Source organism: Caballeronia sp. SL1002, assembly GCF_057814995.1.
In genome coordinates this window covers 2,642,398-2,873,083 of sequence record NZ_JBYMUW010000002.1, presented here as the reverse complement: position 1 = coordinate 2,873,083, position 230,686 = coordinate 2,642,398, and the positions used below count along the sequence as shown (strand labels likewise).

The window sequence follows — 230,686 nt, the reverse complement described above, 5'->3', positions numbered from 1 at the left end:
GGGAAAAACGCGGCGATCGCCACGCCGATCTGCTCGTTCGCCGCCGCGGCCTTGCGCTCGGCCGACGCGACGTCGGGCCGTCGCTCCAGAATTGCCGATGGCAACTCGGGCGGCACGGCGGGCGGCACGGCATCGAGCGGCGCGGCGGCGAGCGCGAACGTCGAAGCCGGTTCACCGACCAGCACGGCAATCGCGTGCTCATACTGCGCGCGCGCGACGCCGTTATCGATGGCCGCTGCCTGCGCCGACTGCAACTGCGTCTGCGCCTGAATCACGTCCGACCGGGCGACCGTGCCTTGCCCGTACTGGTTCTGCGTCAGTTGCAGCGAGCGCTGATACGCGGCGACGGTGTCGTCGAGGAGCTTTTGCTGCGCGTCGAGCGAGCGCAACTGGAAGTAGGTTTGCGCGAGCGTCGCTTGCGCCGAGAGCCGCGCATTCGCGAGATCGGCGGCGGCGCTCTGCTCGCCCGCCTTCTGCGCATTCACACTTCGGCTCACGCTGCCCCACAGGTCCGGTTCCCAGGTCGCGTCGAGCGCGAGGCTATAACTATTGCCGATCGCCGTGTTCGACGTGGTCGTGCCCGATCGGCTGCTCGCGCCGGAACGCGCGCCCGACGCGCTCAGTCCGACGGTCGGGAAATACGCCGCGCGCGCTTCGCCCACGAGCGCTCGCGCCTGCCGATACGCCCCTGCGTATTGCGCGATGGTCTGGTTCGACGTGTTCAGCCGGGTTTCGAGGTCGTTCAGTTGCGCGTCGTTATAGATGTTCCACCAGTCGCCCCGGTCGATCCGGTCAGCCGGCTGCGCGACTTTCCAGCCGTCGGGCGCTTCCTTGAACGACGCGGGAACCGCGGTGGCGGGTCGCTGATAATCCGGGCCGACGGCGCAGCCCGCGAGCATGGCGACGGCCGCGGCAAACGAAGTGGCGAGTGCGAGCGTGCTGAGGCGGCGCGGGAACGGTGTGTGAATGGACTGCATCTGCGTTGAATTCCTGTCGGCGATAACCGCTTTCTTCCGATGAAGCGATCTTGGCCGAGATGGTAACGGAACGCCCGCCAGAATTGGCGGGCGTCAGGCAGACGTTAGGGTAACGGCACGAGCCGGCGCGTGGTGTTACGCGCGCGGCCGAATCGGTTACGAGGCGTTACGTGGAGGCGCTCAGAGCTTGCCGTGCGGCATGCAAGGTGTGACGCACGGCGGCAACGCGAGCTTGCGCGCGGCGGCGCGCGGTTTAGCGGCGCGCGGCGTCTCGCCGCGCTTTTGCCGGTTCTGCCGGTTTTCGAACCACGCCATCCCGAGAATCGCGAACGAACCGCCAGGCAGCAGAAAGACGACCACGTACAGCGCGAGCTTCCACGAACTGAGGTTCGGCGGAATGACGTGTCGCGATGCTTGAGCAATCGTGCTGCTGACATGGCCGAAGTGTCGGCCGGCGGTGCGGGCAAAACGGTTCATCGGAAACTATCCTTGGGAGGTCGAACCTCGAGCGGTGATTTTGAGGGGATCAAACTAAGCACGGACGATGCCGAACTCACTGCTTAGAATAATATTGACTATGCAATCAATTTTCAAGATACTCCCCGGAACATTTTTGAGATGCGTTGTTTTGAAGCACTTATGGGCAACAGATGGCACCGACGATGACCGACGAACCGCTCTACGATCCCGCCACGATTGAACTCGACACCAGTCTTGGCTACTACTTGTCGAAGGCACGCAACACGCTTGTCGCGCGCACGGACGTCGCGCTGAAGCCGCTCGATCTGACCGCGCCGCAGCTTGGCGTGATCCTGACGCTGGCGAAAGGCCGTGCGAACACGCCGCAGCATCTGGCGCGGGAAATGTCTTACGACAGCGGATCGATGACGCGGATGCTGGACCGCCTTGAGCGCAAGGGTTTCGTCGCGCGTGGACGCAGCGAAGCGGACCGGCGGATGGTGGAATTGACGCTGACGCCGCAGGGGATCGAGGCGGCGCGTCAATTGCCGGCTATCGGTGCTGCTGTGCTGAACGCGCAACTCGAAGGCTTCACGCGCGCCGAACTCGACACGCTGACCGGATTGCTCGCGCGGGTCATCGCTAATGCGCCTGAAAACACGTCATACAATTGCCATTCCGGCGACGAATCCGACTGATAAATGCTTGTCTCGACAGGCTTTTTGTACGTGATTAGCTGTCTGGGCAGAAAATGCTGCAGCATCGAAAAACAGGCGTTTTTCAAACGCCGCAGGAGAATTGAATGACCGCAAACGCCGCCAGCGCTGAAGCTAATCCGCAAGCCGCACCGCCCGCGCGCCCCGCGCCGATCACCGGCGCCCTGCTCGCGCTGCTCACGATGGGGCTCGCGCTCGGCACGTTCATGGAAGTGCTCGACACGTCGATCGCCAACGTCGCCGTGCCGACCATTTCGGGCAGTCTCGGCGTCGCGACCAGCGAAGGCACGTGGGTGATTTCGTCATATTCGGTCGCATCCGCGATTGCCGTGCCGCTGACCGGCTGGCTCGCGCGGCGCGTCGGCGAGGTGAAGCTGTTCACCATTTCCGTCGTGCTGTTCTCGATTGCGTCGGCGCTGTGCGGGCTCGCGCATAACTTCGAGTCGCTGATCGCGTTCCGGCTGTTGCAGGGTCTCGTCTCCGGGCCGATGGTGCCGCTGTCGCAAACCATCCTGATGCGCAGTTATCCACCTGAAAAGCGCGGACTCGCGCTCGGACTGTGGGCGATGACCGTGATCGTCGCCCCGATTTTCGGCCCTGTGATGGGCGGCTATATCACCGACAACTTTTCCTGGCCGTGGATTTTCTACATTAACGTGCCGATCGGGCTATTTTCGGCGCTGATCGCGTATTTTCTGCTGCGCGGACACGAAACGAAGGTGACGAAGCAACGCATCGATGCGATCGGTCTGGCGCTGCTTGTAATCGGCGTGTCGAGCCTGCAGATGATGCTCGACCTCGGCAAGGATCACGACTGGTTCAATTCGAGCTTTATCGTCACGCTCGCGCTGGTCGCCGCCGTCGCGCTTGCGTTCATGTTCGCGTGGGAATTGACGGAAAAGGAGCCGGTGATCGATTTGTCGCTGTTCCGCGACCGCAATTTCGCGATGGGCGTGCTGATCACGTCGCTCGGCTTTCTCGCGTTTTTCGGCTCGGTTGTGATCCTCCCGCTCTGGCTGCAAACCGTGATGGGCTACACGCCGGGATTGGCCGGCCTCGCCACCGCGCCGGTCGGCATTCTCGCGCTCGTGATTTCGCCAGTGCTCGGGAAGAATCTGCATCGGCTGGATTTGCGGGTGGTCGCGAGTTTCGCGTTCCTCGTGTTCGCGTTCGTGTCGCGCTGGAACTCGACGTTCACGCTCGATACCCCGTTTAGCCAGATCGTCGTGCCGCGCTTGATTCAGGGGATCGGCGTCGCGTGCTTCTTCGTCCCGATGACCACGATCACGCTTTCGAGCGTCTCCGACGAACGGCTGGCAGGCGCGGCGGGTCTGTCGAATTTTCTGCGCACGCTTTCGGGCGCGATCGGGACGGCGGTCAGCACGACGTTCTGGGAAAACACGACGATCCGCCATCACGCCGTCTTGACGGAGTCCGTGACGGCATATTCGGCGAATACGACAGCTTATTCGAGCATCCTCGGCGATATCGGGCTGAACGGCCAGGCGCTTAGTGCGCAACTGGACCGTGTGGTAACGGCGCAGGCGTACATGATGTCGACCAACGATTTCTTCCGGATTTCCGCGTATGGCTTCGTGCTGCTGGCGCTGCTCGTCTGGCTGACCAAGCCGCGCAAGGGCGCGGGCGCGTCGATGGGCCACTGATCGTGCCCGCCGCGATCATTCCGGCGTCTGCGATTGTCCGGACTGGCCGGGTTGGCTTTCGAGCGTCGCGGGCATCGGCTGGACCGGTGGATTATTTTGCGTGCGCGGCGGATTGGCCGGCGCGACCGGCGGAATGGCGTTGCCACCGCTTGTCGTGGCGGCCGCGCCGGCTTGCGGCGACGCACCGTTGCGCACGAATTCCTTGAAATCCGCGCCCGCTTTCCACGGATTCGGCTCGCAGCCGAGCATGTTGTCGCAATGCGCGGCGAAGCCGATGGTCGCGGTGCCTTCGTTGCTCGGCGTGCGCGTGATCTGATAAGCCAGCGCGCGCTTTCCGCCTGACGGACCGCCGGTTTGGATGATCGAATCGGTGACGGTCTGCAGCTTGTATTCCGAGTGATTGCTTACCCAGACCTGCGCGCGGCTCCACCACACATCGCATTCCGCCTTGTTCGCGCAGGTGAGCGGCGCGGTCGCCTGTTCCATGGTCTCAGCGCCGACCTGGCCTTGCGTGGAACATCCGGCGAGCAGCGCGAAGGCCGCGCCCGCCGCGAGCGTCAATACCGGCGTCAGCTGTTTCTTCATTTTTATATCCCCTTTTGCAGAACGGTCTGAACGGCGCGCCGTCATGCCACGCCGCGTCTTCGATAAGTCGCTATTTTTTGACTCGATTCGAAGGGCGGCGTTTCGGCGCGTTGCGCTCTGTTGCAAAAGGGGTAAGCCTTGCCGGGCGTGAAGCGGTGCGGGCGAGGAAAAGTTTGCCCGGCCGGTTTAAACGCTTATCCGATTGAGCGTATAGGCGCGGTAAGCGGCGACGAAAGCGTCGAATGAACCGATCTCATTGCGCTCGATATTCGCCTGATCCGTCAGCGATTTTTCAGCAAGTTCGCTCATCTCGCGCTCTTCCTCCGCCGATAAAGGCCGGCTGCGAAAGTTTTCGGCGTGCTGCCGGCTCAAATCCAGCGCGAACGCATGGAAACTTTGCTGATTGTCGCGCATGGTTTTTAGCACACGCGCGGAGGGCGTTAGCGAGACATCCGCGAGACGCGCGCGCTGGGTTTCAAGCGCGCTTAAGTAGTCGCTTGTGCCATGCAGCGAGTCGAGCACGCGCGCAACAGGTTCGATACGCGCAAGTAGCGCGTCGCCCCAGTCGCGCATCGGGACTTCGCGACCATCTTGCAGCAACGTGAGGCCCGGCTTGCGTCCTTCTTTCGCGATCCGGCTGAAGTTTTCGTTGGCTTCCGTGCTGGCTTCGCGGGGCAGCAACGGACTGTCGTCGAGTGTGCAGTAGAGCAAATATGCGTCCATGAAGCGCGACGTTTCCAGCGAGATGCCGGAAGCTTCGAATGGATCGATATCCAGACAGCGCACTTCGATGTACTGCACGCCACGCGCGGACAACGCATGCAACGGCCTTTCGCCCGGATGCGTTACGCGCTTAGGCCGAATGGTCGAATAGAACTCGTTTTCGATCTGCAGTACGTTAGTGTTGATCTGTACCCACTCGCCATCACGCTGCGTGCCGATCGCCTCGTAGGGCGGATACGGCTCGCTCACGGCTTTGCCGAGCACGTCCAGATACTCGCCGAGCGTGTCGTAACTCGGCAGCAGCGCCGATTGTGCCGGGTTATTCGTATAGCCGAGATCGCTCATGCGCAGGCTGGTCGCGTGCGGCAGGTAGAGCGTGCGGTCGTCGAAGGTTTCGAGCGCGTGCGCGCGGCCGCACAGGAAACGCTTGTCGAGCGCGGGCGATGCGCCGAACAGGTACATCAAAAGCCAGCTCGTGCGGCGGAAATTGCGGATCAGCGCGAAATAGCGCTCCGACTGGAAGTCCACCGGCGATTGCGTGTCGCGCTGGTCGAGCGCAGCCCAGGCACGCCACAGGTTTTCGTCGAGCGAGTAGTTGTAGTGAATTCCGGCGATGCATTGCATCGTGCGGCCATAGCGCAGCGACAAACCGCGCCGGTAGACGTGCTTGAGCATCCCGATATTCGAGGTGCCGTACCAGCCGATCGGGATCTGGTCGTCGGCGGGAAGCTCGCTCGGCATGGATTCGTTCCACAGCAGTTCGTCGCCGAGATGCGCGTAGGCGAAGCGATGCAGGCGGTCGAGATGATCGAGCGTGGCGGCGGCGTCCGTTTGCGCGGGCGTGATGAGTTCGACAAGCGCTTCCGAGTAGTCGGTCGTGATGAACGGATGCGTGAGCGCCGAGCCGAACGCGCGCGGGTGCGGCGTCGCGGCGAGCTGGCCGGTGGGCGTAACGCGCAAGCTTTCCTTTTCGATGCCGCGCAGGCCTCGGCGCAGCGCGTCGGCGTGCGTCCCGGTGCTCAGGGCGGACAGACGGTGCAGAAGGGCGTCGGCGATGGGGGAAGCGGTATTCTGGTTTGCCATTGATGCACAGGTTCGACTAGCGCGACGAGCGTCCACGCTGCCTTAATTTTTGGGTAGCGGGCACTTTAACACCTCGGTGGCGCATGTGCTTGAACCTATGCTGGATAAGGCTCTCCGCCGTTTTCACCGGTTTCGCGCGGCGGGTTCTGTAAGCTATTCCGGGCGCTTTTCCCGACGTTTTTCGCTGGATTCACGTTTCGGCTGTTAAAGCATGGCGCGCCTACCCGCCCTTCGCGCCGCCCGCGCGGTCCGCGATTTCGTTCCACAGATGCAGCGCCGCGTAAGCGCGATACGGCCGCCACGCTTCGGCGCGGGCGCGCAACGCGGCGGCTTTTGCCATCGACGGATCGCGGGCGGCGAGCGACTGCATGAGGATGAGGTCGGTGCCGGGCCACGCGTCCGCGTCACGCATCGCGCGCATCGCCACGTATTCGACCGTCCACGGTCCGATGCCCGGCAACGCCAGTAACGCGGCCCGGAGCGCGGCGCGGTCGGCGTGGGGATCGTCGAGCGGTAACGCGCCCGAGGCCACTTCGCGCGCGAAGCCTTGCAGCGCGGCCACGCGTTTGCCCGGCATGCCGATCTTCTCCAGATCGACCTCGGCGAGCGCGGCGGGCGTCGGGAAGCGCCATGCGGTATCGGCGTGCGGGTGATCGGTGAGTTGCGTGCCGGCGCGCTCGACCAGCCGCCCGATAATCGTCGATGCTGCTTTCACGCTCACCTGCTGCCCGACGATCGCGCGCACGACGAGTTCGAAGCCGGACCACGCGCCCGGCACGCGCAAGCCCGGCGCGGCGGCGACGAGCGGCGCGAACCACGGGTCGCGGCCGAGATGCGCGCGGATTGTGGGGGCATCGGCGTCGAGATCGAACATGCGCGTCAAGTGTTCGCCGATTGCATCCTTGTAGCGTCCGACGCCGCCTTCGAGTGTCGCGATAAGGCGGGATTTGGCGGGATCGGGGTCGCGTGTGACGCTGAGCGTTCCGGCCGCGCCGCGCCATTCGATCGCCCGGCGGTACGCGCCCGCCTCGACCGTTTCGACGCCACGCGTCGCGCGGCCCGCGAAAAAGCGCAGCACGCGTGGCCAGTCGTAGGGCTCGACGAACGGCAGCGACAACGTGGCGACCTTCGGCGGACTCACGCGAACGAATCCATGCCAGCGTTGGCGATCGCGGATTCATCGAGCGTGGCCTCGCGATGTTCACGCTCCGCCCTCAGCAACGCGGCTTTACGCGGCGCGCCCCATCGATACCCCGACAGCGCGCCGCCTTTCTGCACGACGCGATGACACGGAATCGCGAGCGCCACGCGATTCGACGCGCACGCGTTCGCCACGGCGCGGACCGCGCGCGGCGCGCCGAGCGAATCGGCGATCTCGCTGTAGCTGCGCGTTTCGCCGTAGGGAATGCGCCGCAGCGCGTCCCACACGCGTTGCTGAAACGCCGTCGCGCCGATATCGAGCGGCAACTCGAAGCGCGTCAGCGTGCCGTCGAGATACGCGCGGATCTGCGCGAGAAACGGCTCCAAGGTCGCGCTGTCCTCGACACGCGCCGCCTCCGGCAATTCCGCCGCGAGTTCGTCGGCGAGCGTTTCGGCGCTCTCACCGAACGCGATCCGGCAGATGCCCTTGCCGGTCGCCGCGACCAGCACGCGGCCGAGCGGCGTCGCGGCAGTGGCGTAGCGCACGGTCAGGCCCGCGCCCTTTTTCCGATACGTCGACGGCGTCATGCCGAGTTCGGCGGGCGCGGCGTCGTACATCCGCGAGACGGAGCTGAAGCCCGCCGCGTGCATCGCCTGCGTGACGTTTTCGCCGCGCCGGAGGCCGTCGCGCAAGGTTTCGGCACGCCGAGCCGCCTGATACTGACGCGGCGACACGCCGACCACCCGCGTGAAAAGCCGCTGCAGATGGAACGGGCTGACGTGGACCGCGCCGCTCAACTGGGCGAGCGTGACGCGTTGCTGCGGATCGGCGTCGAGCACCCGGCACGCGCGTTCGACGATCGCCAGTTCGCGCGGCAGGCTGGTCGGCTGGCAGCGCTTGCAGGCGCGAAATCCGGCGGATTCGGCTTCGGCGGTGGTCCCGAAGAACGCAACGTTTTCGCGGCGCGGCGCGCGCGACGCGCACGACGGGCGGCAGAACACACCGGTTGTCCGGACGGCATAGAAGAATTCGCCGTCGGCGCTGGCGTCGCGGTCGGTCAGCGCTTGCCAGCGGCTTTCATCGGAAGAAAAAGGAAGGGATTTCATCGCAGTCTCGTTTGGCTCGGTATGCAACGACTGTAGGCCCATAGCTACCAAGGTACGCGCCGAAACTTGCGCTGTCATTTTCACGTCGGCGGTACAAACTGACGCGCAGACGCGACAGTTTGCCGCCATAGGGGTTTTTACTACGATTTGTATTGCGTCGCACCAACCCCCTGTGTATTATTGGAACTGTCTCCTCCATGTCTCCTCCTGATATGGATTCAGCCCGCTCCGCAACGAGCGGGCTTTTTTTCGCCTATACGTTTTGAAGCGGCGTAATGAGCGCGTTCATCGGGGCGCGTTCATCGCGCGCGGCAGTACACTCGTTTCGGGTTCGCGACTACCAAGGAGCCGAGAATGACGTTCACTATCCGCGAAATCGATCATGTCGTGATCCGCTGTGCCGATCTCGACAACATGGTGCGTTTCTATGGCGAGGCGCTGGGTTGTCCGGTCGAAAAGGCGCAGCCGGAAATCGGGTTGATGCAATTGCGCGCCGGGCGATCGCTGATCGATCTTCTGGCCGTGGGCGCGTCGATCGACCGGCCGGACAGCGGTGAACCGGGCGCGGGGCGCAATATGGATCACCTCTGTCTGCGCGTCGAGCCTTTCGAGCCTGCAGCACTGCGCGCGCATTTGAGCGCACATGGCGCGACAATCGGCGACGAAGCGCGTCGTTACGGCGCGGAAGGCTACGGCCCGTCGCTATATTTCTTCGATCCGGAAGGCAATCTGGTCGAACTCAAAGGTCCGCCGGACGCCTAGTTATTTCCCCGGCGCCTTGAGCACATTCCATTCGATCGTCACCGGATCGACGGTTGCGCTGCCCAGCGACACCTCGCCGTCCTGAATCGTGCATTGCAGGCGCATCGTGCGCTCGGCCAATTTGCCGAGCGCCTCGGCGACGCCCTCTTTCAGCGACCACACGGTCACGTTCTGCATCCGCTCGACCTTGCCCTTCACGCCTTGCCACCAGATTTCGGCAGTTCGGCCCGCGTAGGCAATCACGATCACCCGATCCGCCCGGCCGCTCGCCTTCGCGATGCGCCGTTCCTCCGGCTGCCCCGCGTCGATCCACGTCTCGATCTGGCCGGTCAGGTCTTTCTCCCACAAGTCAGGCTCGTCGGTATCCGATAAGCCTTTGCAGAATTCGAGCCGTTCGGCCGCGAACATCGCGAACGCGGCGACCCGCACCATCATGCGTTCGTCGGTTTCCGACGGATGCCGCGCGATGGTGAGCGAATGGTCGCCGTAGTAATGCCGATCCATGTCGGCTATTTGAAGCTCTGCTTTGTAAATCGTCGATTTGAGGGCCATGCAACACCAATACCAAAAGGCAGAAGGCCGGAGGCCGGCCAGAAAAATGAGGGGATCAGCGATTCGCGGTGTCGAAGGACGCGCCGTACACCTCGACCGCCGCATCGCGCAGCGCGGCGAGCACGACGTTAGCCGCGGGCGAGAGCACTTGCGTTTGACGCGTGATGATACCGAATGCGTCCATCCGGCACGGTAATTCGATCGACAGACGCTTCAGCACGCCGAATTCCTCGTACTGCCGCGCGACTTCGGCGGGCATCACCGCGAGCATGTCGCTCTGAAGCAGTAAGCTCGAAATTGCCAGAAAATTGCCCGTATTGACGACGTTTTGCGGCGGATTAAGCCCAATTTGCGTAAACGTCATGTCGAAGCGATGCCGAAGCACGCTACCGGGCGGATGCAGCACCCAGCCCGCGTTCACAATAGCCCGCAAGGTCAGCCCGCTCGAATTTTCCAGCGGATGGCCGGTCCGCGCGACCACGCAAAGTGGTTCGTCGGCGAGCGGCTCGTAGCGCACCGCGTCCTTGAATTGCCCCTGCCGCTCCAGCACGCGCCCGACCATGATGTCGAGTTCGCCCTGAGCGACGCGTGGCAGCATCACGTCGGACGTCTCCACTTGCAACCAGATCTGAAGCTGCGGCGAGCGCGCCTTCACCTGCGCGATGGCGCGCGGCACCATCGTCGCGGCCGCCGCGGCAATCGCGCCGATGTGAACCTGACCGACCAGTCCCGAGCGCAACGCGGAAATCTCGTCCTGCGCCTGACTGAGATTCGACAGCACCATCCGCGCGTGGCGGATCATCACCTCGCCGTAGAGCGTCGCGCGCATGCCGTGCGGCGTGCGGTCGAAAAGCCGCACTTCGAGCACGTCCTCGAGCTCTTTCAGAAGCCGCGACGCGGCAGGCTGCGTCATGCCGAGCACGTCGGCGGCGCGCCGCACGTTGCCTTCTTCTTCCATCGCCGCCAGCAGCAGAAGCTGGCGCGTCTTGAGCCGCGCCCGCACGAACCAGTTCGAATAATTCTGTGCCATCGACGCCGCCGTTCACTGGAAAAACCCGATCATGCCATACCCGAATTGATATCGGCACAGCCGAAAATCTGATTGGAAAGTCATGGCAAGCCTCAATAAGATTCGAGCACTCGTCACCCGCAATTCGACCGGACGCTCGATGAAACGCGAATCCCACGTTCCCGCGTTGTTCAAGCACTACCTGAACGGTGGCTGGGAGACGGGCGCGACCGTCGGATTGTCGGAGAACCCGTCCGACCTCGACGAACCCATCGGCGAATACGTGCGCGCCGACGCGAGCCAGACCGACGCCGCGATCGAAGCCGCGAGCGCGGCGCATCGCGAATGGTCGATGGCGACGATCGTGCGGCGCGCGGAAGCACTCGATGCCATCGGCCTCGAACTCATCGCGCGCAAGGGCGAACTTGGGCGGCTGGTGGCGCGCGAGCAAGGCAAGACCTTGCCCGACGCGGTCGCGGAAGCCGCGCGGGCCGGACAGATTTTCAGGTTTTTCGCGGGCGAGGCGCTGCGCATTCCAGGCGAACACCGCAGTTCGGTGCGCGCCAATATCGATATCGATATCACGCGCGAGCCGGTCGGCGTGGTCGGGATCATCACGCCGTGGAATTACCCGCTGGCGATTCCGGCGTGGAAGATCGCGCCCGCGCTCGCCTACGGCAACTGCGTGGTGTTCAAGCCGGCCGAACTGGTGCCGGGCTGCGCGTGGGCGCTCGCCGACATCATCAGCCGCTCTGGCCTGCCGGCCGGCGTGTTCAATCTGGTGCTCGGCAGCGGGCGACAGGCGGGCGCGCGGATCGTCGCGAATCCGCTGGTCAAGGCCGTGAGTTTTACCGGGTCGGCGGCGACCGGGCACGCCGTGCTGCAAGCCGCGGCGGCGCGCGAGGCGCGCGTGCAACTGGAGATGGGCGGCAAGAATCCGCTGGTCGTGCTGAACGACGCGGATCTCGCGGTGGCGGTAGAGGCGGCGATCGACGGGTCGTATTTTTCGGCGGGACAGCGCTGCACGGCGTCGTCGCGATTGATCGTGGAGAAGGGGATTTACGAGCGTTTCGTGGACGCCATGACTGCGCGGCTCGCCTCGCTCACCGTCGATCACGCGCTGAAAAAGGGCGTCGATATCGGCCCCGTCGTCGACGCGAAGCAGTTGCGGCGGAATCTGGACTACGTCGCGTCGGGCGAACAGGAAGGCGCGCAGTTGCTGGCGGGCGGACGCGTGCTGGAGCGCGCGACGCGCGGCCATTTCATGGAACCGGCGTTGTTCGCGGGCACGCCCGACATGCGGATCGCGCGCGAGGAGATTTTCGGCCCGGTCGCGGTGGTCATGCCCGTCGACGACTACGCGCACGCGCTGCATCTCGCGAACGACACGCCGTTCGGCTTGTGCGCGGGCATCTGCACGCAGTCGCTGAAATACGCGCGCGATTTCCAGCGCCACAGCAAGACCGGCATGGTGATGGTGAATCTGCCGACGGCGGGCGTCGATTTTCACGTTCCGTTTGGCGGCACGAAAGCGTCGAGTTACGGCGCGCGCGAGCAGGGCGCCTACGCGGCGGATTTCTACACAACGATAAAAACCGCCTACGTGGCGAGCTAGAACTCGAGAGCGCTTAACCAGAAAACAAAGGGCGAACGGGCCGACAAGCCTGCGTCCTGCTGCCAGACGAACCACTGCAGCATTCATTCAACTCAGGAGACAACCATGAAATGCAACCTTCGCCGCTTGACCCTTTCGACGCTCGCCGCCGCCACGCTCGCCGTGTCGTTCGGCGGCCATATGACCGCGCATGCCGACGAGCCGCTCAAGGTCGGCTTTCTCGTGAAGATGCCGGAGCAGGCGTGGTTCATCAACGAGCAGAAGGCCGCGTCCGCGCTCGGGCAAAAGGAAAATTTCTCGGTGGTGAACATCGGCACGCCGGACGGCGAAAAAGTGCTCGCCGCCATCGATAATCTCGGCGCGCAAGGCGCGAAGGGTTTCGTGATCTGCGCGCCGGACGTCCGGCTCGGACCGGCCATCCAGGCGCGCGCGAAGCGTTACAACATGAAGTTCGTGACGGTCGACGACCAGCTGGTCGATTCGACCGGCAAGCCGCTCGGAAACGTGCCGCACCTCGGCATGTCGGCGTTCAAGATCGGCAATCAGGTCGGCACGGCCATCTCCGATGAAATGAAGAAGCGCGGGTGGAAGCCGGAAGAAGTCGGCGCGCTGCGCATCACGAACTACGAACTGCCGACCGCCAAGCTGCGCACCGACGGCGCGACGGAGTCGCTGCTGAAGGGCGGCTTCAAGAAGGAAAACATCTTCGACGCGCCGCAAAAGACCACCGACGACGAAGGCGGTTTCAACGCGGCATCGCCCGTGTTGTCGCAGCATCCGAACATCAAGAAGTGGGTGATCTACGCGATCAACGAGGAAACCGTCCTCGGCGCGGTGCGCGCGACCGAACAGCTTCACATTCCGGGCACGGACGTGATCGGCGTGGGCATCAACGGCGCGGGCGAAGCGTTCGCCGAGTTCCAGAAGAAGGAACAGACGGGCTTCTACGGCACGATCGCCGTGAGTTCGACGATGCACGGCAAGGACAGCACGCAAAACCTGGTCGACTGGATCAAGAACGGCAAGCAGCCGGCCGCCGATACGCAAACCACCGGCAAGCTGATGGTGCGCGGCAACTGGCAGGACGTGCGGAAAGAACTGGGGATCTAAGGTTCCATCCGCGGGCGTCGCGAGATTAGTTTCCGCGCGACGCCCGGCTCACGTCATTTGCATCCGAGGCTGTCCCATGATGGAAACCGCAGTGGCTACGGCCACGCCTTATCTCTCGCTCGACAACATCACCGTGCGCTTTCCGGGCGTGCTCGCGCTCGACGGCGTGTCGCTCGGCGTGCGCACGGGCGAAGTGCACGGCTTGATGGGCGAGAACGGCGCGGGCAAATCGACTTTGCTCAAAGTGCTGTCGGGCGTCAATTCGACGAGCGGCGGCAGCTTGTCGCTCGACGGCGTCGAACAGCAATTCACGACGACCAAGGCCGCGATCGCGGCGGGCATCGCGATCATCTATCAGGAACTGCATCTGGTGCCGGAACTGACGGTGGCCGAGAATCTGATGCTGGGCGCGATGCCGAACCGTTTCGGCATCCTCGACGAAAAAGGGCTGGTCAAACGCGCGATCAGCGAACTCGACCGGCTCGGCGAGAAGATCGACCCGAACATGCAGGTGAAGCATTTGTCGATCGGCCAGCGGCAGATGATCGAAATCGGCAAGGCGCTGATGCGTAACGCGCGCGTGATCGCCTTCGATGAACCGACGTCGTCGCTGTCGTCGCGTGAAACCGAGCAGTTGTTCAAGATCATCCGCACGTTGCGCGCGGAAGGCCGCGCGATCATCTACGTCACGCACCGGATGGACGAGGTTTATGCGCTCTGTGACCGCGTGACCGTGTTCCGCGACGGCCGGCGCATCGAGACTTTCGACGACGTCGACGGGCTCGAACGCGACCGGCTCATCAGTTGCATGGTCGGCCGCTCGATCCGCGACGTGTACGGCTACCGGACGCGCGATATCGGCGGCGTGCAACTCGACGTGCGCGCGATCATGGGACCGGGCTTGTCGGAACCGGCGTCGTTCAGCGCGAAGAAAGGCGAGATCGTCGGCTTCTTCGGGCTGGTCGGCGCGGGGCGCTCCGAACTGATGAAACTCGTCTATGGCGCGGTAAAGCCGGTCGCGGGCGATATCGTGCTCAAAGGCACGCCGCGCACGTTCCGGTCGCCGCGCGACGCGGTGCGCGCGGGCGTGGCGCTTTGTCCCGAGGACCGCAAGCAGGAAGGCATCGTGGCGATCGCGTCGGTGTCGGACAACCTGAACATGAGTTGCCGCCGCCATCACAGCGCGCTGCACATTCTGGACGGCCGCAAGGAAGCGGCGACCACGAGCGAATTCATCGGCAAGCTCGCCATCAAGACGCGCAACGGCGAAACGCCGATCGGCACGCTTTCCGGCGGCAATCAGCAAAAGGTGATTCTGTCGCGCTGGCTCGCGGAAGAAATCGACGTGTTCCTGATGGACGAGCCGACGCGCGGGATCGACGTCGGCGCGCGCAGTGAAATTTACGGGCTGCTTTACGGGCTGGCCGAAGCCGGGCGCACGGTGATCGTCGTGTCGAGCGATCTGGCCGAAGTGATCGGCGTGGCGGACCGCGTGATCGTGATGCGCGAGGGCAGGATCGTCGGCAATTTGCCGAAGGCCGAGGCGACGCCCGATCAACTCATCAAACTCGCCTTGCCGGGCTGAACGCGCTGAACGGGCTGAACAATCACGGCGCGTGAACGCCACGAACTACAGAGACATCATGCAGACAACCAACACGCCAGTCACCAATCGGCCGAATCAGCCAAACCCGAAACAAAGCGTCGGCGCGCGAGCGCGCGCGGCGCGAACGTGGGATCTCATCAACAAGTCGGGCATCGTGATGGTGTTCGTCATTTTGTTCGTCGCGCTGTCGCTCTCGGTGCCGGGTTTCTTAAGCTCGCGCAACATGCAGGGCTTGCTGCTGTCCGTCACGCTGATCGGCTCGATCTCCGTCACGATGATGTTCGTGCTCGCGCTCGGCGAGGTGGATTTATCGGTGGCGTCGATCGTCGCGTTCGCGGGCGTCACGGCGTCCACGCTGATCACGGCGACGCACAGCGTGACGCTCGGCATCGCGGGCGGCGTGCTGGCGGGCGGCGCGGTCGGACTGGTCAACGGCGTGCTGATCGCGCGCTACAAGATCAACTCGCTGATCGTCACGCTCGCGATGATGGAAGTGGTGCGCGGCCTCGCCTACATCACGTCGCACGGCGACGCGGTGATGATTTCCGAGGAATCGTTCTTCGAACTCGGCGGCGGATCGTTCCTCGGCATCTCGTATCCGATCTGGAGCAACATCGTCGGCTTCGTGCTGTTCGGCTTTCTGCTGAAAAAGACCGTGTTCGGCAAGAACGTGCTCGCGGTCGGCGGCAACAGCGAAGCCGCGCTGCTCGCCGGGCTGCCCGTTACGCGCATCAAGATCACCGTGTTCGTGCTGCAAGGGCTCGTGACCGGTTTCGCGGGCGTGATGCTCGCCTCGCGGATGAGCCTCGGCGACCCGAAAACATCGGTCGGACTCGAACTCGGCGTGATCTCGGCGTGCGTGCTCGGCGGCGTATCGCTGACGGGCGGCGTCGCGACGATTTCCGGCGTGCTGGTGGGCGTGCTGATCATGGGTTCGGTTCAGGACGCGATGAGCCTGATGAACGTGCCGACGTTTTACCAATATCTGATTCGCGGCGGCATTTTGCTGCTGGCGGTGTTATTCGACCAGTTCCGGCGGAGTAAGCGGGTGGTGTAAAGCGATTTAAGCGTTGACGACGGTGTTCAGCCGATGCGGTAAAACGCATCGGCTGTTTTTTCGTCTTTTGAAAATACCGAAAGTGCTATTGGCGGTATTTGCGTTATTGGCGAATGAAACGGTCTGCCGTCCACATGCCTTGCGTATCGCTATTCGACGCGTTCACGAATTCCACGTCGTGGCCGACCACGCGGACCACGCGAAAATGCGAATCTTCAGGAGTGGAAACGCACTGAAAACCCTCGAAGTATTCCTGCATTTTGGCGTGCTCGCCGGCTTGCGCGTGCTGGTCGGCGGAATCGAAATTATCTTTCGACATGCAGCCGTACGAATTGGGGCGGAACTTGAAGGTTTGCTGGGGCTGGATCACCGTGTCCTGGGCTTGAGCCGCCGTGACCGTGGCGAGAAAGCCGAGTGTCGAAATTAAAGCGGCGATAAAAGCGCTGGCGCGTTTCGTCATTTATTTGCCTCCGTTCGGATTTTGTCGCGCGAATTAGCTATGTATTTAATATTCTCAATTCGCAGCATTTATCTTAGACGAGAAAATCGCAATAACAAGCACATCTTATGTGCGCTTGCAACAGGACGGAATGTCGCAGGTGGAGCGTTTTGGCAGGTTATTTTGCGGTGAAAACCGGTGCGCCTTAATAGGCTTTAACGCAGCGCCGATATTCAACGCGTGAAAACCCTTTGACGCGCCGCAGTAAAAAAATTGCCCGGTCGATTAGACCGGGCATCAACCTCACGGCAATGAGGGAGGAGACACATCCAAACTGCTGGGCCAGATCGCTGGTCAAGCCCAATTAATCAAGAGCAGAAAGCGTGCCATTAGACAAAATCCGCGTCGTTTGCGATTCAAACAACAGACAAAAACAAATGCGTTCAAGGACTTGGGGTTTTCCAATGGTTTGATTGCGCATGATTCGCCCTGCGCTCGGCCGCCCCGAAGCGCGACGCCCGTGAAAGTTTTTCGCATCGATTAGAAGTTTGGGCGTGGGGCTTGTCAGCGCTGCGCGTTCGTGGATAAATCGAACAAACCTCTGGAGTTTCCAAGCATGACACTTGCCCAATGGCTGCCCTTCGCCATCGCCTCGGCCATCCTTGTCGCCATTCCCGGCCCGACCGTCCTGCTTGTCGTTTCCTATGCGCTCGGCCACGGCCGCAAGTTCGCGCTCGCGACCACGGCAGGCGTGGCGCTCGGCGATCTCACCGCGATGACCGCCTCGATGCTCGGCCTGGGCGTGCTGCTCGCGGCATCGGCGGAAATGTTCATGGTGCTGAAATGGGCGGGCGCGGCGTATCTCGTGTATCTCGGCGTGAAGCTGTGGCGCGCGCCGGTGATGGACGCCGATGCCGTCGCCGGGGCCGCGCCGGCTGAAGTGCGCACGAGCCGCATTTTCGCGCACGCGTATGCGGTCACGACGCTGAACCCGAAGAGCATCATTTTCTTCGTCGCGTTCGTGCCGCAATTCATCGATCCGCACGTCGCGAGCGTCTCGCAGATTGCCGCTTTCGAAGCGACGTTCGTCGGCCTCGCGACGGCCAATGCGTTCGCTTATGCGCTGCTGGCTTCGGCTGCGCGACGGGCGATCCGCAAACCTTCGGTGCAGCGCGCCGTGAACCGGACGGGCGGCGCGCTGTTGATGAGTGCAGGCGTATTCGCAGCAGCGTGGAAGAAGGCAACATGAGCGAAATAGACGATTGGACAGCGAGCGCGCGGCACGTGCATGCCGCGCTGATCGACGACTGGAACCGCAAGGACGCGGCGGCGCTGGCCTCGCGCTTTGCCGAGCGCGGCAATCTGGTGGGTTTCGACGGCAGCGTCGTAGATGGACGTTTGGCGATCGAAGCGCATCTCGCGCCGATCTTCGAGAAACACGCCACGCCGCTTTTTGTCGCGAAGGTTCGCGAGGTGCGACGACTGCCGGGCAACGCGCTGCTGCTGCGCGCGGCAGCGGGCATGTGGCCGCGCGACGGCGGCGATCTCAATCCCGACCTCAACGCAATCCAGACGATGGTGCTCGCGCTGTCGGACGGCGCGTACAAGATCGAGTTGTTTCAGAACACGCCGGCGATGTGCGAGGGAAAGGAAGCGTTGACGGCGGAGTTGAGGGCGCTGGAGCGGCCGGGCGTGGTGTAGCGGGCGCGTGATGCACCAGCCCTCACTTCCCAATACAAAACCGGCTGAAAATCACCCCCAGCAAGTCGTCCGATGTGAACTCGCCCGTGATCGCATTCAGCGATTCCTGCGCGAGCCGCAGTTCTTCCGCGAACAGATCTAGCGCCTGCGAGTTCTGATCCGCGTGCGCGGCGGCAACCGCGAGATGCTCGCGCGCCGCCCGCAGCGCGATCAAATGCCGCTCGCGCGCCAGATAGATGCTCTCCGCGCCCGCCTGCCATCCCGCGATCCGCAGCAATTCCGCGCGCAGCAATGCAATGCCGTCGCCGGTTTTCGCCGATAACCGCGCCTCCCGCAAATCGTCCGCGCCCGTCACCGACGCCGCCACGCCCGCCAGATCCGCCTTGTTGAGCACGCGCACGACCGGCACGCCCGCCGGAAAGCGCGCCGCGATCGCAACGTCCTCCGGCGTCACGCCGACGCGCGAATCGAGCAGATGCAGCACGACATCCGCGCGCTCGATCTCGCCCCACGTGCGCTCGATGCCGATCCGCTCCACCTCGTCCTCGGTATCGCGCAGACCGGCGGTGTCGATGACATGCAGCGGAATCCCCTCGATCTGAATAGTCTGCGTGACCTTGTCGCGCGTCGTGCCGGCAATCGGCGTGACGATCGCCAGTTCCGCGCCCGCGAGCGCGTTCAGGAGCGACGACTTCCCGACGTTCGGCTGCCCCGCGAGCACCACCGACAGCCCCTCGCGCAGCAACGCGCCCTGGCGTGCATCGGCGAGCACGGTCGCGAGACGCTCGCGGATCCGGCCGAGCTTGCCGCGCGCGTCGGCCGCTTCGAGAAAATCGATCTCTTCCTCGGGAAAATCAAGCGTCGCCTCGACGAGCATCCGCAACGTGATCACCTCGTCCACCAGCACGTGGATTTCGCGCGAGAACACGCCGTCGAGCGAGCGGCCCGCCGAGCGCGCGGCCGCTTCCGTGCTCGCCTCGATCAGGTCGGCCACCGCTTCGGCCTGCGCGAGATCGAGTTTGTCGTTGAGGAACGCGCGCCGCGTGAATTCGCCCGGCTCGGCGAGCCGCAGGCCGAAATCGCGGCCCACTTCGATCGCGCGCTGCAGCACAAGTTGCAACACGATCGGCCCGCCGTGACCCTGAAGTTCCAGCACGTGCTCGCCGGTGTAGGAGTGCGGCGCGGGAAAATACAGCGCGATACCGCGGTCGAGCGCAACGCCCGCGGCATCCGCGAACGGCACGTAGCTCGCGTGGCGCGGCGCGAGCGGCTGGCCGCACAGCGCTTGCATCGCGTGCAACGCCGCCGCCTCGCCGCCGCGACCAAACGAAAGCCGCACTACGCCGATCCCGCCGCGACCGGGCGCGGTGGCAATGGCGACGATCGGATCGGAGTCGGACTGGAACATGGCGGCGCGCCTTCGGTGTGGGCTGAAAGGGAAGACGGCATTGTATCGCGGTGCTTTTTGCACTCTGGAGCGACCGCGTTTAAACGCCAGTCATAAGACAATTCTTGGTTTATCCTATCCGGGATAGCGGGGAAAACCGGTAAGTATCCCGAGCGAAAAGCCGATGCAGCGCTTTGCGCTGTCGCGTCTGGCTCCGCGTCACAAGAAAGAATTTTTCAAATCCGGCCCGATTTTCGTGGGTGCGATAAAAGCGCGCCCGGCCGTGAGTGAAATCTAGTCGGGCTGGTTGACTGGCGTCCGACGCTTGCCTTGCACAATCGGGACCATGCCAACACCAAAAGAAAAGGCCGATTTCTCCGAGCGGCTCAAATTTTCCATGACGCGTGCGCCCGAAAAAATGCGCGGCGCCACCGATCTCGCTCTGCGTTTTAATTTGCGCTATCTCGGCGAACCGGTTTCGCCGCAGACCGCGCACAAGTGGCTGACCGCGCGTTCAATTCCAACCGTCGATAAATTGAAGACGCTGGCCGAATGGCTCAAGGTCGATCAACACTGGCTTCATTACGGCCCGCCGCCGTCCGGCAATGCGCAAGCCGCGCCAAAGCCGCTCGCGCATGACGCGAAGTATCCGGCGTCGGAGGAAACGCTCGAACTGGCATCGAAAATCGAAGCGCTGAGTCCGCATCACCGGTACTTGCTCGAAGAATTAATCGAGCAGTTTTATGGCGCGCCGCGTGGCTAACTCAATTCGTGAATCGAGTGATCGCCTGAAATACGAAATGTGACATCGAGCGAGCAATTCGACCGCTGAAATGCAAAACGCCCCGCATCGAGCCGGGCGTTTTTTTGCATCGAGCGGAACGTGAAGCGCGTTAAGCCGCTTTCTTCTTCGACGAACCCATCATGCGCGTGATGTAGTACTGCTGCGCGATCGACAGCACGTTGTTCACCACGTAATACAGCACGAGGCCGGACGGGAAGAAGAAGAACATGACCGAGAACGCGAGCGGCATGAACATCATCATCTTTGCCTGAACGGGGTCCGGCGGCGTCGGGTTCAGCTTCGTCTGCAGGAACATCGAGACGGCCATCAGCACCGGCAGGATGAAGTACGGGTCTTGCTGCGACAAATCGTGAATCCAGCCGATCCACGGCGCGCCGCGCATTTCCACCGACGACAGCAGCACCCAGTACAGCGAAATGAACACCGGAATCTGCACGACGACCGGCAGACAGCCGCCGAACGGATTGACCTTCTCGGTCTTGTACAGCTCCATCAGCGCCGCGTTCATCTTTTGCGGATCGCTCTTCAGGCGTTCGCGAATCTGCTGCATGCGCGGCGTGATGGTCTTCATGCGCGCCATCGACTTGTAGCTCGCCGCCGACAGCGGGAAGAACACGGCCTTGATGAGCAGCGTGAGCAGGATGATCGACCAGCCCCAGTTGCCGACATAGCTGTGGATCTTTTCGAGCAGCCAGAACAGCGGCTTGGCGATGATCGTCACCATGCCGTAGTCCTTCACCAGTTCCAGACCCGGCGCGATGCCTTCGAGCATGCGCTCTTCTTCGGGACCAGCGAACAGGCGCGCGGACACGTCGGCGCTCTGACCCGGCGCGATGGTCGGCACGGCTTGCTGCACGCCCACGCGATAAAGCTGCGGGTCGATCTTCTGCACGTAGATATCGCGCTTCACGCCTTGCTGCGGAATCCACGCCGACGCGAAGTAATGCTGCACCATCCCGATCCAGCCGTTATCCGCGGACGGCGCGAACGTCGCCTTGTCCTTGTCGATATCGCTGAAATCGATCTTCTGGAAGTGATGCTGGTCCGTGTAGACAGCCGGGCCGATGAACGTGTGCGAGAAACGCGGCGTTTCCACCGGCGTGTTGTCGCGCACGAGTTCCATGTAAAGCTTCGGCGTGACCGGCACGGTGCCGACGTTCTCGATTTTCGTATCGACGTTGATGACGTAGCTGCCGCGCGTGAACGTGTAGGTCTTGACGACCTTCACGCCACCCTTGACCGGCGATTCGAACGCGAGCGAAAGCGTTTTGGCGTCACCGGAAAGCGAGGTCTGTCCCGGAACCGGCGTGTACACGTCGTTGTGGTTCGGGAAATCGCCGCCGAGCAAACCGGTGCGCGCGAGATACGTGTGGCTCGGCGTGTGGTCGAACAGCGTGATGTACAGATCCGGCTGCTTGCCGTCGCCTTCCTTCACGAGCGACAGCTTGGAGAGCGTGCCGCCGCGCGTGTCGATTTCGCCCGAATACACGTCGGTCGTGAACTTGACGAGCTGCGCTGCGGTGGTGGCCGGCGGGGTGGCCGCGCCCGGAGCGACGGCGGCGCCGGTCGAAGGCAGGTCGGCGGGTTGCGTGCCCGGCGTCGTGGTTCCCGGTGCGGCGGAGCCGGCCGTCTTGGTCGGGACGGCGTTCGGGAAGAACATCGACGGGCGCCCGTGGTCACGTTGCCAGTTGTCGAACAGCATGACAGCCGACATGAAAAAGATGACCCATAGGACGGTACGTTTGATATCCATGCGTTGTCTCAGTGTCGATCGAAAAGCGCCTTAGCGGCGCCGTTGGGTAGTGAACTCGGGAGCGGATTCGGCCGCCGGCGTGTCGGCTGACGGCGAATCTGGGCTTGGAGCGGGTCCGGAGGCGGGCGGCGGCGGGACGAGGTCAATGCCGCCAGCCGAAAACGGATGGCATCGGCACAGGCGTTTTGCTGCGAGATATGTGCCGTGCGCGGCGCCATGATACTGGATTGCTTCGCGCGCGTAGTCGGAACAAGAGGGGTAAAAGCGGCACCGGTTGCCGAGCAGAGGGCTCACGGCAACCTTATAAAAGCGCAACAAAGCGATCAATGCCGTTTGCATAAGCTTCGCGTCTGGTGATCCGGCCGCGCCCGGTGGGCGCTGGCCGGACACCGTGTCCGCATCATGGGCCAGGTGACTTCGGTGGATCGGCGGCGGCGGGCGGCGCTGTGTCCGCCATGCGGCGCGCCGCTTCGCGCACCGCCCGGTCGAGCAGCATCACGATTTCTTCGCGGCAGAGCGTGCGCAGCGGCGGCGATTTCGCGCTCGGCATCGCCTTGCGGTCGATCTTGGCATGCAGGCGCAGCAGAATGTCCCAGCCGCTTAAGTCTTCGCGACGCAGCCGGAACGCATCGCGCGCCAGCCGTTTGATCAGATTGCGAGTGACGGCCCGCGGCGCCTGCTTCTTGCCGATCACCAGCCCGAGACGCGCCTCGTTGCCGGTGGGCTTGCCGTACATGACGAAGTGCGGCGAGCGTCGCCAGGGGCGCAAACGAAAAACGGATGAGAATTCATCCGTTTTCAGTAGCCTTGCGGCTTTGGGGAACGTGGCCTGCGTTCGCACTTGAATAGTGTCCTGTTCGGAGCCTTCGGTGCGATGCATACCCGCGTTCTCCCGGGCGTTCGCGCACATGCGGGCGTCAGCCTGCGCGTGCCGACCCGGCAACCTTAAACTGCCAGGCGCTTGCGGCCCTTCGCGCGGCGTGCGTTGATCACTTTACGACCGCCGGCCGTCTTCATACGGACACGGAAGCCATGAGTGCGCTTGCGGCGGGTCACGGAAGGTTGGTAAGTACGTTTCATGGTGCTCTCACTTGAGTGTTAATGACCGCGCGAGCATCGCAGAAAGTGCAATGGCCGGTGGTTCAACGGAATTCGGTTCGCGGAACCCGCTATTTAAACCGGTTTTCTATTGACCGTCAATAGCTTAGCGTCAATGTCAATCACTTTCGACGCCGCTCGCAGCCCTCGAAAGCGTTGATCGGACCCTGTGGATAACTCGCGTGCCGACAGGGTTTGGCGTTAGAATCTCGTCTTATTTCCAAGAATCCGACCGCTGCTTCGGCCCGCTGTTCGACCGCAAACCCTTGCGGCGTAAGCCTCCGAAGCGCGCTTGCTCGATCGGATCCAATTCTTGCCGCTTTGACGCGGCTGGCGCTGCTGCTTGCGGCGGCGCAACCAAAACGACTGCACCCGATGAACGAATTCTGGCAACACTGTTCCGCATTGCTGGAGCGCGAACTTACGCCGCAGCAGTACGTAACGTGGATCAAACCGCTGGCCCTGGTCGATTTCGACGCCGACGCGAGCACGCTTCGCATTGCCGCGCCCAATCGCTTCAAGCTCGACTGGGTGAAAAGCCAGTTTTCGGGCCGGATCGCCGATATGGCGCGCGAATTCTGGCAAATGCCGGTCGACGTCCAGTTCGTCCTCGATCCGAAAGCCACCGCGCGCAACGCCATGGGTGCGGGCGCGTCCAATGGTTCGTCCGTCGCCGCGCCGCGTCCGCCCGCGCCGGGATCGCGCGCGGCTGAGTCCGCGAACGGCGGCGGTAACGGCCACGGCAATGGCCACGCGAACGCCGCCGCGCACGTGAACGCGCTCGCCGCCGAGGCCGCTCAAAAAGCGCAATCGGCACAAGCGGCACACGACGACCGCGCCGATCTCGACCTCCCGAGCCTCGATGCCAACGAGGCCGCCGTCGCGCGGCGCACGTGGCGGCCGGGCGGCAACGCTTCGTCTAGTGGCGAAAACGACTCTGCCTACGAACGCTCGAAGCTGAATCCCGTGCTGACGTTCGACAACTTCGTGACCGGCAAGGCGAACCAGCTCGCGCGCGCGGCCGCGATTCAAGTCGCGGACAATCCGGGCATTTCGTACAACCCGCTCTTTCTGTACGGCGGCGTGGGGCTCGGCAAGACGCACTTGATCCACGCAATCGGCAATCAGTTGCTGATGGACAAGGCGGGCGCGCGCATCCGCTACATCCACGCAGAACAGTACGTGTCGGATGTGGTGAAAGCCTATCAGCGCAAGGCTTTCGACGAGTTCAAGCGGTATTACCACTCGCTCGACCTGCTGCTGATCGACGATATTCAGTTCTTTTCGGGCAAATCGCGCACGCAGGAAGAGTTTTTCTACGCGTTCGAGGCGCTGGTCGCGAACAAGGCGCAGGTCATCATCACGAGCGATACGTATCCGAAGGAGATTTCGGGTATCGACGACCGTCTGATTTCGCGCTTCGACTCCGGCCTGACGGTCGCGATCGAGCCGCCGGAACTCGAAATGCGTGTGGCCATTTTGATGCGCAAAGCGCAGTCGGAAGGCGTAAGCCTCTCGGAAGACGTGGCGTTTTTCGTCGCGAAGCATTTGCGGTCGAATGTCCGCGAGCTGGAAGGCGCGCTGCGCAAGATCCTCGCGTATTCGAAGTTCCACGGCAGGGAGATTTCGATCGAACTGACAAAGGAAGCGCTGAAGGATTTGCTGACGGTGCAAAACCGCCAGATTTCGGTGGAAAACATCCAGAAAACAGTCGCCGATTTTTACAACATCAAAGTCGCGGACATGTATTCGAAAAAGCGTCCGGCGAACATCGCGCGGCCGCGCCAGATCGCGATGTATCTGGCTAAGGAACTGACGCAGAAAAGCCTGCCGGAAATCGGCGAACTGTTCGGCGGACGCGACCACACGACCGTGCTCCACGCCGTGCGCAAGATCTCGGCCGAGCGCGGCACGGACGCGCAGCTGAACCACGAACTGCACGTGCTGGAACAGACGCTGAAAGGCTGATGCGGCACACCTGAAAACGGGTCGAAAAGCGCCTCTGTTTATTGACGAAAATGCCCCCATTTTTAGGGAGCGGTTCCGTTTTCAGGCACAATACGGGTTTGACCGCCTGGCGGCCTTGGGCGGGGTTTAGCGCAGTGCTTTGGCGCGTGACTGGCGGGGGGCCGGGAGCGCGTGTCACGAGGCTGTCCCGCCGCGGCAAAAAGCCGTGGCAAAAAGCGGCGGACAGGCCGTCACATCAACGAAGGAAATCTATGCAACTGGTCAAGACCGAACGAGATAATCTCCTAAGGCCGCTGCAAACCGTGAGCGGTATCGTAGAACGCCGCCATACGTTGCCGATTCTCGCCAATTTGCTGATCACCAAGAATGGCGCCGACGTGTCGTTCCTCTCGACCGACCTCGAACTCCAGATCACCACGCGCGCCGATTTCGGCGTGGGCAGCGATCAGGTCGCGACCACCGTCGCCGCGCGCAAGTTGCTCGATATTCTGCGCGCCATGCCGCCGGGCGAAGTCGCGCTCGATCTCTCGGACAAGCGTCTGACCGTGCGTTCTGGCAAGAGCCGCTTTGCGTTGCAAACGCTCGCCGCCGACGAATTTCCCACCGTCAATCAGGCTACAGACTTCGGCGCGAGCCTGTCGGTTCCGCAAAAGACCTTCCGCCAGCTGCTCGGCATGGTCCACTTCGCAATGGCGCAGCAGGACATCCGCTATTACCTGAACGGCATGCTGCTCGTGGTGGACGGCGACCAGTTGATGGCGGTCGCGACCGACGGTCACCGTCTCGCGTTCTCGTCGATGAAAATTGAAGGCGCTTTCCCGCGCCAGGAAGTCATCATTCCCCGCAAGACCATCCTGGAATTGCAGCGCCTGCTGGAAGATATCGACGACACGCTGAAAATCGATATCGCGGCGACGCAGGTCAAGTTCACGTTCGGCCAGGTCGAACTGGTGTCGAAGCTCGTGGAAGGCAAGTTCCCGGACTTCCAGCGCGTGATTCCGAAGTCGCACAAGAACACGTTCCTGATCGGCCGTGAAGAACTGCAGCGCTCGCTGCAACGCGCCGCCATCCTGACGTCCGACAAGTTCAAGGGTGTGCGTTGCCTGGTCGAACCGGGTCAGTTGAAGATCATGTCGACCAACGCCGACCAGGAAGAAGCGCAGGAAGAACTCGAAATCGCCTACCAGGGCGACAGCGTCGATATCGGCTTCAACGTCACGTATCTGCTCGACGTGCTCGCGAACCTGAAGATCGACAACCTGCAAGTGAGCCTCGGCGACGCGAATTCCAGCGCCCTGATCACGATTCCCGAGAACGAGGAATTCAAATACGTGGTGATGCCGATGCGCATCTGACGCGTCCAATACCGAAAACATTCCAAGGGGCGCTCCGCCCCTTTGGCGTTTTTAAGGTGTTTCGAAAAGTCTCGAAGCAGTATCCGAGTGGTAACCGAGCAGTAACGCAGAACCGGAAAATTCCATGACTGAAAATACAAATTCGCAACCCGACAACAGCTACGGCGCATCGTCCATTCAGATCCTCGAAGGTCTGGAGGCAGTCCGCAAGCGGCCGGGCATGTATATCGGCGATACGTCGGATGGCACGGGTCTGCATCACCTCGTATTCGAAGTGCTGGATAACTCCATCGACGAAGCGCTGGCCGGTTATTGCGACGACATTCACGTCACCATTCACGCCGACAACTCCATTTCCGTCACCGATAACGGCCGCGGCGTGCCGACCGGCCTCAAGCGCGACGACAAGCACGACCCGAAGCGCAGCGCCGCCGAAATCGTGATGACGGAACTGCACGCGGGCGGCAAGTTCGACCAGAACAGCTACAAGGTGTCCGGCGGCCTGCACGGCGTGGGCGTGTCGTGCGTGAACGGCCTGTCCGAGTGGCTGCGCCTCACCGTGCGCCGCGACGGCAAGAAGCACTTCATGGAGTTTCATCGCGGCGTCGTGCAGAACCGCGAGATCATCGAGGAAGACGGCGTGCAGTATTCGCCGATGCCGGTCGTCGGCGATACGGAAAATCGCGGCACGGAAGTGCATTTCATGGCCGACGTGACGATTTTCGGCAATGTCGAATTTCACTACGACATTCTCGCGAAGCGCATGCGCGAACTGTCGTTCCTGAATAACGGCGTGCGGATCCGCCTGACCGACTTGCGCAGCGGCAAGGAAGACGACTTCGCATTCGTCGGCGGCGTGAAGGGTTTTGTCGATTACATCAACAAGACCAAGCAAGTGCTTCACCCGACCGTGTTTCACGCGACCGGCGAGAAGGACAACGTCACGGTCGAAGTGGCGATGCAGTGGAACGACAGCTACAACGAGAACGTGCTGTGCTTCACGAACAACATTCCGCAGCGCGATGGCGGCACGCACCTGACCGGCCTGCGCGCGGCCATGACGCGCGTGATGAACAAGTACATCACCGATCACGATATCGCGAAGAAGGCGAAGGTCGAAACCACCGGCGACGACATGCGCGAAGGTTTGTCGTGCGTGCTTTCCGTGAAGGTGCCGGAGCCGAAATTCAGCTCGCAGACGAAGGACAAGCTCGTTTCGTCGGAGGTGCGCGCGCCGGTTGAGGACGTGGTCGCGAAGGCACTCGAAGATTACCTGCAGGAAACGCCGAACGACGCGAAAATCATTACCGGCAAGATCATCGACGCCGCGCGCGCGCGGGACGCTGCACGCAAGGCGCGTGAAATGACGCGGCGCAAGGGCGTGCTCGACGGCGTCGGCTTGCCGGGCAAGCTCGCGGATTGCCAGGAAAAGGATCCGGCGAAGTCGGAAATTTATATCGTCGAGGGTGACTCGGCGGGCGGTTCGGCCAAGCAGGGACGCGACCGGAAGTTCCAGGCCATTCTGCCGCTGCGCGGCAAGGTGCTGAACGTGGAGCGCGCGCGCTTCGACAAGCTGATTTCGTCGGAGCAGATCGTCACGCTGATCACCGCGCTCGGCACAGGTTTCGGCAAGGACGACTACAACCTGGACAAGCTGCGCTATCACCGCATTATCATCATGACCGACGCGGACGTGGACGGCGCGCACATCCGCACGCTGCTGCTGACGTTCTTCTACCGGCAGATGCCGGAGATCGTCGAGCGCGGGTATATCTATATCGCGCAGCCGCCGCTGTACAAGATCAAGGCGGGCAAGGACGAACGGTATTTGAAGGACACGCACGAGCTTAACCAGCACATGCTGAAGCTCGCGCTGCAGGGTTCCGAACTCGTGCCGAGCGAAGGTGCGGACGCGATTTCGGGCGATGCGCTCGGCGAACTCGCGCGCGCGTATCTGCTGGCGCAGGCGGTGGTGGATCGCGTGAGCCGTTTCTACGACGTGAACGCGCTCGGCGCCGTGATGGACGGCATCGTGCTCGACCTGAGCTCGACGGAAGCGACGGCGGCATCGGCGAAGGTGCTCGAAGCCGCGTTGCGCGCCGACCCGCTGAAGCCCGAAGTGACGGTCGAGCCGTACTACGACACGGTGCGCGAAGTGCGATCGCTGCATATCAAGCGGCGTCATCATGGCAACGTGAAGGTGTCGGTGATCGACGAGGAGTTCCAGTTGACCTCCGACTACAAGCAACTCGTGACGACCGCCGATACCTTCAAGGGCTTGATCGGCGCGGGCGCGCTCATCAAGCGCGGCGAGCGTTCGATGGCCGTGACGGACTTCAAGAGTGCGATGAAATGGCTGATCGCCGATGCGGAACGTAACGTGTCGAAGCAACGTTACAAGGGTCTCGGCGAGATGAATCCGTCGCAGTTGTGGGAGACGACGATGGATCCGGCCGTGCGGCGTTTGCTGCGCGTGCAGATCGAAGACGCGATCGCAGCGGACGGGATTTTCACGACGCTGATGGGCGACGATGTGGAGCCGCGTCGTGCGTTTATCGAGAGTAATGCGTTGCGGGCGGGGAATATTGATGTTTGAGTCGTGGTGGATTGTGCAGGGAAACGGAATTCGTGAGACTGGAGCCGAGTTCGTGAGACTGAAAAGACGGAATTGATTAGACTGCCGGGATTTACGTTCCGGCAGCGTCCGCGACAGTCCGCAAGTTTGGCTTCGAGGCATCAGGAAAATACGGGTCTACGACTATCAGTGTGGTGGGGTGTTGGCCCAGGGCGCGTCACGCCTGAGGGGCCGTTTCCGGACCCGTAGTTGTCAGTCGCGGCTGCGGCGCGGCAATGCCGCTGTCCAACTGTCAGCGGACGTTCGTTTAGTTGCCTCGTCGGGTGACTAACGGTACTACTGTCCCCTCTGCCCCCGCCCACGAATCAACGACGCCACCTGTTCGCGCGGTTTATTTTGGCCGACTGCATCATCGGCGCACCGGCTCAACATAGCTGTTGATCAACGGTCCGTGGCGACCACTAGATGAAGTGGAGCAGCAAGCGGCCGATCGAATTGATCATGTCTCTGGCGAAAGTTGCCAGCCATTTCTGTGCGTCGCCAGCGAAGTGAGATTCGCTGAAGCCGTTGCGGGAATTGGCAACGGCGTTCGTCAAGGTCGGAATCGCGTTCACGATTTGCTCAGGAAATGGCCCGTTCGCCCGTAACTTCGCGACGAGGTCGTCTTTCACGATCCGGCAAAGCGCTATCAAGTCTGTGACATCAGACCTCACTGGAACGTGCTTGTGTACGTATGCCTTATAGAGACCCTCTAGGCACGTGTAGGCCAGCGTGGTCGCCCGATTGTACTGCTGTGCATCAATCGCGTGGTCGACATCACGAAGACTATTGTTCAACTTCTCCGAGTTCCACAGGTCGGGTGGAACCACGCTCATGGGCACTGCATAGCCGCCACCAAAGACGGTCGCTCGTATCGCGTCGACTTCGTCTTTCGCGTAGGGTTCGGCCGCCTCAATGAACAAACGGAACAGCTGAAAGCGTTGCGGTTCTGGCAAAGCCATAACCGCGTCCCAATAGAACGATCTTCGCGAAGTGCTTTTGCCCTGACTGTTTCGGATGGAGATCAACTGTTCGTAATTTGGCGCCCCCGGATCGATCTGCTGGACGAATCTTAGGAAGCTCGGACCGCTTAGATACGTTGGCGAGTCCTTTCGGTCCCACAGAATGAAAAACCGGTTGTACGCGGCGATCCAGTTGACCGATGATTGGTTCATTCTCGGTTTTCCTCCGATGCGCGGCCACGGCGGTCGCGTATGGCGAGAGTCTACCTAATCCCGGATGTACAATCTTTTGGATATGCGACTCGCCTCGATACCTGCGATCACGCGCGCGTACTGCGTGCGATGTCGATGCCATGGGTGCGGACCCGACCATACCGCCGATCACACCTGTGAGGATGTAGTCGACTGCTCGAGGACCCTTGTCTGTTGATGGCCATGCAAAACTGACCCACTTGGGTTAAAAGTTTTCATCGAAAATTGACCCACATGTTCGAATGTCCGCTCGGTAGCCCGAGCGGAGAACCGGAGTGATTACGGTGAGCATGTTGGCCAAGATTCGGCGGATGCACTTCCGCGACGGCGTCTCTATCCGAGACATATCCCGGCGCACGGGCTTATCCAGAAATACTGTTCGGCAGTGGTTGAGAGAGCCGAAAGAGGATGTGCCGCGCTACCCCAAACGCGTGAACCGCAGTGTGGTAGACCCATGGTCCGAGCAATTGCGAATGTGGCTCGTCGCGGACACTCGGCGGCCTAAGCGCGACCGCCGCACCGGACGGCAGATGTATGAAGACCTCCGCGCTGCTGGTTACGACGGAAGCTATGGGCGTATCTGCGCTTTCATTCGGGCCTGGAGCGAGGCAAAGGAACAATCTCCGCGCGGTGCGTTTGTCCCGATGGCGTTTGAATATGGCGAAGCATTCCAGTTTGACTGGAGCTGCGAATACGTCTTCGTTGGGGGCTTGCGCAAGCGGCTTGAGGTCGCGCACTTAAAGTTGGCCGCCAGCCGCGCCTTCTGGCTTGTTGCCTATTACACGCAGAGTCATGAGATGTTGTTCGACGCGCACGCACGTTCGTTTCAGGCGTTGGGTGGCGTTCCGCGTCGAGGCATATACGACAACATGAAGACCGCCGTCGACAAGGTCGGCCCGGGCAAGGAGCGGGCAATCAATGCGCGTTTCCACACGATGTGCGGCCACTACCTGTTCGAGCCGGAGTTCTGTAATCGAGCAGCCGGTTGGGAGAAAGGCATCGTCGAAAAGAACGTCCAAGACCGACGACGGCAAATTTGGCATGAAGCAATTCGCCAGCGCTGGGAGTCACTCGACGTTCTGAACATCTGGCTTGGCGAACGCTGCAAAGCGGCTTGGCAGGAGCTGCGTCACCCCCAATGGCCGGAGCTGACTGTCGCCGACGTACTGCAAGAGGAACGGCCGCAACTCATGGCCAATCCGAAACCGTTCGATGGCTACATCGAGCAGCCCGTTCGTGTTTCCTCTACGAGCCTGATTCACTTCCAGCGCAACCGCTACAGCGTGCCCACGAAGCACGCTAATCAGGTTGCGAGTCTGCGCATCTATCCAACCTACCTGAGCGTCGTCGCAGACGGCGAGGAGGTCGCACGCCACCCGCGCAGTTTCGACCGTTACCAGACCTTCTACGACTGGCAGCACTACGTCGCGTTGGTCGCGATGAAACCGGGTGCACTGCGTAACGGCGCACCGTTCCTGACGATGCCGGAGCCTATGCAGAGACTACAGCGTCACCTGCTTCGGCAGGAAGGTGGGGACCGCGTGATGGTGCAGGTGTTGTCGGCGACGCCGGTTCATGGCCTCGAAGCAGTCCTGGTTGCTGTGGAATTAGCGTTGGAATCAGGTCGCCCAAGCGGCGACCATGTGCTCAACATTCTTGCGCGTCTAAAAAGCACCACTCGGTCGTCTGGCGGAGAAGTCGTTCAGACCGCATTGCGACTGAAGGTCGAGCCGCTCGCAGACGTTCACCGCTATGAGCAACTTCGTTACTTGCCGCCAGAGGAGAAAGGCCATGTCGATTGAAACCGCCACACAATTGAAAGCGCTGAAGCTGCACGGCATGGCACAAACCTGGCCTGAATTGTTGGCTCAGGCGCGTCACAACGAGTTTGACCCAGAGGACTTCATGCGCCAGCTTCTGAAGGCTGAGACGGCGGAGCGGGCAGTCCGGTCCATTGCGTATCAAATGACTGCGGCACGCTTCCCAGCGCATCGGGACTTGGCTGGCTTTGAGTTTGCGGAAGCCAGCGTCGATGAGAACCTTGTTCGGGAGCTTCACACACTAAAGTTCAGCGAGTCCGCTCAAAACATCGTCTTTATCGGCGGCCCGGGAACTGGCAAAACGCATCTCGCAACTGCTATTGGTATCGAGGCAGTCCAGCAGTACGGCAAGCGGGTCCGGTTCTACTCCACTGTCGAACTGGTGAACTTGTTAGAAGCGGAGAAGGTAGCGGGCAAACCGGGGCAACTCGCCAATCGGCTGATGTATGTGGATGCTGTAATTCTTGATGAGTTGGGCTACTTGCCCTTTACTCAGACAGGAGGCGCATTGCTGTTCCATCTGTTCAACAAGCTTTACGAGCGCACCAGCATCGTTCTGACGACCAACCTGAGCTTCACGGAGTGGTCGAACGTATTCGGTGATGCGAAGATGACAACAGCCCTGCTAGACCGCTTAACGCATCATTGCCATATTGTAGAAACAGGAAACAACTCGTGGCGCTTCCGGAACAGCAGCGCAGGGCAACCGGCGAAACGAGCCATCGCCCGTAAAGCCTCACCTAAACCCGCAGAAAAGACAGAAATCGACGCACCAGAGTAGCGCTTTGGCGCTTCAGGGGTGGGTCAATTTTAGATGAAAACAGTGGGTCAGTTTCCAGTGGAAATCAACACCTTGTCAGGCCGTCGGTCAACTCGACGACACGAGCGCACGGGATCAGGCGATCGCGCAAGCGCTGCCGCCAAAAGAGATCCACAGCAACACTGCCGGCAGCGGGTGCCCTGACCGGTCGACGACGCATCCGATGATAAATAGCTGTATCGACAGAACAACAGGAAAACTGCATGTTCCATTTCATTGTCAAGGGCGCTGGCTGGACCCCGAACCGTGACACGATCGACCAAACCCGTGTGCTGGAGTATACGGACCAGCACGTTCTGGAGATGTTCCAGCCCGATGGCGATCTTGATGTCGAGAAGGCCATCGATATCCCTGCGTTGTTCGTCAGTGAGACCGGTGGCCTCGGTGATGAAGTTGGCCGCGTCGGGACGATCAATCGCGTGCGGTCAGTCGGCCGGAATTTCCAGATCGACTACACGTTAGACCCCGACATACCAGGCATTCCAAACGCGAAGCTCGAAGCGATGGCTGCGGACCTCGACGTCACAACTTTCGAGTTCCAGCGGACGCACTGGGCAATCAAGGACATAGACCTATTCAAGGTCTTGCTCAAGCGCGGCGCTGGAGAGCGGCCACGGCCAAAGGTTTTTCAACTTGCCGATCAGACCGATGACGAATTAGTCTCGGTGATGATGCCGTTCGACGCTGCATATAATGGCGTTTATGAGGCGTTGCAGACGGTTGCGCATGAAGTGGGAATGCGGTGCCAGCGCGCGGACGATATCTGGGAAGCTGACGCGGTCATTCAAGACGTCGCGAGCTTGATCAGCCGCGCGCGGGTAGTGATCTGTGATTTGACTAGCCGGAATGCAAATGTGTTCTATGAGACGGGTATTGCCCACACGCTGGGCCGTGACGTGATTCTCATTGCGCAGAATGGCGGTGACGTACCGTTCGACGTAGGACACATTAGGCACCTCAGATACCTGAACAACGGCGAAGGACGCATCCGCCTACAACAAGAGGTCGCGCGCCGATTGCGGACGCTTACCGGTCGCGATTGAAGCCACCGGTGCCACACGGCTCCTGCGCTCGCCAATGATATCCAACATAGCGGGCCGCCATGTCCACATCAATTCAAGACGTTGGGCAGCGTCGACCAGCAGGTCGCCTGGAAGAACGCTGAAGAAGCCTTGGAAAAGTGGCGCGAAGTCTTTGCGACGAAGGTCGGCATCTACGCCTTCAAGGACGCCTTCCGGGCACCCAACTACTTCGGGTTCTGTCTCTACGACGATGAATTCCCTGTCATCTACATCAACAACAGCTCAGCGAAGTCGCGCCAGATTTTTACGCTCTTCCACGAGTTGGGGCACCTGCTCTTTCACACGAGCGGAGTCGACCTGCTCGATGACCCTTTCATTAAACACCTGGGCGACGCCGAGCAAAAGATCGAGATCATCTGCAACGGCTTGGCCGCACGCGTCCTCGTGCCCGATGACCTGCTCGACCAGATGCTCAAGGGTATGAAGATAGGCCGGCTTGCCGCAAGTCAACTCGGCGACCACTTCAACGTCAGCCGGGAAGTTATCTACCGCAAGTTCCTCGACCGCGGCCTGATCGCTGCGGACGAGTACGTGGCAGCCGCGAAGGAATGGACAGCACAGATGAAGAAGCCCGAGGGCGCAGAACCGTCCGGCAACTACTACAACAGCCAGCACGCCTATCTTGGGCAGCGTTACATAGACTTGGCTTTCACGCGGTATCACCAGCAGCGCTTTGACCAGCGGCAACTGGCGGAGTACCTGAACATGAAGCCGAAGAGTCTTCCTACCTTCGCAGAGAAATTTGCGGGGGGAGGACTCTGATGTACATCTTGGACACAGGCGTCATTTCGAACCTGCATAAGAACTACTACCGTAAGCGCTTTGTGTCGCTGTGGAAAGAGTTCGACCAGCTTGTGGCCGACGGAAAGATCACGTCGACCCGCGAGGTCTTTCACGAACTTGGCGAGGGTTCACCCGGCGCTGATCTTGAATGGGCCAAGGCCAACGCCAAGCTCTTCGGCACGCCTGACGCGAAGGAAGGTGCATTCGTGGCCAAAATCTATGCCGTCGCACACTTCCAGGCAAACATTGAGAAGCAAAAACTCTATAAGGGAGGCCGCAACGCTGACGCCTTCGTCGTGGCGCGGGCGCATGCGATCGGCGGAACCGTTGTGACAGCCGAACGACTGAAGCCCCATGCCGTGAAGGTTCCAAACATATGCGCTCATTTCAAGATCCCTTGCTTGGACCTTGAGGGATTCATGGAGAGCGAAGACTGGGAGTTTTGAGAGAGCTTGCGCTTCCCCGTATGCCGCACGGACGGCGGAAGCGCCGCCCGCCCGTGCCCGCCCCTCCCGCCGGACCGGCGTCCGACCGGCGACCTTACCCTTCAAGCGGCCGCTGCCAGGTCGTCCGTCTGTGCCACCAATGGTGCGGTGGACGCCGCCTGCTCGACCAGGGCCTCGGCGAAACGCGCCTGACATTTCTGGCGTGCGATCAGGCGTGCGCGCAGGGCGCCACACAGATTACGCAGCTCTTCCACTCGCGCGACGATTCGAAGCATCTCATTGCGCGGAGGTACCGGAATCAGAACGTTGTTCAGGATCTCGAGGTTTATATTCTTTTGCGCTGTTGACGGAGCAAAAGCGGTTAGATCGTCTTTCGCCGTTTCGATGAACGTCAACACATATCGGGCGTCCACCAACTCTCCTACTGGGACGAAGCCGACTACGCTATCGGGAAAGCACGCGTCAAACCCGAGAATGGCTGAGTCAGCAATATTCGCTGCGATTGTGATGCATAGCGTTCCGGCTGGCCAGAGCCTGCTCTGCGCTAAGCCAGACTCACTGTATTGAGCGTTAAATCTCTCGATCACGCGATCCGCGCGTGCGACGTCACCGGTTTGGATCAACGGATAAACGCCGGGGCTAAATAGCATGGGATCATTCCTCGGTCGATGTTTGGATTTTCCCCGCCCAAATTCGCCAAGTTCCGGAAAGCGCGCCCAAGCCCATCCGTCGGGCAATGCAAAAGGCGCCTCTTCGTCTCGTATTATCGGCAGATCCTTTTCCCGCTTAACTTTGCCCTCTGCAATCAGCTGAGCTTTCTTTGCTTGAATCTCGGCGAGAAGCGCTTTTGCCGGGACATCAGTAGGATCCTGAGCCACGAGCGATCCACGCACAGCCATGTGTCCAATGGCACGCTCAAGTGCATCAACCGCCTCCGGCCGGTCGAGCAGCAGGTCGAAGTGCGCGGCGACGCGGGACCAGTTTTCCGCGAGCGCGTGCGACGACTCGCTGGCGGCCAGCGCATCGAACAGTGTCGCGGTCAGCCGCGCATGCTGCTCCGCCTCGAGCCGGCCACGGACCTCAAGCTCGTCGCACAGGTGCATCAGTTCGTTGACTTTGGCGACGATGCGTTTTTGTTCGGCGAGGGGCGGGATCGCTACAGGCAGAACGTATGCTTCGGCGCGGCTCAGGCCAGGCTTGATTCCCTTACCAAGCGCATCCAAGCCCAACGTATGAAAAAGCTTGAAGCAAAAATTTAAGTCAAGCTCTTCTGGAGGAATGTAGTAATAGGCAACATCCGTAACCCAGCAACCAGAATTAGTGCATAAGTTCAGGGCGCCAGCGGACCCCTTACGGCCTACGACGATGCAAGGAGCGCTTACCGAACATTCCGAGTGACTTCCCACAACGCCATTGGATCCATAAACAGGAAACTCGCCGGAATTGCTTCTTTTTGGAGCAGGCAGGTTGGCCCCGTATTCGAGAGAAAAAACTGAGCCAAAGCGAGTCCAATACCAGCTTTCCGGAACATTGAAAGGACTTTCGCCGTCCTCAAGCGTGCGAGGCGGTTCGGAACTCGTCCCAGCTTTGCTCAAGGCAATCCGCTTCAGCAACTCACACGCTGGCTCGTCGTTTGGATCCTGCGGCACCAGCTTACCCTGCATAGCCAGCCGCAGAATCAGTCCGCGCAAGCGTGCGACGCTATCCGATGCCGTGGCCAGCACCTGAAATCCTTGACTGAGCTTCATGCCCGACCCTCCAGCGCGTCGGCAAGAATGCCCTTGAGCTGGTCGCGCAGCGCCTGAGCCTCGCGTGTCAGCTTTTGGTACTGGGCGAGCAGTTCGTCCGGATCATGGCTGATCTCGTCGCCCCGATGCGGATTTTTCTGGTCGAGGTTGTAGCCACTGACCTTCAGGCGGTCGATGCCGACCTTCCAGGCGAACTCGTTCTCGACGCGACTCGCGAAGCCATCGGCCTCGCTGCCCCACCACGCCTTTACGGCCGCGAACTCCTCGATGCGGATCGGCTTGGTTTTCGAGTAGCTCTTGTAACCCGCCGGGTACGGGTGCTCGTAGTACCAGACGTGCTGCGTCGGCGCGCCCTTGGTGAAGAACAGCAGGTTGGTCTTGATGCCCGTGTAGGGCGCAAAGACGCCGTTCGGCAGCCTCACGATCGTGTGCAGGTCGCACTCGGTCAGCAGCTTTTCCTTGATGCGGGTCTTCACGCCTTCGCCAAACAGCGTTCCATCCGGCAGTACCACTGCGGCGCGACCGTTGTGCTTCAGCAACTCGATGATCAGCACTAGGAACAGGTCGGCCGTTTCACGCGTGCGCACGTCCGCCGGAAAATTTCCTTCAATCCCCGGTTCTTCGGTGCCCCCGAACGGCGGATTGGTCAGGATCACGTCGACCATGTCGCGCGCGCCATAATCAGCGAGCGGTCGCGCCAGGGTGTTGTCATGGCGGATCAGCGATGGGACCTCAATGCCGTGCAGCATCATGTTCGTGACGCACAGCAGATGCGGCAACTGCTTCTTTTCGACACCGTTGATCGCGTTCTGCACCACGATGTCATCCTCGACGCTCCGACGCTGCGCTTTCAGGTGCTCGAGCGCGCAGGCCAGAAAACCGCCGGTGCCGCACGCCGGATCCAGGATGCGTTCGCCAAGCTGCGGGTTGACCTGGTCGACCATGAACTGCGTGACCGCGCGCGGCGTGTAGAACTCGCCGGCGTTACCGGCGCTCTGCAGGTCCTTGAGGATCCGCTCATACAGGTCGTTGAACAGGTGACGGTCGGCGCGGTTGTTGAAGTCGATCTCGTTGATTCGGTTGATCACCTGGCGCAGCAGCTGACCGGACTTCATGTAGTTGTACGCGTCGCTGAACACCTCGCGGGCCACGAAGCCGCGCGCATTGCGCTGCGGGTCCGCATTGAGCGTCTTGATCGACGGAAACAGGTCGGTGTTCACGAACGTCAGCAGTTCATCGCCGGTGATGCCCTCCGGATCAGCCGCCCAATTGCGCCAGCGCAGCCGCTCGGACAGCGGCGACCAGTAGGCATCGCGCATCAGTTCGAGCTCGGTTTCCTGGTCGTCGAAAATCTTGAGGAACAGCAGCCAGGTTAGCTGCGAGATCCGTTGCGCGTCGCCGTCGACACCGGCGTCCTGGCGCATGATGTCCTGGACCGACTTGATGAAGGTGGAGCTGATTGTCATGAATGAACCGGTGAAACCTTATTGATAGAGCGAGCGTTCGAGCTCGCGGATCGCCGCCTGATACTGGACCCGGCCGCCGAACGCCTGAACCAGTTCGACGGGCGAGCCGAGCTGGTCAAGCGGCGCGAGTCGCAGCACTTCGGGGCGCTCAATGTTCTCGACGCCGTCGTCAGCGTATTTCTCGAGCAGCGCCTGCAGCACCTGCCGCGCGGTGTCGCCGTACTTGCCGAAATAGTCGCGCTTCCTGACGTTCTCGGCACGTTCCCGCCGGGTCAGCGGCTTCTGGCCAAACGCGATATGGCAAACCAGGTCGAACGGATCGAGGTCCTTGCCTGCCTCTTTCGCGAGTTCGTCGAACAGGATGCCTTGGTCCTCGAGCTCGGTGACGATGGCCTGCTTCCTGTCGGCATCGTTCCAGGCCTGCAGGAACGCGTCGAGCGACACGAAGCGCTTGCCGATCTGGATCCGTGTGAAGTCGCGCAGCGACTCCGTGATCAGCTTGCCGTCGGGGCCCAGATACTGGACCCGCTCATTGACGACATACACGGGCACTTCGTCAATCACGTACCGGGTCCGGCCCGTACCGGGCACGTCAGGCCCACCGATAATATCTGGTATGCCGCCGGCCTCTCCGTCCAGACCGCCAGCGGGGTCGCCCGGCGCATCACCCTCCTCTTCCGGCGGAACGACAGGTCCGTCTGGCTCGGGCGCGAACACCACGACCGGATCGCCGTCAAAGGCGGGGTCGGCAAACAGTTCGGTCGCCTTCTTGAAGTCCAGAATGGTAAACCACAGCTTGCCGTACTCCTCGTCGATCCGCGTGCCGCGGCCGATGATCTGCTTGAACTCGGTCATCGACCTGATCGTGCGATCGAGCACGACAAGCCTGCAGGTCTTCGCATCGACGCCGGTCGTCATCAAGCGTGACGTGGTGGCAATCACCGGATAGTCCTTGCGCGGATTGATGAAGTTGTCGAGCTCGAGCTTGCCTTCCAGGTTGTCGCCGGTGATCTGCATCACGTACTTCGGATTGGCGCCCGCCAGGTCGGGGTTCGCGTTGATCAGCGCCTCGCGCATCCGGGCCGCGTGGTCGATGTCCTCGCAGAATACAATGGTCTTGGCCATCCGGTCAGTCGCATGCAGGAATTCGGTGATGCGCTTCGCGACCGCTTCGTCGCGGCGCGTCAGTACCAGCGACCGGTTCATGTCCGACTGGTTGTAGATCCGGTCTTCGACAACCTGCCCCAGCCTGTCGACCATGCCCGCGGTCGGTCGCCAGCCCAGGTCCTTGTCGAGATCGACCCGGATCACCTTGTACGGCGCCAGAAAGCCGTCCTCGATGCCTTGCCGCAACGAATACGAATAGACCGGCTCGCCGAAGTAGGTAATGTTCGACACCTCGGCGGTTTCCTTCGGGGTCGCGGTCAGTCCGAGATGGGTAGCCGAGCTGAAATAGTCGAGGATCTCGCGCCAGGCTGAATCCTCGGATGCACTGCCGCGATGGCATTCGTCGATCACCACGAGGTCGAAGAAGTCGCGGCTGAACTCACGGTAGATGTTCTGCGCCTCTTCCGTCCCAGTCACCGCCTGGTACAGCGACAGGTAGATTTCATAGGACTTGTCGACTGCACGACTCTCGATCTTGGTCATCGCGCCGGCGAACGGCTTGAAGTCGTTGGTTTTGGTCTGGTCCACCAGGATGTTGCGATCGGCGAGGAACAGGATGCGCTTCGCCGCCCGCGCCTTCCACAGCCGCCAGATAATCTGGAACGCCGTGTAGGTCTTGCCGGTACCCGTTGCCATCACCAGCAGGATCCGTGACTGTCCCTTCGTAACCGCTTCGATCGCGCGGTTCACCGCGTTCAGCTGGTAATAGCGGGCCGGCTTGCCGGGGTAGTAGTCCTGCGCATAGACCGGCTCCGCCTCCGGCCCGATCCCCTTCCACGCGAGGTAGCGTTGCCACAGCTCATTGGGCGACGGGAACTGGTCCATCGCGATCTCACGCTCGAGCACGCCGTCATGCAGGGTCCTGTCATGCCAGATGAAGCCATCCCCGTTGCTCGAAAAGGCGAACGGGACGTCGAGCATGTCGGCATACGCAAGCGCCTGCTGGATGCCGTCGCGCACCGTGTGGTTGTTGTCCTTCGCTTCCACGATCGCGAGCGGGATACCGGGCTTGAAGTACAGCACATAGTCCGCGCGCCGGATGGTCTTCGCGTCGCGCTTCGCCCGGTTGCCCCGCACGACCACGCGACCGCTGGTCAGCGCGACTTCTTCCAGCAACTGGGTATGCATGTCCCAGCCGGCTGTCGTTAGTGCCGGGGTGATGAACTTGCTGCAGACGTCGCGCTCAGATAGCGATTTTTTTTCCATTATCGATCATCCCCGATTCACTGGGCTGCCGCCCCAATGAAGGTTTCCGTTCCCGGCGCGCATGGGTTCCTCGCCTTGGGCAAAACCTTCGATTTGACTTCGCTTGGAAGAGGACACGTGCGGTCATGCCAATATCAGTATGGAATTATAAATGGCCGCAGCAAATAGCCGAGAAATGGCCGGAATCCACACACGGCACGATAAGTGCCCATCGTCGGGCCGTAGCATCTGTATTCCTCGATCACAAGATCCCGCACATTGCTCTCGACTTCCAACGTCAGAAAATCGAGCGTGGCATCATTGTGAGATAAAGAAATTAACCTTTAAAATCAAATACTTGTGTATTGACGGGATTTCGACTTTAGCCTATGGTTGGTACATCGTGTGACCATCTATCGCCATTCCTCTATGTCAACGCCCCTAGGAATTTTCCTCCGAGCCCTTCGATTGAGAGCTGGACTGAGGCAGCAGGAGCTTGCTGACAAGGTTGGATACGATGCTTCGCATGTGTCCGGCGTGGAACTAGGGCGCAAGAATCCGTCTCCGGAGTTCCTGGAGCGTTTTGCGGAATCGTTGCAGCTTGCGGCTGACGAAACAGCAGGCCTGAAGAGGGAGCTCGCGGACTCGCCGACGAGCATTCAGCTGATTCCGGATTTGCCTACCGATGAGTACCGGATGTATGCGGAGCTTGGCCGAAAGCTCGGAAGGCTGTCGCCCGGGCAAATTGCGACCATCCGCGCGATTGTCCGGCTCGACGAGGAGATACGTTCGCAACCGGCGTATCAGCCAAGTCGCATAAAACGACGATCGAAAGAGGAGGCGCCAATGTAAAAACGGGACAAGACCTTGCGGCTTGCCCCGTTGCGAGCTAGCGAACGACACTAACCCGGTTGACGCCTTTAGTATCGTCCGCCCCTCCGCGACAGTCAAGCCGCTTTTCCTCGATTCATGGGAAAACGCACGGGACAGATTTGCCCGTGTGGGGACACTTTTTCGTCCGGATTCGGGCAATTTCGTTAGCCGGGCAACGACCCACGCTGCTTGGTGGCTCGGCTCGTCCCCGACCGTGGATCGCTCAAGAAACCTGCTCGTAATACGCAACGAGCAGCAGTTCAGTCGTAGGAGCATCATGGACGTCCCATATGATAGCGCCGGCGCCAGCCGGGCAAACACTTCTCCGCCGCAAACTTCTAGGCATCCGGCGCGCAATCCTGTTACGCCGTCAGGCAGAGGGTTTCGCGCTAAGTTTTTTTCGCCAAAGAACAATCGGCTTGTCCGCTGCGAGAGTCTTCTTGAATTTGACTGCCTCCACTTGTTCGAATTTGCGCGGGGTGTCGTTCGATTTGTCGAGCAGCCGAAGACTATCAGGTACCGCCTCGGAGCAGGTTCGCGGACCTACACGCCGGACTTCGCCGTCGATTGGAGCGACGGTCGCCGTTGGCTCATAGAAGTGAAGCCGGCAGACGTACTTGCCGAGCAGCGAAACCGGGAAAAGTTCGACCGACTTTCGGAGGTGTTTAAAAGTCAAGGGGAGCAGTTCCTCATCCTGACCGATCAGGAGATTCGGAAGTCAATGAGATTGGCTCAGGTCAAAACGCTGCTTCAGGTGCGTTACGGAAAATGGTTGGACGGAGCAACGCAACCTGCCGTCCCTTCCAGTCTTTCAAATCGGACGATCGCCGAAGCACTTCGAATCGGGGCGTCGGGCAGCTCGATTGTTCATCGACTGGCCGTGCGCGAGTTGACCTGCTGTCTGGACACGGAGATCACTGGATCAACCCTTTTGTTGCCGTTTGAGGAGAGCCACGATGACGCGCTATTCGTTTAGGGCTGGGGAGTTCTTCTCACTGCACAGGGTTAACTATCTGATACACGACGTTATCAATCGATCCGTGCATGTGACGTCTCTCAGCGACGCAAGCAAATCAACACATAAAGTCGCGGAGCTTCTCTCGCGATATGAAAGCGGAGAATTGAAATTTCTTTCACGCGAAGAAGCTCGGATCGCGGCGGTCGATGTTCCTCCGGAACGGTGTATCGAGCGCGGCCTCTCGGATTTTTCGCATCGCATTCAGACGAACACCATAACAAAGTGGAAGTATCTGGATGCGATTTGCCCGGACGGACGGATAGGATACCCGCGCAACGTTGTGGCGAATCTTCTTCGCAAGGTGTGGGGCGAGCTTGACCCGAAATATCGCAGTGAACGCCCGCCGTCACTACCAAGCTTTTATCGTTGGAGAGCACGGTGGGTATGGGCGAACTTTGACATTCGCGCACTCATAGACAAATGGGAGCTTCGAGGACGCAGGCCGGCTGAACTTCCCGACAAGCTATCAGAACTAGTAAACGAGGGAATCGAAAAGGTCTATCTGACTCCGCAGCGCGAGTCTCTTCGAGAGGTGCTCGACTGGGTCCAGCACGAAGTCGAAATGGAGAACCGTCGCCGAGCGCCCGAAGATGCGTTGCCTCGCGTTACCCGCCGCATGCTTAATCGTGTGATTGCGCGGATCGACCGTTATGCAATTTTAAAGAGGCGGTATGGTGAAAAATATGCCCGGGAAGCAACACGGATATACGGGAAGGGACCTGTTTGCACACGGCCGCTCGAACGCGTAGAAGTTGATCACACACCACTCGATATTCTGGTGGTTGATTCTAGTACTGGACTTCAACTTGGCAGACCATGGATAACGGTCATGATTGATGCATATTCACGGATGATTGTCGGGGTCCACATCTCTTTCCGTAAGCCAAGCGTACGTTCTGTCTTGCGATGTCTGAAACATGCGATCTTGCCGAAGTCGTATGTCAAGGATCGATTCCCGAGGGTAACTGGCGACTGGCCCGTCTATGGACTCATTGACCAACTCGTATGTGACAACGGTCTCGAGTTTCATGCGCAGGATTTGGAGGCGGCGTGCGCGGAACTCGGAATCCACGTGATCTACTGCCCAACCCGGACACCGCAGATGAAGGGACGCATTGAACGCTCACTCAAGACGCTTAACTACGGGCTGGTTCATATCCAGCCGGGAACAACATTCGCCACCTATGGTGAGCGGCATGCATACGATTCTGAACGGACAGCGTTGCTAACTTTTGAGGCGCTACAGGAACTCGTTCATCGATGGATTGTGGACGTCTATTCCGTGAGCTTTCATCGAGGAATCCAGACCACGCCAAGGCAGAAATGGGACGAAGGCATTGCTAAATTCGCCCCCCGGTTGCCCCCGTCAACCGACGTTGTGAATGTCTATCTCGGTAACACTGCGATTCGCACTCTCAGCAAAAATGGTATCGAAGTGCACTCGCTGCAGTATGCGTCGCCCGCTCTTCAGGATCTCCGACGGCGAAGCGGCGATATTGAAGTCACGGTACGGACGGATCCCGATGACCTCGGAACCATTTTCGTATTTGATGAAGAGACCGCCCAGTACATAGAAGCCAAATGCACGATAGCAGGATACGCCGAAGGCATTACTGCCGAGCAGCACAAGTGGATGCTTTCGAAGGCAAAGAAAGACTACGAGACGTCGCCGCTCCGCCTTGCGCTACTCGCCGCCAAGTCTGCGTTACGTGACGACACCGACAGGCTTATCCAAGAGTGCTCGCCAACTAATTCGAAGTCGAAACGTGCGAAACCTACCAACTCGGACCGCGAGGCTCTTGTGCAACGGGAAGAAACGCGTCAGATCCCGTTGCCGCTTGAAACGATCGAAGAAGCGGATGAGCCAGATGGCATCGAGAATGATGAGGTCGAGACGCCCTTGTTCCCTGTCCGGCGCGGAACGTCTTCGCCTGGTCAAGTAAATCCAAAGCTTCGCGGCGCCTAGAGCATAACCTTGTGCGGCCGCGTTTTCGCGGCCGCGTGGAGAACATATCATGAACGACAACATGACGAATGATTCGGATTACAAAGGTATGTATAGTAATGAGGAACATCGAAACCAAGAGCATCTTGTCGACAAGAAGTATGAGTCGGTGGCCACGGTACGTGAGACGCTTATTGAACATCCAGCGTTTGCTTACGGTATCGGTGCTATCCGACGGTGCCATCGAATGGGGCAATTCGAACTTGAGGAGCCAGGCTGCCTACTCGTCACGGGAGTATCTGGAAGCGGCAAGTCTACCCTTCGCAAGGAATACGCCAAGCATCATCCACGTCGTGAAACTCAGGATGGGACAATTATTCCCGTTCTTCATCTTGAACTACCAGCGAAGCCGACGATAAAAAACGTCGCAGAACGCATCCTTTTAGCTTTGGGAGATCCACTGTTCGCCCACGGGACGGCCGTCGCGATGACAGAACGCATCATCGTGCTGTTCAGAAACTGCAGATTAGAGTTGGTTATTCTTGATGAGTTTCAACACTTCATCGATCACTCGAGTGAAAAGATCGAGGCGACAGTCGCTGATTGGTTGAAGAGCCTCGTCAACGCGACGAAGGTTCCGTTCGTTCTAATGGGCTTGCGCCGCTGTCGTCGAATTCTTCAAGGCAACGAACAGTTACGCCGGCGCTTTTCAAGGCAAATATCACTTGAGCCGTTTAGCATCGCTGACAAACGGTCGAGGCGCATTTTCGATGGTCTCTTGCGTACGATATACGGCAGCTTGCCGGTTCCGTGTGTTTCTGAACTGACCGGCGGCGGAGTCACGGTCGAGCAGATGCACTACGCGACCTTTGGCCTGATTGGCTACGTAATGACGCTCATTATCGCTGCCGTCGAGATCGTCATTGAGGAAGGACGCGCGGCGATCGATCGAGATGTCCTTGGCAAGGCGTTTTCCGACGCCATCTGGCCAGAAGGCCTGGACCGTCTAAATCCGTTTCACCCAAGGTTCATCAATAGACCGCTGACTAACGCCAGCGAACCATTCTTTGGCTACAAGGTCGATCTCGGCCACGTCGCTTGAGGCCGTTTCGGGCGACAACGGTAGCTTTATCCACTTAGGGATACGCGCCCATATCGTTGCGAGTCTCTGGCAGGATACGCTCGTATATATCGGTCCGAGTCAAAGTCGCTTCATCTAGGGGAGTACTGCGCAATGCCGGGACGCCGTTCTTTCGCTACGCACGCAGCCTCCAGGGGGCGGCGTTTTATCTGCCGTCCTCGACCAGCTGACGACGAACACGTACTGAGCTATTTGCTGCGCCTTGGGTTGATGAACGGGTACACCGGCCAACCAGCGATTGGACAGTTTGTACGGTCTATCAAGGGCAGCCTTTGCAAGGCAGACGAGGTGGCCGCGGTCGCTCGACTCGTGGATCTCGACATATGCGCGTTACACGAGCTGCTAGACCGGCACCGGCATATACCGGGCGTGCGTGCGAGGTCCCTGTACTGGGCAACGCACTACTTTTTTCGCGAGCCGTATACCGCATATTGTCCCACCTGCATTGGTGAGCGTGGACTTTTCAGGGCTATCTGGAATTTTCGCGCCATAGCCACATGCGAGCTGCATTGTTTATGGCTTGTCGAGCGCTGCCCGCAATGCACTGAGCTCGTAGGGTGGGACCGCCCCGGCCCCACATTGTGCAAATGCGGATTCGATCTGGGCCAAACGGAGACGACACCGGCTCCCATCGAGGCTGGTCTTATCAGTAAGCAGATCCTTGCAGCACTCCGCGAGGTGGCGGAACGTGATCTGATCGAGTACCCGGTTTTTTGTGCCGAGATACGCCGAATGAGCGCGCTGGAGTGGCTAGCAGTAGCGAACTTCCTGTCGACGATGGTTGCACAATCGCGTCACTTCCATCCAACCAGCAAGTGCGCCCTCGAGACAGAGAAACGCGCCACGGATCTTGCGGCCAGACTGTTCACGTCTTCGGCGTCAAGCGCTTTGCAGGAACTGAACAGGCTCTCGCAAGACGACGTGGCCGGATGGAAGCCGCTACTCATTTCGTTCGAAGAGCTTTTAGAGAGGGCGCCGACTCGTTACCTGGATTGCCGTCGCGGCGCTATGTCACTCCCGGCCTTCCTGACCGAGTTGCTGCATCGCTATGTCGACGGCATCACTATGTATCGGGAAGGACGGAGGCTTGCAGTCAACCCAGACAGGCTAGGAGCAGGCGCCGATGGATCCCTAGGCATATTAATACGGAGGGCGACGAGCACCGGTAGCTCCGATGCATCCAGCGAACTTGAATTTGTCCCCGTTCGAGATCTTATGGAGGCGATTCGGCAAACGGACATCGTCCTTCACAGCACGCGCGACGGCGAAGAGCTCATCGGTGCGACAAACCGGAGCCTTCATATTGCCGTCTGAAATTGATCGCTTTCTGCGTTGGCGGCGAGACAATAGTCCGTTGACTATGGAACTGAGCAGTCTGTTGCGACTCAGCGAACTTACGTCAGTGAGCTGTCTGGCATTTCAACGAGTGATCAGGGCCGTCAGGGCAAGGCATATAGTGCTTTTCCCACGGGGGAAGATAGCGTGACATTCGGCACGTGCTTTGTCGCAAAGGGTTTCCTTCCGACATTCGTGAGGTAGCAACATGACCAAGCTTCTGGTTCGCTTCGCGCCAATGCCTGGTGAGAGCACCACAGGCTACCTGCTCCGTTTATCAGAACGTAACGGCTTCTCATCGCTTCTTGATCTGGATCTTCTGGCCTCCGGCGAGCATGGTGTCGATGGTCTCGCGAGGGTGGGCTCGATGCTTCCTGGGCTATCACTGCAGCCGCTCCGTGGTCAGGTAAGTCACTTTCGTCATCTAAGAACCGCTGATCCGGGTGCCCTCGGCGCGAAGTACTGGAACGGACACAGACCCCGCTACTGCCCCGAATGTCTCGCGGAAAGGCCTGGATGGCGGGCAGCCTGGGATCTAACGCTGATGACGGCGTGCCCGGTCCATCGCACGCGACTGCGCGACTGCTGTCCAGCATGCAAGCAACCGCTGTCGTGGAAACGGCGCTCCATTTGTCTCTGCAGCTGCGGGCGGCGGTTGACACAAGCCGCGTCAGAAACGGCTACGATCGCAGAGATTGCTGTAGGCGCGTATCTGTCTTCAGCTTTGACCGGAGAAGCAATCCTAGATCCAGCCCTGCATCGAACAAATGTTGGGCTCCTCGCGCTTCCGGACTTGTTGGCAGCCTGCATCTTTCTCGGTGGGTATGCGTCCAACAAGGGAACGAAACCTACCAAGATCGCCAATCTGGATGAAGTATCGGTGGCAACCGTAATAGCAAACGCAGCGGGGCGGGCATTTCTCGATTGGCCGCTCGGGTATCAAGACCTACTGCGCATGGTTTGTCGTAACAGAGGAGCCGGCGATTCATGCGCCCGCCTGACCGCCCGCTTCGGTTACTTTTATACCGCCTTGTACAAGCGCTTCGCGGCTGATCAGTTTGATTTTCTGCGTCGAGAGTTCGACTCATATGTCAGCCGCGAATGGGTCGGCCAGTTGGCCCAGAGGAATCGGCGGCTGTCGCAGGCGACCCGCCGCCAGCATGCATGGATTCCGCTGACGTTGGCGGCCAAGCTACTGGGGACCAGGCGCGACACGATCTTGGTATTGATCGCGGACGGCACTCTGAAGGGGCAAACGCACAAGACGGCTGCCGGCCGAACGTCGGGTACCGTAAGCAGGTGCAGTGTCGAGGCCTTCCGCGACGAGAAATCGCAGTGGATGACACTTGCGGATGCGCGAGCAACCTTGCAGATTTCGCGCAAGCGTGCGTACGCTTTGCTTCGCTCACATGTGCTGAGGCCGGTCGGAGGGCCATCGGTGGATGGTTCACCGGTATGGAGATTTTCTACGCGGGACGTGATGGCAGTTGCGTCAACACTATCGGACGCGGAGGCGGCCGGCGGATAATTAGCGATTAACCTGAACGCATGTGGACAATGGAAGACAAGGCCCTCGAAAATCTGGACCCCTGCGATTTGCTAAGGACAATCGACTCACTCCATGAAGCCGATATCCGAAACAGCTTTTTTTCCAGGTGGGACGGTGCCGCTGGTGCGTTCGGACCGGTTGCTGTCTCCGAACATCTGGCGGACGTAGCATCATTTTCCCTCAACACAACAGTACCCCAGTCGATTCAAATCCACTTCGAGACGGCGAAGAATCTCGACGCCTACGCATGGTTCGTTTATCGCTTTTATCCTGTAGCAGAGCAGCAGGCGCTCACGTCGCTCGAGTTTGCGCTTCGTGAGCGGCTAGCTCAGGAAGTGGCGCGATCGACTCGAGTTGGAGCCAGGCTGCCGCGTGGTCTAAAAAATTTGCTGGAGGAAGCGCGGGACCGAGGACTAGTATCGAATGACGGGTTTCCGTGGATTCAGGAACGAGCGCTGCAACGCGCCAGACAACGTGCCGAGTTCCAACAGATCGAGGAGATGCAGCGCCTTGGACTGACGACGGTGGAAGTCGACTACTCGAATGTAGAGCCATTACCCGAGGATTTCGACCAGGACTGGATCGGCACATTCATTCACACTTTGCCTAGAATTCGAAACACGTACGCTCATGGCTCGGACGTCCTTCACAACTCGGTCTTGCGCACATTTGAAATCGTTGGTGAGCTGGTTGATCAGCTATTCGATCCGGCGAGGTAGCGCCTGTCCATTCCTAGCGATGCAACTTCAACCGTGCGCTTCGACAGAGTTGCCGAAGGCCGCCACACGACGACGTTCTGATGTTTTCGCCGGGAGGCCTTGATATGCTTGTCTTTCTAGACACCGAGTACACCGGACTCGGCCAACCGTCACCCAAGCTAATTAGCCTAGGGATCGTGACGGAGGACGGGCACAGGGAGTTCTACGTTGAGCTCGAAGACACATGGAAGCTTGAAGACTGCACCGATTTCGTTCGACAGGAGGTCCTGCCGTTGCTTAGCGGAGCGGCTATGTCTCTGCTGCAGGCGCGCGAAAGACTGCTTGAATGGTTCGCCGCATCTTCGCGTGAGGTGCGGGTCGCTTGCGATTCGATGACCGACTTCCGATTTCTGTTGGAGTTGTTTGGTGAATCGAAGCCATGTAATCTCGCGGCGACACCGTTAGACCTCCGACCATTGATCGACACGTCCGTATATCACAAGGCCGTATTGAAGCACTACCGGAACGATGACCGCGAGCATCACGCGTTGGTAGATGCGCGCGCGTATCGGAGAGGCTGGCTGGCATGGATGGATGAGCACAAGGCGAGGCAGCATCACGCGGGCCGTCGCTGAACTTACGAGTGCCGGTTACGTTTACCGCCGTGATTGTCTATTGTTGGTCGTCTATGGCATCCGGTCGACAGCCGTTCACCGCGTCGAAGCCGAGAATACGGCGTAAGCTCACGCTTCAGAAAACTTTAATAAGAATTGCGATTTGATTGCTTGGCTACGGTGGCACGTTTATGCATAACGAATTAGAAAGGCTCTTACGTGAAGAGCCGGGGATTAAAGCTCGCGTGATCGCAGGCAGGATCGGGCAGGAAAGGAGTGTGGTTAATGCATATCTGCACGGCAATCCAGAGTGCTTTGTCAAAGACGAAGCCCATTGCTGGTTCCTGGTAAAACCAGCGGAGCTTCGCATTGCGCTTCCCTCGGCAAAATGGGTCACAGCGGAACTCTTCGAAAATGCGCTCGAGTCGGTCGAGTCGCCACTCGCCTCTGCTTGCAGCGGCGTGGTGTTTGTCCTGGCAAAAAACAGCAAACTCCTGCTGGAAGCTACCGCTCGTCTGCTCGCAATTTGCAATCAGCTTGTGTTCGATCGAAAGGCTGTTCAGATCGATTTCAGTGATTGCTACCCCACGTTGGATTACTTCAACCGGATTGGCTTCTTTGACTTCCTCGACCCGACGGTTGCGGTGATCCCCTCTCGCCCAAAAGTATCGAAAGCTGGCCAGTACAAGGGGGCGAACGAAGGGGTAGTAGAAGTTGCAGCGATTGACCCGGTGGCGCCGGACGAAGAAATCCCTGGGCGGTTGCAAAAGAGCTTCATCATCTGCGCGGGGGCCCAATATACCGTGGGCGCCTTTACGGTATTGTCCGAGCTGTTCGGCAATGTACGGGATCACTCGAAATCACCTATTCCAGGCTTTGCCGCGCTGCAGTTCTATCCCAAAAGCCGCAGGCCGCACATTCAGGCGGTCATCTCGGACAGTGGACGGGGCATCCTGGGCACACTCGCGCCGGTGCTGGAATCAGAATACCCCGAACTCGCAAAGAGAATTAGTGCCTCGAGCGTCCATCCCGGTGTAGCGCTGGTTGAGGAAATTTTCCGGAATGGCGAAATCAGTAGCAATCGGGACGAGGCGCGCGGTCTGGGGCTCAAACGTTCAGGCGAAGTGGCTAATAAATTCAATGCCAACATTTCGGTGCGGCAGGAAACGTTCGAAGTGAAGGTGTTTTACGAAAACGGCGAGATCCGGTTCTCACATCGCCTGAACATGTCTTTGCTTAGAGGCACCCACATCTGTTTCGACTTCCTGCTTGACGCCAAGGCCTGATTCTCATTAAATTACCGACATGAACCAGACCTCCATGCGCATCAAGTTGCGCGATTTCACCGAGACGTCCCAGCCCTTCGGGAACGTTCAGGGAAAACAATCTTACGGAAAGCTTTCTGACTTTGTCGGCCGTCACGCCGATGTTTCTGTATTCGGCATATCACTGAAAGGCATCGAGGCTACGGACGCGTCTTTTCCGCGGGAAAGCGTGATCTCTGTCGCGAAACAATACAGAGGGGAAAGGGGTTTTTTCCTCGAGGATCTCGAGGATCGCGATCTGATCGACAATTGGAAGTACGCGGCCCAGGCAAAAGAGCAACCGCTGGTCATCTGGCGCAAGGAAGCGTTTGAAGTGATCGGACCGGAAATCAGTTCTTCCGGCAAAGACCTTCTGAACTACGTTTTGGCCAACCGCTCTGTTCTCGCCTCTCAGGTCGCCGCTGATCTCGGCCTGTCTGTGCAGAATGCCAGCACCCGCCTCAAACGACTGGTGGCTGACGGCTATATCCTGCGTGCCGAAGATATCGCCAGCAGCGGCGGCATCGAATACAAGTACGTGGCAATTCGGTAATTCTGATTAAACAGCTTGCATGAAGCAGAATTGTGGTGATATGCTTTGTCCATGTCCTCCCGGGCACTTTTACCTTCGATGTTAAACAGAATCATTTAACCAGATTGAGGGCGCCAAACGGGAGGGTTCCGAAACGTACTGCGGTCGGGCACTGAGTCTGACCAACCCGACAGGACATTGGACACATTTATGGAAAGCACGGAAAACATCGAAGACGTTGGGGGCGACAATCGTGGAGGCCAAGGCCTGCACGCAGCTCACGCATATCGCATCCTCTTCGCGCACGAGAGCCTCGACTTCCGTCCGATCGAGATCGACGATCCCGTACCGCTTGGCCGGCAGCTGTTGATTGCGGCGGGTCTGAGCGCCTCCGAAGACTACAGCCTCTTTGCCATTCTTGAGACCGGCGATTTCGAGGATGTCCGCCTGGATGAAACCTTTGATTTGCGAGGTCGCGGCGTCGAGCGGTTCGTCGCGTTTTTAACTGACCGCGATTTCAAGCTAACGGTCAATGACGCACAGATCACCTGGGGCAAATCGACGATCACAGGCGTCGTTTTGTATGAGCTCGCCAAACCCCGCGAAAACGAAGCGGTTTTTCTGAGCGTTCGCGGTGGCGCAGACCGCCAGATCCACCCTGATGAAACAGTGGACCTTTCGCAGCCCGGAGTCGAACACTTCATCACAGCGCTCAAGCAAAAACCGAAGATCGAGATTGTGGTCAACGGCCGCGAAGTCGAAGTCGCAGAGTCCCACGTGACATTCGAACAACTAGTTTCGATTGCGTATCCTGGTGAGCCGCCAACGCCGGACATCAAGTATTCGATCACTTATCGAGGAGCGGCATCCAAACCGCACAGCGGCGAGTTGGCCACCGGTGGTTCTGTCGAGGTTAAAAACGGGAGCATTTTCAATGTCGGCCGCACTATTCAATCTTAATCAGGACCTCAAGCGGCTTCGCGAAGAGGGTTACTTCGTGCGGATCACGGGAGGTTGTCTCGTGATGCACGAAGTGCCGTATGTCAATCTTCGGCGTGAAGTGAAGACGGGTACGATCGCCTCCACCCTCTGCTTGTCTGGCGACACGACGCAGAAACCCGAGCCGCATACGGTCCATTTCAAAGGTGAATATCCGTGTAATGCCGACGGAACGCCGATCCGTGGAATTACGCCGGGCGGCGCACTCCCTGCAGATCTAGGCGTGATTGGCGATCACATGCTCTCCAGCAAGCCGGGGCCGCAGGGCTACCAGGACTACTATCAGAAGATGTCCACCTACGCGACTATCATCGCGGGCGCGGCGGCCACAATAAGCCCGGGTGTCACTCCGCGCCTGTTCCGGCAACCGGATGTGGAGGATGAAAGCGTATTCAACTATCTCGAAACGGCGTCGGACCGCGCGGGAGTTGGAGCGCTGACAGCACGGCTGGAAAGCGAACGAATCGCGATAGTTGGCGTCGGCGGAACTGGCTCATACGTGCTCGACCAGGTGGCAAAGACGCCAGTCCGCGAAATCCGCCTGATTGATAGCGACGAATTCCTGCAGCACAACGCGTTTCGAGCACCTGGCGCGCCGTCGATAGATAACCTTCGCGACGTGCCGAAGAAGGTGGATTACTTCGCCAATATTTACTCACGGATGCATCGCGGCGTCGTGGCGCACGCGGTTCAACTGGACGCGAGCACCATCCACCTTCTGGACGGCGTCACCTTCGCTTTCCTTTGTATGGACGCGGGCGATTCCAAGCGAATTGCGGTACAGAAACTCGAAGCGCTTGGCTTGCCTTTCGTGGATGTTGGCATGGGCCTTGAGCTCGTCAATGGTTCGCTGGGGGGCATTTTGCGCGTCACCGCTAGCACGCCGCATAAACGTGATCACGTCAGGGCGCGCGTCGGGTTCGAGGGAGGAGGTGCCGAAGATGTCTACGCCTCGAACATTCAGGTTGCTGACCTCAACATGCTGAACGCAGCGCTCGCCGTGATCAAGTGGAAAAAGATCAGTGGCTTTTACCGCGACCTGGAAAATGAGCACCACTGCTCATACACAACCGACGGCAACATGCTGTTGAATGGAGACCAGGCATGATTCAGCATTTGCGGCTCGAACCTCGCTTCGTGAAGGGTGTACCACGGGAACTCGAATCAGGAGTGCTCTATGTATCAATGGAGTACGGCACCGCAGTTCACAGTTGCTGCTGCGGCTGTGGACAAGAGGTAGTTACGCCGCTGACGCCGACCGACTGGAAGCTCACCTTTGATGGTGAGTCCATTTCGCTTCACCCCTCCGTCGGAAGCTGGAATCTGCCATGCCGCTCACATTACGTGATTAGAAACAATAGCGTCATTGAGGCGGGGTCGTGGGATCAAGCGAAAATCAAGGCGGAGCAGAGGCGGGACAAATCAGCCAAGGCGGCGTTCTATGGACGACCTCCTGAGCTCCTCCCGCCGGCGCTGGCAAAAGCTGACGACGCGGCCCCGGCCCCGGCCGAAACACGCCATGTCGACAAGAGTCTTTGGGCAACATTGCGTCGATGGTTTTGGTAACAGGCCGGCCGCTGCGGTCGATTGTCCATCGGGTACGGCGTTGTGGCCGTCGCAGCGTTATCAACATTCGTAATCGGCAGCGGTGAGAGTCTGTTCTTGCAGATTCTGACCGCTCGATACGCTGATCATCAATGCTTGTGCTCCACGCCGAAACTTGGAGTGAAAATATCGGGGAATTAAATGCCATTTGGTTTTGTAAGTTTTTTGCCTCCCGTCGTAACCTTTGCGTTGGGTACCGGATACGCCCGCTGGAACGAGCGTCGTCGCATCAAATACTGCGCCGATGGTGAGACAGTAATTCACAAGCGCGACGCTTTGGAGGGGGTGGTGGTGTCCCACCACGGTGAACCGGTTGATCGGATCACTAGGTCCCTCGTGTCGATCTGGAACGCAGGAAAAGGGCCGGTCAAACCCGACGACATGGTTGCTGACAATCCTTTGCGACTGACGTTGGAGGACAACTCAAAAATCCTCTCCGTCAGAACAGTTCACTGTGATGATGACATGGTGAAAGTAGCGGCCGTTCCGTCGGATGATGGAAGCTGGCGGATCGAATTTACCCATTGGGAGCGTGATGCAAGCGTCATCTTTGAGGTGATTCATACTTCGCCGAAGCTGGTTCCGAAGCTAAGGGGAACGGTTAGCGGATTCCAGCCAGTCAAATCTCTTGGTCGGGTTACAACTGGCGCGTTCCTGCCCGTTCGACGACGGCGCATGTATCGACTGGCACCTGCGCTCGCCATTCCGTTGTTTGCTGCCGGAGTATGGGCCGTCACGAGATTGCAGCTTATGCCCGATCCGAAAACCATACTCGGACTGCTCTTGATTGCCCCAGGAGAATTTTTACTGATCGCTTATGGCATTGAATTCATCGTGAACCTTCGCGTACCACGCAGCGTTCGGCGATTTTCCATCGATAGCATTCGCAAACAATGACGAATCAGATGCGTCGTGGGCTGCACAGCAGGCCAATGAGCTAATGCCGAGAGAGACAGTCGTGCCAGCAATTTTCCGCCGGCGTCCCGACTACCGTGATCCCGCTGCGTTCGATGGAGATCAACAGAATTGGATTCGGGATTGTTGGGACCGCTTTGCTGTTCGCGCATGCCAGACTCCCTGTGCTTTGACCTGAAATACCAAGTCTAGGAGTGCACCACGCCAAACGCACGTCGCATGAATCAGATGGCAGAGGTGCGCTGTCCCGTGAGGGAACAAGTGAGGAGCTTGAGGGTCAGTCGCATGTGACGACTCACGCTTCTGGAATCGGCCCGGCGGATTTACTTGCTGTAGGCCCAGTTGTTCTCGGCACCAGACAGGCTTTGCGCCGTTAGCATGGGGGATATCGAACCAAGACGATGGCGGAAACCGCCATCCAAATGAAAAACCGGCCTAGGATGACCGGTTTTAGGAAAAGACTTTGGTGGAGCGGAGGAGGATCGAACTCCCGACCTTCGCATTGCGAACGTGACGCTCTCCCAGCTGAGCCCACGAGTTCCGACGCTATCCACTATATTCTTAAATCCGTCGTGCAGACGCCATCCTGCTGCCAGCAGCGACCAATCGATCGACGATTGCCAAATGCTAGCGTGAAGGTGTAGCTTTCACAAGCGAGGTAGCGATGACAGATGATATTGCGACTCTCGAAGGTAGAGGTTAGAGACATCGGACATTCTCCAATGCGTAATGCAAAGGATCGAGGCCGTCGAAGCGACTTGATGAACCGTTATGGGCGGATCATGAACTGGCACGCGGGTCTTTGGGTGCGTGCAGACCGGCCCCGTGGGCGCCCCCCGTGCCGGGAAAGCAGCACGTCGATCCACCTTACCGGCGAGCTCACGGAGCCGGTAAGGGGAGTCACAAAGTTCATGATCCAAATTGGGATCGTGAAAAACCCGAGCTTTGGAAATTCTGAAGTCCCAAGCGTTGGCTCATTTATTTCAATTAAGCCGGAGTTGCAAGGTGTAGTGGGTGTAAGCGAGGCGGAGTTTCAAAACCTGTTGATACTGACTACGTCAGGACGATTGGAATGGTGTTTCGTCTCGTTCACTTCGCCGTTTCGCCGTTCAGCTTTGATCTTGAGTATCGATTTCAGCACACGGCCACCAAGTGAGTAGCGTGTCATCAGATTGCAAACGAGTGCTGTCGGCCGTTGCCCAAGTGCCGACGAGTGGGAAATAGTCAGGGCACGTCGCCGTTGTCACTCGCGCTGGATAACCCAAGTGTCCAGCCATACGTCGTCGGCCAGCAGTAACTCAAGAAGAATCGATATTGTAGGATTGGCAAACGAAGACATGCGTTAAGCATTCTCTACCCTAACCGAATGAGATCGGAGGTCGTCGCCTATCGGTCCACTCGTGATCCGCTCCTGAAGCTCTTCAACGAATTCATCAACAAATGTCTTCACCATCGCCGAATATGGATGACCCGCGCCGTGAAGGCGTCTCATCGCTATAACGCGTTTGAGCGCGCGCTCAACATGCTTCGGGGAACCTGCTTCGGCCATGTCACGCTCAAGCTCTTCGACAATCTCTGCCGCTTGGAAGCGCAACTCCGTCAGGACTCGGGTCCGGCTTTCCACTAGGCGAGCACGGTTCAGCGCGAACACGTTTATCGTGCTCAGCGCGCGAATGATAGCTTGCGGATCACTTGGTTGAGGAACTACGACGCTATAGGCTCCGGACTTGGACCATTTCAAATACTGCGCGGGATCTTCCGCAGTAGGGTCGATTAAATGTGGAAGTTCGTCAGTCAGCAGCCCAAACCCATATCGAGCTCGAACGCCAGCGATGGGGAATTGATTTGCCTTCCCGTATGCAACCTTAGCTTTCGTTGCCAACAGCGCAGTAAGTTGCTCTACCGTCATCGCCTCAGTGACAAGGTGCTGGCGGCGCTTCTGATTGCAAGCAATGCACGATGGCAAGAGGTTTGCCCAGGTGTGTGCAAGCCACCAATAGCCGCTATGTGCTCGATCTTCAGTTACTCCTCCTTTCGGACGGAAGTGTTCGACTTCAAGATTGTCGCCTAAATCGGATTCGCAATAAGCGCATTTATTGTGAAACAGAGTTCGAAGCTGATGCTGAACGTCGTGGCCTTTGTACTCCTTAAAATTGAACGCCTTAGCTCCACTCGCTAGCGGGTCATATGTCTGATAATAAAGTTGCGCCGTGTTTTCTTCGGCCGTCACCGCCGCGCTCGGACCTGCAAGTGACCTCGGCTCATCTACGCCAGTGCGGTCGACAAATCGCATATTTATTCCTCGCTTGACCGGAGAGCCTTGATAACGGCCTCGACCGCCTCTGTGCGCAATGTTGGTCGAAGGTCTCCGTCTCGAGCTTCGCGCTCTTTGAGGTATCGAAGGAGCGCACTTTGAATAATCTGCTCAGTCGGACTGTCACCGATCGTCAGGCGAGTGATCAGTTCTGTCGTTGCCAACGCAGGCGCTAATTCGAAAGTCCCGTCACGTCCGCGGCGCGCAACATCTCCAGCAAGTCGTGCGAGTTCGATCTCCGTAGACGGGTCAGCAGTGCTCGCCAAGCCAAAATAGTCGGAGGTCAGGAGCTGCTCTGCGGACATGCCACTGACGCCGGGAAGATCGTGTAGCTGTCGAATATTGCTTTCGTTGTCGCGTTGAAGGACCACCACTTCGCCATCGTCCATTCCTCGAAGACAAAGTGGGTCATGGGTTGTCGCGATGAATTGAACCCGAGGCAAAACGCGTCTAAGTGACGTCATGACTTGCATCTTCCAGCGAGGGTGAAGATGGGTCTCCAGCTCATCAATCAACACAACGGCCTGAGCTTGTTCGAGGTTTTTCCAATGTTCAAGGAGCTCGCGAATGATGTCCACAGTCATCACGAACATCGATCGGTAGCCTTCGCTAAGCGAATCAATTGGCGTCGTCCGACCGTTCGCACGTACGGCCAGATGATCAGGTTCGACGACAAGCTCATCGTTATCGTCAAGAGCAAGAACGACACGAAGTGCACGTGCTACCGTGTCAAAACGTTCCCCGGTCTGCGCGCGAAGCCAATCGGCTGGGTACGGAATTGTGGCGAGCGGATCGAACAACGTACGTATCCGAGCCGCAGCGCCTTTAGCGTGCTGACGCTTTTTCTGCGTAAAAAACCGCCGGGGGCCATATCCAAGCACCACAGAGGACTGCTCTTCTGGCCCATCAAGAATACGATGAACCGGATCGTATATGAATGACGCAGTGTGCCCCGAGTAATGAAAGCCGACATCGACAGCAATGCGCTGCTCGTCGAGCTGATCTAAACGATCAATTGCTTTGCTTCGAACTAAACTAGGAAAATATTTTTTCAATTTCGATGCTTGCCGGCGACCAATCAAGGCAAGCCCAATCGCCGCTAGCACGCTCGACTTACCAGTAGAGTTTTCACCGAGAATCATTAATGCAGGGGCTCCTGCATTGCTCGATCGACTCGATTGAAGCTCAAATTTCATTTTCTCTATTGCCTTGAAATTTGATATCTCAATCCTTGATATTTCGCGATCACCAGCGACTAACTCAGCTTTCTCCCGGATGGACACATAGGCCAAGGGAATTTGAGCCAAGGACTCTCTTTCCTCATGCTGAATGCGTCGGTCGACTTCCTCCAGCTGCTGTAAAACGTCGGCAAACTTCGAGCGCTGCTTCTGGTCAGTTTGGCGCCAAACATCCAGGAAACGTCGGGCGAGGATATCCCCGCCGCCCTTTAAGGGAATTTCGCCCGCGCGCCAAACCGAGTCGATGCGCTTGAGCATTCCCTGAATAGCACCTGCATGTGGTGCTCGACTTTCTAAGATACCTGCAAGAGATTCTTCGGTATGACTGTCGGCATCGGACTGAAGGTTCGAAAAAAGACTTTCGATGATGTATCGTCGCCCGTCATTTAACTCGATTCGATTCAGGTCGAAGGCCTCAATTGTCTCTCGCCCTCGATTCGTATTAGGCATCAAACTACCATCACAGCGAAGACGAAAGTGCCGAGCCGGGTCTTCGGCTGTCGGATCTACAAGCAATGCGTCTTCGTGCTGAACCACGTCATCGAATGCGGCAAGGTACATGGCCCTATCGCCGATAACCGGAAACTTGTTACCTTTTGCCTTCAGGCAATAGGAGCACGCATAGAAAATGTTGCGCCACTCGAAGGCAAGCCAGAGATAGTAATCTCGGTCCGAGTTCGTATCACTCTCTGCGAAACGTAAAGGGCGCAGATGGAGAACTTGCCCATCGGCACCGATTTTCGACTCACAGAAGGCGCATTTTTCTTCAAAAACGTGCGAAAGGTCGCGCCGTAGCTCGGCATCAAAGAATATGTCGTCGTTTAGTCCATCTCGCCGGTGACGGCGCTCGTTCTTGTCACGCCGCAGATAGTCGAGCAATTTCCGCTTTTCATCCAACGCTCTTTGTGAGGTTAGCAGACGGGGCGGTTCAGTCGGACGCGAAATTCGACGCATTGTTTTCCTTTCATGCGACTTCGATACATCGGTCATCGTTACGGCAATATTTTAATACGAGACGCACTCAGCCCCCAATATACGACCGACGAGACAATAGACACGACCTTGAAAGACAGACTAGAAGCGCACACGCTAACGCCGAAGTCGAGCTGCTGGCGAGCATGCAGTGGCCACGGATGGCCGACACGTCTGCTGCGCCCTTGCCTGGTTGTCGCGGTAGTCGGAATCGCTGCGAAGTCGCTCGGGCTGCGGGCGTCGCCGGCGCTCGCGGTGACAGGCGGAGGCGGAGCAGTAGCGCTGATTGGAGATTTGAGAACGAGGGCTGAAGAGGACGCTGCAGGCGATGCAGTGGCCGGCGACATGCATCGCGAGCTCTACTCGCTGGGCAACTATCCGGATCGCCGCCGCAGAAGGTATATGGAGTTTTGGTAGCCGGGCCCGAACCGCCCATTAATGTCCGGAGATCGAGGCCAGCAATCTGGGAAGTGGCTGCTGAGCCCCTGTCTGCAAGGGCTTGAATCCCAGTCTAACGATTTCGCGTCACATATCTGGCCAGTCCAACTATTTCGGTTCAGGTCGTGCGCGCTGCGTGACCGAAATAGTCAGCAAGTCATTGATTAATAAGGATCTCCAGTCTAACTAACTCAGTCTCCCCACAATTGAGTGGGCGGCGTAGCGACACTTCGTCCCAATCAAAAACATAAAGGGTTACAAGCGATTCGCTTGTAACCCTTTATGCCTTGTGGACGTGCAGAGCGGGTTAGCAAAGGCCTTCACATAGGCCGAAATAGCCACCCGCGCGCTCGTCCCAGAACGTAACCCGCAGATCATCATGTTCAGGACAGCGTCGCGAGCAGCTTGATGAAACTACGTTTGGCGCGATGTGTCATGCGAATCTCTCCAAGTTCGACCGTGAACTCCGCTCGCTCGCCGAGCTTTGCCCGCAGCGCGCCAATAGCACGCACGATTTCAACTGCCTCGTCATAGCGCGCGCTATTGTTCGCACCGTTTGCAACGGCGATTGTCAGCAAGCGGTGATAGAGGGCGATGGCATCGTGTGGATGGGTTTCTCCGCGAATGGCCGCCATTTCCGGCCACAGTCTCGTCCCGACCAGACCGCCGACAAACACTTCCCACGCGGCGTCGTTCTCTTTGCCGTCGAGAAAAATCCTGACCAGTTCCGTCCGCGTCGACCGCTGCCAGACGCCGAGTTTCGGCTTTGCGACTCCCTCCTCCTTACAGACCATTGCCCAAAGGTACGCGAGCGCACGCTCTCGCGTTCCATCATGCCGCCCGGTAGCCGCTGCGACCTTCAGCAACACACAAAACGCCTCGGCCGACGGAGCCATCTCGAAACGGCGCCACGCCAAAGCGTCCGCCTTGTCTAATTCGCTGCGACGGAGAGCGCCCCACGCCCGTTCGACCAGTTCGCGATAGCGCTGCACTCCGGCTTCACCCAGTGGTTCGGTGTATGCCGGCAGGACACGGTAGAAGGTATCCCAAACACCGTCTTTCTGAAGGTTGAAGAGCCGCTCGGCTAGCGCCACCGGATCGGGGGCGGTCAGGTTGCAGGCTTCGAGATGGATGGACGCCAGTTCAAGGATGGCCGGCATCACGCCGCCGCCGGAATCGTCGATCTGGTCGAGACTCTTCTCCGCGCCCGCAATCGCCAGTTCGGATAGTTCGACCACCTGTGCCGCGTCCGGTCCCTCAAGCCTCTGGCGCAGCATCTCGGCCAGCGACATCAGGCCTTCGCTATAGGCGGCTGCGTCCCGCCAGTTCAGCATCCGGGTAATGCGTGTTGCCTGCCGCACGGCGGTTTTCATGCTGGGCAGATCGGGGGCGGTGGCCGCACGCGCGGCAAGCAAGAGTCTGTCGCGCAACGCCCGGTCGCGATCGACGGCGTCAAGCAACAACGCACGAAGCGTGTCTGGGTCAAGCGTAGCCACGTATTCGCGAACGACTTCTGCGTAGGTCTTGCGCTTCTTGCGAGGCTTTTCCGGGACCGTTTCCTCGCGATGGAACACCTCTTCACCCGTATTTTCGAGCCAGGAGAGTGCAACTGCGACTCCGTGCTTGCAGAAGACGCCGCCGTCGCCTACCGGACAACTGCACTCGTGCGAAAGTTTGCCGTTTTCCCGGACGGCAAGATTGACTCGGTAACGGTCCGTGCCACGCACGCTCGCGCGCACGCCGCCTTCATATTCCTCAAGCCGGGACACGGTGCCGTCATGGAAATAGGCCTTGCCGCGCGCGAATGTTTTTGCGTCGGCCATCGACTGGATTTTGGCAAGAGTAAGAACTTCGGCGAGCTTTGAGGGTTTTGACATGGGCGGAAAGGGCCGGCGAAGCAACGCGGCAGCGTAAGGCGGTCGGCCCCGATATTACCTGTTTGAAGGGGCTGACACTTGCTGGTCTGTCTTTAAACCCGTGCCACGCTAACCCCCCACCACCTCCACCTCCGAAAACCCCACTCCCACACCCTTACTCACCCGTATCTGCAGCGGAATCCGCTCCTTCAGCGCCTCGACGTGACTAATAACCCCAATCATCTTCCCGCTCGCATTCAGCGCGTCGAGTGCATTGAGCGCGATCTCCAGCGTTTCGCCGTCGAGCGTGCCGAACCCTTCGTCGAGAAACAGTGAATCGATGGACGTTTTATGGCTCACGAGATCGGACAGCGCCAGCGCGAGCGCTAAGCTCACGAGAAAGCTTTCGCCGCCCGAGAGCGTGCGTGTGTCGCGCGCGACGTCGCCTTGCCATGTATCGACCACTTCCATTTCCAGATCGCCACCCGCTTTCCGGTTCAGTTGATACCGGCCATGCAACTGCACCAGTTGCCGGTTCGCGAGATAAATCAGGTGGTCGAGCGTGAGACCCTGCGCGAACTTCCGGTATTTCGCGCCGTCGGCCGAACCGATCAGGCTGCTCAGCCGTTGCCACAAGTCATAGCGCTTCTGCTGCGCGTCGATGTCGGCGATCAACGCCTGACGATTCGCACGTTGCTGCGCGTCGTTGCGCAGTGTCTCGCGGATAGCGCCCTGCCGTTCGTTCGCGGCGCGCAACGCGGCGGCGAGTTCGTCGACTTGGGCTTGCAACACCTCGGCGGGTTGATCGGTTTGCGGCTCGGCCGACAACTCCGCGCGACGCTTTTCCGCCGCTTCGCGCAGCGCCCGCGCTTCCGTCGATAAACGATCGAGCGCGGCTTTGAGCGCCTGCAACCGGTCGCGTTCTTCATGAGCGAGCAGCGCGTCGATGAACGCCCGCTCGCTTTCGAAGCGGCTAAGCGCGAGCGCGTCGTCCCATTTTTTCGCGGTCTCATCGCGTCTCGACGCTTCTTCGCTCAATCGCACCGCGAGCGTTTTCTCTTTGCCTTCCAGCGCGTTGGCGCGGTCGCGCGCGGTGTCGTGGCGCGTGACCTCGTGTTCGAAATCGTCGTCGGGATTCTTGCAAAGATCGCGCGATTCCAGTTCGAGCGACGAATACGACGGCTCGCATGCGCGCCAGCGGGCGGTCCACTTTTCTTCCTCCGATGCCGCCGTATCGAGCGCCTGCCGCGCGGTATCGGCCTGACGCGCGAGCAGCGCGGCGCGTTGCGATGCCGCCTGCCACGTGCGCCACTCGTCGTCGCGTTGCGTGAGCCAATCGCGCCACGGCGTCCAGTCGTCGAGCGGCGTGTAGCCTGCTTCGATCACCGTCACGTTCATTGCCTGATCGCGTTGCACAAGCGATTCTCGACGCGCGATGGCAGCATCCGTCGTTTCCGCGAGCGCCTTTTCGCCAGCGGAATGCTTTTCCTCGACCAGCCGCAAATCGTGTTCGCGTTGCGCCGAGGTTTTCTCGGCCACATGCCGCGCCTGCACGCGCTGCTCGATCACCCGATTCCACGCGTCGATCGAATCAAGCGTGTCCTGCGCCTGTTTGAGCCCTGCGCCGTGCGATTCGATATGCGCATCGAGCGCCGCGCGATCCTGCAATTGCACGTCGATTTGCGCGCACAGCGAGCGCCAGTTTTCCGCGTGCGCCGCGTCGCTTTGCGTCCAGTCGCGGATCTGCTTTTGCAGTCGCACGATCTCCGCGCTCAACACATCCATCGCGGATTTCGCCGCGCCGCTTTTTTCGCGCACGGCATCCCGAGCGGCTTCTTTTGCTTTGAGCTCGCGCTCGGTGACGGACACGTCGAGCGCGTCATACGCCGCGATTGCCGGATGTTCGGTCGATCCACACAACGGACACGCCTCGCCCTCGCGCAACGCCGCGCGATGGTCGCTCAGTTGACGAATGCGTTGCTCCTGCTGAAGCAGTTTCGTCTTGTCGTCGATCTGATCGCCGAGGGTTTTGTAATCGGCGGCAAGCTGGCCGCGTTCGTCCGTTCGCGTCTTGAGCAGGACTTCCTTCGCGGACAATTCGTCGCGGTCGGTGCGTTGCTGCTTGGTGCCTTGAGCACGCAGTTCGGCGGTCTGCACGAGGCGGCTCAATACGATCTGCTGTTGTTGAAGTTGCTGACAGCGCGCCTTGAGTGCCGCTTCCTGTTCGCCGTCTAACGCAGCGGCCAGTTTCGCGCGCGATTCGGCTTCATCGATACGCGCTTGCTCGACGGCGCGCGCGGCGTTACTTTGCGCGACGCGCTGGGCTTCGATCGTCTTCGCTTGTTCGATGCTCGCAGCGGCGAGATCGTGGCGCTTTTTTTCCAGCGTGCGAATCTCGCTGTGCAACGCATCGCGCGAGTCGAACTGCGAGCGCCAGCCCGCGATCTGTTCGCCGAGACGGCTGCGTCCCGGATGCTGGTCGAGCGTATTCTGAACGACCTTCGATTCCGCGAGCAGCGCGTTCAACGCAGCTTGCCGGCGGCCGGTTATCAGCGTTCGCAGATGAAACGCGCGTCGCAAACTGCGCGCGGCATCGAGCGATGCAGCTTGCCGCTCGGCCTTTGCAGCTTCCAGCGAAAGCGTGGTTTTGAGCAGCGCATCGCGCGCATCGGTCATCGCGCTGTGAACGGCGCGCAGCTTTTCGGCGGGTTCGCTCGCCGCGAGCCGATCGAGTTCGGGCTTCGCGTCCGCGAACTTTTGCTGCGCGTCGCGTTCGCTAGCGAGCGCTTGCTGAACCTGTGTCTCGGCGGCGGTCAGCGCGCGTCGCCATTGCAGCTTGGCATCGGTTGCGCGCTGCTGCGTACTCACGCTGCGCTCATGTTCGACAAGTGTCGCCTGTTCCTCGGTCAGCACGCGCAGTTGTTCGTCGGTGAGTAGCTGGACGCCTTCCGCTTTGAGTTGAAGCTTGTCGAGCGCATCTTTTTCGGCGCGCATCCGTTCGAACACATCGCGCGAAATATGGCCGTAGATATCGGTGCCGGTCAGTTCTTCGAGCAGTTCGGCGCGCTCGTTCGCCTTCGCTTCGAGGAACGCCGCGAAGCCGCCTTGCGCGAGCATCATGGACTTCGTGAAGCGGCCGAAATCGAGACCCGTGATGGTTTCGATTAGACGCAGCTTGTCGTTGATCCGCTCCGTGACGATCGTGCCGTCGAGGCGCGCGAGTTCAACTTTCGGCGCTTGTAAATTGCCGCTCGCCTTGTCGCGTGCGCGCCGCTGGCTCCAGAACGCGCGATAGCCTTCGCCCTTTACTTCGAATTCCACTTCGGCCAGACATTCGAACGTGTGGCGCGTCATCAATTCATTCGATCCCGCCGACACCGTGTCCATGCGCGGCGTGCGGTGATAAAGCGCGAGACAGATCGCGTCGAGCAGCGTGGTTTTGCCCGCGCCGGTCGGTCCGGTGATCGCGAAAAGGCCGTTGTCCTTGAACGGCGGCCGGCTGAGATCGATCTTCCATTCGCCCTTGAGCGAGTTCAGGTTGCGCAGCCGCAGCGACAGAATTTTCATGCTGCGTCCGCCTCGCCGATACCGGCCACGACCGCGCGATACATCGCGGTCAACTGCGCGCGGAGGTCATCGTCGAGTGTCTCGCTTTGCAGGCGCCGCGCGAAGACATCGTCGGGCGTCAGTTCGTTCAGCGTTTCCTTCGCTTGCGCCTGAAGTGCGCTCATTTGCGTCGTGCGCTCGCGGCGGATCCGCAGCACTTCGACCGGCAAATGCTCGGTCATGCGCTCGATTCGCGCGTGCAGATCGCTCAGGTAATCGTCAGCGGCGACGACGATTTCCAGCCACGCGGTCTCGCCATCGATCAACAGCGCGACGGCTTCCCGAATCGCCGCTTCGAGTTCGTCGAGCGAGCCTTTCACGGAGAGCATCGGCTGGAACGCTGGCACGGGAATGGGCGTGACGCTGTCGAGTCCGCTCGCGGAAAGATCGACGAGCAGCATTTCTTTTTGCGTGCGCGCTTCGTCGAAACTGAGCGCGATTGGCGATCCGCAATAGCGGATATGGTCGAGGCCGCCCACCTTTTGCGGACGATGAATGTGACCGAGCGCGATGTAATCCGCCGCCGGAAAAGCCGAAGTCGGAAACGCTTCAAGCGCGCCGACGTAGATCTCCCGCACGGATTCGCTGGCGCTCGCGCCGACCGTCGTCAGATGCCCGGTCGCGACGATAGGCAGCGGCAGCCCGAGTTCCGCGCGCCGCTGTTGGGCGAGTGCGAACAGCGCCTGATAGTGCGCGTGAATCGCATCCTGCAGCGACGCCTGTTTATCGCGCGCGCTTTCGCCCGCGACGCTCAGGGTGACGTCGCGCGGCCGGATGAACGGGATCGCGCACACGATCGCGCCCGGCGTGCCGTCGCGCTGGTTGAGCACGCGAACCTGATCGTTTGGATCGTCCTGTACGGAGGGAATCACCACGGTATTCAGCGCGCGCAGTATCTCGCGCGATTCCTGCAGCGTCGCGACCGAATCGTGATTGCCCGCGAGCACGATCAGGCCAGTACCCGCATCGCGCAACGCGAGAATGAGCCGGTTATACAACTCGCGCGCATAGCTCGGCGGCGAGCCGGTATCGAAGATATCGCCTGCGATGAGCACGGCATCGACGTGATGAACGCGCGTCGCTTCGACCAGCCACGCGATCAGCTTCTGATGTTCGGTTTGTCTCGACTTGCCGAGGAAGAACTGGCCGAGATGCCAGTCGGAGGTGTGCAGAATTCGCATCGACGATTCGGGTGACTTGCTTTGTAAGTGACGCGCCGTGCGCTGGACGGATCGTGTCCATCGCGCGGCCGGGAGTCAAGTTTAGCCGATCGCGCCGTCCATTTAGCGCGCGTTCGCGGGTTTCAGCGGCAGCCAGATTTCGGTGACGAGTTCAGCCGCCGGCGTATCGCGCGGATCGTTCATGTATTCCTCGTGTACGGGCGCGTCGCCGGCTTCGCGGCCCGAGTTCGGCAGCCACTCGCCATAGAGCCATTGATACGCGAAGCACAGTTGCGCATACGGTCCGACATGCGTGAGCACGGCGAACTCGCCGCCCTTCAGTTCGATCCGCGATACACCGCCGTCGAAGCTCACGCCGTCCGGCTTCGCGATATCCACGCACGCCTGCGAGCGCAGTTTGTCTTCGTCGACGGCGGCGGGATCGTCGAAATAAATGCCGATGGTGCGCGTCGCGGGCGTCAGAAGATCGCGCGTTCCGGCCCAGCGGAACACGGCCTCGAACGCGCGGCCGATATTCATGTACGGGCCGGTGTGATCGACGGCCGCTAATGTCACGGATGCTTGTTCGCGAAAGTCCACTCGATGCATGTTGTCACCTCGTTGCAGGTTGAATGATGCGGCGCGTGGCCGCCACTGGCTCGCGCCGCCTTCCTGGCGAAACTGCGCGGGCGGGGTCCGGTAACTCGCGCTGAACGCACGCGAAAACGCCTGTACGCTGCTGTATCCGGCACGCTGCGCGATTTTCTCGATCGCCACGGTGCCTTGCACCAGTTCGTTGGCGGCGCGATGCAGACGAAGCCGCCGCACGGTGGCCGCGGCCGTCTCGCCGAAACACGCGTGATAAATGCGATGCCAGTGATACGGCGAGAGGCACGCGATCTCCGCGAGACGGTTGAGATCGAGATCGTCGTCGAGGTGATCGTGGATATAGTCGATCACGTGGCTCAGGCGCGATTCGTAAGAGCGCGGGTTCGGAACGGCGGTCATTTCGGCACCTCGGTTTGAATCGTTCAGGTCGGCCCGCTGATGAAAAACACGTTAGCACGCACGCGTTTAGCAAATCTTGCGGACTTTTCGGCGCGGCACAAAAACCGGCCAAAACAGGCCAATCGGCGGCAAACCGGCCCCGCCACGCGTACACTTCGGCTTCAAACCCCGCAAACCCGACGCGCCGGCCTCGCCCGAGCGCCTCTTCACGCACGCGAAAAACCATGTTTACCTGTCGAAACCAGCCTTGCGGCGCCGAATGGGAACTGTCCGACGTTCTCATCAAGAACGAAGGCCAGGGCCTGATGTTCCGCTGCCCCATGTGCGGCGCGCGCAACAAAGTGATCCGCCATGACGCCGCCGACGGCACCGTCACGTATGAGCAGGACCATTCGGTCCCGCCCAAGCCGGCCCAATGACATGACCGATACTTCATTCAGCAGCCTGCCGCTATCGCCCGCGATGCAGGCGAACTTGCAGCAACTCGGCTATCTCACGATGACGCCGATCCAGGCCGCGAGCCTGCCCGCCGCGCTGGAAGGCCGCGATCTGATCGCGCAGGCGAAGACCGGCAGCGGCAAGACGGCCGCCTTCGCGTTGCCGCTGCTCGCCAAGCTCGATCCGCGCCTCTTTTCCGTGCAGGCGCTCGTGCTGTGTCCGACGCGCGAACTCGCCGATCAGGTCACGCAGGAAATCCGCCGTATCGCGCGCGCGGAGGACAACATCAAGATTCTGACGCTGTGCGGCGGCACGCCGATGCGGCCGCAAATCGCGAGTCTGGAGCACGGCGCGCATATCGCGGTCGGGACGCCGGGGCGCATCATGGATCACCTCGAACGCGGCACGCTCGCGCTCGGCGCATTACGCACGCTGGTGCTCGACGAAGCGGACCGGATGCTCGACATGGGCTTCTTCGACGATATCGCTTCGGTCGCGCGTCAATGTCCGAAGGAACGGCAGACGCTGCTGTTTTCCGCCACGTATCCGGAAGGCATCGTGAAGCTGAGCCAGCAATTCCTGCGCAAGCCGCAGGAAATCAAGCTCACCGAACAGCACAAGAATTCGAAGATCAAGCAACGTTTCTACGAAGTCGCCGATACCGATCGTCTGCACGCCGTCGGCCAGTTGCTCGATCACTATCAGCCGGTCAGCACGCTCGCGTTCTGCAACACGAAACAGCAATGCCGCGATCTGCTCGACGTGCTGCGCGCGCAAGGTTACGAGGCGCTCGCGCTGCACGGCGAGCTCGAACAGCGCGAACGCGATCAGGTGCTGGTGCAGTTCGCCAACCGTAGCTGCTCGGTGCTGGTCGCAACCGATGTCGCCGCGCGCGGGCTGGATATCGCGCAACTCGAAGCGGTCATCAACGTCGACGTGACGCCGGACCCGGAAGTGCACGTGCACCGGATCGGCCGCACGGGCCGCGCCGATCAGGAAGGCTGGGCGCTCAGTCTCGCGAGCATGGACGAAATGGGGCGCGTCGCCGGTATCGAGCAGGCGCAGGGCAAGGAAGTGGAGTGGCATCCGCTGGCGGAACTCACGCCGGCCGCGCCCGGCCATTTGCAGCCGCCGATGGCGACGCTGCAGATTCTCGGCGGCCGCAAGGAAAAGATCCGTCCGGGCGACGTGCTCGGCGCGCTGACCGGCGACGCGGGCTATGCGGGCGCGCAGATCGGCAAGATCAACGTGACGGACATGGTCACGTATGTCGCCGTCGAGCGGAAAATCGCCGACGAAGCCGTGAGAAAGCTGATGGCCGGCAAGGTGAAGGGCAAGAAGGTCAAGGTGCGCCGCATCTGAGGCGGCGGGGTTTTTCGCGCGGTTCGCGGAGCGGCGGCGCGCGCGGGTTGATCGGAAGAATCTGATGGTCTCGGCGCGGTCGCGTCGTTAGCCTCGGCAGCTTTCCTTCGACGACGAGCCCACCATGCCGAACTCCTCCACGCCGCTTTCCGCCGCGCTCGACCATCATCACGCGGGACGGCTCGCCGAGGCGGAGACGGCGTATCGCCGGATGATCGCGGACGAACCCGCGCACAGCGATGCGCTGCATTTTCTCGGCGTGCTGCTGCATCAGCGTGGCGAGCACGATGAGGCTGCGTCGTTGCTCGACCGCGCGCTGGCGCTCGCGCCCGCCGATCCCGCGTGCTGGAGCAATCGCGGGCTGGCGGCAGCGGCGCTCGGCGATATCGCGTTCGGCGTGACGTGTCAGGAGCGCGCGCTGCAACTCGATCCGTCGTTTGCGAACGCGCGCAATAACCTGGGCGTCGCACTTCAGCGGCTCGGCCGCTTCGACGAAGCGGAGCGCCACTATCGCCAGCTACTCGCCGATCACCCCGATTTTCTCGACGCGCGCATCAACCTCGGTGCGTCGCTGCTCAAGATGAAGCGTCACGACGAAGCGTTAGCGCTGTATCGCGAAATGATCGCGCGGGACGTTTCCTGCGAACCCGCGCATTTCGGCGCGGGCAATGCGTTGCGCGAAATGGGCCGGCTGGATGAGGCGATCGAATCCCTCCTCAAGGCAATCGAACTCGCGCCCGATCACTTCGAGGCGCACGTCAATCTCGGCACCACGCTGGGCTTGGCGGGGCGCTTCGCCGAGGCCGAGGCGTGTTATCGCTGCGCACTCGAACTTCGCGACGACCCGCAGATCCACACGTGCGTCGGCGCGGCGCTTGGCTCGCAAGGGCAGTTTCATCGCGAGGAGGCGCACTATCGGCGCGCGCTCGCGCTCGCGCCCGATCACGCGGACGCGTTGCACAATCTCGCGCTGCTGCATCTGCGGCGGGGTGAATTCGTGCAGGGTTGGGCATTGCACGAAGTGCGCTGGCGCGCGAGCAAATACCGTCCGATGATTTTTCCCGGCGTGCCGGAATGGCGCGGCGAGCCGCTGGAAGGACGTCGGCTGCTGCTTGTCGGCGAGCAGGGCCACGGCGACCAGATCCAGTTCGTGCGTTACGCGTCCGTGCTCGCGCGGATGGGCGCCGAAGTCGATGCGCTCGTGCCCGACAATATCGCCGAGCTGGTGCGCAGCGTGCCGGGCGTCGCGCGGGTCGTGGAAGGCGAGGTGCGCGCCGATTACGACTTCTGGACGCCGATGATGAGCGTGCCGCATCGGCTCGCTGCACTCATGCCCGAACCGTTCGCCGAGGTGCCGTACATGAGCGTGAGCGCGGCGAAAGCGGGCGATTGGCCGCGTCGCGTGAGCAAACTGGCGGGCGGGAAGCGGCGGATCGGCGTGGTGTGGGCGGGCAGCCCGACCTTCAGCAACGACCGTTATCGCTCGATGCCCGCCGCGGCGTTGCGTCCGCTCGGCGAGATTCCCGGCATTGCGTGGTTTTCGCTGCAAAAGGGCGCGGCGCGTGCGCAGCTTGGGGGGATCGAGAGTGCGTTGAAGCCGCATGATCTGACCGGTCTGATCCACGATTTCGCCGATACCGCGGCGCTGATCCAGCAACTGGATCTCGTCATCACCGTGGATACGTCGGTTGCGCACTTGGCCGGCGCGCTCGGAAAGCCGGTGTGGGTTTTGCTGCCGGCTAATTGGGATTGGCGCTGGATGCTCGATCGCGACGACAGCCCTTGGTATCCCACTGCACGGGTTTTTCGCCAGACGGAGCTTGGCGATTGGTCGGCGGTGATTGGAGAGGTGGAGGTTGCTTTGCGTTAGGCCGGAGTGGATTGCTGGCCGCGCTTTGTTTTGGTTTCTTGGGCGCCCATTGGGAACTTGCACCGGTTTTGGCTTGCTGGCCGCGGGCTTTGCTTTTGTTTGCCTGCGCTTCTTGGGAACTTGCTTTCATGTAGGTTTATTAGCACGCCGCTATGCGCGGCAGCAGTCACTTTCTTTGCTGCTGCAAAGAAAGTAACCAAAGAAAGCAGCTAGTCCGCCTAAGTGTCCACCACACATAACCGCGCGGATAGGCGCGCAGGCTGATTCGGCTAATTCGCATTTATTCGGATTGGCACAGCACCTGTCAGTTCCATCCTCGCTGCGCTCGGACGTCGGGCACATCAAAAACAACGGGCGGCTTGGTTTGGTTTGTCGGTTATGCCGTTCCGGCAGGCACTTCGTGCCTGCCGGGATGAATGAGCGGTTCCACTCTGTTGTGTGGTGCGTTGGCCGAATCAGCTTGCGCGCCACTCCCGGATACGGGTCGTGGTGAACACTTAGACGGATAAGCTGCTTTCTTTGGTTACTTTCTTTGCAGCAGCAAAGAAAGTGACTGCTGCCGCGCACAGCGGCGTGCTAATAAACCTACACGAAAGCAAGTTCCTAAGAAGCGCCAAAGTGACCAAAGCAAACCCGGGCGCCAGCAAACAAGCGCAAGTTCCCAAGAAGCGCCAAAGTAACCAAAGTAAACCCGGGCGCCAGCAAACCTAAGAAGCGCAAGTTCCCGAGAAGCGCCAAAGTGACCAAAGTAAACCCGGGCGCCAGCAAACCTAAGAAGCGCAAGTTCCCAAGAAGCGCCAAAGTGACCAAAGCAAACCCGGGCGCCAGCAAACCTAAGAAGCGCGAGTTCCCAAGAAGCGCCAAAGTGACCAAAGCAAACCCGGGCGCCAGCAAACCTAAGAAGCGCGAGTTCCCGAGAAGCGCCAAAGTGACCAAAGCAAACCCGGGCGCCAGCAAACCTAAGAAACGCGAGTTCCCAGGAAGCGCCAAAGTGACCAAAGCAAACCCGGGCGCGAGGGTGTAATTAGTTTTGTGTAAACGGTCATTTGGCAGGAGACTGCCTGTAACAGGAGCGACGATGACCGTAGCCAAACGCAACAAACGTGCGAAACCCGATCCTGAACTCGTCAAGCTGGCGGACAGGTTGCTGGCGAATTACCAGAAACCCGAGGACCTGGTTGGCGAGAACGGCCTGCTCAAGCAGCTCACCAAGATGCTGGTTGAGCGGGCGCTGGAGACCGAGATGTCCGAGCATCTGGGGCACGGCAAGAGCGAGACCGTCACCAACGCCACGGGAAACACCCGTAACGGTCACAGCGCCAAGACGTTGCAGGGTGAGTTCGGCGAACTACCGCTCGATATCCCGCGTGATCGTCAAGGCGCGTTCGAGCCGAAGCTGGTAGAACGCCATCAGACCCGCTGGTCGGGCTTCGACGACAAGATCATCTCCCTGTACGCACGGGGCCTGAGCGTGCGTGAGATTCAGGGGCATCTGGAAGAGATGTACGGCACCGAAGTGTCGCCCACGCTGATCTCCGCGGTGACCGACGCGGTCAGCGAGGAGGTGAAGCTCTGGCAAGCTCGCCCACTCGACGCGCTGTACCCCATCATTTATCTCGACTGCATCCACGTCAAGGTGCGCGACAGCGGTGCGGTGCGGACTAAGGCGGTCTATCTGGCCATTGGTGTGAACATGGACGGCCACAAGGAAGTGCTGGGACTGTGGATCGCCCAGACCGAGGGGGCGAAGTTCTGGCTGCAGGTGGTCACCGAGTTAAAAACACGCGGCGTGCAGGACATTTTTATCGCCTGCGTCGATGGGCTCAAAGGCTTTCCCGAAGCCATTGAAGCGGTCTATCCGAAAGCAGCCGTGCAGCTTTGCATCGTGCACATGGTGCGCAACTGCCTGAACTTCGTGTCGTGGAAAGTGCAGCGCGAAGTTGCCGCCGATCTGAAGATGATCTACACATCAACGACAGTCGAACTGGCCATGCAAATGCTCGAAGCGTTCGAGGCCAAGTGGGACAAGGACTATCCGTCAATCGGGCAGAGTTGGCGGCGCAACTGGGCACGCGTCGTTCCATTCTTCGACTATCCGCCGGAAATCCGCAAAGTGATCTATACGACCAACGCCATTGAATCGATCAACATGAGCCTGCGCAAGGTGATCAAGACCCGCAGCTCGTTTCCGACCGACGACGCCGTGACCAAGCTGTTTTACCTGGCGCTGAACAACATCAGCAAGAACTGGACGATGCCAATCCGCGATTGGAAGGCAGCTTTGAACCGCTTTACTATCCAGTTCGAGGACAGGCTGATGCCCCGTTAAACCACAACCTGTTTACACAAAATTCGGGACACCCCCCCGGGCGCCAGCCAGCCAAAACCACCCCAAGTAGCAAAACCAAACGGCGCAAGCAAAACCCAACCCCGATCCAGGGCCCGCCCTAACCCTTTGGATCCCGCGCAATCAACCTCAACCCACTAGCAACACTCGCCGCACCCGCAAACCCGGCCCCGAGCGAGAGCGCCAACGCCGGCCCATGCCGCCCGGCGATACCAAAACAAAGCGCCACGAGCGCCGCGCCAATGGCCTGCCCGAGCAGCCGCGCCGTCGCGACCACGCCGCTCGCGCCACCACTGCGCTCGCGTGGCGCACTCGCCATAAACGCCTTCAAGTTCGGCGACTGGAAAAATCCGAAGCCCGCGCCGCAGATCGCCATGCGGATGCCGATATCGAGCGCGTGCGGATTCGCGGGCAGCATCGCGAGCGATACCATGCCCGCGCACAGGATCGCCAGGCCGACGCCGCCAAGTAAGCCCGGTGGATATCGGTCGGAAAGCCGTCCGGCAATCGGCGCCATCATCGCGACCAGTACCGACCACGGCGTCATCAGAAAACCCGTTTCCACCTGACTACGGCCGAGAAACCCCTCGAAATAGAACGGCAGCGACACGAACGCCAAACCTTGCGCCGCGAACGAACACACGGCGGTCAACGTAGACAGCGCGAACATCGGCCGCTTGAAAAGATCGACAGGCAGCATCGGCGCGGGATGGCCGTGCTCGCGGCGCAGCATCAAGCCGCCCGCGATCGCCGTCACTGCAAGCGACGCCAGCACGACCTGCGCCGGCGCGCGCTGCGCGGCTTCGCCAAGCGCGAAAATCAGCGATGCGAACGTCACCACGTTCAGCGCCGCCGCGACACGGTCGAATCCGTGCGTGCTGCGCGGCGTCTGCGGCAACGCGGGCCACGCGATAAACAACGCCACCGCGCCGACCGGCAGGTTCACCGCGAACAGCCACGGCCACGAACCGAGCGAGAGCACGATCGACGCGACCGTCGGCCCGACCGCGAACGACACGCCGACAATCAGCGCATTCAGCCCGACACCGCGCCCAAGCCGATGCAGCGGAAAAATCGCGCTGATGAGCGCGGTGTTGACGCTCATGATCGCGCTCGCGCCGAGACCCTGGAGCAGGCGCGCGGCGACGAGTGTCGGAAGTGACCACGAAAACGCGCAAACCGCCGACGCCACCAGAAACAGGATCAACCCGCCGAGATAAATCCGCCGGTGTCCGACGATCCCGCCGAGCGCCGCGAGCGGCAGCAACGTGGCGACCATCGCGAGCTGGTACGCGTTGATGATCCACACGGACGCGGCGGGCGCGGCGTGGAGGTCGGCGGCGATGGCCGGGAGCGCTGTGTTGGCGATGGCCGTGTCGAGCGTGGCGAGCGCCACCGCGAGCAGGATGGCGGCCATGCCGCGGCGCTGGAGCGACGTCAGCGGCGCGTCGGGATCGCGGGTCTCGGCGTTGGAATCGTTCGGGTTCGGCACGTTGTTTGAGCGTCTCGCAGCGGTGGAGTCCGACACGATACGGGAACCCGCGAATTTCCGCAGAGCCCCGTCGAATAAGCTTTCAAACAGGTGTCAGAACAGGCTGGCCGGCAAAATGCCGCTTTGCGTTATCGACGAAAAGCTCGACCGACGCGCGGAACGCTTCCGGCGACCAGCCGCCCACATGCGGCGTCAGCACCACGCGCGCCGAGCCGGTCAAAAGCGCGGGCGGCGCGGGCTCGCCTTCGTACACGTCCAGACCCGCGCCCGCGATCACGCCGCGTTCGAGCGCCTCCGCGAGCGCCGCCGTATCGACGACACTGCCGCGCGACACGTTCACCAGAAAGCCCGCCGGACCGAGCGCTTCCAGCACCTCGGCGTTGATGAGATGCCGCGTGCCCGTGCCGCCCGGCGTCGAAATCACGAGGTAATCGGCCCAACCGGCGAGCGCGAGCAGGGAATCGAAATAGGCGAACGGCGACTCCGCTTGCTGGCGGCGGCCGTGATAGCCAATCTCGATATCGAAGCCAACCGCGCGTTTCGCCACTTTCTTCCCGATATGCCCCAAACCGACAATTCCCAGCCGCTTATGCGAGAAATTCGGCTGCATCGGCAGGTCGTCGCGCCAGACGCCGGCACGGCACGCGTGGTCCAGCCCGGGAATCTGGCGGACGACGCCGAGCAGCAGCGCGAACGCGTGATCGGCGACGCAATCGTCGTTCGTGCCCGCGCCGTTCACCACGACGATCCCGCGCGCCGCCGCCGCATCGCGCGCGATGTTTTCATAGCCCGCGCCGAGCGCGCCGATCAGTTCGAGCTGCGGCATCTGCGCGATTTCGTCGGCGGTGAGGCCGGTCGTGCCGTTCGTCAGCACTGCGCGAATGTCCGCGCCGCGCTCGGCGACGGTCGGGCCGCGCAACGCGGGATCGGCGGCGTAGAGGAGATCGAAATTCGCCGCGACGATGGCGTGGCGTTCGGAATCAAGGGGAATCAGGACGAGAAGTGTGGGCAGCATAGTGTCAGAAGAAATGACCGTTAAAAAGCCAACAAGCGATAGACACAAACAGGACAAATCGAAAGCAAACGTAAAACGGGTAAAAACACGAAGAAAACCGTCCCCTGCACTCAAGTTGTTCGATATCCCGACGATAAACGAAAGCGCGCTCGTCCTTGGAAGGGCAAAAAGATCGCGCTTCGAGGGAGGGTTTCCAATGTTAGTCGGGAGTTACAACAGTCTGCTGGTGCTGTTCTCATTTTTGGTCGCCGTGCTCGCGTCCTACACGGCGCTCGACCTGGTCGGGCGCATCTCGAGCGCTGGCAAAGTCGCCGCGCGCTGGTGGCTGGGCGGCGGCGCGATCGCGATGGGGCTGGGCGTCTGGTCGATGCACTTCATCGGCATGCTCGCGTTCAGCCTGCCGATCCACCTCGGCTTCGACTTCGGGCTGACCGTCGTGTCGCTCGTTATCGCCATCGCGTCTTCCATGTTCGCGCTCTGGCTCGGCAGCCGCCGCGACCTCCCGTGGCGACAGCACATGGCCGGCGCGCTGTTGATGGGCGCGGGCATTTCCGCGATGCACTACACCGGCATGGGCGCCATGAAGATGACGCCGGGCATCGTGTATGTGCCGTCGCTCGTCGCCGCGTCGATTGGCGTTGCGGTCGTCGCGTCGGGCGCGGCGCTGTGGATCGCGTTTCATTTGCGCGCGTACAGCGCGCGCGTGCGGACGTACCGGATGGGCGCGGCCGTCGTGATGGGCATCGCGATCGTCGCGATGCATTACACCGGCATGGCCGCCGCCGAGTTCCCGGTCGGTTCGATCTGCGGCGCGGCGCGCGTCGGCTTGCGCACGGAATCGCTGGCTTTGCCGATTATCGTCGTGACGATTGCCGTGCTCGCGGTCGCGCTCGTGACTTCGGTGCTCGATTTGCGACTCGAAATCAGAACAAACGCGCTGTCGAATTCGCTTGCCGAGGCGAATCAGGAATTGTCTTACCTCGTGCTCCACGACAACCTGACCAAGCTGCCGAACCGGCTGTTGCTGGAAGACCGTCTCAAGCAGGCGATCGAACATGCCGACGAAGCGCACACGCAGTTCGCCGTGATGTTCATGGACCTCGACGGCTTCAAGAGCGTCAACGACACGTTCGGGCACAACATCGGCGACATGCTGCTCGTGCAGGCCGCCGAGCGGATCCGCGCGAACGTGCGCGCGCAGGACACGTGCGCGCGGGTCGGCGGCGACGAATTCGTGCTGCTCGCGAACGTGGGCGAGCCGGGCCACGCGGCGAGCATCGCCGACAAACTCGTCACCGCCATCGACGAACCGTTCCAGGTCGCGGGGCACGACTTGCGCGTTTCGGTGAGCGTCGGGATCGCGATTTATCCGGGTAACGGCGAGGATGAGCATGCGTTGCTCAAGAGCGCGGACGTCGCGATGTACCACGCGAAATCGCTGGGCCGCAATCAGGCGTGCTTCTTCGAAGGCTCGATGAACACCAACAGCGAGGACCATCTGACGCTGTTGCAGGACTTGCGGCTGGCGAGAAAACGCGCGCAGTTCGTCCTTTACTACCAGCCGAAGTTTCGCGCGCCGAGCGGGCCGATGATCGGCGTGGAGGCGCTCTTGCGCTGGAACCATCCGACGCGCGGGATGATCGCGCCGGACCAGTTCATCGGACTGGCCGAGCGGACCGGGCTGATCGTGCAGATCGGCGAATGGGTGATCGACGAAGCGTGCCGGCAGATTGCCGAGTGGCGCAGCACGGGCCGCGAAGCGCTGACGATGGCCGTGAATATTTCCGCGCTTCAGTTCAGCAATAGCCGGCTCGTGCCGATTGTCGAAGGGGCGCTCGCACGGCATCGGCTGGCGGGCGACGCGCTGACGCTGGAGATCACGGAATCGACCGCGATGCGCGATGTCGATGCCAGCCTGATCGTGCTCGAACAGTTGCGCGCGCTGGGCGTTCGTATTTCCATCGACGATTTCGGCACCGGCTATTCGAGCCTGCTTTATCTCAAGCGGCTGCCGGCAAGCGAGTTGAAGATCGACCGCGGGTTTATCAGCGAACTCGCGCAGGGTACGGAAGACGCGGCAATCGTCTCGGCGATCATCGCGCTCGGGCAGACGCTGAATCTGAGTATCGTCGCGGAAGGCGTGGAAACCGGCGCGCAGCAGGACATGCTGACGCGGCTCGGATGCGATTCGCTGCAGGGCTTTTTGCTCGGACGGCCGATGCCGGCGGGCGACTTCGAGATGGCGGCGGCGGCGGGCTGAGGCCGGCTAAAAATCGCAGAACTCAACGCGCCGCGCCGATTTAGAGATACTCGACGTTCCCGTCGATACTGATCGCCTGGCCCGAAATATTCCGGCCCGCCGGTGACGCGAGGAAGAGCGTCATGGCGGCGATGTCGTCGACGGTCACCATGCGCCGCAGCGAAATCTTCTCCAGATATTCGCCCTTCATTTGATCGAAACCGATGCCAAGCGCGTCCGCCCGCGCGGAAATCACGCGGTCCATGCGCTCGCCCTCGACCACACCCGGCAGGATCGCGTTGACGCGCACGTTATTGGGCCCGAGTTCGATCGCGAGCGATTTAACCAGTCCGACGATCGCCCATTTTGTGGCGGCGTAAGGCGTGCGATACGGGTAGCCAAGCCGCCCGGCCACCGACGCCATCGCGATAATGCACGGGTTCGTCGACGTCTCCTTCAGCAGCGGTACGGCCTTCCGCAGGAAATAGAACTGGCTGTTGAGATTCGTCGAAACCGTGCGTTCCCACGCGTCCGGTTCGAGCGCTTCGACCGCGCCCGTCGGGCCCGCGATTCCCGCGTTATTGATAAGAATATCCAGGCCGCCGAGCTTTTCCCGCGCATCGTCGATTATCCGGTCGACTTGTTCGCGATCCGCGACGTCGGCCACGCCGACATGAAGCCGAGGATCGGCGGTTTTCGCCCGGTCGATGGCAGCGGGATCGACGTCGCAAATGTAGACGTGCGCGCCGACGTCCAGAAACGCCTGCGCAATGGCGGCGCCGATGCCCGACGCCGCGCCGGAGATCAATACGCGCAGTCCGGGGACTGGCTTCAGAAGGTCGATGGTTTTCATGTTCGTTTCCTGATGGCTTACAGCGTCATCCCGCCCGACGCCTCGATCACGGCGCCGTTGATATAACTCGCTTCGTCGCTGGCGAGAAACGCGTAGATGTTGGCGACTTCCTCCGGCTTGCCGAGCCGGCGCAACGGAACCTGCTCGCGCATCTTCGCCAGCACGTCTTCGGGGACGGTCGAGAGAATCGGCGTATCGATAAAGCCCGGCGCGATCGCATTTACGCGAATGCCCTTCGGGCCCAACTCGCGGCTCCACGTTTTCGTAAAGCCGATCACGCCGAACTTCGCGGCCGCGTAGTTCGTCTGCCCGTAATTCCCGTAGATACCGACGACCGAGCTCGCATTGAGAATCACGCCCGAACCTTGCTCGATCATCCTGTCGACGACCGCCTGCGACGCGTGGAACACGCCGCGCAGGTTCACGTCGATCACGTCGTCGAACTGCTTGAGCGTCATCTTTTGAAGACGCGCGTCGCGTGTGATACCGGCGTTATTGACGAGAACGTCGATCCTGCCGTAACGCTCCAGCACGTTCGCCACCATGTCGTCCACGGCTTCGCGATTCGCGACGTCGAGCGTGAAGCCGACCGCTTCCGCGCCCGCTTCCCGACACGCGCCGACAACTTCGAGCACCGCGTCGTGCTTCATGTCGCACACCGCAACGACGGCGCCTTCGCGCGCGAATTTAAGCGCGGTTGCAGCGCCGATGCCCTGCGCCGCGCCCGTGATAATGGCGACCTTTCCGTTCAATCTCATTGTTTTCACTCGTTCTCAGAAAAGATGGGTTGCGTAGCCAGGCTCATCGCTCGGTAGTGAGCAGCGGCTCGTGCGCGCTCGCCGCGCGGCCTTCCGATTGCACGGCCTTGGCGAGCAGCGGAACCAGAATCAGGCCGAGCACCGACGCGCCGACGACCACGGAAAATCCCGATGCGCTTTTTCCCGACGCAGTCTCGGCCAGCCCGAAAAGATAAGGCCCGACGAATCCGCCGATCAACCCGATCGTGTTGATGAACGCGAGTCCGGCGGCGGCCCGGATTCCGTGCAGCCGCTTCATCGAGATGGCCCAGTAAAGCGGCAGCACGCCGCCCGCAAAGAACGCCGTCACGATGAACAACACGAGTTGCATCGCGACCCAACTGGACGAGATAAACAGGATCGCGCTCACGACCAGTCCCGCCGTCAGCACGCCGAGATAGACGAAGTCGTTCGTCACCCGGCGATGAATACGCGGCAGCACCAGCACGCCCAGCAAAAAGCCGATGCCGACGCTGCTCGACAGCACGCCGATCATCAACGGCGACTTGACCTGCATTTGCTGGATCATCGCCGGGGTGAAGAACACGAGTCCGACGAACGCGACCTGATTCAGAAAGTAGATCAGCCCGGTCAGCACGGTGGCGGGACTCTTCAGCGCGGCGACCCAGTCCTGCGAGAAATGACCCGCATGCGCGCCATCCGGCACGGCGCGGGTTTCGAGTGCGCGCGCTTCTTCGCTCGACAGCCAGCGCGCATCGGACGGTTTCTCCGGCAGCTTGAACCACAGAATGACGCCGACCACGATGGTCGGCAGGCCTTCGAGCAGAAACAGCCATTGCCAGCCGTGCAGGCCGCCGAGGCCGTCCATCTGCATGAACGCGCCGCCCAGCGGATTGCCGATCACCAGCGCAAGCGCGGGCGCGGTGTAGATCCAGCCGACCGCAACCGAGCGGTCTTTCGGCGCGAACCACATCGTCACCATGTACATCAGCGCGGGGAACAAACCTGCTTCCGCGATGCCGAGCAACACGCGGATCGTATAAAACGACGCTTCGCCCTGAACGAACATCATCGAAGCCGACAGCGCGCCCCACGTGACCGCGATCCGCGCGATCCAGCGACGCGGTCCCACTCGATGCGCGGCCAGGTTGCTCGGCACTTCGAGCAGCGCATAGCCGAGAAAGAAAATGCCCGCGCCGAGCCCGTACGCGGCCGCGCTGATGCCGAGGTCGGCGGCAAGCCGCGCCTTGGCAAGCGACACGTTCGTCCGGTCGAGATACGACATGAAATAGATTGCGCACATGAGCGGGATGAGCCGCAACATGGCCTTTTGCGTCGCGATGCGGTGTAGTTCGCGACCGCCGTCGCCATTGAACTGGGTTGTCATGCTGTCTCCACCAAAGGGTGCACTTTATTGTTTTGTTGGATTGGATCTAACCGGCGCGGTTGAAAAAAACCGGTATCGGTTGGTGTTCTTTAAGGTCGCGCCGCGAAGTTGACCTTGTCGGCGCCTTTGAGGCCGAGCATCTGCCGCGCTTCGGCCGGCGTTGCGATCTCGAACGAAAGTTCTTCGAGGATGTGCCGGATCTTCCGCACCTGTTGCGCGTTCGTCTCCGCCTTCACGCCCTTTCCGAGATACACGCTGTCTTCCAGCCCGACCCGGACATTGCCGCCCATGATTGCGCCCATCGTGACGAACGCCATCTGATGGCGGCCCGCGCCGAGAATAGAAAACTGATAGTTCTCGCGCCCGAAAAGTCGATCCGCCGTCGTGCGCATGACCGCCATGTTTTCCGGGTCCGCGCCGAGGCCGCCGAGAATTCCGAACACCGACTGGATAAAGAACGGCGGCTTGACCAGCCCCTGATCGACGAAATGCGCGAGGTTGTACAGGTGCCCGACGTCGTAGCACTCGAACTCGAAGCGCGTGCCGCTCTCGCCCAGATCGAGCATGATGTTTTTGATGTCCCTGAAGGTATTGCGGAAGATCGTGTCTTCCATGCCTTCGATGAAATCCTTCTCCCAGTCGTAACGCCACGACTGAATCCTGGCGGCAATCGGATGGATCGAGAAGTTCATCGACCCCATGTTCAGCGAACACATTTCGGGTCGCGCGAGACGCGGATAGGCCAGGCGGTCGGCGAGTGTCATGCGGGTGCTGCCGCCCGTCGTGATGTTAATGACCGCGTCGGTCGCCTCCACGATGGCCGGCACGAACTGCCTGAACACATCGGGTGAAGGCGTCGGCCGGCCGTCAGCCGGATCGCGCGCGTGCAGATGAAGGATTGCGGCGCCGGCCTGCGCGGCTTCGATCGATTGCGCCGCGATCTGCGACGGCGTCAGCGGCAGATATTCCGACATCGACGGCGTATGCGTCGCGCCGGTGATCGCGCACGAAATAATGACTTTGCGATTGGACAAGCGTGTCTCCTGAGTCCCGGGCGTGCCATAGACGGACCGCCCTGTTGTGATACCGATACTAGTGAGATACGATTTCGCCCGTAAGGTCATTTTCGGACAACGCGATGTTGTCCCGGGACATTCCGAGGTGAAGCGGTGCCATCGAAGTTGCCATTGCAAAACGAGCGCATTCACGCGCCCTACAAAATCGCGGCGCTTGTCGAGGTGCTCGGTGAGCAGGGCATCGCGCCGGAGGATTGCCTGAAAGGCAGCGGCGTCGATGCCGACAGGATTTACGACGCGTCCGCGTTGACCTCGGTCCGCCAGTACGCGGCGGTCTGCCGGAACGCGATTTCGTTGTCGTGCAGTCCGGCGACGCCGTTTATCGTCGGGTCGCGGCTGCATTTGTCGGCGTACGGGATGTACGGCTACGCGCTGATGTCGTGCCTGTCGCTGGGTGACTATTTCCGGCTCGGCGTCCGGTATCACCAGCTCGCGACGCCGACGCTCACCATCGAATGGACCGCGTATCCCGACGAGGGCATCTGGACGTTCCCCGACGCGTTGACCTTCGATCCATCGAAGGAACTGCGCGCGTTTCTGATCGAGCAGCAGTTCACGCAGCATGTGACGCATCTGCAGGACGTGGCCGGACGAAGCTGCCCGCCCACCAAGGCGTGCTTTTCGTACCCGGCGCCGGCGCACGCCGACATTTACGCTGAGTATCTGTGCTGTCCGTGTTACTTCGACCAGCCGCAATGCGAGCTTCATTACGACAGCGGGATTTTCGAGCAGCAGCCGCAACTCGCGCATCGCCTCACGGCCACGCTATTGCAGGAAACGTGCGACCGGCTTATCGGCCAGGCCAAGACATCGGCGGGCGTTTCGGGCGAGGTCTATCAGATGTTGATGCGCAAACCCGGCGAGTTTCCGGGCATGGAAGCCGTCGCGGATGCGCTCAAGATGACGAGCCGGACGTTGCGGCGGCGTCTTGAGGCCGAGGGCACGTCGTTTGTCGCGATTATCGACGACGTGCGCTGCGCGCTTGCCACCGAATATTTGAAGACCACGCGGCTGAGCACGGACGATATCGCGATGCTGCTCGGCTTCAGCGATCCGGCGAACTTTCGACGCGCGCTGAAACGCTGGACGGGGAAGGGGCCGGGGGAGTTACGGCGCTGAGGTTGGCGGTCGCGGGGCATTGTCCGGACAACGCAAGCGGCTTCCGGGCCGCGTTTTTTCCGAGATCGGACATTCGGCCGCGAGCTGTGAAAAATGGTCCACGCGCCCTTGTCTTCGTTGCGTGGATCGGCCAGCATTCCAGGCAGGTACAACCCGAAAGCAGGAGTAACGATCATGGCTCGACTATTTGTCAGCAACATCGAACCGGGAATTTCGGATAACGAAATTCGTGAGTTTTTTTAGCGATATGGGTTCCCGGCGTTCGACGCTATCGAGCGTATCTCGAACGACGGCCCGCAACCCGCGGTGACGCTGACGTTCCATGGCATCGCTCCCGTTTCCTTGCGCGATCTCCAGGGCCGCATGCACAACCTCTACTGGAAGGGTCGCACGATCGGCGTGCAGATTCTGCGAGACGCATTCACCTGACTTTCTGACGAAATAGTCCTTCGATTGATGAGTTATCCCGATGATTGGATGCGTGGCCGGCTGGGTTGATCGTGACGTATCCCGGCGAACGGACCCTCAAGGCGGGATCCATGCGGAGCAATGAGGCACACCGATGAATGTCGATATCAAGAAGAGTAAGAAGCCCGGCAAGTCCGAAGCGGACGAGCCGATGACGGCTAAAGCGTACGACAAATCGCTCGCACGTCTTCACGTGGAACTGGTCAAGCTGCAGGAATGGGTGGTCCAGAGCGGCGCGAAGGTGTGCGTGGTGTTCGAGGGACGCGACGGCGCGGGCAAGGGCGGCACGATCAAAGCGATCACCGAGCGCGTGAGTCCGCGCGTGTTCCGCGTCATCGCATTGCCTGCGCCGACGGAGCGCGAAAAGTCCCAGATGTATGTCCAGCGCTATCTGCCGCATCTTCCGGCGGCGGGCGAGGTCGTGATCTTCGACCGTAGCTGGTACAACCGCGCCGGCGTGGAGCGCGTCATGGGCTTTTGTACGGACGAGCAAGCGGATGTCTTTCTCAGATCCACTCCGGCCGTGGAGCGCGCAATGATCGCGTCGGGCATTATCCTGATCAAGTACTGGCTCGAAGTCGGCGAGGAAGAGCAGACGCGGAGGCTTGAAGCGCGTATTCACGATGCGCGGAAAACCTGGAAACTTTCCGGGATGGATCTGAAATCCTTTAGCCGCTGGTACGACTACTCCCGTGCGCGCGACGCGATGTTCGCCGCCACGGACACGGATTTCGCGCCGTGGTTCGTCGCCAATTCCGACAACAAGAAGCGCGCGCGGCTGAACATCATCAGCCACTTGCTGAGCCGCATTCCGTATGAAGAAGTAGTGAGGGAAAAAGTCACGCTGCCGAAACGCCAGAAGCCGGGCGGTTACCGCGAGCCGGATTATCCGTACAAGCTGATTCCTGCGGCGTTCTGACCTGAACGCGGCCCGGGTTGGGCCGCACCGGGACACATTGGTTCGATTCGCGGGCATCCTGGCGGCGCGCGCGAATTCGCATTTTCTTTGCCACCGCATTCACCGCACTTCGGCAGACGCCGAGCACGGCGGATCGGCATCATGATCGACCACCTTACGGAACGCACTTCTTCATGGCCGACGACTCACCAAAGCGCGCCGCCCGCCGCCTGTCCGTTCCCATTCCCGAGTGGTTGCGTCACTATCAGGCGGAGTGGCTCAAGCCGGATCTGGCTGCGGGGCTCACCTCCGCTGCCGTGGTCATACCGAACGCGCTCACCTACGCGACCATCGCGGGGTTGCCCGTTCAGGTCGGCCTGTACACGGCGTTCCTGCCGCTGTTGGTCTACGCTTTGCTCGGGACATCGCGGCCGCTGAGCGTCAGTACCACCACCACGCTTGCGATTCTGGTCGCGTCCGCGCTCGGCAATCTGGTGCCCGACGCGAACACGCACGGCTTGCTGACAGCGACGGCGACGCTCGCCGCCATGGTGGGCGGCATCCTTTTGCTGGCGTCGCTACTTCGACTGGGATTCGTCGCCGACTTTATCTCCGACCCGGTACTGACGGGCTTCAAGGCGGGCATCGCGATCGTGATTCTGGTCGATCAGTTTCCGAAGCTGCTCGGCATTCATTTCCAGAAGGGAACGTTTTTCCACAACCTGCTGGCGATCGGCCACGGCATTCCTCAGACATCCTTAGCCACCGCCGCCGTGAGCGCGGCGACGGTGGCTGTGCTGCTCGCATTCCGGCGCTCCATGCCGCGCGCGCCCGCGCCTCTCATCGCCGTGGCGTTCGGGATTGCCGCCGTGTTGCTGTTCGGCTTGCAAGACCACGGCGTCAGCACGGTGGGCTTCGTTCCGACCGGTCTGCCGTCCTTGACCCTTCCCGACGCCGCCTTGTTCGAGCAACTCTGGCCCGCGGCCGCGGGTATCGCGCTGATGAGCTTCACTGAGACCATCGCCGCGGGGCGCGCATTCGTCCAGGACGGCGAGCGGACACCGGTCGCAAACCGCGAACTGCTGGCGACGGGCATGGCGAATCTCGGTGCGGGATTGTTCGGCGCGATGCCTGCTGGCGGCGGCACGACCCAGACGGCGGTGAATCGTCGTGCGGGCGCGCGGACGCAAATGTCGGGCTTGGTCACGGCGGCCGTTTCGCTCGGCTCGATGCTGCTGCTCGCGCCGTTTATCCGGCTGATTCCCCACGCCACGCTGGCCGCCATAGTCATGGTGTATTCAGCCGGACTTTGCAAACCCGCGGAGTTCCGGGCGATCCTCCGGGTGCGTCGAATGGAACTACTGTGGGCGGTGGTCGCGATGATCGGCGTGGTGTTGCTCGGGACGCTGCAAGGGATTCTGGTGGCGATCGTCGTATCCCTCGTGGCGCTTGCGTATCAGGTCTCCAATCCGCCCGTCTACGTCATGGCGCGCAAGCGGGAAACCAATGTGTTCCGCCCGATATCCGCTGCGCATATCGACGACGAAACGTTCCCCGGCATGCTGCTGCTTCGCCCGGAAGGACGCATCTTTTTTGCCAATGTGGGCCATGTCGGCGAGAAGATGCGCGTGCTGATCGATCAGGCCAAGCCGAAGATCGTGGTGCTGGATCTGGGTGGCGTTTTCGATATCGAGTACACCGCGCTCAAGTTGCTCATCAAGGCCGAAAAGAGCTACCGCGAAACCGGCGTTTCACTTTGGCTGGCCGGGCTCAACCCGGGCGTGCTCGCCATGATACAACGCTCACCGCTCGCCGAAACGCTGGGCCACGAACGGATGTTTTTCAACCTGGAGCAAGCGGTCGCCAGCTATCTCCCGAGTCATTCCTGAGCGCCACGGCCTAAACGATGTTCTTCAGATTGCTCAAGCCCGGCGCGACGGCGGCACGCCTGCGTGCGTGCCGCAAACGCCTTTCCCCGACGCCTATCGGCAGCATGTCGGTGCTTCTCGTCCTGTTGTCGCTGAACGTTTTCGTTCTTCCATTTGCCGCCGATCAAAACAGCCTCCTCGCCCGGATCGGACGCGATCTGCTTCTCTCCTTGATCCTGCTGAGCGGCGTCTCGGCGGTTTCCGAGCGCCGGACGCAATTGATCGTAATGGCGATGGTCGGCGTTCTGACCACACTGGTCCGTTGGGGCGGCTGGCTATTTCCCGTCCGCGATATGCTCGGACTGCTCGACGGAACGGCGCTCGTCTCGCTCGGCGTTCTCGGCGCGGTAATCGGCTTCAAGGTATTCAGCGGCGGCGCCGCGACTCTCGAGCGGATTTTGGGCGCGGTCGCGCTCTACGTATTGATCGGCGTGATCTGGGCGGAGGCTTATCAACTGGTGAGCGGACACCTCGCGGGCGCCTACGCGGGCGCGGGAACCGCGAAGGTTTCAGCCGATAACTCGACGTGGGTCTACTTCAGCTTCGTGACGCTTACGACCGTGGGCTACGGCGACGTCACGCCGGTCGCGCCCGCCGCGAGATCGCTCGCGATAATCGAGGCGATGATCGGCCAGCTTTATCCCGCGATCATTCTCGCCCGGCTGGTTTCGCTGCACGCCGCGAAAGACGGAGCCGCTTCGAGCAAAGGTTGAAGGAATAAAGATTGAAGAAACAGTGAAAAAGCCCCGGTTCGCTTTCTAGCACCGCTGCCTAATCTATCCTTGCCGCCTCGCGCCGATGTCGGCGCAGGGTACGGCTTCTCGCGCGTTTAGATACCGTAGGCGCGCAGTGTTTCTTGTACGTAGTTTCGAAACCAATAGTGCTTAGCCGCGGCAGAAGGCAGGGTCGCCGGCGGCGGATTGTTCTGAAGTGTTTGTTTCTGACAAGCAAGCTGCTTTCGCCGTCAACATTTCTTGGAGGAAAAAGTCGTTCCACCACCCGCGTTGCTGGCCTTCTTTGGAGAGATCGGAGAGTGCGCCAGTGCTCGCTTGGCCGTTCCCTTGTGAAGTTAGCCCACAGGCGCTGCCGATTTTGTCGGTTGTTTTTTATACATGAACGGATATAATCCGGACAAATGCCGCTAGTGTCCTTCCCGAAACTCGGGAGCGCAAAATATCGTTGACGGCGGGGTATGACGAGGCGGGAGATCACGATGCAACGCAGAGAGACGCACGGCGGCAAAGACAATGTGCTAACTACCCTCGACTTTAACGATCCGGGGGATCTGTCGGCAAAGACCATCCTTGCTGTCAAGTTGAACGCGTTGATTGAACAACGCGGCCTTAGCCAGATGCAAGTTGCCGAAATTACTGGGATGACGCAACCGAAGATATCACTGGTTCGTCGTTATAAGCTGCAGAATATTTCGCTTGAACGCCTGATGCAGGCGCTGGTATCGCTCGGTCAGCATGTTGAGATCGTCGTCAGGCCTGCAAGGAAGACCAGCCGCGCTTCGATCACGGTCGCAGCTTAGACGGACCCGTAAGTACACACATGAAACTGATACTGGACAAGGTAAGCATATGTCGCGAGCGGACCTACTTGTAAGCCTAGTCAAGGCAGGAAGCCAGGGCGACCAGCAACTGCTGCGCACGACCGTCGAAGCCATGGCGGCTGAGGAGCGTGCCAAGCATCACCATCAACTAGCTGACAAGCTAGTCGAGAACTTGGGATCGGCCAAGTCGGGCCCGCGCTCGGTCGAGGTTGTGCGCTCTTTCGATGGCGGACACGGCGGCCTGCTGTATGAAGTTGAACCAAGGAGAAGCTTGGATTCGCTATTGCTCAATGAAGCCGTTCTTACTGCATGCCGCGAGCTTGTTGAGGAGCAGCATCGGAAGGACTTGCTGCGCTCTTACGGAGTGGAGCCTCGGCATCGAGTACTGTTGGCCGGCGCGCCGGGCAACGGCAAGACTTCGTTAGCTGAAGCGCTTGCCGCCGAACTGATGGTGCCATTGTTCGTGGTGCGTTACGAGGCGGTGATCGGCAGCTTCCTTGGCGAAACTAGCGGCCGCTTGAAGCGGCTCTTTGACTTCGTGCGCACGCACCAGTGCGTGCTGTTCTTCGACGAGTTCGATACCCTTGGCAAGGAGCGAGGGGATACGCACGAAACGGGCGAGATTAAGCGCGTGGTCAGCTCTCTGCTGCTGCAGATCGATGCACTGCCCAGCCATGTAGTCGTGGTGACCGCCACGAACCACGCAGAACTGCTGGATCGTGCCGTGTGGCGCCGTTTCCAGTTGCGCCTCACGCTCCCGGAGCCCACCGTTGCGCAAAGAGAAGAATGGTTCGTGCGTCTGCAAAAGCGACTGGACGCCCCGCTGGGTATAACGCCGAAGACCTTGGCCTCGAAGCTCGAGGCGTCAAGCTTCTCCGACCTGGAGCAGTTCTGCGAAGACATACAGCGCCGTTACGTTCTCGCGCTTCCTGCCGCCAATCTTAAACGCATCATTGTTGAACGCCTCAAACAGTGGCAGACGCGATTCACGATCGACCAATAACAAGAATGGGCAACGCTAACTAATGGCGAATGAAAACTATCCTCTTCTGTTTTTCTCCGTACCAACTGAAGCCGGTCGGAACTCGCTAGGAGGGGGTGGTCATTCGGTTCACGTCCCTGGAATCGGACGGCAGAGAGCGCGTATAGCGCCACAACTCGCAATACTGCAACAAGCCTTCGAGGCCAAACGCCTCAGGCTCCAGCAGGCCGCGCCCATGGAGAACCCCGAGCTGATCCTCGTGCTAGAAGTTGCAGGCACGGTACAGAATTTCGCCAATGCCGTCAGCAAGGTGCCTGGACTGGATTGGCTGCTCGAATGGGCCGAGGAGCAGATCGAACCCGATGAAGATTTCTATGCCGAAAGCGGGGAGCAACAACATAAGCCTTACGCCGGGCGTCTTTTCCTGCTCGGAACCAATCAGGAAGCGCTGACACAACTGTTGGCGCTGTGGAATCGCTTCCAACAGAATCCCAATGAGTCGTTCGCGCGAGGCTTGGCACCATTCAAGCACGTCTTTGAGCAGTTGCGCACCATTCGTCATTGGAGCATCGCCGATCGCGTCGATGCCGACATGCGCCGATATTGGCAGGATGGCATCGACAATGGCATGGTTGCCATACGGTTCGAGATTGAAGCCTGGTACTTCAGCGTACCGCAGAAAAATGAGATAGCGAGCGTCGAGGTGGACGCACTGGTCAAGCGGCTGAATGGTCGTGTTCTCAGCAGTGCGTTGATCCCCGAAATTGCCTACCACGGCTTTCTGGTAGAGCTGCCTATTGCAGCTCTTGCGACCATCCTGGCAGGAGACACGCCGGAACTTGTGCTATCGGACCGCATCATGTTCTTCCGGCCTAAGGCGCAGTCGGTCACCGACGGTGTGAGCGAGGCTCAACTCATCACACAGGCAGAGATACCCGCTGGGGCAGAGAAGGCTCCGGTTATCGCACTGTTGGATGGCTTGCCACTCAGCAATCATGCCTTGTTGGCAGGCCGTCTTGTGGTCGATGATCCGGATGGCTGGGAGGCCGGATACGAAGCCAAGGACCGCGTGCATGGCACGTCCATGGCATCACTGATCCTGCACGGTGAGTTGGATGGAGCTCCAGCGCCGCTGGACCGGAAGTTGTATGTCCGTCCTATTCTGCGGCCAGACCCTCTGGACACCTTCAATCCGCGCCGTCGTGAGCACACGCCGGACGATGAACTGCTGATCGATCTGATTCATCGTGCGGTAAGACGGATTTGCGAAGGGGACGCTGGCCAGGAAGCTGTAGCACCGACCGTCCGCATCATCAATCTTTCCGTCGGCGACGACTCTCGACTGTTTGTGCGCGAGATGTCGCCTTGGGCGCGCCTGCTCGATTGGCTCGCTTTTCGGTATTCCCTGCTGTTCATTGTCAGCGCAGGCAATGACCTGAGTCCACTCGCACTGCAGATCCCTAGCAACACATTGTCCGGCATGACGCCGAATGACCGTGCGGGCTTGGCCTTAACGACGCTGACCGCCGAGAGTATGTACCGCCGACTCATCGCGCCGGCGGAGGCCATGAACGTCCTGACTGTCGGGGCTCTACATACAGATCACGCGGAGCTTCCCGTGGTACCAGGCCGTTTCGACTTGTTCGCCATCGGAGGGATTAGCCCGCTCTCCCGTGTGGGTCACGGTTATCGACGTTCGGTCAAGCCCGACATCTTGATGCCCGGCGGCCGCGTGCTCCATCGCGAACGCATGTTGGCGGGTGCGCCGGTAAGCGTGCTCGATGCGATTACGGCTAGCGCCGCACCTGGCCATCGTGCAGCCGTGCCGCCGCTACCCGGGCGAACCCTCAATGAGACAGCCTACAGTCGCGGTACTAGCAACGCTGCGGCGCTGGCCAGCCGCGCTGCGGCGCACGCGTATGAAGTGATCGAATCGCTGCGTGTGCAAGTCGCCGACGCTCCAGCCGCCAAGTTCGATGCGGTCTTACTCAAGGCCTTGCTGGTACACGGTGCGCAATGGGGCGAATGGTCAGACAGGCTCCTAGCCCTACGCCCGGACTTCCAGCTTATTCCGAATGCAAATACGAGGCGGATAGCCGAGAAAGATTTCGTCACCCGTTGGCTTGGGTATGGTGTGGTTGATGTGGATCGAGCCGTGACCTGCACGGCTGAACGAGCGACGCTGCTTGGTGTCGGTGAATTGGGTGCCGACGAAGCGTTTGTCTTCTCTGCGCCGCTGCCGCCCAGTCTTGCTGGTACGAGGGCGTGGCGGCGCATGACGCTCACTCTGGCTTGGATGTCTCCGATCAACTTCGCGCATCAAAGTTATCGCCGTGCCAAGCTATGGGTAACACCGCCGCAGGACCAGTTGCGCATCAAACGCCTAAATAGCGCCCACGAAAAGGCAGTTATGCGCGGCACGGTACAGCACGAGATTCTGGAAGGTGAAGACGCCGTGGCGTTCGTGGATGGCGACCGGTTCGTGTGCAAGGTGAACTGTGCTGCAGACGCAGGAGAGCTGGTCGGGAAGGGGAAGTTCGCCCTATGCGTTTCGCTGGAGGTCGGCGTGGGCTCGGGAATCGCTGTCTACCAGGAAATACGCGCTCGCATAACGCCGGCTATTGGCATCCAGCCCGTGTAGCGGGAATTGCCTGTTGAACTGACACCAAGGAGACATTGCATGGCGTCTGTGACACTGTCCAAGTTGGGGGGCTTCGAGATTCGGAATTTTAAGCACGATAGGATAATTCAAGAAGTCACAGTCGGCGATGAAACCCCATGAAGTTGCACGATGCATCGGCTGTGCCACACCTGATGCAACAAGGCGCTTCAGCGCCGCTGGCGTGCGCAAAGTTCCGAATCCTGAAATCATTCCAAAACTATTTGTGGTTGCGCAACACACCCATGCTGTACGGCGTCGAGAGCGCCCTCATTGCACCGGGCTACGAGGTACAACAATGACAGCAAACACCTTCCAACTCGAAGCCATCCAGGCCACCGAAGGCCCGGTGCTCATCATCGCGGGCCCTGGATCGGGGAAAACGTTCACGCTGGTCGAGCGTATCGTGAACTTGGTCACGAACCACGGCGCAGCGCCCGAGAACCTCTTCGTGGTTACTTTCACGGATAAGGCCGCTCGAGAACTGACCACCCGCGTCTCTAACCGGCTCAACGAACTTGACATCCCGTTCAACCTGAACGAAATGTACTTAGGGACTTTCCACTCGATCTGCTTGCGACTGCTGGAAGACTACCGGGAGTTCACGCGGCTGCGGCGCAGCTTCACGCTAATGGACCAGTTCGACCAGCAGTTCTTTCTTTACAAGAACCTCACCGGCTTCCGCGCCGTGGAGAATAGCGACCTCGTTCTCGGCGTCGAGAATTCGAGTCGCTGGGGCCAGTCGGAAGTTCTGTTGAAGCGGTTGAACACAGTGGCGGAAGAGGCGCTAGACATCAACGCACTGCTCGGCGCTACCGATCTCGGGGTCACAGCCCTCGGCCATTGCTTTCAGCTTTACCAGCAACTGCTCACTGAAAACAACGCGCTCGACTTCTCCGGCATCCAGCTGGAAGCCCTGCGCTTGCTTGAAAGCCAGTCCACCGTGCTCACGGCCCTGCGCGCGCAACTGACCCATCTCATGGTCGACGAGTACCAGGACACGAACACGATTCAGGAGCGCATCCTCAAACTTCTGATGGGCGAGCGTTGCAACCTCTGCGTCGTCGGCGACGACGACCAGGGCCTATACCGTTTTCGCGGTGCGACGATCCGCAACATTCTGGAGTTTCCGGACCAGTTCCCGCCAGGTGTGTGCAAGCGCATCGCATTGACGACGAACTACCGGTCGCATCCTGGGATAATCAGCTTCTACAACGGGTGGATGGCGGATCAGATCTGGACCGATGGAACGCGCAAGTTCCGCTACGACAAGGTCGTTGAGGCGCAGGAGGGAACCTTTCCGGCGGTGCCCGCGGTCATTCGCGTTGGAGCAGCGGACGGCCTAAGCTGGCACGAGGAGGTATTGGCGTTTCTCCATCGCCTGCGCGACAGCGGGCGGCTCACGGACTGGAACCAGGTCGCCTTCCTGTTTCGTTCGGTGAAGAGCGACAAGGTGACGGCGCTGGCGTCGTACATTGAAAACGCTGGCATTCCCGTGTACTCGCCGCGCTCGAACATGTTTTTCGACCGCGAGGAAGTCCGGTTGGTGATCGGCGCGCTCATCTTTCTGTTCCCGCAGTTCCAGAAGGTACGGAAGTGGAACGCCGACGCGCACCTGGACATTTGGGACTTTTACGATCAGCGGTGCTTCTTCCCGTTCACGGAGGAACTGCGCAAGCCGGAGAACGCGCGGCTTCTTAGTTGGGCCCGCCCGCTTGCCAAGCGCCATCACACTCTGGCGCAGAACACTGACTACTCGTTCTCGGGCCTGTTTTACCAACTTCTTCAATTCCCGCTCTTCGCTCGATTCCTGGACGACACAGTGCTGAACGGGGTGGACAAGGGACGTGCGGCGCACAACTTGGCAACGCTCTCGAAACTGCTCGCGAAGTTCGAATACCTGCATTATGTCAGCGTGTTGAACACCGAGTTCCTGGACAAGAACCTGCGGGACCTGTTCAACCAGTTCTTTCGGTTCCTCGACGAGGGCGGCATCAACGAGTACGAGGACGACGCGGAGTACGCGCCGAGGGGGTGCGTCTCGTTCCTGACGATCCACCAGTCGAAGGGCCTAGAGTTCCCGGTGGTCGTGTGCGGATCGCTCGACGCGGTGCCGCGCAAGCAGCACACGCCGTTGGACGAGGTGCTGCAACAGGACTACTTTTCCAAGCCGCCGTTCGAGCCCCTCAGCCACACCAAGTTTTTCGACTTCCGGCGCCTTTTTTACACCGCGTTTTCCCGCGCGCAAAACCTGCTCGTCCTGGCAACGCAGGAGAAGGAGGGTCGCGGACGCTCGCCCTCGAAATACTTTGATGCGCACTACTACGCGCTGCCCCGGTGGCGCGACGCGTCCTTCCAGCCCGAAGCGATGACGTTCGAGAACGTCAAAGAGATCAACATCAAGAAACAATACTCATTCACGTCGCACATCACGTTGTTCGAGAACTGCGCCGAGCAGTACCGGTTTTTCAAAGAGCTTGAGTTCAACCCCATCCGCGCCGGCGCGCAACTGTTCGGAACCTTGGTTCATCAAACGATCGAGGACATCCACAAGGCCGCGCTCCGAGGCGAAGAACACTTGATTGAGCCGGTCCAAATCGAGCGGTGGATGAGCACCAACTACGCTTACCTGTCGAAGCGCGAGCGGCAATATCTGGCTCCGCAGACCTTGAAGGCGGTGCTGAAACATGTCATGCGCTATTACGAGCGCGAGAACGGGCATTGGGATCGCCTCAAGGAGGCAGAGGTCGACATCTCGCTGGTGAAGGACGAGTACATCCTCATGGGCAGCGTCGACCTGATTCGCGGTGAGCACGGGACGGTCGAAATCATCGATTTCAAGTCCGAAAAGAAACCGGACATGGAGAAGGACCGTGAGCGTTTGCGCCAGTATCAACGACAACTCGAGGTGTACGCCCACCTGGTCGAAAAGCGCACCGGACATTCGGTCAGCCGCATGCACTTGTACTATACGGGCGAAGAGGGCGGGAACCCGTATGTGACGTTCCCGAAGAACGACCGTACCATCGACAAAACCATCGCCGGCTTTGACAACGTTGTCGCTCGCATTGAGGCTAGGGACTACGCCATACCGGCGCGGCCCGCGAAACTTTGCTCGAACTGCGACATGCGGGCCTACTGCGATACTAAAAACTGGATTTTCAAAACGACGTGACCATGAATGATCAGCACAACCTTGACCTGAACAAACCAGCCGCCCCGGGCAACTCCGTTGGCGACTACGTCTTCGAGCCCATCAAGGGCTACCCGATGTTGAACTGGCGAGGCAAGCGTCCGTTCACCTCCACCCAGTATTACCCGGCGCAGTTGAAAGAGCAGTATGGGTCCGATGTCGACGGTTGGTTGAACAAGATTTTTTGGGGCGACAACCTGCAAGTGATGAGCCACTTGCTCAAACAGTTTCGCGGCAAGGTCGACTTGATCTACGTCGATCCACCCTTCGATTCAAAAGCGGACTATCGGCGGGAAGTGCTGATGCGCGGAAAGTCTGCGTTGGCGTCGAGGCTCACCTTCGAGGAAAAGCAATACACCGACATTTGGGCAAACGATGAGTACCTTCAGTTCATGTACGAGCGCATCACCCTGCTCCGAGAACTGTTAAGTGACAACGGCTCGATCTTCCTTCACTGCGACTACCACCGTAGCCATTACCTTCGGTGCATTCTCGACGAAATATTCGGCAAGGACAACTTCGTCAACGAGATCCTTTGGAAGAGAGCGAACACGGTTAAAGCGAACGGCGGCCAAGGTGGCGTGAACTTCGGTGAGAATACCGACACTATTTTCCTTTATCGCAAAGGGCCGGCGTGCACGTTCAACGTGCAGCACAAGCCATACACGCAGGACTACATCGACGCGTTCTACAAGTATTTCGAAGACGATACCAATCGCCAGTACCGCCTCATCAGCATGACGGCGCCAGGCGGTGATGGAAAGGGCAATCCGTACTACGATGTGATGGGCGTCAGCCGGCACTGGCGATACTCCAAAGAACGGATGGCCGACCTCATTGCCAGAGGGCAGGTCGTTCAGACAAAGCCCGGCAATGTTCCGCAACGCAAGCTTTATCTGGATCAGGGCCAGGGCGTTCCGCTGCAGACCCTGTGGGACGACATCCCTGGGTTGGCCGCGGTCGATGGGGAGCGGACCGGATACCCGACGCAAAAGCCCGAAATCCTCCTTGAGCGCGTCATCAAAACTGGCTCAAATCCAGGGGATCTTGTTCTCGATTGCTTCATGGGCTCAGGAACAACGCAAGCGGTGGCCGTGAAGCTGGGCCGACGTTTCATTGGAGCCGACATCAACCTGGGCGCCATTCATACAGCGTCGCAACGCTTGATCACGGTGGCGAGGGAGTGCGAGCGAAAGGTTCCTAGTGATCATGCCTGCTACGGCGGTTTTGAAGTCTACAACGTCAACCACTACGATCTTTTCAGAAACCCAGCGCAGGCCAAAGATCTGCTGATCGACGCGTTGGAGATTCAAAAGCTCGAGTTCAGTTCGATCTACGACGGCGAGAAGGACGGACGAATGGTGAAGATCATGCCGGTCAATCGGATCGCCACGCGGGCCGACTTAGGTGGTCTTGTGAACGGGTTCGACTACAAGGCTTTTGAACGGCGCCACGCCGAGAAGCCGAATCAGCCCGTCGAAAAGCTGTTGCTTGTTTGCATGGGGCACGAGCCGGACCTCGCGGCGTGCTTGCAAAAAGAGGTTCCGTTCAAGTTGGACATCAGCATCGTTGACATCCTCCGCGACAAATCCAATCTGGAGTTCAAACGCGACTCGGAAGCCCGGCTCGCCATCGTTGACGGTGACCTGGTGATCGAGCGCTTCTACCCCATGAACCTCCTGCAAAAGCTGTCCATGAGCAAGGAAACCGTGGAGGATTGGCGCGAGCTGGTGGAGACCGTGATGATCGATTGGAATTACGACGGAGCAGTGTTGCAGCCGATCGAGCTAGACAGCCCAGGTCGAACCGAGATGGTGCGCGGGCGCTACACCATTCCCGCCAATGCCGGGACCATTCGCGTGAAGATCACCGACTTGTTGTCGGAATCGTGGGAGGGGGAGATCCATGGCTAAGACCGTCGTTCGTCGTACCTCGACCGAGGCAAGCCTCGACTTTGGCTTTTTCCATTACCTGTGGCAGTTTTTTCGCGAGAACCGCGGCACCATCCGTTCCTACTATAAAGACTTAAGCAAGAAATACCTCGACTACAACAACCCGGAACGCAACCCGAAGGCATTCCTTCGCACGCCGCAGTACGAGGCGCTTGAAATCTACGTGTTCCTCAAAGAGTTCCTCGACAATGCACGGGTCGAGGAAATTTTCCAGCAGTGGTTCGAGAAATCGGGCCGTTTCGCTGGGCGTGGGGAGGGTGGTATCGTCGGCAACGCTCGGCAAGGCGACATCTTCGACGCGATGACGAAAGAACAGTACAAGAGCGTTTTTTCGTTGATGCGCAGGAACGCCCGTGTCTATCCCAACTACATTTTCGCCTTGACCATGGGGACCGGCAAAACCATCCTCATGGCCACGTGCATTTTTTACGAGTTCTTGCTCGCTAACAAGTTTCCCAAGGACAAGCGCTATTGCCACAACGCGCTGGTGTTCGCACCGGACAAGACGGTGCTGCAATCCCTGCGCGAAATCGAGAGCTTCGACAAGTCGTCGGTCATTCCACAGGAGTATGCGGACCTGTTCGAGACGCGTCTCAAGTTCCACTATCTGGAAGAGGCTGGCACCTCGCTGAACACGTTGGACGGGTCGATGTTCAACATCGTCGTGTCAAACACGCAAAAGATCATCTTGAAGCGTAGCCGTACGGAGAAGAAAGCGGCGGACCTCTTGTTCGCTGCATCAGAGGCGGTTTTCCCTTCAGGGTCGGTTTACGATGCTGCCGCGGATCTCTACGCGTTCGATCAGCCTGAGGAGGACGCCGAGTTAACGTTGAACCAGCGCTTTGAAAAACTGTGCCGCCTTAGGCAGTTGGGGATCTACGTTGACGAGGCGCACCATGCGTTCGGGAAAAACCTCGCAAAGGACATGGGCATCGGCGCGAAGCCTGAGGACACCAGCCTGCGTACCACGATCGACATGCTGGCAGGAAGCCTAGAGCGCGCTGGCACCCACGTCGTTGCTTGCTACAACTACACGGGTACGCCTTATGTCGGACGTGACGTACTACCAGAGGTGGTGTACGCCTACGGTCTGCGCGAAGCCATTGACAAGGGATACCTCAAAAAGGTGAAGTTGCACGGGTATAGCAACACCCGGAACGACGAGTTTGTGGATTTTGCGATCAAGGACTTTCTGGAGCAGACGGAAGGCCTTCGACCGGAGGGGATGACGCCGAAGTTGGCGTTCTTCGCCGCGACAGTCGAAGAACTCAACGATGAACTGCGACCGGCCGTGGAAGCGGCCCTGACCAGGCACGGCATCGACACGTCCTCGATCCTGGTCAACGTGGGGGACAGCAAACTCACGACCAACGACGACATCCGTGAGTTTAACCGGCTTGATACGGCTGAATCTAAGAAGCGGTTCATCCTGCTGGTCAACAAGGGCCGGGAAGGGTGGAACTGCCGTTCGCTCTTCGGCGTCGGCCTGTACCGCGAGCCAAAATCTAAGATCTTCGTGCTCCAGGCGTCCATGCGTTGCTTGCGTTCGATCGGCGGCGGCCAGCATACGGGGCAGGTCTATCTTGCTGAGCAAAACTTGGCCATTCTGAACGAGGAGCTTCAAGCCAACTTCCGAATTTCCACGGACGAGGTTCAGCAGATCGCGTCGGACAAGGAGACCTTGCATGTCCGTGTCATGAAGATGGAAAAGATCAAACTGAAACGCGTGCGTCGCAGCTTCGGCATTCGCGAGAAGGTCCTGACGCCAGGGGCGGTGTTGGGCCTAGCCCAAGACGATAAGCTCGCCTGGTTGGAGATGACGAAGGGCTACCACATCATCGAGACAACCCAGGAAGGGTTCGATCCGTCGAGCGCGGTCAGCGCCAAGGACACGCGTACGACCGACCTGAGCGATCAGCGAAGGAAGGTGACGTTCAGCACGTTGACGCTTGTGGCTGAGGTGGCCCGCTACCTGAACCGGAACCCGATTGAGATCGAGGGCATTCTTGAACAGACGCACGAGGGTTTGCCCGCTGTGCTGCGCGCGGTCAACGCGTTCAACGAACTCCTGTACGACGTGGTGATCCCGCGCTTGTTCTCGGAACTTTACGACCTCGATGAACGCATTGAGACCGAGGAGCACGAGGTCGAGTTGATCAAGCTCCCGCCCCCGGAGCGGGCTTATTACGAGGTCAGCGCGGACAAGAATAAGATCGCTCGCATGGCCGATGCGACTGCGGACGAGCAGGCCAAAAGTTTCCACCTCGACGCCTATGCGTTCGACTCGAAGCCCGAGCAGATCCTGTTCTGGGACCTGTTACGGGAGAAGCGGGTGACCAAGTTGTATTTCACTGGCATGCTGACTCACGGGCAATCGGAGTTTTACTTCCAGTACATCGACCCGGAATCGCACACCGTGCGCAGCTACTACCCCGACTTCCTCTTCCAGCGGGACGATGATTCCTACGTGATCGTGGAGGTGAAGGGCGACAACATGATCGACGACCCGGTCGTCTTGGCGAAGAAGGACTTCGCCCACCAGGTGGCAGTGGCCAGCGGCATGACCTATGAAGTAATCAAAGGGTCCCTCGCCGAGGCACGGGAGTTTCGCCACTTGATCTAGTGTAGGTGAAGCGCTAGGGGCGGCGCAGCACCGCCCCTAGCGCTATGCGTCCTGCCCCCTGATGAACGTCTGGTATGGCTACGCATTTGAGCGGGTCAACTAATGAGCGAGGGCTGCGAGTCGTCCACCGGTCACCCGACCGACCATTGTCTGCGGTTGAGCCGCAGAACGCGTCCGGACCTGAGAGCTCGAGGTACGGGCATGGCCGACCGGTGCTGGCGGTGTCGTCTCGCAGTCCCCCACTGATGCACGCGAAGCCGGTGAATATGGCCGACACGAACCCACCCCATTGGCAACGTGAACCTTGATGAGCTGGCACTGAGCGTCGACGTACGGCTGCGTTGGTGTGGGGCAAGAATGAATTGGGCAAAGCAAAGCGCCGGACTCGGGACGAGGACTGAGGCGGATTTACGTTGAACCCAAATGCCTACACAGCGCCTACACGGAAACCAGAAAGCAAAAAGCCCGGTCACGAGGACCGGGCTAAGTGCTTGATATCTTTGGTGGGGCGTGACAGATTCGAACTGTCGACCTACGGATTAAGAGTCCGCTGCTCTACCAGCTGAGCTAACGCCCCGAAAAACTGAATCCGAATTATAGCGACGTCTTTCCGGCGCGCGCAAGCCCATTTCCGCAAAATTCTCTCAAATCGACGCGTGAGTCAGGCGCGACAGGCCGCGCCGCGAGTCGATGCATCCTAAAAAAGACACGTGTGTTCTCCAATCCACCGCCGGTATCATGTCGTTTCGACGAACCTTCGTTCGTTTTTCGTCTACTTTTCACGCCAACATGTTCGACCAAGTCGTATTCGCGGGCGGCGGCAATCGCTGCTGGTGGCAAGCCGGTTTCTGGGACGTCGTTCAGCCGGAATTGAACGTGCGGCCGCGTGTCATCACGGGCATTTCGGCGGGCGCGGCCACGGCCTGCATGCTCTACACGAACCACGCTGCATGGGTGATGGACTATTACGCCCACGCGCTGCGCGATAACCGAAAGAACGCGTACTGGGGCAATCTGCTGCGCGGCGAATCCGTCTTTCCGCACTATCGGATCTACCGGCAGGCGCTGCTCGATATCTTCGGCGAGCGTTTTTCGACGCTGCAGGACGCGCCGGAAATTCGGATCGGCGTGTCGCATCTGCCGCGCTGGCTCGGCGCGCGAAGTGCGGTCGCGGCGGGGCTGATCGCCTATAACATCGAGAAATACGTGCGCAAGACCCTGCATCCGACACTCGGGCAGGCGCTCGGTTTTCATCCGGAATTCGTGACGGCGCAGGAATGCGCGAGTGTCGAGGATCTGGCCGATCTGATTCTGCAATCGTCCAGCACGCCGCCTTTTACGCCGGTCTTGCGGCGCAACGGCCGGCCCGTGCTCGATGGCGGCATGGTGGACAACGTGCCTGTCGGTGCGCTCGATCCCGCGCCGGGTCTCGTGCTCGTGATGGTGACGCGCATTTATCCGCGTCCGCAGATGTTCGTCGTGCCGCATGGCGAACAGCGTCGCGTGTATGTGCAACCGTCGCGCAAGGTGCCGATTTCGAGCTGGGACTACACGAGTCCGTCGCAGATGCAGCACGCCTACAACCTCGGGCGCGAAGACGGCGAGCAGTTCCTCAGTCGTGTCCCCGAATTGGTCGACGCGGCTTCTCACCTCTAAAGCGAGCTAAAAGTGGCGAAAACGCACCGATATTCCCTGTCCGTCGCGTGGACGGGCGATCAAGGCTCGGGCACCTCGCGCTACGACGCGTACTCGCGCGATCATCTGATTCGCGTGGGTGCGAAGCCGTCGATCGAAGCGTCGAGCGATCCAGCGTTTCGCGGCGATGCCACGCGGCACAATCCCGAGGAGCTATTTGTCTCGTCGATTTCGTCGTGTCACATGCTGTGGTATCTGCATTTGTGCTCGACGAACGGCGTCGTGGTGACCAGTTATGTGGATGAACCCATCGGCACGATGGAAGAGAGCGCCAAAGGCGATGGTCGCTTCACCGATGTGATCTTGCATCCGCGAGTGACGATCGGCGCTGGAAGCGATCCCGAACTGGCGAAGCGGCTGCACGAGGACGCACACCGCTTCTGTTTTATCGCCAATTCGGTGAATTTTCCGGTCCGTTGCGAACCGGTTATCGACATTTCGACGCCGTAGTCCTAGCGGCGGCGTCCGCCGACCAGTGCTTCCGGATTCGCGACGCTCGACGTGTCGCCGCCATCGAAGGCGAGAATGTTTTTAAACGCCGCGCTGAAATACAGTTCGTAGCTCTCGCGCTCCACATAGCCGATATGCGGCGTGCAAATCACGTTTTCCATGCGCAGCAAGCCGTAGCCTTGCAGAATCGGCTCGCTTTCATACACGTCGATAGCGACCATGCCCGGCCGGTTGTGATGCAGCGCGTTCAGCAGCGCATTTTCCTCGAGCAGTTCGGCGCGGCTCGTGTTCACGAAAAGCGCAGTGGACTTCATCCGCATCAAATCGTCCTGCTTCACGATGCCGCGCGTCTCGTCGTTCAGGCGCAGATGCAGCGAGAGAATATCGCTCTGCTCGAATAGCGCGTCGCGGCTTTCCGCCACCGCGTAACCATCCTCGCGCGCCGCGCTCTGCGAATGTTCGCGGCCCCAGATCATCACGTTCATCCCGAATGCTTTGCCGTATCCCGCCAGCAATTTGCCGATCTTGCCATAACCCCAGATTCCGAGCGTCTGTCCGCGCAATACCTGGCCCAGCCCGAAATTCGGCGGCAGCGCGGACGTCTTCAGACCGGACTGCTGCCACGCGCCCTGTTTGAGATTCGCGACGTACTGCGGAATGCGCCGCTGCGCCGCCATGATCAGCGCCCAGGTCAGCTCGGCGGGCGCGATCGGCGAACCCGTGCCTTCCAGCACGGCGATACCGCGCTCCGTACACGCGTCGATATCGATATGGCCGCCAGCCTTGCCGGTCTGGCTGATCATGCGCAATCGCGGCAGTTTATCGAGGAGTTGCAGGCTAATGCGGGTGCGTTCGCGGATCAACACTAGCGCGTCGACCTCCGCGAGTCTGCTTGCCAACTGTCCCAGACCACGCACCGTGTTGTTGAAGACTTTGACCTCGTGGTCGTCGAGCAGGTGGAAGCAGTCCAGCTTTCGAACGGCGTCTTGGTAGTCGTCGAGGATGGCAATTTTCATGGGCATTGGATGGCTTCTGTTGGGCATCAAACGTGCGGCTGGCGAGCTTGGGAAGAGAATAGAGGGGCTAACTTCGGGTAAATACGGAGAAAAAACATCGATCTCCCGTTATAGCGACGCATCGTGAGGTCCGGTCGACGGATGTTATGCTTGCCGTTCCTTAACCGCTCGCGTCCGTTCGCGTTGCAAGAAATGGTCCGGCTGGCGCGTGGCGTTCGTCTACGGGCGACGCCGAAACCTCAGACGGGAGGCCATTCAGTACCTCTTTTTAACAGTTTGTTCCGTGCCGACGCAAGCCGCGATTCCAGGCGCATTTCAGACGGCCGCGGCGGGCCAAGCTGTGAAGTCCATCACGCCATGCTCTGTTTTGCATGCTGCCGTCCGGTGGCGATCGACGAGATGCACCTCGCCGAGCGCCGATAAAGAGCCGGGTCCGCAGCCGCGAAATGCGCCTCTCGCGCGCAACGTGATGGGCTATTGACCGTTTTCACCCTTAAAAACGGAGATAGCTCGATGAACCAGTCCGCAGCAGTAGAACAGAACGTGCTCGATGCCCCGGCGTACGTCAAGAATCGGAAACTGATCGCCTGGGTCCAGCGCGTCGCGGCCTTGACCAAGCCGGAGCGCATCGAGTGGTGCGACGGCAGTCAGGCCGAATACGACCGTCTCTGCGAGCAAATGGTTGCAGCCGGAACCTTGACGCGGCTCAATCCGGCGAAACGGCCGAACTCCTTTTTAGCGTTATCCGATCCGTCCGACGTCGCGCGGGTCGAAGATCGCACCTTCATTTGTTCGGAACGCCCGGAAGACGCCGGGCCGACCAACAACTGGATCGATCCGCAGGAAATGCGCGGCACGCTCGACGGGCTGTTCGACGGTGCGATGCGCGGCCGCACGATGTACGTCGTGCCCTTTTCGATGGGGCCGCTCGGTTCGCCAATCGCGCATATCGGCGTGGAGTTGTCGGATAGTCCGTACGTGGTCACGAATATGCGGATCATGACCCGCATGGGCCGCGCAGTGTACGACGTGCTCGGCCGCGACGGCGAGTTCGTGCCGTGCGTGCATTCGGTCGGCGCGCCGCTCGCGGCGGGCGCGCGCGATGTCGCGTGGCCGTGCAACGAGACCAAGTACATCGTCCATTTCCCCACGACGCGCGAAATCTGGAGCTTCGGCTCGGGCTACGGCGGCAACGCGCTGCTCGGCAAGAAATGCTTCGCGCTGCGGATTGCATCGACGATGGGCCGCGACGAAGGCTGGCTCGCCGAGCACATGCTGATTCTCGGCGTGCGGTCGCCCGCCGGGCGCAAATATCACGTCGCGGCGGCGTTTCCGTCGGCGTGCGGAAAGACCAACTTCGCGATGCTGATTCCGCCCGCCGATCTCGACGGCTGGAAAGTGACCACCATCGGCGACGATATCGCGTGGATCAAGCCGGGCCGCGACGGCCGCCTTTACGCGATCAACCCCGAAGCGGGCTATTTCGGCGTCGCGCCGGGCACGAGCGAAAAGACCAACTTCAACGCAATGGCGACGCTCAAGGAAAACGTGATCTTCACGAACGTCGCATTGACCGACGACGGCGACGTCTGGTGGGAAGGCATGACAGACACGCCGCCCGCGCATCTGAAGGACTGGCAGGGGCGCGACTGGACGCCGGACATCTCGCGCGAAACCGGCGCGAAGGCGGCGCATCCGAACGCGCGGTTCACCGCGCCGGCGTCGCAATGTCCTTCCATCGACCCGGACTGGGAAGATCCGGCCGGCGTGCCGATCGACGCGTTCATCTTCGGCGGACGCCGTTCGGGCACCGTGCCGCTCGTCACCGAAGCGCGCGACTGGACCGAAGGCGTCTACATGGCCGCGACCATGGGCTCGGAAACGACGGCGGCCGCCGCTGGACAACAAGGCGTCGTGCGCCGCGATCCGTTCGCCATGCTGCCGTTTTGCGGCTACAACATGAGCGACTACTTCGCGCACTGGTTACAGATGGGCGAAAAACTCGATGGCCTGGGCGCTCGGCCGCCGAAGTTTTTCTGCGTCAACTGGTTCCGCAAGAACGACGACGGCAAGTTCGTCTGGCCGGGTTTCGGTGAAAACATGCGCGTGCTGAACTGGATGGTCGGCCGGATCGAAGGCGAGGCGGGCGGCGAAGAGCACGCGTTCGGTATTTCGCCGCGCTATGAGGATATCGACTGGCGCGGGCTCGATTTCACGCGCGAGCAGTTCGAGCAGGTGATTTCGTCCGACGACGCGGCCTGGCGCGAAGAACTCGCGCTCCATGACGAATTATTCGAACGTCTGAAGCAGAATTTGCCCGCCGATTTGCCTGCTGCGAAGGCTGAAATCGAGAAAAGACTGATTGTCTGAGCGATTTCGGTGACGCGAATTAGCTTCGTCTATTAGATCAATCCCTAATTCCGGTGCCTCGCCATGGCGAGCCCGGGATCTCCCGCATTACCGCGTCGAAATTGACACCGCCAGTTTTTCAGAATTTTCCCATCCACCCATCCCGCCGATCCAGCGTTGTGTCAGACGCAACAATGGACAATCTTGTAGCTTACCGCTGCGTAATCTCGCAATGAATCGTCGAAAAAAGGCGTTGTTGCGGCAACTTCTGCATGATTTCAGAAGTCCTAGGATAATTATGAATTGCTTCCTAAAGATTGCGAGGAGGCCGTTTTTCTCGCGGCAGGAGTTGTCTTATGGATCATTTGCAGTCGATGCGTGTTTTCGTCCGCGTGGCCGATCTGGGTAGTTTCGCCCGGGCCGCCAGCGCCATGGACATCTCGAATGCGGTGGCGACGCGCCATATCGCGGACCTTGAAGGCCGTCTTGGTGCCCGTCTGCTCAACCGCACGACCCGCAGCCTCTCGCTGACGGAGTCGGGTCAGGTTTATCTGGAACGGGCGCGGCAGATTCTCGATGAGCTCGAAGACGTCGAGCAGATGGTGGTCGCGCGCAACCACGAGCCGGTGGGCTCGCTGCGGATCGTCGCGCCGGTCGTGTTCGGTCTGCACAATCTCGCGCCCGTCTTGCAGACTTACGCGCAGCGCTTTCCGAAGGTCGTGCCGGATCTGACGCTGGTGGATCGTCAGGTCGATCTGGTCGAAGAAGGTTTCGATGTGGGGATCGTGATCGCGCGACAGGTTCGCAGTTCGAGCGTCGTGACTAGGCGGCTGACGACCGGTTGCATGACCGTCTGCGCCACGCCCGATTACCTCGCGAAGCACGGCACGCCGACGCGCCCTGAAGAATTGATGGAGCATCCGTGTCTGAGCTTGCCGTCCGAATACTGGGGCGACGAGCGCGTGTTCACGGGGCCGGACGGCGAGGTGCGCGTGCGGCCGACCAACGTGATCGTCGCGAACAATACTGAGATGCTGCGCCAGTTCGCGTTGCTAGGCATGGGCATCGCAATTTTGCCGAGCTACTTGATCGGTAACGACACCACGCACGGCAAGCTCGTGCGGCTGCTCGGCGATTTCCGTCTGCCGGAGGTGGAGATCAACATCGCGTATCCGAGCCGGCGGCATTTGCCGGCGAAAGTGCGTACGTTCATCGACCATCTGGTGGAGCATTTCAGCAAGACGCCGAATCATCAACTGGGCGAGCAGTGGATCAAGGACGGCATCGGCCAGCCAGCCGACGCATCGCTCGAGGCGACTTCCGCGCCACTGATGGCGCACGGCGCGTATGCGGAAGTGCCCGAGAACGCCCGTTCCATCGGCGATACCGCGGCCGCTCAGCCGCCGCGCTCGGGCGACGAAATCGCGCCGAAGCTGAGTAAGCCGTCACGTTCCCGTTCGCGGATGCAGGCGCCTTCGCCGTTCTAACGCGCCGCCTTTGAGCCAAATGTAAAAAAGCCCGCGAGCAACGCTCGCGGGCTTTTTTTATTGGCCTCGGCTGGGCGGAAAGCCTAGCTCGTCTTCTTGGCGGCTGCCTTTTTAGCCGGCGCTTTCTTCGCGACGACTTTCTTGGCTGCCGTCTTGGCCGGCGCTTTCTTAGCCGCGATCTTTTTGGCGGCAACCGCGACGTCGCCGTCGTTGTCGTCGTCGGTTTCCGGCGCGGCTGCTGCCGCCGCACCGCGCTTGGCCGCCGGCGTTTTCGCGCCCGGCTTCGGTTCCTTCTTCTCGAACTCGAAGCCGATCTTGCCGTCCGGCTGCTTGACGAGGAACGCCTTGAAGTTACGGCCCGTGCGCGACGACTTGAAGTTCGTCAGCAGGTCGGTGCGGCCTTCTTCCAGCAACTTCGTCATCTGCTCGCGCGACATTTCCTGCTGCAAGATCACCTTGCCCGAGCGGAAATCGCAGGTCTTCGGGTTCGCGACCGAGTTTTCGCAAACGTAGCTCATCCCGTGTTCGAACACGCGGCCCTGGCATTTCGGACAGGCGCCGACCGGCGTCTGTTCGGAGAAATCCGGCGGTTCGCCGTCTTCGCCGCCGCTGTCCTGGCCGAAATCGAATTCGAGCTTGAAGTTCTTGATTTCGTCGTCGAAGGACAGTTTCAGGATGGCCGAAAACGGCCGGCCCATCTTGCTGCGGAAACCCGAGAGCGGCCCGATCGTCTTGTCCGTCAGCAGCGTTTCGACCTCGGGAATTTCGAACTGACGTCCGCCCGGGATTTTCGAGATCGAGAACTCGCACTTGGTGCAGGCAAAGCGGCGATAGTTTTCCTTCACCTGTCCGGCGCAATTCGGACACGGCGTTTCGAGCGTCGCGTAGTCGCCGGGAATCGTGTCGGAGTCGTACTCCTTCGCGCGCTTGACGATGGTCTGCGTCATGCGGGCGATTTCCTGCATGAAAGCGTCGCGCGGAAGTTTGCCGCGCTCCATCTGCGACAGCTTGTGCTCCCACTCGCCGGTCAGTTCCGGCGCGGTCAGCTCTTCAACGCCGAGGCCGCGCAGGAGCGTCATCAACTGGAATGCCTTGGCGGTCGGAATGAGTTCCCGGCCTTCGCGAATCATGTACTTTTCGCCGAGCAGCCCTTCAATGATCGCCGCGCGCGTCGCCGGTGTGCCGAGACCCTTGGCCGCCATGGCTTCGCGCAGTTCTTCGTCTTCGACCAGTTTGCCCGCGCCTTCCATCGCCGACAGCAGCGACGCTTCGTTGTAGCGCGCGGGCGGCTTGGTCACGAGACCGTGCGCCGCGACCTTCTCGACATCGACCTTCTCGTCCTTTTGCACCGGCACGAGGTTCGCGTCTTCGCCGCTGACTTCCTTGCCGTACACCTGCAGCCAGCCCGGCTCGACCAGCACCTTCCCTTCGGTCTTGAAATGATGACCGGCGACTTCCGTGATACGCGTCGTGACAAGATATTCGGCGGGCGGGAAAAATACCGCGAGGAAGCGCTTCACGACCAGGTCGTAAAGCTTCTGTTCCGGCTCGGACAGCGCCTTGGGCGCCTGCAGCGTCGGGATGATGGCGAAGTGATCGCTGATCTTCGAGTTATCGAAGATGCGCTTGTTCGGCTTGACCCAACCCTTGTCCAGCACCTGCTTCGCGTGCGGAAGGTAGTTGTTGCTCTCCTTCAGCATGGTAAGCGTGTCCTTCACCGTATCGAGATAGTCCTCGGGCAGCGCGCGCGCGTCGGTACGCGGATAGGTCAAAACCTTGTGCTTTTCGTACAACGCCTGAGCCAGGCCGAGCGTGTTCTTGGCAGAAAAGCCGAAACGGCCGTTGGCCTCACGCTGCAGGCTCGTCAAATCGAACAGCAACGGCGACATCTGCGTGGACGGCTTCGATTCTTCCGTCACCGTGCCGGTCTTGCCCCGGCACGCGGCCACGACGCTTTCGGCGGCGGGCAGGCTCCACAGCCGCGAATCGCGCTGTTCCGGATCGCCTTCGACGCGCTTGAACTTCGGGTCGAACCAGCGGCCTTCGTACAGGCCCTTCGCCGCGATGAATTCAGCGCGCACTTCCCAATAATCGCGCGGCACGAAGCGGCGGATTTTTTCCTCGCGCTCGACCACGATGGAAAGAGTGGGTGTCTGCACGCGGCCGACGGTCGTCAGGAAGAAGCCGCCGCCCTTGCTGTTGAACGCGGTCATCGCGCGCGTGCCGTTGATGCCGACCAGCCAGTCGGCTTCCGAGCGGCATCGCGCGGCGTCCGCGAGCGGCTGCATGTCGGCGTCGCTGCGCAGATTGGCAAAACCGTCGCGGATCGAACCGGCGGTCATCGACTGGAGCCAGAGGCGCTGGACGGGTTGCTTCGCCTTCGCGTGCTGCGCGATCAGGCGAAAAATCAGCTCGCCCTCGCGCCCCGCGTCGCAGGCGTTGATCAGGCGGTCGATGTCCTTGCGCTTGAGCAGCTTGGTCAGCACCTTGAGGCGCGACTCGCTCTTCGCGATCGGATTCAGATCGAAATGGGGCGGAATGACGGGCAGGTTCGCGAAGCTCCACTTGCCGCGCTTGACGTCGTATTCTTCCGGCGCCGCGATTTCGAGCAGGTGGCCGACCGCCGACGAAAGCACGTAGTCGTCGCTCTCGTAGTATTCGTCATGCTTGGTGAAGCCGCCCAAAGCGCGCGCGATATCGTTCGCGACAGAAGGCTTTTCAGCGATGATCAGAGCTTTGGACATGACTCAATATATTAGAAGACTGGCTTGGGACCCGTCGCGAGTCCATTAACGCCGCTTTATAGCACACGGCGCGGCGGGCGAGCCCCGACGTCATATAAATACGGATGCCCCGGCCGGCCGCTGCGGGCTCTCAGGCCTCGGCCAGCGCGGGACGCAGTTTCGGCGCGCCGGCCATGCCCGGCAGCGCGGTAAGATCGGACAACATGCGCCCGACGATCGATGCTTGCGGCAGCACCGTGCCGAAAAAACGCGTGGTGATCGAATCTTCGATCAGGATGGTCGGAAAGTTCTCGACATCGAGATCGTCGAAACGATCCGCCTGATTTTCGATATCGATCCACGCGAAGCACATTTCGGGATGCGCGTCGGCCAGACGATCGAAGCCGTCCCGGTAATCGCGACACGTGCCGCACCATTCCGCACACAGGCAGGCCACGAAAAGCGTGCCCGGCTCGGCGATGCGCGCGGCGATTTGGTCGGCGTCGGTGTCGAGATTCAGCGCGGGCATGGCGTTCCTTGGGGCGGTTCCTTATGGTCGGGCGTGGCGGCCGTTGTCGGCGGATTTTTGGCGAATGTAGCACGGCGCCGCATTCCGCTGTCCATTCAGCACGTCAGACGAACAAAACGCCCGCCTGCCAGCACGCCGATCGCGCCTGCCATTTCGAGCTTCAGCAACAAGGACTGGAGCGCGGCACCGGGCAGATCGGTACGGTGACCGAGCATTTCAAGGGTCGCGGGCGCGTGGCCGAGCGCGTCGAGCACGCGTGTTTCGTCGGCAGTGTGTGTTTTCGGCGCCACGCTGGCGGACGCCCAGGACGCGGTTGCCGCCATCGGGCGGCACGGCGCGGCGGGTTGTGCCTCGTTCGCAGGCGCGGCGAGGCCGAATTCCTCCAGCACGTCGCCCGGCGTTTCGACGAGCTTCGCGCCCTGCTTGATCATCCGATGACAGCCGCGCGCGAGCGGCGCGTGGATCGACCCGGGAATCGCGAATACATCGCGCCCCATTTCGTTGGCGAGCCGCGCGGTGATGAGCGAGCCGGAGCGCATGGCGGCTTCCACCACCAGCACGCCTCCCGCAAGACCCGCGATCAGCCGGTTGCGCTGCGGAAAGTTCGCGGCCCGCGCGGGCGTACCGAGCGGCCATTCAGAGATGATCGCGCCGTCCCCCGCGATCTCATGCGCGAGCGCGCGGTTCGCCGACGGATAAACGAGATCCGCGCCCGTTCCGATCACGGCGATCGTGCTGCCCGCGCCGCCGAGCGCACCGCGATGCGCGGCCGTGTCGATCCCCAGCGCCATCCCCGACACGACCGCCAGCCCGGCGGCGGAAAACGCGTGAGCAAAGCGCTGCGCGTCCTCGATCCCTTGCGGCGTCGCGCTGCGGCTACCGACCATCGCGACCGCGCGTGATTGCAGCACCGCGAGCCGCCCCTTTACATATAGCAGCGGCGGCGGATCGGGCATGGTCAGGAGCGCCGGCGGATACGCGCTGTCGGCGAGCGTCACGATGTGGTTTCCCGGCTCGGCGGCCCATTCCGCCGAGCGCGCGAAGCAAGTTTCGAAATCGCCGAGTTCGGATGCCGCAGGCGGCGCGAGCGCGGCCCGTGCGGCGGCATCGCTGGAAACCCGGGCGAGCGCGGCGAACGATTCCGCAAGCACGGCTTGCGGGCTTCCGAACGTGCTCAGCAGCGAACGCAGCGCGGCGGGTGCAAGCCCGCGCGCCTGAGCGAGGCGAAGCCACGCGCGAAGTTCGTCGATATCCCGGGGAGCCAGTGGCGGCGCGGCGGAGACGGTCAGCAGGTCGGCGGTCGTCATGTTAAAATTTTCATATTCCGAAATACATAAGAGTCGTCGTCCGGCCGCGCTGGCGCCCGTTTCGACAAGGCGTCGCCGCTCACTCGCGGCGCTGAACCGAAACCGTTCAGTTGCCTATCTTCCGCACGCCGACACTCGTTCGCAACCTGGCCGAATGGCCGACTTTCGCGCGCTCCGGCGTGCGTCGATAATCTGAAACATGGCTCTTTTGCACATACTCAACTACCCGGACAAACGGCTGCACAAGGTCGCGAAACCGGTCGAAGTGGTCGATGACCGCATCCGCAAGCTCGTCGCCGACATGGCCGAGACGATGTACGCCGCGCCCGGCGTCGGGCTGGCGGCGACGCAGGTGGACGTGCATGAGCGCGTCATCACCATCGACGTCTCGGACACGCACGATCAGCTTCAGGTCTTCATCAACCCGGAAATCGTCTGGTCGAGCGACGAAAAAAAGGACTGGGAAGAAGGCTGCCTGTCCGTACCGGGAATCTACGATTTCGTCGAACGTCCCGAGAAAGTTCGCGTGCGAGCGCTGAACGAGAAGGGCGAAACGTTCGAGATCGATTGCGACGAGTTGCTGGCCGTTTGCATCCAGCATGAAATGGATCACCTGGCGGGGCATGTCTTCGTGGAATATCTGTCGCCGCTGAAGCAGACGCGTATTCGCGGCAAGATGAAAAAGCTCGAAAAGGCGCTGTAATTCCGTTGGCTTAATCCGTTTTTCGTCTTTTCAGCAGGTTGGCCGTTCACATGACACAAGCGCTGCGCGTCGTTTTCGCCGGAACGCCCGAATTTGCCGCGGCTGCGCTCGCGGCAATTCATCAAGCGGGTTTTACGGTTCCGCTGGTTCTCACGCAGCCGGACCGGCCGGCGGGGCGCGGCATGAAGCTGGCCGCGACTCCGGTCAAGCGTTTCGCGCTCGAACAGGGCTTGCAGGTGGCGCAGCCCACGTCGTTGCGGCGCAACGGCAAGTATCCGGAAGAAGCGGCGGCGGCGATCGATTTGCTGCGCACGACGCCGCACGACGTCATGGTGGTGGCGGCTTACGGGCTGATCCTGCCGCAGGAAGTGCTCGATATTGCGCCGAAGGGCGCCATCAACATCCACGGGTCGCTATTGCCGCGCTGGCGAGGCGCTGCGCCGATCCACCGCGCGATCGAAGCGGGCGACGTCGAAACCGGCATCACGCTCATGCAGATGGACGCGGGACTCGACACCGGGCCGATGATCCGTAAGGCGCGCATTCCCATTCTTCCCGCCGACACCACGGCCACGCTGCACGACCGGCTCGCACAACTCGGCGCGGATCTCGTCGTGGCGGGCCTGCGCGATCTCGAACGCGACGGCGCGCTGCCGTCCGTGCCGCAACCGGCAGAGGGCGCGACCTACGCTGAAAAGATCGCGAAACACGAAGCCGCGCTCGACTGGCGTCGTCCTGCCGATGTGCTCGCGCGTCAGGTTCGCGCCTTTGATCCGTTTCCCGGCGGTCTGGGAATGCTGGACGGCGTCGCCGTGAAAATTTGGGAAGCAGAGGCCGTCAGCACGGTTAAGCATGAAAAGGCGCCCGGAACGATCCTCGAAGCGTCGGCGGACGGCGTGGTGGTCGCGTGCGGCGAAGGCGCGCTGCGGATCACGCAACTCCAGAAGCCGGGCGGCAAGCGGCTCGGCGCGCGCGAATTCCTTGCTGGATCGCCGCTTCAGGCGGGGCAGCAGTTCGCGATACCGGCGGATTCCGGCGTCTAACGGGCTCAGACACTTATCTCACGCGGAGTTTTCGATGCTCGGCATTACCAGCTTTTCGCTCTTTCTCGTCGCGGTTTTCCTGCTGAACGTCACACCGGGGCCGGACACCGCGTACATCGTCGGACGTAGCGTGGCGCAGGGCCGGGGCGCGGGCGTCGTTTCGGCGCTGGGTATTTCGGCGGGTTGCGTCGTCCATACGCTCGCCTGCGCGTTCGGGCTGACGGCGTTGTTGGCGGCGTCGGCAACCGCGTTCACCATCGTCAAGTTCGCGGGCGCGATCTATTTGATTTATCTCGGCGTTCGGCTGATTTTTACTAAGCCCGATGCCGCCAAGACCGCCGATACACCGCAAGTCGTCGTCAAATCGGCGCCGAAATCCCTCCGGCAATTGTTCGCGCAAGGTTTCGTGACCAATGTGCTGAATCCGAAGGTGGTGCTGTTCTTCGTCTCCTTTTTCCCGCAATTCGTCACCGCCGACAGTCCGCACAAAGTGTTCGCGTTCCTTGCGCTCGGGCTGGTTTTCATCGCAATGAGCACGATCTGGAATACGTTCGTCGCGTGGATCGCGGGCAGCGTGACCGCGCGCTTCTCGGGCAAGCCGTCTGTGAAGATGTGGCTGGATCGTGTGGTCGGCAGCGCTTTCGTCGGACTGGGAATCAAGCTCGCGACTTCGCATCGGTGATTGAATTATTGCGAGATGCCCTTATCTAACATTTTGCTTACAATCGTGGTCCGCGAGCAATTGTTCGCGGACCATTCGCGCGAAATGCGCACTGATAAAGGGTGAGGAGTTCAGGACATGTTCAACTGGGTCAAAACGGCGATGCTGATGGCAGCGATCACGGCCCTTTTTGTCGTGATCGGCGGGATGATCGGCGGCTCGAAGGGCATGATGCTCGCGCTGCTGGTCGCTCTCGGCATGAATTTTTTCTCGTACTGGTTCTCGGACAAGATGGTTCTGCGCATGTACAACGCGCAGGAAGTCGACGAATCCAGCGCGCCGCAGTTTTATCGTATGGTGCGCGATCTGGCGGCGCGGGCCGAATTGCCGATGCCGCGCGTCTATCTCATCAACGAAGACGCGCCGAACGCGTTCGCGACCGGCCGTAATCCGGAGCACGCGGCGGTCGCGGCCACGACGGGTATTCTGCGTGTGTTGTCGGAGCGGGAAATGCGCGGTGTGATGGCGCACGAACTCGCGCACGTGAAGCATCGCGACATCCTCATTTCGACCGTTTCGGCCACGATGGCGGGCGCGATTTCCGCGCTGGCGAACTTCGCGATGTTTTTCGGCGGCCGCGATTCGGAAGGGCGTCCGTCGAATCCGATTGCGAGTATCGCGGTGGCGATTCTCGCGCCTATCGCCGGTGCGCTGATTCAAATGGCGATTTCGCGGGCGCGCGAATTCGAGGCGGATCGTGGCGGCGCGCAGATTTCGGGCGATCCGCAAGCGCTCGCGAGCGCGCTCGAAAAAATCCACGCGTACGCGCGCGGCGTGCCGTTTCCGACCGCCGAGCAGCATCCGGCGACCGCGCAGATGATGATCATGAATCCGCTGTCGGGCGGCGGGATCGCCAATCTGTTTTCGACGCACCCGGCAACCGAGGAACGCGTTGCGCGCCTGATGGAAATGGCGCGGACCGGCCGCATGGAGTGATTTAAGGGCGTCAGTGCCTAACCAGTCTCAAAAAATCGCCGCCTCGTGCGGCGATTTTTTTTGAGACTGCAACTGCGATAAAAACGCGGTCGAGCATCACCTCCGGCCGAATCTGGCTCGCACGTTACAATGCGTCGTTTAAGAGTCCGCGCTTTCGGCGGCTCCGCCGCTACCGCCCAGACATGACCGACAAGCCTTCCCGCCGACGCGCCGCTCAGCCCGCCGCGCAAGACCGGACGTCGTCCGACGGCCGTTTCACCCCGCTGCATCTCGCGCCCGATTCGCTCGCCTTCGCCCTCGACGGCGCGGCGCAGGCGATCGGCGCGGTGCGCGCGGGATCGGCGCTGCCCGCGGCGCTGCAGACCGTGATCGCGTCGGGCAACCCGGCCGCGCGCGGCGCGACACAGGATATCGCGTATCGCACCTTGCGCCGGCTCGCGCTCGCGGATGCGCTGCTCGCGAAACTCGTGAAAAAGGCGCCGCCGCCGCACGTCGCGAACGTGTTGTGCTGCGCTTTCGCGCTGGTCGCCGATAACGACGCCGACGCGGCGTACACGCCATTCACGGTCGTCGATCAGACGGTCAACGCGATCGCCGCGCGGCGCGAATTCGCATTTGCGAAGGGACTGGTCAACGCCGTGCTGCGCAGCTTCCTGCGCGAGCGCGAGACGCTGCTCGCCGAGGTCCGCCAGGATCCGGTCGTGCGCTGGAATTACCCCGCGTGGTGGATCGACGCGGTGAAGCGCGGCCAGCCGGACGCCTGGGAAAACATTCTCGACGCGGGCAACCGTCAAGGTCCGCTCACGCTGCGCGTGAACGCGCGGCGCACGAACGTGGCCGACTATCTCGAAACCTTGAAGGCCGAGGGAATCGGAGCGACGGCGGCGGGCCTTCACGCGGTGCGCCTCGACACGCCGATGCCGGTCGACAAGATTCCCGGTTTCGCGGAGGGCATCGTCTCCGTGCAGGACGCGGGCGCACAACTCGCCGCGCAATGGCTGGGCGCGTCGGACGGCATGCGCGTGCTCGATGCGTGCGCAGCGCCAGGCGGCAAGACCGGCCATATCCTCGAACTGGCGAAGGTGGAATTGATCGCGCTGGAAAGCGATCCGGCGCGCGCCGGGCGGATCGGCCAGAACCTCGAACGCCTGGGTCTCGCGGCTGAAGTGCGCGTGGGCGACGCCGGCGAGCCGTCGGAATGGTCGGACGGCGATGCGTTCGACCGCATTCTGGCCGACGTGCCGTGTTCGGCGTCGGGCATCGTGCGGCGTCATCCCGATATTCGCTGGCTGCGTCGTCCGTCGGATATCGCTGCGCTGGTGGCGGAGCAGCGGCGGATCGTGTCGGCGCTCTGGCCGCTGGTCGCAACCGGCGGCGAGTTGCTTTATGTGACCTGCTCGATCTTCCCGGAGGAAGGCGAGTTGCAGGCGCAGTGGTTTGGAGACGCGCACGAAGATGCGGTACGATTGGACGCGCCGGGGCAATTGTTGCCGACGGCGCTCCACACGAGCCCCAACGTTGCGCAAGACACGGCGGACGGCTCCAACGTTTCAGACGCCGCTGCGGGCGATGCGCATTCTGCCCGCATCACTTCGAACCGGAACGCGGAATCTTCCGCCGACCACGACGGATTCTTCTACGCGCGCTTTCAGAAACGGTGACGATCAAACGCCTTTTTCCGCTTCGGCTCGTTGCCGTCGTCTGGACTGCGCTGGCTTTTGCCTTGAGCCTCGTTGCAGCCACGCCCGCACTGGCCGACCCGATCGCCGTGCAGCGTGCGTCGCTGCAGTCCGACGCAAGCGGCTGGAGTCTCGACGCCCGCTTCGACTTCGAGCTGAACAGCAGTCTCGAAGACGCGGTGAACAAGGGCATTCCGCTTTATTTCACGACCGATTTCAGTCTCTCGCGACCGCGATGGTATTGGTTCGACGAGGAACCGGTGAATGTCTCGCAAAGCATTCGCCTTTCGTTTCAACCGCTTACCCGCGAATATCGCGTCTCGACGGGCGGGCTGCAGCTTGGTTTTACATCGCTCAACGAGGCGCTGGCGGTGATCAAGCATGTGACGTCGTGGCACGTGATCGACCGGACGCAGGTGAAGCCCGGCGATACCTACAACGCATCCGTGCGCATGCAACTGGATATCGCGCTGATGCCCAAACCGTTCCAGATCGACGCGGTCAATAACCGCGACTGGAGCCTTTCCTCCGACTGGAAGCGATTTACTTTCACGGCGGCCGAACGTGCCAAATAAATTCCGCCGCCGCACCGATATGAAAAGTTTCGTCGTCCGATTGCTGGTAACGACCGTCGCCGTCACGGCAGTGCTGCTGCTCGTGATGCTCGCGCTCGCCAGCGCGAACACGGAGTTCTTCGACCGCTACTATTCCTGGCTCTACGCGGCGAACGTCGCGGTGGCCGTCGTGTTTTTGCTGATCGTCACGGGGCTGATGCTCATCATCGTGACGCGGGTGCGGCAGGGCAAATTCGGCACGCGCCTGCTCGCCAAGCTCGCGTTTATCTTCGCGCTCGTCGGCGTGGTGCCGGGCGCGATCATCTACGTGGTGTCGTATCAGTTCGTGTCGCGCAGTATCGAGTCGTGGTTCGACGTCAACGTGGAAACCGCGCTGACGTCCGGGCTGAACCTCGGGCGCGGCATGCTCGACGCGTCGCTGTCGGACCTGCAGAACAAAGGCCGCCTGATGAGCGACCAGCTTTCCAGCGCCGATTCCACAAGCCTCACGCTCACCCTCCTGCGTCTGCGCGATCAGTTCAACGTGCAGGACGCGACCATCGTCGAGCCGATGCGAAGCGGTTCCGGCACGGCGCCCGATGTGCGCGTGATCGCGCAGGCATCGAGTAACTTCGCCGCGCTCGTGCCCGACAACCTGCCGACGCCGCTGATGCTGAATCAGGCGCGGCAGCGTCCGTACGGCGCGATCGAAGGGGAAGTGGACGGCGATGCCGGCGCGACCGGGCCGAAGGGCGCGTTGCGATTGCGCGTGATCGTGAAGATCGCCGATGCCAGCACGGCCGAACTGCAGCCGGCCGAACGTTTCCTGCAGATCGAGCAGCCGGTAAGTCCCGCACTTGCGCGCAACGCCGACGCCGTGCAGCGCGCGTATCGCGAATATCAGGAAAAGGCGCTGGGGCGCACCGGCCTGCGCAAGATGTACATCGGCACGCTGACGCTCGCGCTCTTCCTCGCCACTTTCATCGCGATGATCCTCGCGCTTGCGCTCGGCAATCAGCTCGCGCGCCCGCTGTTCCTGCTCGCGCAAGGCACGAAGGAAGTGGCGGAGGGCGATTACACGCCCAAACGCGAAGTCAAATCGCGTGACGAACTCGGCTTTCTCACGCAGTCGTTCAACGCGATGACGCGTCAGTTGTCCGAAGCGCGCGCGGCGGTCGAGAACAACCGGATCGCGCTGGAACATTCGAAGGCGTATCTCGAAAGCATTCTCGCGAATCTGACGGCGGGCGTGTTCGTGTTCGACCGGCAGTTCCGGCTCACCACCGCGAATCGCGGCGCCGCGCGGATTTTCCGGCAGCCGTTCAATGCGTCGCTGAACCTGCCGCTGGAGCAGATCGACGTGCTCGCCGAGTTCGGCGCGATGGTGCGCAAGGCGTTCGCGGATCGCGATGCGGCGGCGAGCGGCAGCGGCAAGCCGGTCGGCGATCGCGGGCACTGGCAGCAGCAACTGGCGGTCACCGTGCCGGGTGAAAACGATCCGCTGACGCTGCTCGTGCGCGGCACGCAATTGCTGAGCGCGACCGAGAGCGATGCCGAAGACGCGGAAACCACCGGCTACGTGGTCGTTTTCGACGATATCTCGGACGTGATCTCGGCGCAGCGTTCGGTCGCGTGGGGCGAAGTCGCGCGGCGGCTCGCGCACGAAATCAAGAATCCGTTGACGCCGATTCAGCTCTCCGCCGAGCGCCTTCAGATGAAACTCGCGGACAAGCTCGCGCCGCACGACGCGGACGTGCTCAAGCGCGGCGCGACGACCATCGTGAATCAGGTGCAGGCGATGAAGCAGATGGTCGACGATTTCCGCGAATACGCGCGGACGCCGCCCGCCGTGCTCGGCAATTTGCAACTCAACGAACTCGTGGGCGAAGTGCTGGCGCTGTACGGCATCGAGGAAGGCAAGAGCCCGATCACGATCGAGCTCGCGAAATTGCCGGTGATTCGCGGCGACGCGACTCAATTGCGGCAAGTGATCCACAACCTTTTGCAGAATGCGCAGGATGCCGTGGCCGATGTTGCGGAACCGCGCGTCCTGCTCGAAACCAAGACAGTAGAATATGGCGACCCCGATTCGTCCGGCCACGCGCGCGTCGCGGTGCGCCTGACCGTGTCGGACAACGGTCCCGGTTTCCCGGCGCGCATTCTCTCGCGCGCGTTCGAGCCTTACGTGACGACCAAGGCGAAGGGCACGGGGCTGGGATTGGCAACGGTGAAGAAGATCGTCGATGAGCACGGTGCGCGCATCGACATACGTAATCGTTCGAAAACCGCCGACGTGATCGAAGGCGCGCAGATCTCGATTCTGTTCCTGCAACTCGCGGACGACGCTGTTCAAACCGGCGCAACGCCGCCGGCAGCGAGCGCGAGTCACGGAACGACAAAAGCAACAGTGCAGACAAGGGCAGCGTAAATGGCAACCATCCTGGTGGTAGACGACGAAATGGGCATCCGGGAATTGCTCTCGGAAATCCTGAGCGACGAAGGGCATGTGGTGGAGGCGGCGGAAAATGCGCAGCAGGCGCGCGATTACCGCTTGCGTCAGGCGCCTGATCTGGTGCTGCTCGACATCTGGATGCCGGACACCGACGGCGTGACGTTGCTCAAGGAATGGGCGGCGCAAGGCAAGCTGACGATGCCGGTGATCATGATGTCGGGCCACGCGACCATCGACACCGCCGTCGAGGCGACGAAAATCGGCGCGCTGAATTTCCTCGAAAAACCGATCGCGCTGCAAAAACTGCTGAAGGCGGTCGAGCAGGGACTCGCGCGCGGCACGGCGGCGACGCCGGTGGCGTCGACGGCGGCGAAACCGCTGATGTCGGGTGGCTTGTCGAGCGTGCCGGCGGCGGCCGCGTTGCCGAGCGTATCGTCGATGAACGCGGGCGGCGATAGCAACTCGGGCATCGCGCACGGCCAGTCAGGCCCGACGGCGGCAATTTCCTTCGACATCCCGCTGCGCGACGCGCGCGACGCGTTCGAGCGCGCGTACTTCGAATATCACCTTGCGCGCGAGAACGGCAGCATGACGCGCGTCGCGGAAAAGACCGGGCTCGAACGCACGCACTTGTACCGCAAGCTGAAGCAACTCGGCGTGGACCTCGGCAAGAACAAGAGCGAGGTTTGACTGAAACAAATTGGGTGAAAAACGCTTGAGCGTCGGAAACCCCTTTGATATACTTTCGTTCTTCGTGGCCCGGTAGCTCAGTTGGTAGAGCAGCGGATTGAAAATCCGCGTGTCGTTGGTTCGATTCCGACCCAGGCCACCACAGTTGCAAGAAGGCCCGGAAACCGCAAGGTTTCCGGGCCTTTTCCATTGCGCGGGTTTTGGCCGAAAGGCTTCGAGGCGCGCTGGGTCCGGACCGCACCGGGCGGAAAACAGACTCCGCATGTTAAAATTCGTGGCGGTTCAAGGACTTATCGATTGCCGCTGTTTTGTTCGAGCGTTGAGAAACCGGGCGCGGTATCGGCGGTATAAAGACCGCGCGATCACGCCGGCAAGCCGCCCGCCTATACTTGGCCGCTTTATTCGGCCGCATGGCCGGACCGTTCCGGTCGACGGGCCGCAGGCCACACTTTCCGGCCCGATCTCGCTCAATCACGCTCGATCACGTTTATCGCGCGCTCATACACGGAGTTTCACGGTGACTCGGACAGACGCTAAGGACAGCGCCCTCGTGCTGTTTTCCGGCGGCCAGGACTCGGCCACATGCCTCGCGTGGGCACTCGAACGGTACAAGACGGTCGAAACGCTCGGCTTTGATTACGGTCAGCGGCATCGGGTCGAACTCGAATGCCGCGACGGTTTCCGCAACGGCGTCGCGCGCGCGTTCCCGCATTGGGCTGACCGGCTCGGCGAGGATCACATGATCGACTTGTCGATTCTCGGCGCGATCAGCGAAACCGCGATGACCCGCGAAATCGAGATCGAAGCCACGGCGAACGGCCTGCCGAACACCTTCGTGCCCGGCCGCAATCTGATGTTCATGACGATCGCGGCGGCGGTGGCGTATCGGCGGGGATTGAAGGTGCTGGTCGGCGGCATGTGCGAAACGGACTTTTCGGGCTATCCCGATTGCCGCGACGACACCATGAAAGCGCTGCAAGTCGCGCTGAACCTCGGCATGGAAACGCGCTATGCGCTCGAAACGCCGCTGATGTGGCTCGACAAGGCCGATACCTGGCGGCTCGCCGAACAACTCGGCGGCGAGACGCTCGTGGAACTCGTGCGGATCGAGACGCATACGTGCTATGTCGGCGAGCGGGCGGAACTGCACGCGTGGGGCTTCGGTTGCGGCCAGTGTCCGGCGTGCAAGCTGCGCAAGCGCGGCTATGAGGCGTATCGCGCGGGCGAGCAGGTCACCTTCGAACCGGTTTAATTTTTAAGAGACAAACGGCGGTTATGACTTACGCGGTAAAGGAAATCTTCTACACGTTGCAAGGCGAGGGCGCGAACGCCGGACGCCCGGCGGTGTTTTGCCGGTTCGCCGGCTGCAACCTGTGGTCGGGCCGCGAAGAAGATCGCGCAGAAGCGGTTTGCCAGTTCTGCGACACCGATTTCGTCGGCACGGATGGCGAAAACGGTGGCAAATACCGCACGCCCGCCGATCTGGTGGCGATGATCGCGTCGCAATGGCCGGACGGCGAAGCGCATAAGTTCGTCGTGTGTACGGGCGGCGAGCCGATGCTGCAGATCGACCAGCCGTTCGTTGATGCGCTGCACGAAGCTGGCTTCGAGATGGCGATCGAAACCAATGGTTCGCTGCCGGTGCTCGATACGATCGACTGGATTTGCGTCAGTCCGAAGGCCGATGCGCCGCTCGTCGTGACGAAGGGCAATGAACTGAAAGTGGTCGTGCCGCAAGACAACCAGCGTCTCGCCGATTACGCGAAGCTCGACTTCGAGTATTTTCTCGTGCAGCCGATGGACGGCCCGTCGCGCGATCTCAACACGAAGCTCGCGATCGACTGGTGCAAGCGGCATCCGAAGTGGCGTCTTTCGATGCAGACGCACAAGTACCTGAACATTCCCTGATAGCCGGTAGAACTACGTGCAGACCATCACCCGAAAGCTGGAATTCGACGCGGGCCACCGCATTCCCGATCACCGCAGCCAGTGCCGTAATTTGCACGGGCATCGCTACGTGCTGGAAATCACGCTGCAAGGCGATCTCGTCGATACCGAAGGCGCGCCGGATCGCGGCATGGTGATGGATTTCGCCGATGTGAAATCGCTCGCGATGGAGCATCTCGTCGGCAAGTGGGACCACGCGTTCATCGTGTACGAAGGCGATGCACAAGTGCGCGAGTTCCTCGACAGCATGCCCGGCCACAAGACCGTCGTGCTCGACCGCATTCCGACCGTCGAAAATCTGGCGTCGGTGGCATTCGGCATTCTCGCCGAAGTCTACGACGCCCATTACGGCGTCAATCTGAAGCTCGCGCGCGTGCGTCTTTACGAGACGCCGAACTGCTGGGCGGACGTCGAGCACGCATAGGCCGTATCGGCTAAGCGCCGGCATCGGCGTTATTGTCACGGTATGATCGTTCGATAAGCCGCGCAACACGCGCGGTACAACGGAGCGAGACATAACGGAGCACGCCATGCCGCGCAACTTCTTCCGCCAAGCGCGCGCCGCCTCCCAGCCCGGAGCGCCGCGATGAGCACCTTCACCAATCCCCTCAAGCAAAAACTCGCCGAGCCGGGCGCTCTGTTCGGCCTTTGGCTGTCGCTCGGCAGCGCGTGCGCCGCCGAAGCGCTCGCGCACGCGGGCTTCGACTGGTTGTGTATCGACATGGAGCACTCGGCTAACGACAGCCGCGACGTGATCGACCAGTTGCGCGCGATCGCCGCCGCGCATCTGCCGAGCGAGCCGGTCGTGCGCGTGCCCGCAAGCGTTGGCTGGCTCGTCAAGCGCGCGCTCGACGCAGGCGCGCGCACGCTGATGTTCCCGAACATCGAATCCGCCGACGACGCCGCGCGCGCCGTGCGGCTCACGCAATATCCAACGGCCGAAGCGCGCGACGGTCAGCGCGGCGTCGCGGGCGGCGTCCGCGCGGCGGCTTATGGCATGCGGCGCGACTATCTGAGCACGGCGAACGCGCAGATCGCGACGATCGTGCAGATCGAATCGGTCGCGGCGCTCGAAAACGTCGATGCGATCGCGGCGACTCCCGGCGTCGATTGCCTGTTTATCGGCCCGGCGGATCTCGCGGCGAGCCTCGGCCATCTGGCCGATCCGAAACACGCGGACGTCCAGGCGGCCATCGAACGGATCGCGGCGGCGGCGCGGCGCGCGGGTATCGCGTGCGGCATTTTCGCGATGGATGTGGCGAGTGCGCGCCAGTATGCTCAAGCGGGCATTCGGGTGATCGCGCTGGCCGCCGACGTCACCTGGCTCCTCAAGGCGACGCGCCAGGCGTTGCAGGAAGCACGCACATGACCACGACTTCAAGCAGGCGAATTTTGATGCTGGCCGCAGCGCTCGCCGCAGCACTGGCATTCAGCGGCGCGGCGAACGCGCAGACCACGCTCAAATCGACGGATCTCGCGACGCAAAGCGCGGTCGCCGATTACAACGCGGGCAACATGGCGGCGGCGCGCTCGGAGTTTCGCCGCGCGGCGCAAGGCGGCAGCCGGCTCGCGGAATTCAACTACGCGATGATGCTGCTGAACGGCGAAGGCGGCGCGCCGGATATCGACGAAGGCAAGAAGTGGCTGCGCCGCGCCGCCGACGCGAACATGACGCACGCGCAATATGTCTACGGCAAGATGTTCGACGACGGCGAGTTCGTCGCGAAGGATCCGGCCGAGGCGCATCGCTGGTTTCTGAAAGCGGCGAACCAGGGACACGTGCAGGCGGAACTCGCGCTCGCCAACCAGTTTCTGGATGGTCGCGGCACGCCCCGCGACAACACGCAGGCGTTCACCTGGTACAAGAAAGCGGCGCAGGGCGGCGACATGACCGCGCAGTACGTCGCCGGTTCGTTCTACGAGCGCGGCGGCGACGGCGTGGAGCGCAATCTGAACGTCGCGCGCGCGTATTACGCGGCGGCGGCAGCGCAAGGCGATCCGGCGGCGCGGCTCAAGTACCAGGAGTTGAGCGCGGAACTGGAGCGCAACCGTCCGCAATGAAAAAAGCCCGCGTTTATGCAACGCGGGCTTTTTTTATCGGCAAGGCTTGGGCGTGCAGCGCTAGCCCTGCATCAGCCGCTTCTGGCGCGCAACACTCATGATGAGGCCCGCCGCGACGCCGAGCGTCGTGAGCGCCGTGCCGCCATAGCTCATGAACGGCAGCGGCACGCCGACCACCGGCAAAATGCCGCTCACCATCCCGATATTGACGAATGCGTAGGTGAAATACGCGAGCGTCAGCGATCCCGCCAGCAAACGCCCGAACAAGGTCGCGCCGTTCGCCGCGATATAAAGCCCGCGCGCGATCAGCACCATGTAGAGAAAGAGCAGCACCAGCCCGCCCGCGAGTCCGAATTCCTCCGCGTAGACCGCGAAAATGAAGTCGGTATGCTTCTCGGGGATAAATTCGAGATGCGCCTGCGTGCCTTTCAGCCAGCCTTTGCCGAGCGTGCCGCCCGAGCCGATCGCGATCACCGCCTGAATGGTGTGGAAGCCCTTGCCGAGCGGATCGGAAGTGGGATCGAGCAAGGTGCAGATGCGATGCTTCTGGTAGTCGTGCATCAGCGGCCAGTTCACTTCCGGCTGGCAGATCCGGTCCTGGAACACCGCGACGCACGCCACCATCACCACGCCCGCCGCCAGCACCGGCACCAGCAGCTTGAAACTCAGTCCGGCGAAATAAATCACGAAGAATCCCGCGGCGAACACGAGCACCGCCGTGCCAAGGTCGGGCTGCTTGGCGATCAGCGCCACCGGCACGATCAGGATCAGGAAGCCGACCAGATAATCCCACCAGCGAATCCCGCCTTCGCGCCGCTGGAAATACCACGCGAGCATGAGCGGCATCGCGATTTTCATGATCTCGGATGGCTGGATCACGACGCCCACGTTCAGCCAGCGCTTCGCGCCCTTGCGCGTCAGCCCGAAACTCGCGACCGCAATCAGCAGCGCCACGCCGAGCGTGTAGAGCGGGACGGCGAAGCGCATCAGCATCGGCGGCGGAATGTTCGCGAGGATCCACATCAGCACGAACGTCAGCATGATGTTGCGCAACTGGTCTTCGACACGGCCCGGCACGTCGATACTCGCGCTATACAGCGTCACGATGCCGACGCACAGCAGCAGAAACACGATCAGCGCGAGCGGCCGGTCGAAGCCCGCGAACATGCGTTTGCTGCGGTCGAGCCAGGCGCGCTTGTCGAATTGCATCCTCTGCTCCTTTATTCGTCGATGCCGCCCGAAGGCGTCAGCGTCTTGATGGCGTTGCTGTTGCCCGGCTTGCTGCCTTTGCGTGGCTGCGGTTGCGGCTGTGGCTGCGGCTCGGCAGGTTGAGTCGGTTGGGCAGGCAACGCGGGCGCGCTCGCCGGCTCCGGCGCGCGGCGCTTCTTTCTCGACGGCGCGGAAGCAGAAGAAGCCGACGATGCAGCCGACGCCGAAGCCGCCGAAGCCGCCGAAGCTGCGCTCGCGGCCGATGCCGAGAACGCGGGCGATACCGCCGCGAGCGAAGCGGGCAGTGCGGCTTCAGCCGGCGTTTGCGGCCCGCCGATAATCGGGATACCCGCGTCTTCAGTCGCCGAAGCCGCCGCCGCGATCGCCGCTGCTTCCGCGCCGGGTTTCAGGCGATCGACGAGGTAGTAATCGAGCACTTTACGCGCGATCGGACCCGCCGCTTCCGCACCCCAGCCGCCGTTTTCCACGATCAGCGCGAGCGCGATCTTCGGCTGTTCCGCCGGCGCGAACGCGATGAACAGCGCGTGATCGCGCAGATGCTCGGCGGTCGCGTGGCCGCGATAGTTCGCGCCCTGCAACGAATAAACCTGCGCCGTGCCGGTCTTGCCGGCTGAGGTATAAGGCGCGCCCGCGAACACCTTCACCGCCGTGCCGTTGGTCATGACGCCTTCCATCGCACGCTTGATGACGTCGATATCCTGCTGGCGCACGTCGATCCGCGCGCTTTCGCCGCGCACGGTCGGACGCTCGGCCTTCGTCAGTGGATTCTCAATGTCCTTCACCAGGTGCGGCTTCATCACCACGCCGTCGTTCGCGAGCGTCGCGGTGGCGTGCGCCAGTTGCAGGATCGTGAACGAGTTGTAGCCCTGGCCGATGCCGAGGCTGATGGTTTCGCCCTCGTACCAGCGCTGCTGCTCCGGCTTGTGATACGCCTTCCGCTTCCATTCTGTTGAAGGCAGAATGCCGCGCGCCTCGCCCGAAATGTCGATGCCCGTGATCTGACCGAAACCCCACGGTTTCATGAATCCGGCCATCGCGTTCACGCCCAGATCGCGTGCCACCATGTAGAAATAGGTGTCGTTCGACACGACGATCGCCCGGTTCATGTCCACCCAGCCTTGCCCCGCGCGCACGTCGTTGCGGAACGTGTGGCCACCGAAGGTGAAGAAGCCCGGATCCTGAAAACCCCAGCCCGGCGTGCGCTTGTGCAGCGAGAGCGCGGCGAGCGCCAGGAACGGCTTGTAGGTCGAACCCGGCGGATAAGTGCCGTGGAGCGGGCGATTGAGCAGCGGATGGTCGGGCGAATTGTTGAGCGAATCCCAGGTCTGCTGGTCGATCCCGTCGACGAACGAATTCGGGTCGAAGCTCGGCGCGGACACGAACGCGAGCACGTCGCCGGTGGCGGGTTCGATCGCGACCAGCGCGCCGCGCCGGCCGGCGAACGCCTGCTCGGCCACCTGCTGCAGGCCGATATCCAGCGACAGCCGCAGATTATTGCCCGGCGTGGCCTGCGTGCGCGACATGGTGCGTACCGGACGGCCGCCCGCCGTGACTTCCACTTCCTCGAAACCGGTCAGTCCGTGCAGTTCCGTCTCGTAACTCTGCTCGACGCCGATCTTCCCGATGTAATCGGTGCCCTTGTAATTATTTGCGTCGAGACGCGGATCGTAGTGCTCGCCATCGGCGTCGTTCTGATCGCTCGCCTCGTCGATGCGCTCCTGGTCGCGCTGCGAAATCCGCCCGATATAGCCGATCACGTGCGCCGCCGTCGGCCCGAGCGGATATTGGCGGAACAGTCGCGCGCGCACTTCCACGCCGGGAAAACGGAAGCGCTGCGCGGTGAAACGCGCGACTTCGTCGTCGGTCAGGCGCGTGCGGATCGGCAGGCTTTCGAAATTCTTCGAATCTTCGAGCAGTTTCTTAAAGCGGCGGCGGTCGCGCGCGTCGACGGGAATGACCGTGCCGATACGGTCGATTTCATCGTCGAGCGTGCCGTCGATTTTCGACGGCGTGATTTCCAGCGTGTACGCCGAGTAGTTCTTGGCGAGCACGACGCCGTTGCGGTCGGTGATGATGCCGCGATTCGGCACGATGGGCGCGACCGAAATGCGGTTTTCGTCGGCTTGCAGGGAGTACTTGCTGAAGTGCCACACCTGCAAGTACAGGAACCGCAGGCCGATCAGCCCGAAGCAGACGAACACGAACAGGCCGGCCGCCGCGACGCGCAGGCGAAACTTCGACAACTGTTGTTCGGCGTTCTTGAATTCGGTCATGCAGTATTCGCGATTTTTCGCGATTCAACGAAAGGCTCGGCAAGCCACTTCAGTAAACCACTTCGTTAAGCATTAGTGCAGATCGTCAGATCGGGCGCGTGTCGTCGGGATCGGCGGCGCGCCGTTGCGGCATGAGCAGGAGGAAACTCGTCACCGGCCACAGCACCGCTTCGACAAACCCGTCGATCAGATAACCCCAGCCCGGAAACGCCGCGCCGGTCATCAGGCGAATCACGAACGGCACGAGTTGCGCGCCGACCAGAAGCGGCGCGACGACGAGCGTCTGCACCGGCAGCGACATCCACAGCACGCGCCGGTGAATCGTGATCGCGCCATACGACAACAGCGTATACGCAAGCGCGTGCTCGCCGAGCAGGCTCGCGTTGTGGACGTCCATCAAAAGACCGAGCAGAAACGCGATACCCATTCCGACCCGGCGCGGCTGGTGAACGTTCCAGAACAGCAGCACGACGGCGACGAAATCCGGCACGCCGATCTGGCGTCCCCAAGGCATCAGGTTGAGCAGGAAAGCGGCGGCCAGACTGAACGCGATGAAGTACGGATTGACCGGTTGCAGGATGTATTGCGGACGGCTCATCGCACGGCTCCCGAAGCGGGCCGGGCGGTGCTCGCCTTCGGCTGCGCGCGGCCTGGCGCGGATTTCGCCGCGGACGCGGGTCTCGCGGCCGACGCCACCACAGCGGGCGCGGCAGGCGCAGCCGATGCAGCCACGGCAGGCGCTGCCGCGCTGCCGGCAGCCGGTGCCGCCGCCTTGCTCGCGCCCTTGCCTTTTTTGCCCTTGTTTTCTTTCGCTTCCTTCGCGGCGGCGGCGGCTTCGACCTCGACCGGATTCGGCGGCAGATTGACGTTGTAATGCAGCACGAGCAACTGGCGCGCGCCGCGCACCGGCGCGATGGGCAAGCAGACGACACGCGCGAACGCGGTGTCGGCTTGTTTGTCGACGCGCACGACTTTCGCCACCGGCAATCCCGGCGGATAAATGCCGTCGAGGCCGCTCGTCACGAGTTCGTCGCCGGATTGCACGTCGGCGCTGATCGGCACGAAACGCAGATCGAGCGTATCGCCCTTCGGCGTCCCGTAGATCACGCTACGCAAACCCGTCCGCGCGATCTGCACGGGCACGGCCTGGTCTTTGTCGGACAGCAGCGTGACTTCGGATTGCAGCGGAAAGACGCGCGTAACCTGCCCGATCACACCGTCTTCGTTCACGACCGGCGCGCCGTCCTGAATGCCCTGCTGCGCGCCCTTGCCGATCACCACTTTCTGCGTGAACGGATCGCGCGTGTCGTATTGAATCTCGGCGGGCGTGGTTTGTGTGGTCGCGCGCGACTGCAACTCCAGGAGCGCCCGCAGATGCGCGTTTTCCGCGCTCAGTTGCGCCGCGTCGCCGGCCTTGACCGAGAGCTGGAGGTTTTTATCGATGAGCTTCTGGTTCGCGCTGCGCAGGTTCGCGCTGGTCACGGCGAGATCGGCCGCGCCCATGAACATGTCGCGCGGCACCAGCGCCGCGCGCTGCAGCGGGTACAAGCCCGCGCCGAGCAGGCCGCGAACGATCTCCAGCGTGTTGAAGCGAGCGTCGGAGATGAGCAGGGCGAGTGCGAGCACCACGAAGAAGATCAGCCGCGCGAGCGCTGACGGACCTTGCTTGAAAAGTGGCGGCGGACTGTATTCCATGGTCGGCGCCGAGGGCGTGAGCGGTTTGATGTGCTGCAGAACCGCGATTCGAACGGTCCTGCTCTACGCTGTCAAATACGGCCCGGACTGAGCCGGGCCGTGCTTGGCGCGCGATGCATTGCGCGGTGCGTTGCATGAGTCGGCATCGGGCGGCGCGGGTTTCGCAGTCACGCGAAAGTGCGCCACGGGATCCTCACTCGTAGGAGAAGATGCTGCCGAGTTTATCCATGCGTTCGAGCGCCATGCCCGAACCACGGACGACGCACGTCAGCGGGTCTTCCGCGACGAGCACCGGCAGACCGGTTTCTTCCGCGAGCAAGCGGTCGAGATCACGCAGCAGCGCGCCGCCGCCGGTCAGCATCATGCCGCGCTCGGCGATGTCGGCGCCCAGCTCCGGCGGCGTCTGTTCCAGCGCGATCTTCACCGACGACACGATCTGGTTCAGCGGATCGGTCAGCGCTTCGAGAATTTCGTTGCTCGAAATGGTGAAGCTGCGCGGAATGCCTTCCGAAAGATTGCGGCCCTTGACTTCCATCTCCTTGACTTCGGAGCCCGGGAAAGCCGAACCGATTTCCTTCTTGATGGCTTCGGCGGTTTGTTCGCCGATCAGCATGCCGTAGTTGCGGCGGATATAGTTGACGATGGCTTCGTCGAACTTGTCGCCGCCGACGCGGACCGAACCCTTGTACACGATCCCGCCGAGCGAGATCACGCCGACTTCGGTCGTGCCGCCGCCGATATCGACGACCATCGAGCCGGTCGCTTCCGAAACCGGCAAGCCCGCGCCGATGGCCGCAGCCATGGGTTCTTCGATCAGGTAGACCTGTGAGGCGCCCGCGCCGTGTGCCGCTTCCTTGATGGCGCGTCGTTCGACCTGGGTCGAACCGCACGGCACGCAGATGATGATGCGCGGCGAAGGCGAGAACATCCGCGATTCGTGTGCAGTCTTGATGAACTGCTTGATCATCTGCTCGGTGACGGTGAAATCGGCGATAACGCCGTCTTTCATCGGGCGGATGGCTTCGATGTTGCCCGGCACCTTGCCGAGCATCTGCTTTGCTTCCTTGCCGACAGCCTGAATGGTCTTCTTGCCGTTCGGGCCGCCTTCTTGGCGGATGGAAACAACGGAGGGCTCGTCGAGTACGATGCCTTTGCCGCGCATGTAGATCAGCGTGTTGGCGGTGCCGAGATCAATCGCCAGATCGTTGGAAAAGTAGCTGCGCAAAAAACCGAACATTCAAAATCCTGTCTCGCTGGGAGCCGTGCCTCGCTTCAAGCGCCTAGGACGGCAGCGGAAAAATTAACAGACTGCAGAGAGCGAGAGCGGTCGCCGCAAAATGCAGAACTGCGAGGAAATCTACCGGAGGATACGAACGCACCAAGCATTAGCTACGCGCGACACACGCTCGCGAAGGGTGAAACGCAGAGAAAGCTGCTGGTAAGTCGATCCGGATTTGGGTGGAACGCGTAATGATACCTTATAATTTTGGGGTATTCGAAGGAAAAGGACGGTAGTTTTTGCCATCGTCAGACTCGCTGTTTGTGGCTCCTTCCCTTGATGTAACTTCTTGTCGCATTTAATGTTTTCTTGATTGCGGCGGACTCAGTCTTTCCGGTGACCGAATGTCTTTGACCTTGACGGATGTAAAACGCATTGCGCATCTTGCGCGGCTCGAACTAGCCGACGACGAAGCCGAGCCCACGCTCGCCCGCCTGAACGATTTCTTCGGTCTCGTCGAGCAGATGCAGGCGGTGGACACCACCGGCATCGCGCCGCTCGCGCATCCGATCGAACAGATCGAGGAAGTCGCGCTGCGCCTGCGCGACGACGTAGTAACAGAGCATGTAACGCGCGAAGAGTTCCAGCAACCTGCGCCTGCGGTGCAGGACGGGCTGTATCTCGTGCCTAAAGTGATCGAATGAAGTGATCGAATGAAGTGATTGCGTGAAGTGATCGAATGAAGTGATCGCGTGAAGTGATTGAAAAAGTCGCCGGAACGGGCGCATAACGCCGTGCCTCGCGCACGGTGCGCGGCGATATGTCGCCGTGCTCATCAGGAAACCGCAATGCATCAAAAAAGTTTGACCGAATTGCGCGCGGCGCTCGACGCTAAGGAAATCTCCGCCGTCGAACTCGCGCAGTCGTATCTGACGCGCATCGAGGCCGCGAAGGATCTGAACGCGTTCCTGAGCGTCGATCGCGACCTGACGCTCGCGCAGGCAAAAGCCGCCGACGCTTCAATCGCGCAAGGCTCGGGCGGCCCGCTGACCGGCCTGCCGATCGCTCACAAGGACGTGTTCGTCACGCGCGGCTGGCGTTCGACGGCGGGCTCGAAGATGCTCGAAAACTACGCGAGCCCGTTCGATGCGACAGTCGTCGAGCGGCTGAATCGCGCCGGCATGGTGACGCTCGGCAAGACCAACATGGACGAGTTCGCGATGGGTTCGTCCAACGAGAACTCGTACTTCGGCGCCGTGAAGAATCCGTGGGATTTGTCGGCGGTGCCGGGCGGATCGTCGGGCGGATCGGCGGCGGCCGTTGCCGCGCGCCTCGCGCCCGCCGCGACCGGCACGGACACCGGCGGATCGATTCGCCAGCCGGCGTCGTTTACCGGCATCACCGGCATCAAGCCTACTTATGGCCGCGTGTCGCGCTACGGCATGATCGCGTTTGCTTCGTCGCTGGATCAGGGCGGTCCGATGGCGCAGACCGCCGCCGATTGCGCAACGTTGCTCAATGCAATGGCCTCGTTCGACGAACGCGATTCGACCAGCCTGCAACGCGCCGACGAAGACTACACGCGCTATCTCGGCCAGCCGTGGACGGCGGGCGATGCGGCCAAGCCGCTCGCGGGCTTGCGCATCGGCATGCCGAAAGAGTATTTCGGCCCGGGTCTCGCCGACGACGTGCGCGCCGCCATCGAAACCGCGCTGAGGCAGTACGAGGCGCTCGGCGCGACGCTCGTCGACGTGTCGCTGCCGAAGACCGAACTGTCGATTCCGGTGTACTACATCATCGCGCCGGCGGAAGCATCGTCGAATCTTTCGCGCTTCGACGGCGTGCGTTACGGCCATCGCGCGGCGAATTACACCGATCTGCTCGATATGTACAAGAAGTCGCGCGCGGAAGGCTTCGGTCCGGAAGTGAAGCGCCGGATTCTGGTGGGCGCGTACGTGCTGTCGCACGGTTACTACGACGCGTATTACCTGCAGGCGCAGAAAATCCGCCGCATCATCGCGAACGATTTTCAGGAAGCGTTCAAGCAGTGCGACGTCATCATGGGACCGGTCGCGCCGACGGTCGCGTGGAATCTCGGCGAGAAAGCCGACGATCCCGTCCAGATGTATCTCGCCGATATCTACACGCTCTCCACGAGCCTCGCGGGCCTGCCCGGCATGAGCGTGCCGTGCGGTTTCGGCGCGGGCGCGAACGCGAAGCGGCCGGTCGGCTTGCAGATCGTCGGCAACTATTTCAACGAAGCCCGGATGCTCCAGGTCGCCGACGCGTTCCAGCGCGCGACCGACTGGCATCGGACGGCACCGGCGGGAGTATGAGCATGCAGTGGGAAGTCGTTATCGGACTGGAGACGCACACGCAGTTGTCGACCGTCTCCAAGATTTTTTCAGGCGCGGCGACGCAGTTCGGCGCCGCTCCGAACACACAAGCGTGCCCCGTCGATCTGGCGTTGCCCGGCTCGTTGCCCGTGATGAACCGCGGCGCGGTCGAACGCGCGATCGTGTTCGGCCTCGCGATCGGCGCGACCATCGCGCCGCGCAGCATTTTCGCGCGCAAGAACTACTTTTATCCCGATCTGCCGAAGGGTTATCAGATCAGCCAGTTCGAGATTCCGGTCGTGCAGGGCGGCACGCTGACCATTCAGGTGCCGGCCAACGAAAAGACGGGCAAGGAAGCCTACGAAAAGACCGTCAACCTGACGCGCGCGCATCTGGAAGAAGACGCGGGCAAGTCGCTGCACGAAGACTTCGCGGGCATGACGGGCATCGACTTGAACCGCGCCGGCACGCCGCTGCTCGAAATCGTCACCGAGCCGGAAATGCGCAGCGCGGCCGAAGCCGTGGCCTACGCGAAGGCGTTGCACGGCCTCGTGATCTGGCTTGGCATCTGCGACGGCAACATGCAGGAAGGCTCGTTCCGCTGCGACGCTAATGTGTCCGTGCGCCCGGTCGGCCAGCAGGAATTCGGCACGCGCGCCGAGATCAAAAACCTGAACTCGTTCCGCTTTCTCGAAGAAGCCATTCAGTACGAAGTGCGCCGCCAGATCGAGTTGATCGAGGACGGCGGGACGGTCGTGCAGGAAACGCGTCTCTACGATCCGGACAAGCGCGAAACGCGCTCGATGCGCAGCAAGGAAGACGCGCACGATTACCGCTATTTCCCCGATCCCGACCTGATGCCGCTCGTGATCGGCGCGGATTGGGTGGAGCGCGTGCAGAGCGAAATGCCGGAACTGCCCGAGGCGATGCAGAACCGTTTCGTCGAGCAATACGGGTTGACGCGCTATGACGCGGCGGGCGTGACGTCGTCGAAGGCGATGGCGGCGTTCTACGAAACCGTGGTCGCGTCCGCCGGCGCAGCGCAGGCGAAGCTCGCGGCGAACTGGCTAATGGGCGATGTCTCGTCGCAACTGAACCGCGAGTCGCTGGAAATCGGCGAATCGCCGGTGTCCGCCGCGCAACTCGCGCTGCTGATCCAGCGCATTGCCGACGGCACCATTTCCAACAAGATCGGCAAGGACATTTTCCTTGCGATCTGGGAAGAAAAGGCCACGGATGACGCAGCGGTGGACCGGATCATCGAGTCGAAAGGGCTGAAGCAGATTTCGGACACGGGCGCGCTGGAAGCGATCATCGACGAAGTGCTGGCGGCCAACGCGAAGTCGGTCGAGGAATATCGCGCGGGCAAGGAAAAGGCGTTCAACGCGCTGATCGGCCAGGCGATGAAAGCGACCAAGGGCCGCGCGAATCCGCAGCAGGTCAACGAACTTTTGAAGAAGAAACTATCCTGACGGCTGAGTAGGCTGAATCGGCCGAAGGGATCAACGGGCTGTTGCCGTCTTGCTGGGCAGCAGCCCGTTTTTATTTGGGAGCGGGGCATGGCGAAGAAGCTTGAGCTGGACAGTCTGCGCGTACCGTTTTTCGATGGCGGCAAGAAGCTGAAATCGTTCGACCTGAGTTCGATCGACCCGAGCGACAAGCCGTTGTCGGCGGGATCGAAGGACGAGGACAAGGAACGTCTCGCTGCAATCGGCGTCCAGCTCGACGACCTTCAGGAGCGGCTCCACGCACAGCGTTTCCAGCGCGTGTTGCTCGTGCTTCAGGGCATGGACACGAGCGGCAAGGACGGCACGATCCGCGCCGTGTTTAGCCAGGTCGATCCGCTTGGGCTGCGGATCGTGCCGTTCAAGGCGCCGACCACGCAGGAACTCGCGCACGATTTCCTGTGGCGAATTCATTCGCAGGCGCCGATGGCAGGCGAATTCACCATTTTCAACCGAAGCCAGTACGAAGACGTGCTGGTGCCGCGCGTGCTGAAACAAATTGACGACGACGAATGCGAGCGGCGTTATCGGCATATCCGCGAATTCGAAGCGTTAATGGCCGACAGCGGCACGGCGATTATCAAATGTTTTCTGCATATTTCGAAGGACGAGCAGCGCACGCGCTTGCAGTCGCGTATCGACGATCCGAACAAGCACTGGAAATTTGATCCATCCGATCTCGAAGCGCGGAAGCAATGGGACGATTATCAGAAGGCGTATGAAGTGGCGCTTGGCGCGACCTCGACGGACTATGCGCCGTGGTATGTGATTCCCGCCGATTCGAAATCGCATCGCAACGTGGTGGTCGCGGAACTCGTATTGCGCCTGCTTAACGGCATGAAGCTGGAATACCCGCCCGCGAAGGAGTCGCTGAAAGGGCTGAAAGTCGAATAACGCATTATTAAAGGACAGATTTATGTTTCGTGTGATTACCGCCAATTTGAACGGCATCCGTTCCGCCGCTAAAAAGGGTTTTTTCGACTGGTTCGGCGAGCAGGATGCGGATGTCGTTTGCGTGCAGGAAATCAAATGCTCGCAGGATGACTTGACACCCGAGTTTCTCGCGCCGCACGGCTTCCAGGGCTATTTCCAGCACGCGGTAAAGAAAGGCTACAGCGGCGCGGGACTTTACACGCGGCACGAACCGGACGAAGTGATTATCGGTTTCGGCAGCGAGGAGTTCGATCCGGAAGGGCGTTATGTCGAAGCGCGATTCGGCAAGCTTTCGGTCATTTCGGTTTATGTGCCTTCCGGTTCGAGCGGTGAAGAACGTCAGCAGGCCAAATACCGTTTCATGGCCGAATTCATGCCGCATCTCGAAGCGCTTGCGGCGGAACGTGAAGTGATCGTGTGCGGCGACGTGAATATCGTCCACAAGGAAATCGATATCAAGAACTGGAAGAGCAACCAGAAGAATTCAGGTTGTCTGCCCAAAGAGCGCGCGTGGCTCACGCAACTATTCGACGAGAAGGGCTATGTGGACGTGTTCCGCACGATCGATACCCGTCCCGAGCAATATACGTGGTGGAGTAATCGCGGACAGGCGTATGCGAAGAATGTCGGGTGGCGGATCGATTATCAGATCGCAACCGGTGAAATAGCGGCGACGGCTAAAGCGACCTCGGTTTATCGCGAGATTAAATTCAGCGACCACGCGCCCCTTATCGTCGATTACGACTGGAAGGCTTAACGCGCTAATTAAGCCGCGCTTAACGCTCGCGCCGGTTCTTCTGGAACCGGCCCATGCCCGCGTAATTCGGCAATTGATCGACCGTTTTGCCGATGGCCTTCGCGTACAGCGGCATCATGTCGGGCAGCCGCTTCATCAGATCCTGCTGCCGGTCCGTTCCGTACGGATGCATCCAGATAAAGCCGTTGTCCGCGCGGCGCGTCGCGCCGTCGATCTTGTTCCACAGCGTCACGGCGGCGCGCGGATCGTAGCCCGCGCGCGATGCGATCTCGCTGCCGATCACGTCGGCTTCAGTTTCGTCGGCGGGCGAATATTTCATCGCGAGCAGTTGTTCGCCGACGCCGAGCGGCGTCGAGCCGATATCAGCGAGTCCGAATAGCTGCGGCATCGTTCCCGCGCTCAGTTGCGCCGCCTGCTGACGGCCGAGTCGGTCGCGCGCGTGCTCACGTAGCGCGTGGGCGATCTCATGGCCGATCATCATGCCGAGTTCGTTATCGTTCAGCCGCAACTTATCGATCAGCCCGCTATAAATCACGATCTTGCCGCCCGGCAGGCAATACATGCGGATTTCGTTCGAGCGCACGACGTTGATCGCCCACTTCCAGTTCTTCGCGCGGTCGTTCCACTTCAGCGCGAACGGAATTTCTTTATTCGCGATATCGCGCGCGCGTTTCACGAGCGGGTTGTCGTCGCCGAGCAATTGCTTCGCGTGGTCGGCTTCGCGCAGGATCTGCGCGTATTCGTCCGCGGCCTGTTGTTCGAGTGTCGCCGATGGAATCAGGTTGCGGAATATCGCCGCGTTGCCGTAACGGATCTGGCCGCTCGGCGCGGTGTACGGCGGCGGGACGCGCTGCGCTTCAGCCGTGGCCGCTGATGTGGCAGCCGAAGTCTCCGCGGGTTGCGCGAACGACACGCCGCACAGGGCCGAAAGCGCGAGCGCGCAAGCGGCCGTGCGGATCGAAAGAGGCACCTTCATGTGCGAACTCTCCAGGGCGCTATCTTCGGCAAAAGTAACATGCCTGGAATCGACAGCACCGTGCAGATCATGAAGTATTCGAACCATCCCGTTTGCGCGACGATAAATCCGCTCGACGCCGACGCCAGCGTGCGCGGTACCGACGCGAGGCTCGTGAAAAGCGCGAACTGCGTGGCGGTGTAACGCGGGTCGGTCGTGCTCGCGATATACGCGGTGAACGCGGCCATCGTCAGCCCGGTCGCGAAGGTTTCGAAGCCGTAGAGGGAGGCGAGCGCGAGCGGCGACGGCCCGATCTTCGCGAGCCACGCAAAGCCAAGCGTCGAGACGATCTGCAACAAGCCAAACATCCACAAGCCGCGCGAAATGCCGATCTTCACCAGCCACACGCCGCCGATAATCCCGCCCGCGAGACTCGCCCAGAACGCCACGGTCTTCGCGATCACGCCGATCTGCGTCTTGTTGAAGCCGATATCGAGGAAGAACGACGTCGAGAGCGTGGTCGCCATCGTATCGCCGAGTTTGTAGAGAAAGATGAAGCCGAGAATCAGCAACGCCGTGCGCCAGCCGTCGCGCGCGATGAACTCGCGGAACGGCTGAACGATCGCGTCGCGCAGGTTCTTCGGCGGCGTGCCGTGAACCTCGGGCTCCTTCACCACGAGCGTCATGATCATGCCGGGCACCATGAACGCCGCCGTCACGATAAACACCGTGGACCACGGCAGATGATCGGCCAGGATCAGCGCGAGCGAGCCGGGAATCAGCGCCGCGATCTTGTACGCGTTCACGTGAACCGCGTTGCCGAGACCTTGTTCGGTGTCGGCGAGCAGTTCGCGCCGATACGCGTCGATGGCAATGTCCTGGCTCGCGCCGAAGAACGCCACGAGCGCGGTGAGCGCGGCGACCGTCCAGATTTCCTTGCCCGGCGACGTGAAGCCAAGCGCGCCGATCGCGACCGCCACCAGTATTTGCGTGACGATCATCCAGCCTCGACGTCGGCCCGGACGCCAGCCGGGCAGGCGCGGCACGTAACGGTCCATGAGCGGCGCCCACACAAATTTCCACGTATAGGGAAACTGGATCAGCGCGAACAGGCCGATTTCCTTCAGATTGACGCCTTCGGTGCGCAGCCACGCCTGCACCAGATAGACGAGCGTGAAGAGCGGCAATCCCGATGTGAAGCCGAGAAAGACGCAGATCAGCATTCGCGCGTTGAGAAACGCGCGCCAGCCGGGGTGATCTTCGTGAGCGGTTAGAGCGGGCGCCTCGGGTGGCGTGTTGGGCATATCGATGGAGGCAATGCGGTTGTCGATGCGCGAAGAGGCCGGGCGGTGATCGCTCAGCTGCGCTTCACGCGATAGACCGCAAGACTACCACGCCAGTTCGCGCCCCAACGGACGACCTGCCCGCCATGCAGCACCACGCGATCCAGAATTTCGATCCCCACTTCGGGCGCGAGCGCCTCGAAATCCGTGATGGTCAGCACGCGCACGTTCGGCGTGTTGTGCCACTGATAAGGCAGCGATTTCGAGACCGGCATGCGCCCTTGAAGCACGGAAAGCCGATGCGCCCAGTAGCCGAAATTCGGGAACGAGACGATACATTCGCGCCCCACGCGCACGGTTTCGCGCAGGATCGCGGCGGTCTGGTGAATGGTTTGCAGCGTCTGCGAAAGGATCGCGAAGTCGAAGCTGTCGTCCTCGAAAAGGCGCAGGCCGTCTTCCAGATTCTGCTGGATCACGTTCACGCCTTTTTGCGCGCACGCGAGCACACCGGCGTCGTTGATTTCGATGCCGTAGCCGCTCACGTCGAGTTCCTCGCCGAGCAGCGAGAGCAGCGAGCCGTCGCCGCAACCGAGATCCAGCACGGTCGCGCGCGGTTCCACCCAGCGGGCGATCGCGCGGAAATCCGAGCGCAGCGCGAGGTAATCAAGCGTTTTCTGGTTCATGCGCCCACCTCGGCGGCAATACGTTCGTAATAGGCGCGCATCAGGTTGTGATAGCGCGCGTCGTCGAGCAGGAAAGCGTCGTGGCCGTGCGGCGCGTCGATTTCCGCATAACTCACCGGGCGTTTGTGATCGAGCAGCGCCTTCACCAGTTCGCGCGAACGCGCGGGCGCGAAACGCCAGTCGGTCGAGAAACTGGCGATCAGATATTTCGCCGTGGTCTGTGCGAGCGCTTTGGTGAGATCGCCGTCGAAGGCTTTCGCGGGATCGAAATAGTCGAGCGCGCGCGTGATCAGCAGATAGGTGTTCGCGTCGAAATATTCCGCGAATTTGTCGGCCTGATAGCGCAAATACGATTCCACTTCGAATTCGACGTCGAAATTGAAGTTGTAAGCGTCGAGCGCGCCTTCCGCGCGGCGCAGCGCGCGGCCGAACTTGACCGCCATGTCGTCGTCCGACAGATACGTGATGTGGCCGATCATCCGCGCGATGCGCAAGCCGCGGCGCGGTTTCACGCCGTGCGCGTAGTAATCGCCGCCGTGGAAGTCGGGGTCGGAGAGAATGGCCGAGCGCGCGGTTTCGTTGAACGCGATGTTCTGCGCCGAGAGCTTCGGCGTGGACGCGATTACGATGCAATGGCCGACGCGTTCCGGATACATCAGGCTCCACGCGAGCGCCTGCATGCCGCCGAGGCTGCCGCCCATGACCGCCGCGAAGCGCTCGATACCGAATTTATCGGCGACGCGCGCCTGCGCGTGCACCCAGTCTTCGACCGTGACCACCGGAAAACTCGCGCCGTAAGGCTTGCCCGTCGAGGGATCGAGGCTCATCGGCCCGGTCGAGCCGAAACACGAGCCGAGATTGTTCACGCCGATCACGAAAAAACGGTTGGTGTCCAGCGGCTTGCCGGGGCCGACCATGTTGTCCCACCAGCCGACGTTTCTGGGGTCGTCGGCGTAGACGCCCGCCACGTGATGCGACGCGTTGAGCGCATGGCAGACGAGCACGGCGTTCGAGCGCGCGGCGTTCAGTTCGCCATACGTTTCGACGACGAGATCGTAATTCCCGAGCAGGCTGCCGTTTTGCATACGGAGCGGCTCGGTGAAATGCAGGTTCTGGGGCGTGACGATACCGATTGATTCCATTCATTCCGCCTTGTAACTGAAGGCGGCTAAACGGGTGTCGGCGAGGCGCGAAAAGGGGCGAAGCGCGGGGCAGACGACCTCTTTAGCCGCATTTATAGTGAACCCCGCGAAGGGTTCGCGCGCCCGCAATCGAGTCCACAAATCGGCGCGTTCAAGCAAGTTAGCTGCGAAGTATATCGGAAAATTCGCAAAAGCAACGCCTCGGACGAGGCGCAAAACCTTAGGGCGCGGCCTGCAGCCGAAGCTGGTTCAGCGAGCGGACGCGCTGGTCCACGTAGTGCGGGCGGCCTGCGCCGGGACGTCTCGCCGACACCGCGCCGGACGCGTTGCGCACATGCGGCAGATGCCCGACGATCCACACCGTTCGAATGCCGAGCCGTTTGTAGCGCTTCAAATGCCCGTGCGAATCCTCGACCAGAACCGCGTCCTTCAGTGCGACATGTGCGCGGCGCATCGCGCGGCGCAGCATGACAGCGTCGGGTTTCGCGCGCCACGCGCGGCGGTCGCGCATATCCTCGATCGCGATCACGCGCTCGAACAGCCGCGCGATACCCAGTTCGGCGATCACGGCGTTCGCGTAAATCGTCGGCGCGTTGGTCAGCACGATCTTGCGTCCGGGCAGCGCGCGCAGCATCCGCGCGAGACCGCGTTCGGCGCGCACCATCGACGGCAGGTCGCTGAACGTATGGACCGCGCGCAGAAAATCGGCGGCGTCGATTTGATGATGCCGCACGAGTCCGAGCAGCGTCGCGCCGTAGCGCTGCGTGTAGCCGACGCGCAGCCGGTTCGCTTCGTCGAGATCGACGCCGAGTGTATCGATGATGTACTGCGTCATGCCTTGGTTGATTGCCGGGAAAATGGCGTGCGAAGCGTGATGCAGCGTGTTGTCGAGATCGAACAGCCAGACCGGTCCGTGTTGCTTGACCGGCCGGCGGCGTCTGGCGCGAGAGGAATTCATGGTGTCGTGCCGGCGCAGCGAGTGCCGCGCCGGACTTGAAGATGACGCGTGGCGCGCCGCGCTCAATGCGAGCGGATCATCGTGCCGAACGGCTGTTCGGTCAGGATTTCGAGCAGCACCGAATGTTCGATCCGCCCGTCGATAATGTGCACCGAGCGCACGCCGCTCTTCGCCGCATCGAGCGCCGACGAGATTTTCGGCAACATGCCGCCCGAAATCGTGCCGTCCGCGAACAAGGCGTCGATCTCGCGCGCCGACAGATCGGTCAGCAGGTTGCCTTCCTTGTCCATCACGCCGGGGATGTTGGTCATCATCACGAGCTTTTCGGCGTTCAGCACGACCGCCAGTTTGCCCGCCACGAGATCGGCGTTGATGTTGTACGAGAGACCGTCCTCGCCGAAACCGATCGGCGAAATGACCGGGATGAACGCGTCGTCCTGCAGCGCTTTCACGACCGCCGGATTGATGGCCTCGACCTCGCCGACCTGGCCGATATCGATGAACTCGCCCGGGTTATCGCGATCCGGCATTTGCAGCTTGCGCGCGTGGATCAGGCCGCCGTCCTTGCCCGTCAAGCCGACCGCCTGGCCGCCGAAATGATTGATGAGCGTGACGATGTCTTGCTGCACTTCGCCGCCCAGCACCCATTCGACGACTTCCATCGTCTCTTCGTCGGTGACGCGCATGCCTTGAATGAACGTGCCTTGCTTGCCGATCTTCTTGAGCGCCTGATCGATCTGTGGACCGCCGCCGTGGACGATCACCGGATTGATGCCGACCAGCTTCAGCAAAATGACGTCGCGCGCGAAACCTTGTTTCAGGCGCTCTTCGGTCATGGCGTTGCCGCCGTACTTGATCACGATCGTTTTGCCGTGATACTGGCGAATATAGGGCAGCGCCTCGGCCAGAATTTCGGCTTTCAGGGTTGGCGCGATCTGCGTAAGGTCGGGAAGCACGGACATGGCGGCAAATGAGGCGAAGAGCTGTTTAAACACGCGGAATTGTACAGGAGTGACGCGGCGCGGCAGCGGCGTTTTCCTTGGGCGTCGGACTGTTTTGCCGGTCGATTCGGCCGACCTGCGATGATCGTCGGTAATTTTTATGACGGCGGCGTGATGAACACTGAGATGGATCGCGAACGCGATGCCTGCGCGCAACGATGCGCGCATTGCGGCGCGGCGTTCGAATGCGGAACGCTCGCGGGCGCGGCGACGTGCTGGTGCATGGCAACGCCGATGGTGCCGGCGGCGCGGATCGATCCGAACGGCGGTTGCTTGTGTCCGCGATGCCTCGCGCGGCTCGCCAATGAAACGGGCGCGAAGCCGGCATAGCCTGCTTCGCGCCCGAGCGCCTTACGGAAGATGAGGATTAGGTGACGGCTTTCTTCGACACGCGCCGTTTAGGCGCACTGGCTTTGGGCTGACCGGCCTTCGGTTCGCCGCTACTCGCGTGCTTGGCGGCAAGGGCGCGCAAATCGGCCGAAACTTGCGCCATGACCGGATCCCACTGACCAAAATGCTTCTGCCGATACAGCGTCGCGCTCGGATACCACGGGCTGTCGGCGCGCTCCAGTTGCCACATCCAGTGCGGATTCACGTCGAGCAGCACCCACGTCGGTTTGCCGAGTGCGGCGGCCAGATGCGCGATGCTCGTGCAGACCGTCACCACGAGATCGAGCGATTCGATAAAGGCAGCAGTGTCGTCGAACGTTGCGAACTCGGCGGTGTGATCGGCGATATCCACGCCTTGCGCCCGCGCGGCCGCGACGTCTTCCTCGGCGCCTTTTTGCAGTGAAAAGAGCGCGACGTTATCGAGTGATCCAAGCGCCTTCGCCAGCCTGTCGATCCCGATCGCGCGGAACGCATTGCGCTGATGCGTCGCGCTGCCGGTCCAGACGACCCCGACGCGCAAGTGCTTGTCGGCAGGCGAGCGCCAGGCGTTGGCGCGTTCGGGGTCGGCTGCGAGATAGCCGCGTTGCGCGGGGATCGATGATTCGTCGATGGCGAAGAAGCGCGGCAGGCTCTGAAGCGGAAAATGAAAGTCGAAGAGAGGAAGCGCGGCGTCGTGGGCATAGCATGCGACGTTTTTCGGAGCCGTGCGCGCGAGCAGCGGATGCAGCGCGTTGAACACGGCCCAAACGAGCTTGCCGCCCGCTGCCTCGACCTGATTAGCGAGCATCGGCGCGAAACGGCAGAACTGCAATGCATCGCCGAAGCCCTGTTCGCCCCACAGCAGCACCGTCTTGCCTTCGAGCGATTCGCCGTTCCAGCGCGGCACGTTGAATTGCGGATGGCTATCAGCGAGCTCCGTCGAACCATCCCAGCGAGCCTCGAAACCTTCCCAGCCGCGTGAATAATTGCGCTGGAGCAAATCGAGGAGCGACAGATTAAACGAGAATCGCGCGGATTCCGGCGCGAGTTGCATGGCGGCGACGGACGCGGCGGTCGCCTCTTCCCAGCGCTGCGCTTCCTTCAGCGCGAGGCTGTAGTTCGATTGCGCGAGACTGTTCGACGGGTCGATCTGAACGGCGCGCTTGCCGGCGGCGAGCGCATGTTCGAGTTCCATGCGGCGCGGATACACGCGCGCCAGATTCGTCCACGCCTCGATGTCGTTAGGATCGGCGGCGACGGCTTCTTCCAGCAAGGGCATGGCTTCGTCCGGCTGACCGGACAGTTCGAGCGCGACGGCGAGGTTGTTGCGCAGCGTCGGCACGGACGGGTCGATGGCGTGCGCGCGACGATAGAACGGAATGGCCTCGGCGTGACGCGCGGCGAGTTGCAGCGCGTAACCGAGATGCCAGAGCGCCAGCGCGTTTTGCGGCTCGCGATCGACCAGTTCGGTAGACATTGCGATCGCCGGGTCCAGCGCGCCGCGGTTGATCAGAAGGTCGATGAGGTCGAGACGCGCGTCTGTCAGCGCGGGGTCGAGCATCAAAGCGGCTTGCAGCCAGACCGCCTGTTCGCCAAGCAATCCGGCGCCGGCCGCCTGCCGCGCGTTGCTCAAATAGGCCGGCAGCGCGCGCGCGATAATGGTGTCGTCAGGAGCGGCGCTCGGTGCGGACTCCATCGCGGACTCGACAGCAGATTCCGATGCGGATTCAACGAGCGGTTCGGCGCGGCTGGTTTTAGGCTTTCGGGACATGGGGATCGAAGGGAAGTCGAGTGCCGGAAGAACTGCCTCGGCGATCGAAAGTTAAAAGGAATGTAACTTTCGATGGTGCGCGATCCCCGCGCACGTAACTACTAGACTATTCCGAATCTGAAACCTAGGCGGGATCTAATCCAGATGCATCGCATAACGAATACCGGGCGCGTCAATCTCGGCCATCTTTTCTGGCTGCGCAGCCTCGCCATCATCGGTCAGTTGGTGACCATCGCCGTTGTGCAGATTTATTACGGCGCGCAGTTGCCGCTCGCCGCGATGCTCACGGTTATCGTGCTCGAAGTGCTGTTCAACGCGCTCACGTGGCTGCGGGTCGCGCGCGCGCAGCCGGAGACGAATCTCGAATTGTTCGGCCAGTTGTGGGTGGATCTCGGCGCGCTTTCGGCGTTGCTGTTCTTGTCCGGCGGCGCGACCAATCCATTCGTGACGCTGTATTTGCCGTCGCTCGCGATCGCCGCCGCCGTGCTGCCGTGGATGCTGACGGTGTGGCTCGCGCTGTTCGCCGTCGCCTGCTACGCGCTCTTGAGCTACAACTACGTGCCGCTGAATATCGAAAATCCTGCCAATCTGTTCGAATATTTCCGCATGGGCCTGTGGATCAACTTCATGGTGAGCGTGGGGTTGATCGGCTGGTTCGTCGCGCGTATGTCGCGGGCGCTGCGGGTGCGCGACGCGGCGCTCGGCGACGCGCACCAGCGCCTTCTGCGCGACGAACGCGCGGTCGCGCTCGGCGTGCAGGCTGCGACCGTTGCGCATGAAATGGGCACGCCGCTATCCACGATCGCCATGCTGAGCGAGGAACTGCGCGATTCGGCGCGCCAGGACGCGAATCTCGCGCCCTATGCCGCCGATTTCGAATTGCTCGAACAGCAGATGACCCTCTGCAAGTCGGCGCTGGCGCGCCTGCGCAGCCGCGCGACCGGCCCGGCGACGCGCCAGCCACTCGCCGAATGGCTCGACTCGTTCATCGAGCAATGGCGGCTGCGGCATCCGCACGTGCGTTTCGAGCAAATCGGCGCGGCGCTGGACGGCGTGTGGATCGGCGATACAGTGGCGGTTGGTCAGATCCTTACGATCCTGCTGGATAATGCTGCACGCGCGAGTCCCGATTCGGTGACGCTCGAAACGTCGGTGCCGCAGCACGCGGCCGACGCGTTCATCCAGTTCGATATTCGCGACAAAGGCCCCGGCATTCCGCCCGCGTTGCGCGGCTCCCTCGGCGCGATGCCGGTGGACAGCACGCAAGGTGGCCACGGCGTCGGCCTTTATCTGGCGTTCTCGGCGGCGTCGCGGCTCGGCGGGTCGATCGACCTGGCTTCCGCTTCGCCACGCGGCACGCGCGCCGTGCTGCGCTTGCCGAACGCGAGCGCGAATACACGATCAGCCAAGACGGAGCGCGGCCAGCCCGCGTCCGCTATCACGGAGAAAAAAGCATGAGCGACACGAACTTTCTGATCATCGACGACGACGAAGTGTTCGCCGGCATTCTCGCTCGCGGACTTTCGCGCCGCGGCTATTCGCCGCATCAGGCGCACAACGCCGAGGAAGCGATCAAGCTCGCGAACGTGCTCAAGTTCGACCAGATCACGGTCGATCTGCATCTCGGCCACGACTCGGGTTTGACGCTCGTCGCGCCGTTGCGCGATTTGCAGCCGGATGCGCGCATTCTGGTACTGACCGGCTACGCGAGTATCGCGACCGCCGTGCAGGCGGTGAAGGATGGCGCGGACAACTATCTCGCGAAGCCCGCGAACGTGGAGACGATCCTCTCGGCGCTGCAGGAAGAAGCCAGCGAGCAGACCGCCGAGGACGCGATCGAGCATCCGGCGCTGCTGTCCGTCGCACGGCTGGAGTGGGAGCACATTCAGCGCGTGCTGGCCGAGAACAGCGGCAACATTTCCGCGACGGCGCGCGCGCTGAACATGCATCGGCGGACTTTGCAGCGGAAGCTGGCGAAGAAGCCGGTGCGTCAGTAAGCCAAAAAGGGCGGCTCGAATGAGCCGCCCTTTTTTCTTTGCGCGCCGCTTTTTACAGCACGTAGCGCGAGAGATCCTCGTCGTCGGCCACTTCGTTCAACGCGCGATCGACATACGCCGCGTCGATTTTCACCGGCTCGCCCGCGTGATTGCCCGCCGCGAACGACACTTCCTCCAGCAGCTTTTCGATCACCGTGTACAACCGGCGCGCGCCGATGTTCTCGGTCTTCTCGTTCACCGAGAACGCGATTTCCGCGAGCCGGCGGATGCCGTCGTCGGCGAAATCCAGTTCGACGTCCTCGGTCGCGAGGAGCGCCTTGTACTGCTTCACGAGGCTCGCGTCGGTCGTGTTCAGAATGGCTTCGAAATCGCCGACCGACAGCGAATCGAGTTCTACGCGGATCGGAAAGCGCCCTTGCAGTTCGGGAATCAGGTCACTCGGTTTAGCGAGATGAAACGCACCGCTCGCGATGAACAGGATGTGATCGGTCTTGATCATCCCGTATTTGGTATTGATCGTGGTGCCTTCCACCAACGGCAACAAATCGCGCTGCACGCCCGCGCGCGAGACTTCGGCCCCGCCGGTTTCACTGCGCGACGCGATCTTGTCGATCTCGTCCAGGAACACGATGCCGTTCTGCTCGACGTTCTGCACGGCGCGCGTCTTGACCTCTTCCTCATTCAGCATCTTGCCGGCTTCTTCGTCGGTGAGCAGTTTAAGCGCTTCCTTCACCTTCACCTTGCGGCGCGTTTTCTTCCCGCCGCCGATATTCGCGAACATCGCGCGGATTTGCTCGGTCATGTCCTCCATGCCCGGCGGCCCCATGATGTCCATGCCGGTCTGCGGCATTTCCACGTCGAGTTCGACTTCCTTGTCGTCGAGCAGGCCTTCGCGCAGACGCTTGCGGAACGTCTGCCGCGTCGTGTTCGTGCTGTCGTCGGCCGGCGCCGTGCTCGTGTCGAAACCGACTGCGCGCCCGGACGGCAGCAAAATGTCCAGAATCCGGTCTTCCGCGCGATCCTCGGCGGTCGTGCGAACCTTTTTCATCTCCGTTTCGCGCGTTTGCTTGATCGAAATTTCGATCAGATCGCGCACGATGCTGTCCACGTCGCGCCCGACATAACCCACTTCGGTGAACTTGGTCGCCTCGATCTTGATGAACGGGGCGTCCGCGAGTTTCGCCAGACGCCGCGCGATTTCGGTCTTGCCGACGCCGGTCGGTCCGATCATCAGGATATTTTTCGGCGTGATTTCCTGACGCAGCGGTTCCGCGACCTGCTGGCGACGCCAGCGGTTGCGCAGCGCGACCGCGACCGCTTTCTTCGCCCGGCCCTGGCCGATGATGTGTTTATCGAGTTCCGAGACGATCTCGGCGGGAGTCATGGTGGTCATCGCTTGGAATCCTTTCGCTCGTTCGTTCATCAACCAATCGTTTCGATGACGCGGTTGTGGTTCGTGTAAATACACATGTCGCCCGCAATCGTCAGCGCTTTTTCGACGATTTCGCGCGGCGAGAGTTCGGTGTTTTCCGCAAGCGCCTGCGCGGCAGCCTGTGCATACGCGCCGCCGGAACCGATCGCGCAGATGCCGTTTTCCGGATCGAGCACGTCGCCGTTACCGGTGATGACGAGCGTGGTGTGTTCGTCGGCGGTGATCAGCATGGCTTCCAGTCGACGCAGCATGCGGTCGGTGCGCCAGTCTTTCGCGAGTTCGACAGCGGCGCGCGTCAGATTGCCCTGATGCTTTTCCAGCTTGGCTTCGAAACGGTCGAGGAGAGAAAACGCGTCGGCCGTGCCGCCCGCGAAGCCGACGAGAACCTTGCCGCCATAGATGCGGCGCACTTTTTTCGCGCCGCCTTTCATCACGATGTTGCCGAGTGTCACCTGACCGTCGCCGCCGAGGGCCACGCGGCCGTCTCGGCGCACGGAGACGATGGTGGTGCCGTGAAACTGTTCCATGTGCGTTCCTTTTAAGACGGGAGGACACGGGGCGGCTTTTGAACCGCCGCGCTGTCGAGAATTCGGTGAGAGCGGCCGACGCCGGATGGCTTATCGCCACGGTCGCTGGGCACGTCAGACGTACTTTAGGGCGGCAGGAAATTTATCAAGGGCGCGCGGCGCGTTGCCCGTCGGGCGTTTTGCGTGCACCAAAACAAAAAGGCACACGGATCAACCGTGTGCCTTTCATCGTGCGACTTTCGCGGCGGCGCGTTTCCCGCTGCGGACGCGGCCGCAGCGCGTGCCGTGCGCGGCGGGTTTAATCGCCGAACAGCTTCTGGCGCAATTCGCGGCGTTCCTGCGCTTCGAGCGACAGCGTGGCGGTCGGACGCGCGATCAGACGCGGAATGCCGATCGGCTCGCCCGTTTCCTCGCACCAGCCGTAATCGCCGGAGTCGATGCGCGCGAGCGATTGCTGCACTTTCTTGAGCAGCTTGCGTTCGCGATCGCGCGTGCGCAGTTCGAGGGCATGTTCTTCCTCGATGGTCGCGCGGTCCGCCGGATCCGGCACGATCACCGTTTCGCGCAGATTTTCAGTCGTCTGCCCGGCATTCTTCAGAATGTCGGCTTGCAACTGCTCAAGCCGGCCTCTGAAGAAAGCGAGCTGATCCTCGTTCATGTAATCCTTCTCGCCCATCTTCAGGATTTCGGCTTCGGTCAAGAGTCGTTTCGTCGTCATCTGCTTGCTTCTTCAATGTGAGGCGATGTCTTTCGCATTACCCGCACTTCTGCGTTGCCCGCAAACAGCGGCTCGGTTCAAATGCTTATCCCGGGCGGCGAACTGTTCTGACGCCGACGGCGTCGATGCGGGGCCGAACTCCTCTGGAAACCGATTTTCGGGTGCTTTTGTCAGCGTCCGCGCTCATTTCCCGGCGCGCTGACGTAAAGCGCCTTATGTCCCGACACACGCCGATTAATTCGTATCATTCATCTCATTAACGGCACGGCCGGCGGGTCCATCCAGTTTTATTGCACCGCGTGACAGGCATTTTGCGAATCTTTTGCGCATCGAGCGGTTATTACGCCTACCCAGCGGGGCTGTATTGTAACTGAATCGCAATTCGGCAAGGCAACCGAGGAAAACCCTGCCGACAATCAGTCGAATCTCAAAAATATAACGCGTGACCGGCGAAAAAGCGATGATTGTTCGTGCGAGCGATCACAGTTTGTCGCATCGCGTCGTTCCCAAAAACAATCGCCGCGCGATAAGCCGCGCGGCGATTGAGTGAAGCATGTTTCGAACGCTCGTGGCGTCAGGCGCGAAGGTCAGGCGAGGCAGGCGTTCAAGCCGTCGGTAATCAGGTCTTGCGGCAGTTCGATACCGATAAACACCATCTTGCTGTTCTTTTTCTCGATCGGCTGCCATTTGGCCGCGAGATCGCTGCCCATCATCTGATGCACGCCCTGAAACACAACCTTGCGATCGACGCCCTTCATATAGAGCACGCCCTTGTAGCGCAGCAGGCGTTCGCCGTAAATCTGCAGAATGCCGCCGAGGAAGTCTTCGAGCCGGTTCGGATCGAACGGGCGGTCGGCGCGGAACACGAACGACTTGATCTTGTCGTCGTGGTGCGCGTGGTGGTGGTGCGCGTGGCCGTGCTCGTGATCGTGATCGTGGCTGTGGTCGTGGCCGCAGGTCGCATGGTCGTGATCGTCGTGGGCATGCGCGTGCTCTTCATGCGCGTGATCGTCTTCGGCCAGGAAATCCGGATCGATTTCGAGCTTCGAATTCAGATTGAAGCCGCGCAGATCGAAGATTTCCTTGATGTCCGCTTCGCCGAAATTCACCACGCGAATGGCCGCGCGCGGATTCATATGCACGAGGCGATGCTTGAGCGCGTCGAGCGCGGCGGCGTCCACCAAGTCCGATTTCGTCACAAAGAGACGATCCGCAAAACCCACCTGACGCTGCACGACTTCGTGTTCGTCCAGTTGCTGATTCGCGTGCTTCGCGTCGACCAGCGTGATGATCGCGTCGAGCAGGAATTCGTCGGCGATGCTGTTGTCCATGAAGAACGTCTGCGCAACCGGGCCCGGATTCGCGAGACCGGTCGTCTCGATGACGACGCGGTCGAAGTTCAGCGTGCCCGCTTTCTTGCGTTCGACGAGATCTTCGAGCGCGCGCGCGAGATCGCCGCGAATCGTGCAGCAGATGCAGCCGTTGCTCATCTGGATAATCTGCTCGTTCGTGTCCTGGACAAGAATCTCGTTGTCGATGTTTTCTTCGCCGAACTCGTTTTCGATCACGGCGATTTTCATGCCGTGCTTCTCATTCAGGATGCGCTTGAGCAGGGTGGTTTTGCCGCTGCCCAGAAAGCCGGTCAGGATGGTAACGGGAATCATGGTGGTCGCCTGTGCTTTGAAGTCTAGGGTTTTCGGCGCGCCGTTTTATGTGGTTTTCGCCGTCGCGCGCGCCAGTCAATCAATTATTGAAACATATTTGCCAGGTGAGCGCTTTTCAACGCCCCTTTGCTTAATCTATCTGTAACAAAAGTCCCTTCAGGTACTCACCTTCTGGGAACGCCGTCAGCAGCGGGTGATCGACGCCCGCGCCGAGCCGCTTGATGATCCGCGCATCGACGCGCGCGTCGGCTGCCGCGCCCGCGACGATTTTTTGAAACAATTCAGCGTCGATCGCGCCCGAGCACGAGTACGTGAAAAGCAGCCCGCCGGGGCGCAGCAGCTTGAATCCGGTGAGGTTGATGTCCTTGTAGGCGCGCGCGGCGCGATCCACGTGTTCGCGCGACGGCGCGAATTTCGGCGGATCGAGCACGATCAGGTCGAAGCGCTCGCCTTCGTCGTGCAAGCGGCGCAGCGTCTTGAACGCGTCGGCGTCGAGCCATTCGGCGCGCTCGGGATCGAAACCGTTCGCCGTCACGTTCTGGCGCGCGAGCGCCAGCGCTTCCCCCGACGAATCGATCGACACCACGCGTTTCGCGCCGCCTTTCAACGCGGCAAGCGAAAAACCGCCCGTGTAGCAGAAGCAGTTGAGCACGTCGCGCCCGACTGCGGCCTGGCTGACCAGCACGCGGTTATCGCGTTGATCGACGTAGAAGCCGGTCTTGTGGCCGTTTTTTACGTCGACGTGATAGCGCACGCCGCATTCGTTCGAAATGAGGGTGTCGGGTGGCGGATCGCCTGCCAGCACGCCGGTGATCTGTTCCAGGCCTTCTTTCTGGCGAATCGAGACGTCCGAGCGCTCGTACACGTTCGGGCAACCGGTCGCGCCGGTGAGCGCGCTGACGATCGCGTCCTTCCACGCTTCGACGCCCGTCGCCATGAACTGGCAGACGAGCTGGCCGCGCTTTGTCTCGTCGTCGGCGATGTAGTAGTCGACGATCAGGCCCGGCAGGCCGTCCGCTTCGCCGAAGATCAGCCGCGTCGCGCCCGTGTCGCGCACCAGTGCCTGACGGTGCGCCAGCGCGCGCTGCACGCGGCGCTTGAAGAACGCGTGATCGATCGGCTCGGCTTCGTCGAAGCTCCAGACACGCGCGCGGATCTGCGAAACCGGGCTGTACGACGCACGCGCCAGAAAGCGGCCGTCGTGCGAACGGACGACGACCGTTGCGCCCGGCGCGGGCTTTCCGTCGACATGTTCGATCGCATTCGCGTAAATCCACGGATGGCGGCGCGCGAGCGATTTTTCCTTCGCCGGTTTGAGCGTGATGGTGTTCATTGAAATCCAGTGGTTGGGCGCCCGTTCAGCATGAGCGGACAACCGAAAAATGTCAGTCTCGCTTCTTGGCGCGCGGATGCGCCTGATCGTAGACCTTGGCGAGATGCTGAAAATCAAGCGACGTGTACACCTGCGTCGCCGTGATGCTCGCGTGGCCGAGCAATTCCTGCACGGCGCGCAGGTCGCCGCTCGACTGCAGCACATGCGTCGCGAACGAATGGCGCAACACGTGCGGATGCACATTCGACGGAATGCCGGCCACGAGCGCAAGGCGCTTCACCCGGTCGCGCACGACATTCGGCGACATCCGGTTGCCGCGCACCGAGAGAAACAGCGCGTGCGGATCGAGCTTAACGAACTGCCCGCGCACCTCGATCCACGCCCGCAATGCCGTCACGGCCTTCGCGCCGACCGGCACCGAACGCCGCCGGTTGCCCTTGCCGAGCACCGTGACTTCCGCGTTCGCCAGATCGAGCCAGCCAGCCGACCGATAGCCGTCGATTTCCGCGTAATGCGCGTCCAGCCCGACGAGTTCCGCGAGCCGCAAGCCCGACGAATAAAACAATTCCAGAATGGCGTGATCGCGCAGTCCTTCGGGCGTGTCGGCTTGCGGCGCCTCCATCAGCGCGTGGGCGTCGTCGACGGAAAGCGCTTTCGGCAGCGTTTTCGCCCGCTTCGGCGCGCGCACGGTCGCGACCGGATTCGCGTGCATCGGGTAACGCTCGGCGTACCAGCGATAAAACGCGCGCCACGCCGACAAGCGGTGCGCGATCGAACGCGCCGACAACCCGCCCGCATGAGCCCGCGACACCGCGCCGCGCATGTCGATGGCCGTCAGCGTGTCGAGCCCGCGGCCGTTTGCCAGCTTCTTCAGTTCGTCGAGTTCATGCGTGTATCCGCGCAGCGTGTGCTCCGACAGCCGCCGCTCGTGTTCGAGCATCGACAGGTAGGCGGCGACGGGATCGGCGGCGTTCACGTGGGCGATTAGTTGGGCAAAAGACGGCTCAGCGCAGCGCTCGCGAGCGAGGCGATCTGCGTGAGGAAGTCGGTCGCCATGCCTTCGTGGAAGCGGCGCGCGTCGGGCGAACCCAACACGAGCAGGCCGAATGCCGGCGCGTCCGGGCCGCCGAACGGATGGCGCAGCGCGAGAAGCACGATGGATTCCGTCGTGTTCGCCGTATCGACGACGCCGTCGGTAGTCGCCGATGCAACCGACACCGCGCTCGCGGACGTCAGCCACTGCGCCGCGTCGAAGCCGGTGTTCGCGCCGCAATAAGGCGCTGAAAGATTGTTCGCGAATAGCCGCAATTCCTCGCCGACATTGCGCGCGAACTCGGCCTGCGTGTACGGCTCGGCGACGTCCCAGACGCGCAGCGCGGCTTGCGGGACGTCGAAAATTTCGCACAATCCAGCCGCGATGGTTTTCGGCAGCGCATGCGGATCACGCTCGGCGATCACGCGATTCGTCCAGCGGCTGAATTTCGCAGCGATGCTGTCGTTCTCGTGACCGTAGCGCAGCAGTTCGGCCAGACGCCGCTCGAGTTGCTTGTTTTTATCGCGGAGCATTTCCATCTGGCGCTCTTGCAGCGATACCGCGGATTTTCCGTGCGGATTCGACAGCCGGATCGCGCCGAGCAGTTCGGCATGCTCCGCGAAAAAATCGGGGTTGGTGACCAGGTAATCGGCGACTTCGCGTTCGTTCATGGTGTCGGGCGGTTTCTGCAGTTCGTGCGGGTTCGGCTACTTGGCGCTCGAAAGAGCGGCGGGTGCTCAGGTCAGTCGGCGAGCGTGATGTCGCCTTCGAATACGGTGGTGGCAGGGCCGGCCATGAATAGCGCCGCGGCGGGGTCGGTCGCGCCGTCCCAGCGGATGGTCAGCTCGCCGCCGTGGGTCGCGACGCGCACCGGGGAATCGAGCAAGCCGCGCCGGATGCCCGCCGCCACCGCCGCGCACGCGCCCGTGCCGCATGCAAGCGTTTCGCCCGCGCCGCGCTCGAAGACCCGCAGTTTCACCGAGCCGCGATTGACGATTTCCATGAAACCGGCGTTCACCTTGTTCGGAAAGCGCGGATGCTTTTCGATTGCCGGGCCTTCCTCCAGCACCGGATAAGCCTCGACATTCGACACGACCTGCACCGCGTGCGGATTGCCCATCGACACCGCGGAAATCCAGCGCGTTTCGCCTTGAACGTCGAGCGGCCAGAGCGTATCCGCACCTTCGACGCGGCCCGCGAGGCCGTTGGCATCGAACGGAACGCGCGCTGGTTCGAACACGGGCGCGCCCATGTCCACGATCACGTCGCCGTTTTCCTGCATGGTCAGCGCGATCACGCCCTGCTGCACCTGCACGCGAACCGTCGTCAAGTCGGTCAGCTTGCGATCGCGGACGAATTTCACGAAGCAGCGCGCGCCATTTCCGCAATGTTCGACTTCGCCGCCATCGCAATTGAAGATGCGGTATTTGAAGTCCACGCCCTCGATTGTCGGCTTTTCGACGAGCAGCAACTGGTCCGCGCCGATGCCGAAGTGCCGGTCGGCTAGCGCGCGCACCTGCGCCGCGCTCAGCGAGAGTGCCTGGGAATAGCCGTCGAGCACCACGAAATCGTTGCCCGCGCCGTGCATCTTGGTGAATTTGAGTTTCATGCCGCTATTGTAAGTGACGCGGGCGACGCGAGCCGCCTGGCCGAAGGGCATAGGCGCATCGGCGGGCGGCGCGGGCTGCCGAGAGCGCAAAAAGGGTCAATAAAAGCCGGGTTCGCCGGGCGGTCGCGTCTTGAAGCGTTTATGGACCCAGTAGTACTGCTCCGGAATTCGCGGAATCTGCTCTTCCAGGAACGCGTTCATGCGCCGCGCGTCGGCCACGTCGTCGCCGGTCGGATAATTTTCCCAAGGTTTGAAGATTTTCAGCCGATAACCCTTGTAACCCGGCAGCACTTCGCCGATGAACGGCACGACCTGCGCATGGCCCGCCTTCGCCAGTCGGCCGACAGCGGTCAGGGTGCACGCCTCGATGCCGAAAAACGGCACAAAGGCCGAGTTGCGCATGCCGTAGTCCATGTCCGCGCCGAGCATGACCGGCTTGCGGTCGCGCAGCCAGCGCAGCACGACGCGGGCGCTGTCGGCGCGGCTTGCCATGTCGGCGCCGAAGCGTGCGCGCTGGGATTTGGCGATGTCGTCGAGGGTGGGATTGGAAAACGGCTGGTAAAGCGAGCCGCATCGGCGATGCAGCGAGTAGTTCAGGAAGATCGAGCCTGCTTCGATACCGACGAAATGCAGCCCGAGAAACAGCGTGGGCGGCAAGTCGGGATCGGAAAGATCGACGGCGCTGTCGATCTCGATCAGCTTTTCGAGCTTTTTCGCCGATCCGAACCATTGCACGCTGCGCTCGACGTAGCTGCGGATCGCGTGGCGGAAATGCTTTTGCGCGACGTTTTCGCGACGCTCGCGCGACCACTCCGGGAAGCACAGCCGGAGATTCGTATGAACGATGTGTTTGCGGCTGCTCGGAATTTGGTAGAGCAGCCAGCCGAGGCCGTCGCCGAAACGCGCGGTCAGTCCGTAAGGGAGGACGGCAAGGAGCTTGAGAAGGCCTACCGCCAGTGCAACGCCCGCGCGGCCTAACATGGTCGCCTCGCTACGATAGGTCTTAAATAAAGGGGGTTTTCGAAGCTCAGCAAGCGACGGCTCTGTGACAAAAGAGAGAAGTCGTTATAATAAAACCTTCGCCGAGTTAATGGACAACTTGCGGGGCGAAGCCGGACAGCGCGGAAACGTGCTCGATGGTGATGGAATTCCGCTAAAGCGTCGCCGCTTCAGACTCCAATCTAAGTCGGCTACGTGAACAATCAACCGTACTCAATTGGAGTCTGAAGCGTGTCAAACGATTATTTCTTTACCTCAGAATCAGTTTCCGAAGGCCACCCGGACAAGGTCGCCGATCAAATCTCCGACGCCATCCTCGACGCCATCCTGGCTCAGGACAAATACTCGCGCGTCGCGGCAGAAACCCTCTGTAACACCGGTCTCGTCGTCCTCGCGGGCGAAATCACGACCACCGCCAACGTCGACTACATCCAGATCGCGCGCGAAACCATCAAGCGCATCGGCTACGACAATACGGATTACGGTATCGACTATCGCGGCTGCGCCGTGCTGGTCGCCTATGACAAGCAATCGCCGGATATCGCGCAAGGCGTGAACACCGCGCACGACGACAATCTGGATCAAGGCGCTGGCGACCAAGGCCTGATGTTCGGCTACGCCTGCGACGAAACGCCCGAGCTGATGCCGCTGCCGATCCACCTTTCGCACCGCCTGGTCGAGCGTCAGGCGAACCTGCGCCGCGACGGCCGTCTGCCGTGGCTGCGTCCGGACGCGAAGTCGCAAGTCACCGTGCGTTATGTCGATGGCCGCGCGCATTCCATCGATACCGTCGTGCTTTCCACGCAACACGCGCCGGATATCGATCTGAAGGATCTGCGCGAAGCGGTGATCGAAGAAATCATCAAGCCGACGCTGCCGGCCGACCTTATCAAGGGCGACATCAAGTTCCTCGTGAACCCGACCGGCCGCTTCGTGATTGGCGGCCCGCAAGGCGATTGCGGTCTGACGGGCCGCAAGATCATCGTCGATACCTACGGCGGTGCAGCGCCTCACGGCGGCGGCGCGTTCTCGGGCAAGGATCCGTCGAAGGTCGACCGCTCGGCGGCTTACGCTGGGCGTTATGTCGCGAAGAACGTCGTCGCGGCCGGTCTGGCCTCGCGTTGCCTGATTCAGGTGTCGTACGCCATCGGCGTCGCGCGCCCGACTTCGGTCATGGTCAACACGTTCGGCACGGGCCGCGTGTCGGACGCGAAGATCACGGAACTCGTGCTCGAACACTTCGACCTGCGTCCGAAGGGCATCATCCAGATGCTCGACCTGCTGCGTCCGGTCTACGAAAAGACGGCTGCGTATGGTCACTTCGGCCGTGAAGAGCCGGAGTTCTCGTGGGAATTCACCGATCGCGCGCTGAAACTGGCGGAAGCCGCCGGCACCGAGCCGGTTGTCGAACTGGCGTAAGGCTTTAAGCAACCGTAGTCACGGAAAACCCCGGCAAGCGCACGCTTGCCGGGGTTTTCCGCTTTTTACGCGGCGTTTTTTGCGTGTGCGGATCGATTTTTGCGAGCGTCGAAATTTCACTCAATCGCAAAAAGGAGTTCCAACGATGCCGCTAGACAAGCTGCTGTCTCCGATTCAAGTGGGCAATCTCACCTGGCCCAATCGCGTCGTGATGGCGCCGCTCACGCGTAATCGCGCCGGGCAGCCGGGCGACGTTCCGGGCGAGATGAACGCGCGTTATTACGCGCAGCGCGCCGGCGCAGGGATGATCGTGTCCGAGGCGACACAGGTGTCGCGTCAGGGACAAGGCTACTGGGCCGCGCCCGGCATTTACACGGACGCGCAGGAGACGGGCTGGAAGAACGTGGTCGGCGCGGTGCACGCGAGTCAGGGGCGAATGGCGCTGCAGTTGTGGCACGTCGGGCGCGTGTCGCATCGGCTGGTGCAGGAAAACAATGCGCAGCCGGTCTCGCCGTCGGCAATTCGCGCCGAGAACACGCAGGTTTTCGTGAAGAAAGAGGACGGCTCGCTCGGTTTCGTCGCGACCGATACGCCGCGTGCGCTCGACACGAGCGAGTTGCCGGGCATCGTTTTGCAATACGTCGATGCCACGAAGCGCGCGCAACGCGCCGGTTTCGACATGGTGGAAGTCCATGCGGCAAACGGCTATTTGCTGCAGCAATTCATGTCAACCAACACGAATCATCGGACGGATGAATATGGTGGCAGCGTCGAAAATCGCGTGCGTCTGACGGTCGAGGTGCTGGAAGCGGTGGCAGGCGTGATGGGCGCGGATCGAGTTGGAATCCGGATCTCGCCAAACTTCGTTGGCTTTGATCTGAAGGATGCCGAAGCAGAGGCGTCGGCGCTTTATCTCGCCGCGCAGTTGAAGCGGATTGGGATCGCTTATTTGCATATCGCGGAACCCGACTGGGCGGGCGGCGAACCGCTTTCCGACGCATTTCGAGACGCGATCCGCGCGGCCTACGACGGCGCAATCATCGTCTGTGGGCAATACACGGCTGAGAAGGCGGAGGCGCGGATCGAGCGCGGACAGGCGGACGCGGTTGCTTTCGGCCGCGCGTTTCTCGCCAATCCGGATCTGGTGGAGCGTTTCAGGCAGGGCGCGCCGCTCAATGCACCGGATGAAAAAACCTTTTACGGCGGTGCAGACGAGGGCTACACCGACTATCCGACCCTCGAAGAAAGCCGTCAGGAAAGCTAAGAAGACTTACTGAGCCGGATTGCGCAGCCGGATTACGCAGCCGGATTACGCAGCCGGATTACGCAGCCGGATTACGCAGCCGCTCAACGGCTGGCGAACGCGAACCAGCCTTCTGCGCTCGTCGAAAGGCGGCGCGGTCGGCGGCTTGTGAGTGCGGCGGCCTTGGGCCGCGGCGTCGGCCCCCGAAGTTGCACGGGCCGGTGCAGCAGCGTGTTCAGCGACATTCGGCGCGCGGCGGCGCGCACACGCAGCGTCGCGAAAAAGCCGCGAAACCAGGTGCGGATGCCATCGACGGGATGCACGTTTTGAAGCTGTTGCGCGATCGCGTGCGTGCGCGCGGAGTGATGGCGCAGCGCGCGGACTACGCCGCGTCGCGCGGGACGTGCCGCGCGAACGGCAACGCGAGTAAGGCGAGTGGTGATTCGGTTGATCATGGCTTCCGTTGGCGCTGGTTTGCCGGGTGAGGCAAATTCGACGCTAGTGAATCAAGGGTTGCGAATTCCTAAGCGCTAAAACGATCCGATGCTTGTTAGTCGAACGAGAACCGAATAAGTGTCAAAAAAGTTGCACCAAATAGATGCGCGCAGGTTACAAGACATTTATTACTGCTGGAAGTCCGCACTTTCCCTGCCGCGTGGCCTGACGAACATTGCACGATGTGGCGAACGCTTAACAAATTCACGCATTTCGACGTCGCCAAGAGACCATTCGACGCATCATCAGCGCCCCAGTGCCCGCAAGATTTACAATCTAGGTTTTCGCCCGATTAGCGCCCTAATTTGCTGGCCCGCCGTCGTGTTCGAATAAGAAACGAGACGGCCATGCGTTGTTTGTGAGTGGATATGCCAGATCAATCGTCGCTGTTGTCCAAGAAAGACCAGGTTCGCGAGCTGCGCGAAACGGGCTACGTGATCGTGCCGGGACTCGTTTCCCCGGCGCAATGCGACGCGATGCGCCATGTCGCCCGCGCGCAGTTGTTGCTGGCGGAGGCGCCCGTCGAGTTCGAAGCCGATCTTCAATATCCCGGCGCGCCGAACTCGAAAGATGCGCCCGGCGGTCACACCGTGCGGCGTCTGCTCGACGCGTACGCGCGCGATCCGCTGTTTCGCGACTGGTCGGTGTCGCCGGAGGTGCGCGGCTGGATGGAAGTGTATTTCGGCGAGACGCCGTATCTTTCGCGCGCGCATCACAACTGCGTGATGACGAAGCATCCCGCTTACGGCAGCCTGACCGGCTGGCATCGCGATGTGCGTTATTGGGGTTTCGAGCGCGACGATCTCGTTTCCGCCTGGGTCGCGCTCGGAGACGAAACAGTCGAAAACGGCGCGCTCTGGTTCGTGCCGAAATCGCACACGCTGCCGTTCACGGCCGACCGTTTCGACGACGCCAAGTTCTTCCGCTCGGATATCCCGGAAAACGAGGCGCTCATCCGCACGGCGGTCTCGCCGAAGCTAAACGCCGGCGATGTCGTCTTCTTTCACTGCAATACGCTGCATTCGGCAGGCAAAAACCTGACGGATGCCGTGAAGTTTTCGCTGGTGTACACGTATCGCGGCGCCAGCAACGCGCCGTTGCCGGGAACGCGCTCGGCGTCGAAACCCGAGGTGCCGCTCGTCTGAGCTAGCGTCGCGAGGGGAGCGCGAGACCGGTGATCCCGGCGATTGTCGCGACTACACCGCCCGCGATCAGCCAGATAGTCTTGTTGGTCGGCGAGCCGGTGAAGAACCGCGACACTTCGTTGCCTAAAGAGTGAAACGACTGGCCGCCGAAATAAAGCAGCACCACGCCGCCCACGATCAGCGCGATGGATATTGCCTTGGTCATGCTTTTCCCCCGGTTTGCGGACGAGCATCTTAGAAGGCGGCGCGTGGCGCGTCCAGCGTCGGCATCATTGCGGCGCGGCGGATGTCGCAGGTGCGTCGGGCGTCGCCGGGGCGGCCAGCAGCGGTTTGATCTGGCGCAGCAACTCCGCCTGCACGCTCGCGTGATCGCTCGCGCGCGTCCACACGCCCACGTTCAGCTTTACGCCCGTATCCGTGTAATCCGATACGGCGATCCACGGTTTCGTCTTGTCGTCGGCGATGATGCGCGGGTCCTGCGCGACCAGCGAGCGCAGCGTGGCAAGCGCGCTGTCGATACTCCGCCCCTCCGGAATGACCACGTTCAGTACCACTCGACGCCGCTCGTTCGCGCTGTAATTCGTCACCGGATTCGCCCATAGCGTGCTGTTCGGCACGAACATCACGACGCCGTCGGATTTCGTCAGGCGTGTCGTAAAAAGCCCGATCTCGTTCACCGTGCCGGCCGTCGTTCCGCTGCCTTCGATGTAGTCGCCCACTTTGCAAGGCCGCAGCAGCAGAAGCATCAATCCCGCTGCGATATTCTGCAGCGTGCCCTGCAGCGCCAGTCCGATGGCGAGACCGGCCGCGCCGAGCACGGTCAGGATGCTCGCCGCCGCGACACCGAATTTGCCGAGCGCGGCGACGATCGCGATCACGCGAATCGCCCATTGCGCGAGGCTTGCGAGCACCGGGGCGAACGTGGCGTCGGCGTGCGTGCGGCCGAGCGCGCGGCGCAGCGCGCTCGCGGCGCGGTTCGAAATCCACCAGCCGATCACCAGAATGGCGATCGCCATGAGAACGTCGAAGCCGTACTTGACGCCTGCCGTCAGCATGAAATCGTAGACGGGACGAAGTTTGTCGATGGGGTCCATGAATGCGGCTCCTTGCGCAAAAAGTTCAGGGTTGGTCCGCATCCGCGCGTGATCGTTCCCTTTCTTCTGTCCCGCATTTCGGGAAGCCCGCACGCGGGCGAAGGTTGGCCCTGCGCGCGGCGTCGCGATTGGCTAACATGGCAGACCCGGCGCGCGACGAAGACCGTTTCGCGCCATCGTTCCCAACTGTTGATCGAGGATTCGTCATGGCTTACGAAGCAGCGTCCGAACGCTATTCGCAGATGGAGTACCGCACCTGCGGCAAGAGCGGCCTGAAGTTGCCGGCGCTGTCGCTGGGTCTCTGGCACAACTTCGGCGACACCACGCCGATTTCCACGCAACGCGACATCCTGCGCACTGCGTTCGATCTCGGCATCACGCATTTCGACCTCGCAAATAACTACGGCCCGCCATACGGCAGCGCGGAAACGAACTTCGGGCGGCTGTTCAAGGACGACTTCCGGCCGTATCGCGATGAACTGCTGATTTCGTCGAAGGCGGGCTGGGACATGTGGCCGGGCCCGTACGGACAGGGCGGCGGCTCGCGCAAGTATGTGCTGGCAAGCCTGGATCAGAGCCTGAAGCGCATGGGCCTGGATTACGTGGACATTTTCTACTCGCATCGTTTCGACGCCGATACGCCGCTGGAAGAAACTGCGGGCGCGCTCGCCACGGCCGTGCATTCGGGCAAGGCGCTGTACGTCGGGATTTCGTCGTATTCGCCGGCGAAGACGCGCGAAATGGCGAAGCTCCTGGCCGAGCACAAGGTGCCGATGCTGATCCATCAGCCGTCGTACAACATGCTGAACCGGTGGATCGAGGAAGAACTGCTCGATACGCTCGACGAGATCGGCGCGGGCAGCATTGCGTTCACGCCGCTCGCGCAGGGACTTCTCACGAGCAAATACCTGAACGGCGTGCCGCAGGACGCGCGGATCAACAAGCCGGGCGGCGGCTCGCTCAAGCAGGAACATCTGAGCGCGCAGAACATCGAGCACGTGCGCAAGCTGAACGACCTCGCCACGCGTCGCGGCCAAAGTCTTGCGCAGATGGCGCTCGCGTGGGCGTTGCGTGGCGGGCGCGTGACGTCGGTTTTGATCGGCGCGAGCCGTCCGGAGCAGGTCACGGAGAACGTCGGCGCGCTGAAGAATCTGGAATTCTCGGCGGCTGAAATCGCTGAAATCGACCAGCACGCGAAGGAAGGCGGCATCAATCTGTGGGAAAAGCCGTCCACGGACCAGCGCATCTAAGCGCGTTCTGTCGCGGGATCGGTCTGCATCGCGCCATTGAACCGATCCCGCGAATACGAAGCATTCCGACCTGTCGCCAGCAGGGACATTGGGCCTTTTCTGCCGATGCGGTTGCTATCATGCGCCTTCGGCGGGTTTCTCCCGATTGCGGCCATGCGCCGCGCCGAAGTGTCGCCGCGCGCTTTGCCGCGCCAAATTTCGTGTCGCGTTAAAATAGCGGATTGCGCCGGGCAGCGTCGTCTGTACGCGGAGCGCGCTAAATGGGAGCGTATTGCTTCCAGGTTGCGTCGAATCAGCCCGTAAGTGCAGCGCAAGCCTCAAATTCGCGCGCCCGGCCGGACCGTCGGCGCTATTGTTTCGCCTTATCCAAGAAGCCATGAGCAACCTTAATCCGCAAACCGTCCTGAGCGTCCATCACTGGACCGATTCGCTTTTCAGCTTCACCTGCACGCGCGACGCCGCGTTCCGCTTCGAAAACGGCCAGTTCACGATGGTCGGCCTTGAAGTCGATGGCAAGCCGCTCTTGCGCGCCTACAGCCTGGCGTCGGCGAACTACGAAGAGCATCTCGAATTCCTGAGCATCAAGGTGCAGGACGGTCCGCTGACGTCGCGCCTGCAGCATTTGAAGGTGGGCGATCCGGTGTTGATCGGCAAAAAGCCGACGGGAACGCTGGTCGCGGATAACCTGCTGCCGGGCAAGACGCTCTGGCTGCTCTCGACCGGCACAGGCCTCGCGCCGTTCATGTCGATCATCAAAGACCCGGATGTCTACGATCGTTTCGACAAGATCGTGCTCACGCACACCTGCCGTTTCGTCGATGAACTCGCGTACAAGGATTTCATCACCGAGCATTTGCCCGCGCATGAACATCTGGGCGAGCTGATCCAGGAAAAGCTTGTGTATTACCCGACCGTCACGCGCGAAGAATTCGCGAACCGTGGCCGGATAACCGATCTGATCGAGACGAAGAAGCTGTTCGCCGACCTCGACGTCGCGCCGTTCTCGGTCGAAAACGACCGCGTGATGCTCTGCGGCAGCCCGCACATGCTGCGCGACACGCGTCAGTTGCTCGACGAACTCGGCTTCCAGGAAGGCAGCAACAATCATCCCGGCCACTATGTCGTCGAGAAGGCGTTTGTCGGCTAAATCGGCCAGCAAGAAACACCGTTGGAAAGGACCGGAGATATTTCTCCGGTTTTTTTTCGTCTGCAGAACACAACAAATGAATTTGCGCGGTTACAAATCACGTTATAAATACGCATCTCGTTACAAGTTGGCGAGCAACATTTACCGTGTCATGTAGGGGTTTTTCCGACAAGAGAACGGGCGGCTATCTGTCAACCTTCTTTACGTACTCGCGTTAAGCCCTTGTGGCAACTCAATGTGCCCTATTTTTGAGATATCATTCGCAAACGTTTGGAAGGCACCGGTTCATCCCCGCATTCCGTGCTTCTTGTTACAGAGTGTAAATTTCGTTACGTTGTGCCGCCGGTCTCTGTGTCAGAAAACGCCCGGCTGCTTTCGCGAGAAAATGTGAGATGAAGACGTCGACTGCTTCGGTACTTAATCCCCTGCGCAATCCGAGCTTGAGCTGCCCGCAACTTGTCGGTTTGCAGCGCGAGCACTCGGGCGCGCAGAGCAATGTCAGCGCGCTGATCGACGCCAAAGTCGCCGCCGATACCGACATCGCGCGCCTGACGGCCCGCGTTCAGCAACTGTCCGCGCAACTCGCCGACGCCAACGAACGCGCGCGCCGCGCCGTCGCGCAGGATCTCCACGACGATTTCGGCGCGTCGCTGACCGCTGCGCGCCTGGCGCTAGCGCGCATCGAAACGTGGCTGCCCGCCGACGCGCCCGCGCAATGCGCCGAAGCGCTCGGCGTCACGAAGCACGCGCTCGACGCGGTGTGCGACGCGAGCCATCGCGTGATCGCGAATCTGCATCAGCCGGACCTCGAAGACGGTTTCGGGCCGTCGCTCGATCGCTGGATCGCGCGCTTTGCCGCCGCGACTTCGCTCGACGTCGACTTCACCTGCCCGGCGAATTTGCACGTTCCGGCCGACACCGCGCTGGCGATGTTCCGAATCGTCCAGGAGGCGCTGAACAACGTGGCGAAGCACGCAAAGGCAACGCACGCCGACGTGCATGTGGAAGCCAGCGCGCGCGCCATCACGCTGATCGTCCACGACGACGGCGTCGGCATGACAGCCGGATCGCGCCGCAAAGCCGGGCGTTTCGGCCTGTCCGGGATGCGCGCGCGCTGCGACGCGCTCGGCGGCATGTTGCGCATTTCGAGCGCGCCGGGCCGCACGGCGGTCCGCGCGGTTTTCCCGGTGGCGGGCGTGCGCCCGCGCGTCGTTGTTGCTTTGTCGACGTTGAGCGCGGTTGCCGCGCTCGATTCGTGAGGGCTCGCCCATGACACTGAAAATCCTGCTCGCGGACGACCACGCGATCGTGCGTCGCGGCGTCAGCCAGTTGCTGCTGGAACGCGGCGCGGCATCGCAGGTGTTCGAGGTGGAAACCGGCGCACAGGCAATGGCGGCGGCGTCGCAACAGACGTTCGACGTCGCGTTGCTCGATATCTCGCTGCCCGACATGAACGGCGTGGAAGTGCTGAAGCGGATGAAGCGCCAGACGCCGCGCTTGCCGGTGCTGATGTTCTCGATGTATCGCGAGGATCAATATGCGGTGCGCGCGCTGAAGGCGGGCGCGGCGGGTTATCTGTCGAAGACCGCCGATACGGCGCTGATGATCGGCGCGATTCAGCAGGTGGCGGCGGGCCGGAAATACGTCAGCCCGCAAATGGCGGAGGCGCTCGCGGACTACGTTTCGCACGATTCCGAGCAGTTGCCGCACGAAAAGCTGTCGGACCGGGAATATCAGACGCTTTGCATGCTCGCATCGGGCAAGCGCCTGACCGATATCGCGCTCACGCTGTCGCTGTCGGTCAAGACCGTCAGCGTCTATCGCTCGCGTCTGCTGGACAAGATGAAGCTCGCAAATAACGCGGAATTGACGTTTTATGTGATGAGCAATCGTCTCGTCGACATGAATCCGGCGATGGCAGGCTAGGCCTGCACTATTCGTGTGCATTAACGTAATCGCACTCAATGGTTAGCTTTCCTTAGACGTTTACGCTCGTATCCTGCGCCAGAGCGGTTGGCCTACTCAAACAGCATAACAATGCAGAACCAGCCACTCGCGGCAAATGCCCAACGCCGGTGCCGAATCAAGGGCCGGACGACTTCAAGAGGATAAAATCCCGGGTTTCCCCGTATTTCGGTGCGCCTCGCGCGCCGTGGAGACACCCGTATGTCCTTGTTCCGAAAGAAAAGCGTCGAGCATATGCTGGCCGGCGCGCAAAACGCTGGGCTGAAAAAGACGCTCGGCGCGCTCGATCTCACCTTTCTCGGCGTCGGCGCGATTATCGGCACCGGTATTTTCGTGCTGACCGGAACCGGCGCGGTGCAGGCGGGACCGGCGCTGATGGTCGCGTTCATCATCGCGGCGATCGCCTGTTGCTTCGCGGCGCTCGCCTACGCCGAGTTCGCGTCGACCATTCCGGTCGCCGGCTCGATCTACACCTATTCCTACGCGACGCTCGGCGAACTGGCCGCGTGGATCATCGGCTGGGATCTGATGCTGGAGTACGGACTCGCGACGTCGGCAGTGTCGGTCGGCTGGTCGGGTTATCTGCAGTCGCTGCTTTCCGGCTTCGGCGTCTCGCTGCCGACCGCCCTCACCGCCGCGCCCGGCGCGCTGCCCGGCCATTTCACCCTGTTCAACCTGCCCGCGTTCCTCGTGATGATGGCGATCACCGCGCTGCTGTCGGTCGGCGTGAAGGAATCGACGCGCGTGAACAACGTCATGGTGGGCATCAAGGTCGTGGTCGTGCTGCTGGTGATCGGCGTGGGCGTGTTCCACGTTACGCCGGCCAACTGGCATCCGTTCATGCCGAACGGCTGGTCCGGCGTGTTCGGCGCGGCGGCGGTGATGTTCTTCGCGTTTATCGGCTTCGATTCGGTGTCGTCGGCGGCGGAAGAGGTGAAGAACCCGAAACGCGATTTGCCGATCGGCATCATTTCCTCGCTTATCGTCTGCGCCGTGCTGTACGTGGCGGTGGCGGCGGTCGTGACCGGCATCGTGCCGTCGGCGCAGTTCGCGAACATCTCGCACCCGGTCTCCTACGCGCTGCAAGTGGCGGGGCAGCCGTGGGTGGCCGGTTTCATCGACCTCGGCGCGGTGCTCGGCATGCTGACCGTGATTCTCGTGATGAGCTACGGCCAGACGCGCATCATCTTCGCGATGTCGCGCGATGGTTTGTTGCCCGCGCGGCTCTCGAAAGTGCATCCGCGTTTCGCGACGCCGTTCTTCACGACCTGGCTCGTCGGCATTTTCTTCGGGCTGATCGGTGCGCTCGTGCCGCTCAACGTGCTGGCCGAACTGATCAACATCGGCACGCTCGCGGCGTTTTCGATGGTGTCGATCGCCGTGCTGATCCTGCGCCGCACGCATCCCGAACTGCCGCGCGCGTTCCGCTGCCCGGGCGTGCCGGTCGTGCCGGTGCTGGCGGTCGCGTCGTGTCTCTTTCTGATGGTGAATCTGCAGCCGCTGACGTGGATTGCGTTCGTCGTCTGGCTCGCGATCGGGCTTCTGATCTATTTCGGCTACTCGCGCCGTCATTCGAAACTGGGACGCGGCATTCAGTAACACACACGCTGCGCCAACATTCGCTCGACGCGCCGCCCAACCGGGCGGCGCGTTTGTTTTTGGCGCTGGACGAACGCGCGGCGGCGCTCGCGCCACCAGCATGGATGCACCATTCGCCCAATAGCGACTGTTGCAGTTTTGTGCTCTACTCAGCGTTACTAGAAAAGAACACGGATCCAGCCAGACCCTCACAGCGTCAGGAAGGCAGGTGTTTCAGTGTGGGTCGCGAGTGTGCATCGGCTGGTCTTTGCAGGTCCTTATCCCCAAGGAGACAAAGAAGCATGGCACTCAGCATCAGCCTGACGGTCAACGGCCGCGCCGTGACCGCTGAAATCGAACCGCACCTTCTGCTCGTCCAGTTTCTCCGCGAAGAACTCGGCCTGACCGGCACGCACGTCGGCTGCGACACCGCGCAGTGCGGCGCGTGCACCGTGCATCTGGACGGCCGCGGGATCAAGTCGTGCAACATCCTCGCCGCGCAGGCGGACGGCTCGGCGGTCACCACCATCGAAGGCATGGCAAAAGACGGCGAACTGCATCCGATGCAGGCCGCCTTCAAGGACTGCCACGGCCTGCAATGCGGCTACTGTACGCCGGGCATGGTGATGAGCGCGACTGCGCTCGTCGCCCAGAAGCCCGATCTCACCGAAGCCGACGTGCGCGAACAGCTCGACGGCAATCTGTGTCGATGTACGGGGTATCACAACATCGTGAAAGCGGTCGTGCAGGGCGCGCAGGCGATGAAAACCGCTGCCTGACGCCGTCTGATCTCACTTCCCTATTTCGATGAATCGCGCCCAACCCGGAGACACGCGATGAATGCCCCTGAACGCATGATCGGCGCTGCTGTCAAGCGCAAGGAAGACTATCGCTTTCTGACCGGCAACGGCCAGTACACCGACGACGTCGTCCTGCCCCGCCAGACTTACGCCGTCTTCCTTCGCTCGCCTTATGCGCACGCGAAGATCTGCAGTATCGACATTGCTGCCGCGAAAGCCGCGCCCGGCGTCGTCGCGATCTTCACCGGCGCGGATCTGGCCGGCGAGAACGTGGGCGGCCTCCCGTGCGGCTGGCTGATCCACAACATCGATGGCTCGCCGATGAAAGAGCCCCCGCATCCCGTGATCGTGCAGGACAAGGCGCGGCACGTGGGCGATCAGGTCGCGCTCGTGATCGCCGAGTCGGTGAAAGAGGCGAAGGACGCGCTCGAACTGATCGAAGTGGATTACGACGTCCTGCCGGCGGTGGTGAACACGGCGCGCGCGGCGGACGCGGGCCAGGCGCGCGTTCACGAGGATGTCGCCGACAACACCTGCTACACCTGGGGCCACGGCGACAAAGCCGCAACCGACGCCGCTTTCGCGAAAGCCGCGCACGTCACCACGCTCGATATCGTCAATCAGCGGCTCGTGCCGAACGCCATCGAGCCGCGCGCCGTGAACGCGAGCTACGCGAAATCCGACGAGAGCTACACCGTCTACGTCGCGAACCAGAATCCGCACGTCGAGCGCTTGTTGATGGCCGCGTTCGTGCTGGCGCTGCCGGAATCGAAGCTGCGGATCATCGCGCCGGACGTGGGCGGCGGCTTCGGCTCGAAGATTTTCCTGTACGCGGAGGATGTGGCGCTCACGTGGGCATCGCGGAAAGTTGGCCGTCCGGTGAAGTGGACCGCCGAGCGTTCCGAAGCGTTCGTCTCCGACGCCCACGGCCGCGATCACGTGACCCACGCCGAACTCGCGATGGACGCCGACGGCAAGTTCCTCGCGATGCGCGTCCACACCACCGCGAACATGGGCGCGTATCTGTCCACGTTCGCCTCCGCCGTGCCGACCATCCTGTACGCGACATTGCTCGCCGGGCAATACGCGACACCCGCGATCTACGCCGAAGTGAAAGCCGTGTTCACGAACACGGTGCCCGTCGATGCGTATCGCGGCGCGGGTCGTCCCGAAGCCACGTATGTGGTCGAGCGGCTGGTGGAAACGGCGGCGCGCGAGATGAAACTCGATCCCGCCGAAATCCGCCGCCGCAATTTCATCCGCGCGTGGCCGCACACGACGCCGGTCGGCCTGACCTACGATTCCGGCGACTACGAAGCGTTGCTCGACCGCGCGCTGGCACTCGCCGATGTCGCCGGTTTTCCCGCGCGCCGCGAACAGTCGAAGCAAAAGGGAAAGCTGCGCGGCCTCGGCTATTCCTGCTATATCGAAGCGTGCGGGCTCGCGCCGTCGAATCTCGCGGGCGCGTTGGGCGCGCGCGCCGGGCTGTTCGAAGCGGGCGAAATCCGCGTGCATCCGACCGGTTCGGTCACCGTGTTCACCGGCTCGCACAGTCACGGACAAGGCCACGAAACGACCTTCGCGCAGGTGGTCGCGGACCGGCTCGGCGTGCCGATCGAGAACGTGGATGTCGTGCACGGCGATACGGGCCGCATTCCGTTCGGCATGGGCACGTATGGATCGCGGTCGATTGCGGTTGGCGGCTCGGCCATCATGAAGGCGCTCGACAAGATCGAGGACAAGGCGAAGAAGATCGCCGCGCATTTGCTGGAGGCGTCGGCGGAAGATATCGAGTTTGAAGGCGGCGTGTTTCGCGTCGCGGGCACCGACCGCACCAAGGCCTTCGCCGAGGTATCGCTCGCGGCCTACGTGCCGCACAACTTCCCGCTCGACAAGCTCGAACCCGGCCTCAACGAAAACGCGTTCTACGATCCGAGCAACTTCACGTACCCATCGGGCGCGTATCTGTGCGAGGTCGAAGTCGATCAGGACACGGGCGAAACGCGCATCGAGAAATTCACCGCCGTGGACGATTTCGGCAATATCGTGAATCCGATGATCGTGGAGGGCCAGGTGCATGGCGGACTGGCGCAGGGCATCGGCCAGGCGATGCTGGAGCGCGCTGTCTACGACGACGAAAGCGGCCAGTTGCTGTCCGGGTCGTTCATGGATTACGCGATGCCGCACGCCTCCGACTTGCCGAACTTCACGGTCGAGACCTCGAAAGGCACGCCGTGCACGCACAATCCGCTCGGCGTGAAAGGCTGTGGCGAGGCGGGCGCGATCGGCTCGCCGCCGGCGGTCATCAACGCGATTCTCGATGCGCTCGCGCCGCTCGGCGTGACCGATCTGCAAATGCCCGCGACGCCGCACCGCGTTTGGGCGGCGATGCACGCAGCCCGCACGGCCTAACCAGGAGACTCGCCATGTACTCATTCGATTACCAACGTCCCGGTCAGTCCGACGCCGCTGTCGCCGTGCTCGCGGCGAACGGCGACGCCAAATATCTGGCGGGCGGCCAAAGCCTCTTGCCGACGATGCGTCTGCGGCTCGCGCAACCGTCCGCGCTCGTCGATGTGACGCGCATCGGCTCGATGAAGGAGATTCACGTCAGCGGCGACACCGTGACGATCGGCGGCGCGGTGTGCCATGCGCAGGTCGCGGCGAACGACGATATCCGCCGCGTGCTGCCCGGACTCGCCGATCTGGCGGGGCGGATCGGCGACCGGCAGGTGCGTGAGCGCGGCACGATCGGCGGTTCGCTCGCGAACGACGACCCGGCGGCGTGCTATCCATCGGCCGTGCTCGGGCTGAACGCGACCGTGATAACGGACCGTCGTCGTATCGCCGCGGACGACTTTTTCCTCGGCATGTACGAAACCGCGCTCGCGCCCGACGAACTGATCGTGGGCGTCGAATTTCCGCTGGCCGAGCGCGCGGGTTACGAGAAGTTTCGCAATCCGGCGTCGCACTTCGCGCTGGTCGGCGTGTTCGTCGCGAAGCGCGCGGACGGCGTGCGCGTGGCCGTGACGGGCGCGGCGCCGTGCGTGTTCCGGCCACATGAACTGGAAGCCGCGCTCACGCAGGATTTCTCGGTGCAGGCGGCGCGCGGCGTGACGATTTCGCCCGACACCCTGAACGACGACATGCACGCGAGCGCCGTGTATCGCGCGCATCTGATACCGATCCTCGCGGGACGTGCGATCGAGCGGGCGAACGCGTTCTGACGGGCGGTACGCAACCAGGAACGACATGGAGCCGGATTCGATCGACGAAACGCTCGCGCGACTGCGCGAGCAGCAGTATTTCGCCAGCCGCGAACTCGCGACGGCGCTCTTTCTCGCGCTGAAGATGCAGCGGCCGCTGTTTCTGGAAGGCGAGCCGGGCGTCGGCAAGACCGAACTTGCGAAGGCGGCGGCGGGTTTGCTCGGGACGTCGATGCTGCGGCTGCAGTGTTACGAAGGGCTCGACACCGCGAGCGCGCTGTACGAATGGGACTATCCGCGCCAGATCATGGCGCTGCGGCTCGCGGAAGCGGCGGGCGAGCCGCCTTCCGGCGATTCGCTCTACAAGAACGAATTCCTGCTCAAGCGGCCGCTGCTGCAGGCATTGCTGCCCGATCCGGCGAATCCGGCCGCGCGGCGCGTGCTGTTGATCGACGAAATCGATCGTGCCGATGAGCCGTTCGAAGCGTTCCTGCTCGAATTGCTCTCGGATTTTCAGGTGTCGATTCCGGAATTCGGCACGGTGCGCGCCGAGCGTCCGCCGCTGGTCGTGATGACGTCGAACCGCACGCGTGAAGTTCACGACGCGCTCAAACGGCGCTGTCTGTATCAGTGGATCGGCTATCCGGCGCGCGATGTCGAACTGGCGATCGTCGCGGCGCGCGCGCCGGAAGCCAGCGCGCTGCTGCAGGCGCGCGCGGTGGCGTTCGTGCATCGGCTGCGCACGCTCGATTTGTTCAAGGCGCCGGGCGTCGCGGAAACGATCGACTGGTGCCGCGCGCTCGCGGCGCTATCGGTCGCGGAACTCGATCCGCAATCGGTGCAGGACACGCTCGGCGTGCTGCTGAAATATCAGGACGACCTCGCGCGCGTCGATGCGAACGAGATCGCGCAATGCCTCGCCGCGCCCGGTTGACCGGCGATGCAGACGCTCGCGGCTAACGTCGTCCACTTTGTGCGTCTCCTGCGCGGCGCGGGGCTCGGCATGTCGCCCGCGCATGCCGTCGATGCGCTCGACGCGCTGCGGTGGATCGACGTGACGCGGCGCGACGATGTGCGCGCGACGCTCGGCGCGATTCTCGTCCACGCGCCCGACGAGCACGAAATTTTTCACGCCGCGTTCGATCTGTTCTGGCGCGATCCCGACTGGGAAGGCAAAATGCGCGCGCTTCTGCTGCCCAAAGTGACGAGCGGCGTGCCGCCGCCCAAGCGCAACAACCGTCTCGCCGATGCACTCGCGGCGCGCGCGGCGCCGACGCCGCAGTCCGGCGAACGCGACAATCCCGCGCCCGAACAACTGCACGCGCGCATCAGTTTCAGCGCGCAGGAACGGCTGAGTCATCGCGATTTCGACACGCTCACCGCCGACGAATGGCGCGCGTTGCGTCATCAGATCCGCTCGCATCGTTTGCCGCTCGCGACCGAACCGACGCGCCGGCTGAAGGCCGCGTCGCACGGCACGCACGCGGATTTGCGGGCGAGCGCGCGTCACGCGGTGCGCACGGGCGGCGAATGGACGGTGTGGAAGTTTCGCGCGGCGATCGAGCGCCGTCCGCCGCTTGTTCTGCTGCTCGACATTTCCGGCTCGATGAGCGCGTATTCCCGCGCCGTGCTCTACTTCTGTCATGCATTGCTGCAATCGCGGGAACGGTTGCAGGTATTCCTGATCGGCACGCGGCTGACGAATGCCACGCGGGCGTTGCGCGAGCGCGATCCCGACGTCGCGATCGCCGCGCTCGCGGCCCAGGTGGTGGACTGGTCGGGCGGCACGCGGATCGGCGCGGCGCTGGCCGAGTTCAACCGCCGCTGGGCGCGCCGCGTACTGAGCGGCCGCGCGACCGTGTTGCTCGCGACCGATGGACTGGATCACGACGCGATCGACCTGCTCGACGCCGAAATGCAGCGGCTGCGCCGCTTCGCGCATCGGCTCGTGTGGCTCAATCCGTTGTTGCGTTACCCGGAATTCACGCCGCGCGCCCGTGGTGTGCGCGCGATCCTGCCGCACGTCGATGCGATGCTCGCGGCGCATAACCTCGACAGCCTCGTGGCTGTCGGACGGTCGCTGGCGTCGATCGACGCGCACGGCCGGACTTCTGGAGACACGCGATGGAACTGACGGAAACGCACACTTTGCCCGTGCCGCAGCAACGCGCGTGGGAAGCGCTGAACGACACTGAGATCCTGCGCGCGTGCATTCCCGGCTGCGAGAGTATCGAGGCGGACGGCGAGAATGCGTATGCGGTGGCGATGACCGCGTCGGTCGGACCGGTCAAGGCGCGCTTCAAGGGCCGCATGAACCTCACGGAAATCGACGCCCCGAATACCTACACGATCGTGTTCGAGGGGCAGGGCGGCACGGCGGGGTTCGGCAAGGGCACGGCGAAGGTGAACCTCGAACCCGGCGACGACGCCGACAGCACGCGGCTCACCTACAGCGCGAACGCGCAGGTCGGCGGAAAGCTTGCGCAGATCGGCTCGCGGTTGGTCGATGGCGCGGCGCGGAAGATCGCCGGGGAATTTTTCAAGCGCTTTGGCGCGCAACTTGCGCCGCCTGCCGTCGAACCCGCCGAAGCGGATAAAGCGGATAACGCGACAGAAGAGAACAAAGGGAAGAAATCATGGACAGCGTGGATCTCGAAGTCCTGAGGAACAGCGCTCGGTGGCTCGACAGCGGGCATCGCGTGCTGCTCGTCACGGTGGTGAAAACGTGGGGATCGTCGCCGCGGCCGGAAGGCGCGATGCTCGCCGTGCGCGACGACGGTCTGGTGGTCGGCTCGGTGTCGGGCGGGTGTATCGAAGATGATTTGATCGAGCGCGTGCGGCAGCGCGGGATCGAGCAGACACGGCCCGAAAGCGTGAAATACGGGATCACGGCGGAAGAAGCGCATCGCTTCGGCTTGCCGTGCGGCGGCACGATCCAGCTTGTGCTGGAGCCGTTGTCGCGGGAAAGCCGGATCGCCGAATTGTGCGATGCGGTCGAATCCGGGCGGCTGCTCGCGCGTTCGCTCGACATGGCGAGCGGTGCGGTGCGCCTCGATCCGGCGCAGGCAACCGACGGCGTGCTGTACGACGACGCGCATCTGCTCACCATTCACGGGCCGCGGTACCGGATGCTCGTGATCGGCGCAGGGCAGTTGTCGCGCTATTTGTGCAACATCGCGGTCGGCCTGGATTATCAGGTGACGGTGTGCGACCCGCGCGAGGAATACACCGACGAGTGGAACGTGCCGGGCGCGCGGATCGTGCGGACCATGCCCGACGACACCGTCATGGAGATGAAACTCGACGAGCGATCGGCGGTGATCGCGCTCACGCACGATCCGAAACTCGACGACCTCGCGTTGATGGAAGCGCTCAAGACGCCCGCGTTTTACGTCGGCGCGCTGGGGTCTCGCCGGAACAATGCGGCGCGGCGCGAGCGGCTGAAGGAGTTCGATTTGTCGGAGATCGAGCTGGCGCGGCTGCACGGGCCGGTGGGGATTTATATCGGCAGCCGGACGCCGCCGGAGATCGCGGTGTCGATTCTGGCGGAGGTGACGGCGGCGAAGAACGGTGTATCGCTGCCGGAGTTGCTGCGCGTGGAAGGGGCGAAGGCGGCGCGGGAAGTGGCGGGGAATGGGGAGATTTGTGGGGTTTGAGGGGCTTGGGGTTGGAAAAAAGCCCCGTCGCCGGGGCCTCTCAACTTAGCTCACATCATCCCGCACACCACCGCCGCCACAATCGACGCACCCACCAGCACCACGCCCACGGTTCGGCGCTTGTTCAATTCGGTCCACAGCAGCACGCCCGTCAGCGACAGCAGAATAATGCTGCCCGCGAGCGTATCGATCAGCAGCACCCAGCCCACGCTCAAGCCGACGCCCTTGTGCAAGTTGCTCATCGTCGCGAGGAAGGTGTTCTCGGTGCGCTTCACCGAAACGAAGCCATTGCCGACCCAGTACTCCGCCATCACGCTGCCACCCGGCGACGCCACCATCGCGGTCCATTGCTCCGGCTGCATCGTGGTTTGATCGCCCCAGCCGACCGGATGCGCCGCCTCGCGTTTCGTGCGTCCCACCGGCCCTTCGAGCTTCAGTTCGCGCTTGAGCCACAGGCCGAGGTCTTTCGGCGACGTGAGACCTTCCTGCGGAACGGCCATCTGCACCTGAGAAACTTCCGGCTCACCCGTGGAAATTCTCAGCGGACCGCCCCGGTGATTGAGAAGAAACCCCGTCGTGCCGAACAAAAGCCCGAGCACCGCGCCCCACAGCCCAACCCAGCCATGCACCTTGCGCAACCACTTGATGAACGTCGAGCGGCGCGTACGCTGCTTGCGCGCGGCGTGTTCGGCTTCGTCGATGAGACGCGCCGGTTGGCTCTTGCTTCGAGTGTTGGCAGTACTCGCCTGCGAGTCGAGCGTATCGGGCGCGTTCACGCGTCTCTCCTGGTCCAGAGCGGTGTTGAAAAGGAAGAAGACGCTAAACGCACCGCGTTTAGCGTCTTCAAAAAGTCATCAAATGAGAATTGTTATCATTACATGTCCACGCAGATTTCTCAATAACTATGGACATGCTTAAAAAACGGGTCGTTACACGGGCCAGAGCGGACCTTCCTGCATGGCGCTGATCTGCTCGCGCAATTCGAGGATGCGGTCTTCCCAGTAGCGCTGCGTGTTGAACCACGGAAACGCGGCGGGAAACGCCGGGTCGTCCCAGCGTCGCGCGAGCCACGCCGAGTAATGAATCAGCCGCAACGTGCGCAATGCTTCCACCAAATGCAGTTCACGCGGCTCGAAATCGCAGAAATCTTCGTATCCGGCGAGCAGATCGCCCAGCGCGCGCGATGCCTCGGCGCGCTCGCCCGGCAGCAGCAGCCAGAGATCCTGAATGGCGGGACCCATGCGGCTATCGTCGAAATCGACGAAATGCGGGCCCGCGTCGGTCCAGAGTACGTTGCTCGGATGGCAATCGCCGTGCAGACGCAGCGCGTCGATCTCGCCCGCGCGCTCGAAACAGCGCTCGACGCCGTCCAGCGCCATATCGACGACGCTCACATACGCCTCGCGCACGTCGCGCGGCACGAAATTGTTCGCGAGCAGAAAATCGCGCGGTTCGAAGCCGAAAGATTGAATATCGAGCGTCGGTCGCTCGCGATACGTCTCGATCCGCCCGACCGCGTGAATCCGTCCGATAAACCGGCCAAGCCATTCGAGCGTTTCCGGTCGATCAATATCGGGCGCGCGTCCGCCGCGCCGCTCGAAAACGGAAAAGCGAAAGCCATCGAACGTATGCAGCGACGTGCCGTTCAGCACGCGCGCGGGCACGGCGGGAATTTCGCGCTCGTTGAGCGTCGCGACGAACGCGTGTTCTTCGAGGATCGCCGCGTCGCTCCATCGGTTCGGCCGATAAAACTTCGCGACCACGGGCGGGCCGTCTTCCATGCCCACCTGATACACGCGATTTTCGTAGCTGTTGAGCGGCAGCATCCGGCCGTCGGTACGTTCACCGAGCGGCAGCAGCACGCTGTCGAGCGCATCGAGGACGCACTCGGGATTGAGCCCGGCGAACGGCGGCGCGGGATGGGCGGCGTCGTCGGACGCGCCTCGGCTTTCGCCGGGATCTTGCGAGTGGTGTGAGTTCATCCCGGCATTGTGCCGCGCATTGGCGCGGCGGGCACGCCCGCCAAGCGCGGACATGCACGGCCGGTCGGATGAAAACTAGTGGATCAGCGCGTTCGCCGGACGCACGACTTCGCCGGTGTCGATCAGGTCTTCTAGAAAGAACGGTTCCGTATTCAGCAAGGTGGATACGCCGGGTTCGCCCTCGTACCAGGCGACCATCGCCATATCGCCAAGAATTCGCATCACGATGCCACGCGCGCCCTGAGGCACGGCGATATGCACGGAGCGGACAATCGAACCGATTTGCATAATGAACTCCCCGATAAAACCGCCGGCTGGTCAGTGCCGAGACCGGTCGTGTCTTTACAAAGCGCCAAGCACCGAAACCGCCCGCGCACCAGTGACAAACCCGGCGAAACCGCTCGCCGCATCGGTTTGCAGCCCTTTTTTAGGCGTCGTCCGATGTTCTACTGTAGCGCATAGTTCCGCCGGAAGTCGAAGCGAAGCGTAGGCATTTACCAACGATCGTTCGAGAATTTCGTCAAACAGCGCTGCTTTGGGACGAACGCCCCGCGCGCGGGATCAGGCAAAACCCTAAGCATCGGCGTAAGGTTATGGACTTTGCCCCCGGAGACTCAAGCCGTGACTACTTCGCCGGCGCCCGACCGGTCGTCCTCTGCCGCCCCCGCTTCTCCTTCCCTCGATCCCTCGATGTACCTCGAACGCGGCTCGCGCGCCTACTGGCACGCGGCGCTGGCGCTGCTGTTCGCCGGCTACGCCACGTTCTCGCTGCTGTATTGCGTGCAGCCGCTGCTGCCCGAGTTCTCGCGGACTTTCGGCGTCAGTCCGGCGCAAAGCGCGCTGTCGGTGTCGGTGACGACCGCGTCGCTCGCGTTCGCGATATTCGTGGCGGGGTTTGTTTCCGAAGGCTGGAGCCGGCATCGCTTGATGACGTTGTCGCTGACGGCTTCGTCACTGCTGACGATCATTGCAGCCTTTCTGCCGAGTTGGCATCAACTGCTGTTCGTGCGCGCGCTAGAAGGACTCGCGCTCGGCGGCGTGCCGGCTGTTGCGATGGCTTATCTCGCCGAGGAAGTGCACCCCGAAGGGCTCGGCCTCGCGATGGGACTGTATGTCGGCGGGACGGCCATCGGCGGCATGGCCGGGCGCGTAGTCAGCGGGATTCTCGCGGATTTCTTCTCCTGGCGCGTGGCGATCGGCGGGATCGGCGTGTTGGGTCTGCTCGCTACGTTCGCGTTCCGCACGCTTCTGCCGCCATCGCGACGCTTCGCGCCGCGCCGAGGCATGGGGTTCACGCATCATCGGCAGGCGCTTGCCGGACATTTGACGAATCGCGGGCTGCCGTTGCTGTTCCTGATGGGCTTCGTGCTGATGGGCAGTTTCGTCACGCTTTACAACTACGTCGGCTATCGGCTGCTCGCCGCGCCGTTCAGCCTCAGCCAGACGGAGATCGGCGGCATATTCGTGGTGTATCTGACCGGCGTGGTGGCGTCGCCGTGGTCGGGCAAGATGGCCGATGTCTTCGGGCGCGGCCGCGTATTGATCGCGAGCCTGTTGCTGATGATCGCTGGGGTCGCGCTGACGCTGTCCGGCTCGCTGCCGGTGATCGTCACGGGCATCGCCTGCATGACGTTCGGCTTTTTTGCCGGACATGCGGTGGCGAGCGGCTGGGTCGGACGTCTCGCGAAACACGCCAAAGGTCAGGCCGCGGCGCTTTATCTGCTCGCGTATTACCTGGGCTCCAGCCTGATCGGCTCGTATGGCGGACACTTCTGGACCGCATTCGGCTGGCACGGCGTGGTCGGACTGGTCCTCGCGCTGTTGCTGATCGGGCTGGCGGCGGCGGTTTATCTGCATCGCCGCGAGCGCCGCGCAACGTGATTCGAAAGACGAATGTAATCGGAGAAATCTAAGGGTTTTTCCGCGTCCGCTTAATAAAGCGGGCTTCAAACGCTTGTCTGGCAAGGCGCGGTGAGAAGTACGCCGCGCTTGCTCGCGCATTTCGCCCGACGCGGCAAATTGCGCGGCCTATACTCAAACCGACAGTGCAGTGTTTCTCTCTTCGAGATAAACGCGAAGCACGTTCGGATGGGAGACGAAGCATGAACACCTACTTCACAATCGGCGATTTCATTTTGATCATCCCGATGGCGCTTGCCGGCGCACTCTTCCTCGGCGCGATTCCCTGTGCCACCACGTTCCGCAAAAACACGCTCAAGGCGTTTGGGATGCTGGTCGGCGTGCTGGTCGCGTTTCTGCTGGTCGAGGGATTGCCTGCGCTAATCTAGCGCCGCTTCTTGGCTTTTGCGCGAGAAGTCCAAGCCGGACCAGCCGGCAGGCCGCGCGCGCGTAGGCGGCCCCAAATTTTCAGTGTTTTGAACCCCCCGGGAACGCGTCTTGCACGCATCCGCCGCGATGGGCCGTGCGTAAATACTAGTCGCCGATACCCGAGGGTTCCATGCCGCCGCTTGCTGTTGCCGCCATTGCGCTCGCTGCGCTCGTCGTCGTGTTCACGGCGGTATGGGCGTGGCAACTGCAATCCAAGAATGCCGGAATGATCGACCCGATCTGGGCGTTTTCGCTCGGCTGCGTCGCCGTGCTTTACGCGGTGCTCGGCCGGGGCGATCCGCAATTGCGCGCGGTGGTTGGCGTCGGCGGATTGGTGTGGGGCGCGCGGCTCGGCGTGCATCTGTGGCGGCGCAACGCCGGTCATGCCGAAGATCCGCGTTATCGAAAATTTCGCGAGGAATGGGGCGCGGGCGCGAACTGGAATATGTTTTTCTTTTTCCAGGTGCAGGTCGTCATCTCGATGCTGCTTTCGCTCGCGTTCATCGTGCCCGTGTATCGTAGCGATGCCCCGGGTACGGCCTGCGTCGCGCTGGCGGTGCTGATCTGGACAGTGTCCACAGGCGGCGAAGCGCTCGCGGATCAACAACTTCACGCGTTCAAAGCCGACGCCGCGAATCACGGCAAGGTTTGTCGCGTGGGACTCTGGCGGTATTCGCGGCATCCGAATTACTTTTTCGAATGCCTGCACTGGGTGGCTTATATCCCGCTCGCCGTCGGCACGGGCCCGTGGATTTTTGCGATGCTGCTGCCACCCGTGCTGATGGCTTGGCTGTTGATGCGCGTGTCCGGCTTGCCGTTGGTCGAGGCGGAGTCGGCCAAGAAACGCGATGGTTATAGCGATTACATGCGGACGACGAGCGCGCTGATTCCATGGCCGCCGCGCCCGTAGTCCAAAACACATAAAGACCACGTACCGAGGGGAGCAATTCGATGAGTGACCTGCCTACGCACGCGGCTGCGCCGCTATCCACGCCTGGGGACGGCCGGCTGATCGACTGGTGCGAGAGCGGCCGGATTCCGGACGCACTCGTGCGCTTCGGCATGCGCCAACTGCTGCGCCGCCGTCTCGCCGACGAAAATCTGAACGATGGCGAGGCGCGTTCGAAGCGCTTCAACCGGTTGCTCGACGAATTGCGCGCGAGTCCCATCGCGATCGAAACGCACGCCGCCAACACGCAGCATTACGAGTTACCGCCGGCGTTTTTCGAGCGCCATCTCGGGCCGCAACTCAAATATTCGTGCTGTTTGTACCGGACCGGCGAGGAAACGCTCGAACGCGCCGAGCGCGCGATGCTGGAGGATTACGCCGTGCGCGCGCAACTCGCGGACGGTCAGCGCGTGCTGGATCTCGGCTGCGGCTGGGGATCGCTGTCGTTGTGGCTCGCGGCGCGTTATCCGAATTCGACGGTGGTGGCGTTGTCGAATTCGAACGGGCAGCGCGAGTTCATCGAGAAACAAGCGGCACTGCGCGGCTTGAAAAACGTGCGCGTGGTGACCGGAAATATCGTCGATTTCACCTTCGATCCCGCGCTGCTCGGCGGCGGATTCGACCGCGTGCTGTCGGTCGAGATGTTTGAACACATGAAGAACTACGGGCTATTGCTGAAAAAAGTGGCAGGCTGGATGCGCGAGGACGCGAAACTCTTCGTGCATATCTTTGCGCACCGGACACTCGCGTATCACTTTCAGGTGAAGGACGGCAGCGACTGGATGTCGAAATACTTCTTCACCGGCGGCACGATGCCGTCCGAGTCTTTACTGCTGCATTTTCAGGAAGATCTGACCATCGACCGCCAATGGTGGATCAGCGGCACGCATTACGAGAAAACGGCGAACCATTGGCTCGCCGCACTTGACGCCGCGCGCGCCGATCTCATGCCTCTGTTCGTCGAAACCTATGGCGCGGCGGATGCGCCGGTCTGGTTCCAGCGCTGGCGCATGTTCTATATGGCGGTCGCGGAACTGTTCGGCTATGCCAACGGCAACGAATGGGGCGTCGCGCATTACCGCTTCACGCGACGCTGATCGCGAATAGATTACAGATGCTCGCCGAGGAACGTCAGCGTGCGGCCATGCGCGAGCGCGGACGCGTGCTGGTTGTACGACGCGCGTTCCGAGCAGTTGAAGCCGTGATCCGCGCCTTCGTATACATATAGTTCGGCGTCGTTGCGGCCCGTGAAGCGCTCGCGCACTTCGCCGACGGCGGACGGCGGAATGTGCGTGTCGAGGTCGCCGTAGTGGAACTGCATCGGAACTTTGATGCGGTCGGCCTGATCCAGTTGCGTCTGGATGCCGCCGCCGTAGTACGCGACGCCCAAGTCGATCGTGCTTTCGGCCGCCGCCAGATAAACCAGCCGCCCGCCGAAGCAGTAGCCGACCGCCGCGACCTTGCCTGATGCTTCCGGCAACGTGCGCAGCACTTTCGCCGCCGCGCCGATATCCGCGACGGCCAGTTTCACGTCCGTCTTTTGCAGGATTTCGACGCCCTTGTCGCGGTCCGCGCCGTCGTAGCCGAGTTCCACGCGCGGCTGCGTGCGCCAGAAAACATCGGGCGCGAGGGCGACGTAGCCGTCGGCGGCGTACTGGTCGGCGACGCTGCGGATGTGCGCGTTCACGCCGAAAATTTCCTGCACGATGATGATCGCCGGGGCCGGGCCTTTAGCGGCCTTCGGCAGCGCCAGATAACCCTGAAAACTGCCGCCATCGGCGGGAATGTCGATCCATTGTGAAGTCACGGTCACGGTGAAGCTCCTTGTCTAGCGTGATGGGTTGCGGCAAAAACCGGCGGGACAGTTTGCCATCAAACGATAGCGGCTGCTGGCGCGGTCGGGCGGTCGCATCGAAGTGAAATGATTTCGTCGTGCGGGCGTAAGTTCGGCCTGGCACGATGCTTGACGCCGCCGGATATTTAGAGTGCCGCGCCTATCGCGGCGAGTTTCAAAAGAACCGATTAACAAGACCCGTAAACGATTAACACAAGCGGCGCAAATCTATTGCAATGCTATGACAACGGGTGAAGCCCCTTACTCCGAAACCCTTGTGAACAGGGCGTTTCGGGCGCGCGAGCACATTTTCGAATGGCACTCAACAAGTCTTTAATCAGTAGTCGCACCAGTATCTCAAAAAAATTCCCTAATTTAATTTGACAACCCTACACTTGCGCGCAAGTACGGATGGCGGCTGCCACAAACGGTCGTCTGAAGGGCTTGCCAAGTGCATGACGATGCATCCGGCGTGGTCGTCCACGGGACTGAGCGATCGGTATGAGAACGGGGCACAGGGCGATTACGTTGTTTTTGGGACCGAAACTGGAGACTTACATGAACACCAAGCTTCACAAACTGTTGCCGATCAGCGCTGCAGCCATGCTGTTCGCCGCTTTGGCAACGTCCGCAGCAGCCGACGAAACCGTCAAGATCGGTCACGTAGCACCGCTGACCGGCGGCATTGCTCACCTGGGCAAGGACAACGAAAACGGCGCGCGTCTTGCAGTCGAGGAAATCAACGCGAAGGGCCTGACGATCGGCGGCCAGAAGATCACGCTGCAACTGGATCCGCAAGACGACGCGGCTGACCCGCGCACGGCAACCCAAGTGGCGCAGAAGCTGGTGGACGACAAGGTCGTCGCCGTGGTCGGTCACTTGAACTCGGGCACCACGATCCCGGCTTCGAAGATCTACAGCGACGCTGGCATTGTTCAGATTTCGCCGTCGGCAACGAACCCGACCTATACGCAGCAAGGCTTCAAGACGACGTATCGTGTCGTTGCGACGGACGCGCAGCAGGGTCCGGCGCTCGCGAACTACGCCGCGAAGCAAATGAAGATCAAGAGCGTTGCGATCGTCGACGACTCGACGGCTTATGGCCAGGGCCTCGCGAACGAATTCGAAAAGACCGCCAAGTCGCTCGGCCTGAAGGTCATTTCGCACGACGCGACCAACGACAAGGCAGTCGACTTCCGCGCGATTCTGACGAAGATCAAGGGCGAAAATCCTGACGCCGTGATGTTCGGCGGCATGGACGCAACCGGCGGCCCGTTCGCCAAGCAAGCCAAGCAGCTCGGCCTGCGCGCCAAGGTCTTCGCCGGCGACGGCGTGTGTACCGAAAAGCTGGCCGATCTGGCGGGCGACGCAGCCGACAACGTCGTCTGCTCGGAAGCCGGCATGGCGCTGGAAAAGATGGACGGCGGCGCGGCATTCGGCGCGAAGTATCAGAAGCGTTTCGGCCAGCCGATCCAGATTTACGCGCCGTTCACGTATGACGCGGTGTACATCATCGTCGACGCGATGAAGCGCGCCAACTCGACCGATCCGGCGAAGATTCTGGCTGTGATGCCGAACACGGACTACAAGGGCGTGATCGGCGAGACGACCTTCGATTCGAAGGGCGATCTGAAGCACGGCGTGATCTCGCTGTACAACTACAAGGCAGGCAAGAAGACGCTGCTGGACATGGTGAAGATGTAATCCAGCGACGCGGCCTTCGGGCCGTATCGTTCTTCACATAAAAAGCGCGCTGACGTGAGTCAGCGCGCTTTTTTCATGGCACACGGTTTTAGATTTTCAGCCAGCGCATGATTTTCGGCCCGACCGCCGCGATCAGTGCGCAGCATGCGGCCACCACCGAGAGACCGATCGGCAGCGAACTCACCTGCGCGACCCCGCCGATCAGCACCGGCCCGAACAGCAGCCCGAAATACGCGAGTCCCGCGACCTGCGCGAGTCCTTCCGCCGCGCTCACGCCTTTCACGCGCGCCGCCGCCGCGAACAGCACCGGCATCATGTTGGCGAGGCCGAGACCCATCAGCGTGAAGCCGAGCAACGTGGCGACCACGTTGGGCAGCACGAGCGCCATCAACATACCGATAAACGCCAGCGCCGCGCTGCCGAAAATGAGTTGCGGCGCGCCGAACCGCGCGCGCACGGCGTCGCCGCCGAAGCGGCCCGCCGCCATGCCGCCCGTGAACGCCGCGTAGGCCGCACTCGATACCGCCGGGGTCGCCGCGACGACGTCGCGCATGTAGACGGTCGCCCAGTCGTACATGGCGCCCTCGGCGATCAGCGCGATCAGCGCGACGCCGCCGAGCGACCACAGCGCGCCCGAGCGCCACCGGTTCGACGACGAAGCGCCCGCGTGCGCTTCCGGATGCGGCACGTGCGGCAAAACGGCGGGCATCGCGACCAGCAATACGACCACGCTCAACGCCGACGCCAGCGCCAGATGCAGCGCGGGCGCCATGCCGTGCGCGAGCAGCGCGCCACCGGCCGCCGCGCCCGCCATCCCGCCGACGCTGAACATGCCATGCAGCGACGACATGATCGGCCGGCCGAGCGCTTCTTCCACGGCGCTGGCTTCGGCGTTCATCGCGACGTCGAGCGTCGCCATGCCGAAGCCGAACAGCGCGAGCACGGCGACCAGCATCCAGAACTGCGGCACGACGAGAATCAGCGCGCCGCAAATGGTCATCGTGATGCCGCCCGCGAGACATGCCGCGCGTGTCCCGGCGCGGGCGATCCACGGTCCGTTGGTCAGCATGGCGACGATCGAGCCGCCCGCCACCGCGAGCAGCGCGAACGACAGCACGCCGGGACTGAGCGCGAACTTGTCGCGCACGGTCGGCACGTGCACGCCCCAGGATGCATAGAGCATCCCGGCGATGAAAAACACGGCCATGGTCGCGTAGCGGGCGCGCTCGCGGGCGGCGGAGGGTAACGCGCGATGCAGCGCGACCGGGTTGTGAGACTCGGCGGCGCGGGGCGGACAGGAAGATTCGGACACGGACGGACTCAACGAAAAGGGACGGGCGAGCAAAACGGCGCGCGAAGCTTACGATTCTATCCAAATGGACGAGGCGCTTGCTTGCCGCGTGTGCATTAAGATCGGCGGATAGCGTTCTCGACCATCGCCAGGAGCCGTCCGTGAAGATTCCGCCGCATGCGCCGCTGCATCTCCTGCACCGCGCGCCCGAGGGCACACTCGCGACCCAATCGCGCGAGCCGCGCGGTTTTCCTTATCCGACCGCGCTGCCGTTCGCGCCCACGGCGCAACACCTGCCGATGATTCTCATCAGTCATCTCGCCGAGCACACGCGCAATCTGCAGGCGGACGGGCGGGCTGGGTTTCTCGTCGCGCATTCGGCGGAAGGCGGCGTGCTCGAAGGGCAACACCTCACCATGCTCGGCACGTTCGCGCCCTCGCCGCCGGATCGTGCACCGGAACTTTCGCGCCGCTATTTGCGTTATCACCCGGACGCCGCGCGTTATCTCGAACTCGGCGACTTTACCTTTTGGACGCTTTCGCTCGATCGAATGCGGTTTATCGGCGGTTTCGGCGCAATGGGCTGGCTGGATTCCGGCGCGCTCGATTCGCTCGATCCTTTGAATGCGGATGAAGAATCCGAGCTTTGCGCATTCATCGACCATTTTGGGCCGCGGCCGGCAAATCTCGAATTATTGGGTGTCGACCGTTACGGATGCGATTTGCGAAGGAACCGGGAGCGCAATCGTTTTACATTCGATAACCCGAAAACGAATATTTCAGAGTTGAAAGCCGCGTTGATCGATTGTATCGAGCGGCATAGGTAAATTTACCAATCGGTATGAGCTACCGCACAAACCGGGGTATTCACACGCGCACTGGCTCGCTAAACTGCATAATCGCGAGCAACCTCGCATCGGATGAAAACTTCGCGGGTAAGTATTTACCTTAGTCGCATTGCGTGCCAGTTTTGAATCAATAATGGGAATCGAACGTGATATTTTGAATCGACAAAGGCTGGTCGAATCACACCAATTGTTACGACGGCAACGCATGAACCATTTATTCCCGAATATGACGACGCAGATTTAATTGGAATTGTGTTAATCTGCGTTCCATTCCGAGGCAACACCTATTAAGCCAGAGCGGGCACTACGACTCGCCAGTTATACAAACCACCACAGGAATTACCATCATGTCGTCCTACAAGGAACTTCTCGCACAGCGCGAGAATCTCGAGCGCCAGATCGAAGAAGCGAAGTCCCGCGAATATGCGGAAGTACTTAATGAAATCAAGCAGAAAATGGCCGATTACGGCATCACGCTCGCGGAGCTTTCGGGCGGCCGTGGCGCTAAAGCTGCGAAAGGTACGCGTGCTCGTGCGGGCGTAGCGCCGAAATATCGCGATCCGGATAGCGGAAGCACGTGGTCGGGCCGCGGAAAGCCGCCGAAGTGGATTGCTGGTCAGGATCGCGATGGTTTCCTGATTCAGAAGTAATCGCAGTAATTCCGAAAAAGCCGCGTCTGTATGGGGTTATGCAGGCGCGGCTTTTTTACGTCTGTACGTTTCGACGCGGCTTGCTGGCTCCGCTATAAACCGTCCGAAGGCCTTGGAATGCGAATGCGTCGCGTTATAAGTCAATGATTTATAAGGAAATTATTTCGATAGCCAACCCGTTGGGCGCAGGCCGTGAGTAAAATCGAAGTTCGTTAATCCCATTAAAAGAAATTTACATGACGCTTTCGGCCACGCGCTTGGCGGAGAAACAGCAGGTTGCCCGCCGCACGACGCTTACGAGCATCGTGCTCAACGCCATCTTGATGACGGCGCAGATTGTCGTCGGGATTTTCGCGCATTCGCAGGCGTTGATCGCGGACGGCGTCCATTCGCTTGCCGATTTAGTGTCTGATTTTGTCGTATTGATTGCGAATCGCCACAGCGCGGCGGCGCCGGATTTCGACCATAACTACGGACACAGCCGCTATGAAACCGTGGCGTCGTTATTTCTCGGCGGGCTGCTGATTGTAGTGGGCGCTGGAATGCTCTGGCGCAGCGGAGAAAGAATCGCGAATCTTCAGAATATTCCAACGATTCATTTAAGTGCGCTCGGCGTCGCAATCGTTGTCCTGATTTCAAAAGAGGTCTTGTTTCGCTATATGTTGCGCGCTGCCGAGCGCGTTCGCTCGGCGATGCTTATTGCCAATGCCTGGCACGCGCGTTCCGACGCCGCTTCTTCGCTTGTCGTGGCGCTGGGGATTATCGGCAGCATGGCCGGATTTCCTATTCTCGATCCGATCGCGGCGGCCATCGTGGGTTTTATGGTCGGTAAAATGGGCTGGACGTTCGGCTGGGATGCATTACAGGACCTTTCCGACCGCGCGCTCGATCAAACCACTACCGCTGATTTACACGCGCTCCTGCGCGCCACGCCGGGCGTTCGCGACGTTCACGAATTGCGGACGCGGAAAATGGGCGATCTCGCGCTGGTGGACGCCCATATACTCGTCGATCCGTTGATTTCGGTTTCAGAAGGCCATTACATCGCGGAGACAGCGCGCGTGCGTGTATTGAAAGACCCGCGCTTCGTCGATGCGCTGATTCACGTCGATCCCGAAAACGATGCGCTTCATCCGCCGCCCGGGCATCTGCCAATGCGGCCCGTCGTAATCGATGCGGTATGCGCGGCTTTCGATGCCGCCGGTTTATCGTTCGAGACGGTGAATCTGCATTATCTGAGCCGAGGGTTCGATATCGAGGTGGTATTGCCCGCGTTCGCCATCGACGAAGACCAGGCAGCAGCGAGCGCGCGACTCGCGGCCGTCGATTTCGAGGCGTTGAAGGAAAAACTGGGCGCGCGCGCGATCCGGCTCACGCGTTCCTTGCGTGCGCCGGTCTCGCGCGGACAGCCGCACTGATTACAGCGGCAATTGCGTATCGAACTTGATTTCGCGCAGCACCACGCTGGTTCTGACTTGGGCGACGGCCGGGATCTTGAAAATGCGGTCGTGAAGGAACGTGTCGTAGGACTTGATATCCGGCGCGACTATTTTCAGGATGTAGTCGGCCTCGCCCGTGGTGCTGTAGCACTCGGTCACTTCCGGGCAGGTGGCGATTTCCCGTTCGAACTGTTCGACGCCGCCCTCGGTGTGGCGCGTCAGATGGATATGCGCGAGCGCGCAGACGTGCAGGCCGAGTTTTTCACGATCGAGCAGCGCGGTGTAGCGCTGAATCACACCCGACTGTTCCATGTCCTTGATTCGCCGCCAGCAAGGCGTGCTGGACAGCCCGACTTGATCGGAAATTTCCTGCACTGAGCGGCGCGCGTCCAGTTGCAGGAGGCGCAGGATTTTTTGTGAGAACGTATCGAGAGTCAACTGCGCCTCCGTTTGGTCGCGACCTGACTCCCATGGTAGAGGCGGCGGAAAAGAAACGCAATGCGAACTGCCCGCTGTGAGGGAGTTTCCCTAACTCACTGCCCAGACTGCGCGTTTTGTCCTTCGTCGATATTCGGGTTTTCAGTTACCGGGCCGGCAGGCGCGATCTGGGCCGCCTGACGCGCGCGCAGCTCGGCCAGCATGTTGCAGAAGAGCGCGCCTTGCTCGATGGCGTCGTCGAGCGCGACGTGCGTGTGCGGGTGCTCGTCGAACCAGTGTTTCGGCAGCCGCGGCTTGATGGCCTTGCGATACGGCAGGTCGGTCATCGCGAAAGCGAGCGTCTTGATATCGAGCGCCGACCACGAATACGGGCAGCGCCCGGCGAATCGCATCATGTACCAGAACATATAAGTGAAGTCGAAGCCCGCCGGATACGCGACGAACACCGGCTTCCCCGGGAGCGCCTCGACCCACTCCACGTATTCGCGCAGCGCGGCTTCGGGCGCGCGCAGATCCGTGCGGCACGCGGCCCACGCCTCCGGCTGCGTTTTCCACCACGCGGCCTGCACCGGGTGCGCCGTCGCGCCTTCGAGCGTTTCGAGATTCACGGAGAACGTGCCGATCAGTTGTTTATCGGCGGTGTAGGCCGCCGACGCGAAACTCAGCATCGAATGCGGGCCAGGAATCGGACCATCGGCTTCGACGTCCGTGCTGACGTAAATTTCCTGAATCGGCTTGTTCATGCCGGCACCCCGTCGCGCACGTGCGGATTCGAGCGGCGTTCCTGGCCGAACGTCGAGGTCGGACCGTGGCCCGGCACGAACGTCACGTCGTCGCCGAGCGGCCAGAGCTTTTCGCGGATCGCGCGGATCAGGTCGCCGTGATTGCCGCGCGGAAAGTCGGTGCGCCCGATCGACCCGGCGAACAGCACATCGCCCACGAGCGCCAGCCGGTGCACGCGGCTGTAGAAGATCACGTGTCCCGGCGTGTGGCCCGGACAGTGATACACCTCCATGGTTTCCGCGCCGAACGTGACCGAATCGCCGTCCGCGAGCCAGCGTTCCGGCGTGAACGCCTCGCCGGCCTCGAAACCGAATCGTTTGCTCTGCTCGGGCAACTGGTCGATCCAGAACGCGTCGTCGGCGTGTGGGCCTTCGATTTCCACGCCGTAGTGCGTCGCAAGCGCCTTCGCGCCGCCGCAGTGATCGAGATGGCCGTGCGTCAGAAGGATTTTTTCGACGGTGACATCCTGCCGCTCGACCTCGCCGATGATCCGCGCAATATCGCCGCCCGGATCGACGACGACCGCGCGCCGCGTGGTCTCGCACACGACGATCGAACAGTTTTGCTGGAAGGGCGTCACAGGGACGAGAGTGACTTTCATGGTCGGTCAGCCGAACGCGTAAAAACGTCCATTGTACCGGCCCCTTGGGCGCCGCGTTTCGGGCTCGTGTTAGCGTCAAAAATCCGTAATTCTTACAGCCATAGCGAGAATCAATGACGGAAAACTCAGTCCGGGGGGTATGACTGCTATTTTTGGGTATAATGAGCTCAAGTGTGCATGGGTTCACCATGCCGTCAACCGATGATTCATACGACGCATAGCGCGTTTTTACAATCGTCATCAAATACGCGGTTGGAAGCCACAAGCTTCGCGACTGCGACTCAAAGCATCGTTTCATCGATGTACACGTCTTGTCCGGCCGGATGCGATGCATCTGCCTGCGGCCTAGCTGCCGCAACGCCGGATGGGGCCTACGCCGCTGTTCCTGCGCTGTGTTTGCGCGCAAGAACGTGATAGCCACGTTCGATGGCGGCATGTGGGGTCTGGTCAGGCTGCCAGGGACAGGTTGCGCCAGACGTGAAAATTAACCGGGCATGAGCGGCGACGTACGCCGCACCCGAGCATCGGCTTGCCGTTCGTTTTTACGAGCGGCGCTGTCCGTTGTCCGGAAACGCCCTGAGCCGCTTCAAGCGACCCGTGCGCCAGTTCTGCACGGAGCGCGGCGGCTCGACAACGAAGACCAAAAAATCTATGAATGCTCGACTTACTCGACATCTTGGGAGCCTTTTTGTCGTAGCAATCCTCACGGGTTGCGCGATGCCAGGCCCCGCCGATCAAGCCAGCAATTCGTCAGGCAATAACTTCTTGAGCACGAACAGTGCCCAGCCTGCTGCCCGCAGCCGCGCGCCGCTCGCCTACGACTCGAAGATCGCATCGCTGCCGGGATCGAGCCCGAAAGCCGCCGATACACCGTCGCTCGCCGACGCCGAGCCGATCACAGCGGGTCCGGATGTCGGCGATTTCGAGCAGCAAGGCCGCGCTTCCTGGTACGGCCGCGCGTTCCACGGCCGCAAGACGGCGAGCGGCGAGCGTTACGACATGCACGCGCTCACCGCCGCGCACCGCACGCTGCCGCTGGCGTCGTGGGTACGTGTGACGAACGAGTCGAACCAGAAGACGGTCGTCGTGAAGATCAACGATCGTGGTCCGTATGCACGTGGTCGCGTGATCGACTTGTCGTATGCGGCGGCTGCCGCGCTCGGCATGCGCGGCGCAGGCACCGGCAAGGTGAAGATCGAAGGGTTGACGCAGCAGGAAGCGCGCGTCGCACGCGAGCAGTACGCGTCGAATTCGTCGCTAAATTGATCCGCTGAATCAGCAACATGCAAAAACGGGCCGTTTCGACGGCCCGTTTTTTATTGCTCGCCCGCTTTGCTAATTTCCAGCGCGCGGGCGTAGAGCGTCTTCTTCGACGCCCCCGTCAGCGTTGCGGCGAGCCGCGCCGCGCTGCTCACCGATAGCTCTTCGAGAAGCGTCGCGAGCAGGGCGTCGTGCGCGTTTTCCGTGGCTTCGGTTTGCGGCGCGCCTTCCACAACTAGCACGAATTCGCCGCGTTGCCGGTTCGGATCGCCGGCGAGCCACGTTGGCGCTTCGGCCAGGGTGCATCGATGCAGGCTCTCGTGTAACTTCGTGAGTTCGCGGGCAATCAGAATTTGCCGGGCGCCGCCGAGATGGTCCGCGAGCGCTTGAACGGTCTCGACAATCCTGTGCGGCGCTTCGTAAAACACCAGCGCGGCGCTTTGCGTGGCGAGCGTCTGAAGTTGCGTCGCGCGCTGCTTCGGCTTGCTCGCGAGAAAGCCGATAAACGTGAAGTTTCGAACCCAGTCGCCCGCTGCACTCAGCGCGGTGGTGAGTGCGCTCGCGCCCGGCAGCGGGATGACCGGAAAACCCGCGTCGCGCACGGCATCGACGAGTTTTGCGCCTGGGTCCGAGATGCCGGGCGTGCCTGCATCGGAGACGCACGCGATCCGCTCGCCCAGCCGCAAATGCTCAATCACCCGTTCGGCCGCGCTGCGCTCGTTGTGCTCGTGCACGGCGATCGACGGTTTCGAAATGCCGTAGCGCGACAGCAATTGCGCGGTGTTGCGCGTGTCTTCGGCGGCGATGCGGTCGGCCAGGCCGAGCACGTGAAGCGCGCGCAGCGTGATATCGGCGACATTGCCGATCGGCGTCGCGACGATGTACAGCGCGCCCGCCGGATAGTGCTGGCCGTGCGCGAGTTCGGAGAGTGGAAGCATGAAGGCGGCCGTGTTGCTCGAGGCCGTCATTGTGCCACGCGGATCACCACAACTTTTGGGGGAGCGCCGTGTCCAAAACGGTCGGCGATGCGTTCGAAGCCCATGCGCTCGCATTCCTGCAGCGCCAGCGGATGCGTCTTGTCGCGCGCAACGTGATGTGTCGCGGCGGCGAAATCGACCTCGTGATGCGCGATCGCGACGGCGCGCTCGTTTTCGTCGAAGTGCGCGCGCGGCGCGGTGGAAAGTACGCCGACGCCGTGACGAGTATCGGCGCGAAGAAGCGCTCGCGGCTGATTCGCGCGGCGCAGCATTATTTGTCGGCGTGGCGCGGGGCGCTGCCGGCGTGCCGCTTCGATGTCGTTGCGTTCGACGCGGGGCGCATCGTCTGGCTGCCCGATGCTTTTCGCGCCGACGACGCGTGAGCGACGGCGCACGCGATTGCGCGTCATGAGTACGGTAAACTGCGCGGAGCCATGACACGCGACGGTTGAGCGTTCAACCAGTCGCATCGACACCGAAACACATCACCGCGCCGCGCGCGGCCCATAACCGAGACTCGATGTCAGTCGAACGTATCCAGCAGCATTTCCGCGACAACGCGGCCGTCACCTTCGAAGCCCTCGAAACGCTGACGATGCCGATCGCCGCCGCGATCGACACTTTGTTCGGCGCGCTCGCCAACGGCTCGCGCATTCTCGCGTGCGGCAACGGCGGGTCGGCGGCGGACGCGCAGCGCTTCGCCGCCGCACTGATCGGCCGCTTCGAGCGCGAGCGCCCGGGCTTGCCCGCGATCGCGCTGACCACCGACACGTCGATCCTCACCGCCATCGGCAACGACTACGCGTTCGAGCAGATTTTCGCGAAGCAGGTTCGCGCGCTCGGGCAGGCCGGCGACGTGTTGCTTGCACTCAGCACGTCCGGCAATTCGGTCAACGTGCTCGCCGCCATCCAGGAAGCGCACGAGCGCGAGATGAACGTGATTGCGCTGACGGGCAAGGGCGGCGGCGTGATCGCCGAAATGCTCGCCGATACCGACATTCATATTTGCGTGCCGTCCGAGCGAACGGCGCGCATTCAGGAAGTGCATCTGTTGACGCTGCATTGTCTCGCCGACGGCATCGACGCGATGCTGCTCGGCGACGATTGACTTTAACAAGTTGAATAGGGGAACGAGTTGATGAACAAGACACGCGTCAAGTCGACGCTCGTGCGCGCCACGCTGATGGTGAGCCTGTTGTCGGGCGTCGCGCTGACGCTGCAGGGATGTCCGCTGCTGGTGGTGGGCGGCGTGGCCGGCGGCACGCTCGTCGCGACGGATCGACGTACGCTCGGCGCGCAAACCGAGGACCGCGAGATTCAGGTGAAGGCGACATCGCGGATTAACGAGAACCTGGCCGATCAGGCGCACGTCAACGTGACCGTGTTCAATCGCCGCGTGCTGCTGACGGGCGAAGTGCCGGACGACGCATCCAAGCAGAAGGCCGAGGCCGCGGTTCGCACGATCAATAACGTGAACAGCATCGTGAATGAGCTGGTTGTGCAGGGCGCGAGTTCGATTTCGTCGCGCGCCAACGATTCGTATCTCGAAGGGCGCGTGAAGACGTCGATGGTCGGCGAGAAGGATTTGTCGGCGAACTACTACAAGGTCGTGTGCGAGCGCGGCATTGTGTATCTGATGGGCTTGGTCACCGTCGACGAAGGCAATCGCGGCGCAGATGTCGCGGCGCGCGTGCCGGGCGTGTCGCAAGTCGTGAAGGTGTTCCAGTACATCAAGCCGGAAGAAGCGCAGGCACTGGCGGCGTCGGGTGCGGCGGCTGCGAGCGCGCCGACGGCCTCGCCTGCGGTTAGCGAGCCGACGGTGGGCGCGGTGCCGGATTCGTCGGTGAGCTCCAAGCCGCTCGACCAGCAGGCGCCCGCGCCGGTGAAGAATTCGGACGTGCATCCGGGGCCGGCGTCGAAATGATCGGCGTGCGGTTGATGTCGGCGGCGTGCGTGGGTGGCGCGCTGATGATTTCTTCGGCGAGCGCGGCCACGGCCACCGCGGGGCAGGAGATCGCGCGCAGCAACGCTTGCATGGGTTGCCACGCGATCGACGGAAAGCGGATTGGACCGTCGTTCCATCAGATCGCCGATAAGTACAAAGGCGATGCGACGGCTCCGGCGAAGCTCGTGCTGAAGGTCAAGAACGGTGGGTCGGGTGTGTGGGGCGCGGTTCCCATGCTGTCGCATCCGACCATGAGTCAGGGCGATTTGCAGACTGTTGTGGGGTGGATTTTGGCTGGGGCGCCTGAGAAGTAGGCTGGGTTTTGTGTCGGCGCGGTAGGGTTTTTTAGGGGCTGGACCGCTTGTCAGCGGGTATTTGGCCTGTGCTAGAATCGAAACTCGTTTGGGGGGGTAGCTCAGCTGGGAGAGCGTCGCGTTCGCAATGCGAAGGTCGGGAGTTCGATCCTCCTCTCCTCCACCAGGAATTCTTTATCTCATTGATGGGCAAAGTAAATTTGCCTAACACATCGCCGGTTCTGGCTTGGTGTCACCTAACGGTGTCACGCAAGGCAAACCGGCGATGGCTTTTGCACTTCCCTCATATCTGCATCGAAATCGCTATCGCGTTTTTTGTATCGGCGGCTGCGTCTCTCCGACTTCACTCGTACTTTGTATTTGTAGGTCAGTTGGCCACACGTGATCAAAGAGGACGGCGAATCGGCGGGACCGTTGGAACAGACCGATTTCCGGAACGCTTAGTCCCCTTCCGGCAGTCTTCACAAAGGCAAAAATCCGAAGCCGCATGGATTTACACCAATAAAAACTAAAATAGCACTTCATTCGGATTCCAAATCAAACGCACCGGAGACAGCTAAAACGAAAATCCCAGCACCGCACCGAAAAGACTTTCGAAGAAGTGTCATTCAAGGACTTACTTTGTTGCATTCCCAACAGACCAGGCCATGTTAGATTCGCCGATTCTAAAAAAATAACGGATCGCTAATATGGCCACAATCGTCCCTTCGCTTTCCACTTGCGTGGGAAAAATGCAGGCCGGAGAGCGGCGATTTGCCGAGCGACTTGAACAGAAACTCGAGAGTGATTATCTGATCTGGTACGACGTGCCTTTAGCATCCATGCAGTCCTATCCAGATTTTGTGATTGTGCATCCTCAGCGCGGTTTGCTCGTCCTTGAGGTAAAGGATTGGAAGCAGTCCTCCATTCTGAAGATCGATCGAAGCGGGTGGGAAATCGTTGGCGACCACGGCCCGAAAACGGTATCGAATCCGCTTGAACAAGCCAAGCGCTACACGCTGGAAATCATCAATGAGTTGCAGCGGGATCCGCAACTCCTGAATCCGACGGGACATCCGCATCAAGGGAAGCTGCTGTTCCCATGGACGTTCGGTGTGGTATTGCCAAACTTGACTCGCAAGCAGTTCACGGACGGCGGGTTTCATCATGCGATCAAGCCGCATCGAGTGATCTGCTCCGATGAGATGACCGAAGCGGTGGATGCCGAACAATTTCAGCGGCGTCTAAGGCGGATGTTCGAATATGAGTTCTCCGAGAAGTTGACCCTTCCGCAAATCGATCGAATTCGATGGATCCTGTTTCCGGAAGTTCGAATCGTCCCCCAGCAGCAGACGTTGTTCGACCATGAACCGGAACTCCCGGACATCATGGCGGTAATGGATCTTCAGCAAGAGCAACTCGCGCGCAGCATGGGCGATGGACATAGAGTCATTCATGGCGTTGCGGGTTCGGGCAAGTCGATGATCCTTGGCTATCGGGCCCAATATCTGGCGAGCCGCTCGGAGAAGCCGATCCTCGTCCTCTGTTATAGCGAGGCGTTGTCCAGGCGGTTGAAGTGCGAGATAGACGCGAAGGGAAAGTCGGATCGCATCGTAGTCCGCCACCTCCACGGCTGGTGTTCTGACCAGTTGAATGAGTATCACCAGTCCCGGCCAACCGAAACGGGCGATGCTTTCTATCCGGCATTAATTCAACGTGTCATCGATTGCGTCGAGCGTGGTTTTATTCCCGCCGCTCGGTACGGCGCGGTTCTGATCGATGAAGCGCACGATTTCGAGCCATCCTGGCTGAAGCTCGTCGTGCAAATGGTTTCACCGGAAAGCAATAATCTGCTTGTGCTGTACGACGACACCCAGTCGATCTTCAATCGATCCGGCAATCGTGGATTGAGTTTCAAGAGCGTTGGTGTTCAAGCGCAAGGCCGGACGACGATCCTCAAAATCAACTACCGCAATACCCGGCAGATTCTTGAGCTGGCCGCGCTGATCGCGAAAGACATTCTCGACCCGAAGGCGAGCGAAGACGACGGGGTACCGCTGATCCGCCCGGTCAGTTGCGGGCGAGAAGGGCCGCCACCCGTTCTGATCAAGCTTCCGTCGCTTCGGGACGAGACGACCGAGATTGCCCGACGCCTGGCTCAGGCGCATCAGCACGGTGTTGCGTGGCAGGACATGGCGATTGTGTATCGCACGTGGTCGGTTGGCCAGGTTTGCGTGGACGCGCTCGAACGAGCAAAGATTCCCTACCAATGGCAGCAGCGGGACAAGAAGTCGTACTCGCCTACGGCGGATACGGTGACGGTCATCACCATGCACGCGAGCAAGGGCCTGGAATTTCCCTTCGTCGCCATTCCGGGCGTAGGAGGGCTCTCGGTGGAAGAGAACAAGGTGGAGGAGGAGGCCCGTCTGTTCTACATCGCCGCCACGCGCTCGACCGATCAGCTTTTGGTGACCGGAAGCGGGGACTCGCTGTTCATGCAGCGGCTGTTTCCCGAGGTAACGTTGCCCGTTGCATGACGCGCGTGGGTTGAGATATCGCGCCTCTCGATCGAGAGCGCGGAATCACTCGCGGACGCCCCCCAAAAAAAACCGCTCAAAGCCGGGGAGCCTCGAGCGGAGAAAGATCGGAGAGTTACAACGAAAACATGCATCGTCGCGGGACGGCGACGCATCGAGAGTAAGCATACGTCCCGTCCCCAATTATCCCAACCCGAAAACTCCTAAAGCTCAAAAGCGTCTTAATCGCGCGTTGAATCGTTTGCGTCATATATTGACTATTCTTTGCTCAAGATTTCTCCTCGGCGCGCCGTAAAGCGGCTGTGCGTGATTCAGATATCGCGCGAAAAAAACGCGGCGTCGCGCCGGACCGGCCGGTTCGGCGAACGCGAGGAGACCCCTAATGAAATGGTTTGACCGCCTTCCCGTATTGAGCAAGCTGCTGCTTGCATTTGCCATCGTGATCCTGTTCGCCGCGGGTGTCGGCGTGATGGGCGTCATGTCGCTCGCGAAAATGAACGCCATCGCCGAGGAAATCAGCGGCCGTCATATGGACGGCGTCTACTGGGTCGAGGAAGCGAACAAAAACAAGCTCGATACCGATCTGGCCGCCTCCAATCTGACCTTCTCCGACGATGCCATCAAGGACAAGCTCAAGCAGAGCATCGTCCAGTCGCTCGCGTCAATGCACCGCGCGCTCGACAACCTGAAGCCGACCATGCGCTCGCCCGAAGGCAACGCGCTCTACGCCGAAGTCATCAAGCGCTCGGCCGCGTGGGAAGACATCGTGCAGATGCAGATCGGCGCGAAACCGATGCCGATGAGCGTCGACCAGATGGGCCTCATCTCGCAGGCAATCGCGGCGAGCGAGCAAGTGCGCGACGCCATCGAAAAGCTCGTGAACTTCAAGCGTCAGCGCGCGATTTCGGCGAAAGAGGCGTCGGCGGCAGAATACGCGTCGATGCGTCTCGTGATGATTTCGCTCGTCCTCGCCTCGCTGATCGCGGGCGCGCTGCTCGCCGTGGTGATCGGCCGTCGGCTCGCGGCGCAGCTCGGTGGCGAACCGGCGTACGCGGCGGATATCGCGAATCTCATCGCGGACGGCGATCTTTCGACCCGCGTGGCGATCCGCGCCGGCGATGAATCCAGCATGCTCCACAGCCTCGCCAACATGAGCGCGAAGCTGGCGCAGATCGTCGGCGGGATTCGTCAGTCGAGCGAGTCGATCCTACTGGCATCGCGTGAAATCGCGCAGGGCAACACGGACCTCTCGCAACGCACCGAGGAGCAAGCGGCGTCGCTGCAGGAAACGGCGTCGAGCATGGAGCAACTCACGGCCACGGTACGCCAGAACGCGGAAAACGCGCAGCAGGCAAGCGGGCTCGCGCACGGGGCGTCGGAAGTGTCGGCGAAGGGCAGCGAACTCGTCGGCGATGTGGTCGACACCATGCGCGATCTGGCGAAAGGCTCGAAGCGGATGACGGACATCATCGCGGTGATCGAGGGCATCGCGTTCCAGACCAACATTCTCGCGCTGAACGCGGCCGTGGAAGCGGCGCGGGCGGGCGAGGAAGGGCGTGGCTTCGCGGTCGTCGCGGGCGAGGTGCGCAATCTTGCGCAGCGCAGCGCGATGTCGGCGAAGGAAATCAAGGAACTGATCGAGGCATCGACGGCGCGCGTCGACACCGGCGCGGAACTCGCCGAAAAGGCGGGCCGCACGATGGCCGAAGTCACGCAAGCGGTGCAGCGCGTGACGGATATCATGGGCGAGATTTCGGCGGCGTCGCACGAGCAAAGCACGGGCATCGAGCAGGTGAACCGCGCGGTCGCGCAGATGGATCAGGTGACGCAGCAAAACGCGGCGCTGGTCGAACAGGCGGCGGCTGCCGCGGGCGCAATGGCCGATCAGGCCGAGCACCTGAAAGGCGCGGTCGCGATTTTCGATCTCGGCGGCCGTCGAGTGACTGCTTGATCGCCTCCATCGGCGTCTAATGGCGGTTTCGGGGCATCGCGCGGGCCGTTCTTCACGAACGGCCCGCGCCCTTGTCAGCGCGAAGGGCACTCCGTACACTCGCGCCTGATCGAATTTTCGATCCCACGACACGCGCGCCGCACCGACGGCGCACCGAACGCCGAGAAGGAGAGCGCCTCATGTCCAATTCCTATTTTCCGCGCTGGCGGGTCCAGCCGAGCGCCGACGCGGGCCGCGTGGTCGCGCCGGACGAACGCCTGCCCTGGCCGCAGATGTTCGCGATGGGCATCCAGCACGTCGTCGCGATGTTCGGTTCGACCGTGCTTGCGCCGCTCCTGATGGGCTTCGACCCGAATCTCTGCATCTTCATGTCGGGTATCGGCACGCTGCTGTTCTTCGTGCTGGTCGGCGGCCGCGTGCCGAGTTATCTCGGATCGAGCTTTGCGTTCATCGGGCTGGTGATCTCGGTCACCGGTTACGCGGGCAGCGGGCCGAACCTGAATATCGGCGTGGCGCTCGGCGGGATCATCGCGTGCGGCGTGGCGTATGCGCTGATCGGATTGATCGTGCAGGCTATCGGCACGCAGTGGATCGAAACGCTGATGCCGCCGGTCGTGACCGGCGCGATCGTGGCGGTGATCGGGCTGAATCTCGCGCCGATCGCCGTTAAGGGCGTGAGCAGCAGCAGCTTCGATTCGTGGATGGCGCTCGTCACCGTGCTCTGCGTGGGCGGCGTGGCGGTGTTCGCGCGCGGCATGGCGCAGCGGCTTTTGATCCTGATCGGCCTCGCAATCGCCTACGCGATCTACGCGATCCTCACCAACGGCGCGGGTCTCGGCGGCAAGCCAATCGACTTTTCGGTCGTCGCGAACGCCGCGTGGTTCGGCATGCCGCACTTCACGGCGCCCGTGTTCAGCGCGCAGGCAATGACATTGCTCGCGCCCATCGCCATCATTCTCGTGGCGGAAAACCTCGGCCACGTGAAAGCGGTCGGCGCGATGACCGGCCAGAGCCTCGACCGCTACATGGGCCGCGCGTTTATCGGCGACGGCCTCGCGACCATTCTCTCCGGCTTTGCGGGCGGCACCGGCGTCACGACCTACGCGGAAAACATCGGCGTGATGGCGGTGACGAAAATCTATTCGACGCTTGTATTCGTGATCGCGGCGGTGATCGCCGTCGTGCTCGGCTTTTCGCCGAAGTTCGGCGCGGTCATCCATACGATTCCCGGTCCGGTGCTCGGCGGCGTGTCGATCGTGGTGTTCGGGCTGATCGCGGTGACTGGCGCGCGGATCTGGGTCGTGAACAAGGTGGATTTCTCCGATAACCGCAACTTGATCGTCGCGGCCGTCACGCTCGTGCTGGGCGCGGGCGACTTTACGCTGAAGCTCGGCGGCTTCGCGCTCGGCGGCATCGGCACCGCGACGTTCGGCGCGATCATCCTGTACGCGCTGCTCCGGCGGCGCGGATCGGACGTGGTTTAACGCGTCGCAGCAAAGTTGCAGAAAGGCGGATCGTCACGATCCGCCTTTCTGCGTTTACGCTCATCGTTCGGCCATCATGCTGAACGGCTTGCGGCTGACAATCGCGGTCTCCGACAAATCGATCTCGCGCATCAACTTGTTCAGCGTCTCGTCGTTGATGGTCTGGCGCGCGCGCAACTTGAGCAATTCCGCGCGCTCGGCGCGCAGCGCGGCCATTCGCAGCTTCGTCTCGACGACTTCGGAGTGGCGCGCGGCGGCGCTCGGCGCTTCATCGTCGCCAAGCGCTTCCAGACGCCGCCGGTAAAGGCTCATCACGCGCGCGGTGGTGTCCGCGCAGCGCGCCGACGCGGCTTCGTCCATTTCGCCCGTCAGCTTGTCGTGCGTTTGATCGAGCGCGCGGATCGCCGCCTGTGCCGTGTGACGCCGCGCGATCCGTTCCTCGACCGAGTGCGGCTCGCGATTGCTTTTGATCCCGCGCAGCAAAATCGGCAGCCCGACGACGCCTATCAGCAACGACCCCAGAATCGCGCCCGACGCGATAAAAATAGCGAGGTCGCGGCCCGGCAGCGGCGTGCCGTCGTTGAGCACGACCGGCAGCGACAGCACGCCCGCGAGCGTGATCGCGCCGCGCACGCCGCCGATCGTCGTGATCGCGACGGTGCGCAAACCGGGCACCGCGTTCGTCACGCCGTGTTTGGCCGCGCCGCGGCTCGCGAACCAGCGCAACAACCACACCCACACGAACCGCAGCGCGTACAGCGCGACCAGCACGGCGACCACATAGCCGAGCAGAAGTCCGACGCGTTCGTTGCCGTCGTGATGCGCTTCGATCAGCGCCTGCCCGAGAATGTGCGGAAACTGTAGCCCGAGCAGGATAAACACCATGCCGTTGAACACGAATTCGATCATCGTCCAGGTGCTCGTCATGCGAATCCGCACGGGCGTACTGGTGCCTTCGCGCAGGCTCTGGAAGTTCATCATCATGCCCGCTGACACCGCCGACAAAATGCCCGAGCAGCCCGCGTGCTCGGCGAAAAGATAGGCGGCGAACGGTATCAGTAGCGTGAGGATGACGCCGGCGGCGGGGTCGTCGTTATTCGAAAAGCGGATCAGCCGCGCCGGCAGCGTGGTCGCGACCCAACTAATCGCCGCGCCGATCGCAAGCCCGCCCGCCGCAATGACGACAAAACTCACCGACGCCTCGCGCAGCGAAAACACGCCGGTCAGCGCGGCGGCAATGGCGAATTTGAGGGCGACGAGGCCGGACGCGTCGTTCATCAGCGCTTCGCCTTCGAGAATGTGCATCAGTTGCGCCGGAATCTTGCCGCGCCCGGCGATGCCCGAAAGCGCGACGGCGTCGGTCGGCGAGAGCACGGCGGCGAGCGCGAAGGCGACCGGCAGCGGCATCGCCGGAATCAGCGCGTGCAGAAAGTAGCCGAGCGCGCCGACGGTCATGAACACCAGCCCGAGCGCGAGCATCAGGATCGCGCGGCGCTGCATGAAGAGTTCGCGTTTCGGGATGCGCCAGCCGTCCGCGAACAATAGCGGCGGGATGAACAGCATCATGAACAGGTCGGGATCGAAGGTGACGTGCAGCCGGAAGCCCGGCCACGCGAGCAGCGCGCCGATGCCGATCTGGATCAGCGGCAACGGCAGCTTGAACGGCAAGAGGCTCAGACCGAAGCCGGAAAGGGCCACGGCCAGCAACAGAATCAAAACGGTAAAGACGATTTCCATATTCTTGGAGACTGCGTGTGGCGTGCCTAAACTGGTTGGAGGCGCATGTGCTTTCCATCGCGCGGTGAAGCGAAGTTTAGCTTGAGGCGTTTGACACGTCTTTTTATCAGGACGGGAGCGCTGAAAACGGTTCCGCACTGCCGTGGTGCGTGCGCCGGTGCGCGGCCATCCAAGTCAGCCTTTCCGCGGTGCAAAGCCGTGGACAAACGCCCCGCAAAGCCGTGTAGTCGCGCGAGCACGGAGCTTGCTTTATCGAGTGCCACGGGACGCCTAGATTCCCGATGCAGATTAACGAGGGGCAGTTCTATGAATGCAGAATCGGTGAACTTGGGCGCGATGAAAAACGCAGCCCGGCCTGCCGGACGGCGCCTGCGCGCCATGCTGCGGAATGTGCGTTGGGCGCGTTGGTGCCTTAGTGGACTTTGGACCGTGCTGCATGCGCGGACGCAGGCGAGGACGCAGCAATGGTGATCGCGAATCCCGAAAAGGCGACGCTTTCCGCACGCAACTTCCAACTCAGTGTCAGCTCGGGCTTCGACCGCTATTCGGTCGAGCACGGCGAGCTGACCTTGTCGAGCGTATTCCAGCCGGTGTTCAGCCTGTCGCACATGCGCGCGGTCGGTTACGAGGGCCTCTTGCGCGCGCATGACACGCTCGACCGGCCCGTGTCGCCGCTCGACGTGTTCGGGCAGGCGGCGCGCGTGGGCGAGGCTTTGCAGGTGGATCGGCTGTCGCAGGCGCTGCATCTCGAAAACTTCAAAGTGCTCGGCGCACACGACGAATGGCTTTTCCTGAACGTGCATCCCGGCGCGCTGACCGAGCCGTATCACGCCGCCGCGCTGATGGCGAACTTGAAGCGCCTGAAGATCGAACCGCGCCGCGTCGTGCTGGAAGTGCTGGAGCAGCGCGCCGAGGACATCGAACGGCTCGCGGAAGCCGTGCAGCAATTCCGCGAGCAAGGTTTCCTGATCGCGCTCGACGACTTCGGCGCGGGCCATTCGAATATCGAACGGATCTGGCAACTCGATCCCGATATCGTGAAACTCGACCGCGTGATGCTCTCGCACGCCGGTCACAACGTACACAACGCGCGCGCGTCGAAGCATCGGCGGAATATGGAGGCGATTCTCTCCGGCATCGTCGCGCTGCTGCACGAGGCGGGCAAGCTCGTGTTGATCGAAGGCGTGGAGACGGAGCACGAAGCGCAACTCGCGCTCGCGAGCGGCGCGGATTTCGTGCAGGGCTTTTTCTTCGCGCGGCCGAATCCGGGTCTCGCGGACAGCGCGCACGCGCTCACGATCATCAGCGAACTGACCGAGCGCTACCGCTTGCAGACCGAGGCGCGCGAGCGGCGCGTGACGCAGCGGCTCCAGCCGTATATGCGCGCGTTCGAACGCGCCGCCGAGCGGTTGTCGGCGGGCGAGGCGCTCGAAGAAGTGTGCTGGAATTTCCTCGCGCTCGATCACGCGGCGCGCTGCTTCCTCCTCGACCAGAACGGCCGCCAGGCGGGCCGCAACGTCGTGCTGCGCGCGGACCGGGCGGCGCACGAAGCGCGCTTTTTGCCGCTCGTCGATGCGCAGGGCGCGAACTGGCTGCGCCGGCCGTATTTTCGCGCGGCACTCGGCGGGCCGGATCGCGTGCACGTGACGACGCCGTATCTGTCGATCAACGAAGCGCTGCCGTGCGTCACCTTGTCGGTCGAAACGCGGATCAACGGGCAGCGCTGCGTGCTATGCGGCGATATCGACTGGATTGCGGTCGACGACGAGAGCTGACCGCTACTTCATCACCACGACCGGAATGCCCTTCAGGCTCGACGCGCCTTTCAGGCCGTCGAGCGCCGCCTGAACCGCCGCGCCCGTCGATCCCTCGATCCCGATTTTCGACGCCAGTTCGCGTTCGCGGCGCTTCATCGCGGCGAGGTTGGCGAGCTTGACGTGCCCGTAACCGCGCACGCGTTCGGGCAGGAGCGCGAGCGCTTCGATGTCTTCGACGTTGTGCGGGTCAAGCGCCTCGAACGCGCGCGCCATCGTGCGTTCGTAGTCGTCGGCGAGTTGGCGCTCCATCCGGCGTTCCGTCGTCTTGCCGAACGGATCGAGTAATCCGCCGCGCAGACGCCGGAACTTCGCCAGCGTTTTGAGCACGGGCCAGAGCCACTGGCCGAACGTCGTCTTGACCGGCTTTCCGCCCGCGCCGTGTTTCGGCAAAACCGGCGGCGCGAGGTTGAACTTCACCCGGAAATCGACGCCCGCCGTGCCGTCGAACTGCGTTTCCAGCGCGGCGCGGAACGCGGGATCGGCGTAGAGGCGCGCGACTTCGTATTCGTCCTTCACCGCGAGCAATTTGTAGAAGGTCGTCGCGACCGCGCGCGTCAACGCCTCATTGCCGTGCGCGGCGGCAGTATCGACGAGCTTGCGGAAGCGCGCCGGATAACGCGCGCCGCCGTAAGCCAGCAGCCGCATTTCGCGATCCGCGATCAACGCCGCGAGCGGCATCGCGCGCATGTCGGCGCGCGTGGGCTGCGGTTTGCGCAAGATATCGAGCGCGGCCGGTTCCGCTGCGGCGAGACGGCCGATTGCGAACGCCAGCGTGTTCGTCGGCACGGCGACGTTGTTCAGTTCGATCGCGCGCATCAGCGCCGCGTGCGACACCGGCACGAGGCCGAGTTGCCACGCGTAGCCAAGCATCAGGATATTTGCGCCGATGGTGTCGCCGAGAAAGCGCGTGGCGAGCGCCTGCGCGTCGCACGTATTCATCCGGTCCGATCCCGCCGCGTGACGCATTTTGTCGAGGAGCGCGTCTTCGTGCAGGTTCGCGTCGGGATTCTGCACGAAGGTCGCGTTCGGAATGGCGTGCGTATTCACGACGATCCGCGTGCGGCCGTGGCGCACGGTCTGCAACGCGTCAGCGCTCGCGCCGACCACCATGTCGCAGGCAAGCAGCACGTCGGCCTGCTGCGTATCGATGCGAACCTGGTTCAGCAGTGCGTCGCGCGCCGCGAAGCGCACGAACGACAGCACCGCGCCACCTTTCTGTGCAAATCCCATGAAATCGAGCACGGACGCGCTTTTGCCTTCCAGATGCGCCGCCATGCTGATGAGCGCGCCGACCGTCACGACGCCCGTCCCGCCGACGCCGGTAATCAGGATGTCGAAAGGCGCATCGTCGAGATGCAGCGCGGGTTTTTGCAGCGCATCGACACGTTGCGCGAGGACTGCCGGATCGAACGCGACGCCCGCCGTTTTTTTCAGCTTCGCGCCTTCGAGCGTGACGAAGCTCGGGCAAAAGCCGTTCACGCACGAGTAATCCTTGTTGCACGACGACTGGTCGATCCGGCGCTTGCGGCCGAGTTGGGTTTCCACCGGTTCGACCGACAGGCAATTCGACTGCACGCCGCAATCGCCGCATCCTTCGCAGACGGCTTCGTTGATAAAGAGACGCTTGTCGGGATCGGGATACTCGCCTTTTTTGCGCCTGCGCCGCTTTTCCGCCGCGCAGGTCTGGTCGTAGATCAGGACGGTCACGCCCGGCGTGTCGCGCAGACGGCGCTGCACGGCGTCGAGTTCGTCACGGTGATGGAAGGTCGTGCCGCGCGGGAATTGATCGGCGTGGCCGTCGAATTTCTCGGGTTCGTCGCTCACGACCACGAGCAACGCAATGCCTTCCGCCTCGACTTGCCGCGCGATCTGCGGCACGGAAATGCTGCCGTCCACCGGCTGGCCGCCGGTCATCGCGACGGCGTCGTTGTAGAGGATCTTGTAGGTGAGGTTGGTCTTCGCCGCGACCGCTTGCCGGATTGCCAGAATGCCGGAGTGAAAATAGGTGCCGTCGCCGAGATTCTGGAAGACGTGGGGCGTTTTCGTGAACATCGAATGGGAGGCCCAATCGACGCCTTCGCCGCCCATCTGGATCAAACCGGTCGTGTCGCGCTCCATCCACGAGGCCATGAAATGGCAGCCGATTCCCGCCTGCGCAACCGATCCCTCCGGCACTTTCGTGGAGGTGTTGTGCGGGCATCCCGAGCAGAAGTAAGGCGTGCGCTTCACGGCGTCGGCGACGTTCGACAGAATCTCCGGCGCGACCAGATCGATCACGCGCGAGCGCCGGTCGAGCGCGGGTTTGTGACGCGCGAGCCAGTTCGCGAACACGGGCAGCACGCGCGACGGCCGCAACTCACCGAGCGCGGCGAGCAGCGGCGCGCCGTCTTGCGCGTGCTTGCCGATCACGATCGGCCGCGCGCCGACCGTCCGGTTATAGAGATGGTCCTTGATCTGCTGCTCGATCACCGGCCCCTTTTCCTCTATCACCAGCACTTCCGACAAGTCCGCGACGAACTCATCGAGCCGCGTGGTTTCGAGCGGAAACGACAGCCCGACCTTGTAGATGCGCACGCCCGCCGCGTCGAGATCCGCGACCGTCAAATCGAGGCGGCGCAGCGCTTCCATCAAATCGAGATGCGCCTTGCCGCACGTGACGATGCCGACATCGGCGCGCGGACTCGGCGCGATCCATTTATCGATGCTGTTGAGCTTCGCGAAATGGCGCACGGCGTCGAGCTTGGCGAAAAGCCGCGCTTCGATCGTGAGACTCGGCAGATCCGGCCAGCGGTTGTGCAGGCCGCCGGGCGGCGCGGTGAAGTTTTCCGGCGTGCGCCACGTTGTCCGGATGGCGTCGAGATCGACGGTCGAACCGGATTCCACGGTCTCCGAGATCGCCTTGAAGCCGACCCACGCGCCCGAGAACCGCGACAACGCCCAGCCGTACAGGCCGAATTCGAGCATATCGGCGAGATTCGACGGATTCACCACCGGCATATGCCACGCGATCATCGCCTGATCGCTCTGATGCGGCATCGAGGACGACACGCAGCCGTGATCGTCGCCCGCCACGACCAGCACGCCGCCACGCGGCGACGAGCCATACGCGTTGCCGTGCTTCAGCGCATCGCCCGCGCGATCCACGCCCGGACCCTTGCCGTACCACATCGCAAACACGCCATCGACGGTGCGCTCCGGGTCCGATTCCACCCGCTGCGTGCCGAGCACCGCCGTGCCGCCGAGTTCCTCGTTGATCGCCGGGAGAAAACGCACGTCATGCGACGCGAGCAGTTTCTTCGCCTTCCACAATTGCTGATCGACCATGCCGAGCGGCGAGCCGCGATACCCGCTGATAAAACCCGCCGTGTTGAGGCCCGCCGCGCGATCGAGGTCGCGCTGCATCAACGCGAGGCGCACCAGCGCTTGCGTGCCGGTCAGAAAAATCCGTCCGCCCGAAGCGGTGAGGTTGTCGGCGAGCTGGTAGTTCGACAAGCCGGCGAGAGGCACGCGAGCGTTCATGGAGTCTCCGTTTTGTTGTGTGGCGCGTGACTTCATTTTTCGCCGACGAAACCGGAGATTTTTTGCGAACTTCGTGCAAATGCCTGAATACGCGAAACGTTCTGGGCGAAACGCAGCGTGGTTTGAGTGGAATATCGCGCCGTTGTGGTTAACCCGCGCCTAGAAACGCGCCCGTTCGTACTACGCTGGGGGTTCGTCAACCCGCCGGGAAATAACCGATGAAGCTCTATTACTGGCCGAAAACCCGCGCCTTTCGTGCACTGTGGATGCTGGAAGAATTGCGCGCGCCGTACGAGTTCGCCTACGTGAACATCCGGGCGGGCGATCAGAATGCGCCGGAGTTTTGCCGCGTGAATCCGATGTCGAAGCTGCCCGCGCTCGACGATGACGGCGTGTGCGTCGCGGAATCGGGCGCGGTGCTGCTCTATCTCGCCGATAAATTTCCGGAAGCCGGGCTCGGCGTACCGCTCGACGATGCGCGGCGCGGCCGCTTCCTGCAATGGATGTTTTTCACCGGCGCGTGTCTCGAACCCGCGATGGCCGAGCGCATTACGGGCGCGCCGAGCAACACCGTGTCGTTCGGCTGGGGCGATCTCGGGCGCGTGGAGCACGCGATTGAAGCGGCGCTCTCCGACGGCCCGTGGCTGCTCGGCGACCAGTTCACCGCCGCCGATATTCTGGTCGCGAGCACGTTGCAGATCGCGTTCACGGCCAAGCTGGTGCCGGACGAGGGCGCGTTGTCAGCGTATGTCGCGCGTGCGGTGGCGCGCGAGGCGCATGAGCGTGCCGTGACCATCGACCAGCACGAAGCGCAGAAAGCCGCGCTCAAGACGCAGACCGGGACGGCCAGCATCAGACAATAAGCGTTTTGCTGGCTTACGGAAAAACGCGAGGTTTTGGAATTCCCGCGCCAGCTTCGATATCCCCGACCGCGCGCCGATGCGCTAGTTCGATGGCCTCGGCCGCGCTGGCGAGCCCGCCGTCGCCGCCGACGGTCGTCCAGGTCTGGACCGGCTTTTCAAGGTGACGGATTTCGTATTCCGCGTCCCAGCGCGCGCCCTGCAATTCGAGCGAGCGGACGTGGATCGAATAGACGCCGTAGAGAAAGATCTGTTCAGGCATGGTGCGCTCCGATCGATGCTGGCGGCGGCGCACGCTCGACAGCGGCGCCGGCGGGCTTTTACAGTTCGATTTCGCCGAGGATGCGATGCGCGAGCGCGCGCGCTTCTTCCATCGCTTCCTCTTCGCTTGCCGAAGTGGCTTCGACTTCGTAGAGCGTGGCGTCGGTGTCTTCGCCGTCGTTGCGATCGAGCGAAACGACGCCCTGGAACTGTCCTTCGCCGCTCGGGCGAATTCCGATAGTCGCGGTGTAGATGCCCTTCGTGTAGGTCGTGTCAGTCGTATCGGCCATGATTCCCCTCCGGCAAAGACAGAAAACCATGCTAGCACGCGTTAATCACATGCGTGTGACGAAGCGCCCAGGCCTGACGGCGTAAGGCTTTCGCCAGATGCGTTCGCGGTCGTTTCAGCGCAGCAGTTCCTCGACTTCCTCAAGCGACGGCGAATGCGCGCCGGAGAAACGGCAGGCCGCCGCGCCCGCCGCGAGCGCGAAGCGCAAGTGCGTGTCCCAGTCGCCTTCGCGCGTCATCAGGCTGTACAGCAATCCGCCGATCGACGCGTCGCCCGCGCCCACCGTATCCGCCACCTCGACACGCGGCGGCTTCGCGTTCCACACGCGTTCGCCGACATGCAGCGCCGCTTCGTCCGCGCCGCGCGTGACGAGCACCGTGGCCTCCGGATTCATTGCGCGGATGCGGGCGAGCGCGTCGGCTTCCTCGATGCCCGGAAAGAGCCGATGCAGATCTTCGTCGGACACCTTGATGAGATCGGCGAGCGCAGCCATCTTGCGCAGCGTCGGCTCGTAGCCGTGTTCCATCAGGTTGCGGTAGTTCGGGTCGAAGCTGATCTTGACGCCGTGCTCGCGCAGTTGCGCGGCGAGTGCGGCGAGCGTGTCGCCGAGCGGCTGGCGCACGAGGCTGATGCAGCCGAAATGCGCCCATTTCACTTCGTCCATCCAGCCGGTGGGCAGCCGCGTGGGATCGAAGGCGAGATCCGCGCCGTTTTCGCCCATGAAGTAATAGGTCGGCGGCTGCGTCTTGTGGACGATCGCGAGCAGCGGCGGACGCTCGACGCGCTGCATGAAACGCATGTCGAGACCGCCCGCGACGCTTGCGTCCCAGAGTTCATCGGAGAAATTGTCGGTGCCGAGCGAGCCCGCGCACGCCGTCGGCAGGCCGAGCCGGGCGACCGCGCGCGCGACGTTCCAGCCGGCGCCGCCCGGCCGCGACAGCCATTCGGACGCGCCGGTGCGGATCAGGTCGGTGAGGATGTCGCCAGCCGAGACGAATTGGGGAAACGCTGCCATGAGTGTCACCGTATGCTGTTTAGCGGGGCGGGCAGTGCGTTCAGCACTTCGTAGCACGCGCCCATCGTGTGGTAATCGGTCTTGCCGGCGGGACTTTTCTCGTCGCCATATTTGCGGTTGTCGCAGGTCAGAATGCGGAACCACGCGCCGTATCGGTGATCGACAAAGTGTTCCCAGCTATAGCGCCAGAGTTCGTCGTAGCAGTCCCAGAAGCGCTCGCGGCCCGTGCGCGCGCCGAGCAGCGCGGCGGCGGCGAAGCTCTCGGCCTGCACCCAGAAATATTTGTCGTGGTCGCAGATGGTGTCGTCGGGGCCGAAGCCGTAGTACAGGCCGCCGTGGCGGTTATCCCACGCGCGGTTGAACGCGGCGTCGAAGAGTTCGACGGCACGCGGCGCGAGCCACGGCAGCGCGCGATGACGTTCGAGAATCAAGAGGAGCTTGGCCCATTCCGTCTGATGGCCGGGCTGGAAACCCCACGGACGGAAGATGTTGGAACTATCGGATTCGTTGTAATGCCAGTCGATCGACCAATCCGGCGTGAAGTGCTCCCACACCAGCCCGTTCGACAATTTCGCCTGACGCAGCGTGATGTTCCCGGCGATCTTCTCCGCGCGATCCAGATAGATCACTTGGCCGGTGGCCTCGTAGGCGGCGAGGAGCGCCTCGGTCGCGTGCATGTTCGCGTTCTGGCCGCGATACGCGGACAACTGCCAGTCGGGCGTGGCTTCGTCGGCGTAGAGACCGGCGTCGGCGTCCCAGAAACGGCGTTCCAGCAACTGGAAGGTTTCGCCGATCATCGGCGTGGCTTCCTCGATCCCTGCCATCGACGCATGCGCGCACGCGAGCAAAACGAACGCGAGGCCATAGCAGTGACGCGTGCCGTCGAGCGTGCGTTTCGCGCCGTCGCGCCACTCGATTTCCCAGTCGTAGCCTTCGAGCGCGGCGTCCCAATGAGCGTCGCGGAGGAATTCGAACGCGTGGCGCGCGTCGTCCTGATACGACTGATCGCCAAAATGGCGGTAGGCCATCGCGTAGTTGAAGACGAAACGCGTGCTGCTGACGAGATGGCGGGTCGTGCGGTCGTAGACCTCGCCGTCGTCCTTGAAAAAGTGGAAAAAACCGCCGGACGAATCGCGTGCGACCGGCGCGTAGAACGCGAGCGTGTCGCGGACGTGCGCGAGCAGGAAGTCGCGGCTGCGGAAGTCGTTGTCCGCTTGCGCTTCTACGACGGCGGCTGGGGAGGCGAGTGAATTCATGTCGAAATCGGGCCTGAGCTTGCGCGTGGAATGAAATTGACGGGAACGAGCGTATCGGTCATCTCGGGTTCGTTTAGCGCTTCTTCCAGTAACAATTCGACCCCGCGCCGACCGAGCGCCTCTTTGTCCACGGTGACGGTGGACAACGGCGGCGTACTTTGCGCGGCGGCGGGGATGTCGTCGAAGCCGACGAACGCGATGTCTTCCGGCACCCGCAAGCCCTGCGCGGTGCAGACACGCATCGCGGCGAGGGCCGCTGCATCGTTATAGGCGAAAACGGCGTCGGGGAGCGGCAATGATTGCGCGCGAGCCTGCGAGATCAGGCGCGACATGGCGTCGGCGGCGGCGATATCGGCGGGGATGCCGGGCTGGATCGTGACTTCAAGTGTGGGATCGAAGAGCAGGCCCGCCTCGAAATACGCGTGCCGGTAGCCGAGCGCGCGCTGCGCGATGCTGTGATGCGCGAGCGATCCGCCGATAAACGCGATGCGCCGGCGTCCCTGCGCGAACAGATGCTGCATGGCGAGCGCGGCGCCGCGCCGGTTGTCGATATTCACCGACCGGAAACCGGGCGCGTGCAAGTCGATCAGCACGGTCGGCCGGTTCAGCGCGTGAAGATGCGCGAGCAATTCCGGCTCGATAAAGCCCGCGACCGCCACGGCGTCGGGCGCGTGAAGACGCATCTGCTGCGCGAGGTCGTGGGTCGGCCCGGCTGTCAGCACGGACGGCACGAGCCGGCGTTCGCGGCAGGCTTCCTCGAAACCGTTCAGGACGTGCGAGAAAAACGGGCTGACCGCGAAATTATTGTGCTGGCGATGCAGCAGGAACGTGACGCGCCTGATGCGCGTGCGCAACTGCGCGGAATCGTAGCCGAGCTGCCGCGCGACTTCGACGACGCGAACCCGCGTCGCTTCGGACAAGCCCGGCTGATTCTTGAGCGCCCGCGATACGGTGCCGATCGATACGCTTGCCGCACGAGCGACATCGCGAATGGTGGTAGCCATCGAGTGCTGTGTGTCTCCGCTTTTGTTTTTCGCCGGGAGCGCGCGTTTAGCGCGTGAAGGCGTTATCCGCAATGCGGCGATTGTATAGTAAAAATTTGACTCCCCGCTACCGACAGCGCTTGGAGAAAACCATTAAAGGCATGATGGATAAGGTTCATTTATGTTTAGTAAACTAGCTTAAACACTCCGACTACCGCACCTCCCTTTGATGCACCGATGCTCCATTCGACGACCACACGTCGAGCACCATGTCGTCGTCCTGATAGTGCGAGAGATGCGGCAGTTTCAATTGCTCGCGCAAGCGGGCGTGGACGTGATCGCCGGAATGCGGCCAGCCGTCGATCGGTCGCCGCCAGTGGCACGCAAGCACGCACCCGCCGGGCGCGAGCGAGGCCATGATCCGATCGGACATCCGCGCTAGCTGTACTTCGCTCAAATAATAGGCAAGTTCGCTGACCACCAACAAATCGAACGCGCCGTCCGGCCAGTCGTCAGGCACAGCGCGTTGTTCCACGCGGACGTTTTCAAGGTGCGCGACGCGTCGCGCCGTGAGGGCGACGGCGTCGGCGTTGAGATCCGCGGCGAGGACACGGTCGCAACGGGTTGCGAGTTCGACGGTCAGTTCGCCATTCGCGCAGCCCGGCTCGAAAGCGCTTTCGTAACGCTCGTCGGGAAGCGCGGCGAGCGTGAGCGCCCGTTTGCGCCTTTCGTACCAGCGGTCGCGCAAGAGCCACGGGTCGTCGCTCGCGCTGTAGAGGCCGTCGAAGTAGGCGTCGGCATTCGGCGGCGTGTTCATATCAGCACGACTTCATAAGGACGCGTCAGCCGCGCGATTACATGGGCCGGCAGGATCGCGTCGCGGCCCGTCGTGGCATCCGGTTCAAGCTGGCTGCGAAACGCGGCGACCGCGTGGAGCTTGCGGGCGAGCGTGGTTTCGTCGAGCGCGATCCGGCGGGCGCGGCTCCACGGTACGCGGACATCGTCGGGCGAGGCCCAGTGCCACGTCCAAACCGGTACTTCGATAAAGGTCAGATCGAGCGCATCGGTCGCCGACGCAGCCGCCCGGCCCACCGCTTCGTGATCCGGATGGCCGTCGCAGCGCCAGGTGCCGAACACCACGTCGCCGGGTTTGAGAACTGCACCGAGCCGTTCCACGAGCATCGCCTCGGACGCCGCGCCGCCGCCATCGGGCAATCCAAGCCGCGTGACTTCGACGTGGCGCATGTTGAGGCGCTGCAGCGCGTCGCGCGTTTCCCGCGGACGCACGTCGGCAAGCCGCGCGGCTGGCCAGTCCAGCGAATCGGGGTGACTCGCCGTCCCGTCCGTCACCGCAACGATCAATGCCTTGCGGCCGAGCGCCGAGAGCCGCGCGAGGATTCCGCCAGTGCCGAGAATCTCGTCATCGGGATGGGGAGCGACGACGACCACGCGGGAATGAGGCGGCACGAGGTCCGCTGGATCGACTTCGGGTAGCGCGGCAAGCCGCTCCCACGCCTGCCACGATGCTTCGGGCGTGCCGTCGCCTTGAATGGCGCGATCCGATGCGTTGGTGGTTACAGTTCCCATTGGCCACTTTCCTCGTTGGCGATGCGTTCAGCGAGCGCGGCTTCGTCCCGCTCGGCGTGGCTTTGCCGGATAAAGACCGGCAGGTCCGCCATCAGGCGGGCGAAATAGCGGTTGCGACAGAGCGGCGCGGCGCCGAGAGCGCGTCCGGCACGTTCGACGACGACGCCTGCCGCCTGCTCGGCGGCAAGCCGCGCGCGGAACGCGGGCAGCATGGCATCGGCGCGCGGTTCGCGATCGAACCGGTCCGCCGTTTCACGCAGCAAGGCGGCCGTGCCGGACAGCGCGGTGTCGATCGCGCCGAGGTGCGCGAGCTTGTACGGATCGGAGCGGCGATGCGTTTCCTGCCGCACGAACTCGCCGATAGCCGCCGCCGCGCCGAACCAGCATGCCGCTATGCCGCCCCCGCCGTGCCAGAAGCCCGCGCGTTCGATATAGGCTCGAGGGCCGCCCACTTGAACTGCGCGGGCGTGGTCGAAGTGGACGTCCACGCTTGCACTCGCGTTCATGCCGACTGCCATCCAGCCTTCGGTCGTGACGCGCACGCCTGATTGGCGCAGATCGACGGCGGCCAGGACCGGTTCATTGCGCGCGTTCCACGCCGTGACGAGCGCGTGAGTGACGGACGCCGCGCCGGAGCACCACGCCTTTACGCCGTCCAGGACGAGCCCGTCGCCGTTCGTCTCCGACGCCGCGAGCCTTGCGTTCGGCGGTTCCGCTGCCCAGACGCCCCACGCGCTCCCGGCTTCGGGCGATGGCCCGCTCAGTTCCGCGAGGATCGCGAGCGCATCGGTGTGGCCTTCGTAGAGTTTGACGAGCGCAAGATCGCGCGCGGCCACGGCAGCGAGTATTCGCCAGCGTTCACGCGTAGCGCCTTTTCCGCTCGCCGGCAGCGGTATTTGGTCGAGCCGAGCGTCAATCAGCACGCGCAGTGCGCGCGCCGTGTCTTCCGCCGATCCCTGTTCAAACCGTAGTTCCAGCAGCGTGGCCTTGAGTTCCGCCGTGCCGGGCGGTGCGCCATTGCTCATGGCGTCAGCCCTCGCGCAGCCGTGCCGATGTCGCTCTGCATGCTTTTCTCCCTGGTGCCGAAACGCTTAAGTGGTGCGTCAAGTGTGGCAAGCCACATGCCCGGGCGCCAGTCGGCCGAAAGTCATAGGCGAATCGGCGCAATGCGTTCGTCGGCGAAGGCTCAAGGGAAGTGCGGGAGGACGGCCAGGCATGCCGCAGCGCGATTCCCGACGGCGAAATCGTGCGTTTGGCTTATGCCGGATGGACGAATAGACGAGAGCTCGTAGCGCGGTTCAAATAGCAAAAAGGCCGCACCGGGCGGCCTGAATTGCAGGAAAACTAACGGGGAGGGCGGCTCGCTGTTTAGCGGGCCGCGCGGACTTCATGACGAAATCAATGACGCGCCGGAGCGGCGTTGGCGGGTTTGTGAGCGCGCTCGGCGCTCATGTCGCGCGCACCCCAGCGCTGGGCCAGGACCGCGCACACCATCAACTGGATCTGATGGAACAGCATCAGCGGCAACACGACCGCGCCCACCGCGTGCGACGCGAAGATTACTTTCGCCATCGGAATGCCGGAGGCGAGGCTTTTCTTCGACCCGCAGAAAATGATGGTGATCTGGTCGGCGCGGCTGAATCCGAGCCGCTTGGCGGCAAAGGCGGTCGCCGTGAGCGCCAGCGCGAGCAGCACGACATTGGCGAACACGAGGCCCGCGAACGTCGAGAGGGAGATCGAGTGCCAGATGCCTTCGTTCACGGCTTCGCTGAACGCGACGTAGACGACGAGCAGGATCGAGCCCTGATCGACGAAACGCAGGATGGCACGGTTGCGGTCCAGCCAGTTGCCGATCACCGGCCGCAGCACTTGACCCGCGATGAACGGTACAAGCAATTGCAGCACGATATTGCCGACCGTATGCCACGCCGACCCCGCCGTCGCGCCGTGATTGCTGACCACCAGGCCGACGAGTGCGGGGGTGATGAAGATGCCGAGCAGGCTCGACGCCGACGCGCTGCAGACGGCGGCAGGTACGTTGCCCTTTCCCATCGAAGTGAACGCGATCGACGATTGAACCGTGGACGGCAGCGTGCAGAGGAACAGAATGCCCATGTACAAAGCCGGCGTCACGAGCGGGGTGAGAATCGGCTTGAGCGCGAGGCCGAGCAGCGGAAACAGCGCAAACGTGCTCAACAACACGACTAGATGCAGCCGCCAGTGTGTCGCGCCCGACACTACGGCTTCACGCGAGAGCTTTGCGCCGTGCAGGAAGAACAGCAGCCCGACCGCGACATTGGTCAGCCAGTTGAACGCCACGGCTGTGACGCCACGGCAGGGCAGCAGGCTGGCGAGAATCACGGTGCCGACTAGGGCGAGCGTGAAGTTATCGGGTAGGAAACGGGGGCGAGCCATCGAAATCTCGTACTGATGAAAGCAGACGTTGCAGGGAGCCGGACGCACATAAGACGGCTAACTGCCGTCCGATCGCAAAAATCAACTCATGGAAAACCAGTATTTTCACAGGACACAATTGAATAGGCAAATTCATTTAAGTGATTGATTAATGCCTATTCGGCATGATTCTAGCGCTCGGGCATCGCTTCGCGCGCAGGCTGAATCGAGCGCGTTTGATGCAACATCCGGACCTATCCGCCAAACCCATTTCGTCGCACGAATCGGCCGCCTAAACAATCGCCAAAACAGCGAAAAAGCGTGACGTAACATGGTGTTACAACCGAAGGTCGGGCATAACACTTTTTGGCTCGACTGCCGGGGCCGCGCACAATAAATTGTCGAAAGACTGGTTGGCGGGCGACCGTGACCGACAGACATGTCGGTGCGAAGTACCCCGAATCATCCGACTGCAACCAGTCGCTTGTGGCAGGTACTGTCTGCCGATACAAGCCAAATTCGTCGGATCTTCGCAGTTTCGACATGGCGCGCACTGGCTCTTCCTTAATTGCTCGAGTGTTTATCGCCGCCGCGATCGCAACGATCACGGTGTCGACGACGTTCGCGTTCGCCGGACCGCCTACCGCTGTCTGGTTCTCGAACGGAACGGCGGAAAACGCGGGGAGTGCAGATTCGCCTATCGAATCCACGCGCCACGATGGCGTGGTTGGCACCGTTTCAGCGCGGGATGGCCTCACACCGGTGAGTGCGGAAGTTCGCGGCGTGCCGCATGGAGAGCAGGCTGCTCAGATGCGCAGTCCGGGTTCCATTCGTGCCGACATCGCGCGTTACAACGAAGAGCGTGGATTACCGCGACCGCCTGGCCGCCAATCCGACGAAGCGCGCGCACCCGCCAACACCGGCTTCCGCAACTGAAGCGAACGCGAACTTCACTTTCCGCAACTGAAGCGACCGCCGACTCCGCCTTTAGCAACAGAAGCCCCCGCAAACTCCGCCTTCCGTAACCGAAGCACCCGCCAGCCCCGCCTGCAGCACCCAAACCCACCGCCTCAACTAAAGCAACCCGCGCGGTTGAATCACGCCCAAAGCATTCCATCCGCAAATTGCAAAACTGCACCTGCACTGCCCGTCTCGCCGCCCCCGAGACAAAAAACAATTTCCACGTCTATACCTGCTGTCGCATTGACGCAATCGCGCCACAGTTTGCGCGATAGAGGCCCATAACAATTCCTCTCGTTATTACGCGCAACGACAATGCGTCCTGCGTTCGAATCCGTTGTCGCCCCCGATCGTTTCTCATTGTTATATCCGCCGCGCCCCGGCCCGCCGTGGCTTTGGACCCGACGGCATGTATCGGCCTTAGCGTGGAAGTGAAGACATAACGGTCGGTGAACATATCGGCGCATAAGCAAACTATTCAAATCGCTATACCCGCAATAACCAAATATATTTTTGACCGGAAAAATGATCCGTAAAGATGGTCCCGCTCCACACAAGCCCAACAACGCGGACGCACGATCAGCCGGTCCGACGAGGCAAGGTCACGCCCCTTGCCCGCAACGCTTTAACTTTGACAAACGAACAGGAGAGTTCATGAAGCCAACCGTCACCCGTGCGCTAAAAGCATCGGTCAAGGCCACCGCCATCGCCGGCATGTTCGGCTTGCTCACCGCTGGGGCGGCTCACGCGCAGTCGAGCGTTCAGCTCTACGGGCAGGTCGACGAATGGGTCGGCGCGACGAAATTCCCGGGCAGCGACCGCGCGTGGAACGTGGGCGGCGGCGGCATGTCGACGTCCTACTGGGGCATGAAGGGCGCCGAAGACCTCGGCGGCGGCTACAAGGCGATCTTCGCGCTCGAAGCGTTCTTCCGCGCGCAAAACGGCGCGGCCGGCCGCTTCACCGGCGACACGTTCTTCGCCCGTAACTCGTATGTCGGTATCCAGTCGCCCTACGGTACGTTCACGACCGGCCGTCTGACGACGCAACTGTTCGTCTCGACGATCCTGTTCAACCCGTTCGTCGATTCGTACACGTTCTCGCCGATGGTGTACCACGTGTTCCTCGGCCAGGGCACGTTCCCGACCTACACGACCGATCAGGGTATCGTCGGCGATTCGGGCTGGAACAACTCGGTGCAGTACACGACGCCTGACTTCAACGGCCTGACCGGCAGCGCGATGTACAGCTTCGGCAACCAGGCGGGCGACGGCCGCTCGAAGAAATACAGCGCGCAGTTCCTGTATTTCCACGGCCCGTTTGCGGCGACCGGCGTCTACCAGTACGTCAACTACAACAGCAACCCGGGCGATCTGAGCTCGCTCGTCGCGGGCTACAAGAGCCAGAGCGCGGCGCAGCTCGGCGTGTCCTACGACCTGAAGTACGTGAAGTTCTTCGGCCAGTACATGTACACGAACAACGACATCGAAGTCGGTTCGTTCCACGTGAACACGGCACAGGGCGGCGTGACGGTGCCGCTCGGCACGGGCACGGTGATGGCGTCGTACGCGTACTCGCGCAGCAACGGCGGCCTCGACCAGACGCATCAAAGCTGGGCGCTCGGCTACGACTACCCGCTCTCGAAGCGCACGGACGTCTACGCGGCCTACCTGAACGATCACTACACGGGCATGTCGACGGGCGATACGTTCGGCGTCGGTATCCGCGCGAAGTTCTAAGTTCGGCAGCGAGCCTTCATCGCGAAGGCTCATGCAAAAACACCGCATTCAGGCGACGCCGGAATGCGGTGTTTTTATTTGCGCGCACAAGTCGCGTGGCGGAAAACTCAGTGGCGGATACCGAGCCGCGTCTTCGCGTCGTCGTATTCGGTCTTGAGCCGCGCGACCAGTTCCGCGACGCTCGGCACGTCGTCCATCAGGCCGACGCCCTGGCCCGCGCCCCAGATATCCTTCCACGCTTTCGTCTTGCTCGATCCGTCGCCGAAGTTCATCTTCGTCTTGTCGGATTCGGGCAGCGCTTCGGGATCGAGGCCCGCGTTCACGATGCTCTGACGGATGTAATTGCCGTGCACACCCGTGAACAGGTTCGTATAGATGATGTCGGCCGCGTTCGCATCGACAATCGCGCTCTTGTAGCTTTCGAGCGCGTGCGCCTCGCGCGTCGCGATGAAGCGCGTGCCCATGTACGCGAGATCCGCGCCCATCGCCTGCGCCGCGAGAATCGAGCCGCCGTTGGCGATCGCGCCGGACAGCACGATCGGGCCGTCGAACATGCGCCGTACTTCGCCCACCAGCGCGAACGGCGAGAGCGTGCCCGCGTGGCCGCCCGCGCCCGACGCGACCAGAATCAGCCCGTCCACGCCCGCTTCCAGCGCTTTTTGCGCATGCCGGATATTGACGACGTCGTGCAGTACGATCCCGCCGTAGCTATGCACCGCGTCGATCATCTCCTTCACCGGCGCGCGCAAGCTCGTGATGAAAATCGGCACCTTGTGTTCGACGCAGACGCGCACGTCCGCTTCGAGCCGCGCATTCGACTGATGCACGATCTGGTTCACGGCAATCGGACCGATCACGGCATTGGGATTCGCCGCGCGATGCGCCGCCAGCGATTCCTGGATTTGCGTGAGCCATTCGTCGAGCAACTCGACCGGCCGCGCGTTAAGCGCCGGAAACGACCCGACGATGCCCGCCTTGCACTGCGCGAGAACCAGTTCGGGATAGCTGACGATGAACATCGGGGAAGCCACGACGGGCAGCGCAAGATGTTGCAGAGCGGCGGGAAGTGCCATGGCGCGGGTCTCCTGTTTATACGTTCAATGCGAGTCGGTTGAATTCTATGGCACGCGCACCGCGACATTTTTGAGAAATGCGGCGATGGCGGAATCGTGCGGGTTTTTTTAGCGAACGATCGTTCTATTATAGGGGAAAGCCGCGCGTCCGTGCCGCTTTGCCGATCTGAACAAGAGTTCAGTTTCTACGAAAGTCCCTTGATTCAAGCATCGAAACGTCGCAAACGCCGCCTACAATGATTCGCACCTGCCACGATCCAGACGACATCATGCCGTTCGAGGACTATCAGCCGTTTCACGTCGATGCCGATGGCGTCGATATTTTCGGGATAAAAGGCGGGAGCGGACCGCCGCTTTTGCTGCTCCATGGGCATCCTCAAACGCACCAGATCTGGCATCGTTGTGCGGCGACGCTCGCGGCACATTTCACCGTGATCGCGACGGATCTGCGCGGCTACGGCGCGTCGGCCAAGCCGTCGAGCGACGAGCAGCACGCGCCCTATTCGAAGCGCGCGATGGCAGCGGACCAGGTCGCGGTGATGCGCCACTTCGGTTTCGAGCGCTTTCTGGTCTGCGCGCACGATCGCGGCGCACGCGTCGCGCATCGGATGGCGCTCGATTTTCCGGCGGCTGTCGAGCGTTTGATGCTGCTCGATATCGCGCCGACGCTCGCCATGTACGAGGCGACCGATCGCGAGTTCGCCACCGCTTACTTTCACTGGTTTTTTCTGATTCAACCCGAGCCGCTGCCGGAGACGTTGATTGGCGCGCATCCGGATGTGTATATCGAGCGCGTGATGGGTTCGCGTCACGCGGGGCTCGCGCCGTTCGCGCCGCATGCAATGCAGGCGTATCGCGACGCGCTCGCGCAACCGGGCGCGATTCACGCGATGTGCGAGGACTATCGCGCGGCGGCGACGATCGACCTGGAGCACGATCGCGAAGATATCGAATGCGGCAACAAGGTGGCGTGTCCGCTGCGTGTGCTGTGGGGCCGAGAGGGCGTGATCGAGCGGTGTTTCGATGCGCTCGCCGAGTGGCGGCGCGTCGCGCGCGATGTCAGCGGCCGGGCGCTCGATTGCGGGCATTACATTCCAGAAGAGATGCCGGATGAGTTGCTCGCCGAAGCATTGTCGTTTTTCGAGGCCACGGAGCGGTGAACCCGAGCGCGCGCCGGCGTTCAGCGTGCGTTCAGCTAACCGTTAAAATTCTGTAGGGAAAGCACCGATGCGGGCGGAAAACTCGCGCGTTACGATGCACTCGACGCTTGATCACGTCGAGACAATTCCGCCGCCTGGCCCATCGGCCACGCGGCTTTCTTTTTTTTCAGAAATGGCTCGCGCGTTCGCTCATGACGCCGTCAGCATGTCGCCTTCGACCCGCAAAGCGCCGTTGCGCGCAAGATCGCCGACAATTCCGCGTAGCAGCGCTTCACGTCCGGCGTCGCCCACGAGCATGTCTACCGACGCGCGCATCGAGCGCGCCGCGTCCGCCATATCGAGCAGCGCGGCGAAGCTCATGCTGCGCGTTTCCATCAGCTTGAACACGATCAGCACCTTCAGCGCGTTGCGGGCGTTTCGCGCGGGATCGGCGCGCAGATAGTCGAGCCGCGACGACGCGACATCGAGCGCGCGATCGATATCGCTAAAAGGCGCGCCGTGTCCGGGAATCACGACGCGCACATCCAGCGTCGCGATCAGATCGAGCGCCGCGCGCTGTTCCGCAAAGCCGCTTTCGCCTTCAAGTTCCGGAAAAATCACGCCGAAGCCGTTCTCCCACAGTGCGTCGGCGGAAATCAGCACGCGCTCGCTGGCGCAATGGAGCATCAACGAGTGCGGGTCGTGGCCGGGCGCGCCGAGCACGCTCCAGTCGAGGCCGCCGAGCATGAGCGACGCGCCGGGCGCGATCGTGCCGGTGAACGTGAAGCGGTCGCAATGCTGGCCGGTCGCGCGGAAGGTGAGGGCGTCTTCGTCCCAGTTGCGCACGGCGTCGGCTTCGCTTGCCGGGATGAGCGTTTCGCACGCGTAGGCTTGCTGCAATGACGCGTTGCCGCCGCAGTGATCGGAGTGGAGGTGCGTATTCACGATGAGGTCGAGCGGCCGCGTTTTCAGCGCCTGTCGCACGAGCGCGAGCGTTTGCGGCGCGTGCGTCGCGTAGCCGGAATCGACCAGCGCGGCGCGTTCGTCGTCGATCATCAGCACGTTGTTCGACGACAGCCAGCCTCGTTCGAACACTCGAACGCTGTCAGGAAGACGGATCACGGCGGCTCCTTTCGGCTCGGCAGCGCGTCGAGCACCGCGCGCTTTTGGGTATCGTCGAGCGACGACCAGTTCGCGATTTCGTCGATCGTGCGCAGGCAGCCTTCGCAAAGTCCCGTGACCGGATTCATCCGGCACACGTCGATACACGGCGACGGCACGCTGGAATTCACACGACTTCGCGCAGCGCGACGTCCACAACCGGCGCGCCCGTCAGCGACACCAGTTCGTCCGGCGTCAGGTTGAACACCGCGTGCGGATGGCCGGCTGCGGCCCACAGGCTGGTCAACGCGAGCAGATCGGCGTCGATCAGCGTCACCGGTTCCGTGGCGTGACCGATCGGGCAAACGCCGCCAATGGCGTAACCCGTTTTCTCGCGCACGAACTTCGCGTCCGCGCGGGCGAGCGCGCCGACGCGCGCGGCCACTTTCGCTTCGTCCACGCGATTCACGCCGCTCGCGATCACGAGCACCGGCGCGTCGTCTTCACGACGGCGAAAGAGGATGGATTTGGCGATCTGCGCCACATCGCAGCCGAGACCCGCCGCCGCTTCCGCCGAGGTCTTGCCGGTTTCCGGCAGCATCACGACCGGTTTCGTATGGCCGCGATCCTGCAGCAAGCGTGCGACGCGGCGTGCCGATTCCGGCAGCGCGTCGATGTCATGCGTTTCGTTCATCGTCATTCCGTTCCAGGTTCAACAAGCCGCGCTTTCACGGCGTTTCGCAAGCAGCGCGCGTCCGGCGCGCGACGCATTCGGTTTGCCGATCGCACGCGAGATGAAATCGCCGGCATCGATCACCTGATCGATATTCACGCCGGTTTTCACGCCGAGCCCGTTCAGCAGATACAGCACGTCCTCGGTCGCCACGTTGCCGGTCGCGCCCTTCGCATACGGACAGCCGCCGAGTCCCGCCACGGACGCATGGAAAATTTCGATGCCTTCCAAAAGCGCCGCGTAGATGTTGGCGGTGGCCTGCCCGTAGGTATCGTGGAAATGGCCGGACAGCCGCTCGCGCGGAAAAACCTTGCTCGCGGCGGCCAGCACGGCGCGCGTTCTCGCGGGCGTGCCGACGCCGATGGTGTCCGCGATGTCGATTTCATCGCAGCCGAGCGCCTTCATCCGCTCGACCACATCGACGACCGCCGCGATCGCCACCTCGCCCTGATACGGGCAGCCGAGCGCGCAGGAGATGCTGCCGCGCAAGCGCAAGCCCGCTTGCTTCGCGGCTTTCGCGACCGGCTCGAAGCGCGCGATGCTCTCCGCGATGCTGCAATTGATGTTCTTCTGCGAGAACGCCTCGCTCGCCGCGCCGAAGATCACGATTTCATCGGCGTGCGCTTCGAGCGCGCCTTCGAAACCGCGCATGTTCGGCGTGAGCGCCGAGTAGATCGAGCCGGGTTCGCGCGCGATGCCCGCGAGCACGGCGGCGCCGTCGGCCATTTGGGGCACCCATTTCGGCGAGACGAACGAAGCGGACTCGACGTTGCGGATTCCCGCGCGTGCAAGCCGGTTGACCAGCTCGATCTTGATGTCCGTCGGCACGAAATCCTTCTCGTTCTGCAAGCCGTCGCGCGGTCCCACTTCGACGATCTTCACCTTTGCCGGAATCATGTCCGCCTCCTGTCTTTTGTATTAGTAGCCGCGCTTCAAATCGACCACGCCGCCGATTGTCTCGCCACGCGAAAGCGCGCGGATTTTCTCCGCGACCTGCACGACGCTTTCCTCGCGCAAGGTGATCGCTGAACTATGCGGCGTGATCGTCACGCGCGGCGCGGTCCAGAACGGATGATCGCGCGGCAGCGGCTCGGTGTGGAAAACGTCGAGCGTCGCGGCGGCGATTTGCCCGCTCGCCAGCGCGTCGAGCAGATCCTGGTCCACGAGATGCGGCCCGCGCGCCAGATTGATCACATAGGCGCCGCGCGCGAGTTTGTCGAAAGCGCGGCGATTCAGCACGCCTTCGGTGTCCGGCGTGTGCGGCAGCAGGTTGATGAGCACCTTCGTGCCGTCGAGAAATTCATCGAAATGCGCTTCGCCCGCGAAGGTCGTCACGCCGTCGATCCGCTTTTCCGTGCGGCTGAAACCGCGCACCGGCACGCCGAACCCGGTGAGCGCGCGCGCCACTTGCGAGCCGAGCACGCCCAGACCGAGCACGCCGACGGTGAAGTCGCCACGCCGATGCGCCTCGAGTGTGTGCCAGCGCCGCTCGCGTTGCTGAAGTTCGTATTCGTCCATCCGGCGTAAGTAGCGCAGCACGCAATAGACCGCATATTCGACCATCTGCTGGGCCATGCCGGAATCTTCCAGACGCACGAGCTTCGCGTTCGGCGGCAAAGTGCCGGGGTGCTGCCGTTCGAGTTCCAGAATTGCATCGACGCCCGCGCCCAGATTGAACACGGCTTTCAGATCGGGCCGGTTCGCGAACAGTTCGGGCGGCGCGCGCCAGACGAGCGCGTAATCGGCCGCGCCGGTGTCGCCCGGTTGCCACGTGCGCAGATCCGCTTCGGGCAGCGCGCGAGTCAGATCCTGCAACCACAGCGCCGCTTGGGAATCGGCGTTGTGTTCGTAGAAAATTATTTTCATGTCACTTCGCGAAAAGGCGGCCGATATCGGCAAATGCCTTGAATTCGAGCGCGTTTCCGCAAGGATCGAGGAAAAACAGCGTCGCTTGCTCGCCGACTTCGCCCTTGAAGCGGATATGCGGCTCGATGATGAAGCGCGTGTTCGCCGCTTTCAGGCGCTCCGCGAGCGTGTGCCAGTCGTCCATCGAGAGGACGACGCCGAAATGGCGGACCGGCACGTCGTCGCCGTCCACGTCGTTTTTGCTCGCCGGGCGTGCTTCGTCGGGCGCGAGATGCGCGACCAGTTGATGCCCGAAGAAATCGAAATCGACCCAATCGGGCGAACTGCGGCCTTCGGGGCAGCCGAGCAGCTCGCCGTAGAACGCGCGGGCGTTATCGAGGCTCGTGACGGGAAAGGCAAGGTGGAACGGTTGCAGCGCGCGGCGCGACACCGAGCCGGACGCGGACGAAGACGATTCGGACATGAGACCTCCGTGGATGAAGGCTTATTTTACGGTCTCGACCGCGTTTGAGGTGCGGCCGATCTTCAAGCCGCGTCGGCCCGAGGCATATCCAAAGCAGGATAAATTGGTTCGTTCGCCTCTCGCGCCGCCCGACAATGCGTTCTGAAAAGGCGTCGGCCCATGCCGGCAGCGAGGTCAACATGAGCGTATTCAGTAAAGTGGGCGGCCAGCCCTTGCTCGTGACCGTGCCGGGTCTGCACGGCAGCGAAGGCGCGCACTGGCAGACGTGGCTCGAACGGCAATACCGTCGCGCGCGGCGGGTCGAGCAGGCCGACTGGGACGCACCGCATCTCGAAACGTGGAGCCAGGCGGTGCGCGATGCCGTCGCGTCGGAGCGCTCCCCGGTCGTGATCGCCGCGCATAGTTTCGGCTGTCTCGCCACCGCGCACGCGCTCGCCGACAGCGCCACGCGCGCGAACGTCGCGGGCGTGCTGCTGGTCGCGCCGGCAAGTCCCGACAAGTTCCGTTTCGCGGGCGCGTTCGAGGCGCGGCGGCTCGGCGTGCCGTCGATATTGGTCGGCAGCGACACGGACCCGTGGATGCCCGCTGCCGAAGCCATGCAGCTCGCGCAACGCTTCGGCAGCGCGTTCGTGAGTCTCGGCGACGCCGGGCATATCAACACGGCGGCGGGTTTCGGCCCGTGGCCGCACGCAAAATATTTCGTCGATACGCTCGCGCACCACGCCGCGCCGCTATCGGTGAACGAGGCGCGTGAACGCGTCGCGCCGCTGGAGCGGCACGCCTACGGCTGAACGGCCGCGTAGCTTTTCGATAGAATCCCGCTGGTCGGCCGCCTTCGTGCGGCCTTTGTTTTGTAGCGAACTGCATCATCGACTGGGGGAGATATGGCGGGAATCAAGCAATGGGCGGCGGTCGCTGCTTTCGCGGCGCTCGGCTCGGCGGCGGGCGCGGCGCACGCCGAAGCGACACTGCTCAACGTCTCGTATGACGTGACGCGCGAGTTGTACAAGGACATCGACGCGGCGTTCGTCGCGGATTACAAGCAAAAGAGCGGCGAAACCGTATCGATCCGCCAGTCGCACGGCGCGTCGAGCGCGCAGGCGCTGTCGGTCATGCAGGGTTTGCAGGCCGACGTCGTCACGATGAATCAGCCGAACGACATCGATCTGCTCGCCGAGCGCGGCCAGCTTGTGCCCGCGAACTGGCGCACTCGGCTGCCGAACAACAGCGCGCCATACACGACGACGATGGTGTTCCTCGTGCGTCACGGCAACCCGAAGGGTATCAAGGACTGGAACGATCTCGCGCGCCCGGGCGTGCAGGTGGTGATCGCGAATCCGAAGACGTCGGGCAATGGCCGCTACACGTATCTGGCCGCGTGGGGCTACAAGAAGCAGCAAGGCGCGACCGATGCGCAGGCGCAGGACTTCGAGAGAGCGATCTTCAAGAACGTGCCGGTGCTCGACACGGGCGGACGGGGCGCGACGACGACGTTCACGCAGCGCGGGATCGGCGATGTGCTCGTGACGTTTGAGAACGAGGTGTCGCTGATCGATACGGGCGTCGGCGCGAAGGATTTCGATGCCGTGTATCCGTCGGTGAGTTTGCTGGCGGAGCCGCCGGTGAGCATCGTGGACAAGGTCGTCGACAAGCGCGGTACGCGCAAGGAAGCGCAGGCGTATCTGGATTTTCTGTACTCGCCGGCCGCGCAGGAGATCATCGCGCAGCATCATTTGCGGCCGCGTAACGCGCAGGTGCTCGCCAAGCACGCGAGCGAATTCAAGCCGATGAAGTTCTTCACTGTCGAGCAGTTGTTCGGTAGCTGGCAGAAGGCGCAGCAGACGCATTTCGCCGATGGCGGTACGTTCGATCAAGTGGTCGAGGACCGCAGGTAACGCGGGTTTGCTGGCGCCCGTGCTTTTGGTTGCCCGGTGCTTTTCTGGGAACTTGCACGGGTTTTGGTTTGCTGGCGCCTTTGCTTTTGTTTGCCTGGTGCTTTTCTGGGAACTTGCACGGGTTTTGGTTTGCTGGCGCCCTTGCTTTTGTTTGCCTGGGCTTCCTGGGAACTTGCTTTCGTGTAGGTTTATTAGCACGCCGCTGTGCGCGGCAGCACTTACTTTCTTTGCTGCTGCAAAGAAAGTAAGCAAAGAAAGCAGCGTGACCGTCTAAGTGTCCACCACGAACGGGTTCCGGGATTGGTGCGAAAAAACAGCCGCGGCGTCGCACCGCGAAACAGAGTGGAACCGCTCATCCATCCCCGCAGGCACGAAGTGCCTGCCGGTAAGGCATAACGAAACCAAAACTAAAACTAATACCAAAACCAAAACCAAAACCAAAACCAAAACCAAAACCAAAACCAAAACCAAAACCAAAACCAAAACCAAAACCAAAACCAAAACCAAAACCAAAACCAAAACCAAAACCAAAACCAAAACCAAAACCAAAACCAAAACCAAAACCAAAACCAAAACCAAAACCAAGTGGATGCCGAAGCCGAAGCAGACGGTTTTTAGATGTGCCCGTCGTCCTTGCGCAGCGAGGATGGAACTGACAGGTGCTGTGCCAATGCGAATGAATGCGCGCTAACCGAGTTAGCTTGCGCGCCTATCCCGGTTGTTATTCGAGGTGGACACTTAGGCGGATAAGCTGCTTTCTTTGGTTACTTTCTTTGCAGCAGCAAAGAAAGTGACTGCTGCCGCGCATAGCGGCGTGCTAATAAACCTACACGAAAGCAAGTTCACAAGAAGCGCAGGCAATCACAAGCACGGGCGCCAGCAAACCAACCCCGGTGCAAGTTCCCAAAAAGCGCCCAAGCGACCAAAGCAACCCCCAAGCGACCAACACAACCCCCAAGCGCCAGCAAAACCCCTAGTTCACCTGCGCGTGCCCGCACTTAACATCACATGCCTGCGCATCCTCACCCTGCTGCGAGGCTTGCGCACGAATCCCAAGTCGCTCCAGCAGCTTGCGGTCGGCTTCGGCCTGCGGATTGCTCGTAGTGAGCAACTGATCGCCGTAAAAAATCGAGTTCGCGCCAGCGTTAAAGCACAAGGCCTGCAGCGCTTCGTCCATTTGCTCGCGGCCAGCGGACAAGCGCACCATCGCCCGCGGCATCGTGATGCGCGCGACCGCGATGGTCCTCACGAATTCGAACGGATCGAGCGGCGCGGTGCCCGTGAGCGGCGTGCCTTCCACTTGCACGAGATTGTTGATCGGCACCGATTCCGGATACGGCTCCATGTTCGCAAGTTGCGTGATGAGGCCAGCGCGCTCGCGGCGCGATTCGCCCATGCCGACAATCCCGCCGCAGCACACGTTGATGCCCGCGTCGCGCACGTGTTCGAGCGTATCGAGTCGGTCCTGATACGTGCGCGTCGAGATGATCTGGCCGTAGAACTCCGGCGACGTATCGAGATTATGGTTGTAGTAATCGAGGCCCGCTTCGCGCAAGCCCGCTGCCTGATGCGACTCCAGCATGCCGAGCGTCACGCAGGTTTCGAGACCCATCGCCTTCACGCCGCGGATCATGTCCTTGATCGGTTCGAGATGGCGGTCCTTCGGATTGCGCCACGCCGCGCCCATGCAGAAACGCGTCGCGCCGTTCGACTTGGCGACTTCAGCCGCTTTCAGCACGGCGTCGACTTCCATCAGCTTGTCGGCTTTGAGGCCCGTATCGTGATGCACCGACTGCGGACAATACGCGCAGTCTTCCTCGCAGCCGCCGGTCTTGATCGAGAGCAGCGTGGAAAGCTGCACGACGTTCGGGTCAAAGTGTTCGCGATGCACGGTCTGCGCGCGGAACATCAAGTCGTTGAACGGCAGGTCGTAGAGGGCGACCACATCGGCGACACGCCAGCGCGCCTTCGCAGGGGTAAGCGCGGTCTGCGCGGTTTCCAGTTGAGCCGGGTCTTGTTGCACTTGGTTCATGAGCGAGTCCTTTTCGATAAAGCGTGATTCGGTGGCCTGCCGGTCAATGCACTTCGTTTGCGCGAAGTGCGTCGAGGAGCAGCGCCGTGTCCAGATGCGCCGCCGCGCGCGTGGCGTCGGGCGGCGCGAGATTCGGAATAGTGCCGATCAGCGGCGCGTTGTACTGGCTGTCGAGCCGCAGCCGGATTGCCTCGATATTCTCGGCGGGAAACAGCATGTCCGGATCGACCTGATTCGCGACCCAGCCCGCGAGCCGCAAGCCGCGCGAAGCAATGGCTTCGGCCGTGAGCAGCGCATGGCTGATGCAGCCGAGCCGCATGCCGACCACCAGCACCACCGGCAGGTTCAGCGCGAACGCGAGATCGGCGGTGTCGTGCACGTCGGTGAGCGGCACGCGAAAGCCGCCTACGCCTTCTACCACGACGATATCCGCCTGTGTCACGGCGAACTGGTGCGCGTCCACGATGCGCGCGATATCGAGCGTGACGTTCTCGCGCGCCGCCGCGATATGCGGCGCGGCGGGTTCCTTCAGCAGGAACGGCGTGCGGATCTCGGCGGGAAGCTGCACGTTCGCGGCGGCGTCGAGCTGATCGGCGTCGTCGTTGTGCCACGCGCCGTCACGCTCGAACGCGCCCGCCGCGATGGGTTTCATCGCGGCCGCGCGCAGTCCGAGTTGGGCGAAGCCGTGCAGCAGCGCGGCTGAAACGAGGGTCTTGCCGATCTCGGTATCGGTGCCGGAGACGAAGAACGAAAGCGCTGCGGTCATGCGCGTGCCTCGCTTAGATTGTTGAGGGCGGCGTCGAGGCGCGCGAGATCGTCGGCGCTGTGCGCGGCCGACAGCGAAATGCGCAGACGCGACGTGCCGGCGGGAACGGTCGGCGGTCGGATGGCCGGAACCCACAGGCCGTTTGCATCGAGCGCGGCGGCGAGCGCGAGCGTCTCGTCATTGCCGCCGATGACAAGCGGCTGCACGGCGGTATGCGAATCGACGGGCAGCCAGCGCGTGCGTTTGAGCATGGCGCGCGTCGTGTCGATCAGCGAAGCGAGATGCGCGCGGCGCGCGTCGCCCTCGTCGCCGCCGATCAGCGCGATGCTCGCCGACACCGCATGCGCGACGGCGGGCGGCGAAGCGGTCGTGAAAATATACGGACGCGCGCGCTGCACGAGCCATTCGATCACGGTTTCATCCGCGATCACGAACGCGCCCGCGACGCCCGCTGCCTTGCCGAGCGTGCCGATATAAACCAGATGCGGCGAACGCAGCGCGGCCTCGGCCAATGCGCCGCGGCCTTGCGGGCCGAGCACGCCGAAACCGTGCGCATCGTCGACCACCAGCCACGCGCCGTAACGTTCCGCGACTTCGAGAAGCCGCGCGAGCGGCGCGATATCGCCGTCCATGCTGAACACGCTGTCGGTTACGATCAGCTTGGTCGCTGCATCATCCGACGATGCGTCGAGCATCGCGTCGAGCGCGTCGGCGTCCGCGTGCGGATAGATCTGCACTTCGGCGCGCGAAAGCCGTGCACCGTCGATCAGCGACGCGTGGTTCAGCGCGTCGCAAAA

Annotated in this window: 202 protein-coding genes, 3 tRNA genes and 2 pseudogenes (2 of these 207 running past the window's edge); 118 read left to right on the top strand and 89 right to left on the bottom strand. The window is 61.7% G+C overall.

The features are described from left to right. Together AC3D25_RS15710 and AC3D25_RS15705 are read right to left on the bottom strand one after the other, a co-directional pair. A protein-coding gene (locus tag AC3D25_RS15710; RefSeq protein ID WP_488889282.1) for an efflux transporter outer membrane subunit crosses the window boundary here: on the bottom strand, positions 1-977 show its 5' portion. 535 nt of this gene lie to the left of the window's left edge; only the first 977 of its 1,512 coding nucleotides appear in the window; its start codon is at positions 975-977; its stop codon lies off the left edge, out of view. A 180-nt stretch (positions 978-1,157) separates the two neighbouring features. Continuing rightward, complete coding sequence (locus AC3D25_RS15705; RefSeq protein WP_488889281.1) at positions 1,158-1,454, bottom strand: hypothetical protein; 297 nt, start codon at positions 1,452-1,454, stop codon at positions 1,158-1,160. A gap of 185 nt (positions 1,455-1,639) precedes the next feature. On the opposite strand from AC3D25_RS15705, the gene AC3D25_RS15700 reads away from it, so the two are divergent. Further along, positions 1,640-2,134, top strand: a complete 495-nt coding sequence (locus tag AC3D25_RS15700) for a MarR family winged helix-turn-helix transcriptional regulator (protein WP_488889280.1) — start codon at positions 1,640-1,642, stop codon at positions 2,132-2,134. A gap of 104 nt (positions 2,135-2,238) precedes the next feature. Further along, a complete protein-coding gene (locus tag AC3D25_RS15695) occupies positions 2,239-3,816 on the top strand; it encodes a DHA2 family efflux MFS transporter permease subunit (RefSeq protein ID WP_488889279.1) in 1,578 nt (525 codons plus the stop codon). A 15-nt stretch (positions 3,817-3,831) separates the two neighbouring features. Here the strand turns inward: AC3D25_RS15695 and AC3D25_RS15690 are convergent, their stop codons facing one another. The 4 genes from AC3D25_RS15690 to ada all read right to left on the bottom strand — a co-directional run bounded on the left by AC3D25_RS15690 (position 3,832) and on the right by ada (position 8,454). Further along, positions 3,832-4,401, bottom strand: a complete 570-nt coding sequence (locus AC3D25_RS15690; RefSeq protein WP_488889278.1) for a hypothetical protein — start codon at positions 4,399-4,401, stop codon at positions 3,832-3,834. A 186-nt stretch (positions 4,402-4,587) separates the two neighbouring features. Further along, complete coding sequence (gshA, locus tag AC3D25_RS15685) at positions 4,588-6,207, bottom strand: glutamate--cysteine ligase (protein WP_488889277.1); 1,620 nt, start codon at positions 6,205-6,207, stop codon at positions 4,588-4,590. Between the two features lie 220 nt (positions 6,208-6,427). Beyond that, on the bottom strand, positions 6,428-7,348 hold the full coding sequence (locus tag AC3D25_RS15680; protein ID WP_488889276.1) for a DNA-3-methyladenine glycosylase family protein: 921 nt from the start codon (positions 7,346-7,348) through the stop codon (positions 6,428-6,430). After that, entirely contained in the window at positions 7,345-8,454 is a 1,110-nt protein-coding gene (gene ada, locus AC3D25_RS15675) for a bifunctional DNA-binding transcriptional regulator/O6-methylguanine-DNA methyltransferase Ada (RefSeq protein ID WP_488889275.1), read from the bottom strand. The genes AC3D25_RS15680 and ada overlap by 4 nt, the downstream gene beginning before the upstream one ends. Positions 8,455-8,808: 354 nt before the next feature. On the opposite strand from ada, the gene AC3D25_RS15670 reads away from it, so the two are divergent. Beyond that, the gene (locus tag AC3D25_RS15670) at positions 8,809-9,216 is read left to right on the top strand and encodes a VOC family protein (protein ID WP_488889274.1); all 408 of its coding nucleotides are present in this window, start codon (positions 8,809-8,811) and stop codon (positions 9,214-9,216) included. Here the strand turns inward: AC3D25_RS15670 and AC3D25_RS15665 are convergent, their stop codons facing one another. Together AC3D25_RS15665 and AC3D25_RS15660 are read right to left on the bottom strand one after the other, a co-directional pair. Further along, complete coding sequence (locus AC3D25_RS15665) at positions 9,217-9,768, bottom strand: YaeQ family protein (protein WP_488889273.1); 552 nt, start codon at positions 9,766-9,768, stop codon at positions 9,217-9,219. A gap of 55 nt (positions 9,769-9,823) precedes the next feature. Beyond that, positions 9,824-10,798, bottom strand: a complete 975-nt coding sequence (locus AC3D25_RS15660) for a LysR family transcriptional regulator (RefSeq protein ID WP_488889272.1) — start codon at positions 10,796-10,798, stop codon at positions 9,824-9,826. Positions 10,799-10,937: 139 nt separating this feature from the next. Between AC3D25_RS15660 and AC3D25_RS15655 the strand changes: the two genes are divergently transcribed. From AC3D25_RS15655 to araH, 4 genes are all read left to right on the top strand, one after another. Further along, positions 10,938-12,392, top strand: a complete 1,455-nt coding sequence (locus AC3D25_RS15655) for an aldehyde dehydrogenase family protein (RefSeq protein WP_488889271.1) — start codon at positions 10,938-10,940, stop codon at positions 12,390-12,392. A 105-nt stretch (positions 12,393-12,497) separates the two neighbouring features. After that, entirely contained in the window at positions 12,498-13,502 is a 1,005-nt protein-coding gene (locus tag AC3D25_RS15650) for an arabinose ABC transporter substrate-binding protein (RefSeq protein WP_488889270.1), read from the top strand. Positions 13,503-13,578: 76 nt separating this feature from the next. After that, entirely contained in the window at positions 13,579-15,087 is a 1,509-nt protein-coding gene (gene araG / locus AC3D25_RS15645; protein WP_488889269.1) for an L-arabinose ABC transporter ATP-binding protein AraG, read from the top strand. Positions 15,088-15,145: 58 nt separating this feature from the next. Further along, a complete protein-coding gene (gene araH / locus AC3D25_RS15640) occupies positions 15,146-16,165 on the top strand; it encodes an L-arabinose ABC transporter permease AraH (protein ID WP_488889268.1) in 1,020 nt (339 codons plus the stop codon). A 103-nt stretch (positions 16,166-16,268) separates the two neighbouring features. Here araH and sap1 read toward each other — a convergent pair whose 3' ends face one another. Then, positions 16,269-16,625 (bottom strand): surface attachment protein Sap1, encoded by a 357-nt coding sequence (gene sap1, locus AC3D25_RS15635; protein WP_488889267.1) that lies wholly within the window; start codon positions 16,623-16,625, stop codon positions 16,269-16,271. A gap of 595 nt (positions 16,626-17,220) precedes the next feature. On the opposite strand from sap1, the gene AC3D25_RS15630 reads away from it, so the two are divergent. After that, on the top strand, positions 17,221-17,853 hold the full coding sequence (locus AC3D25_RS15630; protein WP_488889266.1) for a LysE family translocator: 633 nt from the start codon (positions 17,221-17,223) through the stop codon (positions 17,851-17,853). Next, a complete protein-coding gene (locus AC3D25_RS15625; protein WP_488889265.1) occupies positions 17,850-18,305 on the top strand; it encodes an SgcJ/EcaC family oxidoreductase in 456 nt (151 codons plus the stop codon). The genes AC3D25_RS15630 and AC3D25_RS15625 overlap by 4 nt, the downstream gene beginning before the upstream one ends. A gap of 22 nt (positions 18,306-18,327) precedes the next feature. Here AC3D25_RS15625 and mnmE read toward each other — a convergent pair whose 3' ends face one another. Further along, positions 18,328-19,713 (bottom strand): tRNA uridine-5-carboxymethylaminomethyl(34) synthesis GTPase MnmE, encoded by a 1,386-nt coding sequence (gene mnmE, locus AC3D25_RS15620; protein ID WP_488889264.1) that lies wholly within the window; start codon positions 19,711-19,713, stop codon positions 18,328-18,330. 325 nt (positions 19,714-20,038) lie between these two features. On the opposite strand from mnmE, the gene AC3D25_RS15615 reads away from it, so the two are divergent. Next, positions 20,039-20,455, top strand: coding sequence for a transcriptional regulator (locus tag AC3D25_RS15615; protein WP_488889263.1), 417 nt, complete (start codon positions 20,039-20,041; stop codon positions 20,453-20,455). Positions 20,456-20,585: 130 nt separating this feature from the next. Here the strand turns inward: AC3D25_RS15615 and yidC are convergent, their stop codons facing one another. The 4 genes from yidC to rpmH all read right to left on the bottom strand — a co-directional run bounded on the left by yidC (position 20,586) and on the right by rpmH (position 23,330). Then, positions 20,586-22,250, bottom strand: a complete 1,665-nt coding sequence (yidC, locus tag AC3D25_RS15610; protein WP_488889262.1) for a membrane protein insertase YidC — start codon at positions 22,248-22,250, stop codon at positions 20,586-20,588. A 30-nt stretch (positions 22,251-22,280) separates the two neighbouring features. Beyond that, on the bottom strand, positions 22,281-22,589 hold the full coding sequence (gene yidD / locus AC3D25_RS15605; protein WP_488889261.1) for a membrane protein insertion efficiency factor YidD: 309 nt from the start codon (positions 22,587-22,589) through the stop codon (positions 22,281-22,283). Positions 22,590-22,650: 61 nt separating this feature from the next. Continuing rightward, positions 22,651-23,130 carry a ribonuclease P protein component gene (rnpA, locus tag AC3D25_RS15600; protein WP_488889260.1) on the bottom strand — a complete coding sequence of 160 codons (480 nt, stop codon included), beginning with the start codon at positions 23,128-23,130 and terminating at the stop codon, positions 22,651-22,653. Positions 23,131-23,195: 65 nt separating this feature from the next. Then, positions 23,196-23,330, bottom strand: coding sequence for a 50S ribosomal protein L34 (gene rpmH / locus AC3D25_RS15595; RefSeq protein WP_006998755.1), 135 nt, complete (start codon positions 23,328-23,330; stop codon positions 23,196-23,198). 393 nt (positions 23,331-23,723) lie between these two features. Between rpmH and dnaA the strand changes: the two genes are divergently transcribed. From dnaA to gyrB, 3 genes are all read left to right on the top strand, one after another. Next, a complete protein-coding gene (dnaA, locus tag AC3D25_RS15590) occupies positions 23,724-25,316 on the top strand; it encodes a chromosomal replication initiator protein DnaA (RefSeq protein WP_488889259.1) in 1,593 nt (530 codons plus the stop codon). A gap of 251 nt (positions 25,317-25,567) precedes the next feature. Next, entirely contained in the window at positions 25,568-26,671 is a 1,104-nt protein-coding gene (gene dnaN, locus AC3D25_RS15585) for a DNA polymerase III subunit beta (RefSeq protein WP_488889258.1), read from the top strand. Between the two features lie 124 nt (positions 26,672-26,795). After that, positions 26,796-29,267: a DNA topoisomerase (ATP-hydrolyzing) subunit B gene (gene gyrB, locus AC3D25_RS15580; RefSeq protein WP_488889257.1), complete on the top strand. Its 2,472-nt coding sequence runs from the start codon at positions 26,796-26,798 to the stop codon at positions 29,265-29,267. Between the two features lie 440 nt (positions 29,268-29,707). On the opposite strand, the gene AC3D25_RS15575 is transcribed toward gyrB, so the two are convergent. Further along, complete coding sequence (locus AC3D25_RS15575; RefSeq protein ID WP_488889256.1) at positions 29,708-30,460, bottom strand: hypothetical protein; 753 nt, start codon at positions 30,458-30,460, stop codon at positions 29,708-29,710. A gap of 323 nt (positions 30,461-30,783) precedes the next feature. Here AC3D25_RS15575 and istA point away from each other — a divergent pair, with 323 nt between their 5' ends. From istA to AC3D25_RS15550, 5 genes are all read left to right on the top strand, one after another. After that, positions 30,784-32,301, top strand: coding sequence for an IS21 family transposase (gene istA / locus AC3D25_RS15570; RefSeq protein ID WP_488889255.1), 1,518 nt, complete (start codon positions 30,784-30,786; stop codon positions 32,299-32,301). Continuing rightward, positions 32,291-33,100: an IS21-like element helper ATPase IstB gene (gene istB, locus AC3D25_RS15565; protein WP_488889254.1), complete on the top strand. Its 810-nt coding sequence runs from the start codon at positions 32,291-32,293 to the stop codon at positions 33,098-33,100. Before istA ends, istB begins: the two co-directional genes overlap by 11 nt. A 242-nt stretch (positions 33,101-33,342) precedes the next feature. Next, complete coding sequence (locus tag AC3D25_RS15560; protein ID WP_488889253.1) at positions 33,343-34,182, top strand: hypothetical protein; 840 nt, start codon at positions 33,343-33,345, stop codon at positions 34,180-34,182. A gap of 81 nt (positions 34,183-34,263) precedes the next feature. Further along, positions 34,264-34,983 (top strand): ImmA/IrrE family metallo-endopeptidase, encoded by a 720-nt coding sequence (locus AC3D25_RS15555; RefSeq protein WP_488889252.1) that lies wholly within the window; start codon positions 34,264-34,266, stop codon positions 34,981-34,983. Further along, a complete protein-coding gene (locus AC3D25_RS15550; RefSeq protein WP_488889251.1) occupies positions 34,983-35,450 on the top strand; it encodes a PIN domain-containing protein in 468 nt (155 codons plus the stop codon). Before AC3D25_RS15555 ends, AC3D25_RS15550 begins: the two co-directional genes overlap by 1 nt. 101 nt (positions 35,451-35,551) lie before the next feature. Here AC3D25_RS15550 and AC3D25_RS15545 read toward each other — a convergent pair whose 3' ends face one another. Genes AC3D25_RS15545 through hsdR form a run of 3 tightly spaced genes read right to left on the bottom strand, consistent with a single transcriptional unit; the run spans position 35,552 to position 41,037 of the window. Next, positions 35,552-37,198, bottom strand: coding sequence for a restriction endonuclease subunit S (locus AC3D25_RS15545; RefSeq protein WP_488889250.1), 1,647 nt, complete (start codon positions 37,196-37,198; stop codon positions 35,552-35,554). Further along, positions 37,195-38,664 (bottom strand): type I restriction-modification system subunit M, encoded by a 1,470-nt coding sequence (locus tag AC3D25_RS15540; RefSeq protein WP_488889249.1) that lies wholly within the window; start codon positions 38,662-38,664, stop codon positions 37,195-37,197. The genes AC3D25_RS15545 and AC3D25_RS15540 overlap by 4 nt, the downstream gene beginning before the upstream one ends. A gap of 18 nt (positions 38,665-38,682) precedes the next feature. Next, on the bottom strand, positions 38,683-41,037 hold the full coding sequence (gene hsdR, locus AC3D25_RS15535; RefSeq protein WP_488889248.1) for an EcoAI/FtnUII family type I restriction enzme subunit R: 2,355 nt from the start codon (positions 41,035-41,037) through the stop codon (positions 38,683-38,685). A gap of 408 nt (positions 41,038-41,445) precedes the next feature. On the opposite strand from hsdR, the gene AC3D25_RS15530 reads away from it, so the two are divergent. From AC3D25_RS15530 to AC3D25_RS15455, 16 genes and pseudogenes are all read left to right on the top strand, one after another. Then, entirely contained in the window at positions 41,446-41,868 is a 423-nt protein-coding gene (locus tag AC3D25_RS15530) for a helix-turn-helix domain-containing protein (RefSeq protein WP_488889711.1), read from the top strand. A 298-nt stretch (positions 41,869-42,166) separates the two neighbouring features. Beyond that, the gene (locus AC3D25_RS15525) at positions 42,167-42,865 is read left to right on the top strand and encodes a Tn7 transposase TnsA N-terminal domain-containing protein (RefSeq protein WP_488889247.1); all 699 of its coding nucleotides are present in this window, start codon (positions 42,167-42,169) and stop codon (positions 42,863-42,865) included. Beyond that, complete coding sequence (locus AC3D25_RS15520) at positions 42,846-44,873, top strand: transposase (protein WP_488889246.1); 2,028 nt, start codon at positions 42,846-42,848, stop codon at positions 44,871-44,873. Before AC3D25_RS15525 ends, AC3D25_RS15520 begins: the two co-directional genes overlap by 20 nt. A 49-nt stretch (positions 44,874-44,922) precedes the next feature. Then, a complete protein-coding gene (locus tag AC3D25_RS15515) occupies positions 44,923-45,954 on the top strand; it encodes a TniB family NTP-binding protein (RefSeq protein ID WP_488889245.1) in 1,032 nt (343 codons plus the stop codon). A gap of 132 nt (positions 45,955-46,086) precedes the next feature. Continuing rightward, positions 46,087-46,494, top strand: a pseudogene (locus AC3D25_RS15510) (TniQ family protein); the annotation flags it as partial. A 231-nt stretch (positions 46,495-46,725) separates the two neighbouring features. Further along, positions 46,726-47,307, top strand: a complete 582-nt coding sequence (locus AC3D25_RS15505) for a hypothetical protein (RefSeq protein ID WP_488889737.1) — start codon at positions 46,726-46,728, stop codon at positions 47,305-47,307. A gap of 229 nt (positions 47,308-47,536) precedes the next feature. Beyond that, positions 47,537-47,893 (top strand): annotated as a pseudogene (locus AC3D25_RS15500) (TniQ family protein); the annotation flags it as partial. A 231-nt stretch (positions 47,894-48,124) separates the two neighbouring features. Next, positions 48,125-48,856: a hypothetical protein gene (locus AC3D25_RS15495; RefSeq protein ID WP_488889736.1), complete on the top strand. Its 732-nt coding sequence runs from the start codon at positions 48,125-48,127 to the stop codon at positions 48,854-48,856. 29 nt (positions 48,857-48,885) lie between these two features. After that, on the top strand, positions 48,886-49,596 hold the full coding sequence (locus AC3D25_RS15490) for a hypothetical protein (protein ID WP_488889244.1): 711 nt from the start codon (positions 48,886-48,888) through the stop codon (positions 49,594-49,596). A gap of 104 nt (positions 49,597-49,700) precedes the next feature. Continuing rightward, a complete protein-coding gene (locus tag AC3D25_RS15485; protein WP_488889243.1) occupies positions 49,701-50,210 on the top strand; it encodes a 3'-5' exonuclease family protein in 510 nt (169 codons plus the stop codon). 170 nt (positions 50,211-50,380) lie between these two features. Beyond that, on the top strand, positions 50,381-51,475 hold the full coding sequence (locus AC3D25_RS15480) for a hypothetical protein (protein WP_488889242.1): 1,095 nt from the start codon (positions 50,381-50,383) through the stop codon (positions 51,473-51,475). Between the two features lie 19 nt (positions 51,476-51,494). Beyond that, positions 51,495-52,046, top strand: a complete 552-nt coding sequence (locus AC3D25_RS15475; protein ID WP_488889241.1) for a MarR family transcriptional regulator — start codon at positions 51,495-51,497, stop codon at positions 52,044-52,046. A gap of 189 nt (positions 52,047-52,235) precedes the next feature. Next, complete coding sequence (locus AC3D25_RS15470; protein ID WP_488889240.1) at positions 52,236-52,985, top strand: multiubiquitin domain-containing protein; 750 nt, start codon at positions 52,236-52,238, stop codon at positions 52,983-52,985. Beyond that, on the top strand, positions 52,960-54,132 hold the full coding sequence (locus AC3D25_RS15465; protein WP_488889239.1) for a ThiF family adenylyltransferase: 1,173 nt from the start codon (positions 52,960-52,962) through the stop codon (positions 54,130-54,132). Before AC3D25_RS15470 ends, AC3D25_RS15465 begins: the two co-directional genes overlap by 26 nt. After that, the gene (locus AC3D25_RS15460) at positions 54,129-54,590 is read left to right on the top strand and encodes a ubiquitination-like system serine protease family protein (protein WP_488889238.1); all 462 of its coding nucleotides are present in this window, start codon (positions 54,129-54,131) and stop codon (positions 54,588-54,590) included. Before AC3D25_RS15465 ends, AC3D25_RS15460 begins: the two co-directional genes overlap by 4 nt. 180 nt (positions 54,591-54,770) lie before the next feature. Beyond that, positions 54,771-55,526 (top strand): hypothetical protein, encoded by a 756-nt coding sequence (locus tag AC3D25_RS15455; RefSeq protein ID WP_488889237.1) that lies wholly within the window; start codon positions 54,771-54,773, stop codon positions 55,524-55,526. Between the two features lie 1,360 nt (positions 55,527-56,886). On the opposite strand, the gene AC3D25_RS15450 is transcribed toward AC3D25_RS15455, so the two are convergent. From AC3D25_RS15450 to AC3D25_RS15425, 6 genes are all read right to left on the bottom strand, one after another. Next, positions 56,887-57,837 carry an HNH endonuclease family protein gene (locus AC3D25_RS15450; protein WP_488889236.1) on the bottom strand — a complete coding sequence of 317 codons (951 nt, stop codon included), beginning with the start codon at positions 57,835-57,837 and terminating at the stop codon, positions 56,887-56,889. A gap of 2 nt (positions 57,838-57,839) precedes the next feature. Beyond that, positions 57,840-60,086: an AAA family ATPase gene (locus AC3D25_RS15445; protein WP_488889235.1), complete on the bottom strand. Its 2,247-nt coding sequence runs from the start codon at positions 60,084-60,086 to the stop codon at positions 57,840-57,842. 803 nt (positions 60,087-60,889) lie between these two features. Beyond that, on the bottom strand, positions 60,890-62,383 hold the full coding sequence (locus AC3D25_RS15440) for an SWIM zinc finger family protein (RefSeq protein ID WP_488889234.1): 1,494 nt from the start codon (positions 62,381-62,383) through the stop codon (positions 60,890-60,892). Between the two features lie 108 nt (positions 62,384-62,491). Beyond that, complete coding sequence (locus AC3D25_RS15435) at positions 62,492-65,929, bottom strand: AAA family ATPase (protein ID WP_488889233.1); 3,438 nt, start codon at positions 65,927-65,929, stop codon at positions 62,492-62,494. Next, complete coding sequence (sbcD, locus tag AC3D25_RS15430; RefSeq protein ID WP_488889232.1) at positions 65,926-67,149, bottom strand: exonuclease subunit SbcD; 1,224 nt, start codon at positions 67,147-67,149, stop codon at positions 65,926-65,928. Before sbcD ends, AC3D25_RS15435 begins: the two co-directional genes overlap by 4 nt. A gap of 102 nt (positions 67,150-67,251) precedes the next feature. Continuing rightward, positions 67,252-68,136: an AraC family transcriptional regulator gene (locus tag AC3D25_RS15425; protein ID WP_488889231.1), complete on the bottom strand. Its 885-nt coding sequence runs from the start codon at positions 68,134-68,136 to the stop codon at positions 67,252-67,254. Positions 68,137-68,360: 224 nt separating this feature from the next. Between AC3D25_RS15425 and AC3D25_RS15420 the strand changes: the two genes are divergently transcribed. The 5 genes from AC3D25_RS15420 (at position 68,361) to AC3D25_RS15400 (ending at position 74,135) form a co-directional block, all read left to right on the top strand. After that, complete coding sequence (locus AC3D25_RS15420) at positions 68,361-68,555, top strand: hypothetical protein (RefSeq protein WP_488889230.1); 195 nt, start codon at positions 68,361-68,363, stop codon at positions 68,553-68,555. 1 nt (position 68,556) lies between these two features. Beyond that, entirely contained in the window at positions 68,557-69,936 is a 1,380-nt protein-coding gene (gene dbpA / locus AC3D25_RS15415) for an ATP-dependent RNA helicase DbpA (RefSeq protein WP_488889229.1), read from the top strand. A 124-nt stretch (positions 69,937-70,060) separates the two neighbouring features. Continuing rightward, the gene (locus AC3D25_RS15410) at positions 70,061-71,806 is read left to right on the top strand and encodes a tetratricopeptide repeat protein (protein ID WP_488889228.1); all 1,746 of its coding nucleotides are present in this window, start codon (positions 70,061-70,063) and stop codon (positions 71,804-71,806) included. Between the two features lie 739 nt (positions 71,807-72,545). Next, positions 72,546-72,830 (top strand): hypothetical protein, encoded by a 285-nt coding sequence (locus AC3D25_RS15405; RefSeq protein WP_488889227.1) that lies wholly within the window; start codon positions 72,546-72,548, stop codon positions 72,828-72,830. A gap of 54 nt (positions 72,831-72,884) precedes the next feature. Further along, complete coding sequence (locus tag AC3D25_RS15400) at positions 72,885-74,135, top strand: IS256 family transposase (protein WP_488887153.1); 1,251 nt, start codon at positions 72,885-72,887, stop codon at positions 74,133-74,135. A 118-nt stretch (positions 74,136-74,253) separates the two neighbouring features. Here AC3D25_RS15400 and AC3D25_RS15395 read toward each other — a convergent pair whose 3' ends face one another. Then, complete coding sequence (locus AC3D25_RS15395) at positions 74,254-75,594, bottom strand: MFS transporter (RefSeq protein WP_488889710.1); 1,341 nt, start codon at positions 75,592-75,594, stop codon at positions 74,254-74,256. 133 nt (positions 75,595-75,727) lie between these two features. Then, positions 75,728-76,660 (bottom strand): 2-hydroxyacid dehydrogenase, encoded by a 933-nt coding sequence (locus tag AC3D25_RS15390; protein ID WP_488889226.1) that lies wholly within the window; start codon positions 76,658-76,660, stop codon positions 75,728-75,730. A gap of 196 nt (positions 76,661-76,856) precedes the next feature. Between AC3D25_RS15390 and AC3D25_RS15385 the strand changes: the two genes are divergently transcribed. Next, positions 76,857-78,920, top strand: coding sequence for a putative bifunctional diguanylate cyclase/phosphodiesterase (locus AC3D25_RS15385; RefSeq protein WP_488889225.1), 2,064 nt, complete (start codon positions 76,857-76,859; stop codon positions 78,918-78,920). 40 nt (positions 78,921-78,960) lie between these two features. On the opposite strand, the gene AC3D25_RS15380 is transcribed toward AC3D25_RS15385, so the two are convergent. The 4 genes from AC3D25_RS15380 to kce all read right to left on the bottom strand — a co-directional run bounded on the left by AC3D25_RS15380 (position 78,961) and on the right by kce (position 82,931). Continuing rightward, positions 78,961-79,752 (bottom strand): SDR family oxidoreductase, encoded by a 792-nt coding sequence (locus tag AC3D25_RS15380; RefSeq protein WP_488889224.1) that lies wholly within the window; start codon positions 79,750-79,752, stop codon positions 78,961-78,963. 17 nt (positions 79,753-79,769) lie between these two features. Next, entirely contained in the window at positions 79,770-80,510 is a 741-nt protein-coding gene (gene fabG, locus AC3D25_RS15375) for a 3-oxoacyl-ACP reductase FabG (protein WP_488889223.1), read from the bottom strand. Between the two features lie 43 nt (positions 80,511-80,553). Beyond that, positions 80,554-81,897 (bottom strand): MFS transporter, encoded by a 1,344-nt coding sequence (locus tag AC3D25_RS15370; protein WP_488889222.1) that lies wholly within the window; start codon positions 81,895-81,897, stop codon positions 80,554-80,556. A gap of 89 nt (positions 81,898-81,986) precedes the next feature. Continuing rightward, on the bottom strand, positions 81,987-82,931 hold the full coding sequence (gene kce / locus AC3D25_RS15365) for a 3,5-dioxohexanoate:acetyl-CoA acetone transferase (RefSeq protein WP_488889221.1): 945 nt from the start codon (positions 82,929-82,931) through the stop codon (positions 81,987-81,989). 135 nt (positions 82,932-83,066) lie between these two features. Between kce and AC3D25_RS15360 the strand changes: the two genes are divergently transcribed. The 12 genes from AC3D25_RS15360 (at position 83,067) to AC3D25_RS15305 (ending at position 100,350) form a co-directional block, all read left to right on the top strand. After that, positions 83,067-84,092 carry an AraC family transcriptional regulator gene (locus tag AC3D25_RS15360; protein ID WP_488889220.1) on the top strand — a complete coding sequence of 342 codons (1,026 nt, stop codon included), beginning with the start codon at positions 83,067-83,069 and terminating at the stop codon, positions 84,090-84,092. A gap of 306 nt (positions 84,093-84,398) precedes the next feature. Continuing rightward, positions 84,399-84,521 carry a hypothetical protein gene (locus AC3D25_RS15355; protein WP_488889219.1) on the top strand — a complete coding sequence of 41 codons (123 nt, stop codon included), beginning with the start codon at positions 84,399-84,401 and terminating at the stop codon, positions 84,519-84,521. Positions 84,522-84,654: 133 nt separating this feature from the next. Continuing rightward, positions 84,655-85,479 carry a polyphosphate kinase 2 gene (ppk2, locus tag AC3D25_RS15350; protein ID WP_488889218.1) on the top strand — a complete coding sequence of 275 codons (825 nt, stop codon included), beginning with the start codon at positions 84,655-84,657 and terminating at the stop codon, positions 85,477-85,479. A gap of 173 nt (positions 85,480-85,652) precedes the next feature. Beyond that, complete coding sequence (locus tag AC3D25_RS15345) at positions 85,653-87,347, top strand: SulP family inorganic anion transporter (RefSeq protein ID WP_488889217.1); 1,695 nt, start codon at positions 85,653-85,655, stop codon at positions 87,345-87,347. A gap of 17 nt (positions 87,348-87,364) precedes the next feature. Then, positions 87,365-88,099 (top strand): potassium channel family protein, encoded by a 735-nt coding sequence (locus AC3D25_RS15340; protein WP_488889216.1) that lies wholly within the window; start codon positions 87,365-87,367, stop codon positions 88,097-88,099. A 500-nt stretch (positions 88,100-88,599) separates the two neighbouring features. Next, entirely contained in the window at positions 88,600-88,920 is a 321-nt protein-coding gene (locus AC3D25_RS15335) for a helix-turn-helix domain-containing protein (protein ID WP_488889215.1), read from the top strand. 49 nt (positions 88,921-88,969) lie between these two features. Further along, complete coding sequence (locus AC3D25_RS15330) at positions 88,970-89,944, top strand: AAA family ATPase (protein ID WP_488889214.1); 975 nt, start codon at positions 88,970-88,972, stop codon at positions 89,942-89,944. 214 nt (positions 89,945-90,158) lie between these two features. Then, on the top strand, positions 90,159-92,564 hold the full coding sequence (locus AC3D25_RS15325) for a S8 family peptidase (RefSeq protein ID WP_488889213.1): 2,406 nt from the start codon (positions 90,159-90,161) through the stop codon (positions 92,562-92,564). A 137-nt stretch (positions 92,565-92,701) separates the two neighbouring features. Beyond that, positions 92,702-92,884, top strand: a complete 183-nt coding sequence (locus tag AC3D25_RS15320) for a hypothetical protein (protein ID WP_488889212.1) — start codon at positions 92,702-92,704, stop codon at positions 92,882-92,884. Continuing rightward, positions 92,881-95,757: an ATP-dependent helicase gene (locus tag AC3D25_RS15315; protein ID WP_488889211.1), complete on the top strand. Its 2,877-nt coding sequence runs from the start codon at positions 92,881-92,883 to the stop codon at positions 95,755-95,757. The genes AC3D25_RS15320 and AC3D25_RS15315 overlap by 4 nt, the downstream gene beginning before the upstream one ends. Positions 95,758-95,759: 2 nt before the next feature. After that, positions 95,760-97,688, top strand: a complete 1,929-nt coding sequence (locus AC3D25_RS15310) for a site-specific DNA-methyltransferase (protein WP_488889210.1) — start codon at positions 95,760-95,762, stop codon at positions 97,686-97,688. Further along, positions 97,681-100,350, top strand: a complete 2,670-nt coding sequence (locus AC3D25_RS15305) for a DEAD/DEAH box helicase family protein (protein ID WP_488889209.1) — start codon at positions 97,681-97,683, stop codon at positions 100,348-100,350. Before AC3D25_RS15310 ends, AC3D25_RS15305 begins: the two co-directional genes overlap by 8 nt. 501 nt (positions 100,351-100,851) lie before the next feature. Here AC3D25_RS15305 and AC3D25_RS15300 read toward each other — a convergent pair. Continuing rightward, positions 100,852-100,927, bottom strand: a tRNA-Lys gene (locus tag AC3D25_RS15300). Positions 100,928-101,139: 212 nt separating this feature from the next. Here AC3D25_RS15300 and AC3D25_RS15295 point away from each other — a divergent pair. Together AC3D25_RS15295 and AC3D25_RS15290 are read left to right on the top strand one after the other, a co-directional pair. Then, a complete protein-coding gene (locus AC3D25_RS15295) occupies positions 101,140-102,006 on the top strand; it encodes a patatin-like phospholipase family protein (protein ID WP_488889208.1) in 867 nt (288 codons plus the stop codon). A 12-nt stretch (positions 102,007-102,018) separates the two neighbouring features. Next, the gene (locus tag AC3D25_RS15290) at positions 102,019-102,495 is read left to right on the top strand and encodes an OsmC family protein (protein ID WP_488889207.1); all 477 of its coding nucleotides are present in this window, start codon (positions 102,019-102,021) and stop codon (positions 102,493-102,495) included. 2 nt (positions 102,496-102,497) lie between these two features. Here AC3D25_RS15290 and AC3D25_RS15285 read toward each other — a convergent pair whose 3' ends face one another. Further along, positions 102,498-103,511 carry a D-2-hydroxyacid dehydrogenase family protein gene (locus AC3D25_RS15285; RefSeq protein WP_488889709.1) on the bottom strand — a complete coding sequence of 338 codons (1,014 nt, stop codon included), beginning with the start codon at positions 103,509-103,511 and terminating at the stop codon, positions 102,498-102,500. Between the two features lie 513 nt (positions 103,512-104,024). On the opposite strand from AC3D25_RS15285, the gene AC3D25_RS15280 reads away from it, so the two are divergent. Continuing rightward, entirely contained in the window at positions 104,025-105,881 is a 1,857-nt protein-coding gene (locus tag AC3D25_RS15280) for a phosphoenolpyruvate carboxykinase (GTP) (protein WP_488889206.1), read from the top strand. A gap of 335 nt (positions 105,882-106,216) precedes the next feature. Further along, on the top strand, positions 106,217-107,347 hold the full coding sequence (locus AC3D25_RS15275; RefSeq protein ID WP_488889205.1) for a LysR family transcriptional regulator: 1,131 nt from the start codon (positions 106,217-106,219) through the stop codon (positions 107,345-107,347). Between the two features lie 83 nt (positions 107,348-107,430). Here AC3D25_RS15275 and AC3D25_RS15270 read toward each other — a convergent pair whose 3' ends face one another. From AC3D25_RS15270 to dprA, 3 genes are all read right to left on the bottom strand, one after another. Further along, a complete protein-coding gene (locus AC3D25_RS15270) occupies positions 107,431-110,091 on the bottom strand; it encodes a DNA topoisomerase III (RefSeq protein ID WP_488889204.1) in 2,661 nt (886 codons plus the stop codon). Positions 110,092-110,221: 130 nt separating this feature from the next. Next, a complete protein-coding gene (locus tag AC3D25_RS15265; protein WP_488889203.1) occupies positions 110,222-110,599 on the bottom strand; it encodes a thioredoxin family protein in 378 nt (125 codons plus the stop codon). Positions 110,600-110,694: 95 nt separating this feature from the next. After that, positions 110,695-111,906, bottom strand: a complete 1,212-nt coding sequence (dprA, locus tag AC3D25_RS15260; RefSeq protein WP_488889202.1) for a DNA-processing protein DprA — start codon at positions 111,904-111,906, stop codon at positions 110,695-110,697. 199 nt (positions 111,907-112,105) lie between these two features. Here dprA and def point away from each other — a divergent pair, with 199 nt between their 5' ends. From def to AC3D25_RS15190, 14 genes are all read left to right on the top strand, one after another. Further along, the gene (gene def / locus AC3D25_RS15255) at positions 112,106-112,609 is read left to right on the top strand and encodes a peptide deformylase (RefSeq protein WP_488889201.1); all 504 of its coding nucleotides are present in this window, start codon (positions 112,106-112,108) and stop codon (positions 112,607-112,609) included. A 50-nt stretch (positions 112,610-112,659) separates the two neighbouring features. Further along, complete coding sequence (gene fmt, locus AC3D25_RS15250) at positions 112,660-113,652, top strand: methionyl-tRNA formyltransferase (RefSeq protein WP_488889200.1); 993 nt, start codon at positions 112,660-112,662, stop codon at positions 113,650-113,652. Between the two features lie 34 nt (positions 113,653-113,686). Continuing rightward, the gene (locus tag AC3D25_RS15245; protein WP_488889199.1) at positions 113,687-114,334 is read left to right on the top strand and encodes a LysE family translocator; all 648 of its coding nucleotides are present in this window, start codon (positions 113,687-113,689) and stop codon (positions 114,332-114,334) included. A 117-nt stretch (positions 114,335-114,451) separates the two neighbouring features. Further along, positions 114,452-115,309: a zinc metalloprotease HtpX gene (htpX, locus tag AC3D25_RS15240; protein WP_488889198.1), complete on the top strand. Its 858-nt coding sequence runs from the start codon at positions 114,452-114,454 to the stop codon at positions 115,307-115,309. Positions 115,310-115,491: 182 nt separating this feature from the next. Beyond that, on the top strand, positions 115,492-116,970 hold the full coding sequence (gene rsmB, locus AC3D25_RS15235) for a 16S rRNA (cytosine(967)-C(5))-methyltransferase RsmB (RefSeq protein WP_488889197.1): 1,479 nt from the start codon (positions 115,492-115,494) through the stop codon (positions 116,968-116,970). Next, a complete protein-coding gene (locus AC3D25_RS15230; RefSeq protein WP_488889196.1) occupies positions 116,967-117,563 on the top strand; it encodes a DUF4390 domain-containing protein in 597 nt (198 codons plus the stop codon). Before rsmB ends, AC3D25_RS15230 begins: the two co-directional genes overlap by 4 nt. A 19-nt stretch (positions 117,564-117,582) precedes the next feature. After that, positions 117,583-119,970, top strand: a complete 2,388-nt coding sequence (locus AC3D25_RS15225; protein WP_488889195.1) for a sensor histidine kinase — start codon at positions 117,583-117,585, stop codon at positions 119,968-119,970. After that, positions 119,971-120,684 carry a response regulator transcription factor EsaR gene (gene esaR / locus AC3D25_RS15220; protein WP_488889194.1) on the top strand — a complete coding sequence of 238 codons (714 nt, stop codon included), beginning with the start codon at positions 119,971-119,973 and terminating at the stop codon, positions 120,682-120,684. 66 nt (positions 120,685-120,750) lie between these two features. Beyond that, positions 120,751-120,826: transfer RNA gene (locus tag AC3D25_RS15215), tRNA-Phe, on the top strand. A 375-nt stretch (positions 120,827-121,201) separates the two neighbouring features. After that, entirely contained in the window at positions 121,202-121,936 is a 735-nt protein-coding gene (gene queC, locus AC3D25_RS15210; protein WP_488889193.1) for a 7-cyano-7-deazaguanine synthase QueC, read from the top strand. A gap of 23 nt (positions 121,937-121,959) precedes the next feature. Further along, positions 121,960-122,592 carry a 7-carboxy-7-deazaguanine synthase gene (queE, locus tag AC3D25_RS15205; protein ID WP_488889192.1) on the top strand — a complete coding sequence of 211 codons (633 nt, stop codon included), beginning with the start codon at positions 121,960-121,962 and terminating at the stop codon, positions 122,590-122,592. 16 nt (positions 122,593-122,608) lie between these two features. After that, positions 122,609-123,055: a 6-carboxytetrahydropterin synthase QueD gene (queD, locus tag AC3D25_RS15200; protein WP_488889191.1), complete on the top strand. Its 447-nt coding sequence runs from the start codon at positions 122,609-122,611 to the stop codon at positions 123,053-123,055. 162 nt (positions 123,056-123,217) lie between these two features. Further along, on the top strand, positions 123,218-124,000 hold the full coding sequence (locus AC3D25_RS15195; RefSeq protein ID WP_488889190.1) for an HpcH/HpaI aldolase family protein: 783 nt from the start codon (positions 123,218-123,220) through the stop codon (positions 123,998-124,000). Then, positions 123,997-124,692, top strand: a complete 696-nt coding sequence (locus AC3D25_RS15190) for a tetratricopeptide repeat protein (protein WP_488889189.1) — start codon at positions 123,997-123,999, stop codon at positions 124,690-124,692. Before AC3D25_RS15195 ends, AC3D25_RS15190 begins: the two co-directional genes overlap by 4 nt. 60 nt (positions 124,693-124,752) lie before the next feature. Here AC3D25_RS15190 and rodA read toward each other — a convergent pair whose 3' ends face one another. The 5 genes from rodA to AC3D25_RS15165 all read right to left on the bottom strand — a co-directional run bounded on the left by rodA (position 124,753) and on the right by AC3D25_RS15165 (position 131,127). Continuing rightward, a complete protein-coding gene (rodA, locus tag AC3D25_RS15185; RefSeq protein WP_488889188.1) occupies positions 124,753-125,901 on the bottom strand; it encodes a rod shape-determining protein RodA in 1,149 nt (382 codons plus the stop codon). An 11-nt stretch (positions 125,902-125,912) separates the two neighbouring features. Then, complete coding sequence (gene mrdA / locus AC3D25_RS15180) at positions 125,913-128,195, bottom strand: penicillin-binding protein 2 (RefSeq protein ID WP_488889187.1); 2,283 nt, start codon at positions 128,193-128,195, stop codon at positions 125,913-125,915. Positions 128,196-128,280: 85 nt separating this feature from the next. Next, a complete protein-coding gene (gene mreD, locus AC3D25_RS15175; protein WP_488889186.1) occupies positions 128,281-128,793 on the bottom strand; it encodes a rod shape-determining protein MreD in 513 nt (170 codons plus the stop codon). Then, on the bottom strand, positions 128,790-129,890 hold the full coding sequence (gene mreC, locus AC3D25_RS15170) for a rod shape-determining protein MreC (protein WP_488889185.1): 1,101 nt from the start codon (positions 129,888-129,890) through the stop codon (positions 128,790-128,792). The genes mreD and mreC overlap by 4 nt, the downstream gene beginning before the upstream one ends. A gap of 193 nt (positions 129,891-130,083) precedes the next feature. Further along, positions 130,084-131,127, bottom strand: a complete 1,044-nt coding sequence (locus tag AC3D25_RS15165; protein WP_004189550.1) for a rod shape-determining protein — start codon at positions 131,125-131,127, stop codon at positions 130,084-130,086. Between the two features lie 386 nt (positions 131,128-131,513). On the opposite strand from AC3D25_RS15165, the gene gatC reads away from it, so the two are divergent. The 5 genes from gatC to AC3D25_RS15140 all read left to right on the top strand — a co-directional run bounded on the left by gatC (position 131,514) and on the right by AC3D25_RS15140 (position 136,640). Next, positions 131,514-131,813, top strand: coding sequence for an Asp-tRNA(Asn)/Glu-tRNA(Gln) amidotransferase subunit GatC (gene gatC / locus AC3D25_RS15160; RefSeq protein ID WP_488889184.1), 300 nt, complete (start codon positions 131,514-131,516; stop codon positions 131,811-131,813). A 144-nt stretch (positions 131,814-131,957) separates the two neighbouring features. After that, positions 131,958-133,445 carry an Asp-tRNA(Asn)/Glu-tRNA(Gln) amidotransferase subunit GatA gene (gene gatA, locus AC3D25_RS15155; RefSeq protein WP_488889183.1) on the top strand — a complete coding sequence of 496 codons (1,488 nt, stop codon included), beginning with the start codon at positions 131,958-131,960 and terminating at the stop codon, positions 133,443-133,445. Beyond that, complete coding sequence (gene gatB, locus AC3D25_RS15150) at positions 133,442-134,917, top strand: Asp-tRNA(Asn)/Glu-tRNA(Gln) amidotransferase subunit GatB (protein WP_488889182.1); 1,476 nt, start codon at positions 133,442-133,444, stop codon at positions 134,915-134,917. Before gatA ends, gatB begins: the two co-directional genes overlap by 4 nt. Positions 134,918-135,004: 87 nt before the next feature. Further along, on the top strand, positions 135,005-135,844 hold the full coding sequence (locus tag AC3D25_RS15145; protein ID WP_488889181.1) for a PPK2 family polyphosphate kinase: 840 nt from the start codon (positions 135,005-135,007) through the stop codon (positions 135,842-135,844). A 22-nt stretch (positions 135,845-135,866) separates the two neighbouring features. After that, positions 135,867-136,640, top strand: a complete 774-nt coding sequence (locus AC3D25_RS15140; RefSeq protein WP_488889180.1) for an exodeoxyribonuclease III — start codon at positions 135,867-135,869, stop codon at positions 136,638-136,640. A 19-nt stretch (positions 136,641-136,659) separates the two neighbouring features. Here AC3D25_RS15140 and AC3D25_RS15135 read toward each other — a convergent pair whose 3' ends face one another. The 6 genes from AC3D25_RS15135 to argB all read right to left on the bottom strand — a co-directional run bounded on the left by AC3D25_RS15135 (position 136,660) and on the right by argB (position 142,623). Further along, positions 136,660-137,616, bottom strand: a complete 957-nt coding sequence (locus tag AC3D25_RS15135; protein ID WP_488889179.1) for a M48 family metallopeptidase — start codon at positions 137,614-137,616, stop codon at positions 136,660-136,662. After that, positions 137,613-138,899, bottom strand: a complete 1,287-nt coding sequence (locus AC3D25_RS15130; protein WP_488889178.1) for an AmpG family muropeptide MFS transporter — start codon at positions 138,897-138,899, stop codon at positions 137,613-137,615. Before AC3D25_RS15130 ends, AC3D25_RS15135 begins: the two co-directional genes overlap by 4 nt. Positions 138,900-138,952: 53 nt before the next feature. Continuing rightward, positions 138,953-139,561: a methionine biosynthesis protein MetW gene (gene metW / locus AC3D25_RS15125; protein ID WP_488889177.1), complete on the bottom strand. Its 609-nt coding sequence runs from the start codon at positions 139,559-139,561 to the stop codon at positions 138,953-138,955. Then, positions 139,558-140,703, bottom strand: a complete 1,146-nt coding sequence (gene metX, locus AC3D25_RS15120; protein ID WP_488889176.1) for a homoserine O-succinyltransferase MetX — start codon at positions 140,701-140,703, stop codon at positions 139,558-139,560. The genes metW and metX overlap by 4 nt, the downstream gene beginning before the upstream one ends. Before the next feature lie 220 nt (positions 140,704-140,923). Then, positions 140,924-141,661 carry a pyrimidine 5'-nucleotidase gene (locus AC3D25_RS15115; RefSeq protein ID WP_488889175.1) on the bottom strand — a complete coding sequence of 246 codons (738 nt, stop codon included), beginning with the start codon at positions 141,659-141,661 and terminating at the stop codon, positions 140,924-140,926. 62 nt (positions 141,662-141,723) lie between these two features. Further along, positions 141,724-142,623, bottom strand: a complete 900-nt coding sequence (gene argB / locus AC3D25_RS15110) for an acetylglutamate kinase (RefSeq protein ID WP_488889174.1) — start codon at positions 142,621-142,623, stop codon at positions 141,724-141,726. 153 nt (positions 142,624-142,776) lie between these two features. On the opposite strand from argB, the gene AC3D25_RS15105 reads away from it, so the two are divergent. Further along, complete coding sequence (locus AC3D25_RS15105; RefSeq protein WP_488889173.1) at positions 142,777-142,992, top strand: cysteine-rich CWC family protein; 216 nt, start codon at positions 142,777-142,779, stop codon at positions 142,990-142,992. Between the two features lie 37 nt (positions 142,993-143,029). Here AC3D25_RS15105 and AC3D25_RS15100 read toward each other — a convergent pair whose 3' ends face one another. Next, positions 143,030-144,727, bottom strand: a complete 1,698-nt coding sequence (locus tag AC3D25_RS15100; RefSeq protein WP_488889172.1) for a tetratricopeptide repeat protein — start codon at positions 144,725-144,727, stop codon at positions 143,030-143,032. A 219-nt stretch (positions 144,728-144,946) separates the two neighbouring features. On the opposite strand from AC3D25_RS15100, the gene AC3D25_RS15095 reads away from it, so the two are divergent. Further along, positions 144,947-146,260 carry an ATP-binding protein gene (locus AC3D25_RS15095; protein WP_488889171.1) on the top strand — a complete coding sequence of 438 codons (1,314 nt, stop codon included), beginning with the start codon at positions 144,947-144,949 and terminating at the stop codon, positions 146,258-146,260. After that, positions 146,257-146,799: a response regulator transcription factor gene (locus AC3D25_RS15090; RefSeq protein WP_488889170.1), complete on the top strand. Its 543-nt coding sequence runs from the start codon at positions 146,257-146,259 to the stop codon at positions 146,797-146,799. The genes AC3D25_RS15095 and AC3D25_RS15090 overlap by 4 nt, the downstream gene beginning before the upstream one ends. Before the next feature lie 52 nt (positions 146,800-146,851). Here the strand turns inward: AC3D25_RS15090 and hslU are convergent, their stop codons facing one another. From hslU to AC3D25_RS15045, 9 genes are all read right to left on the bottom strand, one after another. After that, positions 146,852-148,192 carry an ATP-dependent protease ATPase subunit HslU gene (gene hslU, locus AC3D25_RS15085; RefSeq protein ID WP_488889169.1) on the bottom strand — a complete coding sequence of 447 codons (1,341 nt, stop codon included), beginning with the start codon at positions 148,190-148,192 and terminating at the stop codon, positions 146,852-146,854. Between the two features lie 29 nt (positions 148,193-148,221). Next, positions 148,222-148,758, bottom strand: a complete 537-nt coding sequence (hslV, locus tag AC3D25_RS15080) for an ATP-dependent protease subunit HslV (RefSeq protein WP_488889168.1) — start codon at positions 148,756-148,758, stop codon at positions 148,222-148,224. Positions 148,759-149,056: 298 nt separating this feature from the next. Next, a complete protein-coding gene (gene dksA, locus AC3D25_RS15075) occupies positions 149,057-149,476 on the bottom strand; it encodes an RNA polymerase-binding protein DksA (RefSeq protein ID WP_488889167.1) in 420 nt (139 codons plus the stop codon). Between the two features lie 587 nt (positions 149,477-150,063). Further along, a complete protein-coding gene (locus AC3D25_RS15070; protein ID WP_488889166.1) occupies positions 150,064-151,140 on the bottom strand; it encodes a CobW family GTP-binding protein in 1,077 nt (358 codons plus the stop codon). Between the two features lie 130 nt (positions 151,141-151,270). Beyond that, positions 151,271-152,473, bottom strand: a complete 1,203-nt coding sequence (locus AC3D25_RS15065) for a class I SAM-dependent rRNA methyltransferase (protein ID WP_488889165.1) — start codon at positions 152,471-152,473, stop codon at positions 151,271-151,273. A 52-nt stretch (positions 152,474-152,525) separates the two neighbouring features. Further along, positions 152,526-153,413: a tyrosine recombinase XerC gene (gene xerC / locus AC3D25_RS15060; protein ID WP_488889708.1), complete on the bottom strand. Its 888-nt coding sequence runs from the start codon at positions 153,411-153,413 to the stop codon at positions 152,526-152,528. 44 nt (positions 153,414-153,457) lie between these two features. Beyond that, positions 153,458-154,177 carry a DUF484 family protein gene (locus AC3D25_RS15055; RefSeq protein ID WP_488889164.1) on the bottom strand — a complete coding sequence of 240 codons (720 nt, stop codon included), beginning with the start codon at positions 154,175-154,177 and terminating at the stop codon, positions 153,458-153,460. Positions 154,178-154,248: 71 nt separating this feature from the next. Further along, positions 154,249-155,115: a diaminopimelate epimerase gene (gene dapF / locus AC3D25_RS15050; protein WP_488889163.1), complete on the bottom strand. Its 867-nt coding sequence runs from the start codon at positions 155,113-155,115 to the stop codon at positions 154,249-154,251. A gap of 96 nt (positions 155,116-155,211) precedes the next feature. Then, positions 155,212-156,096: a lipid A biosynthesis lauroyl acyltransferase gene (locus AC3D25_RS15045; RefSeq protein ID WP_488889162.1), complete on the bottom strand. Its 885-nt coding sequence runs from the start codon at positions 156,094-156,096 to the stop codon at positions 155,212-155,214. Between the two features lie 249 nt (positions 156,097-156,345). Here AC3D25_RS15045 and metK point away from each other — a divergent pair, with 249 nt between their 5' ends. Continuing rightward, complete coding sequence (metK, locus tag AC3D25_RS15040; RefSeq protein ID WP_488889161.1) at positions 156,346-157,533, top strand: methionine adenosyltransferase; 1,188 nt, start codon at positions 156,346-156,348, stop codon at positions 157,531-157,533. A 145-nt stretch (positions 157,534-157,678) separates the two neighbouring features. Further along, complete coding sequence (locus tag AC3D25_RS15035) at positions 157,679-158,797, top strand: alkene reductase (protein ID WP_488889160.1); 1,119 nt, start codon at positions 157,679-157,681, stop codon at positions 158,795-158,797. Between the two features lie 83 nt (positions 158,798-158,880). Here AC3D25_RS15035 and AC3D25_RS15030 read toward each other — a convergent pair whose 3' ends face one another. Continuing rightward, positions 158,881-159,231 (bottom strand): hypothetical protein, encoded by a 351-nt coding sequence (locus AC3D25_RS15030; protein ID WP_488889159.1) that lies wholly within the window; start codon positions 159,229-159,231, stop codon positions 158,881-158,883. Positions 159,232-159,639: 408 nt separating this feature from the next. Here AC3D25_RS15030 and AC3D25_RS15025 point away from each other — a divergent pair, with 408 nt between their 5' ends. Then, positions 159,640-160,416: a phytanoyl-CoA dioxygenase family protein gene (locus AC3D25_RS15025; RefSeq protein ID WP_488889158.1), complete on the top strand. Its 777-nt coding sequence runs from the start codon at positions 159,640-159,642 to the stop codon at positions 160,414-160,416. Position 160,417: 1 nt separating this feature from the next. Here AC3D25_RS15025 and AC3D25_RS15020 read toward each other — a convergent pair whose 3' ends face one another. Both AC3D25_RS15020 and AC3D25_RS15015 read right to left on the bottom strand, forming a co-directional pair. Beyond that, the gene (locus AC3D25_RS15020; protein ID WP_488889157.1) at positions 160,418-160,621 is read right to left on the bottom strand and encodes a DUF3185 family protein; all 204 of its coding nucleotides are present in this window, start codon (positions 160,619-160,621) and stop codon (positions 160,418-160,420) included. Positions 160,622-160,685: 64 nt separating this feature from the next. Then, a complete protein-coding gene (locus tag AC3D25_RS15015; RefSeq protein ID WP_488889156.1) occupies positions 160,686-161,510 on the bottom strand; it encodes a mechanosensitive ion channel family protein in 825 nt (274 codons plus the stop codon). 206 nt (positions 161,511-161,716) lie between these two features. Here AC3D25_RS15015 and mgrA point away from each other — a divergent pair, with 206 nt between their 5' ends. The 12 genes from mgrA to AC3D25_RS14955 all read left to right on the top strand — a co-directional run bounded on the left by mgrA (position 161,717) and on the right by AC3D25_RS14955 (position 175,112). Then, positions 161,717-162,760 carry an L-glyceraldehyde 3-phosphate reductase gene (mgrA, locus tag AC3D25_RS15010; protein ID WP_488889155.1) on the top strand — a complete coding sequence of 348 codons (1,044 nt, stop codon included), beginning with the start codon at positions 161,717-161,719 and terminating at the stop codon, positions 162,758-162,760. A 376-nt stretch (positions 162,761-163,136) separates the two neighbouring features. Next, a complete protein-coding gene (locus tag AC3D25_RS15005) occupies positions 163,137-163,907 on the top strand; it encodes a ferredoxin--NADP reductase (RefSeq protein ID WP_488889154.1) in 771 nt (256 codons plus the stop codon). 392 nt (positions 163,908-164,299) lie between these two features. Then, a complete protein-coding gene (locus tag AC3D25_RS15000; RefSeq protein WP_488889153.1) occupies positions 164,300-165,166 on the top strand; it encodes a sensor histidine kinase in 867 nt (288 codons plus the stop codon). Positions 165,167-165,176: 10 nt separating this feature from the next. After that, entirely contained in the window at positions 165,177-165,833 is a 657-nt protein-coding gene (rqpR, locus tag AC3D25_RS14995) for a response regulator transcription factor RqpR (RefSeq protein WP_488889152.1), read from the top strand. Between the two features lie 240 nt (positions 165,834-166,073). Next, positions 166,074-167,471, top strand: coding sequence for a branched-chain amino acid transporter BcaP (gene bcaP / locus AC3D25_RS14990; protein ID WP_488889151.1), 1,398 nt, complete (start codon positions 166,074-166,076; stop codon positions 167,469-167,471). A gap of 281 nt (positions 167,472-167,752) precedes the next feature. After that, on the top strand, positions 167,753-168,229 hold the full coding sequence (locus AC3D25_RS14985; RefSeq protein ID WP_488889150.1) for a (2Fe-2S)-binding protein: 477 nt from the start codon (positions 167,753-167,755) through the stop codon (positions 168,227-168,229). A 57-nt stretch (positions 168,230-168,286) separates the two neighbouring features. Then, a complete protein-coding gene (locus tag AC3D25_RS14980) occupies positions 168,287-170,662 on the top strand; it encodes a xanthine dehydrogenase family protein molybdopterin-binding subunit (protein WP_488889149.1) in 2,376 nt (791 codons plus the stop codon). A 14-nt stretch (positions 170,663-170,676) separates the two neighbouring features. Continuing rightward, positions 170,677-171,477, top strand: coding sequence for an FAD binding domain-containing protein (locus AC3D25_RS14975; RefSeq protein WP_488889148.1), 801 nt, complete (start codon positions 170,677-170,679; stop codon positions 171,475-171,477). A 25-nt stretch (positions 171,478-171,502) separates the two neighbouring features. After that, entirely contained in the window at positions 171,503-172,390 is an 888-nt protein-coding gene (locus AC3D25_RS14970) for an AAA family ATPase (RefSeq protein WP_488889147.1), read from the top strand. A gap of 6 nt (positions 172,391-172,396) precedes the next feature. Continuing rightward, on the top strand, positions 172,397-173,590 hold the full coding sequence (locus tag AC3D25_RS14965; RefSeq protein ID WP_488889146.1) for a vWA domain-containing protein: 1,194 nt from the start codon (positions 172,397-172,399) through the stop codon (positions 173,588-173,590). Then, positions 173,581-174,120, top strand: coding sequence for an SRPBCC family protein (locus AC3D25_RS14960; RefSeq protein ID WP_488889145.1), 540 nt, complete (start codon positions 173,581-173,583; stop codon positions 174,118-174,120). Before AC3D25_RS14965 ends, AC3D25_RS14960 begins: the two co-directional genes overlap by 10 nt. Then, positions 174,093-175,112, top strand: a complete 1,020-nt coding sequence (locus AC3D25_RS14955) for an XdhC family protein (protein ID WP_488889144.1) — start codon at positions 174,093-174,095, stop codon at positions 175,110-175,112. The genes AC3D25_RS14960 and AC3D25_RS14955 overlap by 28 nt, the downstream gene beginning before the upstream one ends. A gap of 50 nt (positions 175,113-175,162) precedes the next feature. Here AC3D25_RS14955 and AC3D25_RS14950 read toward each other — a convergent pair whose 3' ends face one another. From AC3D25_RS14950 to AC3D25_RS14940, 3 genes are all read right to left on the bottom strand, one after another. Continuing rightward, a complete protein-coding gene (locus AC3D25_RS14950; protein ID WP_488889143.1) occupies positions 175,163-175,888 on the bottom strand; it encodes a PepSY-associated TM helix domain-containing protein in 726 nt (241 codons plus the stop codon). 153 nt (positions 175,889-176,041) lie between these two features. Beyond that, positions 176,042-177,094 (bottom strand): serine/threonine protein kinase, encoded by a 1,053-nt coding sequence (locus AC3D25_RS14945; protein ID WP_488889142.1) that lies wholly within the window; start codon positions 177,092-177,094, stop codon positions 176,042-176,044. 75 nt (positions 177,095-177,169) lie between these two features. Next, the gene (locus AC3D25_RS14940; protein WP_488889141.1) at positions 177,170-177,382 is read right to left on the bottom strand and encodes a hypothetical protein; all 213 of its coding nucleotides are present in this window, start codon (positions 177,380-177,382) and stop codon (positions 177,170-177,172) included. Positions 177,383-177,715: 333 nt separating this feature from the next. Here AC3D25_RS14940 and AC3D25_RS14935 point away from each other — a divergent pair, with 333 nt between their 5' ends. From AC3D25_RS14935 to AC3D25_RS14920, 4 genes are all read left to right on the top strand, one after another. Next, complete coding sequence (locus AC3D25_RS14935; RefSeq protein WP_488889140.1) at positions 177,716-178,975, top strand: MFS transporter; 1,260 nt, start codon at positions 177,716-177,718, stop codon at positions 178,973-178,975. A gap of 221 nt (positions 178,976-179,196) precedes the next feature. Beyond that, the gene (locus AC3D25_RS14930) at positions 179,197-179,382 is read left to right on the top strand and encodes a hypothetical protein (RefSeq protein ID WP_488889139.1); all 186 of its coding nucleotides are present in this window, start codon (positions 179,197-179,199) and stop codon (positions 179,380-179,382) included. Positions 179,383-179,552: 170 nt separating this feature from the next. Continuing rightward, the gene (locus tag AC3D25_RS14925) at positions 179,553-180,332 is read left to right on the top strand and encodes a DUF1295 domain-containing protein (protein ID WP_488889138.1); all 780 of its coding nucleotides are present in this window, start codon (positions 179,553-179,555) and stop codon (positions 180,330-180,332) included. A gap of 41 nt (positions 180,333-180,373) precedes the next feature. Beyond that, positions 180,374-181,468 (top strand): SAM-dependent methyltransferase, encoded by a 1,095-nt coding sequence (locus tag AC3D25_RS14920; RefSeq protein WP_488889137.1) that lies wholly within the window; start codon positions 180,374-180,376, stop codon positions 181,466-181,468. A gap of 11 nt (positions 181,469-181,479) precedes the next feature. Here AC3D25_RS14920 and AC3D25_RS14915 read toward each other — a convergent pair whose 3' ends face one another. Further along, positions 181,480-182,184 (bottom strand): dienelactone hydrolase family protein, encoded by a 705-nt coding sequence (locus AC3D25_RS14915; protein ID WP_488889136.1) that lies wholly within the window; start codon positions 182,182-182,184, stop codon positions 181,480-181,482. A gap of 579 nt (positions 182,185-182,763) precedes the next feature. Between AC3D25_RS14915 and AC3D25_RS14910 the strand changes: the two genes are divergently transcribed. Beyond that, positions 182,764-183,909 (top strand): branched-chain amino acid ABC transporter substrate-binding protein, encoded by a 1,146-nt coding sequence (locus AC3D25_RS14910; RefSeq protein ID WP_488889135.1) that lies wholly within the window; start codon positions 182,764-182,766, stop codon positions 183,907-183,909. Between the two features lie 88 nt (positions 183,910-183,997). Here the strand turns inward: AC3D25_RS14910 and AC3D25_RS14905 are convergent, their stop codons facing one another. Further along, the gene (locus AC3D25_RS14905; RefSeq protein WP_488889134.1) at positions 183,998-185,221 is read right to left on the bottom strand and encodes an MFS transporter; all 1,224 of its coding nucleotides are present in this window, start codon (positions 185,219-185,221) and stop codon (positions 183,998-184,000) included. Between the two features lie 140 nt (positions 185,222-185,361). Between AC3D25_RS14905 and AC3D25_RS14900 the strand changes: the two genes are divergently transcribed. The 3 genes from AC3D25_RS14900 to AC3D25_RS14890 all read left to right on the top strand — a co-directional run bounded on the left by AC3D25_RS14900 (position 185,362) and on the right by AC3D25_RS14890 (position 188,116). Then, complete coding sequence (locus AC3D25_RS14900; RefSeq protein ID WP_488889133.1) at positions 185,362-186,027, top strand: HugZ family pyridoxamine 5'-phosphate oxidase; 666 nt, start codon at positions 185,362-185,364, stop codon at positions 186,025-186,027. Between the two features lie 368 nt (positions 186,028-186,395). After that, entirely contained in the window at positions 186,396-186,698 is a 303-nt protein-coding gene (locus tag AC3D25_RS14895) for an H-NS histone family protein (protein ID WP_488889132.1), read from the top strand. 236 nt (positions 186,699-186,934) lie between these two features. Further along, on the top strand, positions 186,935-188,116 hold the full coding sequence (locus AC3D25_RS14890) for a cation diffusion facilitator family transporter (protein WP_488889131.1): 1,182 nt from the start codon (positions 186,935-186,937) through the stop codon (positions 188,114-188,116). Here the strand turns inward: AC3D25_RS14890 and AC3D25_RS14885 are convergent, their stop codons facing one another. The 3 genes from AC3D25_RS14885 to AC3D25_RS14875 form a co-directional block, all read right to left on the bottom strand. Further along, positions 188,117-188,575, bottom strand: coding sequence for an Lrp/AsnC family transcriptional regulator (locus AC3D25_RS14885; RefSeq protein ID WP_488889130.1), 459 nt, complete (start codon positions 188,573-188,575; stop codon positions 188,117-188,119). It abuts the gene before it with no gap. 95 nt (positions 188,576-188,670) lie between these two features. Then, positions 188,671-189,318 carry a 3'-5' exonuclease family protein gene (locus AC3D25_RS14880; RefSeq protein ID WP_488889129.1) on the bottom strand — a complete coding sequence of 216 codons (648 nt, stop codon included), beginning with the start codon at positions 189,316-189,318 and terminating at the stop codon, positions 188,671-188,673. Beyond that, the gene (locus tag AC3D25_RS14875) at positions 189,315-189,959 is read right to left on the bottom strand and encodes an MBL fold metallo-hydrolase (RefSeq protein WP_488889128.1); all 645 of its coding nucleotides are present in this window, start codon (positions 189,957-189,959) and stop codon (positions 189,315-189,317) included. The genes AC3D25_RS14880 and AC3D25_RS14875 overlap by 4 nt, the downstream gene beginning before the upstream one ends. Before the next feature lie 651 nt (positions 189,960-190,610). On the opposite strand from AC3D25_RS14875, the gene AC3D25_RS14870 reads away from it, so the two are divergent. Next, a complete protein-coding gene (locus AC3D25_RS14870; RefSeq protein WP_488889127.1) occupies positions 190,611-191,225 on the top strand; it encodes a septal ring lytic transglycosylase RlpA family protein in 615 nt (204 codons plus the stop codon). Positions 191,226-191,275: 50 nt separating this feature from the next. Here AC3D25_RS14870 and rsmI read toward each other — a convergent pair whose 3' ends face one another. Continuing rightward, the gene (gene rsmI / locus AC3D25_RS14865) at positions 191,276-192,157 is read right to left on the bottom strand and encodes a 16S rRNA (cytidine(1402)-2'-O)-methyltransferase (protein WP_488889126.1); all 882 of its coding nucleotides are present in this window, start codon (positions 192,155-192,157) and stop codon (positions 191,276-191,278) included. A 29-nt stretch (positions 192,158-192,186) separates the two neighbouring features. On the opposite strand from rsmI, the gene AC3D25_RS14860 reads away from it, so the two are divergent. The 8 genes from AC3D25_RS14860 (at position 192,187) to AC3D25_RS14825 (ending at position 200,406) form a co-directional block, all read left to right on the top strand. Further along, positions 192,187-192,579 (top strand): YraN family protein, encoded by a 393-nt coding sequence (locus AC3D25_RS14860; RefSeq protein ID WP_488889125.1) that lies wholly within the window; start codon positions 192,187-192,189, stop codon positions 192,577-192,579. 137 nt (positions 192,580-192,716) lie between these two features. Next, complete coding sequence (locus AC3D25_RS14855) at positions 192,717-193,304, top strand: phosphoheptose isomerase (RefSeq protein WP_488889124.1); 588 nt, start codon at positions 192,717-192,719, stop codon at positions 193,302-193,304. Positions 193,305-193,334: 30 nt separating this feature from the next. Then, positions 193,335-194,120, top strand: a complete 786-nt coding sequence (locus tag AC3D25_RS14850; RefSeq protein ID WP_488889123.1) for a BON domain-containing protein — start codon at positions 193,335-193,337, stop codon at positions 194,118-194,120. Next, positions 194,117-194,455, top strand: a complete 339-nt coding sequence (locus AC3D25_RS14845; protein ID WP_488889122.1) for a c-type cytochrome — start codon at positions 194,117-194,119, stop codon at positions 194,453-194,455. Before AC3D25_RS14850 ends, AC3D25_RS14845 begins: the two co-directional genes overlap by 4 nt. A 90-nt stretch (positions 194,456-194,545) precedes the next feature. Beyond that, a tRNA-Ala gene (locus AC3D25_RS14840) sits at positions 194,546-194,621 on the top strand. A gap of 523 nt (positions 194,622-195,144) precedes the next feature. Then, on the top strand, positions 195,145-196,971 hold the full coding sequence (locus AC3D25_RS14835) for a DEAD/DEAH box helicase (protein ID WP_488889121.1): 1,827 nt from the start codon (positions 195,145-195,147) through the stop codon (positions 196,969-196,971). Positions 196,972-197,353: 382 nt separating this feature from the next. After that, a complete protein-coding gene (locus tag AC3D25_RS14830) occupies positions 197,354-198,922 on the top strand; it encodes a methyl-accepting chemotaxis protein (protein WP_488889120.1) in 1,569 nt (522 codons plus the stop codon). 179 nt (positions 198,923-199,101) lie between these two features. Continuing rightward, positions 199,102-200,406, top strand: coding sequence for a solute carrier family 23 protein (locus AC3D25_RS14825; protein WP_488889119.1), 1,305 nt, complete (start codon positions 199,102-199,104; stop codon positions 200,404-200,406). 60 nt (positions 200,407-200,466) lie between these two features. Here the strand turns inward: AC3D25_RS14825 and AC3D25_RS14820 are convergent, their stop codons facing one another. Beyond that, positions 200,467-202,143, bottom strand: coding sequence for a Na+/H+ antiporter (locus tag AC3D25_RS14820; RefSeq protein ID WP_488889118.1), 1,677 nt, complete (start codon positions 202,141-202,143; stop codon positions 200,467-200,469). Positions 202,144-202,607: 464 nt separating this feature from the next. Here AC3D25_RS14820 and AC3D25_RS14815 point away from each other — a divergent pair, with 464 nt between their 5' ends. Then, positions 202,608-203,918 carry an EAL domain-containing protein gene (locus AC3D25_RS14815; RefSeq protein ID WP_488889117.1) on the top strand — a complete coding sequence of 437 codons (1,311 nt, stop codon included), beginning with the start codon at positions 202,608-202,610 and terminating at the stop codon, positions 203,916-203,918. A 3-nt stretch (positions 203,919-203,921) separates the two neighbouring features. On the opposite strand, the gene AC3D25_RS14810 is transcribed toward AC3D25_RS14815, so the two are convergent. Continuing rightward, entirely contained in the window at positions 203,922-207,479 is a 3,558-nt protein-coding gene (locus AC3D25_RS14810) for an indolepyruvate ferredoxin oxidoreductase family protein (protein ID WP_488889116.1), read from the bottom strand. Between the two features lie 218 nt (positions 207,480-207,697). Here AC3D25_RS14810 and AC3D25_RS14805 point away from each other — a divergent pair, with 218 nt between their 5' ends. Continuing rightward, entirely contained in the window at positions 207,698-208,342 is a 645-nt protein-coding gene (locus tag AC3D25_RS14805) for a glutathione S-transferase family protein (RefSeq protein ID WP_488889115.1), read from the top strand. A gap of 13 nt (positions 208,343-208,355) precedes the next feature. On the opposite strand, the gene AC3D25_RS14800 is transcribed toward AC3D25_RS14805, so the two are convergent. From AC3D25_RS14800 to AC3D25_RS14760, 9 genes are all read right to left on the bottom strand, one after another. Next, entirely contained in the window at positions 208,356-208,601 is a 246-nt protein-coding gene (locus tag AC3D25_RS14800) for a hypothetical protein (RefSeq protein ID WP_488889114.1), read from the bottom strand. Positions 208,602-208,659: 58 nt separating this feature from the next. Beyond that, positions 208,660-208,890: a hypothetical protein gene (locus tag AC3D25_RS14795; RefSeq protein WP_488889113.1), complete on the bottom strand. Its 231-nt coding sequence runs from the start codon at positions 208,888-208,890 to the stop codon at positions 208,660-208,662. A gap of 114 nt (positions 208,891-209,004) precedes the next feature. Beyond that, entirely contained in the window at positions 209,005-209,904 is a 900-nt protein-coding gene (locus AC3D25_RS14790; RefSeq protein WP_488889112.1) for a carbohydrate kinase family protein, read from the bottom strand. 5 nt (positions 209,905-209,909) lie between these two features. Further along, the gene (locus AC3D25_RS14785; RefSeq protein ID WP_488889111.1) at positions 209,910-211,160 is read right to left on the bottom strand and encodes an AGE family epimerase/isomerase; all 1,251 of its coding nucleotides are present in this window, start codon (positions 211,158-211,160) and stop codon (positions 209,910-209,912) included. Further along, positions 211,157-212,164, bottom strand: coding sequence for a LacI family DNA-binding transcriptional regulator (locus AC3D25_RS14780; protein WP_488889110.1), 1,008 nt, complete (start codon positions 212,162-212,164; stop codon positions 211,157-211,159). The genes AC3D25_RS14785 and AC3D25_RS14780 overlap by 4 nt, the downstream gene beginning before the upstream one ends. 190 nt (positions 212,165-212,354) lie before the next feature. After that, a complete protein-coding gene (locus AC3D25_RS14775; RefSeq protein ID WP_488889109.1) occupies positions 212,355-212,960 on the bottom strand; it encodes a class I SAM-dependent DNA methyltransferase in 606 nt (201 codons plus the stop codon). Then, positions 212,957-213,730: a PIG-L deacetylase family protein gene (locus AC3D25_RS14770; RefSeq protein WP_488889108.1), complete on the bottom strand. Its 774-nt coding sequence runs from the start codon at positions 213,728-213,730 to the stop codon at positions 212,957-212,959. The genes AC3D25_RS14775 and AC3D25_RS14770 overlap by 4 nt, the downstream gene beginning before the upstream one ends. Beyond that, a complete protein-coding gene (locus tag AC3D25_RS14765; protein WP_488889107.1) occupies positions 213,718-214,755 on the bottom strand; it encodes an acyl-CoA dehydrogenase family protein in 1,038 nt (345 codons plus the stop codon). The genes AC3D25_RS14770 and AC3D25_RS14765 overlap by 13 nt, the downstream gene beginning before the upstream one ends. Before the next feature lie 373 nt (positions 214,756-215,128). Beyond that, positions 215,129-216,145 (bottom strand): bile acid:sodium symporter family protein, encoded by a 1,017-nt coding sequence (locus AC3D25_RS14760; protein WP_488889106.1) that lies wholly within the window; start codon positions 216,143-216,145, stop codon positions 215,129-215,131. Between the two features lie 405 nt (positions 216,146-216,550). Here AC3D25_RS14760 and AC3D25_RS14755 point away from each other — a divergent pair, with 405 nt between their 5' ends. Further along, complete coding sequence (locus AC3D25_RS14755; protein WP_488889105.1) at positions 216,551-217,060, top strand: hypothetical protein; 510 nt, start codon at positions 216,551-216,553, stop codon at positions 217,058-217,060. Positions 217,061-217,738: 678 nt separating this feature from the next. Next, positions 217,739-218,821 carry a porin gene (locus AC3D25_RS14750; RefSeq protein WP_488889104.1) on the top strand — a complete coding sequence of 361 codons (1,083 nt, stop codon included), beginning with the start codon at positions 217,739-217,741 and terminating at the stop codon, positions 218,819-218,821. Between the two features lie 107 nt (positions 218,822-218,928). Here the strand turns inward: AC3D25_RS14750 and AC3D25_RS14745 are convergent, their stop codons facing one another. Then, positions 218,929-219,894: an NAD(P)H-dependent flavin oxidoreductase gene (locus tag AC3D25_RS14745; RefSeq protein WP_488889103.1), complete on the bottom strand. Its 966-nt coding sequence runs from the start codon at positions 219,892-219,894 to the stop codon at positions 218,929-218,931. Positions 219,895-220,163: 269 nt separating this feature from the next. Between AC3D25_RS14745 and AC3D25_RS14740 the strand changes: the two genes are divergently transcribed. Beyond that, complete coding sequence (locus AC3D25_RS14740; protein WP_488889707.1) at positions 220,164-221,054, top strand: alpha/beta fold hydrolase; 891 nt, start codon at positions 220,164-220,166, stop codon at positions 221,052-221,054. Between the two features lie 189 nt (positions 221,055-221,243). Here AC3D25_RS14740 and AC3D25_RS14735 read toward each other — a convergent pair whose 3' ends face one another. The 6 genes from AC3D25_RS14735 to AC3D25_RS14710 are packed head-to-tail and all read right to left on the bottom strand — an operon-like array spanning position 221,244 to position 225,196. Further along, positions 221,244-222,155, bottom strand: coding sequence for an MBL fold metallo-hydrolase (locus AC3D25_RS14735; protein WP_488889102.1), 912 nt, complete (start codon positions 222,153-222,155; stop codon positions 221,244-221,246). Next, the gene (locus AC3D25_RS14730) at positions 222,152-222,283 is read right to left on the bottom strand and encodes a DUF1289 domain-containing protein (protein ID WP_488889706.1); all 132 of its coding nucleotides are present in this window, start codon (positions 222,281-222,283) and stop codon (positions 222,152-222,154) included. The genes AC3D25_RS14735 and AC3D25_RS14730 overlap by 4 nt, the downstream gene beginning before the upstream one ends. Positions 222,284-222,321: 38 nt before the next feature. Further along, complete coding sequence (locus AC3D25_RS14725; protein WP_488889101.1) at positions 222,322-222,828, bottom strand: YbaK/EbsC family protein; 507 nt, start codon at positions 222,826-222,828, stop codon at positions 222,322-222,324. A gap of 18 nt (positions 222,829-222,846) precedes the next feature. Then, on the bottom strand, positions 222,847-223,764 hold the full coding sequence (locus AC3D25_RS14720) for a hydroxymethylglutaryl-CoA lyase (RefSeq protein ID WP_488889100.1): 918 nt from the start codon (positions 223,762-223,764) through the stop codon (positions 222,847-222,849). A gap of 21 nt (positions 223,765-223,785) precedes the next feature. Continuing rightward, positions 223,786-224,733: a 2-hydroxyacid dehydrogenase gene (locus tag AC3D25_RS14715; protein WP_488889099.1), complete on the bottom strand. Its 948-nt coding sequence runs from the start codon at positions 224,731-224,733 to the stop codon at positions 223,786-223,788. A gap of 1 nt (position 224,734) precedes the next feature. Further along, positions 224,735-225,196: a VOC family protein gene (locus AC3D25_RS14710; RefSeq protein WP_488889098.1), complete on the bottom strand. Its 462-nt coding sequence runs from the start codon at positions 225,194-225,196 to the stop codon at positions 224,735-224,737. Positions 225,197-225,375: 179 nt separating this feature from the next. On the opposite strand from AC3D25_RS14710, the gene AC3D25_RS14705 reads away from it, so the two are divergent. From AC3D25_RS14705 to AC3D25_RS14695, 3 genes are all read left to right on the top strand, one after another. Next, positions 225,376-225,987 carry an RBBP9/YdeN family alpha/beta hydrolase gene (locus AC3D25_RS14705; protein WP_488889097.1) on the top strand — a complete coding sequence of 204 codons (612 nt, stop codon included), beginning with the start codon at positions 225,376-225,378 and terminating at the stop codon, positions 225,985-225,987. Between the two features lie 93 nt (positions 225,988-226,080). After that, complete coding sequence (locus tag AC3D25_RS14700; RefSeq protein ID WP_488889096.1) at positions 226,081-227,091, top strand: sulfate ABC transporter substrate-binding protein; 1,011 nt, start codon at positions 226,081-226,083, stop codon at positions 227,089-227,091. 274 nt (positions 227,092-227,365) lie between these two features. Next, positions 227,366-227,782: a hypothetical protein gene (locus AC3D25_RS14695; RefSeq protein ID WP_488889095.1), complete on the top strand. Its 417-nt coding sequence runs from the start codon at positions 227,366-227,368 to the stop codon at positions 227,780-227,782. A gap of 282 nt (positions 227,783-228,064) precedes the next feature. Here the strand turns inward: AC3D25_RS14695 and bioB are convergent, their stop codons facing one another. The 3 genes in view from bioB to bioF are tightly spaced (at most 43 nt apart) and all read right to left on the bottom strand, a layout consistent with a single transcriptional unit that may run on beyond the window. Continuing rightward, complete coding sequence (gene bioB, locus AC3D25_RS14690) at positions 228,065-229,123, bottom strand: biotin synthase BioB (protein ID WP_488889094.1); 1,059 nt, start codon at positions 229,121-229,123, stop codon at positions 228,065-228,067. Between the two features lie 43 nt (positions 229,124-229,166). After that, on the bottom strand, positions 229,167-229,889 hold the full coding sequence (bioD, locus tag AC3D25_RS14685) for a dethiobiotin synthase (protein ID WP_488889093.1): 723 nt from the start codon (positions 229,887-229,889) through the stop codon (positions 229,167-229,169). Beyond that, positions 229,886-230,686: the 3' portion of an 8-amino-7-oxononanoate synthase gene (bioF, locus tag AC3D25_RS14680; protein WP_488889092.1), read on the bottom strand. The gene runs 405 nt beyond the window's last position; only the last 801 of its 1,206 coding nucleotides appear in the window; its start codon lies off the right edge, out of view; it ends in the stop codon at positions 229,886-229,888. The genes bioD and bioF overlap by 4 nt, the downstream gene beginning before the upstream one ends.

Bases quoted from the DNA above. Each gene is read 5' to 3' on its own strand.
- AC3D25_RS15705 (WP_488889281.1), bottom strand. From the start codon at position 1,454: ATGAACCGTTTTGCCCGCACCGCCGGCCGACACTTCGGCCATGTCAGC.
- AC3D25_RS15700 (WP_488889280.1), top strand. From the start codon at position 1,640: ATGACCGACGAACCGCTCTACGATCCCGCCACGATTGAACTCGACACC.
- AC3D25_RS15695 (WP_488889279.1), top strand. From the start codon at position 2,239: ATGACCGCAAACGCCGCCAGCGCTGAAGCTAATCCGCAAGCCGCACCG.
- AC3D25_RS15690 (WP_488889278.1), bottom strand. From the start codon at position 4,401: ATGAAGAAACAGCTGACGCCGGTATTGACGCTCGCGGCGGGCGCGGCC.
- gshA (WP_488889277.1), bottom strand. From the start codon at position 6,207: ATGGCAAACCAGAATACCGCTTCCCCCATCGCCGACGCCCTTCTGCAC.
- ada (WP_488889275.1), bottom strand. From the start codon at position 8,454: ATGAAATCCCTTCCTTTTTCTTCCGATGAAAGCCGCTGGCAAGCGCTG.
- AC3D25_RS15670 (WP_488889274.1), top strand. From the start codon at position 8,809: ATGACGTTCACTATCCGCGAAATCGATCATGTCGTGATCCGCTGTGCC.
- AC3D25_RS15665 (WP_488889273.1), bottom strand. From the start codon at position 9,768: ATGGCCCTCAAATCGACGATTTACAAAGCAGAGCTTCAAATAGCCGAC.
- AC3D25_RS15660 (WP_488889272.1), bottom strand. From the start codon at position 10,798: ATGGCACAGAATTATTCGAACTGGTTCGTGCGGGCGCGGCTCAAGACG.
- AC3D25_RS15655 (WP_488889271.1), top strand. From the start codon at position 10,938: ATGAAACGCGAATCCCACGTTCCCGCGTTGTTCAAGCACTACCTGAAC.
- AC3D25_RS15650 (WP_488889270.1), top strand. From the start codon at position 12,498: ATGAAATGCAACCTTCGCCGCTTGACCCTTTCGACGCTCGCCGCCGCC.
- araG (WP_488889269.1), top strand. From the start codon at position 13,579: ATGATGGAAACCGCAGTGGCTACGGCCACGCCTTATCTCTCGCTCGAC.
- araH (WP_488889268.1), top strand. From the start codon at position 15,146: ATGCAGACAACCAACACGCCAGTCACCAATCGGCCGAATCAGCCAAAC.
- sap1 (WP_488889267.1), bottom strand. From the start codon at position 16,625: ATGACGAAACGCGCCAGCGCTTTTATCGCCGCTTTAATTTCGACACTC.
- AC3D25_RS15630 (WP_488889266.1), top strand. From the start codon at position 17,221: ATGACACTTGCCCAATGGCTGCCCTTCGCCATCGCCTCGGCCATCCTT.
- AC3D25_RS15625 (WP_488889265.1), top strand. From the start codon at position 17,850: ATGAGCGAAATAGACGATTGGACAGCGAGCGCGCGGCACGTGCATGCC.
- mnmE (WP_488889264.1), bottom strand. From the start codon at position 19,713: ATGTTCCAGTCCGACTCCGATCCGATCGTCGCCATTGCCACCGCGCCC.
- AC3D25_RS15615 (WP_488889263.1), top strand. From the start codon at position 20,039: ATGCCAACACCAAAAGAAAAGGCCGATTTCTCCGAGCGGCTCAAATTT.
- yidC (WP_488889262.1), bottom strand. From the start codon at position 22,250: ATGGATATCAAACGTACCGTCCTATGGGTCATCTTTTTCATGTCGGCT.
- yidD (WP_488889261.1), bottom strand. From the start codon at position 22,589: ATGCAAACGGCATTGATCGCTTTGTTGCGCTTTTATAAGGTTGCCGTG.
- rnpA (WP_488889260.1), bottom strand. From the start codon at position 23,130: ATGCATCGCACCGAAGGCTCCGAACAGGACACTATTCAAGTGCGAACG.
- rpmH (WP_006998755.1), bottom strand. From the start codon at position 23,330: ATGAAACGTACTTACCAACCTTCCGTGACCCGCCGCAAGCGCACTCAT.
- dnaA (WP_488889259.1), top strand. From the start codon at position 23,724: ATGAACGAATTCTGGCAACACTGTTCCGCATTGCTGGAGCGCGAACTT.
- dnaN (WP_488889258.1), top strand. From the start codon at position 25,568: ATGCAACTGGTCAAGACCGAACGAGATAATCTCCTAAGGCCGCTGCAA.
- gyrB (WP_488889257.1), top strand. From the start codon at position 26,796: ATGACTGAAAATACAAATTCGCAACCCGACAACAGCTACGGCGCATCG.
- AC3D25_RS15575 (WP_488889256.1), bottom strand. From the start codon at position 30,460: ATGAACCAATCATCGGTCAACTGGATCGCCGCGTACAACCGGTTTTTC.
- istB (WP_488889254.1), top strand. From the start codon at position 32,291: ATGTCGATTGAAACCGCCACACAATTGAAAGCGCTGAAGCTGCACGGC.
- AC3D25_RS15560 (WP_488889253.1), top strand. From the start codon at position 33,343: ATGTTCCATTTCATTGTCAAGGGCGCTGGCTGGACCCCGAACCGTGAC.
- AC3D25_RS15550 (WP_488889251.1), top strand. From the start codon at position 34,983: ATGTACATCTTGGACACAGGCGTCATTTCGAACCTGCATAAGAACTAC.
- AC3D25_RS15545 (WP_488889250.1), bottom strand. From the start codon at position 37,198: ATGAAGCTCAGTCAAGGATTTCAGGTGCTGGCCACGGCATCGGATAGC.
- AC3D25_RS15540 (WP_488889249.1), bottom strand. From the start codon at position 38,664: ATGACAATCAGCTCCACCTTCATCAAGTCGGTCCAGGACATCATGCGC.
- hsdR (WP_488889248.1), bottom strand. From the start codon at position 41,037: ATGGAAAAAAAATCGCTATCTGAGCGCGACGTCTGCAGCAAGTTCATC.
- AC3D25_RS15530 (WP_488889711.1), top strand. From the start codon at position 41,446: ATGTCAACGCCCCTAGGAATTTTCCTCCGAGCCCTTCGATTGAGAGCT.
- AC3D25_RS15525 (WP_488889247.1), top strand. From the start codon at position 42,167: ATGGACGTCCCATATGATAGCGCCGGCGCCAGCCGGGCAAACACTTCT.
- AC3D25_RS15520 (WP_488889246.1), top strand. From the start codon at position 42,846: ATGACGCGCTATTCGTTTAGGGCTGGGGAGTTCTTCTCACTGCACAGG.
- AC3D25_RS15515 (WP_488889245.1), top strand. From the start codon at position 44,923: ATGAACGACAACATGACGAATGATTCGGATTACAAAGGTATGTATAGT.
- AC3D25_RS15505 (WP_488889737.1), top strand. From the start codon at position 46,726: ATGAGCGCGCTGGAGTGGCTAGCAGTAGCGAACTTCCTGTCGACGATG.
- AC3D25_RS15490 (WP_488889244.1), top strand. From the start codon at position 48,886: ATGGAAGACAAGGCCCTCGAAAATCTGGACCCCTGCGATTTGCTAAGG.
- AC3D25_RS15485 (WP_488889243.1), top strand. From the start codon at position 49,701: ATGCTTGTCTTTCTAGACACCGAGTACACCGGACTCGGCCAACCGTCA.
- AC3D25_RS15480 (WP_488889242.1), top strand. From the start codon at position 50,381: ATGCATAACGAATTAGAAAGGCTCTTACGTGAAGAGCCGGGGATTAAA.
- AC3D25_RS15475 (WP_488889241.1), top strand. From the start codon at position 51,495: ATGAACCAGACCTCCATGCGCATCAAGTTGCGCGATTTCACCGAGACG.
- AC3D25_RS15470 (WP_488889240.1), top strand. From the start codon at position 52,236: ATGGAAAGCACGGAAAACATCGAAGACGTTGGGGGCGACAATCGTGGA.
- AC3D25_RS15465 (WP_488889239.1), top strand. From the start codon at position 52,960: ATGTCGGCCGCACTATTCAATCTTAATCAGGACCTCAAGCGGCTTCGC.
- AC3D25_RS15460 (WP_488889238.1), top strand. From the start codon at position 54,129: ATGATTCAGCATTTGCGGCTCGAACCTCGCTTCGTGAAGGGTGTACCA.
- AC3D25_RS15455 (WP_488889237.1), top strand. From the start codon at position 54,771: ATGCCATTTGGTTTTGTAAGTTTTTTGCCTCCCGTCGTAACCTTTGCG.
- AC3D25_RS15450 (WP_488889236.1), bottom strand. From the start codon at position 57,837: ATGCGATTTGTCGACCGCACTGGCGTAGATGAGCCGAGGTCACTTGCA.
- AC3D25_RS15445 (WP_488889235.1), bottom strand. From the start codon at position 60,086: ATGACCGATGTATCGAAGTCGCATGAAAGGAAAACAATGCGTCGAATT.
- AC3D25_RS15440 (WP_488889234.1), bottom strand. From the start codon at position 62,383: ATGTCAAAACCCTCAAAGCTCGCCGAAGTTCTTACTCTTGCCAAAATC.
- AC3D25_RS15435 (WP_488889233.1), bottom strand. From the start codon at position 65,929: ATGAAAATTCTGTCGCTGCGGCTGCGCAACCTGAACTCGCTCAAGGGC.
- sbcD (WP_488889232.1), bottom strand. From the start codon at position 67,149: ATGCGAATTCTGCACACCTCCGACTGGCATCTCGGCCAGTTCTTCCTC.
- AC3D25_RS15425 (WP_488889231.1), bottom strand. From the start codon at position 68,136: ATGACCGCCGTTCCGAACCCGCGCTCTTACGAATCGCGCCTGAGCCAC.
- AC3D25_RS15420 (WP_488889230.1), top strand. From the start codon at position 68,361: ATGTTTACCTGTCGAAACCAGCCTTGCGGCGCCGAATGGGAACTGTCC.
- dbpA (WP_488889229.1), top strand. From the start codon at position 68,557: ATGACCGATACTTCATTCAGCAGCCTGCCGCTATCGCCCGCGATGCAG.
- AC3D25_RS15410 (WP_488889228.1), top strand. From the start codon at position 70,061: ATGCCGAACTCCTCCACGCCGCTTTCCGCCGCGCTCGACCATCATCAC.
- AC3D25_RS15400 (WP_488887153.1), top strand. From the start codon at position 72,885: ATGACCGTAGCCAAACGCAACAAACGTGCGAAACCCGATCCTGAACTC.
- AC3D25_RS15390 (WP_488889226.1), bottom strand. From the start codon at position 76,660: ATGCTGCCCACACTTCTCGTCCTGATTCCCCTTGATTCCGAACGCCAC.
- AC3D25_RS15385 (WP_488889225.1), top strand. From the start codon at position 76,857: ATGTTAGTCGGGAGTTACAACAGTCTGCTGGTGCTGTTCTCATTTTTG.
- AC3D25_RS15380 (WP_488889224.1), bottom strand. From the start codon at position 79,752: ATGAAAACCATCGACCTTCTGAAGCCAGTCCCCGGACTGCGCGTATTG.
- fabG (WP_488889223.1), bottom strand. From the start codon at position 80,510: ATGAGATTGAACGGAAAGGTCGCCATTATCACGGGCGCGGCGCAGGGC.
- AC3D25_RS15370 (WP_488889222.1), bottom strand. From the start codon at position 81,897: ATGACAACCCAGTTCAATGGCGACGGCGGTCGCGAACTACACCGCATC.
- ppk2 (WP_488889218.1), top strand. From the start codon at position 84,655: ATGAATGTCGATATCAAGAAGAGTAAGAAGCCCGGCAAGTCCGAAGCG.
- AC3D25_RS15345 (WP_488889217.1), top strand. From the start codon at position 85,653: ATGGCCGACGACTCACCAAAGCGCGCCGCCCGCCGCCTGTCCGTTCCC.
- AC3D25_RS15340 (WP_488889216.1), top strand. From the start codon at position 87,365: ATGTTCTTCAGATTGCTCAAGCCCGGCGCGACGGCGGCACGCCTGCGT.
- AC3D25_RS15335 (WP_488889215.1), top strand. From the start codon at position 88,600: ATGCAACGCAGAGAGACGCACGGCGGCAAAGACAATGTGCTAACTACC.
- AC3D25_RS15330 (WP_488889214.1), top strand. From the start codon at position 88,970: ATGTCGCGAGCGGACCTACTTGTAAGCCTAGTCAAGGCAGGAAGCCAG.
- AC3D25_RS15325 (WP_488889213.1), top strand. From the start codon at position 90,159: ATGGAGAACCCCGAGCTGATCCTCGTGCTAGAAGTTGCAGGCACGGTA.
- AC3D25_RS15320 (WP_488889212.1), top strand. From the start codon at position 92,702: ATGAAGTTGCACGATGCATCGGCTGTGCCACACCTGATGCAACAAGGC.
- AC3D25_RS15315 (WP_488889211.1), top strand. From the start codon at position 92,881: ATGACAGCAAACACCTTCCAACTCGAAGCCATCCAGGCCACCGAAGGC.
- AC3D25_RS15310 (WP_488889210.1), top strand. From the start codon at position 95,760: ATGAATGATCAGCACAACCTTGACCTGAACAAACCAGCCGCCCCGGGC.
- AC3D25_RS15305 (WP_488889209.1), top strand. From the start codon at position 97,681: ATGGCTAAGACCGTCGTTCGTCGTACCTCGACCGAGGCAAGCCTCGAC.
- AC3D25_RS15295 (WP_488889208.1), top strand. From the start codon at position 101,140: ATGTTCGACCAAGTCGTATTCGCGGGCGGCGGCAATCGCTGCTGGTGG.
- AC3D25_RS15285 (WP_488889709.1), bottom strand. From the start codon at position 103,511: ATGAAAATTGCCATCCTCGACGACTACCAAGACGCCGTTCGAAAGCTG.
- AC3D25_RS15280 (WP_488889206.1), top strand. From the start codon at position 104,025: ATGAACCAGTCCGCAGCAGTAGAACAGAACGTGCTCGATGCCCCGGCG.
- AC3D25_RS15275 (WP_488889205.1), top strand. From the start codon at position 106,217: ATGGATCATTTGCAGTCGATGCGTGTTTTCGTCCGCGTGGCCGATCTG.
- AC3D25_RS15270 (WP_488889204.1), bottom strand. From the start codon at position 110,091: ATGTCCAAAGCTCTGATCATCGCTGAAAAGCCTTCTGTCGCGAACGAT.
- AC3D25_RS15265 (WP_488889203.1), bottom strand. From the start codon at position 110,599: ATGCCCGCGCTGAATCTCGACACCGACGCCGACCAAATCGCCGCGCGC.
- dprA (WP_488889202.1), bottom strand. From the start codon at position 111,906: ATGACGACCGCCGACCTGCTGACCGTCTCCGCCGCGCCGCCACTGGCT.
- def (WP_488889201.1), top strand. From the start codon at position 112,106: ATGGCTCTTTTGCACATACTCAACTACCCGGACAAACGGCTGCACAAG.
- fmt (WP_488889200.1), top strand. From the start codon at position 112,660: ATGACACAAGCGCTGCGCGTCGTTTTCGCCGGAACGCCCGAATTTGCC.
- AC3D25_RS15245 (WP_488889199.1), top strand. From the start codon at position 113,687: ATGCTCGGCATTACCAGCTTTTCGCTCTTTCTCGTCGCGGTTTTCCTG.
- htpX (WP_488889198.1), top strand. From the start codon at position 114,452: ATGTTCAACTGGGTCAAAACGGCGATGCTGATGGCAGCGATCACGGCC.
- rsmB (WP_488889197.1), top strand. From the start codon at position 115,492: ATGACCGACAAGCCTTCCCGCCGACGCGCCGCTCAGCCCGCCGCGCAA.
- AC3D25_RS15225 (WP_488889195.1), top strand. From the start codon at position 117,583: ATGAAAAGTTTCGTCGTCCGATTGCTGGTAACGACCGTCGCCGTCACG.
- esaR (WP_488889194.1), top strand. From the start codon at position 119,971: ATGGCAACCATCCTGGTGGTAGACGACGAAATGGGCATCCGGGAATTG.
- queE (WP_488889192.1), top strand. From the start codon at position 121,960: ATGACTTACGCGGTAAAGGAAATCTTCTACACGTTGCAAGGCGAGGGC.
- AC3D25_RS15195 (WP_488889190.1), top strand. From the start codon at position 123,218: ATGAGCACCTTCACCAATCCCCTCAAGCAAAAACTCGCCGAGCCGGGC.
- AC3D25_RS15190 (WP_488889189.1), top strand. From the start codon at position 123,997: ATGACCACGACTTCAAGCAGGCGAATTTTGATGCTGGCCGCAGCGCTC.
- rodA (WP_488889188.1), bottom strand. From the start codon at position 125,901: ATGCAATTCGACAAGCGCGCCTGGCTCGACCGCAGCAAACGCATGTTC.
- mrdA (WP_488889187.1), bottom strand. From the start codon at position 128,195: ATGACCGAATTCAAGAACGCCGAACAACAGTTGTCGAAGTTTCGCCTG.
- mreD (WP_488889186.1), bottom strand. From the start codon at position 128,793: ATGAGCCGTCCGCAATACATCCTGCAACCGGTCAATCCGTACTTCATC.
- mreC (WP_488889185.1), bottom strand. From the start codon at position 129,890: ATGGAATACAGTCCGCCGCCACTTTTCAAGCAAGGTCCGTCAGCGCTC.
- AC3D25_RS15165 (WP_004189550.1), bottom strand. From the start codon at position 131,127: ATGTTCGGTTTTTTGCGCAGCTACTTTTCCAACGATCTGGCGATTGAT.
- gatC (WP_488889184.1), top strand. From the start codon at position 131,514: ATGTCTTTGACCTTGACGGATGTAAAACGCATTGCGCATCTTGCGCGG.
- gatA (WP_488889183.1), top strand. From the start codon at position 131,958: ATGCATCAAAAAAGTTTGACCGAATTGCGCGCGGCGCTCGACGCTAAG.
- gatB (WP_488889182.1), top strand. From the start codon at position 133,442: ATGAGCATGCAGTGGGAAGTCGTTATCGGACTGGAGACGCACACGCAG.
- AC3D25_RS15145 (WP_488889181.1), top strand. From the start codon at position 135,005: ATGGCGAAGAAGCTTGAGCTGGACAGTCTGCGCGTACCGTTTTTCGAT.
- AC3D25_RS15140 (WP_488889180.1), top strand. From the start codon at position 135,867: ATGTTTCGTGTGATTACCGCCAATTTGAACGGCATCCGTTCCGCCGCT.
- AC3D25_RS15135 (WP_488889179.1), bottom strand. From the start codon at position 137,616: ATGAAGGTGCCTCTTTCGATCCGCACGGCCGCTTGCGCGCTCGCGCTT.
- AC3D25_RS15130 (WP_488889178.1), bottom strand. From the start codon at position 138,899: ATGCCCAACACGCCACCCGAGGCGCCCGCTCTAACCGCTCACGAAGAT.
- metW (WP_488889177.1), bottom strand. From the start codon at position 139,561: ATGAACCAGAAAACGCTTGATTACCTCGCGCTGCGCTCGGATTTCCGC.
- metX (WP_488889176.1), bottom strand. From the start codon at position 140,703: ATGGAATCAATCGGTATCGTCACGCCCCAGAACCTGCATTTCACCGAG.
- AC3D25_RS15115 (WP_488889175.1), bottom strand. From the start codon at position 141,661: ATGAATTCCTCTCGCGCCAGACGCCGCCGGCCGGTCAAGCAACACGGA.
- argB (WP_488889174.1), bottom strand. From the start codon at position 142,623: ATGTCCGTGCTTCCCGACCTTACGCAGATCGCGCCAACCCTGAAAGCC.
- AC3D25_RS15105 (WP_488889173.1), top strand. From the start codon at position 142,777: ATGAACACTGAGATGGATCGCGAACGCGATGCCTGCGCGCAACGATGC.
- AC3D25_RS15100 (WP_488889172.1), bottom strand. From the start codon at position 144,727: ATGGAGTCCGCACCGAGCGCCGCTCCTGACGACACCATTATCGCGCGC.
- AC3D25_RS15095 (WP_488889171.1), top strand. From the start codon at position 144,947: ATGCATCGCATAACGAATACCGGGCGCGTCAATCTCGGCCATCTTTTC.
- AC3D25_RS15090 (WP_488889170.1), top strand. From the start codon at position 146,257: ATGAGCGACACGAACTTTCTGATCATCGACGACGACGAAGTGTTCGCC.
- hslU (WP_488889169.1), bottom strand. From the start codon at position 148,192: ATGACCACCATGACTCCCGCCGAGATCGTCTCGGAACTCGATAAACAC.
- hslV (WP_488889168.1), bottom strand. From the start codon at position 148,758: ATGGAACAGTTTCACGGCACCACCATCGTCTCCGTGCGCCGAGACGGC.
- dksA (WP_488889167.1), bottom strand. From the start codon at position 149,476: ATGACGACGAAACGACTCTTGACCGAAGCCGAAATCCTGAAGATGGGC.
- AC3D25_RS15070 (WP_488889166.1), bottom strand. From the start codon at position 151,140: ATGATTCCCGTTACCATCCTGACCGGCTTTCTGGGCAGCGGCAAAACC.
- AC3D25_RS15065 (WP_488889165.1), bottom strand. From the start codon at position 152,473: ATGAACACCATCACGCTCAAACCGGCGAAGGAAAAATCGCTCGCGCGC.
- xerC (WP_488889708.1), bottom strand. From the start codon at position 153,413: ATGCTCGAACACGAGCGGCGGCTGTCGGAGCACACGCTGCGCGGATAC.
- AC3D25_RS15055 (WP_488889164.1), bottom strand. From the start codon at position 154,177: ATGAACGAACGCGAAGTCGCCGATTACCTGGTCACCAACCCCGATTTT.
- dapF (WP_488889163.1), bottom strand. From the start codon at position 155,115: ATGAAACTCAAATTCACCAAGATGCACGGCGCGGGCAACGATTTCGTG.
- AC3D25_RS15045 (WP_488889162.1), bottom strand. From the start codon at position 156,096: ATGTTAGGCCGCGCGGGCGTTGCACTGGCGGTAGGCCTTCTCAAGCTC.
- AC3D25_RS15035 (WP_488889160.1), top strand. From the start codon at position 157,679: ATGCCGCTAGACAAGCTGCTGTCTCCGATTCAAGTGGGCAATCTCACC.
- AC3D25_RS15030 (WP_488889159.1), bottom strand. From the start codon at position 159,231: ATGATCAACCGAATCACCACTCGCCTTACTCGCGTTGCCGTTCGCGCG.
- AC3D25_RS15025 (WP_488889158.1), top strand. From the start codon at position 159,640: ATGCCAGATCAATCGTCGCTGTTGTCCAAGAAAGACCAGGTTCGCGAG.
- AC3D25_RS15020 (WP_488889157.1), bottom strand. From the start codon at position 160,621: ATGACCAAGGCAATATCCATCGCGCTGATCGTGGGCGGCGTGGTGCTG.
- AC3D25_RS15015 (WP_488889156.1), bottom strand. From the start codon at position 161,510: ATGGACCCCATCGACAAACTTCGTCCCGTCTACGATTTCATGCTGACG.
- mgrA (WP_488889155.1), top strand. From the start codon at position 161,717: ATGGCTTACGAAGCAGCGTCCGAACGCTATTCGCAGATGGAGTACCGC.
- AC3D25_RS15005 (WP_488889154.1), top strand. From the start codon at position 163,137: ATGAGCAACCTTAATCCGCAAACCGTCCTGAGCGTCCATCACTGGACC.
- AC3D25_RS15000 (WP_488889153.1), top strand. From the start codon at position 164,300: ATGAAGACGTCGACTGCTTCGGTACTTAATCCCCTGCGCAATCCGAGC.
- rqpR (WP_488889152.1), top strand. From the start codon at position 165,177: ATGACACTGAAAATCCTGCTCGCGGACGACCACGCGATCGTGCGTCGC.
- bcaP (WP_488889151.1), top strand. From the start codon at position 166,074: ATGTCCTTGTTCCGAAAGAAAAGCGTCGAGCATATGCTGGCCGGCGCG.
- AC3D25_RS14985 (WP_488889150.1), top strand. From the start codon at position 167,753: ATGGCACTCAGCATCAGCCTGACGGTCAACGGCCGCGCCGTGACCGCT.
- AC3D25_RS14980 (WP_488889149.1), top strand. From the start codon at position 168,287: ATGAATGCCCCTGAACGCATGATCGGCGCTGCTGTCAAGCGCAAGGAA.
- AC3D25_RS14975 (WP_488889148.1), top strand. From the start codon at position 170,677: ATGTACTCATTCGATTACCAACGTCCCGGTCAGTCCGACGCCGCTGTC.
- AC3D25_RS14970 (WP_488889147.1), top strand. From the start codon at position 171,503: ATGGAGCCGGATTCGATCGACGAAACGCTCGCGCGACTGCGCGAGCAG.
- AC3D25_RS14965 (WP_488889146.1), top strand. From the start codon at position 172,397: ATGCAGACGCTCGCGGCTAACGTCGTCCACTTTGTGCGTCTCCTGCGC.
- AC3D25_RS14960 (WP_488889145.1), top strand. From the start codon at position 173,581: ATGGAACTGACGGAAACGCACACTTTGCCCGTGCCGCAGCAACGCGCG.
- AC3D25_RS14955 (WP_488889144.1), top strand. From the start codon at position 174,093: ATGGACAGCGTGGATCTCGAAGTCCTGAGGAACAGCGCTCGGTGGCTC.
- AC3D25_RS14945 (WP_488889142.1), bottom strand. From the start codon at position 177,094: ATGAACTCACACCACTCGCAAGATCCCGGCGAAAGCCGAGGCGCGTCC.
- AC3D25_RS14940 (WP_488889141.1), bottom strand. From the start codon at position 177,382: ATGCAAATCGGTTCGATTGTCCGCTCCGTGCATATCGCCGTGCCTCAG.
- AC3D25_RS14930 (WP_488889139.1), top strand. From the start codon at position 179,197: ATGAACACCTACTTCACAATCGGCGATTTCATTTTGATCATCCCGATG.
- AC3D25_RS14925 (WP_488889138.1), top strand. From the start codon at position 179,553: ATGCCGCCGCTTGCTGTTGCCGCCATTGCGCTCGCTGCGCTCGTCGTC.
- AC3D25_RS14920 (WP_488889137.1), top strand. From the start codon at position 180,374: ATGAGTGACCTGCCTACGCACGCGGCTGCGCCGCTATCCACGCCTGGG.
- AC3D25_RS14910 (WP_488889135.1), top strand. From the start codon at position 182,764: ATGAACACCAAGCTTCACAAACTGTTGCCGATCAGCGCTGCAGCCATG.
- AC3D25_RS14895 (WP_488889132.1), top strand. From the start codon at position 186,396: ATGTCGTCCTACAAGGAACTTCTCGCACAGCGCGAGAATCTCGAGCGC.
- AC3D25_RS14890 (WP_488889131.1), top strand. From the start codon at position 186,935: ATGACGCTTTCGGCCACGCGCTTGGCGGAGAAACAGCAGGTTGCCCGC.
- AC3D25_RS14880 (WP_488889129.1), bottom strand. From the start codon at position 189,318: ATGAACAAGCCGATTCAGGAAATTTACGTCAGCACGGACGTCGAAGCC.
- AC3D25_RS14875 (WP_488889128.1), bottom strand. From the start codon at position 189,959: ATGAAAGTCACTCTCGTCCCTGTGACGCCCTTCCAGCAAAACTGTTCG.
- AC3D25_RS14870 (WP_488889127.1), top strand. From the start codon at position 190,611: ATGAATGCTCGACTTACTCGACATCTTGGGAGCCTTTTTGTCGTAGCA.
- rsmI (WP_488889126.1), bottom strand. From the start codon at position 192,157: ATGCTTCCACTCTCCGAACTCGCGCACGGCCAGCACTATCCGGCGGGC.
- AC3D25_RS14855 (WP_488889124.1), top strand. From the start codon at position 192,717: ATGTCAGTCGAACGTATCCAGCAGCATTTCCGCGACAACGCGGCCGTC.
- AC3D25_RS14850 (WP_488889123.1), top strand. From the start codon at position 193,335: ATGAACAAGACACGCGTCAAGTCGACGCTCGTGCGCGCCACGCTGATG.
- AC3D25_RS14845 (WP_488889122.1), top strand. From the start codon at position 194,117: ATGATCGGCGTGCGGTTGATGTCGGCGGCGTGCGTGGGTGGCGCGCTG.
- AC3D25_RS14835 (WP_488889121.1), top strand. From the start codon at position 195,145: ATGGCCACAATCGTCCCTTCGCTTTCCACTTGCGTGGGAAAAATGCAG.
- AC3D25_RS14830 (WP_488889120.1), top strand. From the start codon at position 197,354: ATGAAATGGTTTGACCGCCTTCCCGTATTGAGCAAGCTGCTGCTTGCA.
- AC3D25_RS14825 (WP_488889119.1), top strand. From the start codon at position 199,102: ATGTCCAATTCCTATTTTCCGCGCTGGCGGGTCCAGCCGAGCGCCGAC.
- AC3D25_RS14820 (WP_488889118.1), bottom strand. From the start codon at position 202,143: ATGGAAATCGTCTTTACCGTTTTGATTCTGTTGCTGGCCGTGGCCCTT.
- AC3D25_RS14815 (WP_488889117.1), top strand. From the start codon at position 202,608: ATGGTGATCGCGAATCCCGAAAAGGCGACGCTTTCCGCACGCAACTTC.
- AC3D25_RS14810 (WP_488889116.1), bottom strand. From the start codon at position 207,479: ATGAACGCTCGCGTGCCTCTCGCCGGCTTGTCGAACTACCAGCTCGCC.
- AC3D25_RS14805 (WP_488889115.1), top strand. From the start codon at position 207,698: ATGAAGCTCTATTACTGGCCGAAAACCCGCGCCTTTCGTGCACTGTGG.
- AC3D25_RS14800 (WP_488889114.1), bottom strand. From the start codon at position 208,601: ATGCCTGAACAGATCTTTCTCTACGGCGTCTATTCGATCCACGTCCGC.
- AC3D25_RS14795 (WP_488889113.1), bottom strand. From the start codon at position 208,890: ATGGCCGATACGACTGACACGACCTACACGAAGGGCATCTACACCGCG.
- AC3D25_RS14790 (WP_488889112.1), bottom strand. From the start codon at position 209,904: ATGGCAGCGTTTCCCCAATTCGTCTCGGCTGGCGACATCCTCACCGAC.
- AC3D25_RS14785 (WP_488889111.1), bottom strand. From the start codon at position 211,160: ATGAATTCACTCGCCTCCCCAGCCGCCGTCGTAGAAGCGCAAGCGGAC.
- AC3D25_RS14780 (WP_488889110.1), bottom strand. From the start codon at position 212,164: ATGGCTACCACCATTCGCGATGTCGCTCGTGCGGCAAGCGTATCGATC.
- AC3D25_RS14775 (WP_488889109.1), bottom strand. From the start codon at position 212,960: ATGAACACGCCGCCGAATGCCGACGCCTACTTCGACGGCCTCTACAGC.
- AC3D25_RS14770 (WP_488889108.1), bottom strand. From the start codon at position 213,730: ATGGGAACTGTAACCACCAACGCATCGGATCGCGCCATTCAAGGCGAC.
- AC3D25_RS14765 (WP_488889107.1), bottom strand. From the start codon at position 214,755: ATGAGCAATGGCGCACCGCCCGGCACGGCGGAACTCAAGGCCACGCTG.
- AC3D25_RS14760 (WP_488889106.1), bottom strand. From the start codon at position 216,145: ATGGCTCGCCCCCGTTTCCTACCCGATAACTTCACGCTCGCCCTAGTC.
- AC3D25_RS14750 (WP_488889104.1), top strand. From the start codon at position 217,739: ATGAAGCCAACCGTCACCCGTGCGCTAAAAGCATCGGTCAAGGCCACC.
- AC3D25_RS14745 (WP_488889103.1), bottom strand. From the start codon at position 219,894: ATGGCACTTCCCGCCGCTCTGCAACATCTTGCGCTGCCCGTCGTGGCT.
- AC3D25_RS14740 (WP_488889707.1), top strand. From the start codon at position 220,164: ATGCCGTTCGAGGACTATCAGCCGTTTCACGTCGATGCCGATGGCGTC.
- AC3D25_RS14730 (WP_488889706.1), bottom strand. From the start codon at position 222,283: ATGAATCCGGTCACGGGACTTTGCGAAGGCTGCCTGCGCACGATCGAC.
- AC3D25_RS14725 (WP_488889101.1), bottom strand. From the start codon at position 222,828: ATGAACGAAACGCATGACATCGACGCGCTGCCGGAATCGGCACGCCGC.
- AC3D25_RS14720 (WP_488889100.1), bottom strand. From the start codon at position 223,764: ATGATTCCGGCAAAGGTGAAGATCGTCGAAGTGGGACCGCGCGACGGC.
- AC3D25_RS14715 (WP_488889099.1), bottom strand. From the start codon at position 224,733: ATGAAAATAATTTTCTACGAACACAACGCCGATTCCCAAGCGGCGCTG.
- AC3D25_RS14710 (WP_488889098.1), bottom strand. From the start codon at position 225,196: ATGTCCGAATCGTCTTCGTCCGCGTCCGGCTCGGTGTCGCGCCGCGCG.
- AC3D25_RS14705 (WP_488889097.1), top strand. From the start codon at position 225,376: ATGAGCGTATTCAGTAAAGTGGGCGGCCAGCCCTTGCTCGTGACCGTG.
- AC3D25_RS14700 (WP_488889096.1), top strand. From the start codon at position 226,081: ATGGCGGGAATCAAGCAATGGGCGGCGGTCGCTGCTTTCGCGGCGCTC.
- bioB (WP_488889094.1), bottom strand. From the start codon at position 229,123: ATGAACCAAGTGCAACAAGACCCGGCTCAACTGGAAACCGCGCAGACC.
- bioD (WP_488889093.1), bottom strand. From the start codon at position 229,889: ATGACCGCAGCGCTTTCGTTCTTCGTCTCCGGCACCGATACCGAGATC.